We start from the raw sequence: 179,622 nt of genomic DNA, 5'->3' as shown, positions 1-179,622 counted from the left end.
CCCACCCTTATGGGGTGGGTGGGTGGCCGCCCACCCCGTCCGGGGCTGGGGGGCTCCGCGCCCTACGAACGCCCCCGTCGCGGGCGGCTTCGGGGCCACCTCTCCCCCGCTTCGCGGCGGGCGAGGAACCCAGGTCTTGAGAGGTCGAGGGCAACCTCGGCAAGCGTCATCCGAGTTGGATCTTCCTCTGAACGTTCTGCCTGATCGCCAAAGCCCTCAGAATTCTATCCCCTGCTGCGCCTTCACGCCGGCGGCAAAGTGGTGCTTGGTCACGCCCATCTCGGTGACCAGGTCGGCTGCCTCGACCAGCGCCGGCTTGGCGTTGCGGCCGGTGACGACGACATGCAGGCCCTCGCGACGCGCCTTCAGCGCTGCGACCACCTTTTCGAGGTCGAGATAGTCGTAACGCAGCGCGATGTTGAGTTCGTCAAGCACCACGAGGCTGATCGACGGCTCGGCCATCAGCTCGAGTGCCTTGGCCCAGGCGGCCTCGGCCGCCGCGATGTCGCGTTTCAGGTCCTGCGTCTCCCAGGTAAAACCCTCGCCCATCGCGTGCCAGACGACGCGGTCGCCGAAGGCAGCAAAGGCGTCCTTCTCGCCGGTGTGCCACTTGCCCTTGATGAACTGGACGACGCCGACGCGCTTGCCGTAGCCGAGCATTCTGAGCGCCAGCCCGAAGGCGGCCGTGGTCTTGCCCTTGCCCGGACCGGTGTTGACGATCAACAGCCCTTTCTCGACCGTCTTGGCTGCAACCTCGGCGTCCTGCACCGCCTTGCGCTTGGCCATCTTGGCGCGGTGGCGTTCCTCGTCCTTGGGATCGATGTGGTCGGTATCAGCCATGTCATTTCACCCTGAGCGGCAGCCCCGCCACCATCAAAAGCACAATGTCCGCGACAGAGGCGACGTCTTGGTTCAGCCGGCCGGCGGCGTCGCGAAACCGTCTTGCCAGCGCATTGTCCGGCACGATGCCCTGGCCGACCTCGTTGGACACCACGAACCAGGGGCCACGCGGCCGCGACAGCACATCCGCCAGCCTTCGGCATTCGGCCTCGACATCATGTTCGGCCAGCATATGGTTGGTCAGCCACAGCGTCAGGCAGTCGATCAGCACCGGCTGGCCGTCAGGCAGCGCCTCGATCGCGCCGGCAAGGTCGAGCGGCGCATCGATGGTCGTCCAGCCGGCACCGCGGCGCGAGCGGTGCAGCGCGATCCGTTCGCGCATCTCCTCGTCATAGGCTTGCGCCGTCGCGAGATAGCTCCACGGCGCCGGACAGGCACTCACCAGCCTCTCGGCATGCGCGCTCTTGCCGCCGCGCGCACCGCCGATGATAAGGGTCAGTGCCCCGGCAGCGCGGTCAGGCAAAGCTGTCGCGCAGGCTGGTCGCCGTGCCGGTGAAGCGGCCGCGCACCACGCCGACGACCGCGCCGAGCACCAGCCAGAACACCAGATTGGTCAGCGTCACCGCCACCACGAACTGGTGGTGCAGGCCTTCCGGGATCGCCGTCTCGAAACTGTCGGGCTGCGGCGCGCCAACGATATGCGGCGCGACGATCAACGCCACCGCAAGGACCGCCAGCGGCAGCGATCTGCGGAAGGCGATAAGGCCGAGACCGGCCGCGGTCGCCACCACTGTTGCCCACCACCAGATCTGGCGTTGGACAAGGTCGGCCGCCGGCATCGCCGGCAGTTCCGGCGGCAGGCCGAGGCCCGGCGCCAGGGTGAACACGGCAAAGCCGGCCAGCCCCCAGAACAGGCCCTGACGCCAATTCCCGATGCCGCCGGCGAACTCCGAAACCGCAACCAGGACCAGCGCAAAGCCGATACCGGTGACGATATTGGCAACGACGCTGAAGGCAAAGCGTTCGAAACCGTCGGCCGGCGCCCAGCCTTCGTCCTCCGCCGGAGCCATTGCTTCAGCCGGCGCGGCGCTGCTCATAGCCATCGTGCCCCCGGCGTTTTCGACCGGTGCCGCAGGTGCGGCGGCATGGTCATGGCCGCCGCCGGCCTGTTCGTAGACTTCCGCCTTCAGGATGAGCGGCACCGTGGCATAGGCCTGCATGCAGGCGAGAGCGACGCCGGCCACAAGCCCTGCGATCGCCGCGATGAACACGACGTTGCGAAACAGTGTCATGATGTCAGCCCCTTGTCAGTGGCAGGGAAAGCCCATCGAGTGGCGATAGTCGTGCGCGGCATTGTGGACCGCATCGATATGCGAGAAGCCGACAAAGCCCATGACGAAAATGCCGAGAAATGCAGCAAGCGCCAGCTGCATGAAACGCGACTGCGAGGAGACGGAAGCGCCGAGCGAGACGGAAGCGGTATTCATGTCTTGTCCTTTCGCCCTCCACCCGAGGGCATAGAAGTCAGTTTCCTGTCGCCGGCAGGTCTCCTGGCTCGCGGATCAGCGTCCTTCCCCACCTTCCCGAAGGCGAACCTTCAGTGGCATATGGAGAGGACTACCGCACACAGTTGCGGGGGCAGCCACGGCATTGGGCAAACAATTTCGCCCGCACCGCATTCCCTCTTGGTTCCAAACGGAACCGACGACATCAGCGACTATAGGCAGAATCGCCGCGCCCGGCAAACCAAATTCCGCCGGATCGTGTGGCGAATGCGCCGCCTCGCAAGCTCGCCGACCGGCACTGCGATTGACAATTTTTACCGCCGGGTGTCGCTGGCGGATGGGGAAGAAGCCGGCATGCAACCCAGCCCGAATGAGCGCGGTCCCTACAACGGTCTGACGCGGGCCGAGCCGACGCTGCCGTCATCGGCCTATTGGGACATCGCGGCCTACCAGCGCGATCTAGAGGCCATCTGGTATCGCAACTGGCTGCTGGTCTGCCGCGAGGCCGACCTTGCCCAGCCGCTGGCTTTCAGAACGTTCCGCATAGGCACGCAGGAGGTCGTCGTGCTGCGCGACGAGACCGGCGAATTGCGCGCCTTCCACAACACCTGCCGGCATCGTGGCTCGCAGCTTTGCCAGCAGAGCGAAAGGCCGGCTGAAGGCGCGGCTCATCACCTGCCCTTACCACGCCTGGTTCTATTCGCTGCGCGGTGATCTGGTGCGCGTGCCATCGAAATCGCTGCCGGACGGTTTCGACAAGGCCGATCATCCGCTCTACCGCGTCGCGCTTTCGGTGTGGCGCGGTTTTGTCTTCGCCAACCTCGCCGAGGATGTTGCCGGCTCAGCTGAAACATCCTTCGATCCGGCATCCGGCGACCTCGCCAACTGGCCGCTGGAAACGCTGCTGAGCGGCCATGTGCTGCGCAAGGTGATGAACTGCAACTGGAAGATCTTTTGGGAAAACTTCAACGAGTGCCTGCACTGCCCCGGCGTCCACAAGGACCTGTCGCGGCTGGTGCCGATCTATGGCCGCGGCCTGATGGGCCGCCACGACGATCCCGAATGGGCGCGCCACGCCGACAATGACGCGCCGGAATTTTCCGGCGGCTTGCGTGCCGGGGCCGAAACCTGGTCGCGCGACGGACGCGTTCACGGCTCGGTCTTTTCCGGCCTGACGCCGGCCGAACGTACCGCCGGGCAGACCTACGCCACCAGCCTGCCGTCGATGTTCGTCGTCGGCCATGTCGACTATGTCAGGACCGTGCGGCTGGTGCCGCTTGGGCCGGAGCAGACCGAACTCACCGCCGAATGGCTTTTTTCGCCCGAAGCGCTCGCCGATCCGGCGGCGGATATCGACAACATCATCGCCTTCGGTACCCAGGTGCTGGAGGAGGATGCTGATATCTGCGAGGTCAACCAGATGGGCCTGCGCTCGATGCGCCACAAGGCCGGCGTGCTGATGCCCGAGGAATATGACTTGCACCGCTTCCACAACTGGGTGCGCGAGCGGCATGCCGCACTTCAAAGCGATTTGGGCAGATAGCGCCAGGTGACGAAGCCGCAGACTGCCGCCAGCAGGCCGAGTGTCGCGAAAACCGCGCCCAGGCCGAAGAACGCCAGCACCACCGAATAGACCAGCGGCGGCGTCAGCTCGGAAAAGTCGAGATAGGTGCGGTAGACCGCCGCCATCTGCGCCCGCTCATACGAGCGCACCGAGCGCATGAAGGCGGTCGAGCCCAGCGCATCGAGCGCGATGGTGAAGAGGGCACCGCAAAGCAGCAACGCGCCGGTGACGAGCGGTGCGGCCTCGCCGACGGCGCCGGCCGCCAGCAGCGTCGCCGACATGGCGAAATAGGCGAACGTCATGGTGCGCCGGCCGCCGAAACGCCGTCCCGCCCTGCCCCAGAAGATGGCCATGAACAAAAGCGCATTGCCGGCCGAAACCAAGAGGCCGCCGGCCAGCTTGCCCTCGCCGGTGATCACCATGAACAACGGCCCATAGACGAAGAACGTCGTCCAGAAGCAGGAGCGGCCGAAGGCGATCAGCCAGGCGAGTCTCAGCCTTGGCTGCGCGACGAAGCGGCCGATATTGGCCAGCGGATTGACCGGCCGCGTCTTGCCGGGGCGGATCGACGGGTTGTCGCCAAGCCGATAAGTCCAGAACAGCGCCAGCAAGGCCATGGCGAAGACGGCCACCGCGCCATGCGCGGCATAGATGCCGAAACGCGTGTAGAGGAAAATGCCGAGCGTCGGCCCGGCGGTCCAGGCAAGCATCGACCACGCCATGCGCAGCGACTCGGCCTGCATGAAATCGGTCTTGCGGATATGATCCATGATGTAGAGGTTGAGCGTGATCGCCAGCGCGCCGGCGCCGACGACGCGGCAGAGCATGCCGACCACCTGGCCGGCCAGGGTATGGGTGACGAAGAACAGCGAGCCGGCGGCCAGCAGGCAGGCGCCGGCGGTATAGACCCAGCGCCGGGCAAAGCGGGCGATCAGCATCGGCATGAACAGCGTCGCCGACAGGCCGAGCATCGCCACGATCGTGTAGAGGATCGAAACGATCTGCTCGTTGTGCAGGATCTCGTAGGCCTGGATCGGGATGACGCTGGATACGGTGGCGCGCGCGAAGGATTCGACCGCATAAAGCGAGGCGAAGGTGCGGGCATCCGCCGGCCGCAAGGCCGCGAGCCAGATCGGATGGCGCACATGGGTAGCCATTGCTTTCCCCGAAGCCGAATCGCCCGAAGCAGGGTTTGGAGCACAAATCTGCCGCGGCGATTCCTTGCCGGGTAACAGGAAACCGACGCCTTCACGGCAAAAAGCGAAGCCGGCCAAAGGCTTTCCGGCTCTGGCCTAAAGCAGCTCTGATGCCGACCGGCACCAACGCGACGCAAGGCCCTGCTTCTTTTGACGGTGGCAACCGTGATAGTCGTCTTGCCGGGGCTGAACCAAGACAGCGAGACCAATGAGCATCGCCACGCCGACCGCAGCCGTTCAGGATCAACCGAAGTCGAAGCGCATCGCCGCCATCGACATCGCACGCGGCATCGCTTTGCTTGCTATGGCGAGCTATCATTTCACCTGGGACCTCGAATTCTTCGGCTACACCGATCCCGGCCTCACCGCCTTCGGCTGGTGGAAAATCTACGCGCGCTGCATCGCTTCGAGCTTCCTGTTCCTGGTCGGCATCAGTCTCTATCTCGCCCATGGCAAAAAAATCCGCTGGACCGGCTTCTGGAAGCGCTTCGCCATGGTTGCCGGGGCAGCACTCGCAATATCGCTGGTCACGCGCATCGCCACGCCCGACGGCTTCATCTTCTTCGGCATATTGCACGAAATCGCGCTCGCCAGCCTGCTCGGCCTGGCGTTCCTGCGCCTGCCGGCGCTGCTGACGCTGCTTGTCGCCGTATTCGTTGTCGCTGCGCCCTTCTACCTGCGATCCGAAACTTTCGATCAGCCGGCTTTGTGGTGGGTCGGCCTGTCGGCGACCAATCCGCGCTCCAATGACTACGTTCCGCTGCTGCCGTGGTTCGGTGCCGTGCTTGCCGGCATCGCGGTTACCAAGCTCGCCTCCACCTCCGGCGCGCTGACGCGGCTGTCGGCCATGACGCCCGGCCGCTGGGCAAACCCGCTGGTCTTCATCGGCCGGCACAGCCTTGCCTTCTATCTGATCCATCAGCCGGTGCTGATCGGCTCGGTCTGGCTGTTTTCGCAATTCATGCCGGCGCAGGTCGAAACCAGGGAGGTGAATTTTCTGAAATCCTGCCAGATATCCTGCGAGCAGGCGCGCGACACCGAGTTCTGCTCCAGCTATTGTGCCTGCATGCTGGACACTCTCCAGGGCGAAGCCTCGCTTGAGCGGCTCTACAGCAACGACCAGTCCCCGGAGTGGAAGGCGCATATTGGCGAGCTCGCCGGCATCTGTACCGCCCAAACCGAGGCGGGGGAACCGGGAACGCGCTAATCGAGGGAGGACAACAATGAGCGACACTCACCCGAAACCCGTGCAGCAAAATCCTGGGCAGCCGAAGCTTGGACACATCCCATGGCCGCCGCTGATCTATACCGCCGCCATCATCGTCAGCGTCGCGCTAGGGCTGTTCTATCCGCTGCCGTGGATCGGCGATCTTCTCGGCGACATCCTGTTCGCCGCCGGCCTTGTCGGGTTGGTGGCGGTCGCCGCGCTCTGGTTCACGGCAATCCGCACCATGATCCGCGCCAAGACGACGCTCAACCCGAACGGCGTGCCGGACCATCTGGTGACCACCGGCCCCTTCGCCGTCAGCCGCAACCCGATCTACCTCGCCAACACATTGCTGCTGGTCAGCCTCGCCTTTGTCTCTGGGATCGCCTGGTTCCTGCCGCTGGCGGTCATCGCGGCGTTCCTGACGCAGAAGCTGACGATCGAGAGCGAGGAGAAGGTGCTGACGGCCAAATTCGGCAAGAAGTACCGGGACTACGCCAAAAGGGTGCGGCGCTGGATTTGAGCCGAGGCTGACACCGCGCTTATGTGGTGACGCCGAGTTCCACCAGCCGCTCGACGCAGGATTCCTCTGCCTGGTCGAGCTCGGCCAGCGTCTCTTCGAGGTCGCGGCGTTTCTGGCGCAAATCCTCGCGCTTTTCCTCGATGCGCTTGATCATCAATTTGAGTTGGCCGACCTCGCCGGGCGGCTCCCTGTACATCTGGATGATTTCGCGGATCTCATTGATCGAGAAGCCGAGCCTCTTGCCGCGCATGATCTGGCGGATGAGATGCCGGTCCGACGGACGGAACAGCCGGGTGCGGCCGCGCCTTACCGGCTGCACCAGCCCTTCGTCCTCGTAGAAGCGTAACGTCCGCGTCGACACGTCGAATTCGCGGGTCAGCTCCGTGATCGAATAATATTCCCGCATCGTCACTCCAATGCCCCGGCCACGCCGCGAGTTCCAACTGGCCGGCGCCGCCAACGTCCAGGCGCGTACCAGAATCGGCGGACAAGGCACCTTCCAAAGCCTCGCACGGCATTTACGTAAAAGTCAATTGAGGTGCCGTTCAGCGCACGCCGAACCACCATGTGGCAAGCCCGAGAAAGGCAAAGAAACCGACGACGTCGGTGACCGTGGTGACGAAAACCGCCGAAGCCACAGCCGGATCGATCTTGAAGCGGTCGAGCAGCAGCGGGATAAGGATGCCCGCCAGAGCCGCCACGAACATGTTGATGATCATCGCAGCCGCAATGATGCCGCCGAGATTGCGATCGTGGAACCAGGCAGCAGCCACGAGGCCGATCAGGATGGCGAAGATGATGCCGTTGATGAAGCCCACCCCGATTTCGCGGCGGATGATGCGGCCGGCATTGTAGATGTCGAGGTCCCTCGTCGCCAGCGCCCGCACCGTGACGGTCATGGTCTGCGAGCCGGCATTGCCGCCCATGCCGGCGACGATCGGCATCAGCACCGCCAGCGCCACGATATGCTCGATGGTGCGGTCGAACAGGCCGATCACCGAGGCCGCGAGGAAAGCCGTCAAAAGATTGACCAGCAGCCACGGCACGCGCGAGCGCGAGGTCGAAAAGATGCTGTCCGAGAGTTCTTCATCGCCGACGCCGCCCATGCGCAGCAGATCTTCCTCGGCCTCCTGCTGGATGACGTCGACGACGTCGTCGATGGTCAGCACGCCGACCAGCCGCTCGTTCTCGTCGACGACGGCGGCGGACAGAAGATCGTATTGCTCGAATTCGCGCGCCGCCTCTTCCTGGTCCATGGTGGCCGGGATGGCATGCCTGGTCTCATGCATGACCTCTTCGACCTTGACCGAACGCTTGGTGCGCAGGATCTGGTCGAGGTCGATGGCGCCGAGCAGCTTGAAGCTCGGATCGATGACGAAGATCTGGCTGAAGCGGTCGGGAAGATTGTTGTCCTCGCGCATGTAGTCGATGGTTTGGCCGATCGTCCAGAAGGGCGGCACCGCGACGAACTCCGTCTGCATGCGGCGGCCGGCGGTCTCTTCGGGATAATCGAGCGAGCGCCGCAGCCTGATCCGCTCGGTGAACGGCAATTGCGACAGGATCTCGTCCTGGTCCTCCTGGTCGAGATCCTCGAGAATGTAGACGGCGTCGTCGGAATCGAGCTCCTGCACCGCCTCGGCGATCTGCGCATTGGGCAGATTGTCGACGATGTCGCGGCGGATCGCCTCGTCGACCTCGGTCAGGGCAGAAAAATCGAAATCCTTGCCCAGCAATTCGACCAGGGCGCGGCGCTGTTCCGGGTGCAGGGCCTCGAGCAGGTGGCCGAGTTCCGACTGGTGCAGATCGTCGACTTCACGCTTCAGCGTCAGCGTATCGCGATCGGCGATCGCTGCACCGATCTGGGCGAGAAACGACGACAGGATGACGCCGTCCTCGTCATAGATGTCGGCGCGGCGCTCCTCGGCGGCCCTGGCGCCGGTCATGTATTCGTCCTGGCCTTCCACCAGCGCCTCCCGCCATCGGATTTCCGGATAAGGTGCCTGTCAGGTCTAGACCATGATCCTGAAAAGTGGAAACCGGTTTTCCGAAAAGATCTTGGTCGAACACAAAGATGGAGCGGCGGCATGATTTGGCTTGAGAATCGGCCTCTCCGTGCGCAACGGACGGATATCAGACGACCTTGCGAGCTGCCGGTTGCTCAGGTTGATAATTAGATAATTCTAATTTAGTATCTCTATAATTACCGCTAATAAATGGAGGGTGTTTATGGCGAAGTATCTGTTTACCAGCCTTGCGTTGGTTTGTTCGGGAATACTTTTGAGCCCGATTACCGCCGAGGCAAAGGCCTTCAAATCTTTTCAGGGCAAGGAATGCAAGCCTGACTACAAACGGCTTTGCCCAATGACACCGATCGGCAAATGCGACCTTCAGAGCATGATCGAGCAGTTGTCACCCGCCTGCAAGGCTTTCGTCGAGAAGCACCGATAATCCAGCTCTGGTACCGCCGCTGACCAACCGCCGGGTAGTCCGCGACAACGCTAGGTGTGGTGTGCTCGCCGTTCCAGTTGGGGCATCGTTCGCCCAACAACATTAATCCCAGTGGCCGGGCAGAACGGCACATGCTGCACCGGGAATGAGGCGAGGCCGACAGTGCGACGGCCTCGCTGGTATGGACTGGAAGGCTTCCCGATCAGGCGGCGTGGCGCTGGGCCTCAGCCGCATAGCGGTCCAGGAGCCCGCTCCAGCCACCCTCGGATTCGAAGGCCTGGCGCGCTGCCTCCGCGGTTTCGCCCATGTTCTCCAGAAGCCTGTGCTCGAGTTCCACACGCGTCGCGTTCTCGCCGAGTGCGACAAAGCGGATCTCGACTTCGGTCAGCAATGCCGGATCGTAGCGCCAATCGGCTCCAATGCGCCAGGCGAGCGTCAGCCTGGACGGCGGATCCCAGGCGAGAACCTCGCCCCAATCGCATTGTGACCCATCCTCACCGATCTCGTACCAGCGGCCGCCGGCTTTCGGTTCGATCACCGCGGTCGTCAGGGCGGATTTGCCGATCGAGTGCGAAGCCGGCCACCAGCGCCCGAACCCTGTCGTGAACACATCGAATGCCTTGTCGAGCGGCACCTCCACCGTCACCGACTTCCTGACCGGCGCGGGCTTGATCATGGTCGTCATTTCCTCTTCTCCTTGCTGTTGTCGACTTCCCGTTTGAAGGCGTCGAGCGCATCGCCCCACATGCGGTCGAGCCAGGCGCGCATCTCGCCGAGCCCATGCGGGTCGAGATGATAGATGTTGCTGGCACCTTTCGGCTCTGCGCGGACCAGCCGGGCTTCCTTCAAAACCTTGAGGTGCTGCGATACCGCCGGCTGCGAGACCGGAAGCACTCGTGTCAGATCGATGACCGAACGTGGCCGATCGGCGATGAGCTCGAACACCTTGCGGCGTGTCGGATCGGCCAAGGCCACCATTCCTGCATAATCATAAACCATGGCTTATGATAAGCTAAAACTTATGATAGGTCAACTGGGGAAGCGGTGGACCGGTGTTTGAACACCCGGCCGGTTCGGCCCCCCGAGGCTCCGGGGCGTTCCTTCACACGGGGCATGGGCAGCAATGCGGATGCAAGATTGCTCAGGGAAGCAATCCACCGCGTGCGGGTCGGCCGGCAAATGTCGATCACCGGGGAAAAAGTAAACCTGGCGGCAAGGTTTTTACCTTATCGGTGTATGTGTCTCTCCGGCGAAACGTTAAGAACGGGTAAATTGGTTTGGCCCTAACCACGGAAGCCTCTCGCTACAGGCCCTCCGCCATATGGCAATTGCGCCTCTCCCTGTTCATGGCGATATACGTTTTAGGCGCATCTGCACTATATCCAGAACTATTCTATACATCAGCCTTAATCTATTCTCACAAGTTTCTTATTGGTATTCCGGTGTTGTTTATCGGTGGTGTCTGTTGTGCCGCGATACTCCACGGCCGGCGGCAACCCGTTCGCTACGCCCTGGATTTGGTTCAAGGGCGCTGGCGCGGCTGTCTGCTGGTGCTGCTGTTCTTCTTCGCCAGCTTGACCGCGTTCTCTACCTACAAGATCGCCATCCCGTCCGTCGTCCCATACTATGCCGACAACTGGTTGGCCGACGCTGATGAATGGCTGCACGGGATGCCGCCATGGGAGATCGTCCATAAGCTCGACAGCAACAATTGGTCGCTCGTCGTCTTCAACAGCTATGAAGTCATTTGGTTTTACCAGTGGTTCGGCACCATCCTTTTCGTGTCGCTCTGGTCGGACGAGATTGCCCGCATCCGCTATCTCTGCGCAGCAGCGCTGACGTTGTGCGTCCTCGGAACGGTCTTGGCCCTGGCGCTGGCATCGGTCGGGCCGGTTTACTACCACCACTTTATTGGCGTGGATCGCTTCCACGGATTGAATGCCGCTTTGGACAGACTGGACCATAGTTACATGGTGCGGGAACCCTCGGCATATCTCCTGATGGCTTACCAGAGCGGCCGGCCAAGTCTTGGGGGCGGCATCTCAGCCATGCCAAGCATGCATGTCGCCTTTGCCGCATTGAACGCCTATTTGCTTTCCTCAATCAATCTCTGGCTTGGCGTTCTGGGTTGGACCTTTGCAGCCCTGATCCTGTACGGATCGGTGTACACTGGCTGGCACTATGCCGTGGACGGCTACGCATCGATCGTTGTTGTATCTGTGATCTGGTGGGCGACCGGACGCCTGGTGCGCGAATAATTATGTGCGCTTGTCGGTAGATGGCCATGCCCGCCGATGGCCTCTTCGCATGGGCCAAACTCGCGACCGCAATCAGGCAAAAGCCTCGTGCCCTGACAAGGACGCTCCCTGCCATGCTCGAACTCAATGGGTTAGAGGTTCCGCTTTCGAATTTGATTGGTGCGGTCGAGAAGACTCGAACTTCCACGGGTTGCCCCACAGCGACCTCAACGCTGCGCGTCTACCAATTCCGCCACGACCGCACGTGGTAGGAGCCGGAACCAACCGGCCCGCGGCGTGTAGCAAATCGTTTCCAGTGAAACAAGTGCGCGGCCAGCAATAATCGGCCGGACATCGGCATAACTCTTCAAGGGACCGAGCGTGCCCGGAACTGGACGTTTGTACCGATTGCCGCCATATGGGTGGCGAGACGAGATATCATGACAGAACGCAGCCAGATCGCCACGTCGTTCCTGCCCTTGCCCGGCTCGGCGCCGGTCGAATGGCGCATCGAGCCCGGGCTCACCGCCTATCCCGATGCGCTCGCCGTGATGGAGGCGCGCGCCGAGGCAATCCGCAGTGGTGCTGCCGGCGAGATGGTCTGGCTGGTCGAGCACCCGCCGCTCTACACCGCCGGCACCAGCGCCCGCATCGAGGACCTGATCGAGCCGGACCGTTTCCCGGTCTTTGCCGCCGGGCGCGGCGGCGAATACACCTATCATGGGCCGGGCCAGCGCGTCGCCTATGTGATGCTCGATCTGAAGCGGCGGCGCGAGGATGTCCGCGCTTTCGTCGCGGCACTCGAACAATGGATCATCGTCACGCTGGCCGCCTTCAACGTACGCGGCGAACGCCGGGAGGACCGCGTCGGCGTCTGGGTGGTGCGGCCGGATCGCCCCACTTTGCCCGACGGCTCGGCGGCCGAGGACAAGATCGCCGCCATCGGTATCAGGCTGAGGCGCTGGGTGAGCTTTCACGGCATCGCCATCAATGTCGAGCCGGACCTCAGCCATTTCAGCGGCATCGTGCCGTGCGGCGTCCAGGATCACGGCGTCACCAGCCTTGTCGATCTCGGCCTTCCCGTGACCATGGCCGACCTCGACCTGGCGCTGAAATTCGCTTTCGAGGACGTGTTCGGCCCCGCCGCGGTGTCGCCTGTCGAAGTGTCCCGCAGGGCCGGCTGAAACACTCGTCGAACGCCTGCGCCAAGGTGCGAAGGCGGCCCTCGCTCATCAGCGTCGAGCCACTTTTTCGGCGGCCCCTCACATCGCGCCGATCCAGATTGCCATGGAAATGAGGAACGTGCTCATGCACACCAGCGAGACGACATCCTGAACAAGATCGGTCATAACTCTCTCCTGTTGTTAGTATGTTCGTATTTTGTTCTAATTTTGTTCGAATGTCAACGACCGAGGTCCGGGCATCATCGAAATCGCCCGCGGTCAATTCGGCAAGGTTAAGAAAGGGTTGAGAGGGAGGTTGCCGATCCGTTCGGGCCGAACGCGCGCACGGAATATAGCGGGAGGGCTTCTGCCCGTTCGCAGGCCGGCATCACCTGAATATCGACACACCCTAAAGCGGCACGACCTTGCCGTCGGCCAGCGTCACGCGGCGGTCCATGCGCGAGGCGAGCTCGTGATTGTGGGTGGCGATGAGCGCCGCCAAGCCCGATTGCCGGACCAGCGCTGCCAGCGCCTCGAACACATAGGAAGCGGTCACCGGGTCGAGATTGCCGGTCGGCTCGTCGGCCAAAAGCACCAGCGGCGCATTGGCGACGGCACGCGCAATGGCGACGCGCTGCTGCTCGCCGCCGGAGAGCTCGGAAGGGCGATGCTGCGCCCGCTTGCCGATCTGCATATAGTCGAGCAATTGCGCCGCTCGCTCGGCCGCCTCCTTGCGCGGCAGCCCTTTTATCAGCTGCGGCATCATGATGTTTTCCAACGCCGAGAATTCCGGAAGCAAATGATGGAACTGATAGACGAAGCCGACGTCGTTGCGGCGGATCGCCGTGCGCTCGTCGTCGGAAAGCCGGCCGCAGGCGCGCCCCGCCAGGATCACGTCGCCGGCATCCGGCCGCTCCAGCAGCCCGGCCGTATGGAGCAGCGTCGACTTGCCGGTGCCCGACGGCGCCACCAGCGCCACCATCTCACCACGCTTCAGCGAAAAATCGGCGCCGTTCAGGATGGTCAGCTTGCGCGGCCCCTGCACATAGTGCCGCTCGACGCTCTTCAGCTCGATAATGGCCTCGGCCATCATTCGTACCTCAGCGCTTCGACCGGATCGAGCCTGGCCGCGCGCCACGCCGGAAACAGGGTCGCCAGGAACGATAGCGCCAGCGCCATGAGAACGACCGAGATCGTCTCGCTGACATCCATCCGGGCGGGCAGTTGGCTGAGGAAATAGAGCTCGGGATTGAACAGCCTCTCGCCGGCCAGCCAGGAGAAGAACTGGCGGATTCGCTCGACGTTCAGGCAGATTACAACGCCGAGCAGCACGCCGGCGATGGTGCCGACAACGCCGATCGCCGCGCCCGTCATCAGGAAGATGCGCAGGATGGCGCCGCGCGTGGCGCCCATGGTGCGCAGGATGGCGATGTCGTGGCCCTTGTCCTTCACCAGCATGATCAGGCCCGAAATGATGTTGAGCGCCGCCACCAGCACGATCAGCGTCAGGATCATGAACATGACGTTGCGCTCGACCTGCAACGCATCGAAGAACGTCCTGTTGCGTTCTCGCCAGTCGACAAGGCTGATCGGCCGCTGCGCCGCCTCTTCGACCTTCGGCTTCAGCGCGTCGATATTGTCGGGATTGTCGGCGTAGATCTCGATCGTCTGCGCCCTGCCGTCCATGTTGAAATAAAGCTGCGCTTCCGAAAACGGCATGTAGACGATGGAGCTGTCATATTCCGACATGCCGACCTCGAAGATCGCGGTGACCGGATAGCCTTTCATGCGCGGCGTCGTGCCGAGCGGCGTGACGTCGCCCTCGGGCGAGATCAGCGTGATCGTATCGCCAAGCACAAGGCCGAGATTCTCGGCCATGCGGCTGCCGATGGCGACGCCCTCGCCGGTGTCGAAGCCGACGATCGAGCCCTCCTTGATGTTGTTGGCGACGATTGTGATCTTGCCGAGATCCTCGCCGCGTATGCCGCGCACCAGCGCGCCGGTGCCGCCCCCGACATTGCCTTGCGCCAGCACCTGTCCGTCGATCAGCGGAATGGCGTATTTGACGCCGGGCACGCCGTTGATGCGGCCGGCGACCTGCGCATAGTCCTCCAGCGGCATGTCGAGCGGCTGCACGATCAGGTGCCCGTTGACGCCGAGGATGCGCGTCAGCAGTTCGGCGCGAAAGCCGTTCATCACCGCCATGACGACGATCAGCGTGGCGACGCCCAGCATGATGCCGAGGAAGGAGATCGAGGCGATGACCGAGATCACCGTCTCCTTGCGGCGCGAGCGCAGATAGCGCCACGCCACCATGCGCTCAAAGCCGGAAAAGGGTCCTGCCGCCGAAGGTTTGGCTGCTGCCGCTTCGTTCATGCCGCGGCACCGAAACGCTTTTTCACGTCGCCGACCGGCAGCGTCTCGCGCTCGCCGGTCCTGCGGTTCTTGATCTCGACCTCGCCGGCGGCTACACCGCGCGGCCCGACGATCACCTGCCACGGAAGTCCGATCAGGTCGGCGGTAGCGAACTTGCCGCCCGGCCGCTGGTCGGTGTCATCGTAGAGCACCTCCTTGCCGGCGGCGGCAAAGGCGGCATGCAGCTCGCCGCAGACCCGGTCGCATTCGGCATCGCCAGCCTTCATGTTGATCAGGCCGATGTCGAACGGTGCCACCGCTTCCGGCCAGATGATGCCGTTATCGTCATGGCTGGCCTCGATGATCGCCGCGACCAGCCGCGACGGGCCGATGCCGTAGGAACCGCCAGAGACGAAATGATCCTTGCCGTCCGGCCCGGTCACCTTGGCGCCCATCGGCTTGGAATATTTGTCGCCGAAATGGAAGATATGGCCGACCTCGATGCCGCGCGCCGAGACCCGGTCGCCGGTCGGCACCTTCTCCCATGCCGCCTCGTCATGCATCTCGTCGGTGGCGGCATAGGGCGTCGTCCATGTCTTGACGATCTCGGCGATCTCGGCGTCATTCGAAAAGTCGGTATTCGCCCCCGGTACATCAAGCGAGAGATAGTCGCGATGGCAAAACACCTGGCTCTCGCCGGTGTCGGCCAGGATGATGAACTCATGGCTGAGGTCGCCGCCGATCGGCCCGGTGTCGGCGCGCATCGGGATCGCTTGCAGCCCCATGCGCGTAAACGTCCTGAGATAGGACACGAACATACGGTTATAGGCGGCCTTGGCGCCTTCATAATCGAGGTCGAAGGAATAGGCGTCCTTCATCAGGAACTCGCGCGAACGCATGACGCCGAAGCGCGGGCGCACCTCGTCGCGAAACTTCCACTGGATGTGATAGAGGTTGAGCGGCAGGTCCTTGTAGGACTTGACGTAGGAGCGGAAGATCTCGGTGACCATCTCCTCGTTGGTCGGCCCGTAGAGCATATCGCGGTCTTGCCGGTCCTTGATGCGCAGCATCTCCTTGCCATAGTCTTCATAGCGGCCGCTTTCGCGCCACAGCTCGGCCGATTGGATGGTCGGCATCAGGATTTCGAGCGCGCCGGCGCGATTCTGCTCCTCGCGAATGATCCGGCAGACCTTGTCCAGCACCCGCTTGCCGAGCGGCAGCCAGGAAAAGCTGCCCTGCCCCTGCTGGCGGATCATGCCAGCGCGCAGCATCAGCCGATGCGAGACGATTTCGGCCTCGCGCGGATTTTCTTTGAGAATGGGCAGGAAATAGCGCGACAAACGCATGAACTGGTCCGTGAGAGAGGATGGCGGCGCCGGAATCGGCGCAGCGCAGGCTTGCTTGCCCCGGCTTCATAGCCATTTCATGGCGGAATGGAAACCCGGCCCAGGCGCTGCACGGCGTTGCGATCGCCGCATGCGGCCGGCTGGTCGTTTCGCAAGCAACGCCTGCCGCACTATTGTGCACTGCAGCACGAGATTGCTTGTTTCCGGGCAAAATTCTTCGTGACATTTTCACCTGGCTTAGGCTAGTGTGCCCCCATAACCGAGAGGGTAGAGAAAAATCTGCCCTCCTACGCGGTCAAAGTCTTGGGAGGATGCGATCTAGGCGCGGTAACTCGCTGCCGCCGGACACCGGAAACAGATCGGACGCGTTTAAATTGCAAGGCCTCGCGCCTTGCATTTTTTTTGTGCAATCACTTGGTTAGCACGACAGATTACCAAACTACATGACGTTGCGTCAGCCCAAACCCGCCCCGGCCTTTACTTTGGGTTGACCTTGCTGGCTCAGCTTGATTTCAGGGCGTCGGCATAGGCCTTGGATAGCCGGACACAGTAGGTAGCCGGCTAATGCGCTGGGCTCTGGTTGAAATCCGGCACGATGTGCGGGATGTCGTCGATGCCGAGGCCAAGCCCTCTCGTGATGCCGTAGAAGATACCCATGAGGACCAGCGTGGCGATCGTCGTGCGCAGCGCCGCGCGCAGCATGTGCGGCCCGCGCGGTGCGCTCGGAACCGTGCCAAGCGTCACGTCCTGGTCCTCGTCCTGCGTCCGCATGCTGAACGGCAGGACGGCGAACAACACCACCCACCAGGTGGCGAAGAACAGGGCGACAAACGAAACCCAGCTCATGCTTGCTCCAGTTCGACCAGCGTGCCGAAGAAATCCTTGGGGTGCAGAAACAATACCGGCTTGCCATGTGCGCCGGTCTTCGGATTGCCGTCGCCCAGCAAACGCGCGCCGCTGGCCTTGAGACGGTCGCGCGCCGCAACGATGTCGTCCACCTCATAGCAGACATGGTGCATGCCGCCGGACGGATTCTTCTCGAGGAATCCCGCGATCGGCGAGCCTTCGCCGAGCGGCTCCAGCAACTCGATCCTGGTGTTTCCGACATCGACGAACACCACCGTAACGCCATGCTCCGGCAGCGCTTGCGGCGCAGTCACGCGGGCGCCAAGCGTATCGCGATAGACCGCCGCAGCCGCAGCCAGATCCGGCACGGCAAGCGCGACATGGTTGAGGCGTCCGAGCATAGGGTGCTCCCGGTTAGGGGAGTAGGGGAATAGGGCAGTACGGGAGTAGGGAAAACAAGTTTGGAGAGTGCAAACTATCTGTTCTTCCCTACTCCCCTACTGCCATACTCCCCTACTCCCTCATCTTGTGACGAACACCGTCACCAGCGGCTTCTTGCCCCAGGCTTCGTTGGCCGCGCCACGCACCGCGCGCCGCACCGCCTCCTGGACCAGGTCGAGGTCTTTTCGGCGCTGGCGGGGGATGGAGTCCACGGCGCCGATTGCCGCATCGATCATCAGGTCTTCCAGGCTCTCGCCGCCGCCGTCGGCCTCGGCGACGCCGATGGCGACGAGATCCGGATCGCCGGCAAGCTCGTATTTGTCGTCGAGCACGACATTGACGGCGACATGGCCGGCAAAGGACAGCTTGCGGCGGTCGCGAATGCCCATCGCCTGGTCGGTGCCGATTAGCCTTCCGTCCTTGTAGATGCGGCCGAACGGCACCTGGTCGATGATGGCGGCGGCACCCGGATACAGCCTGAGCATGTCGCCGTCGCGCACCTGCGCCACCTGGCCGATGCCGGACGTCGACATCAGCGAGCCCTGCGCCACCAGATGCGCCGCTTCGCCATGCACGGGAACGCCGATCTGCGGCCGCACCCATTCATACATCTTGCGCAATTCGCTGCGGCGTGGATGGCCGGAGACATGCACCAGCGCATCGCCGTCCTCGATGATCTTGATGCCGAGATCGATCAGGCGGTTCTTGATTTCGAGGATCGCCTTCTCGTTGCCGGGAATGGTGCGCGAGGAAAACACCACCGTGTCGCCGGCCGTCAGCGCCACCGACTTCATCTCGTCGCGCGACAGCTTGGCAAGTGCGGCAAGCGGCTCGCCCTGGCTGCCGGTGCAGATGATGACGAGGTTTTCGCGCGGAATGAAGCCGTAATCCTCCTCGGCGATGAACTCCGGCAACCCGTCCATATAGCCGAGTTCATCAGCCACATCGATGACGCGCTTCATCGAACGGCCAAGCACCAGGCACTGGCGGCCGGCATCCTGCGCTGCCCTGGCGATGGAGACGATGCGCCCGACATTGGAGGAGAAGCTGGTGACAGCGACACGGCCCTTGGCGTTCTGGATGACGCTCTTGAGACCCTCGCCCACCGCCACTTCGGACGGCGATTCTCCTTCCCGCATCGCATTGGTGGAATCGCAGATCAGCGCCAGCACGCCCTTGTCGCCATAGGCGCGGAAGCGCGCCTCGTCGGTCATCGGCCCGACCGTCGGCGCCGGATCGATCTTCCAATCGCCGGTATGGATGACGACGCCGGCCGGCGTGGTGATCGCCAGCGACATCGGTTCGGGAATGGAGTGCGCGACGGGGATGGCCTCGATCTCGAACGGACCGACGGTAAATTTCTCGCCGGCCCGGTAGATCGTCACCGGGATCTTCGGCGCCCCTTGCTCGCCCTGCCGCTTGGCTTCCAGCAGGCCGGCGCTGAACGGCGTCATCCAGACCGGCGCCTTGAGCTTCGGCCAGATATCGTGCAGCGCCCCGTAATGGTCCTCATGCGCATGGGTGATGACGATGCCGCGCAGATTGGCGACATTCTCCTCGATGAAGCGGGTGTCGGGCAGTACCAGATCGACGCCGGGCAGGGTTGCATCGGGAAAAGTAACGCCGACATCGACGATGATCCATTCGCGCGCATTGGCCGGCCCATAGCCGTAGAGGGCGAAGTTCATGCCAATCTCGCCGACACCGCCGAGCGGCACGAAGACAAGTTCGGCGTTTTCCGCTATCGCCATGGTCTTTCCTTCCTTGCCGGTCAAAATTGTGGGCCGGTCAAATTCAAGCTGGTCAAATGCTGGCCAGTCAAACGTATTGGCCGGTCAAACGCCGGCCGAGGCAACCGCGCCGAAATGCACGTCGCCGGCAGCGATCGTCAGAACCGAACCTTGATCGTCGCGGATCACGAAACGGCAGTCCTCGTCAATGGTCTCGAAGGTGCCGCGCACCACATTACCGTCAATTCTGACAGCAACCTGCCCGCCAAGCCCCGCCGCACGCGCCAGCCAGCGCCGCCTGACGGCGGCAAGCCCGCGCCCTTCGTTCCACAGCCGCGCATTCTCGCTCCAGGCATCCGACAGCGCCAGGAACAGCGTCTCGGCGTCGCAAGCAGATCCCAGCGCGTTGAGCGACGTCGCTGGATAGGGCAAATCCCTGGGATAAGCCACCACATTGACGCCGATGCCGACAGCCACCGCCGAACGGTCGCCATCCAGCATCGCCGATTCCAGCAGGATGCCGGCGAGCTTGGCGCCCGAGGCAAGCACATCGTTCGGCCATTTCAGTTCGAAACGGTTCTTGCCTTGGCTCGCACCATCGAGGCCGATCGCGATCCTGCCCTTCGGCACGACGGCGTCGAGCGCGTCGGCCAGCGCCAGTCCGGCAACGAAGCCGAGCGTCGCGGCAAGTCGAAGCTCGGTGTTGGTGATCACCAGCAGCGTCGCGGCCAGATTGCCCTCGGGCGTCGCCCAGGCGCGGCCACGGCGGCCACGCCCAGCTTCCTGTTTTTTTGAAACGACCCACAATTTGCCGGGATCGCCTGCCCGCGCGTGCTCCAGCGCCAGCGCATTGGTTGAGCCGACCGTATCGTGCGCCTCGAGCCGGAACCCTTCCGAAGCCGCGGTTGGAGCCAGCCTGAACGTCATTCCGCTAGAAGAAGGTCTTGGCCGCGGCTGCCGCGTAGGTTCCGATCGGGCCGCCGATCAGCACGTAGAACAGCACGAAGGCGCCACAGACACCGAGCACGACGCGCAGCTCGGTCGCCATCGGCACGAAGCCGCCGACCGGTTCGTCGAACCACATGATCTTGATGATGCGCAGATAATAATAGGCGCCCACCACAGAGGCGAGCACGCCGATGATCGCCAGCGCGTAGAGATTGGCGTTGATGGCGGCGAGGAACACGTACCATTTCCCCCAGAAGCCGGCGAGCGGTGGGATACCGGCCAGCGAGAACATCAGGATGGTGAGGATCGTCGCCATGATCGGATTGGTCGCCGACAGGCCGGCGAGATCGCTGATCTGCTCGACATTGCCCTCCTTGCGCCGCATCGCGAGGATGAAGGCGAAGGTGCCGAGCGTCATCACCAGATAGATCAGCATGTAGATGGCGACGCCGCGCACACCGTCCTGGCTGTTGGCCGCAAGGCCGACCAGCGCATAACCCATATGGCCGATGGAGGAATAGGCCATCAGCCGCTTGATGTTGGTCTGGCCGATGGCCGCGAAGGCGCCGAGCGCCATCGAGGCGATCGAGATGAAGACGATGATCTGCTGCCAGTCGGCGGCGATCGGCTTGAAGGCGCCCATGGTGACGCGCACCATCAGCGCCATCGCCGCCATTTTGGGTGCCGCCGCCAGAAAAGCCGTCACCGGCGTCGGCGCGCCTTCATAGACGTCGGGCGTCCACATATGGAACGGCACCGCCGAGATCTTGAAGGCAAGGCCGGCCAGCACAAAGACCAGGCCGAAGACGAGGCCAAGCTGGCGCTCGCCCCCGCTCAGCGCCGCGGCGATCTCCTGGAAGCCGGTGTTGCCGGTGTAGCCGTAGACCAGCGAGATGCCGTAAAGCAGCATGCCCGACGACAGCGCGCCAAGGACGAAGTACTTCAGCCCGGCCTCGGTCGAGCGCAGATTGTCGCGGTTAATCGCCGCCAGCACGTAGATCGCCAGCGACTGCAGCTCGAGGCCGAGATAGAGCCCGATCATGCCGTTGGCCGAGATCATCAGCATCATGCCGAGCGTGCAGAGCAGGATCAGCACCGGATATTCGAACTTGTCGAAACGCTCCGCCTGGGCAAAGCGGACCGACATGACCAGCGTCACCGCCGAGCCGACCAGCGCCAGCACCTTCATGAAGCGGGCGAATGGGTCCTGGATGAAGGCCTCGCCATAGGCATTGCCCTGCCCCGGCGAAAAGATCAGCCAGGCGCCGGCGACCACCAGCACGGCGACGGCAAGGCCGCTCACCGTGACGGTGGTGTTGGCGCGCGAATAGGCGCCGAGCATCAACAGCGCCAAGGCGCCGATGGCGAGGATCAGCTCTGGCGTCGAGAGCGACAGGCTGGAGAGAAGGTCCGGCGTCATGGTTCGCAAAACCCCCAGTCAGTTCGCCGCCGCGGTCTGCGCGGCGCCGATGGATGCGGTGACATTGGTGACGAGCGCCTTGACCGATTCGGCCGTGGCGTCGAAGATCGGCGCCGGATAGACACCGAAGAAGATGACCAGCGCGACCAGCGGATAGATGATCACCTTCTCGCGCGTCGACAGGTCGAGCAGGCCTTTCAGGCTTTCCTTGGTCAGTGCGCCGAAGATCACCTTGCGGTAGAGCCAGAGCGCGTAGGCCGCCGACAGGATGACGCCGGTGGCAGCGAAGAACGCCACCCAGGTGTTGACCCGGAACACGCCGAGCATGGTCAGGAACTCGCCGACAAAGCCGCTGGTGCCGGGCAGGCCGACATTGGCCATGGTGAAGATCATGAACACGGTTGCATATTTCGGCATGTTGTTGACCAACCCGCCATAGGCGTCGATGTCACGCGTGTGCATGCGATCGTAGACGACGCCTACGCAGAGGAACAGCGCGCCCGAGACCAGGCCGTGCGACAGCATCTGGAAGATCGAACCCTGGACGCCTTCCTGGTTCATCGCGAAGATGCCCATGGTAACGAAGCCCATGTGAGCGACCGACGAATAGGCGATCAGCTTCTTCATGTCCTCCTGCATCAGCGCCACCAGCGAGGTGTAGATGATGGCGACGACGGAGAGCGGGAAGATCAGCGGCGCGAACATTTCGGATGCGATCGGAAACATCGGCAGCGAAAAACGCAGGAAGCCGTACCCGCCCATCTTGAGCAGGATGGCGGCCAGGATCACCGAGCCGGCCGTCGGTGCCTCGACATGCGCGTCCGGCAGCCAGGTATGCACCGGCCACATCGGCATCTTCACCGCAAAGGACGCGAAGAAGGCGAGCCATAGCCAGGTCTGCATATTGGCCGGGAAATTATGCGTCAGCAGCGTCGGGATATCGGTGGTGCCGGACTGGAAGAACATCGCCATGATGGCGAGCAGCATCAGCACCGAGCCGGCCAGCGTATAGAGGAAGAACTTGAACGAGGCATAGACGCGCCGCTTGCCGCCCCAAACGCCGATGATGATGAACATCGGGATCAGGCCGGCTTCGAAGAAGACGTAGAACAAAACGATGTCGAGCGCGCAGAACACGCCGATCATCAACGTCTCGAGCAGCAGGAAAGCGATCATGTAGGCCTTGACGCGCTTCTCGATCGATTCCCACGAGGCGAGAATGCAGAGCGGCATCAGGAAGGTGGTCAGGATGACGAACAGCATGGAGATGCCGTCGACGCCCATATGGTAGGAGATGCCGGAATCCAGCCAGGCAAACTTCTCGACGAACTGGAAGCCAGGCTGCGAATTGTCGAAGCCGGTCCAGATAAACAACGAAATCACAAACGTGAACGCAGTCGTGAACAGCGCGATGGCGCGGATGTTGCGGCGCGCGTTCTCGCTGTCGTCGCGCACGAAAAGGATGAGCAGCACACCAACCAGCGGCAGGAAGGTGACCAGCGATAGGATCGGCCAGGCGGTCATCAGAGCATCATCCAGGTGACGAGTGCGGCAACGCCGATCAGCATGGCGAAGGCATAGTGGTAGAGATAGCCGGTCTGCAGCTTGACGACCCGGTTGGTGACGTCGACGACGCGCGCCGAAATGCCGTCCGGCCCGAGCCCGTCGATGACGGTGCCGTCGCCGGTCTTCCACAGGAAGCTGCCGAGCCGCTTTGCCGGCCGCACGAACAGGAAGTCGTAGAGCTCGTCGAAATACCATTTGTTGAGCAGGAAGGCGTAGAGCAGGCGATGGTTGGCGGCGACGCTCCGAGGCATTTCCGGCGCGCGAATATAGAACTGCCAGGCAATCGCAAAGCCGATCAGCATGGCGATGAACGGTGACAGCTCGACCCACAACGGCACTTCGTGGATTTCGTGCAGGATGTGGTTGTCCGGCAGCGTGAACAGCGACGCCTTCCAGAATTCGGCATAGCCCTCGCCGATGAAGGCGCCGTGGAAGATCACGCCGGCGAACAGCGCGCCCGCCGCCAGGATGAACAGCGGCACCAGCATGACCGGCGGCGATTCATGGACATGGTGCATGACCTCGTGGCTGGCCCGCGGCTCGCCATGGAAGGTCATGAAGATCAGCCGCCAGGAATAGAAGGAGGTGAAGCAGGCCGCGATCACCAGCAATATAAAGGCAAACGCGGCGACCGCATTGTGGCCGGCGAAGGCCGCTTCGATGATGGCGTCCTTGGAAAAGAAGCCAGCCGTGCCGATGACTGTTACCGGGATGCCGACACCGGTCAGCGCCAGCGTGCCGATCACCATCATCCAGTAAGTCGTCGGGATGAGCGTCCTGAGGCCGCCCATCTTGCGCATGTCCTGCTCGTCGGAAACGGCGTGGATGACCGAGCCCGAGCCGAGGAACAGCAGCGCCTTGAAGAAGGCGTGGGTGAACAGATGGAAAATCGCCGCGCCATAGGCGCCGACGCCGAGCGCCACGAACATGTAGCCGAGCTGCGAACAGGTCGAATAGGCGATGACGCGCTTGATGTCGTTCTGGACGAGACCGACTGTCGCCGCGAAGAAGGCGGTGAAGGCGCCGATGAAGGTGACCACCGTCAGTGCCGAATGCGACAGCTCGAACAGCGGCGACAGCCGCGCCAGCATGAACACGCCTGCCGTCACCATGGTCGCGGCATGGATCAGTGCCGAGACCGGCGTCGGGCCTTCCATGGCATCGGGCAGCCAGGTGTGCAGCGGCACCTGCGCCGACTTGCCCATGGCGCCCATGAACAGGAGCAGGCAGACGACCGTCATCGCAGCCTGCTTATCGAGTGCATAGCCGAGGAAGGTCAGCACGGCCGCACCTTGCGGCGCGCCTTCCGCCGGAATGAACGTCGCCGCATTGGCGAAGATGGTGCCGAGATTGACCGAGCCGAACAGCACGAACACGCCAAATATGCCGAGCGCAAAGCCGAAGTCGCCGACGCGATTGACGATGAACGCCTTGATCGCAGCCGCATTGGCCGACGGCTTCTTGTACCAGAAGCCGATCAGCAGATAGGAGGCAAGGCCGACGCCTTCCCAGCCGAAGAACATCTGCACCAGATTGTCGGCCGTCACCAGCATCAGCATGGCGAAGGTGAACAGCGACAGATAGGCGAAGAAGCGCGGCCGGTCCGGGTCGTGATGCATGTAGCCGATCGAGTAGATATGGACCAGCGCCGACACCGTATTGACGACGACCAGCATCACCACGGTCAGCGTATCGATCCGCAGCGCCCAAGACGCTTCGAGGCCGCCAGACTGGATCCAGCGCATCACCGGCACGGTGAATACCTCGCCGCCGCCGAAGCCGACCGAGAAGAAGGCGATCCACGACAGCACAGCCGCGATCACCAGGAAGCCGGAGGTGATGTATTCGGAAGCCTTGGCGCCGAGCGAGGTGCCGAACAGGCCGACGATCAGGAAGCCGAGCAGCGGAAGGAAGACGATGGCCTGATACATGGTGGTTCCGTCAACCCTTCATCATGTTCACGTCTTCGACCGCGATCGAGCCGCGGTTGCGGAAGAAGACGACGAGAATGGCAAGGCCGATCGCCGCTTCGGCCGCCGCGACCGTCAGCACGAACAGTGCAAACACCTGGCCGACAAGATCGCCGAGCGCCGCCGAGAAGGCGACGAAATTGATGTTGACCGCAAGCAGGATCAGCTCGATCGACATCAGGATGACGATGACGTTCCTGCGGTTCAAGAAGATGCCGAACACGCCGAGCGTGAACAGGATCGCCGATACGGTCAGGTAGTGCGCGATGCCGACGACCATCTCAGACTCCTTCGCCCGTCTTGACCTTGCGGATTTCCACTCCGGTTGCCGCCGTGCGGCCGACCTGGGCGGCGATCGACTGCCGCTTGACGCCCGGCTTGTGGCGCAACGTCAGCACAATGGCGCCGATCATGGCGACCAGCAGCACCAGCCCCGCCACCTGGAAGTAGTAGAGGTAATCCGTATAGAGAATGTCGCCGAGCGCTGCCGTGTTCGAGCGCGCGGCCAGGTCCGGAATGGGTTTCGCAATCGTCGCCGCCAGTTTCGGCGCGAATGTATAGCCGCCGAGCACGACGATCAGCTCCGCCGCCAGGATCAGCCCGACCAGCGCGCCGATCGGTGCATATTGCAGGGCGCCTTCCTTCATTTCAGCGAAATCGACGTCGAGCATCATTACGACGAACAGGAACAGCACCATGACCGCGCCGACATAGACGACGAGCAGGATCATCGCCAGGAACTCGGCGCCGGTCAGCATGAACAGGCCGGCGGCGTTGAAGAAGGTCAGGATCAGGAACAGCACCGAATGCACGGGATTACGCGCCGAAACGACCATGAACGCCGATGCCACCGCGACAAAGGCGAAGAGGTAGAAAAAGGCCGCCTCTAGTCCACTCAGCATGGGTTCCCCCGGGTTTCCTGTCAGAACAGGACGTTCGTCCTGTTTTTTGCCACCGCCTCCGGTCGGCAAGTTGCGTGTTCCTTAAACGAGGCCCCTCGCCCCGTCCATGCGTCAAATATCAGCGGTAAGGCGCATCCAGCGAGATGTTGCGCGCCAGTTCACGCTCCCAGCGGTCGCCATTGGCCAGAAGCCTGTCCTTGTCGTAATAAAGCTCCTCGCGCGTCTCCGTCGCGAATTCGAAATTCGGCCCCTCGACAATGGCGTCAACCGGGCAGGCCTCCTGGCAGAAGCCGCAATAAATGCATTTCACCATGTCGATGTCGTAGCGCACGGTACGCCGTGTGCCGTCATTGCGGCGCGGGCCGGCTTCGATGGTGATGGCCTGTGCCGGGCAGATCGCCTCGCACAATTTGCAGGCGATGCAGCGTTCCTCGCCGTTCGGATAACGGCGCAGCGCATGTTCGCCGCGGAAGCGCGGGCTGACCGGCCCCTTCTCATGCGGATAGTTGATCGTCTCCTTCGGCGCGAAGAACTGGCGCATCGACAGGAAGAAAGCACTGACGAAATCCTGCAAAAGCAGTGACTTGGCGGCCTGGGATAATGCAGACATCACGCAAACCCCGTGATCTTGAGGAAGGCGGCGGTGGCGACCACCATGAACAGCGAGATCGGCAGGAAGACCTTCCAGCCGAGCCGCATCAGCTGATCGTAGCGGTAGCGCGGCACGAACGCCTTCACCATCGAGAACATGAAGAACACCAGGCAGACCTTGAGCACGAACCAGATCAGCCCCGGCACCCAGGTGAACGGCGCGAAATTGAAGGGCGGCAGCCAGCCGCCAAGGAACAGGATGGTGGCGAGCGCGCACATCAGGACCACGGCGACATATTCGCCGAGGAAAAACAACAGGAACGGCGTCGACGAATATTCGACCATATGGCCGGCGACCAGCTCCGATTCGGCTTCCACGAGGTCGAAGGGCGGCCGGTTGGTTTCCGCCAGCGCCGAGATGAAGAAAACGATGAACATCGGGAACAGCGACAGCCAGTGCCAGTCCAGGAAAGTGTTGGGCAGGCCGATCCGCGTGCCCAACCCGTCCTGCTGCGACAAAACGATGTCGGTCAGGTTGAGCGAGCCGACGCAAAGCAGCACGGTGACGATGACGAAGCCGATAGAGACTTCGTAGGACACCATCTGCGCCGCCGACCGCAGCGCGCCGAGGAACGGGTATTTCGAATTGGACGCCCAGCCGCCCATGATCACCCCATAGACCTCGAGCGAGGAGATGGCGAAGACATAGAGGATGCCGACATTGACGTTGGCGATCGCCCAGCCTTCATTGACCGGTATGACCGCCCAGGCAGAGATCGCCAGCACCGCCGACACCAAAGGCGCCAGCAGGAAAACGCCCTTGTTGGCGCCGGACGGGATCACCGGCTCCTTGAAGACGAATTTCAGCAGATCGGCGAAGGCCTGCAGCGTGCCCCATGGGCCAACGACGTTCGGGCCTCGGCGCAATTGCACCGCCGCCCAGATCTTGCGGTCGGCGTAAAGCACATAGGCGACGAATATCAATAGAACGACGATCAGCACGACCGACTTCAAAAGGATCAGCAGCGCCGGCAGCACGTAGAAGGAGAAGAAGGTGTCCATGTCTACTCCGCCGCCTGCCTGAAGCCGTTCTTCGCCAAAGCCGAGCACTCGGCCATCACCGCGGAAGCGCGCGCGATCGGGTTGGTCAGGTAGAAATCCTTGACCGGCGAGGTGAAGGTGCCCTTGTTCAGCCGCCCGCCGAGCTTCGCCACCCTGGCGATGTCGGCCGGGTCGCCGGCCGCGACATGGTCGATGCGGGCAAGATGCGGGTATTCCGCATAGAGCTTTGCGCGCAGCTGAGGCAGCGAATCGAAAGGTAGCTTCTGGCCGAGCACATCCGACAGTGCCCTGAGGATCGCCCAGTCCTCGCGCGCTTCGCCGGGCGCAAAGCCGGCCCGGTTGGTCTGCTGCACGCGGCCTTCGGTATTGACGAAGGTGCTCGACTTCTCGGTATAGGCGGCACCCGGCAGGATGACGTTGGCGCGGTGCGCGCCCTTGTCGCCATGCGTACCGATATAGACGACGAAAGCGCCGTCGGTCTTGGCCATATCGATTTCGTCGGCGCCGAGCAGGAACAGCACGTCGGTCTCGCCCAGCATGCCGGCGACATTCCTGCCGCCCTCGCCCGGTACGAAGCCGACATCGAGGCCGCCGACCCGTGCCGCGGCGGTGTGCAGCACGGCAAAGCCGTTCCAGTCGGCCCTTGCGGCGTTGACGGCGACGGCGAGCTTCGCCGCCTGGCCGAGCACGGCCGCGCCGTCCGGACGCGCCAGCGCACCCTGGCCGACGATGATCAGCGGATGCGTCGCCTTCTTCAGCAGCTGGAAGAATTTGCCGTTGCCGTCGGCCAGATCCTTCAGCGATTCCGGCCCGGCGCCGAGCTGCTCGTAATCATAGCGCGTATCGCCGACATCGCCGATGACGCCGACCGGCAGATTGCCGGCCCGCCAGCGCTTGCGGATGCGGGCGTTGAGCAAAGACGCCTCGAAGCGCGGATTGGCGCCGATGATCAGCACCGCATCGGCCTGTTCGATGCCTTCGATGGTCGGGTTGAACACATAACTCGCCCGGCCGAGCGACGGATCGAGTGCGGCACCGTCCTGGCGGCAGTCGGTGTTCTTGGAGCCGAGCGAAGCCATCAGAAGCTTCAGCGCGTAGATCTCCTCGACGGCAGCGAGATCGCCGGCAATGGCACCGATCTTTTCGGGTGCCGCATTCGACACCGCTTCCTTGATAGCGGAAAACGCCTCGGCCCAGCTTGCCGCGGCCAGTCTGCCATCCTTGCGCACATAGGGGCGGTCGAGGCGCTGTGTGCGCAGGCCGTCCCAGATGAAGCGGGTCTTGTCGGAAATCCACTCCTCGTTCACCGCCTCGTTGGTACGCGGCAGGATGCGCATCACTTCGCGGCCCCGGCTATCGACGCGGATCGCCGAGCCAACGGCGTCCATCACGTCGATGGATTCTGTCTTGGTCAGTTCCCAAGGCCGTGCCTGGAAGGCATAGGGTTTGGAGGTCAGCGCGCCGACCGGGCAAAGGTCGATGACATTGCCCTGCAGCTCCGACGTCATCGCGCTTTCAAGATAGGTGGTGATCTCGGCATCCTCGCCGCGGCCGATCAGGCCGAGCTCGGATATGCCCGCTATCTCGGTGGTAAAGCGGACGCACCGCGTGCAATGGATGCAGCGGTTCATGATCGTCTTGACCAGCGGCCCGATATACTTGTCTTCGACCGCCCGCTTGTTCTCGTGGTAGCGCGAGGAATCGACGCCGAACGCCATCGCCTGGTCCTGCAGGTCGCACTCGCCGCCCTGGTCGCAGATCGGGCAATCCAGCGGATGGTTGATCAGCAGGAATTCCATCACGCCTTCCCTGGCCTTCTTGACCATCGGCGTGTTGGTGAAGATTTCCGGCGGCTCGCCGTTCGGGCCGGGGCGCAGGTCGCGCACGCCCATGGCGCAGGACGCTTGAGGCTTGGGCGGGCCGCCCTTCACCTCGATCAGGCACATGCGGCAATTGCCGGCGATCGACAACCGCTCGTGGAAGCAAAAGCGCGGCACTTCCGCGCCGGCGTCCTCGGCCGCCTGCAGCAGCGTGTAATGGTCGGGTACAGTAATCTCTTTCCCGTCGACCTTGAGCTTTGCCATTTCGCCTCAAACCCCTGCGGACGTTCCGCAATCTTTCCTTCCGGGCGCGGCCGAGACCGCGCACGATATTGAAATTCACTTTTTGGCCCCGGCCAACGCGGCCGCCTGACCGATCCAGCCGTCACGGCCGATGCGGCCCTTCAACGACAGGTAATCTTCTACCCAGGCGATCTCTTGCGGCGTCCACGCGGCGATCTGGGCGTATGTCCAGATGCCAAGGCCGTTCAGCACCTTTTCCAGTTTCGGCCCGATGCCCGATATCGCCTTGAGGTCGGCGGGCTCGGCGGGCCGGTCCATCGCCTTGGGCTGCTTGAAATCTTCCGGCATCAGCCCGGCCGACGCATCCGCTACAACGGTGCTCGCATTCGCCAAGCTCCGCGCCGCGGTGCTCGTCGCAATGTCGGTCACATCGTTGGCGAAGGACTGCGCCTCGGCAATCAGGGTTTTGGTGGCTGCGCGCGCCTTTGTCGAGGAGCTTTTGCCGGTCGCAGAAACGCGTTCCGTCCGGGTCTCGAAATCCTCGGCGACCGGCTGCCAAAGCCGCTGCGAGGTCTCGGCCGCGCCTGAGAGCACGCCCATCCAGATACCAAAGGCGTGGTTGGCAAGGCCGATGCCGAGTGCCGTCATCGCCGCCGCGCCCGCGAGAGGATGCGCCAGAAGATTGACGGCATTGGCCATCTCCTTCGGCATCATCCTGGTCAGATCCTGGTTCATCTTCAACAACGGGTCCATATCGGTGGTAAAATCGTCGGGTGTCGAAAACAGCGACATAAGTGGTCTCCTGGTCGTTTCCGTCTGCCCCGCGCTCGTTTCCTCGTTTCGGACTTTCGTCCGCATTTTGAATTCTTCTATTCCGCCGCAGCCAGCACCGGTTCGGCGCGGTGTGCGTTGCGCGAAAACTCGTCGATGCGCCGCTCCACCTCACCGCGGAAATGCCGCATCAGGCCCTGGATCGGCCATGCCGCCGCATCGCCCAGCGCACAGATCGTGTGGCCCTCGACCTGCTTGGTCACGTCGAGCAGCATGTCGATCTCGCGCTTCTGCGCCTCGCCGCGCACCAGCCGTTCCATCACCCGCCACATCCAGCCGGTGCCCTCACGGCAGGGCGTGCACTGGCCGCAGCTTTCGTGCTTGTAGAAGTAGGACAGCCGCGCGATCGCTTTCACGATATCGGTCGATTTGTCCATGACGATGACAGCCGCCGTGCCGAGGCCCGATTTCAGGTCGCGCAGCGCGTCGAAATCCATCGGCGCGTCGATGATCTGCTCGGCCGGCACAAGCGGCACCGAGGCGCCGCCCGGAATGACCGCCAGCAGATTGTCCCAGCCGCCGCGAATGCCGCCGCAATGCGTCTCGATCAGTTCGCGGAACGGGATCGACATCGCCTCTTCGACGGTGCACGGATTGTTGACGTGACCGGAGATGCAGAACAGCTTGGTGCCGACATTGTTGGGCCGGCCGAAGGACGAGAACCAGGCGGCACCGCGGCGCAGGATGGTCGGCGCGACCGCGATGGACTCGACATTGTTGACCGTCGTCGGGCAGCCATAGAGGCCGACATTGGCCGGAAATGGCGGCTTCAGCCGCGGCTGGCCCTTCTTGCCCTCGAGGCTTTCGAGCAGCGCCGTTTCCTCGCCGCAGATATAGGCGCCGGCGCCATGGTGCATGTAGATGTCGAAATCGTAGCCGGAGGTATTGTTCTTGCCGATCAGCTTGGCCGCATAGGCCTCGTCGATGGCGCGTTGCAGCGCCTCGCGCTCGCGGATGAACTCGCCGCGCACATAGATGTAGGCGGCGACCGCGCCCATTGCGAAGCCGGCAAGCAGGCAGCCTTCGACCAGCGTGTGCGGGTCGTGGCGCAGTATGTCGCGGTCCTTGCAGGTGCCGGGCTCGGATTCGTCGGCATTGACGACGAGATAGCTCGGGCGGCCGTCGCTTTGCTTGGGCATGAACGACCATTTGAGCCCGGTCGGGAAACCGGCGCCGCCGCGGCCGCGCAGGCCGCTCGCCTTCATCTCGTTGACGATCCACTCGCGCCCCTTGGCAACGATGCCGGGTGTGTTGTCCCAGGCGCCGCGCGCCATGGCGCCGGCCAGCGACTTGTCGAAGCGGCCGTAGATGTTGTTGAAGATGCGGTCTCTGTCCTGAAGCATTGCTCGTTCCTCAGACCGGCTTCTTGCCGGTCGGCCGGCTTTTGGTTCCGGGCGACGGCTTGGTCGCCTTGGCGACAGCCTTCGCCGGTTTAACCTTGGCCTCCGGCGCTTTGAAAGCAGACGCCGGCTCGGCCTTGTTCTTGGGGCCCTTGCGCTGTTTCGAGACGTCCTCGACCTGCGGCTCGGCCTTGTTGGCATTGGCGGCCGAATGCAGAGGCGCTGTGACGCTCGCCGCCTTTTCCGCCGCAGGCGCGACTTTTGTCGCCGACGGCGATTTCAGCGCCGGGCTGGTCTCGACCGCGTCCGTCTTCGGCTTGCTGGCATTCGAGGGCGCAACCGGCGCCGGCGCGGCAGGAGCGGCTGGCGGGGCCGGCGCCGCGGGTGCTGCGGCGACAGCCGCCGGCGCCACTTCCTTGGCGGCCTTGGTCGCGGCCCTGGTTTCCCGGTCGCGGGTCGCCTTCAGGATCGCCTTTTCGCTCTTGAGGGTCGTCAGGCCGCTGGCCGGCTCTGAGGTGATGCGGCCGTTTTGCGGTCCCGGTTTCACCGTAGCGCCCTTGCCGGCGTCATAGAGGTCGATGATCTCGGCAAGCCGCTCCGGCGTCAAATCCTCATAGGTGTCCTTGAATATCATCACCATCGGTGCGTTGACGCAGGCGCCGAGGCACTCGACCTCCTCCCACGACAGCGTGCCCTTGTCATTGGTGTGAAACTGGTCGTGATGGATATTCGAGCGGCACACATCCATCAGCGCTTCCGAGCCGCGCAGCATGCAGGGCGTGGTGCCGCAGACCTGGATATGGGCGCGGGTGCCGACTGGATTGAGCTGGTATTGCGTATAGAAGGTGGCGACTTCCAGCCCGCGAATATAAGGCATGCCGAGCATGTCGGAGATCGCCTCGATCGCCGCCTTGGTCACCCAGCCTTCCTGCTCCTGCGCCAGCATGAGCAAGGGGATAATCGCGGATTGCTCGCGCCCCTTCGGATATTTCTTGATCCACTGCTTCGCCGCTGCCGCATTTGCCCGGTTGAAGGCGAAGGAGGCTGGCTGGAGGCTGGCTTCTGCGAGACGGCGGACTGACATTTAGCGATCGACCTCACCAAACACGATGTCGAGGGAGCCGAGAACGGCGGTGACGTCGGCCAACATGTGGCCGCGGCACAAAAAGTCCATGGCTTGCAGATGCGCAAAGCCTGGCGCGCGCAGCTTGCAGCGATAAGGCTTGTTGGTGCCGTCGGAGACGAGATAGACGCCAAACTCGCCCTTTGGCGCCTCGACAGCGGCATAGACCTCGCCGGCCGGAACCCGGTAGCCTTCGGTGTAGAGCTTGAAGTGATGGATCAGCGCTTCCATCGAGCGCTTCATCGCTGCGCGCTTCGGCGGCACCACCTTGCCGTCGAGGTTAGACACCGGCCCCGCGCCTTCCTTGCCGAGCAACAGGTCGACGCACTGGCGCATGATTTTCGCCGACTGGCGCATCTCTTCCATGCGCACCAGATAACGGTCGAAACAGTCGCCGTTCTTGCCGATCGGAATGTCGAAATCCAGCTCGGCATAGCATTCGTAGGGCTGCGATTTGCGCAGGTCCCAGGGTGCACCCGAGCCGCGCACCATGACGCCCGAAAAACCCCAGGCCCAGGCGTCCGCCAAGGAGACGGTGGCAATGTCGACATTGCGCTGCTTGAAGATACGGTTGCCGGTCAAAAGCGCGTCGAGATCGTCGACCGACTTCAGGAACGGGTCGATCCACTTGCCGATGTCCTCGATCAGCTTCTGCGGCAGGTCCTGGTGGACGCCGCCCGGCCGGAAATAGGCCGCGTGCATGCGCGAGCCCGAGGCGCGCTCGTAAAACACCATCAGCTTTTCGCGCTCGACAAAGCCCCACAGCGGCGGCGTCAGCGCGCCGACATCCATCGCCTGCGTCGTCACATTGAGGATGTGCGACATGATGCGGCCGATCTCAGAGTAGAGAACTCGAATAAGCTGCCCGCGCTTCGGCACCTCGATACCGAGCAGCCGCTCCGCGGCAAGCGCGAAGGCATGTTCCTGGTTCATCGGCGCGCAATAGTCGAGCCGGTCGAGATAGGGCACGGCCTGCAGATAGGTCTTGTGCTCGATCAGCTTTTCCGTGCCGCGATGCAAAAGCCCGATATGCGGATCGACGCGATCGACCACCTCGCCATCAAGCTCCAGCACGAGGCGCAAAACGCCATGCGCCGCTGGATGTTGCGGGCCAAAATTGATGTTGAAGTTGCGAACGGAGGTTTCAGCCATTTACTGCTTTGCCTTCTCATCTCCCGGAAGCACGTAATCCGTACCTTCCCACGGAGACAGAAAATCGAAATTGCGGAATTCCTGTTTCAATTCCACCGGCTCGTAGATGACGCGCTTGGCTTCGTCGTCGTAGCGCACCTCGACGAAGCCGGTCAGCGGAAAGTCCTTGCGCAGCGGATGGCCCTCGAAGCCGTAGTCGGTCAGGATCCGCCGCAGATCGGGATGGCCCGAAAACAGCACGCCATAGAGGTCGTAGGTCTCGCGCTCGAACCAGTCCGCGCCGGGATATATGCCGGTGATCGACGGCACCAGCGTCTCTTCGTCGGCCTGGACCTTGATGCGGATGCGGATATTCTGCCTCGGCGACAGCAAATGATAGACGACGTCGAAGCGCTTTGCCCGCGACGGATAATCGGCGCCGCAGACGTCGATGATCGAGATGAACTGGCATTTCGGGTCGTCGCGCAGGAAGGTCACCACCTCGATCAGGTCGCGCGGCTCGACCGAGATGGTGAGTTCGCCATAGGCGAGCACCGCCTCGCCGATCCGGCCGGTCAGCTTCTCGCCGAGATAGGTCGAGAGGTCATTCAACGCCTGGGACATGCCGCTCACCGTTCGATCGTGCCGGTGCGGCGGATCTTCTTCTGCAGCAGAAGGATGCCGTAGAGCAGCGCTTCGGCGCTCGGCGGGCAGCCGGGCACGTAGATGTCGACCGGCACGATGCGGTCGCAGCCGCGCACCACCGAATAGGAATAGTGATAATAGCCGCCGCCATTGGCGCAGGAGCCCATCGAGATGACGTAGCGCGGCTCGGGCATCTGGTCGTAGACCTTGCGCAGCGCCGGCGCCATCTTGTTGGTCAGCGTGCCGGCAACGATCATGATGTCGGACTGGCGCGGAGACGCGCGCGGCGCGACACCGAACCTCTCCGAGTCATAGCGCGGCATCGAGGTATGGATCATCTCGACCGCGCAGCAGGCGAGACCGAAGGTCATGAACATCAGCGAGCCGCTGCGCGCCCAGGTGATCAGCGCCTCGGTCGAGGTGACGAGAAAGCCCTTGTCGGCCAGCTCGTTGTTGATCTCCAGGAAGAATGGATCGTCCTCCCCCACCGGCCTGCCGGTGTTGGGGTCGATGAGGCCCTTGGGCTTCGGCGCGACGAGCGTGCCGGAATTGTCGCTCAATCCCATTCCAGCGCTCCTTTCTTCCATTCATAGGCAAAGCCGATGGTCAGCACCGCCAAAAACACCATCATCGACCAGAAACCGAGCATGCCGATCTGACTGAACGACACCGCCCAAGGAAACAGGAAGGCCACCTCCAGGTCGAAGATGATGAACAGGATCGACACCAGGTAGAAGCGGATGTCGAACTTCATGCGGGCGTCGTCGAACGAGTTGAAGCCGCACTCATAGGCCGAAAGCTTTTCCGGATCGGGGTTGCGGTAGGCCACCAGGAAGGGTGCGGCGAGCAGCGCCAGCCCGACCACCAGCGCCACGCCGATGAACAGGACTATGGGCAGGTACGAACCTAAAAGTGCGTTCATGCTGCAGTTTCCGTTGGCGGCCAATCCACTCTGATTACAGCACCGGACCCACTTGCGGAAGCGTGACAGTTTAACCACTGAACCGTTTTAAGGGGCTCTATGCTGCAACGCGGCGAGGGTTAGCGCAGCGCTTTCGGCGAAGCAAGTCAAACCTTGTTCAAATCGCGGTGCTGGACGGCATATCCGGGAAAACTGGTCCGATCCGCTCCTGTTTGATTTCCTTCACTTTCTACTCCACTTTTCTCTCCTGACATGGATGCCGCCAAAACCCTGCTAGCATGGCACGGAAATCGCAGATTCTCTGCTGTGTCCAACATCATCAGGATACCCCTTGATGAAAGAAAAAATCTCGCTTCGCATGGCCCGTCGCATCGCGCTGGCGGCACAGGGATTCAATGACCCCCGCCCCGCCGGTACGCCCGACCGCAGGCATCTGGCCCGGGTGCTTGCCCGTACCGGCCTGCTGCAGATCGATTCCGTCAGCGCCGTGGTGCGCGCCCACTATATGCCGCTCTATTCGCGGCTTGGCCCCTACAAGCTTGCGCTGCTCGACGCCGCCGCCGCAACGCGCAAGCGCATGGTCTTCGAATATTGGGCGCACGAAGCCTCCTTCTTGCCGGTCGAGACCTATCCGCTGATGCGCTGGCGCATGCAGCGGGCCGAGCGCGGCGACGAAATGTACAGCGGACTGGCCAAATGGGGCCGCGAGCACGCCGCCTATATCGAAGACATCTATCGCGAGGTCGCCGAACGAGGCCCGATCGCGGCTTCGGCTTTCGAAGGCCAGAAGGGTTCGGGCGGCTGGTGGGGCTGGAGCCATGCCAAGCATGCCTTCGAATGGCTGTTCTGGGCCGGCCGCATCACCACCGCGTATCGCCGCGGCTTCGAGCGGTTCTACGATCTGCCGGAGCGCGTACTGCCGCCAGCGGTACTCGCTTTGCCAGTGCCATCCTCCGAGGACGCCCACCGCGAATTGCTGCGTATCTCCGCCCGCGCCCACGGCGTCGCCACGGCAGGCGATCTGCGCGACTATTTCCGCCTCTCGCCCGCCGATATCAAGGGTCGCATCGAGGAGCTGGTCGAGGCCGGCGAGCTGTTGCCGGTGAGCGTCGAAGGCTGGAGCAAAGCAGCCTATCTCCACAAGGACGCCCGCTTGCCGCGCAGGATCGAGGCGCGCGCCTTGCTCGCGCCGTTCGATCCTGTCGTCTTCGAGCGGTCGCGCACGGAAAGGCTGTTCGACTTCCGCTATCGCATCGAGATCTACACGCCGGCCGAAAAACGCCAGTATGGCTATTATGTGCTGCCGTTCCTGCTCGGCGACAGCATCGTCGGGCGCGTCGACCTCAGGGCCGACCGCCCGGCCGGCGTGTTGCGCGTCCATGCCGCCTATGCGGAGCCCGGCGCCCCGCCACAAACCGCTGCCGAGCTTTTCAAAGAATTGAAGCAGATGCAGGGCTGGCTCGGGCTTGAGCGCATCGAGGTGACAGCTGCCGGTGATCTTGGGCCGGCGCTGGCCAGTCAGAAAGATGGCCAACCCCCACAGCGTCTGTCATAGACGCTCCAAGAAACCTGGTAGGTTTGTAATGGCATCGCACGAAGTGCTCGACATGATCCATGGTGCGCTGATTGCACATGGAATAGATGCAATACGTAGAGAGCAGGACGTCACGCTCCAGTCGAGGCAACTTCGGTTTGAGGCTGAGGTGTTCGAGACGGGTTCTAACGGTCGGCTCGTTCTTGAAATCTACATATTCTCTCCGCTGCTTGATGTTCAGCCGGTCATTGAATCATTTGCTGGCTTCGGCGACACGCGCGAACAAGAATTGAATCAGGCGTTTGAAAAATTTATCCGTGGTGTTTTCCACGTCGCCATTGAGGGGCTGGCTGATCATGTCTGCGACGACATACAGGCCGAGGTAGAGATTTGGCAGCGAAGCAGCGCCCGTTGGAACATCTGGCGCAACAATGCCCGTTGGAAAATCTATGGCGGACCCGTCATTTCCCAAGCCACTACCGAGCTATGCTCGCTAAGCCGAGGCTATCCAGCATTCTATGCCAAGCTGGAAAAGCTGTTCACAGCTTCGGTACCCCCCGGAGGCCATTTTGTACGGACCTTTCTGGCAGGCTTGAACGGCACGCTTATTAGTGGCGAAGTCCTTCTGGACAACGCGGTTTGGCAAGAAGGTCAAAATCTGGCGATCAGTCATGATTGGGACTATGGCGATGGCTATCAAGCAATCCGGCAAGTTATCCTGGCACTGCCGGAAGGCGGGACATGACAGCCTTTGGCCGACATTGCAGTGTCGTAGCCGTGCGTTGACACCACCGCCTGCAAAAGCCTAAATCCATTCCAGACGGTCCCCTGCCCGCAACGGCAAGGGCCAAGAGGGAATGCGGTGCGAAATCTCGATTTCAAATCCGCGGCTGTCCCCGCAACTGTAAGCGACGAGCCAAGGCCGAAAACCACTGGGATATTCCCGGGAAGGCGGCACCCAGGCGATGACCCGCGAGCCAGGAGACCTGCCGTCTAGGACATAAGAATCCGATCGCCTGGCGGGTTTTCCGGGCAAGGAGCCTGATTTGGAACGCGACAGCAGTTTTCCGGCTGAGACAGCGGATTTATTGTCCGGCCATGGTGATTCCCCGGCCGGCGTTACCGTCATCGTCTGCTCGTCCTGCCGTGACGAGACCGGTTCGGACGCTCGTCCGCGCGCCGGCGAACTGCTCGCCGAGGACACGCGCCGCGCCGCTTCCTGCGAAAACATTAAAATCCACACCGTCGAATGCCTCGGTAATTGCAAGCGCCGGCTCAGCGCCGCCATACTGCGCGACGGCTGCTGGAGTTACGTCTTCGGCGACCTGACCGCGACCAGCGGCGCCGATCTCGTGACCGGCGCAAAGCTGTTCGCCACCTCGACGGATGGGCTCATTCCATGGCGCGGCCGTCCCGATTGCCTGAAGCGCGGCCTGGTTGCCCGCATCCCTCCCCTTGACCTTTTGAAGGACCTGATATGACCGCTGCCTCCATTTCGCGCGTTCCCTGCACTGTAGTCACCGGCTTTCTCGGCGCGGGCAAGACGACGCTGATCCGCCATTTGCTCGAAAGCGCCAAAGGCAAGCGGCTAGCCATTATCGTCAACGAGTTCGGCGACATCGGCATCGACGGCGAGATCCTCAAGGGCTGCGGCACGGACACCTGCCCCGAGGAAAACATCGTCGAGCTGGCCAATGGCTGCATCTGCTGCACCGTCGCCGACGATTTCGTTCCGGCGCTCGACCAGATCCTGTCGCTGACGCCGAGGGTCGACCACATCCTGATCGAGACATCCGGCCTCGCTTTGCCCAAGCCGCTTGTCCAGGCCTTCCAGTGGCCGTCGGTGAAAAGCCGCGTCACGGTGGACGGCGTCATCGCCGTGGTCGACGGACCGGCGCTGGCTGATGGCCGCGTCGCCAACGACATGGACGCCCTGCAGGCGCAGCGCGCACAGGACGAGACGCTCGACCACGACGATCCGGTCGAGGAAGTATTCGAGGACCAGCTCGCCTGCGCCGACCTGATCATCCTGTCGAAGAGCGACCTGCTGAATGCAGACGGCGCGGCCCGCGCCAATGCCGTCATCGGCAAGCATGTTGGCCGGGCGGTGAAGATCGTGCCGACTTCGCAAGGCAAGGTCGATCCGTCGGTGCTGCTCGGCCTCGGCCTTGCCGTCGAGGACGACATCGAGAACCGCAAGACCCATCACGACGACGAGCTCGACCACGAACACGACGACTTTGACTCGTTCGTCATCGACATTGCGTCCGTGTCCAACCCGGACGAACTGGCACAACGCGTCGCCACGGCTGCGGAGGAGGAAAACGTGTTGCGCGTCAAGGGTTTCGTCGAAGTCGGCGGCAAGCCGATGCGGCTCCTGCTGCAGGCCGTCGGTCCGCGCGTCAACCACTATTACGATCGCGCCTGGACCGCTGAAGACGATCGCCGCTCGCGCCTCGTTGTCATCGGCCTGAAAGGGCTGAACCGCCCGGCCATCGAGCGTATCCTCGCCGGCTGACCCCAGGTACGAGCCGCGATGCACATCCTCACCACGACATCCGCCTCGCTCGACGATCTCGCCGAGCCTGTCGATCTCAGGCAAACGCCTGCGGATGTCGTGGCGCTGTCCTTCACCGACAGCGACCTGGCCGGGCTGGCGGCGGCGTGGAAGGCAGATGCGGACCGCCTGCCGTCGATGCGGCTCGCCGCCTTGCGCGACCTGCGCCATCCGATGTCCGTCGATCTCTGGATCGACAGCGTCGCCCGCCACGCCAAGGTCATTTTGGTCCGCATCCTCGGCGGCTATGACTGGTGGCGCTATGGCTGCGATCAGCTCGCCGTTGTCGCGCGAAATCGCGGTATCAAGCTGGCGCTGCTGCCGGGCGAGAGCCACGACGAGGATTTGCGGCTGATCGAAGGCTCGACGCTGCCGCGCGAGGAGTTGGACGGCCTGCTTGGCTATTTCCGCGAGGGCGGACCGGCGAATATGACGGCGCTGGTGCAGAGGTTGGCAAGTCTCGCCGGATCGGGTGTGGCGGTCGCTGAACCAGTCAGCGTGCCAAAGGCGGGATTTTACGAGCCGGGACTGGGGGTCGCAGAACGCGGCGTCCCGCTCCCCCTCGAGGGGAGGGTCCGGCCGCAGGCCGGGGGTGGGGTCCTCTCCGAAGCGCGCCGACAGAAAAAAACGTCGAGCACTGCCGCAACGACCCCACCCGGCCCTTCGGGCCACCCTCCCCTCGAGGGGGAGGGAGACGTCGTGCCAATCCTGTTCTACCGCTCGATGCTGCTCGCCGCCGATGTCGCGCCGATCGATGCGCTTTTCGAAGCGCTGACTGCGCGCGGCATAGCGCCGGTCCCTATCTTCGTCTCCAGCCTCAAGGACCCGGCATCGCTCGCCTTTGTCGAAACCGCGCTTGCAACGCTCAAGCCTGCCGCCATCATCACTGCGACGGCTTTCGCCTCGGGTGCCGAGCCCGGCGTCGAAACCCTGTTCGACCGCGCCGGCGTACCGGTGTTCCAGGTCATCGTCGCGACCACCCGCCGCGACATCTGGCAAACCAATCAGCGCGGCCTGGCGCCCGCCGACCTTGCCATGCATGTCGTCCTGCCCGAGCTCGACGGCCGCATCCTGGCCGGCGCTATTTCATTCAAGGGCGAAAGCGAAACCGATCCCGCATTGGCCTTCCGCGCCTTCGCCAACCGGCCTGAGCCCGACCGCGTGGCGCAAGTGGCGAACCGTGTCGAGGCCTTCGTGCGCCTGCAGCGGACGCCCCGCGCGGAACGCAAGCTCGCCATCCTGATCCCCGACTATCCGAGCGCCCCCGGCCGCACCGGCTATGCGGTTGGCCTCGACGTGCCGTCCAGCGTGCTGGCGATGCTGCATGACCTCAGCGAACAGGGCTACGCCGTTGAAGGGATTCCGCAAACGCCGCGCAAGTTGCTGGAGATGCTGGAGCGTGGAGGTGAAGGGTTGGGGTTTGAGGACTATCTCAAGTACTCGGCGGAATTGCCTGCTGAGGCGATAGCTGCCGTGACGGCCGCATGGGGGAATGCGGAAGATGACACAAGTTTGTGCGAGGCACCCCCCTCTGTCCTGCCGGACATCTCCCCCTCAAGGGGGGAGATCGGCGGTTTCGCCGCCGGCTCTCCCTTAACGCCCTCGGTAATTGGCGAAAGCAGAGACAACAGCGCAATCTCCCCCCTTGAGGGGGAGATGTCCGGCAGGACAGAGGGGGGTGTTCAAGCGCCTGCCGCCGCAAAATTCCCCTTCCGCGCAGCCACCTTCGGCAACGTCACCGTGGCACTCGCCCCTGACCGCGGGCGCTCAGCCGACCGCCGCGCCGACTATCACGACCCGACGCTGCCGCCGCGCCATGCGCTGGTCGCCTTTGGCCTTTGGCTGCGCAAGTCGCTCGGCATCCATGCAATCGTCCATGTCGGCGCCCACGGCACGCTGGAATGGCTGCCCGGCAAGACCGTCGCGCTCAGCGAAAACTGCTTTCCCGAAATCGTCACCGGCGCCCTGCCCGTCATTTATCCGTTCATCGTCTCCAACCCCGGCGAGGCAGCACAGGCCAAGCGGCGCATTGCCGCCGTCACCCTTGGCCATCTGCCGCCGCCGCTGACCGGCGCCGGGCTTGACGAAAACCAGCATAGGCTTGAACGACTGGTCGACGAATATGCCCAGGCCGACGGGCTCGACCGCCGCCGCCGCGACCGCCTGGCGAGACTGATCGTCGAAACCGCGCAAAAAACTGGCCTCGCCTCGGACGCCGGGGTTGCCCAAACCGACGCTCCCGACGAAGCGCTGCGCCGCGTCGACGCCTGGCTCTGCGATCTCAAGGATTTCGCCATCAAGGACGGCCTGCATATCTACGGTCGCTCGCCGGAAGGCGAGGCTGATCCGGTACGGCGGCAAAGCGCAGCAGCTGAAAAAACCGCACTGCTTGCCGCCCTCGACGGCCGACATGTCGCTGCCGGTCCGGCCGGTGCACCAGCGCGTGGCCGGCGCGATGTGCTGCCGACCGGCCGCAATCTGTTCACCGCCGACCCGCGCACCATGCCGACGCCGACATCCTTCGATCTCGGCAGGGCGGCCGCCGACGAGGTCTTGCGCAGCTACATGCAATCGCATGGCGACTGGCCGCGCTCGCTGGTCATCGACCTCTGGGGCTCGGCCTCGCTGCGCACCGGCGGCGAGGAGATCGCGCAAGGCCTGGCGCTGATGGGCTGCCGGCCGCAATGGGATTCCGCCACCGGCCGCATCACCGGCATCGAGGTGCTGCCGCCGGCAACGCTCGGCCGCCCGCGCGTCGACGTTACATGGCGCATATCAGGCCTGTTCCGCGACATGTTCCCGACCCAGATCGCGCTGATCGACGCCGCGGCCAACACCGTCGCCGCCCGCGACGAGGACGCTTCCGAAAACCCGCTGGCGGCGAGGACGCGTGCAGACGGGAAGATCAGCCCGCGCATTTTCGGCACCTCACCCGGCACCTACGGCGCCGGTGTCGAGGATTTGTTGTCGAGCGGCGACTGGGCCGCGCGCGAAGAGATCGGCCGCGCCTACCTCGACGCCACCTCGCACGCCTATGGCGGCTCCGAGGGCGAAGGCGTTTCGGCGCCCGGCGCTTTTGAGGGCCGCATCGCTGAGGCCGACCTTCTGGTTCATACCGGCGACGACCCCGGCCGCGACATCCTCGAAGGCTCGGCCGACGTCGCCTTTATCGGCGGCTTTTCGGCAGCGCTTGCCACGCTCGGCAAAAACGCCGACGTGATCGTGCTCGACACCACGGACCCGCAAAAGCCGAAGCCGCGCTCGGTTGGCGAGGCCGTATCCCGGGTCGTGCGGGCGCGCGCCGTCAATCCGCGCTTCATCGCCGGCCAGATGCGCCACGGGCCGCGCGGTGCTTCGGAATTCGCCGAGACAGTTGATCGGCTGGTCGGCTTTGCCGAGACTACCCATGCCATATCAGGCACGCTGATCGAGGCCGTGCACGACGCCTATCTCGGCGACCCCGTGGTCCGCGCCTTCATCCTGCGCGAAAACCCTTCAGCCGCAAAAGTCATCGCCGAGCGTTTTCTCTCGGCCCGGCGGCGCGGTCTCTGGCATCCGCTGCGCAATTCGATCGATGACGATCTCGCCGCACTAATTGCCGAAGCGCAAGCGCTGGGGGTGGCGGCATGAACGCTTTCTCGCGCCGTGGCGCCTGCCCCGCTTTATCGGCACCGATGCAAACCGGCGACGGGCTGCTGGTGCGGCTCAATCCGGTCGCTGGAGGGCTGTTGCCGAAGTCGTTGATCGGACTCTGCGAATCCGCCTTGCGCCATGGCAACGGCATCGTGGAAGTGACCGCCCGCGGCAGCCTGCAGATACGCGGCCTGATGCCGGCAAGCGCGCGGCTTCTGGCGATGGAGGTCGATGCGCTGGGTATTGCCGTTCGCACCGGCGTGCCGGTCGAGACCGGCCCGCTGGCCGGGCTCGACCCGGAGGAGATAGCCGACCCGCGCCCGATGGCGGAGCGGATTCGGGCGGCAATTGATGGAGCCGGCTTGGCGCAGCGCCTCGGCCCAAAGGTTTCAGTGATTGTCGATGGTGGCGGACGGCTGACGATGGATGCGGTTACGGCCGATGTCAGGCTGGCTGCGATGCGGACCGCCGACGGAATTAAGTGGCGGGTATCGCTCGCCGGGGATGCGCAGGGTGCCACGCCGCTGGCGATGTCCGAGGAAGATGCGGCTTGTGACATCGCCGTCGCCATTCTCAGGATGGTTGCCGAAAAGGGCCGCGATGCCCATGCGCGGGATTTGACCGAGAGACAGTTGGGATCTCTGGCAAGTTGGCGCGTTTTACCCCCCTCTGTCCTGCCGGACATCTCCCCCTCAAGGGGGGAGATCGGCGGTTTTGTCGTTGGCTCTTCCTCCGCAGCGTCGGACATTGCCGAAAATAGAGATCAAAGCGCAATCTCCCCCCTTGAGGGGGAGATGTCCGGCAGGACAGAGGGGGGTGCGACGGAACGCCAGCCCATCGGAGTTTTTAACCTAGCCACCACCGGAACCGCCCTCGGTATCGGCCTCCCCTTCGGCAGCATACCAGCGCAAAAGCTCATCGACCTGACGCAAGAGGCCCTCACCCTCGGCGCCGCCGAAATCCGCCTGGCGCCGGGTCGCGCGCTGCTTTTACTCGGCCTCTCCCAAGCCGCATGTCTTTCACTCCAGAAAACCGCCGCAACCGTCGGCTTTGTCACCGACGCAGCCGATCCGCGCACCAGGATCGCCGCCTGCCCCGGCGCACCCGCCTGCGCCTCCGGCCGGATCGCCACCCGCGACATCGCCGAGATCATCGCTACAGAAAACCGCGACATCCTCGATTCCTCGCTAACGCTGCACATCTCCGGCTGCGCCAAGGGCTGCGCCCGTCCCGGCCCGGCGGCGCTGACCCTGGTCGGCGGCGAAAACGGAGCCGGACTTGTCGTGGACGGGACGGCAAAGGCATTGCCCGCCGGATACAGGCCGGGCTACGACGCTGCGCACGGCATCGGCCGCATTGCAGCGGCGATCCGCAGCGCACGACATCCCGGCGAAACTGCTGCTGCTTGCCTGGCAAGGCTCGGCGCGGACGGCATCACCGAAATCTACCGACAGGAATGAGCATGCCCGCCCAGAACGCCTACGACTACATCCATGATGGCACGGCGATCTACGAGCGCTCCTTCGCCATTATCCGCGCCGAGGCCGACCTGTCGCGCTTTTCCGAAGCCGAGGCCGACATCGCCATCCGCATGATCCACGCCTGCGGCCAGGTCGAGGCTGCGCGGCACTTCGTTTTCTCGAGCGACTTCGTCGCCGCCGCGCGCACGGCGTTGGGGGCCGGCGCGCCGATCTTCTGCGACGCGCAGATGGTCTCGCATGGCGTCACGCGCGCCCGGCTTCCGGCCGGCAACGAGGTAATCTGTACGCTGCGCGATCCGCAGACCGCCGACATCGCGAAAAAGATCGGCAACACCCGCTCGGCCGCCGCCATCGACCTGTGGGGCGAGCGAATGGCCGGTTCGGTCGTCGCCATCGGCAATGCGCCGACAGCCCTTTTCTATCTGCTGGAAAAGCTGCGCGACGGCGCGCCAAAGCCGGCGGCGATCATCGGCATGCCGGTTGGGTTTGTCGGCGCCGCTGAATCGAAGGATGCGCTGGCCGAAAATTCCTATGGCGTGCCTTACGCCATCGTGCGCGGCCGGCTGGGCGGCAGCGCCATGACCGCCGCCGCCCTTAATGCGTTGGCAAGGCCGGGCCTATGAATGCGATTGCAAAAGGCAGGCTGGTCGGCGTCGGCACCGGTCCTGGCGACCCGGAACTATTGACGCTGAAGGCAGTGCGCGCGCTGGCCGAGGCCGATGTCGTCGCGCATTTCGCCAAGCGCGGCAACAACAGCAACGCGCGCGCGATCGTCGGCGCGCATTTTCGCCCCGATTTGATTGAACTGCCGCTGCTCTATCCGGTGACGACCGAAATCGACAAGGATCACCGCGACTACCGGTCGCAGATAACGGATTTCTACGAGCAGTCGGCCGAAAAGGTCGCCGAGCACCTCAGCGCCGGCAGGATGGTCGCGGTACTGTCGGAGGGCGATCCGCTTTTCTACGGCTCCTATATGCATCTGCATGTCCGGCTGGCGCACCGCTTTCCGACCGAAGTCATTCCCGGCGTCACCGCCATGTCCGGCTGCTGGTCGGCGACCGGCCTGCCGATCGTCCAGGGCGACGATGTGCTGACAGTGCTGCCGGGCACGATGAGTGAATTCGAGCTGACGCGTCGCCTCGCCGATACCGACGCTGCGGTGATCATGAAGGTCGGACGCAACCTGCCCAAGATCAGGCGCGCGCTGGAGGCAACCGACAAGCTGGCGCGGGCCATCTATGTCGAGCGCGGCACCATGCCGGGCGGCGTCTCGATGCGGCTTGCCGACAAAAACGACGACCAGGCGCCCTATTTCGCCATCGTGCTGGTGGCCGGCTGGTCGGGCCGGCCAAATGCATTGAGAGCCGAAGCATGAGCGGCCGCCTGACCGTCATCGGCCTGGGGCCAGGCAACGCCGACCAGGTGACGCCGGAAGCCAGCCGCGCCGTTGCCGAGGCGAAATTCTTCTACGGCTACAAGCCTTATCTCGACCGGCTCGACCTGCGCGCGGACCAGACCCGCATCGCCTCCGACAATCGCGAGGAACTCGCCCGCTCCAGGGACGCGCTGCTGAAGGCCGCGGAAGGCCACGATGTCGCCGTCGTATCCGGCGGCGATCCCGGCGTCTTCGCCATGGCGGCAGCCGTCTGCGAGGCGATAGAGGCGGGCCCACTCGAATGGCGCGCGGTCGACATCTCTATCGTGCCCGGCATCACCGCCATGCTCGCCGTCGCCGCCCGCATCGGCGCGCCGCTCGGCCATGATTTCTGCGCCATCTCGCTGTCCGACAATCTGAAGCCGTGGGACCTGATCGAGCTACGCCTGCTTGCTGCGGCGGGCGCCGGCTTCGTCATCGCGCTCTACAATCCGATCAGCAAGGCACGTCCCTGGCAGCTTGGCCGCGCCTTCGAATGCCTGTCGGCGATCCTGCCCGGCACCACGCCGGTGATCTTTGGCCGTGCCGCCGGCCGCCCTGACGAGCGCATCGAGGTTTTTCTACTGGCCGACGCCGATGCCGAGAAGGCCGACATGGCGACCTGCATCATCATCGGCTCGCCTGAAACCAGGATCATCAAGCGGGGTGACAAGGCGGCGCTGGTCTACACGCCGCGTTCGGCAGCGGGCCCAAGAACATGCCTGACCAGAAAATGATCGACCATCGCGGCAAGAGATTCGATCGTTTCGGTCGACGCGACGTCCGGCAGCGCCGGCCTGCGGATCATCACAACCTCGATTCCCAGCGCTCGCGCCGCCGCGATCTTGCCGTAGGTCGCCTCGCCGCCGCTGTTTTTGGAAACAACGACTTCGATGCCACGGCTTTCGAGCAGCGCGCGCTCATCGACCTCATGAAACGGCCCGCGCGCCAAGAGATAGGTCGCGTCGGGCACAGCGAGCCTGGGCTCGACCGGGTCGACACTGCGGATGAGATAATGATGCTGGGGAGCTGCCTCGAAGGCGGCGACCTCCTGCCGCCCGAGCGCCAGGAACACGCGGCGCGGCACCGATCCCAGAGCCGTCACCGCGCTGTTAACACTATCGACCAACATCCAGTGGTCACCTTCGGCAGGGTCCCAGCCCGGACGCCTGAGCGCAACGATAGTCACGCCGGTCATGCGCGCCGCTTCCGCAGCATTGGCGGAGATTTGCGCCGCATAGGGATGCGTGGCGTCAATCAGCAGGTCGATCTGGTTCTGGCGGAGATATGCCGACAGCCCGTCGGCACCGCCGAAGCCGCCGACCCGCACCGGCACCCCTTGCGCGACCGGGCTTTCGGTGCGGCCGGCCAGCGACAGCATGACCGAAATATCCGCGCGCACGGCCAGCTTTCCGGCCAATTGCCGGGCTTCGGTGGTTCCGCCGAGGATCAGAATGCGGTAGGTCATCATGCCTGCTGAAGGTCCGCGCGGCGCCAAGCTCACCTCAAAGTGGCTCACGATCATCGGCATCGGCGAGGACGGTGTAGCGGGTCTCGGCGACGAGGCCAAGCGGTTGATCGCGGAGGCCGAATTCGTCTTCGGCGGCAAGCGCCACCTTGCCCTCGTCGCGTCGCTCGCCAAAGGTGAAGCGCGCGCCTGGCCGACGCCTTTCGATGCCGAGCTGCGCGACGTGCTGGCGCTCCCCGGCAGACGCGTCTGCGTGCTGGCCTCCGGCGATCCCTTCTACCACGGTGTCGGCGTCACCCTCGCCCGCAAGGTCGCGGCAGAGGATATGCGGGTGATCCCCGCGCCCTCGGCCTTTTCGCTGGCCGCCTCACGCCTGGGCTGGGCGCTGCAGGACGTCGAGACCATTTCGTTGCATGGCCGCTCGCTCGACCTGATCCGGCCGTTGCTGCATCCTTGCACCCGCATTCTCGCACTGACCTCGGACAGCGATGCACCGGGAGCGATTGCCGGTCTGCTGACAGAGCTCGGCTTCGGCGCCTCGCAGCTGACCGTTCTGGAGGCGCTCGGCGGCTCGAACGAAAGGCTGCGCTCAGCGAGCGCCGGCACCTTCGACCTCGCAAAGATCAATCCGCTCAACGTGCTCGCGATCGAAGTTGAATCGACTCCGCAAGCACGCATCCTGCCGCTGACAGCGGGACTTGCCGATCATTTGTTCGAGCATGACGGCCAGATCACCAAGCGCGAAGTGCGCGCCGTCACCCTGTCCGCTCTCGCGCCAAGGCGCGGCGAACTGCTGTGGGACATCGGCGCCGGCTCGGGCTCCATCGGCATCGAATGGATGCTGGCCCATCCTTCCATGCGCGCGATCGCCGTTGAGGCCGATCCGGCCCGCGCCGCCCGCATCCGACGCAACGCCGCGGCCTGCGGCGTTCCCGGTCTCGCCGTCGTCGAAGGTTCGGCACCGCAAGCTCTTGCCGGACTGGAAACGCCGGCGGCGATCTTCATCGGCGGCGGCGGCAGCGATGCCGGAGTGCTGGAAAGAGCCCTCGATGCCTTACCTGTCGGCGGCCGCCTCGTCGCCAACGCGGTGACGCTGGAGATGGAGGCGCTGCTGCTTTCCCGTAACGCTGCGCACGGCGGCGAACTCACCCGCATTGCTATATCCCGTACTTCGCCAGTCGGTTCGATGCAGGCGTGGCGGCCGGCTATGCCGGTCACCCAATGGAGCTGGGTCAAGCCATGATGGTCGCGGGCATCGGCAGCCGCAAAGGCGTCAGCGCGCGGGACGTGCTTGCTGCGGTAGAAACCGCCCTGGAAGCGCACGGGCTTGCCCTGCCCGCGCTTTCGGCCCTCGCGACCGCGTCTCTCAAGCAGGATGAAGCGGCAATCTTCGCCGCCGGACGCGAACTCCGCCTTCCGGTAATCGTTGTCGAGCAGGCCGAACTCAAAGCTGCGTCTACGACCAGCCACTCCGACCTATCGCAGGAGCATGCCGGCACGCCGTCTGTTTCCGAAGCCTCGGCGCTTGCCGCCGCCGGCAAAGGCGCAAAACTGCTCGGGCCGCGCACCGTGCTCGGTGCTGTCACCTGCGCCATCGCCATCAGCGGAGATGCGGCATGACCGTCCATTTCATCGGCGCCGGTCCAGGTGCTGCCGACCTCATCACCTTGCGCGGCAGCCGCCTGCTCGGCAGTTGTCCCGTCTGCCTCTATGCCGGATCGATCGTCGCGCCGGAGCTGTTGCAGCACTGCGCGCCCGGGACGCGGTTGATCGACACCGCGCCGATGTCGCTCGACGAGATCGAGGCCGAATATCTGGCCGCCCACGCGGCCGGCCATGACGTCGCTCGCCTGCATTCCGGCGACCTTTCGGTGTGGAGCGCCGTTGCCGAACAGATCCGCCGGCTGGAAAAGCACGGCATCCCTTACACGCTGACGCCAGGCGTGCCGTCTTTTGCCGCCGCGGCCGCCGCGCTGCGCCGCGAGCTGACCATTCCGGAAGTCGCGCAAAGCCTGGTGCTGACCCGCATCTCCGGCCGCGCGTCAAAGATGCCGCCCGGCGAAACGCTGGCCGGCTTCGGCCGCACCGGCGCCACGCTGGCCATCCATCTCGCCATCCACGCCCTCGACCGCGTCGTCGCAGAGCTGACGCCCTACTACGGCGTTGACTGTCCGGTCGCCGTTGTCTTCCGCGCCTCCTGGCCGGACGAGCGCGTGCTGACAGGCACGCTGGCCACCATTGAGGCGCAGCTAGGCGCCGATCCAATGGAACGCACGGCGATCATCTTCGTCGGCCGCTCGCTGGCGGCGGAAGATTTTAGCGAAAGTTCACTTTACGACGCGCACTACCAGCGGCGCTTTCGCGGACGGGACGGATTGTGAGCGGCAGCAATAGAAACACTACGGTCGAGCAGGCGCTCACCCGGCTGAACTTCAAGCCGCGCCAGCTTGAGCCCGGGCATGTCTGGCTGGCCGGCGCCGGCCCCGGCGATCCCGGCTGCCTGACGCTGGAAGTACTGGCCGCCCTCGGACAGTGCGACGCGCTGGTCTATGACGCGCTGGTCTCGCCGGAAGTCGTCGCCGTCGCCGAGGGCGCGGAACTGTTCTATGCCGGCAAGCGCGGTGGCAAGCCCTCGATGAAGCAGGACGACATCACCGCTCTGCTGGTCCGGCTGGCGCGCGCGGGCCGGCGCGTCGTCAGGCTGAAGGGCGGCGACCCCTATATTTTCGGGCGTGGCGGCGAAGAGGCGCTGGCGCTGGCCGGGGAAACTATCCCGTTCCGCATCCTGCCTGGCCTGACGTCCGGCCTCAGCGCGCTGGCCGCAACCGGCATTCCCGGCACCATGCGCGGCATCAACAAGGCGCTGATCCTGGCAACCGGTCACGCCGCCGGCACCGATGACGATCTCGACTGGGCCGCCATCGCCCGCACCGGCCAGCCGGTGGTCATCTATATGGGCATGGCCAATCTGCCGCTGATCGTCGCTTCGCTGCTCGAGGGCGGCCTGCCATCTTCGACGCCCGCCGCCGTCATCGTTGCCGCAACGACGCCGCAGGAGCGCATCGTCGTCGCCACACTCGCTACCATTGCCGAAGAAACGGCCGCAGCCGGTCTGACCTCGCCGGCGCTGATCGTCGTTGGCGGCATCGTCGGGATGCGCGCGGCACTGGCGGGTGAGCCATGACCCGCGCCATCATCATCGGCGCGCCGCGCTCGGGCTCGGGCAAGACCAGCGTCACCATCGGCATTTTGCGCGCGCTTGCCCGGCGCGGCCTGAAGGTGCGCGGCGCCAAGTCCGGCCCGGACTATATCGATCCCGGCTTCCACACTGCCGCTACGGGGTTGTCCGGCGTCAATCTCGACAGCTGGGCAATGCCGCCCGCCCTGCTCAACGCGCTGGCTGGCGAAACGACCGAGGACGCCGACTTCATCTTCCTCGAAAGCGCCATGGGCCTGTTCGACGGGATTCCGGCTGCTCCGGGCCGCACCGGCTCGGCCGCCGACCTTGCCCGACTTTATGGCCTGCCGGTGCTGTTGGTGCTCGACGTTTCCGGCCAGTCGACCACGGCAGCGGCCGTCGCCAAGGGTTTTGCCACCTATGACGCGGATGTACGCATGGCCGGGGTCGTGCTCAACCGGCTGGGCAGCGAGCGCCATCGCCGGCTTTGCAGCGATGCCATCGAAGCGCTCGGCCTGCCCGTCGTCGGCTCAATCCTGCGCGACCCGACATTGAACCTGCCCGAGCGCCATCTCGGCCTCGTCCAGGCCGGCGAATATGAGAATCTGATGGCGCATCTCGACCGGCTGGCCGACATGGTCGAGCGCTCGCTCGACCTCGACGCCATTATGGCGCTGGCGGCGCCATTCACGCCCGCGCCGGGCAATTTCGACGACGCGCTGCCGCCGCCCGGCCAGCGCATTGCGCTGGCCGAGGACGCCGCCTTTACCTTCCTCTATCCGCATGTCGCCGCGCATTGGCGCAAGGCCGGCGCCGAGATCGTTCCGTTCTCGCCGCTCGCCGATGAGGCGCCTGGCGACAATTGCGATGTCTGCTGGCTGCCCGGCGGCTATCCCGAGCTTCATGCCGGCCGCCTCGCGGCCGCGGCGAATTTCAGGGCCGGCATGGCGCGGTTCGCCGCCTCGCGGCCGGTGCATGGTGAGTGCGGCGGCTTCATGGTGCTCGGCGAGGCGCTCGAGGACGCGTCGGGCGAGACGCATCGGATGCTTGGCCTGCTGGGCCATTCGACCAGCTTCGCCAAGCGCAAGATGAATCTCGGCTACCGCGAGGCGCGGCTGCGGTCCGGGTGTCCGCTCGGCGGCCAAGGCATGCTGATCCGCGGCCACGAATTCCATTACGCGCAGATGGTTACGACCGGCAATGACGAGCCGCTGGCCGACCTCGCCGACGGACAAGGCAATCCGCTCGGCGCTTCGGGCTACCGGCGCGGCAATGTCAGCGGCACGTTCTTCCATGCCATTGCGAGGGGCGAGAGCATGATCCCGAAAAGTGGTAGCCGGTTTTCAGAATAGATCATGCTCAAACTCCAGATCCCCTCGCAACGGCAGCTCCTCGAAGACATCGCGCTTTGCCTCGTCTTCTTTACCCGGCTGCCGCTGCCGAGAGCCGACTTCCGTGGCCGCAGCCTTGCCGCTGCGATCTGGGCTGCGCCCGTTGCCGGTCTCGCCGTCGCTCTGGCTGGTGCGCTGGTCTACGCCGTCGGAACGAAGCTCGGCCTTGCCGAGGGTCCTGCTGCAGCGTTGACCCTTGCCGCAATCTTGCTTGCCACCGGCTGCCTGCATGAAGACGGGCTTTCGGATGTCGCCGACGGCTTTGGCGGCGGCAAGACGCGCGACAGGAAACTGGAGATCATGCGCGACAGCCGCATCGGTGCCTACGGCGCCTGCGCGCTCGGCATCTCGCTGCTGATCCGCTGGAGCGTGCTCTCTGGATTCGCCGGCCCGGCTCATGTCTTCTGGGCCCTCATTGCCGCGCAAGCGGCTTCGCGCGGCCTGCTCGGCGCCTTCATGCTCCTGCTGCCACCGGCCCGCGCCGACGGCCTCTCGGTTGATGCAGGCACAGTCACCGCCGAAACCGCTATAGCCGGTGCTGTGCTCGGTGCGGCCGCGCTGCTGGCGCTTGGGGTAGGCGCCGCCTTCGCAGCACTCATCCTGCTTGGGCTACTCGCCGCCTTCCGCGCGCTGTGCCTGAACCAGGTCGGCGGCCAGACCGGCGACACCGTCGGCGCCCTGCAGCAACTGGGCGAGATCGCAATCCTGCTCGTCGCTTCCGTTTCCCTTTCCTGACTCTGTTTCGGAGATTTCGCCCCCATGCCTTTCAAATCGCTCGATGAATTGCGCGCCGCCTGCCTCGACCTGCCCAATGGCAGCGACGCCGCGGCCAATGCCGTCGCCCGCCGCCAGGACACGCTGACCAAGCCGCAAGGCAGCCTCGGCCGGCTGGAGACGATAGCCGCCTGGCTGGCGCGCTGGCAGGGCCGCGACATGCCAAAGCTCGACCGCGTCAAGGTCTTCGTCTTTGCCGGCAATCACGGCGTCACCGCGCAAGGCGTGTCGGCCTTCCCCTCGGAGGTGACCGTGCAGATGGTGGCAAATTTCGCCGGCGGCGGCGCCGCCATCAACCAGCTTGCCCGCATCGCCGGCGCCGAACTCGACGTCATCCCGCTCGACCTCGACCGTCCGACCGGCGATTTCACGCAAGAAGTGTCGATGGACGACGAGGCCTTCCTCGCCGCCGTCTCGGCCGGCTACGACGCGATCAGCAGGGATCTCGACCTTGTCTGCTTCGGCGAAATGGGTATCGGCAACACCACGCCGGCGGCAGCCATCTCGACCGCGCTGTTCGGCGGCGGCGCGGAACGATGGACAGGGCGCGGCACCGGCGTCGACGATGCCGGCCTCGTGCGCAAGATCGTCGCCATCGAGGCCGGCCTGAAGCGCCACGCCCCGGCGCTAGCCGACCCCCTGAAGATAGCGGCAGCCCTCGGCGGGCGCGAGCTTGCGGCGATCTTGGGCGCAACACTGGCGGCGCGCCATCTCGGCGTGCCGGTGCTGCTCGACGGCTTCGTCTGCACCGCCGCCGCGGCACCATTGGCGAGATTGCATCCGGCCGGCCTCGCGCACACACTGGCAGCCCATGTCTCGGCCGAATCGGGCCATCGCCGCCTGTTGGAGGCGCTCGGCCTGCCGCCCCTGCTCGATCTCGGCATGCGTCTCGGCGAAGGCTCCGGCGCCTGCCTGGCGGTCAACATGGTCCGCTCGGCATTGGAGTGCCATGCCCGCATGGCAAGTTTTGCCGAGGCTGGGGTTTCGGAGAAGTAAGGACCAGACGGCTGCGATGAATGAACCGCCATATCCTTTTCGTGACCCGAAGCAGGGCATTCGCGAAGTCTATGCGCGAATTGTCCGCGATTTCGATCGGAAGGCTGGGGCCTTTGCCGGGCTCACATACAGTTCACCATGGATGTTGGCCACGGAGGATTGGGCTGAACGATCAGGCCATTCGGTCGAGGACCTATGCGAGATGATTTCTCAAAAGCGGATTTCCTACTTTTCCAAGGAACCCGCGGATCCAGAAACCGTCCGGATTTTTGAGGATTTTCGCAACGCGGCTGAGGAGTGGAGAGAAGAGACCGGCTACGCTGATCTGCCCACGCGCCTCACCCCCGAGATGAGAAAATTTACGAATTACAAGGAGTTAAAAGCACACACGTGGAGACTGTGGAGTTCCATGGGGCTGGATAGATCGTCACACGATTATTTTCTTCGTGACCTCAGCTTTAGGGGCACGATAGAAGATGCTTTTGGCCACGAGGTTCTAGTCGTGATGAAACTAAAGCTTGGATATGGTGGGCCGATCCGGCTGGATTTTAGCCTTCCTTACTACGCAGACGATGAGCCTACATCCTTTGGCCTGGGCGGTCTCTCGGGCGAGGCGCTATTCCATGCACTTCGACTGCCCAGGCATCCGGAACTCGAATGGATCGCCGGCAAAAGCAAGACAAGCTTCGATGCCGTTGACGGCGTCTTGGCCATAACGCGAGCAATCCTGACCTATCTGAGGCCCACTATCCAGTAGTCGGGCGAGTCGACTAGCCGCTTGCCGACATGTGCGACGGGCAAAACGCTGTCTCGCGCCGCGGCTCGCTAAGGTCTTTCCACCAAATCCTGGAGATTTTTGGTGGGTGCGCACAGGATTGAACTGTGGACCCGCTGATTAAGAGTCAGCTGCTCTACCAACTGAGCTACGCACCCACTCGGCCGGAAAAACCGGCGTTGGCGGGCATATAGCCGCCGACATCCGCCATGTCCAGCCCTGCCGGATTCATTTCCCGACAAATCGCTTGAAGCCGACAACGATCAGACGAAGAGCCTGCCTTCCGCCACCTTGACCGCGTGGCCGCCGATGCGGGCGGCCGCCAGTTTGCCACCTTCGACATTCAGTTCGAGGCGAATGCGCGAAGGCCGGCCCATCTCGAGCCCCTGCTCGATCCACTGTTGTGAAACGCCGTCGGTCGGCCGGTCGAAATGCATGATCGCGCCGGCGAAGGCGGCGGCCGCTGAGCCGGTCGCCGGGTCTTCGTAGGACGGATTGCCGGGCACCATCATGCGGACATGGAAGGCACTGTCGTGGTGCACCGTCTCGCGGCAATAGATGTAGGGGCTGGCGAAAGCCCATTCGCTTTTACGTGGTGCGAGTTCCGACCAGGCCTGGTTGTCCAACCTGATCCGGGCGGCCGCCTCCAGATTGGCGACGGGGATGGTCACGTAAGGCACGCCCGCCGACCAGAATGAAACGCGGTGGTTCTCGAAGCCGATCTCGTGCGGTCCGAGGCCAAGGGCTGCCCCGATCGCCTCGGGATCGGCCGACAATTCCAGCTGCGCCGGCAGTTTCGCCAGGTCGAACTCGGCAAAGGTCGAACCGTCGTGCTTGCTGACAGCGCAGCGCACCGGGCCGATATTCTCCTCGAGCACGAAGATGCCGGCGGCCTCTCCCGCCATTTCGGCGAGCGCTATCGCCGAGCCGACGGTTGGGTGGCCGGCGAAGGGCATTTCATAGTCGGGTGTGAAGATGCGGATGCGGGCCCGATGCTTGGGATTATCAGGCGGCAGCACGAAAACGGTTTCGGACAGGTTGAACTCGCGCGCCACCGCCTGCATCGCCGCAACGTCCAGCCCGTCACAGTCGAGCACCACGGCCAGCGGATTGCCGGCCAGCCGGTTGGTGGTGAATACGTCGTAAAGCAAGTAATTCCGCGGCTGCATCTCAGTAAGTCCTCTGCCTCATTCCCAACATGAGCGAAATTTAATTTGAATTTTGAACCATTAGGCCTGATTTGTGCACTGATGGGATATCACTGAACATAGGGGTCCGGCGTGGACCAGATTGTCAATCTGCCAAAGACGGAATCCGCTTCCGCCATCGAGACGGCGCTCGGGCTTGACCACCAGGGCCTGAAGACAAAACGCCGTCGCGGTTGGCTTTACCCAATGTTCGCACTGCTTGCCGTCGCCGCGAGCGTCGTCGGCTACCAGTGGTATGCGGGCTCGCCCGCCAAGATCGAGAATACCACGACACTGGCCGCCATGGCCGATCTTACCGTCGCAGTTTCGGCTACCGGCACACTGCAGCCCCTCACCCAGGTCGATATTTCCAGCGAACTCTCCGGCGTCGTCCGCTCGGTCTCGGTCAACGAGAATCAGCTGGTGAAGAAGGGCGATGTGCTGGCCGCGCTCGACACCGCCAAGCTGGAGGTGCAGATCGAGCGCGCCCAGGCCTCCGCCAAGGCAGCGGCGGCGAGCGTCGAGGACGCCACCGTGACCCTGGCCGAAAACGAAAAGGCGCTGGTGCGCGCGGCGCAACTGACCAAGCGCGGCATGGCGACGGACCAGTCGCTTGAAGCGGCAACCGCCACGCGCGACCGCTCGAAGGCAGCGCTCGATATCGCCAAAGCCAACCTCGCCATGGCCAATGCCGATCTCAAGGCGCAGCAGACGGATCTTGCCAAGAGTACCATCTACGCTCCGATCGACGGCATCATACTGACGCGCTCGGTCGATCCCGGCCAGACGGTCGCCTCCTCGCTGCAGGCGCCGGTGCTGTTCGTCATCGCCGCGGATCTGAAGAACATGGAACTGAAAGCTGCGGTCGACGAGGCCGATATCGGCGCCGTCAAACCTGGCCAGCATGCGCGCTTCACCGTCGACGCGTTCCCCGAACGGCCATTCGACGCCGAAATCCGCGACATTTCCTATGCCTCGGTCACCACCGACGGCGTCGTCACATACGATGCAAGGCTGGATGTCGACAACAGCGAGCTTCTGTTGCGGCCCGGCATGACCGCCACCGTCTCGGTCGTCACCAAGCAGGCCAAAAACGTGCTCACCGTGCCGTCGATCGCCTTCCGCTACCGGCCGGCGCAGACGGCGGAGCGCGGCTGGAGCCTCACCGACCTGTTCACCGGCCGCATGGGACGCCCCGGCGGCAACCGCCAGCGCCAGGCGGCGACGAAGCCCACCGACGGCTCGCGCACGCTCTACGTGCTGGAGAATGGGCGGCCGCATCCGGTCAACGTCAGGGTCGGCTCGACAGATGGCGAACTGACCGAGATCGTCTCCGGCCTGGAGGAAGGCGCGCAAGTCATTACCGCCTCGCAGCAGCGGAGCTGATCGTGGCATCGGGCGCGACCCTCATCGGCTTCGACAAGGTCTGGAAAAGCTATGGCCAGGGCGAGGCCCGGGTGCATGCGCTGGCCGGCGTCGACCTCGCCATCAGGCGCGGCGAATTCGTCGCCATCATGGGCCCGTCCGGTTCGGGCAAATCTACGGCCATGAACATCATTGGCTGCCTCGACACGCCGACCGCTGGGACTTACAGCTTCGAAGGCATCGACGCCGGCCGTCTCGACCGCAACCGCCGCGCTGTGCTGCGCAACCTCTATGTCGGCTTCGTCTTCCAGGGCTATAATCTCTTGCCGCGCACCACGGCCGCCGAGAATGTAGAACTGCCGCTGATCTATCGCGGCGTCGGTGCCCGCGAGCGCCGCGGCCTTGCCATGCAGGCACTTGCCGAGGTCGGCCTTGTCGGCCGCGAGCATCATACGCCGGCCGAGCTGTCCGGCGGCCAGCAGCAGCGCGTGGCGATCGCCCGCGCCATCGTCACCAGGCCGACGCTGCTCGTTGCCGACGAGCCGACCGGCAATCTCGACACCGCCCGCACGCACGAGATCATGGAGCTCCTGACGCAGCTGAACAGCGAGCTCGGCCTGACCATCGCCATGGTCACGCACGAAGCCGATGTTGCCGGCTATGCGCAGCGCACGATCCGTTTCCTCGACGGCCATGTCGCCTCGGACACAGCCAATCTCGAGATGGCCTAGCCATGATCTGGGAAACCGTCCGCCTCTCGCTCCGCTCCATCCGCCGCAACGTGCTGCGCTCGTTCCTGACGCTGCTCGGCATCGTCATCGGCGTTGCTGCCGTCATCGCCATGCTGACCATCGGCTCGGGCACCACCGAAAAGGTCAAGTCCGATATTTCCAAGCTCGGCAGCAACCTGCTCGTCGTCCGTTCCGGCCGCCCTGCCGGGCCTGGCGGACCTGGAGGGCTCGACCAGGTGGTCCGGCCGCTCGGCGACAAGGATCTTGCAGCGCTTGTCGCGCATCTGGACGGCGCGCGCGCCATCTCGCCGGCCTCGCAAAAGCAGGTACGCGTCATTTTCGGCACCGAAAGCCTGACCTCGGGCGTCACCGGCACCGACAGCGCCTATCTCGATGCCCGCGACTGGAAGCTGGTCTCGGGCCGCCCGTTCAGCGATTCGGAAACCCGCTCGGGGACCGGCGTCTGCCTCATCGGCGAGACGGTGCGCCAGCAGTTCTTCGGCGCCGGGGACCCCGAAGGCGAGATCATCCGCGTCAACCGCACCTCCTGCAAGATCATCGGCCTGCTGGAACCGAAGGGCTATACCGGCTTCGGCCAGGACCAGGACAATGTCGTGCTGATGCCGCTCGCCGCCTATCAGCGTCGCATTGCCGGCAATCGCGATATCGAATCGATCTATGTCGCCGCCGACGACCGTACGCCAACCACGGTGCTGCAGACGCGCGTCGAGGACATCTTGCGCGACACGCGCCGCATCACGCCCGACCGTGACGATGATTTCTCGATCCGCGACATGACCCAGATCGCCGATGCCATGGCCAGCGCCACCACCACCATGACTGGCATGCTCGGTGCCGTCGCCGGCGTCAGCCTGCTCGTCGGCGGCATCGGCATTATGAACATCATGCTGGTGTCGGTAACCGAACGCACGCGCGAGATCGGCATCAGGCTCGCTATCGGCGCCCATGAAAAGCATATTCTCATCCAGTTCCTGGTCGAGGCAACCGTGCTGTCGCTGCTTGGCGGCATCATCGGCATCCTGATCGGCCTGGCCCTTGCCGGCCTCGCCTCGGTGACGCTGACGATCCCGTTTGCGCCAAGCCCGGCGGTCATCCTGCTTGCGGTCGGCTTCTCCGCGCTGATCGGCATGGTGTTCGGCTTCTTCCCGGCGCTGCGCGGCGCACGGCTCAACCCCATCGACGCGCTGAGGCATGAGTAGGCGTTGCAGCAAGTATCGCCTCCAGACGCTGCCAATTTTTTATGCAACCTGCCCTTGTCGCAGCACAATCTGCAATGATAACAATGCTGTTGGGGACTAAGGGGGAACAATGGATGAGCAAGAAAGGGCGACTGGCTCTGGCGATGGTGATCGTCGAATCCGCCTTGGCAGGGCTTTGGTGGAATTTGATCCGTTATGGAATGGATAATCCCGATCGCGTCACCGCTGACTTCCAGCAGGTAATTGGGCAGACGATGGGAACGGCGATGGGGGCGCTCCTGGGTCTCGGCGTGCTGCTGTATTTTGTCGCTGCCCGTAGCGACAAGGCTATTGAAGGCAGGTCGCGACGTTAGAGTCGGAATCCTTGCCCGCAAAGTGCCATTCGATCAGCGGTCTCATATGCGGCATCAACCCGTCCGGCAGGTCGGCTGCATTGCGGATGATGACGGGGCCTTCGATTTCAGGCTCTGACTCGGCCGCGACGAAAGCGCTGATCCGCTGTGCCAGGTCGTCGGCGGAGGCCGTCTCGCGGTAGCGGCGAAAGATCACCGTGCCGCTTGCCGTCGACAGGGCGTAGTGGCGCTTGCCGCGTGTCGCGCCTGACAGGTCGAGGCCGGTCTCCTCCCGCACCTCGCGGATCATGTTCAAGTCGACGTCGACAAGGCCGTCGCGGAAATCGGTTGGCTCGAACGAACCGGCGGCGAAGTAGATGCGCCCGGCATTGACCGTATGCGGCGCCATGCGGATCGCCACCAGCGCATTGTCGCCGGCGACCAGCATGGCATGGGCATAGGCGTGCTCGGCCCCGGCCACCTGTCGATTGCCGCGCCAAAGCATGAAGGTCGAATACCGCACCGCATGGCAGCGGCCAAGGAGGCGATTGTCGCGATAGCTGAGAGCGGAAAGCAGCACCACGGTGCCGTCGAAAAGCGCCGGCTTGGCTGCGGTCTCACGCCGCCAGTTTGCGGCGATCGCTTCGGCATTATCGCGCTCGAACGGATGCGGGCCGGGATCGAGCCTGACGTCGATGGCATCGACCGGCAGGATGACGTTGCGCGGCAGGTCGAAACTCACGCCTGTCTCACGCCATGTCGAGGGCAATTGCTACAGGGCAATGGTCGGATGCCTTCGGCCGGTCCCATCCGGCGCGTGGAAAGCGCTCGACCTCCTGACCCGCCGGAAAAATAGTCCGCCAAGGCTGGCCGTTGCGGATGATATCGGGAACGGCGGTGGCGTTCTGTCTGGCTAGCGCCCTCGACAGAAGGATGTAGTCGAGCTGGCAGAGATGCCGCTCTTCCGGTCCGCGCGTGTTAGAAAGTCCAGCGATCCATTTCCGGCCGCCGCTCGACCGCGTTTTCGCAAAAGCCGCCGGCAGTGAGCACGTCGATGCAGGACCGGGTCTCGTCGATGACCTCGAAGCGATAGCCGTCGACGGCATCGCCGGTGATCTTCACGCGCTGCCGGTAGTCGTTCATGTCGCCGCAGATTGCCCAGCGCTTGTCGGCGGCATGGTCCTTGCCGAAGCGCTCCTCGATGATCCGGCGCACCGCTTGCGCCTCGGCGATGCGCAGCGGCATTGTCGCCTCGCGGCCGTCGAGGCCGTTGCGGGGCGAGCCCATCGACTTGAAATGCACGAGATAGAGCGTCAACGGCGCGCCAGCCACGGACAGATCGACTTCCAGGCAGTCGCGCCGGAAGATGCGCTCATTGGCCTGGTGACCGAGCGCTGCCAATTCCGCCGTGTGCAGCCCGAATTGCTCGAACGTGACATAGGCGTAGCTGGTCATGCGCACGAATTCGATCGGCTGACCCTGCGCGGTCTCGTTGCGCATCATCACGGCGACGTCGATGCCGCGCGAATCATTGCCGGCGGTGGTGTATTTCTGCCGGTAACCTTGCCCCACCATCTTGAATAGATAGCCATATTCGAAGGCCCTCAGCGCCTCGATATTGTCGACCTCCTGCATGCAGATGATGTCGGCGCGGGTGGCCGCGATCGCCAGCGCCGTCAACTGCCGCGTGTCGTCGGATTGCGCGATCGCCCGCGCCTGCTCGAGCATCTTGTATTCGGCCTCGCTCTGGATGTCGAAAAGCGCCAGCGTGCGATCTTCGTTGAGCTGATTGCGGTATCCGGAATAATCAAACCTGTTCATCAGGTTTTCGACGTTGAAGGTGGCAAGGCGCAGCGACATAGCTTTGACCTTTGCCCGCAAGCGCGCCCGAAAACAAGGGCGCAGAAACCAAGCGGCTCTGATTGATCGCGCGCTCGCCATGGTTGACGGAACCTTTTTGTTCATCTTCCGTTCAGATGGAAAGTTCCATCAATAGACCCTTCCCCGGGGTATTCTGGGCGTGGGGCCTGAACCTTCGGAGAGTGCGATGAAACCGCTCTTTTTATCTTCCGTCAGATCCGGGCTGATGGCCCTCGGTCTGATCGCCGGCCTCTCGGCCCCCTCGCTTGCCGGGCCGATGCCCAAACCCCTGCTGCCGGTGGCGGGCAATGCCGCCGACATCGTGCAAATTCGTGAAGATTGGGCAGGCGGCAACGACAGGCAGATCTGGCGTTGGCGCAATCGCGGCTTTCGGCAATGGCACGGCGACAATGATTGGAGATGGCGGTCCAACAATTTCCGCGGCCGTCATTTTTCGAGACACTGGGACAATGGCGGCTGGGACGACAGCTGGCGCTGGCGCCACCATCGCCGCCCTTACCGCGGCGGCTACTATGATGATGGTGCGGGCGCCGCGATTCTTGGCTTGGGCTTGGGGCTCGGCCTTGGCAGCCTGTACAACAACTATAACTACTACGACGCGCCGCCACCGCGCCGCTATTATCGCGCAGGGCGGCTTTCCAGTGCACATGTCCAATGGTGTTACAATCGCTACCGGTCGTACCGCGCCTGGGACAACACCTTCCAGCCCTATTACGGGCCGCGCCAGCAATGCTACTCGCCCTATAGGTAAGCAGGCCGACAACAAGCATCATTCGGCGCCGTGCTTCGCGGCGCCTTTTTCTTCCAGCCAGGAATCGCGAAAATCGCCCAGTCTCACTACGGTGATAACGCTATTTTTATCAGGCAGGTCTAATAATCCTCCCGATCAGAACGCCCGAGACGCGAAGATGGCTGGATTGCGTGCAATGGCCGAGGACGAACAGAGGGACAAACGCCGGCAGCGCGTCTTGAAGGGCGCGACGATCCTGACCGGCATGACCAATTCCGAGGTCACATGCACGCTGCGCAACATGCATGCCGGCGGCGCCGAATTGAAGGTCTCGATCGACGCGCGCGTGCCCGATGAGTTCCTGCTCTATGTTCCGACCGACGGCATTGCCTACGAGGCCGTGGTCCGCTGGCGCCGCGAGGATCGCATCGGCGTGATGTTCACCGGCACTCAGCCAAAGCCAAGTTGGCATTACGGCTGATATCTCCCGGCGCTATCCGGGCGGCAGGACTTGCAGTGTCTGCTCGTCAAACAAAGGCTCATCCTGGCCGACGCGAACGAATAGAAGCGTTCGCAGTTCGGGTGATTGCACCTCGAAATACTGAATGCCGTCCGGGGCTTCGCCCCATTCGCCGCAAGGCGGTTCGCCGACCTCGTCAGGGTTGGCGACGGCGTTCAACTCCTCATGATAGGCGGCGTCGGGACTAAAGACGTATCGCATGATGCCTACGGGCGTGACCCCTTCGGTGTAAGGCATGAGCACGCAACGTGTGCTGACGGCCTTCTCGGTCTTCTGCGTAAAAATGCGCTGCAACGCAGCGACGGCCGCTTCGCCCGGCAGCATATCGAAGACTTCGACGACGGGATCGGCCGGCCCGCCATCGCTGTATTTGATGGCAAGCGCATTGCCGCCAAGCTCGAAATGAATCCGGCGAAAACCGAAATCGCAGCGCTGCACCCAGGCAGCCAGCCCGACATCCCTGTCCGCCAGCCGTTCCCAAGCGCATTTGTCGACAGTCGGACGCGACGGCTTGCTTTGGTCGGCACGAGCGCCGGTGGCCATGGCCATAAGGACCGGCAGGGCGAAGATGCAGGCCGGCAGTCTCTTGCTAGTCATCGCTACAACCCGTCAAGCTAAAGGCGTCCCAGGCTGAACCGTCGGGATTGGCTTTGGCGAAATCGGGCCATTCGGTAAAAATCGCGCCAAAGTCAGGCAACAGCAACCCTGCCGGTGCCGGCGAGGCTTGGCGGGAGCTCAACTGCTCGGCACCGCCTGCGTTGAACGCATAGACCTGCCCATCCCACACTCTGCACAGCCCGGTGCCGTCCTCGAGACCCGCCTCGCGATCGTCGTCGGTGCAGGTGTGCCGGATCGTGCCCACAGGAAACGAGTACTTGCCATTGGTCCAGGTGATGTCCGACGGCAGATGAATGTCGGTGTTGGGCACGATCAGCGAAAAGACCTCTGTCGTCAGCGCAGCCGGCTCGTTGTCTGTGGGCCGGAACTGTATCGTCGCTCCCGAACGCGGCTCGCGATAGGTTGCATGGCTGAGCGAACATTCTGTTGCGTTCGCTTCTTGCAACAGGCTCAGCATGCTCAGAAAAATAGCTGCTGCTTTGCGGATGATCATTTAAGTCCCTGGAGCAGCATCATTGTGAAGTTTAAGCATCGATGCTTTAGCATGGCCCAAGGCCACGTCGAAAAGAAAGAATCGATGATGCGAAATCTCTTGATGCTCATTTCGATCCTAGCATTTTCGTGCGGCCACGCCTTCGCCGCGGAACAGTATGTGGGCACATGGTCCGGGAACAGATCGAACTGTACCGCCGTTGCGGATGTTCAACGCCAGACTGTCTACACATTGTACCGCGACGCGCTGTCGGTCCCTGCTCTCGGCTGCGAACACGCAACGTTCCTCAAGACGCCCACGGGCTGGGTGGCGCGGGCCAGCCAATGCTACGGATCCAACCCGTCGGCCGAAGAGCCGTTCTCCCGTGTCATCCATATTGTTGTCGACGGTGCGACGGTGAGATTGACTTGGCCTGGCTTCGACAGCGGTGTTCTTGTCAGATGCTGAAGACAAGTGCCCTTCCTCTGGATCTACAGCGTCTCGGACGGCAGCTTCAGCACTAGATCACCCCGACAAGCAGCGCGGCTCCACCGAGGAAGCCAGCGGCGCAGACCCACAGGAACCAGAGCCCGCTCACCCTGCATTCGAGAACCGCTGCAGCGGGATTGGCGGGGTCGTAGTGGACCTCGACCTTATCGCCCTGGAGGTAGCGCTGCGATTGACCGCTGACGAGGCTCGGCAGCGAAGCCGTCACGTTTGCGCCGAAAGCGATGCGATCGGCGGCGTAGCGCTGGCCGGCGACGCTATAGCTGTAGACGATGCGGGATTTGAAGACTGCGCGCCAGGGTCGATAGCCGCCTCCGGACCTGTCGCGGGTCTCGAATTTCTGCAGGCCCGAGGCGTCGATGCGTCCTGCCGTGATGGGCCATTTGGCCGCCTGTTCCGCAAGTGACTTCTGGGCAAAGCCCATGCGCAGGACAAACAATCCCATGAAAAGCAGCAGGGCTGCGGCGCCGAGGTTCTGCGGCTTGGGCAAAAACGGGCGGATCGCTTCGAGGATGCCGCCGACGGAGAAGACCAATACCAGCGCGCCGACCACCAGCCCGGCCGAAAGCTGGACCATGAACTTGAAGGAGCCGTCGGGCATGGTGCGTTCGATCACGGCCTTGGCTGGATCGGCCGGATTGTAGAAGACGGTTACGCCGGCCCCGTTTGGAAATTTCGCAAGGGTTTCCGCCACGGCAAAGTTTCCAAGGTTCTCCTGCACGCTGTAGTGCGAACTGCGAAACTTCTTGCCGTTCACCTTGTATTCGAAGGTGATCGCCGGGAAGTTGCGCATCTCGGTCGACCCTCTGCTGTCCGAACCGGATCCCGAACTGGTCACCTCGCGAGCCTCGACCCGCGACGAGATGATCTTTCCCGGCGTCGGAGACCAGCGGCTGACCGCCCTCACCTCCCACCACTTCAGCAAGGTGACGAGGGACAGCATGCCGGCAACCGCGCAGGCAAACCCGACCAACAGAAATTTGAGTTCCAACGCTCACCCCCTTGGCACTTTTGTGCCATGCCCCGCACAGACATATCACGGTGATCAGGATAGTGCGCCTGTCCAGAAGCCTGGAAACTACACAATCTTGATGCAAAAAGGCCGGCGGATCGCTCCGCCGGCCTTTCTTGATCGGCAATGAAATTGCGCTCAGTTCTTGGCCTTGTCGACCAGCTTGTTCTTGGAAATTCCCACGCGCCCGCAGGGCGAAGCCCGAGGACACGTAACGAAACGAACGTGGATTTCCTTCAGTTCTTGGCCTTGTCGACCAGCTTGTTCTTGGAAATCCACGGCATCATCGCGCGCAGCTTGGCGCCGACTTCCTCGATCTGGTGGCTGTCGTTGTTGCGGCGGATGCCCTTGAAGCGCGACATGCCGGCGCGATATTCCTGCATCCATTCCGAGGTAAACTTGCCGGTCTGGATGTCCTTCAGCACGCGCTTCATCTCGGCCTTGGTGTCTGCGGTGATGATGCGCGGGCCCGAGACGTATTCGCCCCATTCGGCGGTGTTCGAGATCGAATAGTTCATGTTGGCGATGCCGCCTTCGTAGATCAGGTCGACGATCAATTTGACCTCGTGCAGGCACTCGAAATAGGCCATTTCCGGCGCGTAGCCGGCTTCCACCAGGGTCTCGAAGCCGGCGCGGATCAATTCGACCAGACCGCCGCACAGCACAACCTGCTCGCCGAACAGGTCGGTCTCGCACTCCTCGCGGAAATTGGTCTCGATAATGCCCGAACGGCCGCCGCCGACGCCGCAGGCGTAGGAGAGCGCCAGGTCGAGCGCATTGCCCGAAGCGTCCTGGTTGACCGCGACCAGGCACGGCACGCCGCCGCCCTTCTGGTATTCGCCGCGCACCGTATGGCCGGGCCCCTTCGGCGCGATCATGACGACGTCGACCGAAGCTTTAGGCTCGATCAGGCCAAAATGCACGTTGAGGCCGTGGGCGAAGGCGATCGCCGCGCCATCGCGGATGTTCGGCGCGATCTCGGATTTGTAGATGTCGGCCTGCAGCTCATCGGGCGTGGCCATCATCATCAGGTCGGCCCACTTGGCGGCATCGGCTACGCTCATCACCTTGAGCCCGTCGGCCTCGACCTTCTTGGCCGTCGCCGAGCCGGCCTTGAGGCCGATGGCGATGTCCTTGACGCCGGAATCCTTGAGGTTGAGCGCATGCGCCCTGCCCTGGCTGCCATAGCCGATGATGGCGACCTTCTTGCCCTTGATCAGGTTGAGATCGGCATCGCGATCGTAATAGACACGCATTTTTCTTCCTTCCCGTTTTGAATTCAGAGGCCTTGCGGCCCGGTTTTTGCCCCGTAAAGAGCGAGAAACTGCTGCGTCGCCCGGACGGCATCGCCGCCGATCGCCGCATCAGTCAATTCCAGCCGGCCGCCAAGCAGCAGGCGGATCTGCACGTCGCGGGCGACCAGCCCGAAAAAGGTGCGGAACGCCGTCTCCGCGTCGGAAAATTGGAGAAACCCGGCCTGTCTGCCGGCCTCCAGCACCGGCTTCAGGCGTCTGGCCAGTGCAAATCGGCCGTTCTCCAGCACGATGGCGCCGAGATCGTCCTTCCCCGAACTAGCATGGCCGACCGCCACCCGGTTCAGCGCGATCGAGGTGTCGCTCGAAATTACCGTGAGCCAGTCCGAAGCGAAGCGTTCGAGGCTCGCCGTCAGCGAAGCAAGGTCGAGCCCCTTGCGGTCGACCGGCACTACCCGCACCTTGGACGCCTGCCATTGTACCGTTGCCGTCAACAGCCCGTCGCGATCGCCGAACCATTTGTAGAGCGTCTCCTTAGAGCAGCTCGCCCGCCGCGCCACGGCGGTCATGGTCAACTGATCGCCCTCTTCGACCAGCAGGCGAAGGGCGGCGTCGAGGACGGCCTTCTGTCGCTCCGTCAGCGCCTCGCTGGTGTCGATGTCGGTCACAGCGTGCAACTCAGTCTTTCCTCAGGAGGCAAACTCACCCGCAGTTCAGACACGAACGCGATGGCGTACCGTACGTTACGGTTCGGCTTTATGGCGTATTGCCCGACCCGGCGCAAGCCCTTATTTCTGTAGCGTGCTCCATGCGGGGGCATCACGGGAGACACGGACCATGCTCGCCGGATTGCTTGCCTTGACCGTTGCCGCAGTGTTCGCGGGTGCGGCTATCTACGTCAGCGTCGCCGAACAGCCGGCGCGGCTTCGCCTCGATGACAAGGCATTGCTGCAGGAATGGCAGCCTTCCTACAAGCGCGGCGCCGCCATGCAGGCCTCGATCGCCGTCATCGCCTGTATTCTGGGCCTCGTTGCGTGGTGGCTGACCGGCAATCTCGCTTATCTGGTCGGCGCCGTGCTGATCATCCTGCCTTGGCCATGGACGCTGCTGGTGATGATGCCGGCAAATAGGTTGCTGGAGGCGATGGACGCGAACACCGTCAATCATGAAGCTCGGACATTGATCGTCAAATGGGGTAATCTGCATATGGTCCGCATCGGGCTTGGCGTTCTGGCGACATTGGCATTCCTCTGGGCCAGTGCCTGACCTCGCCAACCGGCGCCATCTTCGTCATGAAGGCGTGTCACTCCAGGGCGGGCGGATCTCGCAGGCGCCCAAGCAGAGCTGACAGCGCGTCGAGCTCATCATTGGAAAGCCGGGAGCCGACCAACTCCGCGATCGACCGCCCGTAGACGGCCCACATGCGGCGGCGCGTCTCGCGTCCCTTGTCTGTGACGCGGACTGTTTGCCCGCGGCCGTCATCGGCAACTGGAAGCTTCTCGACCTGCCCGTCAGCTTCGAGCCGCGCCAGCAGCCGGGAGATGTTGTACTGCGCAAACAGGGTGCGCTCGGTGAGCTGGAACGGCCGCAATCCGCCCTCGCCCGCCTCGGCAAGCTCATGCAGGACGTCGTACCAGGCAAGCGGCGGCAGGCCACTGTCCTTTAGCGCGTCCTCGGCTCTTTCCAACAACTGGCGCGAAACCCGCATCAGGCGGGCCCAGGCTTTGATTGCTGGAGGTGAAGGAATCCCGGTCATGATTGCATCGTAGGCGATAGATGCAACTGCATCAAGCTTGACGATCAATGCAAATGCATCTATATAGATGCAATCGCATCAATCATGAGAGGCAATTCCGATGAAGCATGAAATCTGCAGGATCGCCGACATTCCGGAAACAGGCAGCCTGATTGCTCCGTTCTTCGGCCGCGAGGTCCATGTCTACCGCAGCGGCGAGCGTATCCGCGCCGCCGCCAACGTCTGCCTGCATTTCGGTGGCCCGCTCGACTGCAAGGACGGCAAGCTCGTCTGCCAGTGGCACGGCGCCTCGTTCGACATGGCGAACGGTGATCGCCTCGAAGGCCCGGCGCCGAAGGGCTCCCGCCTGATGTTCCTCTCCACCCGCGTCGAGGACGGCGCATTGAACTATGTCTGGGGAGAGTGAGATGACCGACAAGCTCATCCTCGTCAGCCACCATCTTTGTCCGTATGTGCAGCGCGCGGCGATTTCACTTCGCGAAAAGGACGTGCCGTTCGAGCGCATCGCCGTCGATCTCGCCAACAAGCCTGCCTGGTTCAAGGCGATATCGCCGCTCGGCAAGGTGCCGCTGCTCCGCGTTGAGCATGACGGCCAGGAAACGGTGATCTTCGAATCGCTCGTCATCCTCGAATTCCTCGAGGAAACCCAACCCAATCCGCTGCATCCCACCGATCCCTATGCCCGTGCCCGGCATCGCGCCTGGATCGAATTCGGCTCGGCAATCCTCAATGCCGTCGGCCGCTTCTATTCAGCGCCTACGGAAGCCGCGATGTTCGCTGAAAGCGAGGCGCTATCGGCAATGTTCGATCGCCTGGAAGTGGAACTGGCGAACGGCGCGGCTGGGCTATGGTTCGCCGGCGAGCGCTTTTCACTGGTCGACGCGGTCTACGGGCCGATTTTCCGCTATTTCGACGTCTTCGACCGGATCGGCGATTTCGACATCCTGGACGGAAAGCCGCATATCCAGGCCTGGCGCAAGGCACTGCGCGAACGCTCATCCGTAAAGGACGCGGTCGCTCCCGATTATGCGCAACGCCTCCATGCATTCTTGCAGGCCAAGGGTTCGCACCTTTCGGAAATCATCCGCCAAAACGATTCAACCACAGCGCTTCCGCAAGCCCGATCCGCCTGAACAGATCGACCACCCTTCCAGCCATCATCGAGGCAAGGATATTCGTTTCCGGCGGAATTCTTGCCACTGTCGCCACCAGCCTGTCGCGAACGCAGGTCTCCAGCGCAGTATCGATACGGTCCGTTCCTATGAGCGCGTAACTGATCGCCGCGCCGGCAATTGCGATATCCAGAGAATTGCCCATTTGCCCGACCAAACCCAGGCCAGACAATCCTTCAGCGCTGTCGCTAAATCAAGCCGCCGTCTCGGCCTGGAGGCTCAGCCTTCGGCAGCATCGAAAACCTTCCGTGCCTCGCGTACAGCGCCGTGATTGAGCTCGGCCCATTGGATCAGCTGATGCAATGGTCCAAACATCGAGCGCCCGAGATCGGTGAGGCTGTATTCGACGCTCGGCGGTTTGGTCGGAAACACCTGGCGATGCACATAGCCGTCGCGCTGCAGATCGTGCAGCGTCTGGGTGAGCATGCGCTGTGAAATATCGGGCACGAGGCGCCGCAACTCGCCAAAGCGGTACGGCTTCTCGGCCAAGGCCTCCATCAGCAGCGAACTCCATTTATTGCTTATGCCCTGGATCACGTCGCGAACCGGGCAATCCGCAAGGTTTCCGCCACCGCTGCCTGCTTTATAGATCTCGAGCTTCGATCTCAGATTGACGATCTTGCCGTCCATGGCTGGTTCCCTGGGTGTGCCTACCTCCCGCAAAACTGCCTTCTTTACGAGGATCAATTCCTATTTTAGTGCTGGTCTCTTTTTGAGACTAACATATGAACCCGCCGCTCCGGCGCAACGTCAGGACCTTTCATGACCGACACCCTTCTCGTCACCGGCGCCTCCGGCCAGCTTGGCCGCGGCGTCATCAATCATCTGCTTGACACGCTCAAGGTCTCGCCTCAGCGCGTCATCGCCGCCACCCGCAATCCGGAAAATCTGGCCGATCTGGCAGCGCGCGGCGTCACCATCAGGGCGGCCGACTTCGACGACACAGCATCGCTGGCCAGTGCGTTTACCGGCGCCGACAGGGTTCTGATCATTTCGACAAACGAGCTTGCCCTTCCGGGCAAGCGCCTGAAGCAACATGAGGCCGCGGTCGCCGCCGCAAAAAGCGCGGGCGTTTCGCATCTGCTCTACACATCGATGCCCAATCCGGAGCCAGGATCGCCGGTGCTGTTTGCGCCCGATCACCACGGCACCGAGCAGGCGATCAAGGCGAGCGGTATCCCCTACACCATCTTCCGCAACGGCTGGTACCAGGAGAACCTGTTCATGGTGCTGCCGCACGCCATCGCCTCGGGGCAGTGGTACACATCCGCTGGAGACGGCCGCATTGCCCATGGCGCGCGCGACGATATGGCAGCCGCGATCGCCGCCGGTCTCGCTTCGAGCGCAACCGAAAGCACGACATACACGCTGACCGGCCCCAAGGCCCACACGATGGCCGAGATTGCAGCCCTCGTCACCGAGGTCACCGGCAAGCCGATCGAAGTTGTCCAGCTTTCGGATGAAGCGCTGACCGAGGGATTGAAGGCAGCCGGCGTTCCCGAGGCTTTCGCCCCCGTTATCGTTTCCTTCGACACCAACACGCGCTCCGGCCGCATCAGCATGGTAACCGACGCTGTCGAGACGCTGTCCGGCAGGAAGCCGCAGCCGCTGAAGCAATTTCTTGAAGCAAACAGGGCGGCTCTGGTGAGCTGAGCCTGACAAATGGCCGTGCCCTTCGAAGGGCGCGGCCGTTTGTTCAGATGGCCACCTGCGTTCCGATCTCGACGACGCGTCCGGTCGGGATCTGGAAATATTCCGTCGCATCGGCCGCCGTGCGCGCCAGCCCGATGAACAGCTTGTCCTGCCAGACCGGCATGCCGGAATTGGGCGAGGCCTTGAGAGAGCGCCGCGACAGGAAGAAGGAGGTCGTCATGATGTCGAACTTCCAGCCCTGCTTGCGGCAGATCGCCAGCGCGCGCGGGATGTTGGGCTGCTCCATGTAGCCGAAGGTCAGCGTCACCCGCATGAACAGCTCGTTGACCGTTTCCATCTTGACGCGCTCGCTATCGGGCACAACCGGCTGCGGTGCCGTCACCACCGAAAGGATGACGTTCTGCTCGTGCAGCACCTTGTAGTGCTTCAGGCTGTGCATCAGCGCGGTCGGCGCGCTCAGCGGATCGCTGGTCAGGAACACCGCGGTGCCCGACACCAAATGCGGCTTCTTCTTCAGCAGATTGCCGGCAAGAAAATCCAGCGGGATCTCGTTCCGGCGCGTCTTGTCGAACAAATAGCGGGTACCGCGGATCCAGGTCCACATGGTCAGCACAATAACTGCGGCAATGGCAAGCGAGGACCAGCCCCCTTCAAACACCTTGACTATGTTGGCTGCAAAGAAGCCGGTATCGACGAAGGCGAACACCGCCATCAAGGCGGCCGCGACGCCGAGCGGCCATTTCCAGATGCGCGTCATCACAACAAAAAGCAGTACGTTCGTCACCAGCATGTTGCCGGTCACCGAAATACCGTAGGCCGAGGCCAGCCGGCTGGATTCGCCGAAGCCGACCACCAGCAGCATCACCACCAGCGCCAGCATCAGGTTGATGCGCGGCAGATAGATCTGGCCCGACTGTTTTTCCGACGTGTGCTGGATGACGAAACGCGGGAGCATATTGAGCTGCACCGCCTGCCTGGTCAGCGAGAAAGCGCCGGAGATCACCGCCTGGCTGGCGATGACGGTCGCCGCCGTCGCCAGCACGACCATCGGAATAAGCGTCCAGCCCTGGTTCATCTCGAAGAAGGGATGACCGACAACGCCGCCATTTGCCAGCACGAAGGCGCCTTGCCCGACATAATTGAGCAACAGACAAGGGAACACGATTGCCAGCCAGGCGAGCACGATCGGCTTGCGGCCGAAATGGCCGAGATCGGCATAGAGCGCCTCGGCGCCGGTGACGGCGAGGAAGACCGCACCAACCGTGACGAAGGCGACATCGGGCGAGTTGACCAGGAACGACACGATGTAATGCGGGCTGATCGCCAGCAGGATTTCCGGATCGGCGATGATGTGGTTAATGCCGGAAACGCCGATGGCCAGGAACCATAGCGCTGTGACTGGTCCGAACACCAATCCTACGCCGCCGGTGCCAAACCGCTGTACCGCAAACACGATCGCGAGGATGGCCAGTGTCAGCGGCACCACATAGGGCTGGAATGTCGGCGTGACGACATTCATACCTTCGACCGCCGACAGCACCGAGATCGCCGGCGTAATGACTGCATCGCCGAAAAAAAGCGCCGCGCCGACGATGCCGATGCCGAGGATCACCGCCGAGCGCGTCGGGAAACTGTTGCGCGCCAGCGCCATCAGCGACAGGACCCCGCCCTCGCCTCGATTGTCGGCACGGAGCACGAACATGATGTATTTGATGGTGACGGTGATCGTCAGCGACCAGATGATCAGCGAGAGTACGCCGAGGATGTCGCCACGGTTGGCGACGTTGCCACCGGCCGATGCGTGCAACGCCTCTCGGAATGCATAGATCGGGCTGGTGCCGATATCGCCGTAAACCACGCCGAGCGCACCCAGCATCAGCACCTTGGTGCTGTGCTGCTCGACCTCAGAATGGCTCGATTGTTCGACAGGTTCTGCCTCGTTACCAGCATTGGTAAGGGCCATGGACGACACTCCGATAAGCGGGCGGTGCTCTACGCTTGCTGCGCTGCAATATCAAGTGCCGTCACGTAATGAGTCCGCGTCGGCATTGCGAGTCTTCCATCACTTGGCAGACTCAATCCTATCGGCAGACTAGCCGGAATGCGGCAACACGCACGTATCAGATCGCTACTTGTGTTCCGATCTCGACGACACGTCCGGTTGGGATCTGGAAATACTCCGTCGCATCGGCCGCCGAGCGCGCCAGCCCGATGAACAGCTTGTCTTGCCAGACCGGCATGCCGGAATTGGGCGAGGCCTTGAGCGAACGCCGCGACAGGAAGAAGGACGTCGTCATGATGTCGAACTTCCAGCCCTGCTTGCGGCAGATCGCCAGCGCACGCGGAATGTTGGGCTGCTCCATGTAGCCGAAGGTCAGCGTCACCCGCATGAACAGCTCGTTGACCGTTTCCATCTTGACGCGCTCGCTGTCGGGCACGACCGGCTGCGGTGCCGTCACCACCGAAAGGATAACGTTCTGCTCGTGCAGCACCTTGTAGTGCTTCAGGCTGTGCATCAGCGCGGTCGGCGCGCTCAGCGGGTCGCTGGTCAGGAACACCGCGGTGCCCGACACCAAATGCGGCTTCTTCTTCAGCAGATTGCCGGCAAGGAAATCCAGCGGGATCTCGTTCCGGCGCGTCTTGTCGAACAAATAGCGGGTGCCGCGGATCCATGTGGACATGATCAACCCCATGCCGCAAGCGACCGTGATCGACACCCACCCGCCTTCGAGGATCTTGACGACGTTAGCGAGGAAAAATCCGGTATCGATCGTGCCAAACAGCAGTGTGAGCGCGGCTGCCAGTGCAAGCTGCCATTTCCACCGGAACCGCATCACCACAAACAGCAGGATGGTTGTCATCAGCATTTCGCCAGTCACCGAAATGCCATAAGCGGAAGCCAGCGAACTCGAACTGCCAAAGCCGACCACCAGCAGCATCACGCCGAGCGCGACCACCAGATTGACCCGCGGCATGTAGATCTGGCCGGATTGCATCTCGGAAGTATGCTGCACCTCGATGCGCGGCAGCAGATTGAGCTGCACCGCCTGGCGGGTCAGCGAGAAAGCGCCGGAGATCACCGCCTGGCTAGCGATCACCGTCGCTGCCGTGGCCAGCCCAACCATGGGCATTAGCGCCCATTCCGGCAGCATCTGGAAGAATGGATTAGTGGGTTTGCCGCCGTTGGCCAGAACGAACGCGCCTTGTCCGAAATAGTTGAGGAGCAGACAAGGGAACACCACGGAGAACCACGCCAGCACGATCGGCCTGCGCCCGAAATGACCGAGATCGACATAGAGGGCCTCGGCCCCGGTGACCGCTAGGAACACCGCCCCGACCGTGACGAAGGCGCCGGTGGGCGTATTGGCCAGATAAGCGACCGCGTAATAGGGATTGATCGCCAGCAGGACCGACGGGTCGTCCAGCAGATGATAGACCCCGGCGGCGCCGATGGCCAGGAACCACGTTGCCGTCACCGGCCCGAACACGGCCGCCACCCTGCTGGTGCCAAAGCGTTGCACGGCAAAAAGCATTGCAAGGATGATCAGCGTGATCGGAACCACAAAGGTTTCCAGCGTCGGGGTTACCACTTCCAGCCCTTCAACCGCCGAAAGCACGGAGATGGCCGGCGTTATGATGGCGTCGCCGAAAAAAAGCGCCGCGCCGCAAAGTCCGATCCCCAGAATGAACCGGGCTCCCTTTGGATAAGCGTTGCGCGCAAGCGCCATCAGCGACAGCGTGCCGCCCTCACCCTTGTTGTCGGCTCTGAGCACGAAAGCGACGTACTTTATCGTGACGATGATCGTCAGCGCCCAGACGATAAGCGACAGCACGCCAAGGACGTCATTGCGCGCTACCGGTCCCGACGATGCGTGCAGCGCTTCCCGAAACGCGTAGATTGGGCTCGTGCCGATATCGCCGTAAACCACGCCCAACGCGCCCAGCATCAAAACTCTGGTGCTGTGCTGCTCGGCCTTGGAGTGGCTGGATTGTTCGATGGGTTCTGCCTCGCTACCAGCGTGGGCAAGGGCCATGGACGACACTCCCATAGACGTGCGGTGCTCTAAAGTGCGGGATGGAAAGGATGCGCTGCCATGCCGGGAACGCATGGCTTATCGGCTCGCCTCTCTCTACCAGCCACAAGCCTTCAGAAACCGCCTGACCGTTGCGGCCATGCCATACTCCAACGCATCGGCTGTCAACCCATGTCCGATCGACACTTCGGCCAATGCCGGGATGCGCCTGGCCAGTGCCGGCAAATTGCTCACCACAAGATCGTGCCCGGCATTGACCTGGAGCCCTGCAGCAAGTGCGGCATCCGCAGTCTTTCCCAATTTCTCCAATTCCCTCGCCGCTTTTGCCGAATCGGAATGATAGCTGCCATATGGACCTGTATAGAGTTCGATCCGGTCGGCGCCGGTGTCGCGAGCGGCTTTCACGCCAGCGGGATCCGGATCGGAAAACAGCGATACGCGAAAGCCTCCCTTCTTCAGGCGCTTGACGACCGGTGTCAGGAACGCAGCCTCGGCGGCGAAGTTCCAGCCATGGTCGGAGGTCGCCTGCGCCGGGTCGTCGGGCACCAGCGTCACCTGCTCGGGCTGATGCTTTTCCACAAGCGCCAGGAAATCCTCGGTCGGATAGCCCTCGATGTTGAATTCCGCATTCGGGAACTCGTCGTCGATCAGCGCTCTGATCTCAGGCAGATCGGAATGCCTGGTGTGCCGCTCGTCGGGTCGCGGGTGCACCGTCAGCCCATGCGCGCCGGCGGCAAGGGCGGTGCGTCCGAGCCCTGTCACGCTTGGCCACGGCAGGTCGCGCCGGTTGCGCAGCATGGCGATGGCATTGAGGTTGACGGAAAGCTTTGCAGGCATTTGCACGGTTCCAGGCTGATCTCGGCGCGCATCTATACCGTCTTTAAGGGGAACAGACAGAGGGTTTCAGGTGTTCCAAGGGAACGAAGAAAATCGAGCGCAAGGAGTTCCCTGTTGAATTTTCTCGATGCCGTACCGGCGATCCGCCGCATCGATACCGATCGCGAAGACCTCTTCGCCATCGATGTCGTCGGCCATGTCGCAGCGGCCGACGCCGAAAACCTGTTCGGATTGCTGGAGGCAGCCTACGCGCTGCACCCGAAAATCGACGTGCTGGTGCGCCTGATCGACCATGAGGGTGTCGACTGGACCGATGTATCGGACGAGACGATCGAACAGGGCATAGCTCATGCGGTGGAGCATATCGGCCGCTGCGCGGCGGTCGGTGAGCCGAACTGGATAGCGGAGGCAAGAGCCTTTTTGCCCGCCTCTTTGCCTATCGAACTCCGGCATTTCGGGGCCAAGGACGAAGCCGCTGCCTGGGAATGGCTTGGCGCCAACCCGATCGCCCAGCGCTGATACGGCCGCCCTATCGGACGATCGTCAGCCGTTCGGCCGCGCGCGTGATGGCGGTGTAGAGCCAACGCTGCCGGGTTTCCTTGAACGCCCAGCTTTCGTCGAAAAGCACGATCTCGTTCCACTGCGATCCCTGCGCCTTGTGCACGGTCAGCGCGTAGCCATAGTCGAAATCGTCGAAACGTTTCTTCTGTTGCCAGGGAATGTCGGCGTCCGGGTCTTCGAACGCCGCCTTGAGCAGCTTGATCTTGGCGACACCGCGATCCGGGTCGTCTTCCTCCGGTGAAACCAGCAGATTGATACCGGGCTTGACCGTCTCGCGCGACGAGGTCATCACCTTCCACAGCGAGCCATTGAGCAGTCCCTTGGCCGGATCGTTGCGCAGACAGACCAGCTTGTCACCGGCTTGCGGATAATCGGCATTGAACCCCTTCAGCTCGCGCAGCCGCTGGTTATAGCGGCGGCGCGTGCGGTTGGTGCCAACCAGCACCTGGTCCGCCTTCAGCACCAATTCCTGGGTGACGTCTTCCTTGCCGATCACTTGCGCCGTGCCATAGTCGCCGCGCATGAACTCACGGCCCTCGCGCACGTCGAGCGCCAGCCGGATGATCGGGTTGTCGCGTGCCTGGCGGTGGATTTCGGTGAGCAGAATATTCGGCTCATGGTCGGTAAAGAAGCCGCCACCCGAGATCGGCGGCAACTGACCGGGATCGCCAAGCACCAGGATCGGCGTGCCGAAGCTCATCAGGTCGCGGCCAAGCTGCTCGTCGACCATCGAGCATTCGTCGATGACGACGAGCTTGGCCCGCGAGATCGGGCTCTGCCGGTTAAGCGAAAAGGTCAGCGACATCGAGGTCTTGCCGGTCACCTCATCCGCTACCGATTCCTCGCCTTTCGGCCGGTAGATCAGCGAATGGATGGTGCGGGCATTGACCGCGCCCTTGGAACGCAGCACCTGCGCCGCCTTGCCAGTAAAGGCGGCGAACTGCACCTGGCCGTCGACATGCTCGGCGAAATAGCGCGCCAGCGTCGTCTTGCCGGTGCCGGCATAGCCGAACAGCCGGAACAACTGCGGCTTGCCGGTTTTCAGCCAGCCGGCCACCGCCTTCAGCGCCTCGTCCTGTTGAGGAGAGAATTCCATCAGCGCGACAGACCGGATTCGTGAGGGAAAGACAAGGTCGAGTGCCGTCACCAGCAATTTCATCGCCGGGCAATCACGCCGCTGCGACAGGGTCAGGCTATCAGTGACGAGCCGGAACGTAAAGAGAACAACGCCGGGCGACGACAGCTCACCCAGCCCGCTGTGGATCGTTCTCCAGCAGGATCGGCTTGCCATGCGGCGTAGCATGCGCGGCGCGTTCCCAGGCAGCAGCAAGGCTGTCGACGTCGTTTCTACCGGCAACGCCTTTGGTCGACAGCAAATTCTCCAGCGCCGCCAGCCAGTGCTCGTAATAATCATGGCCGTCGCTCGCGGCGCCCGGCCGCTTCACCTCGGCCGACAGGACATCTGCCCATTCGCTCCAGGAAAACAGGCCCTTATCATGCAGCGCAACCGTGATGGCGAACGCCTCTGCTTGCCATGGCTCGGCGAAAACCGGCGCCTCGACACCGGCGGGCAGCATGGCGGCGACCGAGCCCGTCTCACGCCGGCTCAAGGTAGCTCTCCCAGGCATCGATCGATACGACAAGTGTCGGGTCGGCGCCCTCGCCCCAGATTTCGCCGCCGCTGAAGGCCACCGTATAGACCCATTGCGGGTTTTCGCCCTGGCCGTGCGCATTGGTGTCGGGAAAGACAAAGCTGTCGCGCACAGCCTCGACGACGCCTCGCTTGCCGCGTGCATAGCGTGGCAGCCTGGTGTGGCCGGTCGGATGAAAGTTCTTGGTTCGCACCAGGTCGCCTGCCTTGAACCGCGGCGGCGCGGCGACAGGCCGGTCGCAGCGCCCGCCCTTTGCCAGCACCGCCGGAACATCTTTAGCCTTCAGCACCCGTTTGGGTGTCGCTGCCGGGTCGACTGCGTCGCTCGTAGCCAGATCGCGATCGCTGACGAAACCATGGCATTTGAGCAGCACCTCCAGCGCCTTGATCCATATCTGGTAGTAGCTGGAGGCATAATAATCCGCTGGATGCAGCGATTCCCGCGCGTGCCGACTCTCGTCGATGGTCCAGGCGCCCATGGCGCCCGCGCATAACGTTACGCCCAGCGCCCGCCTTTCCCAATCGGCATGGAAATAGGGTTCGTCCGGTTCGGGCGCGACTGGCCCGAAACCCATCTGGCCGCCGAGATCCTGCGGCCCGTTCATGCCGGCTTCCGCGCCAACGCCGTGCCGATCATGGCATCGCGCGTCACCAGATTGGCGAGCCGTGCCTCATCCCAGCCCTCGGTACCCCTGGGACGCATCGGCACCACGAGATAGCGCAGCTCGGCGGTCGAATCCCACACCCGGATTGTCGTCGTCGCCGGCAAGGTCAGGCCGAATTCCTCGAGCACGCCGCGCGGATCGATCACCGCGCGCGAACGGTAAGGCGGCGCCTTGTACCAGACCGGCGGCAGGCCGAGCACCGACCACGGATAGCAAGAGCATAGCGTGCAGACGACGAGGTTGTGCGTGTCGGCCGTATTGAACACCGCCTGCATGTGCTCGCCTTGCCGGCCGGTGTAGCCGAGCGATTCGATGGCCGCCGTCGCATCACGCTTCAGCCATGCGGCAAACCCGGGATCAACCCAGGCCTTCGCCACCACCTTTGCGCCGTTGCGCGGCCCGATCTTGGTCTCGTAGGTGTCGACGATAACGTCGATCGCCGCCGGATCGATCAGGCCTTTGCGGGTGAGAATCGTCTCCAGCGCGCGCACGCGCGCCGCAAAAGGATCAAGCTCGTTGTCGTGGTCGTGATTGTGCGGCATGGCGTCAAATTACGATCGCGGACACCCGGCCGCAAGCACCACGGCTTGGGCCAGCGCTATTCGGCTGCCGCCTTCTGCGGCACCGGTTCTTCCTCGTCGTCGAACAGTGACGGCTGGTCGACCGCCTCGACCGGGCTCGGCTCGCCCCGGTGCCCCGCCCATACGCTGACGAGCCAGCCGGAAAAATGCTCCATGTAGACGTAGATGACGGGCGTGACGAACAGCGTCAGTGCCTGCGAGGCGACCAGGCCGCCGACCACCGCCACACCGAGAGGCTGGCGCAGTTCCGCGCTCGCGCCAGTGCCGAGCGCGATCGGGATGGTACCCATCAGCGCGGCAAGCGTGGTCATCATTATCGGCCGGAAGCGCATCAGGCAGGCCCTGTGGATGGATTCGACAGGGGACATCCCCTCGCGCCTGAGTTCTAGCGCCACGTCGATCATCATGATGCCGTTCTTCTTGACGATTCCGATCAGCATCAGGATGCCGATCACCGCGATCACCGACAGATCCATCCCCGCCAGCCGCAGTGCCACCAGCGCACCGAGCACCGCCGACGGAAGCCCGGTCAGGATAGTGAGCGGATGGATGAAGCTCTCATAGAGCATGCCGAGAACGATATAGATGGTCAGGATCGCGCCGCCGATCAGCAGCCCCTGGTTGGAAAGCGAATCCTGGAAGGTCTTCGCCGTGCCCGAGAAAGTGGTCGAGATCGTCGGCGGCATGCCGATCTTTTCCTTCAGCGCATTGATGTGGCTCACGCTGTCGCCGAGGGCCACGCCCTGCGGCAGATTGTAGGAGATGGTCACAGCCGGAAGCTGGCCGAGCTGGTTGACGGTCAAAGCACCGGCGCTCCGATCGACGCGGGCGAAGGCTCCAAGCGGTACCAGACTGCCGCTGACCGTCCTTACTTTGATCGCCAGCATCCGTTCGGGCGACCACTCGATCTTCGGGTCGAGCTCCATGACCACTTTATAGCTGTCGGCCGAACCGAAGATGGTCGACACCTGCTGGGTGCCGAAACCGCCATAGAGGCTGGAGCGCAACGTGTCGGTATCGACGCCAAGCGTCGCTGCCTTGTCGCGGTCGATCACCAGCGTCGCCTGCAACGCGTTGTTCTGCAGATCATTCGTGACATCGGTGAAGGCGCCATGATCGGCAGCCATCGCGTCCGTCAACTTTTGCGCCCAGACGTTCGTCAGGCCGGTATCGAGGCCCTGCACGGCAAGCTGGTAGGCACTCGCCGAAGAGCGCGCGCCGAGCCGCAGATTCTGCACCGGTTGCATGTAGGTTTCGATGCCGGACACATTGGCAAGCTGGCGCCGCAGATCCGAAAGTACCTTGTCGATGTTCGGTCGCTGGTCCTTGTCTTTCAGCTGCACAAACAGCTGGCCCTGGTTGAGCGCATTGTTTCCACTGCCCGCCGACCAGCCGACATGCGCGACGTAAGGCGAATGGGTGAAGACATCCGCCACTTGCCCCTGAAGCTTCACCATGGCGTCAAACGAAATGTCCTGGCGCGCAATGGTCGTCACCGAGACCTGGCCGATATCCTCCTGCGGAAAGAAGCCCTTCGGCGATATCTGGATCAGCCACACGGACAGCCCGGCGGTCACGAGGAATACAAGGAAAACCAGGAAATTGTGGCGAAGGCAGAATGTCAGCAGCCTGTCATAGCCCCGCATGAAGACGTTTTGCCTATGGTGCTCGCCATGCGCCGCCTTCTGCTCGGCTTTCGATAGTGACAACAGCCGCGAGCACAGCATCGGCGTCAACGTCAGCGAGACGAACATCGACGCCAGGATGGCGACCGTCACCACCACCGCGAATTCGTTGAAGATGCGCCCGATCACGCCGCCCATCAAAAGCACCGGAATGAACACGGCGACCAGCGAGATCGAGATCGATATGATGGTGAAGCCGATTTCGCGGGCGCCCTTGAGCGACGCCTCGAGGGCCGAGAGCCCGTCCTCCTCCATATGGCGGAAAATATTTTCCAGCATGACGATGGCATCGTCGACGACAAGGCCCACCGCAAGCGTCAGCCCCATCAATGAGACGTTGTCGATGGAAAACCCGAACAGGTACATCACGCCCAGCGTGGCGATGAGCGAAATCGGTACCGCCACTGCCGGGATGACCGTCGCCGTCACCCGGCGCAGGAACAGGAAGATCACCATCACCACGAGCGCGATGGTGAGCAGCAGCGTGAACTGCACGTCGTCCACCGCCTCGCGGATCGACGTCGAGCGGTCGTTGAGCAACTGGATGCTCGCCGTCGCAGGCATCTGACCCTCGAAGGAAGGCAGCATCGCCTTGACGCGGTCGACGACATCGACGGTGTTGGCATCCGGCTGGCGCTGCACGGCCATGATGATGGCGCGGGTGCCGTCGTACCAGCTTGCCGTCGTCGTGGTCTCGACCGAATCGATGACGCGGGTCACCTCGCCGAGCCGCACCGGATGGCCGTTCTTGGTGGCGATGATGATGTTGGAGAACCCCGCCGCATTGGTGAGCTGCGTGTTCGCGGTGATTGTCAGCTGCTGTTTGTTGTTCTTGAGCACACCGAGCGGCGTGTTGCTGTTGGCCGAGGCAATGGCCGTTTGCAGCTGGTCGATCGAAATGCCGCGTGCGGCGAGCGCCGTCGGATCGATCTGGACGCGCACGGCATATTTCTGCTGGCCGTAGATCGAAACCTGCGCAACGCCGTCGATCGTCGACAGCGATGGCGAAATCACATTCTCGGCAAACGCATTGAGATCGGTCAGCGGAATGGTGTCGCTGACAAGCGACATCAGCAGGATCGGCGCGTCGGCTGGATTGACCTTGCGGTAGCTCGGCGGGCTGGTCATCTCCGGCGGCAATTGTCGCTGCGTGCGTGCGATCGCCGCCTGCACGTCGGCGGCGGCTGCATCGATGTCGCGGTTGAGCACGAACTGAATGGCGATCGAGGTCGAGCCGAGCGAGTTGGTCGTCGAGATCGAATCGATGCCTGCGATAGTGGAAAACTGCTTGATCAGAGGCGTTGCTACCGAGGTCGCCATGGTTTCCGGCGAGGCTCCAGGCAGCGAGGCCGAGACGTTGACAACCGGAAATTCCGCGCTTGGCAGCGCCGCGACCGGCAGGAATTTGTAAGCAAATAGCCCGCCCAGAATCAGGGCGAACGACATGAGCAGCGTGGCGACGGGCCTGCGGATGCAGAATTCGGAAATCATGGCTGCGTTCCGCCCGTACGGTCAGCCTCGGCGACCTTCGGAGCCGCCTGGTCGCCGGTGCCGGTCGAAGCCTTGCCTTCGCGCACCGCCGCGCCGTTTTTCAGCTTGGTCTGACCCTCGACGACGACACGCTCACCGCTTTTCAATCCTTGGCTGATCGCGGTGTTGGCACCTTCTGTCAGCGCGACCTGCACCGGCCGCATTTCAACGGTGTTGTCCGGTTTGATCACATAGACGAACGGGCCCTTTTGGCTGGGCTGGACGGCAACCGTCGGAACCGACGTCATTTGCGGCATGATGCCGGCATCGAGCACGACATTGACATATTGGCCCGGCCACAGCGAAAGATCGGCGTTGGGCACGCTGGCCCGGGTTGCGATCGTGCCGGAGGCCGTGTCCACGCTGGAATCGACGAAATCCAGCGTTCCCTTGCCGATCGGCTTCGGGTCGCCATCCTTGGTCAGCGTCACCGCACCTTGCTGCGCCGCCGCCAGCGCCTTGTGCAGCAAGGCAAGATCGCTTTCGGGGAGATTGAAGTTCACCTGCAGCGGGTCGACCTGCGTGATCGTCACCAGCGGAGTCGACGTGCTGCTGCCGTTGCTGGTGGTGACGAGGTCGCCGACCGCGACGCTGACCGCGCCAAGCCTGCCGGAGATCGGCGCCCTGATTGTGGCGAAGCCAAGCTGGATTTGGTCTGCATCGATCGTTGCCTTGTCGGCGTCGACGGTGGCCGCGGCGGATTTCTGCGCCGCGACAGCCTGATCGTAGGTCTGCTGTGTCCCGGCCTGCCTGGCGACGAGATTTTTGGCGCGCTGAAGATCGGCCGTCGCACTGGCAAGCAGTGCCTGGTCTTTCGCGAGCGTCGCCTGATCGCGTGCCAGTTGCGCCTTCAACGAGCGATCGTCCAGCGAGAACAGAAGGTCTCCGGCCTTCACCATCTGTCCGTCCTTGACCGCGATTGCGACGATCTGGCTCGAGACCCGTGCGTTGATGCTGACCACGGCAGGAGAGGACACGAAGCCGATGGCATAGCGCCGGACCGGGAAATCGGCCGTCGAAGCGGTGGCGGCAACCACCGAAGTCGAACGCGCGGCATTTGCCGCTGCAGCGGGTTTGTCCGCGGCCGCCGTCGTCTGCCTCGCCGACAGAATCTGCTGAAGACCGCTCCTTGCGCTGGGCGAAAGATAGAGCCACGCCGCGGCAACGCAGGCTGCAGCGATCACCGCAAACACGATCTTTCCGCGCATCGACAAAAGGCCTCTCGATCCGACACGCCGCTATCCGGTGGCCGTAGTCTAGCTCAACTCGCAGCCGATTGCCGCGCTTTTGCCAGATAATAGAGGATGCCGAAGGCGAAAAAGGGCCAAAACCCGTCATTACGAAGATTTAATGTGCAGTGCACAATAAAACGGCAGCTAACGCAGCATCGGCCACAGTGTCGCCGCCAGCATCACGCCCATGGCGATGTTGAACCATTTGAGCCGCACCGCATCCGCCAGGAAACCGCGCAGCGCCATGCCGAAACCGGCCCAGGTCGAAATGCTCGGCAGCATGACGACGGCGAAAGCGGCTGCGATCAGCACCACCGACACAAACGGGCGTTCCGGGTTCGTATAGACGGCCATGGCTGTAATCGCCATCACCCAAGCCTTGGGATTGACCCACTGGAAAGCCGCAGCCTCCATGAAGCGCATCGGCTGGCCCTTCGCCTCGCCTTCGCCGCCGAGCGAGCGCGACACGGCGATCTTCCAGGCGAGATAAAGCAGATAGAGGCCGCCGGCGATCTTCAACCCGGTATGCAGCACCGGAAAGGCCGTCAACACGGCGCCAAGCCCGAGGCCTACGGCCAGCAACAGCACGAGGAAGCCGATGCCGATGCCCAGCATGTGCGGCACGGTCTTGACCAAGCCGAAATTCACGCCCGACGCCAGAAGCATGAAATTGTTCGGGCCCGGCGTGATCGAGGTCACGAAGGCGTAGACCAGCAGGGCAAGGAATGCATCCAGCGTCATAGCTTCCTCCCAATTAAGTCAACACTATTGTCCTTTTACGACCGTCGCGCAAAAGCCACTCCAGGGGCGCAGCCGGGCCAGGCGATCGCGTAGCGACGGAACAGACATGCGGCGCCAGAGCATCTTGCAGCCGAGTGGAATCACTTGGCACCGCAGAAACGCGGCTAAAACAACTGGATACTGGAAGCTACATCCCTTGCGGGCCGCGGTTCATCGCCGCCACTCCGGTACGGCAGATTTCAACTAGCCCGAGCGGTTTCATGATGGCGATGAACTGATCGAGCTTGGAGCCCTTGCCGGTGATCTCGAAGATGAAATGCTCGGTGTTGGCATCGATGACGCTGGCGCGGAATGCATCGGCGAGCCGGAGCGCCTCGACGCGGGCTTCGCCGGTGCCGGCGACCTTGACCAGCGCGAGTTCCCGCTCCAATGGCCGCTCCTGTCCGAATTCCTGCGACCGCACGGTGAGATCGACGACGCGGTGCACCGGCACGATGCGCTCGAGCTGGTGCTTGATCTGCTCCAGCACATGCGGGGTGCCGCGTGTCACGATGGTGATGCGCGACAGGTGCTTTTCGTGCTCGGTTTCCGAGACCGTCAGGCTCTCGATGTTGTAGCCACGTCCGGAAAACAGGCCGATGACCCGGGCAAGCACGCCCGGCTCGTTGTCGACCAGGACCGAAAGCGTGTGGTTCTCTGGTTTTTCCGTCTCCTTGGCGATGAAATAGGCGGAGCCGGTCGGTTGCAACTGTGCGTTCATGACATGAATCTCGATTTCAATCTTTTGCGCTAATCTGCTGTTTTCGCACAGCTTCCTTGAACCAGGCTACACCAGTTCCCTGCCCTTGGCGTCGATAGCGTTGGCCACAGCTTCGTCCGTCGCCTCGTCAGGCAACAGCATCTCGTTATGCGCCTTGCCGGACGGGATCATCGGGAAGCAGTTGGCGAGCGTCGCCACGCGGCAGTCGAACAGGACGGGCTTCTTGACCCCGATCATCTCCTTGATGGCGTCATCGAGCTCGTCCGGTTTGTCGCAGCGAATGCCGTGGCCGCCATAGGCTTCGGCGAGCTTGACGAAATCCGGCATCGCCTCGGTGTAGGAGTGCGACAGCCGGTTGCCGTGCAGCAGCTGCTGCCACTGCCGCACCATGCCCATATACTGGTTGTTGAGGATGAAGATCTTGATCGGCGCCTCGTGCTGCACCGCCGCGCTCATCTCCTGCATCGTCATCTGCACCGAAGCGTCGCCGGCGATATCGATGACCAGCGCATCCGGGTGCGCGATCTGCACGCCGAGTGCCGCCGGCAGGCCGTAGCCCATCGTGCCCAGCCCACCAGAGGTCATCCAGCGGTTCGGCTTCTCGAAGTGGTAGTGCTGCGCCGCCCACATCTGATGCTGGCCGACCTCGGTGGTGATGTAGGTGTCGAGGTCCTTGGTCAGCGCATAGAGCCGCTGGACGGCATATTGAGGCATGATCACCTCGTGGTTCATCTTGTAGGCGAGCGAATCGCGGGCGCGCCATTTGGCAATCTGCTCCCACCATGGGTGAAGCGCCTTCTTGTCGGCCTTGGCGGTTGCCCGCCACAGCCGCACCAGATCCTCCAGCACACGCCCGACATCGCCGATGATCGGCACGTCGGTGTGGACGTTCTTGTTGATCGACGATGGGTCGATGTCGATGTGGATCTTCTTCGAATTCGGCGAAAACGCTGTCAGCCGCCCGGTGATGCGGTCGTCGAAGCGCGCGCCGATGCAGAGCATGACGTCACAATCGTGCATCGCCATGTTCGCTTCATAGGTGCCGTGCATGCCGAGCATGCCCATCCAGTTCTTGCCCGACGCGGGATAGGCGCCAAGGCCCATCAGCGTCGAGGTGATCGGAAAGCCGGTGAGGTCGACCAGCTCGCGCAGCAGATGGCTCGCCTCCGGGCCGGAATTGATGACGCCGCCGCCCGAATAGATGATCGGCTTCCTGGCGCCGGCCATCAGCTCGACCGCCGCCTTGATCTTTTCCAGATCGCCCTGGACCTTCGGTTGGTAGCTGGTGCGCGGCGCCGTCTGCGGCGGGACATAGATGCCCTTGGCGAACTGCACGTCCTTCGGGATGTCGACGACGACCGGACCGGGGCGCCCTGTGGTTGCCACATGGAAGGCCTCGTGGATCGTTGCCGCGAGCTCGTTGACGTCCTTCACCAGCCAGTTGTGCTTGGTGCAGGGCCGCGTGATGCCGACCGTGTCGCACTCCTGGAACGCATCCGAGCCGATCAGCGAAGTCGGCACCTGGCCGGTCAGGCAGACCAGCGGGATCGAATCCATCAGCGCGTCCTGCAATGGCGTCACCGCATTGGTGGCGCCCGGCCCTGAGGTCACCAGCATGACGCCGGCCTTGCCGGTCGAGCGCGCATAGCCTTCCGCCGCATGGCCGGCGCCCTGCTCGTGGCGGACGAGGATGTGCTCGACCTCGTCCTGCTGGAAGATTTCATCGTAGATTGGCAGAACCGCGCCGCCCGGATAGCCGAAAACATGCTTGACGCCATTGTCCTTCAGCGCCTGCACCACCATTTCGGCGCCTGTCATTTCGCGCCGCTCATTCTGTCCACTGCTCATCGGTCTGGTCCCGTACTGTTCGCCATCGGGCGATTGCTGGTCGTTTAGTCGTGTTTCGGGCAATAAAAAAGGCCCCCGAGGGAGCCTGTGTCTTGCGCATGGGAGGTCATCGCCTGGCGGTTACACCGCCTTGCCCACGCGCTTTCCTACGAGAATGAGTGCCTTTTTCATGGTCGCGGACAATAGAATTGGTTTGACGCCGCTGTCAACGGCGAATGTGCACTTGGCCTGACGTCGGCACATCCGCCCATTGTGCACCCGCGCGGCCTTTCCGCCGCGCGGGTCTTCCGTTTCAGGCCCAGAGCACCACACCCCTCGCCTTGGCCCAGCGCTCGATGATCTTGCGCTCTTCGAGCGAGGCGAGACGATTGCCGAAACCGCGCACCTGCACCGCACGGTTTTGCGGGTCGAGTTCGATCGTCAGCAACCGCTCGATCTTGCCGAGCGCCGAGCGCCGCAGCACCCAGATCGAGGCATTGCCGGCGATGCATTTGGCCGCGTATATCGAGACGCAATGATGCATCGCCCGACTCTCGGCGACCAGATCCTCGGCCGTCTTCAACTGACGGACGAAGAAGCGCTCGCCATGCGCCTTTGCCTCCTTGGTCGACGGCTGCCAGTCCCAGTCGTCGAGGCGCGAGCCGTGCCAGGCGCGACCCTGCGACTGCGTCCCGGCAGTACGCGTGGCCCGCCCGGCAGCGCGGCGGCGCATTGCCTCGATGCGTTCGATCACGGCAATGTCGCGATGCCAGTCCAACATCTGCCGACGCAGCGAGGCGAGCGTGCGACCCTTCACGCTGTACGCCGCATAGCGCTGGTGCACGGCGCTGATATAGTCGCATAGATCGTCGATCTCCTCCTTCGACGCGGGCTGCCCGCAGAAGAACCGTGTCACCTCGCGCCAGAAGGCCAGATCGTTACGTGGCGTGCGCGCGATTTTCGACTTGGCAAGTCGGGCCGCCAACCCGGAATCATCCGTGTAGGACCGGGCGATTGCCACCCAAAATGCCTCGTCGAACGTGAAATCGCCGGGCAAGTTCAAGAAGCAATGCACCTCCTTGCGAGACAGCCACGCACAGGCGCCCGCCTTGTAAAGCGAGTCACCACGCGCCACTGCGATATACCAAGCCTTGCGAAGCGCAATCTCGCCGGCATTCAACCCCGAGCTGTCCAGCCAGATCCCCTCGAGCGCGGCTGTAACCGGGTAGCGCGCATAGAGATGACGCGCCGCGGCCAGCCGCAGCCGCGCGGGGTCGCGCGTCTTCAGCTTTGGACGCCACAGCGCGCCGTCGCGGATCGCCATGCCGGCAAAGCCCCGACGTGCCTCGTCGAGCGCCCGCTCGAAATCCGGAGCGGGACGCGGGACGGGAAAAACCCGCCGCAGCGTTACGGCATATGCTTCAATGCGTTCGCGCTCGGCGTCCTGCCTGCGCTGGATCATGGACTTTGCCATGGCCGTTCATCCTGATTGGAACCCTGTCAGCCGCACGCAATTCCAGCGTCGGCACGGAATGTGTCGATCTGGATCGCCGGGTCATTGACAGGTCTCCTTTCAGGACGACGGATCAGAATGGGCGGCTTCTCTAAGCTCGCCGCCAATTTGACGCAAGAGCTATTCTTTCCACGCCCGCGATGGTTTGACGGGTGTTGCAAAGGTGCATCGTTGTCGCCATCACGGTGTCCGGCCGATGCGTTTCCAGTAGATGAGGGTGCCTGTCAGCCCGCCATGCGGCTTCAGCGCATAATCCGGTATTTCGCCGGCCAGCGTGAAGCCGAGCTTTTCATAGAGGCCGGAAGCCCCCTCCTCTTTTGCAGTATCCAGGACCAACAGCGTGCGGCCTTTCTCCACGGCAACAGCTTCCGCCGCCTCCATCATGCGGGTTGCGATGCCCTTGCCGCGATAATCGAGGCGGGTCATCAGCTTGGCGATCTCGGCCCGGTGCGGCTGGTTGGGAGGGCAGTCGAGCAGCAAGGTGACGGTGCCGACCAGAGCCTCGCGGTTCCAGGCAGCCAGCACCACCCTTTCGCCTCTGGCGGCCGCCTGAAGCGACTTGTTCCAGAAGGCTGCGGCTATCTCCGTCGCCAGCGGGTGCATGAAGCTGACCGAGCCGCCGGCGGCAACCGTCCCGATCAGCAAATCGACCAGCATTTTTTGCGTTCCGTCAGTATTGCTGATCAGGTTGATTTCTACTGAATCCATTTGGTCTCCTCTGTCGCAACGACGGTGAATCGAGCGGCAGCATGATCTGCACCGTCAGTCGAAATGACTGAATCGCTTCCGCTTCCTGGCCCGGCGGATTTCCGCGATACGCTCGGCGTCTTCCTCTTGCAGATGTCGCCCGCGTTCCAGCAGTTCGAGCGTGTATTCCTCATAGGTCAGGCCCAGCCGCTCGGCTTTGTCCAGCCGCATCAGCATGATCTCGCGGCTCGGCACTTTCCATGCCTGGGCATGGGCGGTCCGCCAGGCAAGAAAGACATAGGGGTCGCCCTTGCCCCAGGGCGGACCGTCATAGTCGTCGAGCGGCGGACCACCATTGTCGGAGCGTTTCGGACGGCGCGCCTTCACCTCAGCTCCTGGCCAACGCAACCAGATAGTCGGCGGCGTCCGGCCCCGGAGCGTGAAAGACGCAATCGGATGGCGCGCCGAGCGCCAGGCAGTCGCCGGGTTCGAGCCTGTGAACGATGTCGCCCTCGGTGAATTCCAGCCGCCCGGAGATCAGCCATATCTGTTGCCTGATGAAGGCATAGGACGCCGCCGGGAAACTTACCTTGGCGCCCGCCGGCAACTGGATCCGGATCAGTTCGAGCGGCATGTCGGAGACCGGCGAAAGGTGCCGCCGCACATAGCCCGTAGCCGGATCGCGCCAGACCGGCTGGTCACGTTCGCGAAGCAGGCCACCGCCTTGCAATTCCGCCCTTGCTATCAAAGTGGAAAGCGTCATGCCGAAGGCGGCCGCAATGCGTACAAGAAGTGCCGCCGTCGGGCTCGTCATGCCGCGCTCTATCGTGCTCAGCATGGCTTTCGAGACATCGGACCGCTCCGCCAATTCAGCCAGGGACCAGCTGCGAGCCACCCTTTCGGCATGTATTCTTCTGCCGATGGTCGAGGAAATATCGTTCGCTATATCATCCATTAATCCAATATATCGAAATTTTTCTACGGAGCAACGGCCGTTTCGTCCAGTTTTCGCAAACTCCTTAATGTCCGCTAAACCATCCGGCCTCATCCCACCTTAACCCCGTTCGCCTAGGCTCATCGCTTGGGAAAAGGGGATCGGCCTGTCCATGCTCGTTGAACGCGAAGCCTCCATTGGAGAACCGACTTTGCTGGAGCGCCGCAGGGCGGAGCAGAACGACAAGCGGATTCTAGGCAATGTCGTGCAATGCGACGGCGCGCGCGCCACCATCAGCGCCTATGCCGACGATATCGAAGGCACGGTCACCGGCCTGTGGAGCGTCGGCAAGATGATCTCGATCAATCTCGGCACATCACGAACCGTCGGCCTGGTCTACGAAATCGGCAAGTTGGATCGTGCCTGGAGCAGCGAGGGCCAGAATCCGATCGAGGTCAGCATCGAATTGATCGGCGAGGTGCGCGATGGTGCCGAACCCGGCGCGAAGCCGGTCTTCGACCGTGGCATCACGACCTATCCGCATATCGGCGCCATTGCCCATCGTATCCGCAGCCGCGATCTGCAGGCCGTCTACGATCTCGCCGGTCGTGATTCGATCACCATCGGCACGCTGTCGCAGGACGAGGCCATCGACGCCAATATCGCCATCGACGATACGCTGGCGCGGCATTTCGCCATTGTCGGCACCACCGGGGTCGGCAAATCGACCGCCGTGTCGCTGCTCTTGCGCAAGTCGATCGTCGCCCGGCCCGACCTGCGCGTGCTCATCCTCGATCCACACAACGAGTTCGCCGCGTCGTTGCCTGAATATTGCGTCAGGGTCGATTCGACGACGCTCGACCTGCCCTTCTGGATGTTCAAGCTCGAGGAATTTGCCGAGGTGCTGTTTCGCGGCCGCGAGACGGTCCCGGAAGAGGTCGACGCCTTGCGCGATCTCATTCCCGCGGCCAAGAACCTCTACCGCAATCCGAACTCCGGCAGCTATCTACGGCGCAGCACCGACGCGCTGACCGCCGACGCGCCGGTGCCCTATCGCATTGCCGACCTCATCAAGCTGGTCGACGAGCGCATGGGATTGCTGGAAAGCAAGAACGATCGCCCCACCCTCAGGTCACTGAAGACACGTATCGAATCGGCGGCATCCGATCCGCGCTACCGTTTCATGTTCAACTCGCGCCTGATCGAGGACACCATCCACGAGACGATCGGCAACATCTTCCGCGTGCCGCATCACGGCCGCCCTGTGACCTGCTTCGAAATGGCCGGCATGCCGTCCGAGGTGGTCAATTCCGTATGCTCGGTGCTGGCGCGGCTGGCCTTCGACCTGGCATTGTGGAGCGAAGGCCGCCTGCGGCTGCTCTTCCTGTGCGAAGAAGCGCATCGCTATATGCCGGCCGATCCGCGCCTCGGTTTCGCGCCGACGCGGCACGCGCTGTCGCGCATCGCCAAGGAAGGCCGCAAATATGGCTGCTATCTCGGCGTCGTCACCCAGCGCCCGGGCGAGCTCGACCCGACCATCCTGTCGCAGTGCTCGACGTTCTTTGCCATGCGGCTCGCCAACGAGCAGGACCAGGCGATCATCCGGTCGGCGATCGCCGATTCCTCGGCTTCGACGCTGGCGTTCCTGTCTTCCATGGGCCAGCGCGAGGCCATCGCCTTCGGGGAAGGCGTGGCGACGACGATGCGGATGAAGTTTGAAAAGCTCTCCGAGGATTTGATCCCCGGCACGGCCAAGCGCGAGGACGCCTTGCCGTCCGAAACCGGCGACGAGGTCGACCTCGTGGCGATCGTCGAACGGCTGCGCAACGTGCCGAAATCACAACAGGCAATGCCGTTCGCGGAAGTCGTCGATTCGGGCCGGCAGGCCGGCGATTCGGACTATCGCAAACCGCCAGCCGCACGCACCCAGCGGAGCGACGATTTCGACCTACGCTACGGCCTCAAGCCGGCGACCTTCGGGCTACGTCCGCAAAACGAATGAGTCGGGCGACTGTTAGGCAGACCTCATCGGTGCGGCCGCAGATATCAAAGCTGAGCTTCGATGGCTGCCTTGTCTATGACTGACCACACCTGGCGAATTTTCTCTCTCTGAAACTCATAGAATACGTTCTCGGCAAACGAAATTCTCTTCCCGCTTACATCGAGCCCAAGGAACGTTCCCCTTGGCGCGCAGTCGAAGCTTAGCCGGCTCGCTATATAAGGCGGATCGGCAACCAATAGCTGAATGTCGAAGTAAAGGTCCGGAATTTCGTCGAAGTCTCTCACCAACATTTCGAGATAGCCGGACAATCCGAGCTTGCGACCGTTGTGGGTCACTTCATCATGAACAAACCGCCCCAGATTTGGCCAATCCTGCTTGTTCAGGCACGCAATATAGCCCCGGTAAAGATCGGAGAGATCGGATATAGTCACGGAACACCTCTATTCCCGGCAAGCCCCGCAAAGGCAGCATCTCAGCTTGACTGGGTGACATCGGTCTGCGTGCACCGGAAACGCAGAAAACGATACCAGACGGCCAGCATCGAATTCAATGACGGGATTTCAGGCGCAGACGCGGTTGCGCCCTTGCCTCTTTGCCTCATAGAGCTGGCGGTCAGCGCGGCGATAGAACTCCTCGGCGGTTTCCTTGCGGTCCCAGACGGCAAGCCCGACGCTGGTGGTGATCTTCAGTCGGACATTGCCTGTCAGCACCGACATGTTGGCGATCGCCTTGCGGATGCGCTCGGCGAATTTGGATAGCAGCTCGGCGTCCATATTGGGCGTGACCACCGCGAACTCCTCGCCGCCCAGGCGCGCCACCACGTCGTGATAGCGTGTCATGTCCTTGAGACAGTTGGCGACGGCCCGCAACACCTCGTCGCCGACATCGTGGCCGTGGCTGTCGTTGACCTGTTTGAAATGGTCGAGGTCGAGGATCATCAGCCCGACTGGTTTCTCGATGCGGCGGAACTCTTCGAGATATTCCTTCAGCGCATCGTCGAAGTAGCGCCGGTTCTGCATGCCGGTGAGGCTGTCGGTGAGCGCCGCATGCTCCAGCGTCTCCGAGCGCGCGCTGAGCGAAACAGTCATGGCGCGCAGCTTGCCTTCTTCCGTCGCCTGCTTTCGGATCAGCGGATAAATGAAGAAAATGCCGAAGAACAGCGCGGTCGCCAGCAGCACGCCGGTCGCAAACAGCAGCTTGTTGAGATAGACGATTTCATCGAGTTCCGAAGGCGTATTGCGAATGTCGGCGGCCAGGGTTTGCAGGAGCCCATAGGCGTAAAGCGTCACCAGGCCGGCGGCCAGGATCACAAAAATAAAGACGAAAAAGGCTGATTCCGCCTTGTGGAAACGCATCTGCTCCCCGTTGGAAAGTTCCCATCGATTTTATGGCATGCGGGAGCTTACGGACAGTTAACCTGGACAACTTCAACGCGAAATGTCCCCTCGGTGTCGGCTTTTCAGGTTGCGCTCGAAGGAGGGGGTGAGAGCATCGAGTCGATCCCCTCACCAGGACGCAATCTCTGCCATTCCGGGCCCAATTGGTGCCTGAACCAGGTAGCCTGCCGTTTGGCATATTGCCGCGTCGCGATTTTCGCGCGCTCGATAGCCTCGGGAAAACTGATGGCGCCGGCCAGCGCGGCCTGAAGCTCGCGAACACCAATTGCTTTCATCGCCGGCAGGTCGGGATCGAGGCCGAGCGCTGAAAGCTGTTTCACCTCGTCCAGTGCCCCCTTGTCCAGCATGCGATCGAAGCGGGCATCGATTCGCTCCACCAGTGCCGCTCGCTCCGGCTCGATGACGAAAAAGCGCGCGCTGCTCCTGTCGATCAACGGCCGGCCACGCGCGCCCTGCCAGTCCAGGATGGAACGGCCCGACGCGTCGAGCACCTCCAGCGCCCGCACGATGCGCTGGCCATCCGTCGACCTCAGCATCATGCCGGCCGCAGAATCCTCGCGCAACAGGATGCGGTGCAATCTCACCGCGCCCTGTTCCTGGAGCTCGTAGCGCCAGCGATCACGGATCGATTTCGGAATGTCGGGCATCTCCGAGATACCTTCCGTGAGCGCCCGGAAATAAAGCCCGGTACCTCCAACGAAAATCACCTGCCGCTCCGAAAGCGTGCCGTCGTCGATCAGCTTCGTGACATCACGCAACCAGGCGCCCGTGGAATAGGCGGTGGACGGATCGACGTGTCCATAAAGACAGTGGGGGACGCGGGCGAGTTCGGCAGGACCAGGCCGCGCCGTCAGCACGTCGAGCACCGAATAGCCTTGCATGGAATCGGTGTTGACAATGACACCGCCATTGCGCTCGGCGAGGTCGAGTGCGAGCGTCGACTTGCCGCTGGCGGTCGGCCCGGCTATCAGGATCGCGTTCTTCACGCGCCCTTCGCCCGCCTGTCCGCTGGAATTTTCGATGCCGCTGATCGCCACGCTTCTATCCCATCCCGCCGGCCAAGCATTGACGCCGACGCTAGCGAATATGGCCTCGCGGGCGGTCGGCGCAAGCGCTGTTCGCTGGCTGGCCGAAGGCATCGCCTGCGAGCTCGATTTGCCGGAGACCGCCGAAGCTTCCGAAATGACGGCGCGCCTGCATGCCGCACTTGCTTCCGAACCGATCGACGTGGCCGTCCAGCGAGCTGAGAACAGGCGCAAGAAGATCCTGATCGCCGACATGGATTCGACGATGATCGACCAGGAATGCATCGACGAGCTTGCCGACGAGATCGGCGTCAAGGATCGCGTCGCCGCCATCACCGCGCGATCGATGAACGGCGAGATCGCATTCGAGCCGGCCTTGCGCGAGCGCGTGGCGCTGCTCAAGGGTCTTGATGCCGCAATCATCGACCGCATCATCGACAATCGCCTGACGCTGGCCTCCGGCGGCCGCACGCTCGTCCAGACAATGGCGGCCAGCGGCGCCTGGACAGCGCTGATCTCCGGTGGTTTCGACATCTTCACCACCCGCGTCGCAGCATTGCTCGGCTTTCACGAAAATCGCGCCAACCGCCTGATCGAGCAGGATCGCCGCTTCACCGGCTTGGTCGCCGAGCCAATCCTCGGCCGCGCCGCCAAGGCCGAAGCCCTTATCGAGATTTCCGCCCGCCTCCGCCTGACGCCTGCCGATGCCATTGCCGTCGGTGACGGCGCCAACGATCTCGACATGATCCGTCTTGCCGGCATCGGCGTCGCCTTGCACGCCAAGCCGGCCGTGGCGGCTGAGGCAAAGATCCGCATCGACCACGGCGACCTCACCGCCTTGCTTTATCTGCAGGGTTATCGCTGGGAAGAATTTGTCGAATGACGCCGATCCGCACCGAGCGCCTGATCCTGCGCAACTGGGAAGATCGTGACCGCGAGCTCTTCCATCGCATCAATTCCGACGAGCGCGTCATGGAATTCTTTCCGTTTCGCCGCGACCGCGCCCAGGCTGACGCTAAGATGGGGGAGTTGCGCGCGGCTATCGATCGCACCGACTTCGGCTTCGCGGCCGCTGAGATCGCAGCCACAGGTGAATGCATCGGCTTCGTCGGCATAACCGGAACCGATCATTTGCCATTCCTGCCGCCCGGCACGATCGAGATTGGCTGGCGGTTGGCACCAGAATTCTGGGGCCGCGGCTATGTCACCGAAGCAGCCGAAGCCTGGCTCACCTATGGCTTTGAAAGACTTGGCCTCGACGAAATCGTGTCCTTCGCAGTCAAGGATAACAGCCGGTCCACTGCCGTCATGGAGCGCCTGCGCATGACCGCCGACCCGGCCTCCGATTTCGACCATCCCGGCGTTCCGGACAGCCACACCGCACTCAGGCGACATGTCTTCTACAGGCTGTCACGCACGGACTGGCAAGCAAGAAAAAGGCGGCCCGCTAGCCGCCCTTTTTCTTTTCAAGATCAGAGTGTTGCAGGCTCTTCTGGACTCAATCCATCCGGATTGTCACAAACCTCAGCTCGCCGGTCTTCGACGCCAGCATCAAAAGCGCGTTCTTGCGCCCTTGCTCCTTCAGCGCGCCGATCCGATCCATGACGTCCTTGGGCGTCGCGACCGATTCCTGCGCGATCTCGGTGATCACCTCGCCCGGCTGGATGCCGCGTTCGGCCGCTGCCGAATCCTTTGAGACGTCGGTCACGACGACGCCGGAGATGTCGGCGGCGATGCCGAATTTCGTGCGCGTCTCGTCGTTGAGCTCGCCGATCGTCATGCCGAGCACGGCAGCCGTCGAAACCGCAGGCGCCTTGTCGGCATCGTCCTGGTCGGTGTTGCCGTTTTCACCACCGCTGGCAAGCTTCTCGCCGTCCTCGAGCCGGCCGAGCGTCACCTTGACGGTCTGCTCGACCCCTTTGCGCACGATGATCACGTCGACCGCCTTGCCGACCGGGCTCTCCGCCACGACGCGTGGCAGGTCGCGCATCTCATGGATGTCCTTGCCGTCGAACTTGATGATCACGTCGCCGGCCTGGATTGTGCCGTTGTCGACCGGCCCGCCCTTGATGACGCCGGCAACCAGCGCGCCCTTGGCGGTCGCCATGCCCAGGCTTTCGGCAATGTCGTCGGTCACCGGCTGGATGCGCACACCGAGCCAGCCGCGCCGCGTCTCGCCGAACTGGCGAAGCTGGTCGACGACGCCCGAGGCAAGCTGCGACGGGATCGAGAAGCCGATGCCGATCGAGCCGCCCGACGGCGAGATGATTGCCGTGTTGATGCCGATGACCTCGCCGCTGCTGTTGAACAGCGGTCCACCGGAATTGCCGCGGTTGATCGCGGCATCGGTCTGGATGAAGTCGTCATACGGGCCGGAATTGATGTCGCGATTGCGCGCCGAGACGATGCCGACCGTCACCGTGCCGCCGAGACCGAACGGATTGCCGATCGCCATCACCCAGTCGCCGACACGCATCGTATTGGAATCGCCGAACTTCACCGCTGTCAGCTTGTGCCCTTTCGGATCGACCTTCAGCACCGCGACGTCGGTCTTGGTATCGGTGCCGACCAGCGTCGCCTTGAGCGTCACCCCGTCGGAGAAATTCACCTCGATGTCGTCGGCATCGGCTATGACGTGGTTGTTGGTCACCACGATGCCCTGCTCGGCGTCGACCACAAAGCCGGAGCCCAGCGACTGCACCTTTTGTCCGCCGCCGCCCTTGTCGCCGCCACGGTTCTTGAAGAAATCGTCGAAGAAGTCCTGGAAGGGTGAGCCTTCTGGAAGCTGCGGCATCGGCACCGCGCCCGGCCCCTCAGTGCCCTTCACCGTCTGCGAAGTCGAGATGTTGACCACCGCGCCGAGCAGCCCGGCGGCGAGATCGGCAACCGAGGGCGGCCCGTCGGCTGCCACTGTCGGCGTCACGAAAGACGGAACGGCAACGGCGCCGACCAGAAGCGCAGCGGCCCCGGCAATGAACGTCCGCCTCGCTGCACGCAGAAGGGTGGTGGATGTCATCGAAAGGCCTCCGGGTGTTCTAAAAAAGCGCTTCGGCAAAAACGCCGCGTCGCGTCATGTTGGCAAGAAATAAGGCACGTTTGCGGCTACGGCTACCGCCAGAGGATAAATCCTCCGTTACGCCGGCTTCCCCTGCACCGGCCCTACTGGCCGGTGCCCGGCTGTGCCGCTGGCGCGGCGGGAGCGGCCGGCGCTGGCGGTGGTGCCGGTGCCGCAGGCGTTTCCTTGCTGTCCGGGTCGCGGAAGAAGCGGAAGAACTCGGAATTCGGCGACAGCACCATCGTCGTTCCGGTGCTGTTCAGCGCAGTGCCATAGGCATTCATCGACCGATAGAAATCGAAGAAGGCCGGATCGCGCTGATAGGCCGCGGCAAACGTGGCACTGCGCTGGGCTTCACCTTCACCGCGCAGGATTTCAGACTCTTTTTGCGCTTCCGCGACGATTTCCACCACTTCGCGGTCGGCGCGAGCCCTGATCCGCTGCGCTGCCTCATTGCCTCGCGCCCTCAGCCGCTCGGCTTCGGCGAGACGTTCGGCCTTCATGCGGTCGAAGGTCTGCTGCGAGACTTCGGCCGTGAGATCGGTGCGGCGGATGCGGACATCCTCGATCTGCAGGCCAAGCGAGGTGGCATCGGGCCTCAGCTGATCGCGCACCTCGCGCATCATTACGGCGCGCTCTTCCGAAAGTGCCGCTTCGAAGTCGCGCAGGCCGTAGACGCGGCGCAAGGCGGCGTCGAGACGCGTCCTAAGCCGGGCCTCGGCCAGTTCGATCTGGCCGGAGACCGCGGCGCGGAATACGCGCGGATCCGAGATACGATAGGCGATAAAGGCATCGACCTCATAGAACTTGCCGCCCGAAACCTGGACACGGATATTGTCGAGGTCGAAGCGCAGGACCCTGTTTTCGATCAGCTGCACGGTGTCGGCATCGAAGAAGGAGAATGGAGCCTTGAAATAGATGCCCGGCTGGTTCTTGACGTCGACGATTTCGCCGAACCTGAGCACCAGCGCCTGCTGGCGCGCATTGACGACGAAGACCGACGAATAGAGCAGGAACAGGATGACCGCGGCGATGACCGCAATGACGGGAAGACGGTTGGCCATCACTGGTTTCCTCCGGTGGCCGGTGCCGGCGCCTTCTGCTGCAATGCCGGCAGCGGCAGGTAGGGAACGACCCCTTGCCCGTTGCCTTGCTCGACAATGACCTTGCTCGAATCCTTCAGCACCCTCTCCATCGTTTCCAGGTAAAGCCGCTTGCGCGTCACTTCCGGCGCCTTGGCATATTCGTCATAGACCGAGATGAAGCGCTGCGCCTCGCCTTCGGCCTCCTGCACGACCCGGTTCTTGTAGGCGGCCGCGTCTTCGCGGATCTGCGCGGCCGCGCCGCGCGCCTGGCCGAGCTTCTGGTTGGAATACTGATTGGCCTGCTCGACGAACTTGTCCTCGTCCTGTTCGGCGCGCTGCACCTCGTCGAACGCGTCTGCCACCTCGCGCGGCGGCGCGGCGTCCTCGATCGAAATGGCATTGACGTTGAGGCCGGCCTTGTAGCCGTCCAGCGTCGTCTGGATGATCTCACGCACCGACGCCGCAATGCCTTGCCGGTCGTCGCGGAAAATGTCCTGCGCCGGGCGCCGGCCGACCGCTTCACGCATCGCGCTTTCGGCGACCTGCTGCAGCATGCCGCCCGGGTCGGACACGTCGAACAGATAGGCCTTCGGGTCGGAAACCTGATAGGCCACAGAGAATTGCACGTTGACGATGTTCTGATCGCCGGAAAGCATCAGACCATTGCCGCTGGTGCTGCCGCCACCGATGCTGACAAGCTGCTCGGCGATGTTGGCGGTCTCGACCGTTTCAATAGGCCACCAATGGAAATGCAGGCCAGGCTGCGAGAGTTCCGCCTTCGGCTTGCCGAACCTGAGCTCCACCGCAACTTCGTCGGGCTGCACGGTGTAGACCGCCTTGAACGCCCATAGCACCACCAGCGCCGCAGCAATCAGCCCGAACACGGCCGGGCTCGCGCCACCGCCGCCCGGCAGCGCGCGCCGCAACCTATCCTGCCCGCGCCGGATGATATCCTCGAGATCGGGAGGCGAGCCCTGCGGGCCGCTGGGTCCCTTGGGTCCCTGTCCCCAAGGTCCCTGATTGTTGCCGCCGCCCCACGGGCCGCCGCCGCCGCTCTTGTCGTTCCAGGGCATGAATGTCCTTTCGCTTGGAATTCCCTCAAGCGCCGGCTCGCCGGCGCAAAATCCAATATTATTCTTCTATAGGTATGCAACGGCACGCTTTCAACGCGATCGGCTGCCGTCACAGTCCGCCTTTGGGTCCATTTAGACCTGTCGCGACGCTTTGTCGTCTTCAATTCACGTCGCGGCGCCGCTCGTAAACCGAATAGCGTGTCGCATGGCTGTCCTTTTGGCCAGCCTCCACCTCCTGCGAGCGGACGATCCGCCACAGCGCCGGGTCGATCGGCGGGAAATGGGCGTCGCCGTCGACCGCGGCCAGCACATGGGTGACGTGCAGCCGATCGGCCAACGGCAGCGCCTGAGCGTAGATCTCGCCGCCGCCGATGACGCAGATCTCGTCCGCGCCGGCCATGCAGCGCCCGCGCACCGTCGCCAGCGCGATCGCGTCCTCGATCGAGTGCGCGACTTCGACGCCCTCGGCGCGCCAGGCCCTGTCCCGCGTCACCACGATGTTGAGCCTGCCCGGCAATGGCCGGCCGATGCCTTCATAGGTCTTGCGGCCCATGATGATGGGCTTGCCCATTGTATCGGCCTTGAACCGCTTGAGATCGGTGGAAAGCCGCCACGGCAACCCACCCTCGCGCCCGATCACGCCATTCTCGGCGATGGCTACATAAATCGCGAGGTCCATCAGCCGCCGTTCCCGCCATCGGATGGCTCCAGCAGCAATATGTCGATGTCGTGCTCGGGGTAGAAGTTCTGCGCCTTCATCTCGAACGTCGTCGGTCCGACCTTCCTGACGTTTTCGCCGCAAAACGAGACCAGGTTCTTCGGATCGCCCTTGTCGACGGTCAGCTTGAACGTGCCGATGTTTCCCGACGCCCAGTTGCCGCCCGTGGTCAGGATATAGGCGATGCGGTTCTCGAAATATTTGGGGTAGCCGTCGGGATCGTCCTTGGCTGCCTTGCGCACGGCGTTCTCGAACGTGCCATCCATGCAGTAGCGGGTCTTGTAGGCGGCATACTGGCCCTGGAACTGGCCGTCATAGAAGAAGCTGACCGAGGAGGTGCCGCCGACGCTCGGCTTGTAGCGATGCGAGACATGGACAGCCTTGTTGGCCGGAAAGGTCGAGCGCCACCAATAGGTTGAGCGCAATTGCCAAAACGGCGTGTAGACGGTCTTCATGCCCGAACCGTCGTCGGCGGTGTCCTCGATGATGATGCCGCGATTGACCCAGTCGTCGGCGACCGCTTGCGGCAGCTTTGCCAGCGCGGCCTTGGCCGCATCGCCGAACGGATAGAACGGCACGCCCTGCGCCTTCAGGTCAGCACCGATATCGATGCCGAGTGCGAACACCTTCTGCTCGAGCTGCGGCTTTGCCGGCACCCCGTCGATCGTCACTTCGAAGCCAAGGAAATTGTCGCTCTGCGCCTCCGGAATTGCCGGTATTTCTTCGGGGTCGCCTTCGATGTCGGGCATCGGAAAGGCGACGATCGCATCGACATCCTTGTCGGTGTTGTTGCGGAAGACGTAATCGACCGCCACCTTTTCCGGCGAGATGTAGAGATCCTCGCTTTCCATCGCCACCGCATCGCTGCGCGACAAGATCAGCCCACCGGTGCCGAGCTCGGCGACCGAATCATTGGCGAGTGCGGGCGTAGCCGAGAGCGCCAGCGCTGCGGTCAGGACGTAACGGAACATGGAAACTCCCCCGGCGAGAATGCCAACATGACTCTAGCCGTTCAATGTGGCGTTTCAAAGCCTTTCGGCAAACGCGCCAGCGCCTGCCGGCATGTCATGTCGGTCTAGACACGCCGATCCCGATCGGGCAGGAGTTCGCCCATGCGCAAGCTTCTTGTCATCGGCATCGGCGCCGGCAATCCGGAGCACATGACGGTCCAGGCCATTAACGGCCTCAATCGGGCCGACGTGCTGTTCATTCCCGACAAGGGCGCCAAGAAGAACGATCTCGCCGAATTGCGCCGCCAGATCTGCGACCACTTCGTCATTAATCCGAACTCGCGCCGTGTCGAATTCGAGGTGCCGGTGCGCGCCGAGCCGGCGCCTTCCTACCGCTCGACCGTCGGCGACTGGCACGAGGCGATCGCCGCGATCTACGAAGGCCTTATCCGCGGCGAACTCCCCGAAGATGGTTGCGGCGCCTTCCTGATCTGGGGCGATCCTTCGCTCTACGACAGCGCGCTGCGCATCCTCGAGCGCGTGCGCCTCAGAGGCAATGTCGCATTCGAGCTGGAGGTCATTCCCGGCATCACCGCCATCCAGGCACTCGCAGCCAGCCACAAAATGGCATTGAACCGCATCGGCGACGCCATTTTGATTACCACCGGCCGCCGGCTCGCCGAGGAAGGTCTGCCCGAAAACGTCGGCAGCACCATCGTCATGCTGGACGGAAAATGCGCCTTCAACACGCTGGACGACAAGGACGTCACCGTCCACTGGGGCGCCTATCTCGGGACGCCCGACGAGATCGTCATCTCGGGCCGGATTGGCGACGTCGGCGACAAGATCGTGAGCACTCGTGAGGAGGCCCGTCGGAAAAAAGGCTGGATCATGGACACCTATCTGCTGCGCAAGCCGGGCGAGCCTGAGGAGTAGCAGGGATCGAGCGCGGCATGAATTCCGCCGAGTTCACGCAGCGTCGATCTCGGCCTGCAGCGCCTCCATATGTGCCGCCGCTGCTGAAGAAGCAGCCCGCTCGATGGCGCGGAAGCGGCTGACCACCGCAAGCCCGACCGACGTCAACTGGGCGCCACCGCCTTTCTTGCCGCCCGTCTGTGCCGCAACCAGCGGCTTGCCGAACACACGGTTCATGTCCTCGACCAGATCCCAGGCGTGCTTGTAAGACATCTCCATACCGCGCGCCGCGGCCGAAATCGAACCGAAGGCGGCGATCTGTTCCAGAAGCTCGATCTTGCCCGGCCCGAGGCGGCCATCTGGATCGAGATTTATCCGCAAACTCAGCGACGGCATTTGCTCCTCCGCGGTGACGCTATTCTACAAGTTCTGCAGCGATACCGCTATTCTAAAACGATATAGCGAATCATCGGCCGTTCACCCATCCGCCTCGGCCGGCAAGCCGGCGCCGGTATTCGCCCGGTCGAAGCTGACCGTCTTGACCACCGCGAAAACCTTTCGACCAGGCCGAAGCCGCAGCGTCTGCCGCGACTGTTCGGTGATGCGGGCAAGCACGGTTGCGCCATTGCAGTCGAGGCCAATCTCGACCGTAGGCCCTTCGCCCGGCTCTATCGCCACAATCGTGCCCGGCAGTATGTTGAGCGCGCTGAGGCCAACCGGCTGCTCGGTGGCGATCATCACGTCGCGGGCACGGATGCGGACGCGCACCGGCGCACCGACCGGCGTTGCCAGAAGCGGCACCCGGATCTCGCCCGCCAATGAGCCTAGCACCGTCATGCCAAAGGCTTCGTCGTGGCGCAGAACCGCGGCATCCAGCACGGCACCGCCCTCGCCGCGCTCTTCGGCCGGCAATAGATCCAGACGCTGCATGATCGCTCCGGTTGGACCGGAAGCAGCGACCTTGCCCTGCATCAGCACCACGACGTCGCTCGCCAGCCGCGCCACTTCGGCGATCGAGTGGCTGACATAGACGATCGGAATTTTCGTCTCGTCGCGTAGCCGCTCGATATAAGGCAAGATCTCGGCCTTGCGCGCCTCGTCGAGCGACGCCAGCGGCTCGTCCATCAGCAGCAATTTCGGACTGGCAAGCAGCGCCCTGCCGATTGCCACGCGCTGCTTCTCGCCACCGGAGAGTTTTGCCGGCCGCCGGTCGAGCAAATGGCCGATCCCGAGCAGTTCGACCACGCCATTGATATCCGCGTAGCGCTCGGCAGCCGGCGTGAACCAACGGCCATAGCGCAGATTGCTCGCCACGCTCATATGCGGAAACAGCCGCGCATCCTGGAACACCATGCCGATCCGCCGTTTGTGCTTTGGCACAAACAGGCCGGCATCGCTATCGACCAGCACGCGGCCCTCGGCCGCGATGCGGCCTTTGTCGGGGCGGATCAGCCCGGCAATCAAATTGATAAGCGTCGTCTTTCCGGAGCCGGACGGCCCGAACAGCGCAGTCAGCCGCCCGGCACTCTCGAAGCGGGCATTGACGGCGAAATCGCCAAGCCGGTGGCTGATGTCGACCTGAACCGTCATTCGATGTCCATCCGCCGGCCGACGCGCCGCGCCAGCACTTCCGAGGCCACGAGTGCAGCCATCGAGATGACGATCGAGATCAGCGTCAGCCTGAGCGCGCCGGGGTCGCCGCCGGGAACCTGCGTGAAAGTGTAGATCGCCGACGGCAGCGTCTGCGTCTCGTTCGGGATATTGGAGACGAAGGTGATCGTCGCGCCGAATTCGCCCATCGCCTTGGCGAAGGAGAGGATCGCGCCGGCGATCAGGCCGGGCAGGATCAGCGGCAGCGTGATCGTGCCGAACACCCATAGCGGATTGGCGCCGAGCGTGCCGGCGGCCGCCTCGATTTTGCGGTCGACCGCTTCGATCGACAGCCGGATCGCCCGCACCATCAACGGAAAACCCATCACGCCGCAGGCGAGCGCGGCGCCCGTCCAGCGAAAGGAAAAAACGATGCCGAAATGCTCGGCCAGGAAGGCCCCGGCCGGACCACGCTTGCCGAAAGTCAGAAGCAATAAATAGCCGGTCACCACCGGCGGCATGATCAGCGGCAGATGCACCAGCCCGTTGAGCAGTGTCTTGCCCCAGAACTGGCCGCGGGCGAGCACAAGGGCGATCGCCACGCCTGGCGGCAGGCTGGCAATCATCGCCACGGTCGCCACCTTGATCGACAGCCGGACCGCATTCCATTCGTCGGGAGCGAGATCCAGCAGCCAGTTCATGTGCGGTGCCGTTCGTCAGTTGCTCGGCGCAAGCATGGTAAAACCTTGCGCCTTGAAGAGTTCGCCAGCCTTGGCGGATTGCAGGCATTTCAGGAACGCCGGGGTATCCTTGCCCTTCGAATCCGCAAGCTGGGCAACCGGATAGATGATCGGCGGATGTGTATTGTCGGGGAAAGTGCCGATCACCTTCACGCCGGGCTCCGCATGCGCATCCGTGGCATAGACGATGCCGAGTGCTGCCTCGCCGGTCGAAACCAGTTTTAGGGCGGCGCGCACATTCTCGGCCTGCGCCACCTTGCCTTCGACGGAAGACCAGACACCGAGCGATTCGAGGGCTGCCTTGCCGTATTTGCCGGCCGGCACCGCCTTGACATCGCCCATGGCAAGTTTGCCGTCACCGACCAGCCCGGCAAGATCGAACCCCTTTTCGATCCTGGTCTCGACCTTGGAATCCCGCGGCGCAATCAGCACGATCTGGTTGCCAAGCAATTTCACTTCGGTTTCGGGCTTGGTCAGCTTCCTCTCGGCAAGATACTTCATCCAGTCGAGATCGGCAGAGATGAACAGGTCTGCCGGCGCGCCGCTTTCAATCTGCTTGGCCAGCGCCGAGCTCGCCGCATAGGAAATGGTTGCCGCCTCGCCGACATCGGCCTCGCAGGCCTTGTTGACGGCATCGAGCCCGTCCTTCAGGCTCGCCGCAGCAAACACGACCACCTTGTCATCGGCATGGGCCGCCGGCACCGCGGCCATCAGCATGGCGGCGAGGCCCGCGATGGCAATCGTCGTCGAACCTTTGCGCGCCAGCATGAAACTCTCCTCGTCTCGGAACGCCCGCAGCCGTCCATCGATATATCCATGTGAACATAACAAGGAAAGGCTCTTTACCGGCGACGGCATTCTGAGCTCAGGTTTCTCGGCGTGCGATAACCTCCGTTGGATACAGCGGTATCGAGGCCAAAGGAAATATCACATGAAATCAGTACCCGCGGCACGGGCAAACGAGGGCGCAGCCGCAGTAGGCAGTTTCGATATGGACAGTCAGGTAGGTCCTAGACCGCGATCGGCGCCTTGATCGTCGCGTCGGCGAAATAGTTCTCGAGCCGGAAATCCTCGAAGCGGAAGGCAAAGAGATCCTTCACCTCGGGATTTATCCATAGCGTCGGCAACGCCTTGGGCGTGCGCCGCAATTGCTCGCGCGCCTGCTCGAAATGGTTCGAATAAAGGTGTGCGTCGCCGAGCGTGTGGATGAAATCGCCGGGTTTCAGTCCGGTCACCTGCGCCACCATCAGCGTCAGCAACGCATAGGACGCGATGTTGAACGGCACACCGAGAAAGATATCGCCCGAACGCTGGTAGAGCTGGCAGGAAAGCTTGCCTTCCGAAACATAGAACTGGAACAGGCAGTGGCAGGGCGGCAACGCCATGGCCTCCACCTCGGCCGGGTTCCACGCCGAAACGATCAGCCGCCGCGAATTAGGATTTTTGCGTATTTCCTTCAGAAGATTCGCAATCTGGTCGATGGCGCCGCCATGGCCGTCCGGCCACGACCGCCACTGTTTGCCATAGACCGGGCCGAGATCGCCATTCTCGTCGGCCCACTCATCCCAGATCGAGACGCCGTGATCGTTGAGATATTTGATGTTGGTGTCACCGGCCAGGAACCACAAAAGCTCGTGGATGATCGACTTCAGGTGCAGCTTCTTGGTGGTGGTGACCGGAAAGCCGCGGGCCAGGTCGAAGCGCATCTGGTAGCCGAATACCGAGCGCGTTCCGGTGCCGGTACGGTCGCCGCGATCGGCGCCGTTTTCCAGCACATGCTTCAGAAGGTCGAGATACTGGCGCATCGGGTCCGGTCCGATTCGGGTTGTCAGCCATCATAGCCGAATGACCGTCCGCCGAACACAGCAAAGCGAGACGATTCCACCGGAGCCCACCGACACCGGCGGCGAGGTTGTTCAGAGCGAGCCGAGCATGCCCAGATCCTTGGCGACGAGGTAATAGAACGTCACCCGGCTCTTGCTGTTGTCGGCCGCCATCGCCTTGCAGGTCTTTTCGATAGCCGCATCCGCCTTGGCGCCGTCGGTGACGCCGAGCTTGCCGGCGATCCAGCTGTTCCTGACGCGCTTCAGTTCCTCCGGGTCGGTGCAGGACACCAGCGAGGAATCGCGGTTCCTGAGCGCGATGCCCAGATGCTTGACGATCTGTGGCGACCGCGTCGGCATCGGCCGCCGCATCATATTTCTTTACGTCTGCGAGATAATCGGCCATCGAATTTCCCCTCGTCGGCGCCACGGGATCCGGTCGATGAGGATTGTGGCGCGCTGCCGCAAGTATGCGCTGGGTCTCCTCACCGCCACAAAGCTTCGGTTGAGACCGGCTGCAAGTCAACCCCTTGATAATCCACTTTGACACGGGCGAAAGTGGCATTCCGGCCTTTCATTTTCCACCGCCAGTCCCTATATTCGCCTCGTCGGCTCGACCGACTATGGCGATAAACAGGCGATGAAATAAGCCGTTCGGACCCGGGGGCGGTACCCGGCGCCTCCACCAAAAACCGCGGTTCAGGAGCGGCTTTTGCTGGGGGCGAAATAGGATCGACGAAGGTGTAAAGATCGTACTTTTGCCCGGCATTGTACCACCGTTATCGGGCTAAACTTATAGTTGCCAACGACAACTATGCGGAAGCACGTCTCGCCGCGTAAGCGGTGCGATAGCTTCAATTCAAGCCCTAGTGGTTCGCACTTCTAGGCGGGGTTCGGAGGTACCTGGCAACAGAAACCTCCATTTCTCCCCTTTTGATATGTGCAGCTGCAGGCTCGTCGGCGGGCTTTTTATTCGCCCTGATAGGCCCAAGATGCCACGGCGTTCATACCAGCCCGTGGCTGATCGCATCGATCGCACCGGCGAATGTTTCACCTGTGGCCTCTTCGGGCAACAGCATCTCATTGTGGCCCCTGCCCGTCCGGATCATTGGAAAACAATTGGCGAGCTTGGCAACACGACAGTCAAGGAGCACCGGCCGGTCCACGTCGATCATTTCCTGTATCGCATCGTCAAGGTCGGCTGGTTTGTCGCAGCGCAGGCCGACCGCTCCGAATGCTTCGGCCAATTTGACGAAATCGGGCAAGGCCTCGGAATAGGAATGCGCGAGGCGGTTGCCGTGAAGAATTTGCTGCCACTGGCGAACCATGCCCATATATCCGTTGTTCAGGATGAAGATCTTGATCGGCGCGTCGTACTGGACTGCAGTCGACAGCTCTTTCATGGTCATCTGAACCGATGCGTCGCCGGCGATATCGATGACGAGGCTGTCCGGATGCGCGATCTGCACGCCCAGCGCCGCCGGTAGGCCGTAGCCCATCGTCCCGAGGCCGCCGGAACTCATCCAGCGGTTCGGCCTTTCGAAGCCGTAGAATTGGGCCGCCCACATCTGATGCTGGCCGACTTCAGTGGTGATGAAGGTGTCGCGATCCTTCGTCAGCGCGTAGAGACGCTCCACCGCATATTGCGGCATGATCGCGTCCTTGTTCATCTCATAGGAGAATGAATTGCGCGCGCGCCAGCCGGCGATCCTTCTCCACCAGTCCTGAAGGCGGCTTCCATCCGGTTTGCGAGGCACTGCGCGCCCTAGACGAACCATGTCACCCAGAACATTGCCGACATCGCCTTGTATGCCGATATCGACGTGGACGTTCTTGTTGATCGAGGACGGATCTATATCGATATGGATCTTCCTGGAGTTCGGCGAAAAAGCATCCACACGCGAGGTCACGCGGTCATCGAAGCGGGCGCCGACACAGATCATGACGTCGCAATCGTGCATCGCCATATTCGCCTCATAGGAACCATGCAGACCGACCATCTTGAGCCAGTTCTTGCCGGAGGCGGGGTAAGCTCCAAGGCCCATCAGCGTCGAGGTGACCGGCAAGTCGGTCAGTTGAACCAGCTCCCGGAGCAATCTCGATGCTTCCGGGCCGGAATTGACGATGCCGCCGCCGGCATAAATAACGGGACGGCTGGCATTGGCCATCAATTCTAGCGCCTGGCCGATCTTGCCGATATCGCCCTGCAGCTTCGGTTGATAATTTTTCAGCGCAGCAACACCCGAAGGCGGCGTGTACATTCCAGACGCAAACAGAACGTCCTTTGGCATGTCGACGAGAACAGGCCCCGGTCGCCCCGACCGGGCGATGTGGAATGCCCTATGGATCGATGACGCCAGGTCATTGACGTCTTTGACCAAAGAGTTGTGCTTGGTGCAGGATCGCGTGATGCCAATCGTGTCACATTCCTGAAAGGCATCGGAGCCGATCAATGTTGTCGGCACTTGTCCGGACAGACAGACGATCGGCACTGAATCCATCAGCGCGTCCTGCAGGGGCGTCACGGCATTCGTCGTGCCCGGGCCTGATGTGACCAGCATCACGCCGACCTTGCCCGTGGACCGGGCATAACCCTCGGCGGCATGGCCGGCGCCCTGTTCGTGGCGCACGAGGATATGCTTGATGTCGTCCTGCTGGAATATCTCGTCATAGATCGGCAATATGGCCGCGCCGGGATAGCCGAAAATATGCTCCACACCATTGTCTTTGAGTGCGCGGAGAACGATCTCCGCCCCTGTCATGCGGTTGCTCGTATGCTGAATGGAATTATCGCTTGTCATGGTTCTGTCCCGTAGCGTGATGAGGATGGGTTGACGGGGCATCGCCGAAATCGGGCGTAAGAAGAATTTCGGGCATAAAAAAAGGCCCCGTCGGGAGCCTGTTTGTCGCGCACGGGTGGCTGTCGCCGGATGGTTACACCATCCTGCCCGTGCGCTTTCCTACCACTGCAAGAACCATTGCGATCTTCATGATGATCGCTGCTACACAGAAAATCGCGCATCGTCAACGTCTCAGGCTGAGGCGTCTCAGGCTGAGGCGAAAGCCCAGGGGCTTCCCATCATCGGAACCTCCGATGGCAGCATTCGTATCTTCCCGTTTCCCTTCTCTCATGCCTTTGCGGGACAAGGCCTCAGTTTCTCGCCGCGTGTGGTCACACCCTGCGAGCTACCTGATGGAGACAAGATGAACCAGGAAACCACACCAAAACACGAACGCATCCTGATCGTTGGCGGCAGTTCCGGCATGGGGCTGTCGCTGGCCGAACAGCGGCTTGCCGCCGGCGCCGAGGTTACGATCGTCGGCCGCTCCGAGGACCGGTTGTCGGCCGCACGGCAGCGCTTGCCTCACCCGGAAAGGCTGAGGACGATCGCAGCCGACGTCACAAGCGAGGAAGAGGTCCAGCGGCTGTTCCAGGATGTCGGTACGCTCGACCACATCGTCTCGACCGCCGCCGACGTTACCGGCGTCTATGTGTTGCTTGCCGAGATGGACATCTCGTTGGCGCGGAAAGTGATGGATTCCAAAGTCGTCGGACCGCTTCTTCTTGCCAAACATGGCGCGCCTCGTCTGACGCCCAGGGGATCGATCACGCTGACCTCGGGCATCGCCGCCTATCGTCCGGCGGCGAAAGGCTCGGTGGTGGCAGCCGTTAATGGGGCCCTTGGCTCACTCGCCTACGCGCTTGCCGTCGAACTGGCGCCGATCCGCGTCAACGTCGTCTCGCCGGGCTGGGTCGACACGCCGATTTGGGATGCCGTCGTCGGCAGCGGAAAGACCGTCGCGCTGGACGCCATGGCAAAGCGTCTGCTCGTCGGCCGGATCGGCCAGGCAGCCGACGTTGCCCAAGCCATCGCGTCCCTGATGCATAACGGCTTCATCACCGGAACGGTGCTTCATGTTGATGGTGGCCAGCGGCTGGTCTAGTGACGGCCAGATTTCGCGAACCATTGCGAGGAACAGCCGCAAGACCGGCGCTTGAATGCGCCGGTGGCGCCATACCATGGTGACCGGCGCCACCGGGCTGCTTCCGACCCAGGGCAGCACGACGATATTGGCGTCAGCCGCGGAAGCCACGAGACGCGGGACCAGCGCGCATCCAAGACCGCCTTCAACAAGGCTCCGTATCGCGCCCATGCTGGCGAATTCGCCAACCAGCCTCGGACGGTCGGGCAGCGTCGCTGCAAACGTTTCGTCGAACATCCGCCTATAGACGCAACCGGGCTGGGTGACGAGGAAGGCCTCGTCGGCCAGATCGTCGGGCGTTATGGCAGAATATCCGGCCAACCGGTGATTTGCCGGCAATATGATGACGAGCTCTTCTTCTGCCACCTCCTCGCTTCGCAGCTCCGGTGCCGCCGGGACGGCTCCGAAATGGAAAGATACGTCCAGCGCCCCGCTTGTCACGCCGGCACGCAACCCACTGCTATCGTCCGCCTTGAGGTTCAGTTCCACATCGGGATGGCGCCGATGGAATTCCCCCAGCAAACCTGGCAAGCGTGTCGAGCAAAGCGTCTCCAGGCCGCCGACAGTCAGGCGACCGGCAACCGTGCCGCTCGCGTCGGCGACAGCGGAACGGGCTTCGTCCGCGAGGTCGAGGAGATCGTTTGCGTAGTCCAGCAGGCGTTGTCCCGCCGCCGTCAGCTTCAAGCCACGCCGTGACCTTTCGAACAGCGACGTGCCCAGATCGGCTTCCAGCGCCTGGATCTGTTCGGTCACGCTCGATTGGGCAAGATGAACCCGCTCGGAGGCGCGCGTGATGTTCAAGGTGGTGGCGACCGCCACGAAGGTCTTGAGATGTCGAAGCTGCATGTCCTGAACCCGTCATATAGGCATAGGCTGCTTTGAACCGGGATCGCAAACGTGAAAAGGCCGGGAACATCGCCCGGCCTTTTTGTCTCGATAGGTGAAGCTTACTCCGCCGGCGCTTCCGCAGCGTCCCGGCTGCGGCCGAGCGTTATCTTGGCCAGCGTGAAGGAGATCGCCGCGCAGAGCGTGATGCCCGCCACCATCGGCAGCGGCGTGCCGTCGAAAAACACGCCGGCGACGCCCATGGCGACCGCGCCGATGGCAAAGTGCAGCGTGCCCATCAGCGCCGACGCGGTGCCGGCGATCTCGCCATGCTCTTCCATGGCCAGCACCGACGTCGTCGGGATGACCAGGCCGAGAAAGCCGTAGCCGATGAACAGCAACGCCGCCATCACGTCGAGCCGGTCGACACCCGATGCCATCACCGCGAACAGCACCACCATCGTCGTCGCATAGCCGGTCACCGCGACGCGCACCACGCGCTGCAGCCCGAACCGCTCCGATAGCAACCCGGTCAGCTGCGACATGCCGATAAAGGCAACCGCATTGATCGAGAAGAACACGCTGTAGACCGAAGGCGACAGCCCGTAATGGTCGATCAGGATGAAGGACGAGCTCGACAGATAGACGAAGAAGCTCGCAATGCCGAAGCCGGCAATGGCCGTCAGGCCAAGGAAGTTGCGGTCGCCCATCAGGAAGCGGTAGCCTGAAAGTGCCGTCCCGAAGGACGAACCGGCGCGCTCTTCGACCGGCCGCGTCTCCTTCAGCGAGGTCGCCAGCAGGATGGTGGCGAGCACGGCCGCGCCCGTCACCGTCCAGAACACGGCGCGCCAGCCGAAGTTCTCGATGATCTGGCTACCGGTCAGCGGCGCCAGGATCGGCGACACCGAAAACACCAGCATCAGCAGCGACATCAGTTTGGCGGCCTCGGTGCCGGTATGCAGGTCGCGCACGATCGCGCGCGGCACGGCCATGCCGGCGCTGGCGCCGAGCCCTTGCAGGAAGCGGAAGGCGATCAGCCATTCGATCGAGGGAGCCAGCGCCGAGCCGACGCCGCCGACCATAAACAGCGCCAGGCCGCCGTAGAGCGGCAGCTTGCGGCCGACCATGTCGGAGATCGGTCCGACGACGATCTGGCCGAAGCCCATGGAAAGAAAGAAGATCAGCAGGCTCATCTGCACCGCGGCGGTGCCGGCATGCAGATCCTCACCGATCGACGGCAGGGCCGGAAGATACATGTCGATGGCAAACGGGCCGATCGCGGACAATAGGCCGAGCACGACCGCAATGCGGAGGAATTTGGCGTTCATGATAGCAGGCTCTTTCGAATTCTGGTTGCCGCCGAGGACCGACGTGTAACCCTAGGACGTTCCATCCCGTGGAGTTCCGACTCTTCTGCGGAACGAAACCCCTTCGTGCAAGTCCACAAATTTAGACAGGCTTGTCTAATTCGTCAACCACCTCTATATAGTTTTGCATGAAGGCCAACGTTTCTCCTGACATTTTCCCGCCGCGGGGCCATGAGGCCAAGCGGATGTCGATTGTCGATGCCGCCGCCTCGGTCTTCTGCCGCGAAAGCTTTGCCGGTGCCAATATCGACATGATTGCCGCCGAGGCCGGCGTCTCCCGCCAGACCATCTACAATCATCACGGCGACAAGGAAAAACTCTTCGTTGCCATCGTCCGTGACCTCACCGAACGTTGCAATGCCGGCATCTTTGCCACGATTTCCACTTTTCCCGATCAGCCGAAGGATCTCGAGGCCGACCTCATCGCCTTTGCTGTGCGGATGAACCACAACTGCATCTGCAACCGCGACGGCAAATTCCTGCGCAAGCTGATCCAGACCGAGGGCGGGCGCTATCCCGAGTTGTTCGCCGAATGGCGCGAAGAAGGACCGGGCAGGACATGGCCGGCGATCGCCGCCCGCTTCGCCCGCCTCGCTCATGCGGGCTTCCTTGATATCGACGATCCCGATGTCGCAGCGCGCCAGTTCATGGCGCTTGCCAATGCCGAGTTGCAGACGACGTTCATGCTCGGCGGTACACCGACCGAGGACGAGGTGGTGCAATCGGCGACAAATGGCGTGCGCACCTTCCTGCGCGCCTTCGGCAAGCGGCAGCCTGTGGCCCGGGCGAGCAAACAGGGCGCGCTCGCCAGCGCTTGACGATCAAAGCCGTTTGACGATCAAATCGTCGCCAATGGGCTTCGCTTCCGCACGCCGGCGATCTATATCCGGTTTACGCCGCGCTCAAGCTTGATTACAGCTATCAGGACGATTCAACGGAACCCGACAGCCACATGGCCGACGACCACATCCGCTACGACATTCTGGCCCAGGAGGCGTTGCGCGGCGTCATGCGCAAGGTCCTGGCCGAGGTCGCGCGCACCGGTCTCCCGGGCAACCATCATTTCTTCATCACCTTTCTCACCGGCGCGCCGGGCGTGCGCGTCTCGTCGCGGCTGCGCGAGCGCTATCCCGAACAGATGACCATCGTCATCCAGTTCCAGTATTGGGACCTGAAGGTGAGCGACACCGGTTTCGAAGTCGGGCTGTCGTTTTCCGACGTGCCGGAGAAACTGGAAATCCCGTTCTCGGCCGTGCGCGGCTTTTACGATCCGTCCGTCAACTTCGAGCTCGAATTCGATGTCAAGACGGATACCCCGGCTGAACAGGAGACAAAGGCCAAGCCTGCTCCCGAGCCGCTGGCTATCGTCGCCGAGAAAAAGCCTGAGACGAAGAAGAAAACCGCTGAGGCGGAAAAGAAGCCTGCCGCGGCCGACGCCGGCGCCAAGGGCGCCGACGTGGTGTCGCTCGACGCCTTCCGCAAGAAGTGACCCGACAGGCGGCGTGACATGGCCGAGATCGTCAATCTCCGTCAGGCACGCAAGCAGAAGGCGCGAGCCGAGAAGGAGCGCCTGGCCGAACAGAACCGGGCGCTGCATGGCCGTTCCAAAACCAGCCGGGATCGCGACCGCCTGATCGCCGACAAGGCCGACAAATTGGTCGCCGGCCATCGCCGCGAAAAATCGGGCGATTCGGACAAATCCGATGCTTGAAGTGTGAGGGCGGTCGCGTGAGCCCGGTCGAAAAGCGCTCGGTCACCATTCGCGGCCACCGCACCAGCTATTCGCTTGAAAAGCCTTTTTACGACGACCTGGTCGCCATCGCGGCCGTGCGAAAACTGACGCTCGCCGCTCTTGTCGCCGAAATCGACGAGAGCCGCCCGCGCGATGCCAACCTCTCCTCGGCACTCAGGCTCTATGTGCTGGATTGGGCCAAGCGCGGCAAGTTGTAGCCTTCAGGCGACGCTATCCTGTTTCCTGCGCCGGATACGGAAGCCCAGCAAAGCCGAGCGGTCGCGTTCTTCGGCCTGCTTCTTCGATCTGACACGCATCAGGTCCTTCCAGCCGACATAGCCCACCAGCCGGGCATTTTCTCGCGTGACGACCGGCAAATGGGACACGTTCGCCATCAGCAGCTTGTCGGAGAGGCCCTCGAGATACTCATCCGGATAGGCCAGCGTGACCTTGCTGCCGGCCAGCAGTTCGCCAAGCGTCGTCGTGCGGTGCTTGCCGGCGCGTCTCCAGCGCAGAATCGCCGGCGGATCGATGACGCCGAGCACGTGGCCTTCTTCATCGACGACCGGAAAGCTCGGATGCCGTGTCTCGGGCGCCGTCAGGAACGCTGCCGCGCCGTGCAGCGACATCGTCGCCGGCACGCTCTCGACCTCGCTGGTCATCACCTCGCGCACCCTGGTCAGGGCGAACGGATCGACACGGTATTCGCGAACCATGTGATGCCCTCGCCGTGCGATTTTTTCGGTGAGGATCGAACGCTTCATCAACAGCACGGTCACCGCATGCGCGGTGGCAGTCGCCGCGATCAGCGGCACCAGGACATGGGTGTTGCCGGTCAGTTCAACCGCAAAGAACGTGGCGGTCAGCGGTGCACGCATGGTGCCGCCCATTGTCGCCGCCATCGCCAGCAGCGCCCAGAAGCCCGGATCCGCGGCCGGCAGGAAGCCGGCGAGGACCGCGCCCATCGCCCCGCCCATGATCAGCAGCGGCGCCAGCACACCTCCCGACGTTCCCGAGCCGAGTGCGACCGACCAGATGATCGCCTTCACCACTAACAGGGTGAGCGCAGCGGTCGCTATCGTGCGGCCATCCAGCATGTTGGCGATATTGTCATAGCCGACGCCGAGTGCCTGCGGCTCGATCAGCCCGCCGATGCCGACCACCAGGCCGCCGAGCATCGGCCACCACATCCAGTGGATGGGCAGCTTCTGGAAACCGTCCTCGCAGGCATAGACCATCTGGGTCAGCAACCCCGATAGCAGCCCGGCTGCCATGCCGACCAGCACCCAGCTGGCAAGGCCGGGAAATGAAACCTCCATTCCGCCCTGAAACGGGAAGATCGGCCCCGGCAGATGCAGCATGGTGCGCTCGACCGCAGCAATGATCGCGGCGACCGCCACGGGAATGAAGCTGCGCGGCGTCCATTCGAAGAGCAGCAATTCCACTGCAAGCATGATGGCGGCGATCGGCGTTCCGAACACGGTGGTCATGCCGGCCGCCGCACCCGCCACCAGCAGCGTCTTGCGTTCATTGTCGCTGACCGGCAGCATCTGCGCGATCAGCGAACCGATGGCGCCGCCGGTCATGATGATCGGCCCTTCCGCGCCGAATGGCCCGCCGGTACCGATCGAGACTGCCGACGACAACGGCTTCAGGATTGCCACCTTGGCGTCGAGCCGCGAGCGTCCGAGCAGGATCGCCTCGATGGCTTCGGGAATGCCATGGCCGCGGATCTTTTCGCTTCCGAAGCGAGCCATCACACCGATGATCAGTGCCCCGACCACCGGAACAAATACCGAGGCATAGCCAAGCGGCGTATCCTGCAGTCTCAGGTCGGCGAGCGTGAACTGGCCAAAATAGGCGATGTTCGTGGCAAGCCGGATCAGCTTCAAAAGGGCAATGCCGGCAAACAACCCTGCCGTCGCCACCACCACCGCTATGCCGGCAATGAGCAGCACCCGGGCATCGGTGGTAAAATCGCGCAGATGGCCGGGGTTGGCGTGATCGGATTTCATTTGCAAACCTTGCTTTCTGGCGCGTGCCGACTTGCGGATCGGTCGCCGGCCGTGCCACCGAAGATGGCGGGGCACCAGCCATGTTGGTTCGCTCTGTATCGTAACACGATATAAATGTTCAAGGCCCGTTTGCGGCTTTGTCGGAAAGGAATCGATGGCAGACACTTCGAAGCCACAAAAGCGCGGCGCAACGATCGGGGCGGCCGATTACCAGAGGCTGTCCGAATTTCGTTACCTGATCCGCTGCTTTCTCGAATTCAGCCAGATCCAGGCGCAGGAAGCCGGCCTGACGCCACGCCAGCATCAGGCCCTGCTTGCGATCAAGGGATTTCCCGGCGGAGGGCCGGTGGCCATTGGTGACCTCGCGGAGCGCCTGCGCATCCGCCATCACAGCGCCGTGGAATTGGTCAACCGTCTTTGCGAAGCCGGGCTCGTCGCGAGGGACCACGACGAGGAGGACCACCGCCGCGTGCTGCTGCGGCTGACCGAGCGCGCCGACGACAGTCTCGCCGATCTGTCAGCCGCTCATCTCGACGAACTCGGGCGGATCGAGCCGATGCTGAAGCGCTTGCTTGCTGGACGCGACGCGTAAGGGATGCGCCGTCACCCGCCATTCAGCGATTTTAGCAGATCGTCGATCGACGAGGGATCGAACTTGAGCTTTGGCGGGGGCTGCACTGGCGATGGCACGTTATTTGCGGCCGGTGGCGCCCGTTCCGCTTTCTGCGCTTGCTCCGCCGCGGCCTTGCGTTCGGCGTCGAGCTTTGCCTTTTCTTCCGAGGCGATCCGCAACGCCTCTTCCGCCCTCTGGCGTTGCTGTTCTTCGGCCTGCGCTGCTTCCTCGGCAGCCTGTTGCGCCGCCTTGGCTTTGGCTTCGGCATCCGCTTTGGCCTTTGCAGCCGCCTCGGCTTTCGCCTTGGCCTCGGCTTCGGCCTTCGCCGCTGCATCCGCCTTCGCCTTGGCTTCAGTCTGCGCCCTGGCCTCCGCTTCGGCTTGGGCCTGCGCCTCAGCTTCGGCCTTTGCCTTGGCGTCCGCTTCAGCCTTCGCCTTGGCTTCAGCCTGCGCCCTCGCCTCCGCTTCGGCTTGGGCCTGAGCCTCGGCTTCAGCCTTTGCCCTGGCGTCGGCCTCAGCCTTCAGCCGCGCCGCTTCCTCCTGCTTGCGCCGTTCCTCCGCCGCTCTTTCACGCTCGGTTTGCAGGGCAGCGTAGTAGCGCACCTCACGCCGCAGCCTTTGTTTCTCGAGCAGTGCGGCTTGCATGGCTTCGACCCGCTGCTGCTCCTTTTCCAGCGCACGCTGGGTCAGGAACTGTGCCAGCGGCTCGCTGTCGAACTGCCGTTGGGTGGCGCCGAACGGACCGTCGACGCTGAAATTCAAAATCGGTTCGGAGCCGACCAGCGCCTCATCGCCGGGTCGATAGGCGATCTCGCCCTTGGCATCGACGGTGCTGGTGTTCAGATCGGCGGTGATGTCGGCGGACAGCGTCGCGCCCGGGCTTTCGAATTTGACGGGCGGCGCCCTCAGCGTGCCGCCGGCGATGGTGAAGGCAATATCGGTGTCCTGCGCCGGAAAACTTCCCGCAGCGGCGATCTGCGGTACAAAGCCGGCAGTCTTCGACGCGTCGATATCGCGCCCTATCGCGTCGGCCTTGGCGATGAATGCGCCAAAGGCATCGGGATTAAAGCCGGCAATAGTCATGCCCTTCAGCGTCGCCGTGCCGGAACCGGACAGCGCCGCGACCATCGCGTCGACCGATTTGCCGCTGGTCGAAAGCGCCGTCGAGAAATCGCCGCTTCCGCTGATGCCGGCCTCCGGCAGCACGACTGCCAGATCGGCGGCGGCGAGTTTCATCTGACCGGAGAAAAGCCCGGTGCCGTCATTGTTCTTGAGCTCGAACAGGCCACTCAACTCGCCGCCGAGGAATTTTGCCTTGAGGTCGGAAACGCGGATGCCCTCCTGGTCGAGCTGCAGCGACAGCGCAGCGTCATAGGCGGTGGCAAGCGGGCCGGCGGAAAGCGACGCCGCCGTCAGATCGAGATCGGCGGTAAATGGCAGACTGGATTTCTGGCTGAACGGTGCTGTCGGCCAGGCCCCGTCATTGACAAGGAAGGCCTGGTCGCCGAACAGCATCACCGCCATGGGATCGAGGTCCAGCTCGTCCAGCGACAGCGCGCCGGCAAGATGCGGCAGCCCCTCTTTGACGTCGATATTTACGTCACCGGAAACCGCCGCTTCGTTGACGGCGCCGCTGAGGCCGCTCAGCACCAGGAGACCATTGCCGTAGTCGGCATCGGCAGCAAGCGACGTCGACATGCCGGTCCCCATGCCGGGCAGGCCGACGCCGGTCGTCATCAGCCATGGCTCGATATCGGCCGTTTCAAGGCTGACCTTGCCCTTGGCGGCCGCGCCCTGAGGCGTGTCGGCAATTGTCCCGTCGAAACCAGCTTTGAAGTCATTGCCGGCCAGGCTGAAGCGTGTCGCCAGGCCGCCGCCAAGCGTGCCTTTGGCCGAGACGTCGGTGGTCGCCTCGCCGAGCATGCCGAGCGGCAGCGCCGGCAGACCGTAAAGCGCCAGAAGCGCGGTGGCGTCGGCGTTCCTTGCATTGAAGGTCAGCGTCACCGGCGCTTCGAGAGGCCGGTCGAGCGCCCCTTTGCCGGACAATGACGCCGAAAAGGCCGAACCACCGGCCTTGCCCTGTGCGCTCATTGCCAGTCCGGTCGTACCATCGCCATTGTCTGCGGCACTCGTGACCGCGTCGATACGCGCATCCTGGAACAGCTCGGGATAGGCCGCAGCACGCTCCGCCAGCCCCCTCAGCACCGCGTTGTCCGGATAATGCTGGACGGCGACGTCGATCAGCGGCTTGAGGTCGACGGCGACCACCCAGGCGTCGAGCATGCCCGTCGGGCTCGCCGGGAAATCCTTGATCCGGCCGGTGGCGCTGATCGAGGCGCCGGCAAGTCCGCCGACCGACAGTCGGTCGATCTCAAGCAACCCGTCCCGTAATCTAAGTGCAGTATCGACGCTATCGGCGGTTAAGCCGCCGGCGCTGACCGGCCCGGCCTCGATCTGGAAATCGAGGTCGCGATCGGAAAAGCGGTTGGCGCCCTTGTCGCTGACAAAGATCGAGGCGAAGGCGGCGAGCCCATCGACGTCGAGTTCGCCGCCTTCCAGTTGCATCAGCACCGATGGCCTGGTGTCGTCGGGCTGGCTGGAATCGATGCGGCCGGAGAACTTTGCCTTGCCGAGGATGAGTTCGAGATCGCTGAAGGCCTGGTGCTTCTCGCTCAAATCCACCTTGGCCTTGAAGCCGGCGGCCGGCAAGCGGCGGATCGCCTCGTCGACGTCCTTCGACAGCCAGGCGGCAAAGCCCGAGGGCTGCGCCACCGCCAGAAGCAGCGATCCGGTGAAACCGAAATGGTCCTCGACGCTGACCATGCCGTTGGCTTCCAGCTTGGCGCGGCCGGGCAGCGTGGCGGCCAGCGATTTTACCGCCCAGCCGCCCTCGGCCGGCTCGGCGGACAGATGCACGTCGCGAACCGTGGTGTCGCCTGCCACCACCGCCGGCAGTTTCACCTCGACCGTGCCCGGTATGGTCGGCTTCGGCAGATCGAGCAGCGCCTGCTCCAGCGCCGCCACCCGCTCGGACAGCGTCAATCCGGCACCGGCCGCCGCCCCCACGGCCTCGTCGAACTGCACCTGCGCGCCATCGGCCTCGATCAAGAAATGCGGCTTCAGCCCAAGGTCGACCGCAGCCTTGCCGTCGGCGGTGTAGGGATTGTCGAGCGGTCCCGTCTCGAAGCGGAATTCGTCGACGCCGAGCTTCTGGTGATCGAGCGAAAACTTGCCGTTCAGCCTGAAGCCCGGGTCCGGTTTGCCGGCGCTGACTTTCAGCGCCTCGCCGCCGGTGCCGGGCAGCTGCTCCGCAGCCCGGTCTGCGCCCGATATCTTGAACTGGCCCGAATAGACCGCGGCGCCCTCGACGAGGCCCACATTGCCGTCGGTCTCGACGACCAGCGGATAGTCATCCGGATCGGCCTTGAGCCTGAGCCGCATTTGCCCGTCCGGTTCGGCCTTGCTGGTGGAAGCGGCGATCGTGGTCCGCAACCCGTCCAGCAACAGCGAGCCGTCCAGCCGCCAGGGGCCGGCCAGCGACTTGGCCGAGATCGTCGAGTTGATCTCGGAAATAAGATGGCTGCGCCCGCCGGCGGCGTGGCTGAGCGCGATCTGTCCTTCCGTCACCGTCAGCTTCTCGATGGAGATCTGACCGGGATCGAAGGGCGAGGACGGCCGTATCGTCCAGTCGACCGTGCCGTCGGCGGCGATGTCGATCGTCGCCTTCGGCCGCACCAGGCGCATGTCGAAGATCAGCACCTCGCCGCGCAGGAATGGCGCGAGTTCTGCATCCATCGAAAAGGTTTCGACGGTCATCGCCGGCTGGCCGTTGGGGCCACCGGCAACGGCGACGTTGGAAAAGGTCACCGAGGGGAACGGCAGCAACCTTGCCGTCGCATCGCCTCGCACGGTCACCTTGCGGCCCAGAACGGCACTGGCCTCGCGCTCGAAATCGGCACGGTAACCTGTCCAGTCGACAAAGTACGGCACCACCAGCGCCGCACACAGCACCAGCACGAGAAGCCCACCGAAGATCACGAACAGGCGTGCGAGCATGAACTCCGAAGCGGTTGATTGAAAATCAGCCGCACTCTACCCGCATCAGCGTGTCGATAAAGAGGCAATTCCCGCCAGACAGGCTTCCAGAGCAAAAGAAGGCGGCCAAGAAAACTCAGCGGGCGTCGCGCTTTGCCTGCGCCACCTTTGCCGCCTGCCGCTGCCGGCCGAGTTCCATCGGCCGGATCAGATTCTCGGGCCGCCGGCTCACGATCGCGCGCATGCCTTTGTGCGCGGTGCGCGTGTTGAACTCGGGACCGTCTGCCGCAGCGCCTTGCTTCATGGACAGCGCCTTGCGTGCATTCTCGACCAGCGAAACACGCGCTGCCAACTGGCGGCGGCGTTCGGCCTCGCCATTGAGCCGCCGCATGGTCATCGCCAGAACCGCCAGCTTCAACTGCGAACCTTCATCGGCCTTCGAGGCGCCGGCGCCCTTTGGCGCACCCTTGCCGCGCATTTCGCGGCGGCGGCGATGCGCCTCGGTCTGGGCCTTGTCGCGCCGTCCCCTTAGGAGCTTGACCAGGCTGGCGAGTTCGGCGTCGGCAAGATGCTGTACCGCTGGATGGTGCGACTTCTCGACGAGAGCGCGTTCGTCGGCGCTCAGCGCCCGAGCCTCTTCCTTGCGTGAAATCGCCATGTTGCTTGCTCCTCCGTTTGCCACGTCTGCCCGGTTTCAGGCACTGGCAACGTCCGGAGTCTCCGACCAAACGTCGCTGCGGTCAAGGCTGATGGACCAGCGGATCAGTCGCGTCGCCAAAGCCGGTCGAGAAGCCGTATTCGTTTGTCTGGCAGCGCCGTGACGCTGGGACTGATGGCCGCCATCAACGAGGTCAGAACCGACCCGTCGCGACAGCTCATCGAAAAGCTCTCCGCGACAAATTCAAGCGTCGAGTCGTGGAAAGTGAAGATGAAGTGCCGATAGCCAGAAAACAGCCCAGGCTGATGAGAACTGTGAACTCGATTTGCTGTTCCAGCGAACCGATCCATGACGAGTTGAGTACCTCAAATGCAGCATAGGGCTGCAAGCCCAGTTTGTAGAGCCGATGGCCGCTCAAGGCCTCATCGTTCGGCAGGCCGAATTGAAGTGCTAGGCAAGGCTTTGCCGTCAGGATCGCAACCGATTGGCCGTTGGTTACAGGCGAAACCGAGCGCGGATTCGTCCCATCGAATGACGGATCCGTCTTGTTGACGATATAGGCGACCAGCAACTTGTCTTCGTCGGCAAAGACGTGAGGTAGTGGTGCACCGGCGGAAAGAGGCGGTACTTCGATGGGCAGAAGAGCCTCGCCTGCGGCCATCGCCGTTATTTCCCGATTGCCGGCAATATCTTGCCGGGGTTCATTATATTCAGGGGGTCGAGTGCCTGCTTGATCGTGCGCATGATGTCGACGCCATGGCCGAGCTCATGCCGCAGGAAGCCGATCTTGCCTTGCCCTATGCCATGCTCGCCGGTGCAGGTGCCGTCCATGGCGATGGCGCGCATATTGAGCCGCGCCACGAATTTTTCCGCCAGCGCGATCTCCTTCGGGTCGTCCACGTCCATCAGCACCAGCACATGGAAATTGCCGTCGCCGGCATGGCCGACGATCGGCGCGATCAGGCCCATCTCGGCGATGTCCGTCTCGGTCTCGGTGACACATTCGGCAAAGCGCGAGATCGGCACGCAGACATCGGTCGACAGGCCCTTGGCGCCCGGCCGCAGCGTCAGCGACGACCAGTAGGCATCGTGCCTGGCTTTCCACAATTTTGTCCGCTCTTCGGCCACGCTGGTCCACAGGAAGGGGCCGCCGCCATTTTCCTCGGCGATCATGCCGAAAGTCTCGGCCTGTTCGGCGACGCCGGCATCGCTGCCGTGGAACTCGACGAACAGGCAGGGGCTCTCCGGATAGTCGAGCTTCGAATAGGTCTTCATCGCCCGCATCTGCAGCGCGTTGACCAATTCGATGCGTGCCACCGGAATGCCCATCTGGATGGTCGCGATCACCGCATCGCACGCCGCCTCGAGGCTGGGGAACGGGCAGACACCGCCTGAAATCGCCTGCGGAATGCCCTGCAGCTTCAAGGTCAGCTGGGTGATGATGCCAAGCGTGCCTTCCGAGCCGATCAGCAGCCGGGTCAGATCGTAGCCGGCCGAGCTTTTCTTGGCGCGCTTGCCGGTCGTCACTGCTTCGCCGTCGGCCATCACCGCGGTCAGCGATAGGACGTTCTCGCGCATCGTGCCGTAGCGCACCGCGTTGGTGCCCGACGCACGCGTCGCCGCCATGCCGCCGAGCGAGGCGTTGGCGCCCGGATCGATCGGAAAGAACAGGCCGGTGTCGCGCAGGTGCCGGTTCAGATCCTCACGCGTCACACCGGGCTCGACGGTGCAATCGAGGTCCTGCGGATTGACCGCAATGATGCGGTTCATGCGTGACGTATCGAGTGAGATGCCGCCGCCCGGCGCATTGGTGTGGCCTTCCAGCGAAGAGCCGACGCCGAAGGCGATCACCGGCACGCGATGCGCCGCGCATGCGCGCACGATCTCCTGCACCTCCTCCGTCGTCTCGGCAAAGGCGACGCCGTCCGGCGCCTGCGTCGGAATATAGGTCGTGGTGTGCGCGTGCTGGGCGCGGATCGCCTGGCCGGTCTGGAATCGCTCGCCGAGCCGCTGCTTGAGGATGCCGAGTACGGCGGCAATCCCTTCTTCGTTGCGCTCGACCGGATTGAGGTCGCTTAGAGCCATCGATTCCTCCGCGAATGGACCAGCGTCCACCCTTGTTCTGCATCTAGGGATGCGTAGTCTCACCGACCACGCTCTGTCCAGTCCACGCTCATCCCGGCATGACGAGAAGGAAGTTTCCGATGCCCATCCCCGCCCCTTTCGTCTCTCGCGCCATGGAGATCGAGGAGGCCTGGATCGACTACAACGGCCATCTCAACATGGCCTATTACAACGTGCTGTTCGACCGGTGCTCCGACGAAGCATTCGAGATGATGGGGATGGGGCCGGACTATGTAAGGGAACGGCGGCTGACCATCTACACCGCGGAAGTCCATGTCTGCTACGTCCAGGAGCTGCATCTCGACCACAAGGTCACGGTCTCGTTCCAGTTGCTGGACCACGACGAGAAGCGGCTGAGGGCCTATCAGGAAATCCGCCATCTCGACGGCTGGCTCGCCGCCACCTCCGAAACGCTGTCGCTGCATGTCGACATGGCTGGCCCGAAGGTCGCGCCCTTCCCCGCTGACGTCCTGGCCAAGGTGGAAGCGATGCGCGCCGCCCATGCCGCCCTGCCGATGCCGGAGCGCGCCGGCCGCTCGATCGGTATTCGTCGTAAGTCGGCTTGAACCGCAACCCAACCGCCGTTAACCTTACCGAGGTTTTAACGTGAACAAGCCGAATTGAGACGTTGAACGACTCAGCGCGGCGTTGGAAAACCATCCGCATCGAATTGCGATACGGGCGGCGGAGCAGCAGCGGTTCGGGGAACGTGCATGAAAACCGACATCAAGGTCGAGGCGGACAGGCTGGCGGCTGATCCACGCATCACCGACTATGATTTCTGGCGCTCGCTGAAGAACCTCAACAACGAGATCTTCCACATCGCCAACAACAACGAGCCGATCCCTTTCGCCATGATCCGCTGGCGCGCCATCCTGAAGCAGGCGAGGATGAAACGCGGCCACGCCTGAACGGCGCGGGAAGAAACAGACCGGCCGTCCGGTTTGCATTTCTGATGATATGCTGACGAACGACCCCAAGCATCAAGGCAGCCGCTTCACCGCCCCCAGCGGCGATCGCGGCACCACCGGCGACGACTGGATGATCGCCGTATTGGTCATCGCGAACGGAATGATCCGGTCGATCACCCGCTCGAGTTCGGCGACCGAGGCGACATGCGCCAGCGCGATGAAACAGTCTTCGCCGGTGACCCGGTCGCATTGGGCGATTTCCGGCAGGTCGCGGATGATTTCGGCCACCACGGCGAGTTGCCCCGGCACCGGCCTGATGCGCAGCCATACCGACAACTTCATGCCGAGCGCGGCCGGATTGATGCGCACCGTATAGGCCTCGATCACGCCGCTTTCCTGCAGCCGCTTGATGCGCTCGGCAACGCTCGGCGCCGACAGGCCGACCGAGCGCGCCAGTTCGGCGGTGCTGGTGCGCGCATCCTTTTCCAGCAGGCGCAGGATTTTCAGGTCCGCCGGATCCAGATCGGTATTTTCATTTCGAAGGCGTTTCAGCGGAATACTCCTTGCTTTCGGAAAGGAAATGGCCGCAATGACTGGCCATCATCCATATCAATGGCAAAAATCGCCTGCGATACTGATCCCATGGAAGATCGGACGCAAGCCCCAGCAGCAAGCCCGGCACTCGCCGGCCCCGCCTTTACCTTGGCAAACGCGGTCCCGCCGCATCTCTGGTTCGGCGTCAGCGCCGTGTTCCACTATCTCGGACCGGCCTTCGCGGTGCTGCTGTTCCCGCATGTCGGCGTGCTCGGCATGGCTTGGCTGCGCATCGCCACCGCTGCACTCGTCTTTGCCCCATTGACCCGGCCATGGGCGGTCTTTGCCCGCGCCGATCGCTCGACGCGATTGTTGCTTCTGGCTTTCGGCGTCTGCCTTGGGGTGATGAATTGCTCGTTTTACCTGGCGCTCGACCGGCTGCCGATCTCGCTGGTGGCGGCGATCGAATTCGTCGGCACCATCGGCGTCGCGCTTGTCGGCCTCAGAAGCCGGCGCAATCTGGCCGCCCTTGCAATCGCCGTCGCCGGCACCTTGCTGCTGATCGACGTCAAATGGTCGAGCGATCCCGTCGGCCTGTTCTGGGCTTTCCTCAACGGCGCGCTGTTCGTTGGCTACATCGTGCTCGGCCACCGCGTCGCGCGCGCCGGCGCCGGCGACGGCATCGCCGGGCTGGGTGCCGCCATGGCGGTCGCCCTTCTCGTTGTACTGCCGATCGGTTTTGCCGATGCGCTGCCGGCTTTCTCGGCGCCGCCGCTGCTGCTTGCGGCGGTCGGCGTCGGCATCTGCTCGTCGGTCATTCCCTATATTTGCGACCAGCTTGCCATGTCGCGGCTTCCGCGCTCCAGCTTCGCGCTGATGTTGTCTTTGCTGCCGGTCACCGCGACCTTGATCGGCGTCATTGTGCTGCGGCAAATCCCAAGCGCCACGGACTGCCTTGGCATCGCACTGGTGGTGGCCGGCGTCGGCCTTCACAAACCGGCGCCGGCGCCCACCTGATCAGGCCAGCTTCTCCTTGAGGAAGGCGATCGTCCGGCCCCAGGCGAGATCGGCCGCCTTCTTGTCGTAGCGGGCCGCCGACGTGTCGTTGTTGAAGGCATGGTTGGCGCCTTCATAGACATAGACCGAGTATTCGACATGAGCCGCGTCGAGTGCCTTCTTGAAGGCATCGATGCCGGCATTGGTGCGGGTGTCGAGGCCGGCATAATGCAGCATAAGCGCGGCCTTGATCTTCGGCACGTCCTCGGCCTTTGGCTGCATGCCGTAATAGGCGACGGCGGCGGCGAGGTCCGGCGCGTTGACGGCCAGCATGTTCACCGTGCCGCCGCCCCAGCAGAAGCCGACGGCGCCGACCTTGCCGTTGCCGTCCTTGTAACTTTTGAGGTAGGCGACCGTTGCGACGGCATTGGTGGCGACCTGTGCTGGATCGAGCTGGGAAAACAGGTCACGTGCCCTGTTTTCATCGGCCGGCGTGCCGCCGAGCGGCGTCATGAAGTCCGGCGCGAGCGCTACGAACCCTTCCAGCGCAACGCGCCGCGCCACATCGCGAATATGCGGGTTGAGACCCCTGTTCTCATGCACCACGATGACGGTGCCAAGCTTGCCGGTCTGGTCCGCCGGCCTGACCAGATAGCCCTTCATCTCGCCGGCGCTGCCGGGATAGCTGATGTCCTCGCCTTTCACACGCGGATCATCTTCCGCCACGATTGCCGCCTGGGCCGAGTTCGCCGCCAGCAGCGGCGCGATCGCGGCCGCTGCCGCACCCGAGCCTGCAAGCCTGGTCAACTGCTCCATGAAGCGGCGCCGGTCGAGCGTCAGATGCGTGTATTCGTCATAGGCATCGATCATCGCCTGGGTAATGACAGGCTCGGCGGCAGTGGGTCCGGCAGGTGTTGTCATGGCGCGCTCCTCGTCGGCCCCCCGCGGCAACATAGAGCCGAAGCTTGCCTGGTCCAGTCACGGCTGAGTGAGGCTGCCAAAAGTCCCTGCACGAGGGCCGTGATGCCGCGCGCCTCACTGTCGTTAAATTTTGGTCCTTTGTGGCAATGCTAAATGCACGCACCACAATGTAAAGAAGTTACCGAGCTATGCCTCACTCGGGCCATTTGGCGAACGAGAGTGGCCATTTGGCGGGAAAAGAATGCCTGACGACGAAGGAATAAGCCCATGACCTTTCCCTTCCCGCTTCTGGCAAGTGGGTTCGCACTCGCCGCTATGACTTTGCTGGCGCTGCGGTTCACCGCCTTCAAACGATCGTTGATCAAGGTCGGCTCCAACCGGTACCCGCCCACAAACACCAAAGCCTGAGGAAAGGTCATGGACGTTCAGGACATCATCAACACCGTCTCGCAGAAAGCCGGTCTCAACCAGGCTTTGACGGAAAAGATCGCCGGCACGATTTTCTCGGTGCTCGAACACGAGGCGGAAGGCACGACTCTGTCCAGCTTCTTCGCCAAAATCCCGGGAGCCGACGCCCTGGCCAAGCAATATGATGTCATGGCTCCCGGCGCAGCTTCCGGCGGTGGGCTCCTGTCCTCGCTGGAGGGCGCGCTCGGCGGCGCTCTCGGCGAAAAGACCGGCGCGCTGATCAACGGCGTCGCCATACTCAAGGCATCAGGCCTCACGCTCGCACAGATCAGCCAGGCCGGCACGATGCTGGTCCAGCAGACCGAGACAGCCGCCGGCCCGCAGTTGACCAATGAGGTACTTGCATCGGTACCCGACCTGAAAGGGCATCTCGGGCTCTGAAGGAACTTCTCTATTTCGGCAGCGTATAGGCCATCACATAGTCGCCCGGCTTGGTACCGACCGAGCCGTGGCCGCCGGCAACGATGACGACGAACTGGCGCCCGTCGGCTACCGTGTAGGTCATCGGTGTCGACTGCCCGCCCGCCGGCAGCCGCGCCTGCCAAAGCTGCTTGCCGGTCGTCAGGTCATAGGCGCGCACATAGTCGTCGACTGCCGCACCGAGGAAGGCGACGCCGCCGGCAGTGATCATCGGCCCGCCAATGCCGGGCACGCCGACCTTGAATGGCAGCGGCAGCGGCGTCATGTCGTAGACGGTGCCGTTGCGATGCTTGTAGACGATCTTGCCGGTCCGGAGATCGGCACCAGCCACATAGCCCCAGGGCGGCGCCTGGCAGGGAATGCCGAGCGGCGACAGGAACGGCTTCAATATCACTGCGTAAGGCGCACCGTCATTGCGGTTCAGGCCCTGTTCGCTGCCCTTGGTGTCGCCGGGCGGCGGCACGTCGGCGCGCGGCACCAGTTTGGAGATGAACGCCAGGTACGTCGGCATGCCGAACATCACCTGCCGGACCGGATCGACTGCCACGCCGCCCCAGTTGAAGGTGCCGAAATTGCCGGGGTAGATCAGCGAGCCCTGCAGTGACGGCGGCGTGTAGCGGCCCTCATAGCGCAGCTTCCGAAGCTCGATCCGGCAGGCCAGCTGGTCGAACATGGTGATGCCCCACATGTCGGCGCCGGTCAGTGGCTTCGGACTGAAGCTCAGGTCCGAAAGCGGCTGCGTCGGCGAGGTATGGTCGCCTTCGATCGCGCCGGCCGGCGCCGGTAGTTCCTTGACCGGAACGATCGGCTCGCCACTGCGCCGGTCGAGCACATAGAGGTCGCCCTGCTTGGTCGGCCCGACCAGCGCAGGCACCACGCCACTTTCCGTGGTGATGTCGACCAGCGTCGGCTGCGCCGGCACGTCCATGTCCCAGAGGTCATGGTGCACGGTCTGCCGCACCCAGCGCAATTGTCCGCTGTTGAGGTCGAGCGCGGTGATCGACGAGGAGAATTTCTCGTCATTGGCGCTGCGCCCGGCGCCGAGCTGGTCCGGCGTCTTGTTGCCGAGCGGCACATAGAGCAGGCCGAGCTTCTCGTCGGTGCTCGCCGTCGACCACATGTTGGGCGAGTTGTTGGTATAGGTCTGGCCCGGCGGCAGCGGCGTCGTCTGGTCAGGATTGCCGGAATCCCAATTCCACAACAGCGCGCCGGTGTCGGCATTGTAGGCACGGATAACCCCGGACGGCTCCTGCGTAGAATAATTGTCGTTGACCGCACCGCCGACGATGATCTTGTTGGCGACGATCAGCGGCGCCGAGGTCGAATAGTAATAGCCCGGCTTCGGATATGGCATGTTGGCGAGAAGGTTCAGCGTGCCGCCTTCGGCAAATGTGGGGCAGACCTGGCCGTTCGCGGCATCGAGCGCGATCAGCCGGGCGTCGGATGTCGGCAGGTAGATGCGTGTGGCGCAGGGCTGGCCGGCGGCGATCTTGGCGTCGGCATAATAGGACACGCCGCGGCAGGTCTGGTGCTGGCGGTCCTTGTCGAGCTTGACCTTCGGATCGAAGCGCCATTTCTCCTTGCCGGTGGCGGCGTCTATGGCGATGGCGAAATTATGCGGCGTGCAGATATAGAGCGTGTCGGCAATCTTCAGCGGCGTCACCTGATAGGTCGTCTCGGCGATGTCGTCGGGCCCTTTCACGTCGCCGGTGCGATAGGTCCAGGCCGGCTGCAGATTGGCGACGTTTTCGGGGGTAATCTGGTCGAGCGGCGAATAGCGCTGGCCATATTGCGTGCGACCGTAATAGTGCCATTCGCCGGCCGGCACGTTGCCGCCGAGATCGGCCGTCGGCGTCACCTTGTCGGTGTTGAGTTCACCCGCAATATCCTTTGGATCGACCGTCATCGAATAACCGGCGACGGCAAGCGAGGCCAGCACGGCGAGGATAAGCGGCGCGCGTCCGTCGGGACCGGTAAGCCCGCGCCGCGCCCATGGCGTCAATAGCCACAGCGCTATAAGCACGATGATGCCGCCGCGCGGACCGAGCTCCCACCAGTCGAAGCCGATCTCCCAGACCGCCCAGGCGAGCGTGCCGAGCACGATCGCCGCATAGAGCCACAGGGCCGTGGATCTGCGCCTGTAGAGCAGCCAGGCCGCGACAAGGAAAGCTAGACCAACGATGACGTAATACCAGCTGCCGCCCAGCGTCACGAGCCAGATGCCGCCGCCGCCAAGCGCTAGGCCGATGAGGAAAAGGATCAGGGAGGTGATGACCACAGCCAAGACGGTGCTCCTTCGACTGGTGCGCGCCGCGACGCGTCCATGGGCAACCCCGCATTGCGTTCCTGCCCCCACGCAACTTTCTCCGGCCCGCCTTGTGTGTCAAGCGAGCTCGAAGCAATCCATGATCGGACCAACAACGACGCTGCTGATTTCAACGCTGTGGGCAAACTCGAGCCACACGCTAAAGTAGCGATCTACCTTGCCGGTAACCAAGTTTTCCAGCAATCTGGCTTGAGCCACCAAAACCTTGGAGTAAATAGAGTGACGTCATTCCTAGTGCCTACGACGCGCGCAGTGCTTATCGCATACGCCCTCCTCCTCGGACTGGTCGCCGGGACAATGGCGGCACCGGCACAGACGATCGGCGAGATCAACAGGGCAAACGGCCTTGACGAGATGCTGATGAGCATCGGCCCCAGTATCGCCAATGGCATAAACTCCATACCGGGACCTCTTTCGAAAAATTTCCAGGAGGCCTGGTCGGAGGCGATGGAAGGCTCCTTCGACGCGGCCAAAATGGAGACGGCCGTCGAATCGCACATGGGGGACAAGCTGACCGCTGCCGATCTGTCCGATCTTGCCGCGTTCTACACCTCGGCTTTGGGCAAACGCGTTACCGCTCTGGAAATTCAATCGTCTGGTTCTGAGGGCAAGGAAAGAAAGAGGACAGACGGCCACCGCATCCTCGCCGAGCTGCCATCCAAGGATCCGGTCCGTCTCGAGTTGTACAGGAAGATCATGGATGACATCAGCGCCGTCGACACGGGCGAAGCAATGGCGTTGAATATAGGCTACGCGATGTTTTCGGGCGTGGTGGGAGCGGCAGGAAAACCCCTTCCGGACGACCAGATCATGGCTCTGGTGCACCGGCAATACGCAAGCATTCGCCAGAAAATCGAACAAAACGTCATGGAAGGTGCCGCCTACACGTACAGAGATCTGCCGCTTGAAGATCTCAAGCTTTATTCGACATTCCTGGCGTCGCCCGCCGGCAGCCGCTACTACGATCAAATGCTGGCCGCTCTGAGTGTGGTGATAGCAGGGGAAGCGCGCTCGTTCGGACACCGGTTGTTCGTAGCGCTGGGTTACCGCAAGGCCTGAGCAGGCGGGTATCGCACCGCTCGGGTGCTTTGCCAGAACAAAACGGAGACACTTCTGGCCTTTCGCTGCCGAATCACTACATTCGGGGGGAGATGTCCGGGTTTTCGGAAGACATGCCCTTTTTTGACGAACCGAACGCGCGGCCCGTGGCCCCGTCGGGCATTGCCGCGCGCGCCATGGCTGCCCGCAGCAACCAGAACAACGCGCCCGATTATCTCAACGGCCTCAACCCCGAGCAGCGGCTGGCAGTAGAAACCACCGAAGGCCCGGTGCTGGTGCTGGCCGGCGCCGGCACCGGCAAGACGCGCGTCCTGACCACCCGCATTGCCCACATCCTTGCCACCGGCAAGGCTTTCCCCTCGCAGATCCTCGCCGTCACCTTCACCAACAAGGCGGCGCGCGAGATGAAGCAGCGCATCGGCCTGTTGATCGGCGACGGCAATGTCGAGGGCATGCCGTGGCTCGGCACCTTCCATTCGATCGGCGTCAAGCTGCTGCGCAGACATGCCGAGCTGGCCGGGCTCAAATCCGACTTCACCATTCTCGACACCGATGATGTCGTACGGCTGATCAAGCAGCTCATCCAGGCCGAAGGGCTGGACGACAAGCGCTGGCCGGCCAAGCAGTTCGCCCAGATGATCGACGGCTGGAAGAACAAGGGCCTCGGTCCCGCCGACATCCCCGAGGGCGATGCCCGTGCCTTCGCCAACGGCAAGGGCCGCGAGCTCTACAAGGCCTATCAGGAGCGGCTGAAAACGCTGAACGCTTGCGACTTCGGCGATCTCCTGTGCCACCCGATCCGCATATTTCGCGCCAATCCGGACGTGCTGAAGGAATACCACAAGCGCTTCCGCTACATCCTCGTCGACGAATACCAGGACACCAACACCGCCCAGTACATGTGGCTGCGCCTGCTGGCACAGCGGCCGCGATCCTCCCCCCTTGAGGGGGAGGTGCCCGCGAAGCGGGCGGAGGGGGTTGCCGCAGAAGGCACCGCCAATGCGTCGAGCACTGCCGCACGGACCCCACCCGACCGGGCTTTGCCCGGCCACCCTCCCCTCAAGGGGGAGGGAAATCCGCGCCCAGCCACCGTAAATATCTGTTGCGTTGGCGACGACGACCAGTCGATCTACGGCTGGCGCGGCGCCGAGGTCGACAACATCCTGCGCTTCGACAAGGACTTTCCCGGCGCCACCATCATCCGGCTGGAGCGCAACTACCGCTCGACCGCGCATATCCTCGGCACCGCCTCGCATCTCATCGCCCACAATGAGGGCCGCTTCGGCAAGACGCTGTTTACCGAAAAGATCGCCGAGGACGACGAGAAGGTGCATGTCCATGCCGCCTGGGATTCCGAGGAGGAGGCCCGCGCCGTCGGCGAGACCATCGAGGCCTACCAGCGCCAGAAGCACAATCTCAACGACATGGCGATTCTCGTCCGCGCGTCCTTCCAGATGCGCGAGTTCGAGGACCGCTTCGTCACGCTCGGCCTCAACTACCGCGTCATCGGCGGCCCGCGCTTCTACGAGCGCCTCGAAATCCGCGATGCGCTGGCCTTCTTCCGCGTCGTCGCGCAAGGCGCCGACGACCTCGCTTTCGAGCGCATCGTCAACGTCCCGAAGCGCGGCCTTGGCGAGGCCACCATCCGCCAGATCCACGACACCGCACGCGCCCTGCGCATCCCGATGCTGGAGGCGGCGGCAACTCTCGCCGAGAGCGACGAGCTGAAGCCGAAGCCGCGCGCGGCACTGCGCGAGGTCTCGGCCAATTTCGAGCGCTGGCAGAAGGCGCTGGAAACCACGCCGCACACCGAGCTCGCCGAGACCATCCTGGAGGAGAGCGGCTACACCGACATGTGGAAGAACGACCGTTCGGTCGAAGCGCCGGGGCGGCTGGAAAACCTCAAGGAGTTGATCCGCTCCATGGAGGAGTACGAATCGCTGCGCTCCTTCCTCGAACATGTCGCGCTGGTGATGGACGCCGAGCAGAACGCCGAGCTCGACGCCGTCAATATCATGACGCTGCATTCGGCCAAGGGCCTCGAATTCGAAACCGTGTTCCTGCCCGGCTGGGAGGAAGGGCTGTTCCCGCACCAGCGTTCCCTGGACGAGGGTGGCCGCTCCGGGCTGGAAGAGGAACGCCGCCTCGCCTATGTCGGGCTGACCCGCGCCAAGAAGAACCTGCACATCTGGTTCGTCTCCAACCGCCGCATCCACGGCCTCTGGCAATCGACCATCCCGTCGCGCTTTCTCGACGAACTGCCCGAAGCCCATGTCGAGGTCGCCGAGAGCGGCAATTCCTATGGCGGCTACGGCAATGCCTATGGTGGCGGCTCGTTCGCCGCCGGTCGCGGTGGCCAAGGGGCAGGCAGGCAGAACCCCTATGGCGCGTCGCGCTTCGACAATCTTGGCGGCAACAACGGCGCCGAGAAATCCGGCGCTTTCTCCAGCACCTATGCGACACCGGGCTGGCAACGTGCTCAGGCCAACCGCACCGAGGCGACCGACCGCAATTGGGGCACGCGCTCCGGCCACCAGGTCGAGCGCATCGGCTATGGCGAAACCGATTCCGGCTACGGCGCCGGCCGGACCTCGATCAAAGGCCGCACCATCGACGGCGAGCTGGTCGCCAAATCCGTCGCCGACACGCCGTCCCCCTTCAATGTCGGCGACCGCGTCTTCCACCAGAAATTCGGCAACGGCAACATCTCGGCCATCGAAGGCAACAAGCTGACCATCGACTTCGACAAGGCCGGCCAGAAACGCGTGCTGGACGGGTTTGTCACGGGGGTGTGAGGTCGCCGGTCGTTAGCGATACCGCGCCTGGTTCCACTTATGGCCAAGCAGCGACAAGATGATGATCAGCCCGTTGAAGAACTGGACGTAGAAGCCACTCAGGCCCGCCGCCACCACGCCGGTCTGGATGAAGGAGACGGTGACCGCGCCGATTGCGCCTCCGACGACGGTGCCGATGCCGCCCCAGGTCGGCGTGCCGCCGACGAACACCGATGCCAGCACCGGCAAGAGATAACCGTCGCCCGCCGTCGGCCACCAGGTGAAGTTGATCATCACCGAGAAGGTGCCGGCGATTGCCGCGCCGATGCCGACGAAGACGAACACTTTCACCCTGACGCGCTTGACGTCGATGCCCATCTGCTGGGCGCTGTCGGGATTGTCGCCGACCACCTTGACCTGCGCGCCGAAGCGATGGCGGTTGTAGAGCAGCGCCGACAGCACGACGAAGCCGATCGCCCAGAATATCTGCACCGGAATGCCGTAAAGCTGGCTGGAGAAGATCTTGTAGGCCCAGCTGTCGGCAAGGCCGGTCAGTGCCGTCGACCTGCCCTCGTTGATGATCTGGATCAGGCCGCGCAGCAGGAAATTCATGCCGAGCGTGGCGATCAGCGACGACAGCCCGCCATAGACGACCAGCGAGCCGACCAGGAAGCCGAGCAGCATGCCGGTGACGATTGCGGCGGCGATGCCGACGAACGGGTCGTAGCCGGCCTGCACGACCAGCGCAAACACCCATGAGGCGAAGCCCATCGTCGCCGGAAACGACAGGTCGATCTCGCCGCAGGTGACGACAAAGACCAGCGGCACCACCACGAACAGCGCCACGGGCAGCGTGGTCAGCACGGAACTGTAGAGATACCAGCTGGTGAAGACCGTCGGATTGGCGATCATGAACACCGCCATCATCACGATGAACACCGCAAGCGTGCCGAGTGCGGCGCGGTTGTCGAGGACAAAGCCGCGCATCCAGTGATCGGACGGGTGCTTCCATGCCTTCCGGGCGGCTTCGCTGCTGCCGAGCGGGGTTTGCAGATCGGGCTCCATTGTCTTGCTCATCGCGTTGCCTGCTCCCCGGCATCGTGCAATCCCGCCAGTCCGCCGGGGTGTGCCACGTCTTCCATGAAATTGATGAGGTCTTCGGCCGACTTGACCTCGCTCCGGTCGGCGCTGAGCGCGACCTTGCCGCGGTCGAGCACGACGAAGCGGTCGGCGATATCGAAGACGTGGTGGATGTTGTGGCCGATGAACAGGATCGACCGGCCGCTCGCCCGCACCTGGCGGACGAAATGAAAAACCTTCGCCGTTTCGGTCAGTGACAGCGCCGTCGTCGGCTCGTCGAGAATGATCAGGTCGGCTTGCTTGTAGATGGCGCGGGCGATCGCCACGCCCTGACGTTCGCCGCCCGACAGCTGGCCGACGATCGACTGCGGCGTGAACACTTTCGAGGTGAAGCCGATCTCGCGCATCAGCCGGCTCGCCTCCGCGATCTCCTTGTTGACCTTCAGCCAGCCAAGCCAACCGGTGAGCTCGCGGCCCATGAAGATGTTGCGCACGATCGTCTGCTGAACGGCGAGCGCCCGGTCCTGGAACACCGTCTCGATGCCGGCGTCGCGCGAGCGCGCGGCGCTCCACCCGGTCACCGGTTTGCCGCGGATGAGGATTTCGCCGCTGGTCGGCTTGACCACGCCGGAAAGAATCTTGATCAGCGTCGATTTGCCGGCGCCGTTGTCGCCGATCAGGCCGACCACCTCGCCGCGGTCGACGCTGAGGTTGACGCCGCCAAGCGCATAGACCTGGCCGTAGGACTTGCTGATGTCACGCAATTCGATGAGGCGTTCGGCCATGGCGGTCCTCGCTTGTTTGTCGGTCGTTGCCGGCCGGGGTTCAACCCGGCCGGCAGATCGGGCGATCAGCGCAGCGCCTGCTTGGCGAGTTCGGCGACGATCTCGTAATTCTGCGGCGTGACGAAGCCGGCACCGGTGTCGACATTCATCGGCGCCAGACCCAGCACCACCTGCTGGCAGAGGCTGAGGATCGGCAGATATCCCTGCAGGAACGGCTGCTGGTCGGCCGTCAGCTGCACCCAGCCGCCCTTGAAGCCCTCGACGATCTGCGGGCTGGTGTCGAAGCCGAAGTTGAAGATGTCGCCCGGCTTCCTGCCCGCCGCCTGCATGTAAGTCGGCACATTGCCCAGCAGCTGCCCGCCGGGATAGCCGACCGCCTTGACGTCGGGATTGTTGAGCAATGCTGCCGTGATCACCGGAATGGCCAGATTGGGGTCGGCGGCCCACTCGGTTTGAGAATTGATTTGAACGACATCGACGCCGGCCTCTTTCAGTGCGGCGACTGTGCCACGCTCGCGTGCGCCGCGGCTCTCGTTCTCGAACGGGCCGATCATGATCGCCTTGTCGCCGGCCTTCAGCCCGGCCAGCTTGAACGCCTCGGCGCCAAGTGCGCGGCCCTGCTGCTCCTGCTGGGCGCCGACATAGCCGCCGCCGAACGCCGCCGTAACCGTCGGCACAGGCACGTTCTGGTACATCATCTTGATGCCGTCCTTGTGCGCCTGTTCGGCCAGCGGCATGATAGCGGCGTCGCCCGGGTGGCCCATCATGGCGATGCCTTGGGGCTTGACTGCGACTGCCTCGCGCAGCTGCTGGACCATCTTTTCGACATCCCAGCCCGAAAAGATATAGTCGACCTTAGGCCCGAGATCGGCGGCCGCCTGCTTGGCGCCATTATAGACGATGGTGCCGAAGGCGTCGCCCTCGGCGCCGCCCGCGAAGAAACGGATATGGACATCCTTGCACCACTGGGCATCGAGCGCCTGCGCCGGCAAGGTCGAGAGTGCGGCGGTGAGCGCCATCGCGGCCGCCGCGACGGTCGAGCGCAAAACTGTCCTTCTCATCGTAATGCTCATGCACTTATCCTCCCTTTGTTCCCTCGCTAGCCGAGGGGTTTTGACGATCGCTTCGGCATTGCGCCGCAATCTTTCGCTGGCCGGCACCTCCCGCCGGCCGACTTCTCACACCGGGTTCGGCAGATAGCTCGCGCCTCCCCGGCATTGTTGGAGATAATCCAGCGCACGCGCCTGGCCGGTGATCTCGAGATCGCCGCGGTAGACCGGGTCGTGCCAGCCCTCGATGTCGATGGCGCCCTTGTAGCCGGCCAGCCGCAGCTCGCTGATCACCCGCGTCCAGTCGCTGTCGCCGAAGCCCGGCGTGCGCATCTGCACGAACGGCAGGCGGCCGAACACGCCATGTTCGCGGATCACGTCCCAGCGCACCGTCGCGTCTTTGCCGTGGACGTGGAAGATGCGCGGCGCCCATTTGCGGATCTGCGGGATCGGGTCGATCAGGTAGACCAGCTGGTGGCAGGGCTCCCACTCCAGGCCGAGATTGTCGTCCGGCACTTCGTTGAACATGAGCTCCCAGGCGTCTGGATTGTGGGCGATATTCCAGTCGCCGCTGGCCCAGTTGCCGTCCATGGCGCAGTTCTCGAAGGCGATGCGCACGCCCTTGTCGGCGGCACGCTTGGCCAACGGTCCCCAGACCTCGCGGAAACGCGGCAGGCTGTCGGGCAGCGGCTTGCCGCGGATGCGGCCGGTGAAGCCGCTGACCATATTGGTGCCGAACAGATGCGCGTTGTCGATGATCGTTTCCCATGCCTGGAGCACGCCGCGATCAACTTCACCGCTCTCCAGCGGGTTGCCGAACACCCCGATCGACGAGACGACGACATCGGCATCGCCGATCGCCTCGCGGATCTCGCCTGCCAGCCGCGGAATGTCCTTGCCGCCCAGCGTCTGCCAGAAGAACGGCTGGATGCTCTCGAAGCCTAGCGGCAGAATCTGCCTGACATAGGCGGCCGGGTCGTCGAGATTGGCCCTCACCATTGTGCCGATCCTGATGTCGAGCAGCGGGTTTGGCATCATGATCCTTCCTGTGCAGTGATAGCGACCCGGCGCCCGGTCTCGGCGCTCTCGATCGCAGCGAAAACCATGGCCAGGCTCTTGATGTTGTCGGCGCCACGCGTCTCCGGCTCGGTGCCGGTTTCGACGGCGCGGACGAAATCCTGGATAATGCCGAGATGGCCGCCGACGCGATCGGCCGGGTCGAGCGGCGGTACGGCTATCGGTTCGGTGCGATCGAACAGGCCTTCACGGACCGGCTGCACGACTTCCGCCTTCAGCCCGTCCTCGCCGTCCCAGACAATGCTGCCGCGCTCGGCGACGATGCGCCATGTACTGTCCCAGCTGGTACGGAAGCCGGCCGCACACCAGCTGCCGGCATAGGTGAACAGTTTGCCGCCGCCGAGGTCGAAGCTTGCGGTTGCCGACGACCCTTGCCGATACCAGGAATTGGCCGGCTCCCACTCCTGGCAATAGACGCCGGCCGGTTCGCCGGCCACCATGTAGCGGGCCGCATCGAATGTGTGGATCGCCATATCGAGCAGCAGCACATGGTGCATCTCTTCGCGAAAACCGCCGAAATGCGGCGCAACGAAGAACTCGGCGTGGATGCTGGTCGCAGCACCAATGACGCCGGAATCGAGAAAGCGCCGGATGCGCCTGACGTTGGCGACATAGCGGCGGTTCTGCACGACGGCATGGATGCGCCCGGCGCCGCGGGCGGCCTCGACAATGGCACGCGCATTGTCCGGGCTGTCGGCCAGCGGCTTTTCGGTCAAGAGATGGCAATGGTGGGCAAAGGCGGAAAGCGCGACCTCGCGGCGGGCGGCGGGAACCACCACGTCGAATACCGCGTCGGGCCTGGTCTGGTCGAGCACGGCGCCGAGGTCGGTTCCGATGACGGCGCCGGAAAGCTCGTATTCGCGCGCCCTTGCCCGCGCCCTTTCGGCGTCGAGATCAACCAGGCCGACAATGGTGAGCCCGTCGATCTGCCTGGCCGCATCGAGCCAGGCCTTGCTCATCGCTCCGCAGCCGACCAGGACGACATTGATCATCCAGCACTCCTCCCTCTCGGCCCCTCCAGACCGATCGTCACGGCATTCACGGCAGGGCCGTAAACCTTTTTCCGTAAACGTTTACGAGAACACACCCGATGGCGTAGAATGTCAATTAGCCGGTGCGAAAAATCGTCCTGCCGCCTTGGCCCGAAGAGCCGCCGGTGCTAGCCAAGCAAGGGGGAGAACTGTCCTTTGGCGTCCAGTATTCACGACCTTGCGCGTCACCTGAACATTTCGATCGGCACGGTGTCGCGCGCGCTCAACGGTCGTGCCGACGTCAATGCCGACACACGCCAGCGCGTGCTCGATGCGGCCAAGAAGCTGAATTATTCGCCGAACCAGTCGGGCCGCAGCCTGCGGCGCGGCGCCACCCATTCGATCGCCTTCATGCTGCAGCCTCATCCGGGCGACCAGGAATATGGCGAGCCGTTCTTCATTCCGTTCCTGACCGGGCTGCAGGCCAAGCTCGCCGAAAGCGGGCTCGACCTGATCGTGGTGATGGGCGCGCCGGGCGACTATCAGCAGGAGCGCCTGCGCCGTGTCGTCGAGACCCGGCGGGCCGATGCGGTTGTGCTGGCCTGGACGCGGCGCGAGGACGAGCGCATCGACTATTTGACCCAGGCCGGCTTCCCGTTCGCGACGCTCGGCCGCAGCCGCTCCGGCGGCGATGCCTACCCCTCGCTCGACCTCGACTTCGAAAAAGCGGGGGCTGACGCGGTCGATCGTCTCGTCGCGCGCGGCCACCGTCGCATCGCCGCCATCCGCCCGTCGCTCGACCTCAATTTCGGCTATTTGTTCCTAGCCGGCTATCGCAAGGCGTTGCGGCGGCACGGCATCGAATTCGACCCCGAGCTGATCGCCGACGGCTTCATCAACGAGGCCGGCGGCTACGCGGTGACGCCGAAGGTCATGCGCTCCAAGGACCCGCCGACCGCCATCATCTTCAACAATGATGCGATGGCGCTTGGCGGCTGCAAGGCTCTGGCCGAGACGGGCATCCGGCCCGGCCACGACATCGCGGTGATCGTCATCGTCGACACCCCGCTCTGCCGCTATTTTTCGCCGGCGCTGACCGGCTTTCGCCCGGCGCTGGAGCCGATGGGCGAGCGGCTGGCCGAAATGCTGCTGGCATCGATCCCGGCCTTCGCCGGCACCGAAGGCGCCCGCATCATCCGTGAAGTCTGGCCGCTGGAACTGATCGCGCGGGACAGCGATTGAATCGCGGCGGTCACTGAGCAGGCTGAGGTCGATCAAGCCGGCCGCGCTCGCGCTCCGGCGTTGCGACCAGCAAGGAAGCGGCGGCATTGGCGGCGGCAAGCGCTGCCTCGACAGGCTGCCCAAGCGCAAGCGCCGCCGCGAAGGCGCCGACGAATTCATCACCGGCGCCGTGCGTGCTGACCACCTTCACCGGCATCGACGGCAAGGCGAATGCGTGGCCGTCGCGGTCGCAATAGGCAACGCCCTCGCCGCCGGCGGTGACAATCGCAGCCGGATAGAAACCGACGAGCATGCCGGCCGCCTTCGCAGCACCCTCGAGTGTGTCGACGACCGAAACGCCGGCCAGGAACTCCGCCTCGACGGCGTTGACGATGACGATGTCGGTCAGCGCGATCAGTTCGGCTGTCAGCTTTCGCGCCGGCGCCGCGTTGAGGACGACGCGGCCGCCATGCGCCTTCACCGTCCGCGCCGCGGCAATGTTGCCGGCTTCCGGTATCTCGTTTTGCAGCAGCAGAACCGCCGTTTGCGCGATCAGCTCGGCCGCCTCCGTAATGTCCTTTTCGCCGAGAGTGAGATTGCTGCCCGAGACGATCACCGCGCCATAGTCGCCGCTGTCGTCGAAAATCGCCACGCTCATGCCCGAGCCGGCAGCGGAAGCGACCCGCACGAAGCGCCGGTCAACGTCGTTGCGGTCGAGATTGTCGAGAAGCGCGCGGCCGAAATCGTCGTCGCCGACAGCTCCGATCATTGCCGCACGCACGCCGGCCCGCGCTGCCGACACCGCCTGGTTGCCGCCCTTGCCGCCGCATTTTGGATGCCAGGCATGTCCGGTCACCGTTTCGCCCTTGCGTGGGCGATCGAGGGCTTCGACCATGATGTCGTAATGCAGGCTGCCGAACACGGTCACCAGCGGCGGGGAAGCCGTCATGTGCCCCTGACTTTCACGAGCCGCTTGCCTTTCATGAGTTCTTGTCTTTCCGTTTCGACGTCACCGCAGACATGGTGCGGCCGAGATTGCGCTCCGCCGCCTGGTAGTCGCGTTGCGCGACCGCGACGAACAGCGCGTCGAGAATGTTGAGCTGGGCAATGCGCGCCGCCGCGTTCTCACCCATCAACGGCGAGCCTTGCGCGGTCGAGCAGAGCACGATGTCGGCGACGGCTGCCAATGGCGAGTTGTCGTAGTTGGTGATGGCCAGCGTGCGCGCGCCGCTTTTGCGCGCAAGTTGGATGGCATCGATGACGGCGCTCGTGTTGCCGGAATGCGAGAAGCCGACAGCAATGTCGTCGGCGCCGAGCAGCGAGGCCGACATTAGCATCATGTGCGAATCGTCATAGACAGAAGTGCGGATGCCGATGCGCAGGAATTTGTGCGAAACGTCGCGTGCGATCTGCGCCGAGCCGCCGACGCCGTAGAAATCGCGATTCCTGGCGCGGTAAAGCAGATCGGCGGCACGGTCGAAATCGTCCATGTCGAGAATGGCCAGCGTCTCCTCCAGCGCCTGGATGGACGTGCGGAACACCTTCTGCACGATCTCGGCTGAACTGTCGTCCACCGACAGCTCCTGATGCATCTCGGCAGTTGGCAGGCGGCTGTATTCATAGACCGCCGTGCGAAAGTCGCGATAGCCGGAAAAACCCAGCTTCTTGGCGATCTTGACCACCATCGCCTCCGACACACCGGCCTCCTCGGCGATCTGCTTGAGCGGTATGGTCTCGTCGAAGCCGCGCCGTCCGAAGACGGTTTCAACCACCTTCGCCTCGAGCGGCGTCAGATGCGGCATCATCATGCGGATGCGCGGTCCTACTGCTTTCAGGTCCAGCCCGGTCAAGGTCATCCACGTCCCCTCGTCACGCGATCGATAAGCATCGCGGCGAGGATTATAAGGCCAGTTGCCAAGAGCTGATAGAAGGACTGCACGTTCATCAGCGTCAGGCCGTTGCGCATGCTGCCAAGGATGACGGCACCCAGGATGGTGCCGACGACGCTGCCCTTGCCGCCCATTAGCGAGGCGCCGCCGATTGCCGCCGCTGCTATGGCGTCGAGCTCCCAGAGATTGCCCAGAATGGGTTCGGCCGCACCCAGCCGGCCGATCAGGATCTGCGCTGCAAGCGCTGCCAGCAGGCCCGAGATCATATAGGCGGCGATCTTGGTGCGTGCGATCGGCACGCCGGCTATGTAGGCCGCCTCCTCATTGCCGCCGACGGCGAGCAGATATTCGCCGAAAGGCGTCTTTTTGAGGATGATCCAGGCAATCAGCGCGACCACGGCCACGATGATGACCGCCAACGGCAATCCGAACAGCGAGCCGTTGAAGATGGCGCGAAAGCCGGCGGGCAGGCCGAGCACCGGATTGCCGCCGGTGTAAATCAGCGCCAGCGCCCGGTAGGTGCTCAGCGTGCCGAGCGTGACGATGAAAGGCTGCAGCCCGACATAGGCGACCAGCACACCGTTGAGCAGGCCGCAGGCAAGGCCGATGGCGAAGCCAGCGGCGATGGCCAGCGGAAACGGCACGCCGGCCACCAGCATCGAGGCCGAGATGACGGCGGAAAGAGCTGCCGTCGGCCCGACGGACAGGTCGATGCCGCCCGAAATGATGACCAGCGTCATGCCCAACGCCAGGCAGGCATTGATGCTCGACTGCTGCAGGATGTTGATCAGGTTACGCTCGGCAAAAAAGCCGGGGACCAGCGCCCCGAACACGGCAAGGATCACCACCAGGCCGATCAGCGTGCCGGCGTCGCGCACTGAAAACCGGTGCAGGAAATCTGCCCTCGGGCGCGCTGCTGTGTGTTCGGTTATATCGGTCATCCGCTGGTCCTGTCCGTTATGCACCGGCCCGATGGCCTTGAGCCTTGCCGGCCTCAATCTCCGTTTGGGGTATGGCGTGCGCGGCGATCGCGTGTTCGCTGAGACTTGCGCGGCCCAGTTCGGCGGCGACCGTGCCGTCGCGCATGACCAGCACGCGGTCGGCGAGCCGGATCACCTCGGGGAGTTCGGACGACACGACGATTACCGAATGGCCTTCGGCGGCAAGCTCCTCGATCAGGTGGTAGATCTCCGCCTTGGCCCCGACATCGATGCCGCGCGTCGGCTCGTCGAACAGAAGGATCCGCGTTCCCGCCGCCAGCCAGCGGCCGATGATCGCCTTCTGCTGGTTGCCGCCGCTGAACAGGCGGATCGGCCGGTCGAGCAGGAACGGCCTGAGATTGACGCGTTTCATCTTCTCGGCTGCCACGCGCTTCAGCCGGCGATGGTCGATGAGGACGCGCGGCGCGAACACGCCCATCGAGGCCAGCGCCATGTTGCTGGAGATCGACCGCAACGGCACGATGCCTTCGCGCTTGCGCTCCTCCGGCACCAGGCCGATGCCGGCCGCAATCGCGTCGCGCGGACTGGAAAGCTTTACCGCCTCGCCGTCGATTTCAACCGCGCCTGATGAGGCGCGGTCGGCGCCAGCCAGCAGCCGCAGCAGTTCGGTGCGGCCCGAGCCGACCAGGCCGGCAATGCCCAGCACCTCGCCGCGATGCAGCTCGAACGAGACGTCACGGACCTTGGTCGCCGAGGCGAGGCCGCGAACGCTCAACCTGACATCACTGGACGTATGCGAGCGGTGCTGTTCCTGGGCAAGCTCGCGGCCGACCATCATCGAAACGACGGCCTTTTCCGACACCTGCGCAAGATCGACGGACCCGACCACGACGCCGTCGCGCATGATGGTGGCGCGTTGGCAGATACCGAACACCTCGTCCAGCTTGTGCGAGACATAGACGACCGCGACACCGTCGCGGGCCAGGCCGGCAATGACTTCGGCCAGCCGTTCGAACTCGCTCGGCGTCAGGCTCGATGTCGGCTCGTCCATCGCCACGATGCGCGCACGATCGAGCAGCGCCCGGGCGATCTCGACGATCTGCCGCTGCGCGACCTTCAGGCTGCCGAGCGGCGCTGCCGGATCGATGGTCGGGTCGATGGCGGCCAGGGCTTCCGCAGCGCGGCGCTCCTGCTCGCGCCGTGCGACGAAGACGCCGCCCCGCGTCAGCGGATGGCCGAGAAACATGTTCTGGGCGACGCTGAGGCGCGGCACCTGCTGTAATTCCTGATGGATCATCGCGACGCCGGCGGCGCGCGCCGCGACCGGGTTGTTCAACGTCACCGGTTTGCCGTCGATGAAAACGCTTCCCGCTGTCGGCCGGTAGACGCCTGACAGTATGCGCAGCAGCGTCGACTTGCCGGCACCGTTTTCGCCAAGCAGGCCATGGATTTCGCCGGCGCCGACCGAAAAGGACACATCGCTCAGCGCCCGCACGGCCGGAAACACCTTGGAAATGCCCTCGAATTGCAACCGCGCTGACATTGCTTCAGTTCTCCAGGCAAGGGTGCCGACCCAAGGCCGGCACCCGCCGCCCCTGCTCTATTGGCCCGCTGCCGCGTCCTCGAGCAGCGCCTTGCGCACGGAATCGCCACCGCCGGAGTAACGGTCGGCATTGTCCTTGGTGATCAGCGCCTGCGGCGTGGCGACGACGCGCGGCAGTTTCTGCCCGGCCACCAGCCGCAGCGCCGATTCCAGCGCCACCTCGCCGGTCAGCACCGGGAACGAGTCGACGGTACCGGTCAGCTCGCCGGCGCGGATCGAGGCGTAGGCATCGGAAATCCCGTCGGTGCCGAAGACGGCCACCTTGTCTTGCAGACCGGCTGCCTTGACCGCCTCGACGATGCCCAGCGCCATGCCGTCATTGTTGGCATAGAAACCGATCAGGTCGGGATGCTGCTGCAGGATGTTGGTGGCCGCGTCGTAGGAGGTCTGACGATCCCAGTTGCCGGGGACGCTGGCGACGACGTCGAACTTGCCGGCTTCAGTGATGGTGGTCTTGAAGCCGTCGGTGCGCTGGACGGCGGCGTAGACGCCGGCCTGGCCTTCGACGATGGCGACCTTGCCCCCATCCGGCCGGTTCTTGATGAACCATTTGGCGACGCGCACGCCATTGTCGCGCTGGACATTGCCGACATAGTACTCGGCCTGCGGGATGACCGCGTCATTGACGTTGACCACCGGCACGTTGGCGGCCTTGGCCTGTTCCATGATCGGCTGCAGGTTGGAGTCGGTCTGCGGCGAAACGAGCAGCACGTTGTAGCCTTGCGTAACCAGGCCTTCGGCGATGGTGAGCTGGCCGAGCTGGTCGCCCTCGCTCTGCGCCGCCTGATACACGACCGGCACGCCGATGCGGTCGCCGAACGACTTGTAGCCCTCACCCAGAGAGCGCCAGTATTCGTTGGTCAGCGTCTTGGAGACCGCACCCGCCTTGGTGCCCTCGGGCAGCTTGGGGAAGGCCCCGAACTTGGCCTCGAGCTGCGACCAGTCGATGCGATCCTTCTCGGTGTCGGAATTGAGCGGCGCGAGGTCTGCGGAAAACGCCGAGCCTATGGACAGCGCCATCAGGGCAGCGGTGGCGGTGGCAAACAGAAATTTCATGGTCTTCCTCCCTTGTTGAAAACGGTGATGGCCCCGGCCTCAGCTGTCCGGCCCGAGCATGGCTTCCTGGATGATGGCCTGCGACGCGACCGCGTCCTGACGGTCGACGGCAGTCGACAGGCGATTGTCCCCGTCCAGCCGATCGACGACGCGCAGCATGCGCTTCACAGTCGCGATGTTGACTTCGCATTCGTGGACCGGGTCGAGCCCGGTCATGTCGGGGAACGTGTCGAAGTAGATGGCGCCGGCGTAGCCGTCGCGGCGGATCTGCCTGAGCAACTCAATCGTCTGCAGCGTATGCACGGCCCCGACCATCAAGCCGTCGTCGCGCTTGGCGTAGCCGTCGTTGAGATGCACGCCGAGCAGCTTGCTATGCCGTGCCACGAGGGCGGCGGCGAAAGCCGGCTGCTCGTCGGCGTAGAGCACATGGGCGAAATCGAGCGTCACGCCGAGATTGGGCAGGCCGATCTCGCGGATGGCCAGCAACGTCGTCGCCGCATCGGGCATCAGACTGTAGGAGCGCGGCTCGTTGGGTTTGTATTCAAGGCTGATCTGACAGCCCGGATCATGCGCCGCTACTTCACGAATACCATCGATTTCGTGTTGCCAAAGTGTTGCGTAGTCAGCCTGGAAGGCGTAGTCGAAGCCATCCTGCCCCAACCACAATGTCATCAGGCTGGCGCCGGCCTCGCGCGCGGCGTCGATGCCAGCCTTGGTCAGGTCGATAGCCTCGCGGCGAACGGAAGGATCCGGATTGGTGAAGGCGCCGAGCTTGAAAGCCGGGTTAGAGTAGTAGCGCATGGCGAAGCCATTGATGGAAAGCCCGAAATCGCCGAGTTTGCGCGCCATATCCGCAGGCTTTTCATCGACATGGTCGGGGAAGTTGAGGTCGAGATCGGTCAACTCCGCAACCTTCGCCGCACGTGCCGCCATTTGCAGCATAGACGGTTTGCCGACAAGATCGGGCCACTCGGACTGTGGCCCCGAGGCAAAGGAATTGAGGCGGGTGGCGAAACGATAGGCAGTCATCGGGGACCTTTCATTGTCATGACTTTACATAAGAATGATTATTTGTAAAGTTGTTAATTGCTCGCTCGGCGGCGACGAATTCGCCATACCCAGGCCAGTTGCGACCACGGGGGGACAAGCAAACGCGGCACTGTCACGCAAGTATCATGTTCGCGTCCTAGATCGCTTCTCCGAAGGCTTTCGCGGCATCCTTGATGCGACGCGGCGCTTTTTCATGTCCCGGCAGCTTTGTCACAAAGAGGATTTCCATGAAAAACCTGCACCGAAACGCGTCCCTCGCCGTCGCGCTGGCGATGTTCACCGCCTTGACCTCGGCCTCGGCTGAAGACGCCGCGACCGTCGGCGGCGTCAGCTTCGTCAACAAGGGCCTAGTCGGTGTCGGCCGCATCCCGGCCAGCCAGAAGGACAAGTTCGGCGAGACGTTTGGCTCCGGCTCGGGCATGGCGATCGACGCTGCCGGCTGGACGCATGGCCCCGACGGCTATAAGGGCTCGCTGTGGCTGCTGCCGGATCGCGGCTACAATGTCGTCGGCACCACCGATTACCGTCCGCGCCTCAACACGATCGCTCTCGAGTTCGTCCCGATCGCGCCGGGTGCGGCACCGGCCACCGGCCAGGAACAGTCCGGCCTCAAGGCAACCTTAGCCGACACCATGCTTTTGACCGACGACAAGGGCGCCGACGCAACCGGCCTCGATCCGCTCAACGGCGTGCGCGCCGCGACCGACGACATGCCGATCCTGCCCGAAGCCAACGGCAAGCTTGCGCTCGACAACGAGGCGATCGTGCGGCTGCCCGACGGCACGATGTTCATCTCGGACGAATACGGTCCGAACATCTACCGCTTCTCCGCCGATGGGCGTCTGATGTCGGCAACGCAGCCGCCGGCGGCGCTTGTCCCGATGCGTCACGGGACGCCGAACTTCGCGTCCGACAATCCGGGACCTGGCGCGGCAGACCCAGATCCGAAGGATCCCGAAACCGGCCGCCAGAACAACCAGGGCCTCGAAGGCATGGCACTGACGCCGGACGGCAAGTTCCTGATCGCCGTGCTGCAGTCGGCACCCAGACAAGATGGTGGCGATTCCGCTTCGACGCGCCAGAACACGCGCGCGCTGGTCTACGATGCCTCGGATCCGGCCCAACTCAAGCTTGCGCATGAATATGTCGTGCCGCTGCCGGTGTTCACCGATGCCAAGGGCAAGACCAAGATTGCCGCGCAGAGCGAAATCGTGGCTCTGTCGGACAAGACCTTCCTGATGCTGGCGCGCGACAGCGGCAACGGCCAGGGGGTGAAGGGCGACACCTCGCTCCATCGCGAGATCAGCGTCCTCGATGTGTCGGCGGCAACCGACATCACCGGCACCGAGTTCGACAAGGACAAGCCGGTTGCGCCCAAAGGTGAGCTCGATACCTCGGTGACGCCGGCCAAGCTGACGCCGTTCATTGACATCAACGACAAGACCGAGTTCGGCCGCTTCGGGCTGCACAATGGCGCGCCCAATGACCGCAACAACCTTTCGGAGAAATGGGAGGCGATGTCGGTGGTGAGCGTCCTCGACCCAAAGCTGCCCGACGACTATTTCCTGTTCGTCGCCAATGACAACGACTTCCTCACCCAGGACGGTTTCCAGGTAGGCGCGCCCTACAAGGCCGAGGATGGCGCCGATGTCGACACCATGTTCCTGGTTTATCAGGTCACGATTCCCGGCCTCGCCGGGAAGTAGCGGACCCATACAGGCGGACGCGCCGAACGCGTCCGCCTAAGCTGGCGCGATTGAAGGTCGTGCCCTTCAGTTGCGGCTCGCCCGCGCAAGGACGGTGTCCTAGGCGTCGCAAACCTGCGACTGAGGATCCCGTCGAAGGCACTTACCTCAACATCTCCGCGTCCTTTGGCACGCCGGCATCGATCGGGTCGGCCGTCCTGTTCGACACGGCGGCGATCTTCCCGGCAGCCGACAGGTTCGGGCGCACGAAGACCGGCACGACGCCGTCGACGCGGCTGTAGAGGTCGATAATGTCCTGATTCATAAAGCGCACACAGCCGGAGGAAGCGTTCTTCCCAATGGAATCCCACTCCGGCGTGCCGTGCAGCCGGTACATTGTGTCCTTGCCGTCGCGGAAGAGATACAGCGCGCGCGCGCCAAGCGGGCTCTGCGGGCCGGGCGGCATGCCGTCCTTGTATTTCGCCAGTTCCGGCCTGCGCTGGATCATTTCCGGCGGCGGCGTCCAGACCGGCCACTTTTTCCTCGCCTGAACCACGGCGCTGCCGGTCCATCCGAAACCGGCCTTGCCGAGGCTGACGCCATAGCGAATTGCCTTGCCGCCGTCGCGCACCAGATAGAGGAAGTGCTCGGACGTATCGACGACGATCGTGCCGGGTTTTTCTCCGGTCGGGTCGGACACGATTTGACGCACGAATTTCGGATCGACCTTGGCCACCGGGATTGCCGGCAGTTGATAGCCCTCGTCGACGCGCGCCGCATACATGCTTGCCGCATCGCCGAGAGCCGGCTCGCTCGGCGCCGCTGTCACCGGCGGCGCCGCCACGTCCGTCGTGGTGCAGGACGAAAGAGCCACGGAGGCCGCGCCCAGAGCGGATGCACCAAGAAACGCGCGCCGGTTCAGGCGCTCAAAAAACAACGGAATATCGGACATGAGCCCCCCGGCTTACCCATGAGATCCAGGAAAATGCGGCCCCACGCGTGGGGATCAATATACGATTCCGGAAGATTTGAGAAATGCTTAGATCAAGGCACGCCGGGCGGAATTTGCGACGCCGCATCGACCTCTCCCGTTAAATCGGCAATCATTGCGGACTCAGACAAGCCTTCGCCGAGTTGCCTGCCATGGACGACAACATGCCCCCGCGCCGGCGGACCGGCGACCTCACCAGTGGGCCTATCCCGCGTACCCTTTTGCTGTTTGCCCTGCCGGTGCTCGGCTCCAATGTGCTGCAGTCGCTCAACGGCTCGATAAATGCCGTGTGGGTCGGTCGTTTCCTCGGTGAAGCGGCGCTGACCGCTACGTCCAATGCAAACCTCGTGCTGTTTCTCATCCTCGGCACGGTGTTCGGCATCGGCATGGCGGCGACCATCCTGGTGGCGCAATCCGTCGGCGCTCGTGACCTGCCCGAAGCCCGGCGCATCGTCGGCACCAGCGCCACCTTCTTCTTCCTCGTCTCGGTGGTGTTCGCGGTCTGCGGCTGGATCTGGGTCGATGCGATCCTCGATGCGCTCGGCACGCCGGCCGATGCTTTGCCGCTGGCGCGCTCCTATCTGCGCATCATCTTCCTGGCCGTGCCGATGATGAACCTGCTCTCCTTCGTCATGACGGTGCTGCGCGGCGCCGGCGATTCGCGGACGCCTTTCCTTTTTATGGCGCTGGCCGTCGTGCTCGACGTCGTTTTGAACCCGTTGCTCATCCTCGGCATCGGCCCGTTCCCCGAACTCGGCATCGCCGGCTCGGCCGCCTCAACGCTGATCGGCCAGACGGCAAGCGTGGTTGCCATCCTGATCGTGCTTTATGCACGCAAGCACCCGCTGCGGCTGGCCGGCGCCAATCTTGCTCTGCTGCGGCCGGACCCGGCGCTGCTGCGCATTGTCGTCTTCAAGGGCGTGCCGATGGGCCTGCAGATGATCGTCGTTTCGGCCGCGGCGCTGACGGTGATGGGCATGGTCAACTCGTACGGCTCGCAGGTCGCGGCTGCCTACGGCATAGCCGCACAGCTCTGGACCTATATCCAGATGCCGGCGCTCGCCATCGGCGCCGCGGTCTCGTCCATGGCGGCGCAAAATGTCGGCGCCGGGCGCTGGGACCGGATCGGCCGCATCGCCGCCTCCGGCGTCGGCTTCAACCTTCTGCTTACCGGCGTTCTTGTCGCGCTGCTGTTCGTGTTCGATCGCGCGGTGCTCAGCCTCTTCCTCGGCAGCGACAGTGCAGCGATCGACATCGCCACTCACATCAACAAGATCGCGTCGTGGTCCTTCACCCTGTTCGGCATCACCATCGTGCTCTTCGCCACCGTGCGTGCCACCGGTGCGGTGATGCCGCCGCTGATCATCCTGGTGATCTCGGTGCTGCTGGTGCGCACCAGCTTCGCCTATTTCTTGCGAAGCGTGATCGGCGAGGAAGCGCTGTGGTGGAGCTTTCCGGCCGGCTCTATAACCTCGCTCGCGCTGGCCGCGGCCTATTATCGCTTCGGCCGCTGGCGCAGCCTGCACATGATCGAGAGCCGGCCGGCTGCCGGCGAACCGCCGGATACCGGCCTCGGCGTACCGCGCCAGCGCGCGCACCTGTCGCCCGAGACGCCGAACGGCTGAAAGGCCGGCTCAGCGCGCGTATTTCGCGCCAAACCAGAGCGCCACCAGGGAAAATGTGACGATCATCCCGGCAAAGGCCAGGCTCGCCACGGTCGCGCTCGCCACGGTCGACAGGATGCCGATGCCGATCACCGGCAGCGCGTTGCCGCAAAAACAGCAGATGAAGAAGGCGGAGACCACTTCGGCGCGCCGGTCCGCAGGCGCTATCTCGTTCACCACTTGCAAGCCGCCGCGATAGCCGAGCGCTGCGGCCACGCCGCACAAGGCGGTCCCGGCAATCATTATGGCCATCGATGCGAAGACCTGCGCCGCAACAATCAGCGCGACGGTTGGGATCAGCGCAAGCGCCGCGAACATCGCGGCTCGGCTCGAAAGACGTGCCGTCGCTACAATGGTGACGGCCGTCACGATCGCCAATTCAAAGAACAGAGCGCCGGCTTCGGCATGGTTGATTACGTGCAGCTGCTGCGCCAAAATGCTCGGTGCGAGTGCTGCATAAAAGCCGACCAGCGCCATTGCGCCAAAGCCGGTCACCGCCGGCGCAACGAGACTTGCGCGGATGTCATTGGGCACGGAAAGCCGCGGCCGCATCGAAACGTCAGCCAGTTTCCCCGGCCGCGAAACGGTTTCCCGCGTGCGCCAGACCAGCAGGGTTACAGTCGCGAGCATCGCCAGGTAGACGACGAATGTCAGCCTGAGCGGCCAAGGCGCATATTCGGCGAGCAACCCGGCCCCCAGCGCACCAAGGCCGAGGCCGAGGAAATTGGTGCTGGTGGCAATCGTCGCCGCCTGTGACTTGTCGTCGGTCGACAGCAATTCAGCGAGCCATGCGGTGCCGGTACCCGCGCCGACCCCGATTCCTAATCCGCTCAGAATTCGGGCGATGTCCAGCCAGGCGACATTTTCGGCGAACAGGAACACCACCGCGCTGACGACGGCCACCGCCATCCCGGCCAATGCCATTGGACGGCGCCCGATGACATCGGACACACGCCCCAACATCAGCAGCGCCGCCAGATTGCCGATGACATAGACGGCGTAGACCAGCGTCAAAGTGATCTGCGAGAAGCCGAAGACCTGCTTGTAGATGATGTAAAGCGGCGTCAGCGCCGTGCTGCCGGCGAAAAGAGCCGCGATCATGGCGGCCACGGCGGCCGCTGCAGCGCGGCCGCCGAGTTCGTGATCGCGCGTCATGACTTGAGCGTGAGCGGTCATTTTTCGGACCTTTTGCTGTTCGGGATCTGACACCCTAACGCCTGTTTCGCGTCAGCCGTTCCCCCTCCCCGACTTGCTCCTGACAAGTTTGGCAGCTTTGCCGATGGCGCTGAGCGAGATCCTCTTTTAACTTCAGCCGATTGTCAGGGGAGATTCATGGGCAAAGGACGGGTCGAGGCATTCACCGATGGCGTGGTCGCCATCATCATCACCATCATGGTGCTGGAATTGAAGGTGCCGCATGGCGAGGATTTTTCCGCGCTGACACCGCTCTGGCCGATATTCCTCAGCTATGTGCTGTCCTTCATCTATGTCGGCATCTACTGGAACAATTTGCACAACATGTTCCATGCCGTGCAGCGGGTCGACGGCCGCGTGCTGTGGGCGAACCTCAACCTGTTGTTCTGGCTGTCGCTGATGCCGGCGACGACAGCCTTCATGGGCGAGAACCATTTCGCGCCGGTGCCTGTCGCCGTCTATGGCATCGGCCTGGCGCTCTGCGCCGTCGGCTTCAACATCCTCACCATGGCCCTGCATCGGCTGCACGGCAGCGAGACCCTTTTCGCCAGGGCGTTGGGCAATGACCTCAAGGGAAAGATCTCGCTAGCCCTCTATATCGCCGGCGTCGCACTGACCTTCGTCAATCACTGGATCGGTGTCTCGATCTACGTTCTCGTGGCGCTGATCTGGTTAGTGCCGGACAGGCGCTTCGAGCGGCTAATCGAGAAATAGACAGATCATGATCCCGAACCGAAGGACCGCGTCAGCGAAAAGTGGATGCCGGTTTCGGAAAGATCATGGTCAAACGAGAAGATAGAGCCCGATCCCGAGTTTTATCGGGATGGAACAGGCTCTAGCCTCGCATTTCCTTCAGCTTTTCCGCTACCGAAGCGGCTAGGTCGGCGTAGCGCTCCTCCAGCCGCTCGGCCGCCTTGATCACTGAAAAATCGTGGCCGAACTTTTCCAGCGCCATACGCAGCTTTTCGACGAACTCCGCCTGTTTTTCGAGCGCCGAAAACAGCGTTTTCACTTGCGCTTCGCTGATGTCGGGATTGGCAAGCATTTGCGGCACTTCGCGGCTCATCTGGTCGCCGGTTGCGGTCTGTTCTTTCAGGATCTCGATCCAGTCGGTCAATCGTCAGTCTCCTTTTTCGATATCAGCATGCGCAGCGCCCGCCGACGCGGTCAACCCGAAGATGGCGGCATCGGCTTGCGCGAGCCTCGTTCCGCGCTAAGTTCGCCGCGGCCAGAACAGGAGAAAATCATGACCACCGACGCCGAGATCCAGACCGCCCTGCCCGCACTTGCCTCCGGTAATGTCGCCGTCATCACCGGCGCGGCCAGCGGTATCGGCCTCGCCGCGGCCAAACGGCTGGCGGCGATGGGCATGAAGATCGTGCTGGCCGACATCGGCGGCGCACGCCTCGATGAGGCCCGACACGCGGTCGCCGCCATCGCCGGCGACAGTGCCGTGCTTGCCGTTGCCACTGACGTCTCGAAAGCCGACGAGCTCGACCGTCTGGCCGAAAGGACATTCGGCGCCTTCGGCGACGTCTCGCTTCTGATGAACAATGCCGGCGTCGGCAACAACCCCGGCAAGCCCTGGGAGAACCGCGAGGCCTGGAAGCGGCTGCTGGACATCAATTTCTGGGGCGTCGTCCATGGCGTCGAGGCCTTCGCGCCGCGCATGCTGGCGGCGGGAAAACCTGGCCTGATCGTCAACACCGGCTCCAAGCAAGGCATCACCACGCCGCCCGGCAACCTCGCCTACAACGTCTCCAAGGCTGGCGTGAAGACCTATACCGAGGGCCTTGCACACGCGCTGCGCAACGAGCCCGGCGCCAATGTCGCGGCGCATTTGCTCATCCCCGGGTTTACCTTTACCGGCCTGACCGAAGGTGCGACCGAAAAGCCGGCCGGCGCCTGGACGGGCGAGCAGGTCATCGACTTCATGCTGGCCTCGCTGCGGCGCGGCGATTTCTACATCCTGTGTCCCGATAACGAGGCGACCCGGTCGATGGACGAAAAGCGCATGGCCTGGGCGATTGGCGACATCATCGAGAACCGCCCCGCTCTGTCGCGCTGGCACCCGGACTACAAGGAAGCCTTTGCAGCATTCATGAAATGATCCCGCGGCCGTTCGCGTAGGCTCTGTTGGGAAGCCTAACAACAAGCTCGCTCACGCCGCCGTGTGCTTCTTAGCGTTGCGCTTCTTAGCCACGGCTTTTGCTGCGGCCATGTCGGCGATCTGTTCGTCGTGCCGCTTCGCCGCACGTTCACATTTCGCGCGGATTTCCTCGACTTCGGATTCGGTCAGGTGTTCGATGCCGATAAAGGTATTCTTGGCTTTGCTGACGCGGATCAACTCGTCGAGCTTGGCCTGGATCGCTGCACTGTCGCGGTTCTGGGTGTTCTGGATGAGAAACACCATCAGGAAGGTGACGATCGTGGTGCCGGTATTGATGACGAGCTGCCACGTGTCGGAAAAGCCGAAGACCGGACCGCTTGCCGCCCAGACCACAATGATCAGGAAACAGACGGCAAACGTCGGCGGCAGACCGGCAAGATGGGCGATATAGTTGGCGATCCTGGTGAACAGCTTTTCGATCATGGCAGGGAGAAACAATCGGCAGCTGCTTCGAGTTCCCTGCGAGGAGGAATTCACGGTCAAACCGCGCACGCGCCGCGCTCGCAACGATCAGGCGGCGTCGTTTTCCCAGCGGTCGAGGAAAGCCTCGATGGGCAAGGCCTGCATGTCGGGAACTGCTCTGGCCAGTTTCTCGACCGGCCAGTCCCACCAGGCGAGACGTTCGATCCGGGCTGCAGTTTCCGCGCTGAAGCGCTGCCGCACTGGCCTGGCCGGAACGCCGGCGACGATTGCATAGGCCGGCACGTCGCGCGTCACCACCGCGTTGGCACCGACGATCGCGCCATTGCCGATCACTATGCCAGGCATGATCACGGCGCCATGGCCGATCCAGACATCATGGCCGATGCTGACGGCTTTCGCCCGTCGCCGGTCCCGGAATAGCTGATCGACACCCAGCCAGCGGAAGTACTCGTTAGGCCGATAGCTGATCTTGTGCTGCGTCAGCCGCTCGACCGGATGCTCCAGCGCATTGATGCGGCTGTTGGCGGCAATCGAGCAGAATTTGCCGATCGTCGTATAGATCGCCTCGGCGTGGCGCTCGAAGTAGGAGAAGTCCCCAACCATGACTTCACGTAAGATGACCCGCTCGCCGATCGACGCGTAGCGTCCAAGCTTGCACGCCTTCAGCTCCGCCGTCGGATGGATGCGCGGCTCGGGATCTTTCAGGACAAGGTGTTCGGGACGGTCCATGCGCGCGCTTTACGCCCGCGCGCATAGTCTCGCAAGCCGAGTGCAGCGCCGCGCATCCGTTTGGACGCGCCAAGGACCCTGTAGCACCTTAAGTCTTTATTTCGGCTTGCCGCTGGTCCACACCACGTTCTGGCCGTAGAGCGGCACGGTGGTGACCGACATTTTTGCCGAGCCATCCTGCACCTGGCGCGAATGCGACAGGTAGATCAGCGTCTCGTTGGCCTTGTCGTAGATGCGGTTCACCACCTGCTTTTTCCAGATCAGGCTGATGCCTTGCTTGAACACCTCTTCGCCGGCCTCGCTCATGTCAATGTCGCCAATGGTGATCGGTCCGGTCTGGCGGCAGGAGATCGAAGAATCGGACGGGTCCTCGAACCAGTTGCCTTTCTGCAGGCGGTCGATCACGCCACGGTCGAAATAGGAGACGTGGCAGGTCACGCCCTCGACCTTCGGATCCTTGATCGCCTCGACGATGATATCGTTGCCGAGCCAATCGACGCCGACCTTGCCGACTTCCTCGGCGACGGCCGAGCCGGCACCAATGACCAGGCATGCGGCCAACGCGCCGCCAATCAGTTTTCGCAAAGAGGCCTCCTGCGGGTTCGAATTTTGCCGACCTCAGGTGGGACGAACGGCAGCGCTTTGCAAGCAGATCGCCTCCCACAGCATTTGCCGGTTGCGGCAACGCGACATCTTTGCGTCGGCGCGACCGAACCGCTAAGAGTGTTCGCCGAGCCAGGGCCTTCACGGCGCCAATCCGGCGCCCGATGGAAATAACGACGGACTTCACTGATGATGCGTTCAATTCTGGTCGGTATTCTCGTCCTGATGGCCGCCGGAATCGGCTGGCTCACCTTCGACTGGTACCGCGGACACTATGGCGGCGAGCCGTTCGGAGCACCTTTCACGCTGGTCGACCAGAAGGGCGCGCCGGTCACCGAAGCCGCCTTTCGCGGCCACCCCAGCGTCGTCTTCTTCGGCTTCACCCATTGTCCGGAAGTCTGCCCGACCACGCTTTTCGAGTTGGCCGGCTGGCTGAAGACGATGGGCGACGACGGCAAGAACCTGCGTGCCTATTTCGTTACGGTCGACCCGGAGCGCGATACGCCCGAAATCATGAACACCTATGTCAGCAATTTCTCCGATCGCATCCTCGGCATCACCGGCGATCCGGACAAGGTCCACGCCATGGCCAAGTCCTTCGGCATCTACTGGAAGAAAGTCGACACGAACGACGGCGACTACACGATGGACCACACCGCTTCGGTGCTGCTGCTCAATGCCAAGGGCGATTTTGCCGGCACCATTGCCTATGGCGAAAGCCCGGACGCCGCCATCGTCAAGCTCAAACGGCTGGCGGCGGAAGGTTGACATATCCGATAATGACGCAGACGCGTTTGTATTTCACCGCGGGCAAGATCGAGGCTGATCGCATCTTCGCGGCGCTCGGTGCGGCGTTCGACGATGAAGGCCTGCCGATTGCGGTGCTCGAGGTCGACGAGGACCGCGACATCCACGAAGTATCGCTCTATGCCGACGACGACGTCGATGCGGTCGAGGCGCGGCTTAGGGACATCCTTGCCGGTCTGTCATTGTCGAAACCGATAGCGCGCGAAGCGCTGCCCGACATCGACTGGGTGGCGCGCTCGCTGGAGGGATTGAAGCCGGTGCGGGCCGGGCGCTTCGTCGTCCATGGCGCGCATGACCGCAGGAAGCGCCACAGCGGCGAACTCGCCATCGAGATCGAGGCCGGCCTTGCCTTCGGCACCGGCCACCACGGCACCACCGCCGGCTGCCTCGAAATGCTGGAGAAGGTCGTACGGCGCGAGCATCCGCGCAACGCGCTCGACCTTGGCACCGGCAGTGCGGTGCTCGCCATCGCAGTGGCCAAGCTCGCGCATATTCGGGTGCTGGCGACCGACATCGACCCGGTCGCCGTCAAGGTGGCCGCCGCCAATGCGCGGCTGAACCATGTCAAGGGGCTCGTCGAAACGGTGGCGGCGCCCGGTTTTCATCATCCGATCTTTGCCGCGCGTGCGCCCTTCGACCTGATCGTCGCCAATATATTGGCGCGGCCGCTGATGCGTCTGGCGCCGCAAATGGCCGGACATATCGCGCTCGGTGGCTCGATCGTTTTGTCGGGCATCCTCGAGCGCCAGCGCGACGCGGTAATCGCAGCCTATGTCGGCCAGAAATTCCGGCACGTCCGCACCTTGCACCGCGAGGGCTGGGTGACGATTCACCTCAAGCGCTGAGGCGCGACGCTTTCAAGCAAAGCCGGAATTTCCTCAAGCCTAGCGCGAGTTCGCCGCTTTCTTCAGCTGTTCGCGATCGTAGCCGTGAGCTTTCAGCGTTTCGTCGTCAAAGCCAAGCAGAACGCCGCTCACATACCGGCCCGCTTCGCGCTGGCGAGCTTCGATCAGCGCGTTCATGGCGTTTCTGAAAAATCCGCGTCTGGCTGAAATCGTGGACATCATGGTCTCCTTTGCAGGCAGCAAGACACTTTCCTCCACGTTAAGAAGGTAAGTCTTGCTGACGCTTTTTGAAATCGCCGATTTTGCATGGCTCTATGCGCAAAAAGACACCAGTAGCCAGGCATAATCGTTCCGAAAATCGATTCCGATTTTCGAAGTCATGCGCTACGGTCGCGCCAGCATTCGAGGAGAGCCGACATGTTCCAGACCTTCGATTCCGCCGGCGATCCGGCCGTTGGCAAGCCGCGCGTGGCAATGCTGCGCCAATGGTTGGCGGCGAACGGGTTGGATGGCTTCATCGTGCCCCGCGCCGACGAGCACCAGGGCGAATATGTCGCCGACCGCTCGGCACGGCTGAAATGGCTGACCGGCTTCAGCGGCTCGGCCGGCGTCGCCATTGTGCTTGGCGAGCGCGCCGTCATGTTTGTCGACGGGCGCTATACGCTGCAGGTGCGCCAGGAAGTCGATCTCGACATCTTTTCGATCGAGAGTCTTGTCGACAACCCGCCGGCCAACTGGATCAAGGACAATCTCGGCAAGGGCGTGCGGTTGGGCTTCGATCCGTGGCTGCATACGATCAGTGACGTCAAGGCGCTGAAAGCCTCGGCGGAGAAATCAGGCGCGATACTGGTGCCGCTCGAACAAAATCCAATCGACGCCATCTGGCAGGATCAGCCCGGGCCGCCACTGGCGCCTGTCGAGATCCACCCGATCGGCTTTGCCGGCGAACTGGCCAAAGACAAGCTGGTGCGGCTGGCGGCGGCCATCGAGAAGGACGGCGCCACCCATGCCGTGCTGACCGACCCCTCCTCCATTGCCTGGGCCTTCGACATTCGTGGCGGCGACGTACCGCACACACCGCTGGCGCTCGGCTTTGCCGTGCTGGCCGCCGACGGCTCGCATCTGCTTTTCATGGACCAGCGCAAGTTTTCGCGCACCGTCGCGGCCTATCTGACGCAGCTCGCCGAATTGCACGAGCCAGGTGAATTCCAAACGGCGATCGTCACCCGGGCCAAGGGCGGCGCAAAAATCGCGCTGGACCCGGTTCTCGCGGCGGACAAGCTCAGAATGCTGGTCGAGGACAATGGCGGCACCGTCATTGCCGTGCCCGATCCGGCCCGCATTCCACGCGCAACAAAGAACAAAGCTGAGATCGCCGGCGCACGCGCCGCGCATCGCCGCGACGGCGCCGCGGTCGCCAAGCTGCTGTGCTGGCTCGATCGCCAGAAGCCCGGCACGCTCGACGAAATTGCCGTTGTCACCCGGCTTGAGGAGACGCGCCGTCAAACCGGCGAAGAAACGCAAATGCCGCTGCGCGACGTATCGTTCGATACCATCTCCGGCGCTGGTCCTAACGGCGCCATCATGCACTACCGCGTCTCCCGCGCCACCAATCGCAAGCTGGGGGATGGCGAGCTGTTCCTGCTCGATTCCGGCGGGCAGTACCAGGATGGCACCACCGACATCACCCGCACGGTGCCGATTGGCACGCCGACCGAGGAGATGCGCGAGCGCTTCACGCTGGTGCTGAAGGGCATGATCGGCATCTCCATGCTGCGCTTCCCCCAGGGCACGCGCGGCTCCGAAATCGATGCCATAGCCCGCCTGGCGCTGTGGAGACACGGATGCGACTTCGCCCATGGCACCGGGCACGGTGTCGGCTCCTATCTTGCCGTGCATGAGGGCCCGCAGCGTATCGCCAAGACCGGAACCGAAAAGCTGCTGGCCGGCATGATCGTTTCCAATGAGCCCGGCTATTACAAGGAAGGTTCCTACGGTATCCGCATCGAGAACTTGATCCTGGTGACGCCGGCCGAGGCAATCGAGGGCGGCGACATCGCCATGCACGGCTTCGAGACGCTGACGCTGGCGCCGATCGACAAGCGGCTGGTCCGGTCGGACCTGCTGACTCGTGACGAGCTCCATTGGCTCGACGAATACCACGCGCGCGTACTGGCCGAGATCGGACCGATGCTCGACGGCGAAACGCTGGCCTGGCTGGAAAAAGCAACCGCCCCGCTGCCGCACGACTTCAAGCAATAGTCGCGGCCGCAACCCCGGTTGACAGGCTTTGCTCCGCAAGCAGTTCTTGCAAAGCCGTGACATTGGGAGAACTGGCTCCCTTGCGCCAGAACAACACCGTGACGGCATTGTCTTCGTCAGAGGGCAGTTCGTGCAGCTTTAACCAGCGGCTCTCCGGGAAACCCGAAAGGACACTTTTCGGCATCAGCGCTATGCCCATGCCAGCCACCACGCAACCAAGGATGGCATGGTATGAACCAAGCTCGATGGTTTTCTCGGCCATGAACCCTCTGCGCGCATACCATTGTTCCAGCCGCTTGCGGTGCGGGCAGCCGTGCTCGAAGGCTATCATGGTTTTTGGCATGTCCAGGCGGTCGTCGATCGAAACGCGCGATGCCGCCGAGACAATGACCAGCTGCTCCTGGAATGCTGACTGCTTTTCGAACGGAGCGTCGGCGATCGGCTCGGCGGCGAAGGCTGCATCGAGTTCGCCGGCAAGCATGGCGGTCGCGAGAACCTGCGGATTGCCGGTGCGCAACTGGATTTCCACTTCGGGATAACGTGCGTGATAATCGGCGAGCAGACTTGGAAGCCGTGCCGCAGCGGTGCTCTCCATGGCACCTAGGCGAAGCGTGCCGCGCGGGCGTGGATCGAGCATCGCCGTTCGCGCCTCCTCCGCAAGCGCCAGCAGCCGATCCGCATAGCCGACCAATTTGTGACCGGCCGGCGATACGTGCAGGCGCTTGCCCTCCCGGATAAACAGCTGCACGCCGAGATCCTCCTCGAGCTGCCGGATGCGAGTGGTCACGTTCGACTGCACGCGAAACAGTTTTTCCGCCGCCCTGGTGATTCCGCCCTCGCGCACCACCGTGCGGAAGATGCGCAGATCGGCCAAATCCATACATCTCTCCTAGAGAACATAACGATCTTAATTATTCATTTTAGCTGATTATGCCTTTCCCGTAAATCGCCGGTGTAGCTGCCGATCAACACGGCAAACCAGGGGAGATGGAAATGTCGCGTGAGCCCTTCGGCATCCAGCCGATCGATCTAAGCGCATTGACGCCGAAGCAGCGCGAAGCGCTCTATAGCGACGCCGTGCGTTGCGCCCACCAGGAGAGAGCGGAGGCGATCCGGCTGAGCCTGTTGCGGGTCGGCGCGGCAATAGTCGCTACGGCAAAGCGCATATGTGCTCTCGCCGCCAGGGCAAAAGTCGATCAGCCGACGAGCTGCCGCGCGAGGATCAGCACGGCAGCACCCGCCAGGAACATCGCCATCAGGCCGCCGCGCAGTGAGACCAGGCCGGCAACGATCAAGGCGGCCCATTCCGCCGGTCCGGCGCTGAGCGCCGCCGGCGCCACCAGCGTGGTCAGCACCGCCGCCGGCACGGCGTTCAGCCCGGCTTCGACGCGCGGATGGATATGGTCGAAGCGTGAGATCACCAGATGACCGCCGATGCGGGTCAGATAGGTCGCGATCGAAGCGGCGATAATGATCCACAAGGTCGTGCTCATGGCCGTGCCTCCACGCCACTGTGGCGGGGCGGCAGGATGACGGCGAGCAGCACGCCGGCCAGCGCACCGATGGAGACATGCCAGGGCGAGCCGACCGTTTTATAGGCAATGATGGAGGCGGCAGCGCTGGCGACGACCACCGGCAGCCACAGCGGCCGCTTGCGGAAGCTCATGACCAGGCCGAGAAAATAGATCGGCAGCAGGAAGTCGATGCCCAGCGCATGGGTGTCGGGAATAAGCTTGCCGAACATCGCGCCGAGCGCGCTTTCGATGATCCAGAACACATAGACCGGCAGCCCAAGCCCCATATACCACGTGAACCCGACGGTCTCGCCGGCCTCCGCCTTGCGCTCGGCCACCGCGAACTGCGGATCGGTAAGCACGAAGTAGCCTATCGCCTGCTGGATCAGTGGCCAATGCGCGATGCGCCGGCCGATGCCAGCCGAATAGAGCACATGGCGAAAATTCACCGCGAAGATCGACAGCACGATCAGCCACGGCGCGACATGCTGGCCGAACAGCTCGATGCCGACCATCTGGCTGGCGCCGCCGAACACCGTTGCGCTCATCAGGAACGCTTCGAGCACGGAAAACCCGTTGTCGACTGCGAGCGCCCCGAACAGCAACGCAAACGGCGCCGACGCCACCACGACGGGCATGCTGAGCCGTACGCCGTCCCAGAAATCGCTTTTCGCACTGTTTTCGGAGATTGCTTCCGCCGACATCGATCGCTCCTCGGGAAGGCCTATGTAGGGAGGGCGGTCCGGCTTGTCACACCAATTCGCTTGAGGCAAACGATCAGCGGAAATGACAGCTGAAGCGTCGCGGCAAGCGCGCTCCATGCCCAGTGGATAAAAATCAGACGCTTGGCACCTGGGAGGGCATATCCGTTGGCGCCCATCGGTCCTTGCCAAAAGTGGCGGCCACAGACCAGGGCCAGAGGTGGTTCCCCAGAGGTGGTTGCAATGAGCGAATTTTTCATCGATCCAAAATTCGGCCGCCTGGCCTTCGGCGCCGATCCCGGCAGCTATCACGCGACGCGGCCTGGCTATCCTGATTGGGTATTCGAAATTCTATGTGAACGGTGCCGTCTCGCGCATGGCACGACGACGTTCGAGATTGGCGCAGGTACAGGAACTGCTACGCGCCGCTTACTCGAACTGGGCGCGAGCCCTATGCTCGCCATCGAGCCGGATTCTCGCCTCGCGACTTTCCTTTGCGAGACTATTCAGGACAAGGCGCTCTCGGTGAGCGTCTGTGCGTTTGAGGATGCCGTCCTTAAGAAGGCCGGTTTTGATCTCGGCGTCAGCGCCACTGCCTTTCATTGGCTGGATGAGGACACGGCGCTGGTCAAGGTCGCCGAGCTGCTTCGGCCGGGCGGCTGGTGGGCAATGGTCTGGAATGTATTCGGCGACAACAGTCGCCCCGATCCCTTTCATGATGCGACGAAGGCACTGCTTGAAGGGCCTTCGAGCCCTTCGGCGGGCTCAAATGGTATTCCGTTCGCCCTTGATGCCGAGGCCCGCGTGGCGGCGCTGGAGCGAACCGGCGCGTTCGATGCCATCGAACATCGGACAAGTGTCTGGTCGCTCGTCCTCGATCCTGACCAGACGGTCGCCCTCTATGCCACTTTTTCCAATATCAACATCCGCAGCGACCGCGAAGCAATCCTGGCGGAGCTGGGTCGCATCGTCCGCGACGAGTTCCAAGGCTTCATAACCCGCAACATGACCACCAGCCTCTACACTGCGCGGCGCATTTGACCGTCTGATTTATCCGCTAGAGCATTTTGCAGCCAAGTGGAATCACTTGGCGTCGCAGAAATGCGGCTAAAACAGACAGATAGAGGGGGATGCACGGTTCAATTTGAACGCATCCCGCTCTAGCGCGGCGAAGCCTTGCCTTCGATCGCCCTGCCCCAGTCGAGCAGCGGTTTTGCCCGCATGACGAAGTCGATGAGTTCGTCGACCAATCCAGCTCCGTAGATATCCGCCGGCTCGATTGCGTGCCGGACGGCAAAATGCCGGTTGCGGATCGCGGCAGCGAGATCGGGCTCGGCGATATGCTCGAAGCCGCGCGGTGTGCGCTTCATGCAGCCGTCCGGGTCGAACTCGAGACCATTCTTCTTCAGCGCCGCGACGAGGCTGCGGAATTCAGCTGGCCGCTTCGCGATTGCGTTGCGCAGCGCCAGCAATAGCTCCGGTCCGGGCTGCCACCAGGCAATGGCGGCAAAGCAGCGCTCGAGCCCGATATGGACGTAGAACACGCCCTGTTCCATCTTGGTGCCGTCGGGCGAAAGGATCGCCGACAAATGCCGGTTGTAGGGCCGTTTGTCCTTGGCAAAACGCACGTCGCGGTTAATCCGGAACAGCGACTTCTTGCGGTCGCCGCGCAAACCGAGCCCCGCGGCCGTGAAGCGCTCGGAGAGCGTCTCGACCAGATCGCCGAAGGGATCACGTAGGTCCCGCTCGAAAAGATCGCGGTTTTCCAAAAACCACTCCCGGCTCTGATGAAAATCGAGCGCCTTGAGGAAGGGAATGGCCTTTTGCCCAAAACCGTTGAACGCAGCCGCCATCACCCGCCCTTGCCGATCCGCTGCAGCCAGGTGTCCTCGTCGATCACCTCGATGCCGAATTTGGTCGCGTCCTTCAGCTTGGAACCGGCGCCTGGCCCTGCCACCAGGAGATCGGTCTTCGCAGAAACCGAGCCGGCGACCTTCGCGCCGAGACGTTCGGCCATCGCCTTGGCCTCGGGCCGCGTCATCTTTTCCAGCGTGCCTGTAAACACGATCGTCTTGCCGGCAACCGCACTATCGGCTGAGACGTTCACGATGTACGGCTTCGGGTGGACCTGTGTAAGCAGCGCTTCAAGCACGGCGTCGTTGCGTTCATTGCCGAAGAAATCGCGAAGCGCGCCTATCACCGTGTCGCCGATGCCGTTGATGGAAGGAAAAACGGTGTGTGGATCGGCTGCCGCTGCTGTCTCCTTGCCAATGCGGATCAACTCCTCGATCGTCGAGAAGGTTCGGGCCAGCACAGCGGCCGTCGTTTCGCCGATATGGCGGATGCCCAGCGCAAAGATGAAGCGATCGAGTTCCGGTTCGCGGCGAGCGTCGATGGCAGCGAAGAGCTTGTCGAGGCCGTCGTAGTTGCGTTCCTCGACACTGCGTACATTCTTGCGCGTCTTGCCCGATGCGGCCTCACGCTGCCTGGCCTGCTCTTCCCGCCGCTCCGCCAGCGCCTTGGTGACGGCGGGACGGCGGTCCCTGAGAGTGAAGATATCGGCGGCTGTCCTGATCAACCCGGCATTGAAGAACAGGTCTATGTTTTCCGCGCCCAGGCCTTCGATATCCAGTGCGCCGCGCGACACAAAGTGGCGCAATCCTTCGACGGCCTGTGCAGGGCAGATCAGTTCGCCGGTGCAACGTCGGCGGGAATCTTCCTTGCCGGTCTTCTCGTTGATTTCGCGCGTTGCGGGTGAGCCGCAGATCGGACATTTGTGCGGGAATTCGTAGGGCACGGCATCTGGCGGACGCTTGTCGGCGACGACGCTGACGATCTGCGGAATGACGTCCCCTGCCCGCTGGATGACCACCGTGTCGCCGATACGCACGTCATAGCCGTCGCGGATCGGCTGGCCGTTGCTGTCCAAGCCCTTGATGTAATCCTCATTGTGAAGCGTGACGTTCTCCACCACCACGCCGCCGACCGTAACGGGCGCAAGCCGGGCAACGGGCGCCAGCGTGCCGGTACGGCCCACCTGAATGTCGATCCTGAGCACGGTCGTCATCGCCTGTTCGGCTGGAAATTTGTGGGCCACGGCCCAGCGCGGTTCGCCAGTGACGAAACCCCATCTGCGCTGCAATTCCAACTGGTCGACCTTGTAGACGACGCCGTCGATGTCGTAGCCAAGCGATGAGCGCTGGGTCTCGATTAGGTGATAATGCGCGACCAGTTCCTCGACCGATCTTGCCCGGACCATCAGCGGGCTGACCTTGAATCCCCACTCCGCGAATTTCTGCACGGAATCGTACTGGGTAGGAGCCGGATCCTTTGTGGTAAAGCCCCAGGCGTAGGCAAAGAACTTGAGGTTGCGGCTGGCGGTAACGGACGGGTCTTTCTGACGGAGCGACCCGGCGGCCGTATTGCGCGGATTGACGTAATCCTGGCCGCCGATCGCCGCCGAGCGTTGCTTCAACGCCTCGAATTCCGCGTAGGTCATGTAGACCTCACCGCGTATTTCGATGACCTCGGGCCAGCCCGATCCCTTCAAGGTCTTGGGAATGTCGGCGATGGTCCTCAGATTGGCGGTGATGTCCTCGCCAACGGCGCCGTCGCCGCGCGTTGCTCCCTGCACGAACACACCACCTTCATAACGCAGCGAAGCCGACAGCCCGTCGATCTTCGGCTCAGCTGTGAAGGCGATGTCCAGATCCTTGTCGCGATCAAAGAACCGCCGGCCACGTACGATGAAATCGGCGACATCCTGGTCGGTATAGGCCTTGGCGAGGCTGAGCATCGGCACCGCATGACGCACCTTGGCAAAGCCTTCCGCCGGCGGCGCGCCGACCCTGCGTGAGGGCGAATCCTCGCGCACCAAAGCAGGAAAGCGCTGTTCGATGGCGAGGTTGCGCCGCGTCAGCGCATCATATTCCGCATCCGTGATTATCGGCGCGTCCTCGCCATGGTAGCGCCGGTCGTGCTCGGCGATCTCCTGCGCCAACCGCTTCAACTCGCTTGCCGCCTCGCTTTCGCTGAGCGAATCGACTGGTTTTTCGTCCATGCACTGCTCCCTCCACGGTGGCGCGACACAATAGAACAGGATTCTCTCATGAGGGAGAGACCAGACACGGAAAATCATTCCTGAACAGCAGGATGGAGCCATACCCTGACTCCGGTCGCGAGCGCCGGAAACGAACTCTTCTAGAGCAATTCCAGGAAAAGTGTGAAACGGCTTTCCGTCTGGAATTGCGCAAACAAAGTGGTAGAGCGGTTCGGCGTTTCCGTGAAACAATGAACCGCTCTAGGCTGCCGCGGTGTTCTCCCGCAGCAGCCGCTCGGCCGCTGCGCGCGCCTCGTCGGTGATGGTGGCGCCGGCGAGCATGCGTGCGATCTCTTCCTGCCGCGCCGCCCGGTCCATCTCGGCGATGCCGGTCGAGACCCGGTCGGCCCCGCCCGATTTGGAGATCAGGAAATGCGTCGCAGCGCGCGCCGCCACTTGCGGTGCATGCGTGACCGAAAGCACCTGCACGCGTTTTGCCAGCCGCGCCAGCCGCTGGCCGATAGCGTCGGCAACCGCGCCGCCGACGCCGGTGTCGATTTCGTCAAAGACCAAGGTCGGCGCCGAGCCCCGGTCAGCGAGTGCTACCTTCAACGCCAGCAGGAATCGCGAAAGCTCGCCGCCGGAAGCGACCTTCATCATCGGGCCGGGCCTGGTGCCGGGATTGGTGCGCACCCAGAACTCGACCTGGTCGATGCCTTCTTCCATGCGGCTCTCGGCATCGCTTGCGATCTCGACGATGAACTCGGCCCGTTCGAGCTTCAGCGCCGGCAGTTCGGCCATTACCGCCTTGGTCAGCCCGACGGACGCCGCATGGCGAAGCGACGACAGCTGGGCCGCCGTAATGTCATAGGCCTGGCTTGCCGCTGCAGCCTGTTTCTCCAGCGCATGCAGGCGCTCCTCGCCGGCGTCGAGATCGGCAAGGTCGGCAGCCATGGTGTCACGCAATTGCGCCAGGTCATCGACGGCGACGCTGTGCTTGCGCGAGGCGGCACGCAGCGAAAACAGCCGCTCCTCAGCCTTCTCCAGCCGCTGCGGATCATATTCGGTGGCGCGCAGCGCTGCTTCCACGCCCGACTGCGCCGCGTCGAGCGACAGCATCGCCTCGTCGAGCGATTTGACGACATCCTCGAGCAGGCCGGGCGCTTCGGTCACCTTGCGCTGCAGCCGCCTGAGCAGGCTGGCCAGTTGCGGCAAGGGCGAGGACGGACCCGAGAGTACATCCTGGGCGTCGTGGATTTCCGAGGCGATCTTTTCCGCCCGCATCATCGCGGCGCGCAGTTCGGCCAGCTCGGTCTCTTCGCCCGGTTGCGGATCGAGCCTGGTCAATTCGGCAACCGCTGCACGCAGATAATCGGCCTCGCGGGCAGCTGCCTCGACTTTGGCCCGGTGCCGTGAAAATTCTTGCTCGCAGGTACGCCAGTGCCGCCACGCCTCGCCTGTTGCCCGCGCGGCACCCAGATGACCGCCGAAACTGTCGAGCAACTCGCGATGCGCGCCGGGATCGACCAAAGCGCGCTCGTCGTGCTGGCCGTGGATCTCGACCAGCGCATGGCCGACGTCGCGCATCAGCGTCACGCTGGACGGCTGGTCGTTGACGAACACGCGCGTGCGGCCGTCCGCCGTCTGGACGCGGCGCAGGATGATGTCGCCGTCGTCCTCGATGGCGTTCTCGGCGAGCAGCATACGGGCCGGGTGGTTGCGCGGCACGTCGAAGACAGCGATGATCTGGCCTTGCGCCGCGCCATGCCGCACCAGCGAGGCGTCGCCGCGGGCGCCAAGCGCCAGCGACAAGGCGTCGAGCAGGATGGACTTTCCGGCGCCGGTTTCGCCGGTCAGCACCGAAAGGCCGGACGAGAAGTCGATGTCCAGCTTCTCGATCAGAACGATATCGCGGATCGACAGCCTGGAGAGCATGGTGACGCGCCGCTCAGGCGCCGGTGATCAGCTTCCCGGCCTTGGAGATCCACGATCCGGCATTCTCGCGCGGCTCGAGCCCACCACTCTGCAGGAGCTTGTAGGAGTCCTTGTACCACTGGCTGTCGGGATAGTTGGTGCCGAGCACGGCCGCAGCGGTCTGCGCTTCCGACGTCAGCCCCATCGCATAGTAGCTCTCGGTAAGACGCGCCAGCGCCTCCTCGACATGGCGTGTGTTGGAGTAGTTCTCCACGACGTTGCGGAACCGTTTGACGGCTGCGATAAATTCGCGGCGCTCAAGATAATAGCGGCCGATCTGCATCTCCTTGCCGGCGAGCTGATCGTTGGCGAAGCGGATCTTCTCCTTGGCATCGTCGGCATATTCGGAAGTCGGCCAGCGCGTTACCAGGTCCTGCATCGTCTGCGCGGTAAGACGCGCTTCCTTCTGGTCCTGGGTGACGTCCTTGATCTGTCGGTAGTAGCTCAGCCCGATAATATACTGGGCATAGGCTGCATCGTCGGTCGACGGGTAGAGCGTCAGGTAGCGCTTGGCCGAACCGATCGCCTCGTCGTAGTTGCCCTGACGATAGTCGGCAAAGGCACCCATCACCATCGATTTGCGGGCGAATTCGGAATATGGATGCTGGCGGTCGACGGCATCGAATTTGCGGCTTGCCTCCTGCAGTCGCCCGGCATTCAGATTGGCGAGACCCTGATTGTAGAGCACGTCGGCCGGCTCGGTCTGATCGACATAGGTCGACAGATCGACGTCCTTCTCGGACGACATGCAGGCCGACAGAAACAGCGATGGAACGACCACCGAAAGCGCCAGGAAAACAGCCCGCCGCAGCGCCTTCGATTGACCAACTCGCTTGAAAAACATGTTTGGATTCCGCCCTTTCGGCGTCATTTCAGTCGACGGCAGCAGCCATAAACCATAATTGCCTTGCCCGGCAACGCTATCCCCGGCCAATCGCACATTTTTATGGCGGTTTGGCGCCACCTGGAAAGCTGCGTAATTTGGCCGGCCGGTGATGCATCCATGCAACACAGCTTGACCGCAACAGGAGCCGTAAGACCTTAAGAATCAGATCATCCAGGGCGCAAAGACGGGCGCATTGACGGCGCTCATCTCGGCAGTACGCCCGCGCTCGCGGCGCGTCGTCTCAACGATCTCGAAAGCCGAACGGTCGGACAAGAGGCGGCGCAACGCCGCGGCGTTCAGCCTGTGGCCACCGCGGTAGGAGCGGAAGCAGCCGATGAACCGGGCACCGGCGAGCGCCAGGTCGCCCATCGCATCCATCGTCTTGTGGCGCGCGAACTCGTTGGGATAGCGCACGCCTCCCATGTTGATCACACGGTTGTCGTCGCCGATCACCAGGGAGTTTTCCAAAGAGGAGCCGAGCGCATAGCCGGCCGCCCATAGCCGCTCGACGTCCTTCATGAAACCGAAAGTGCGAGCCCGCGCGACGTCGCGGCGGAAAATGTCGGCATTCATGTCGGATGCAAAAAGCTGGCGCCCGATCGCCGGGCTTTCGAAATCGATCTCGATCTCGAAGCGCGTGCCGTCATAGGGCCTGAACTCCGCCCAGCAGGCGCCGTTCTCGATGCGAACCGGCTTGACCACCCTGATGTAGCGACGCTTGACCGGCAGCGTTTCGATGCCTGCTTGGTCAATGGCCTCGACGAACATCACTGCGCTGCCGTCGAGGATAGGCACCTCATGGCCGTCGATTTCGATGACGAGATTGTCGATCCCAAGGCCGAAAAGCGTCGCCATCAGATGCTCGACCGTAGCAATGTGCTCGCCTTGCGGATCGCCAAGCATGGTGCAGAGGTCGGTGGCACCGACCTCGGAGACGAGCGCGCGAAATTCGTGGCTTCCGCTTGCATTCGAAAGCTGGAAGACGACACCCGTATCGGCATCTGCCGGCAGGAAATGGACGGTGACCGGGGTGCCGCTGTGAACGCCGATGCCGGTCAGCGTCGCACGCGATTTAAGTGTCGTCTGATAGTCGTGCAAAACAATCCCCATAGCCCACACTGCCTAGGTCCGCTTCATCCGCCCTGAGGGCGCGGCTCTTGATTGATCGGCAGGCAGGGCCACTTCCCCGAGACTCCCAGCAAACCGACTTTGGTCGGTGGCGAAGATAATGGTCCCGTAGGGAGACTCCAAATCACGGTTTCTTACTCTTTGTAACCGCGGTCCGGAGCGGGAATGCCTCATAAGTCTTTGTTTTAAAATCGCTTTTAATGTTAACAGGCGAACAGTTTCCTGCTCGCCTGTTAACAAATGTTACGAACCGTCAACAGATCAATTGGCCTGTCGGCGCAGGAAGGCGGGAATCTCCAACTGATCGTCTTCCTGGACAGCCCGGCCCTGCGGCGTCAGTCGGCCCTGCTCGTCCAGCTGGCCGCGGCGCGGCGCGTAAAGTTGCGGATCCTGGCTGGCTAGGCGGCGCACTTCCGCCGGCGCCTGGCGCAGTTTCGGTTCGCGCGGCTGCGCCGGCTGCAGCCGTGCAGGCTCCTCTTCGCGGCGGGTCAAGCCGTTGGTCAGGCGCTTGAGCAAGCCCATCGGGCCGCTGTTCTCGTGGTCGGCCGGGCGGGCCTTGGCTTCCACTTCGGCCTTCACCTGCGGTGGGAAATCCTCGACCCGCGGCATGCGCTGGGGTGCTGCGGCAACCGGCTGCGGCATTTCACGATGCGGAGCGGGCTGCATCACTTGCTGAACCGCTGGCTGCATCGTCGGCTGCGGCTGAGCCGGAGGCGCCTGGAAGATCTTGCTCTGCGGGCGGAAGTCTTCCGCATGGGCTACCGGTGCCGGGCGGGCCTGCGCCATCGCTACCGCATTTGCCTCGGCGAGCTGAATGGCCTCGGCGACCGGATCGGCAGCACGTGGTTCATAGATCGGTTGCTGGGCAGCCGCCGGCCGCATTTCCGTGACCTGAGCCGCCGGGCGGCTGACCGGCTTCGGCGGAGCCGTGCGGATGGCGATCGGCGCGGCAGCGATTTCGGCCGCCGATTTATCGATGCCGGTGGCGACCACCGACACGCGGATAACGCCCTCGAGTTCCTCGTCGAAGGTGGCGCCCAGAATGATGTTGGCGTCCTGGTCGACCTCTTCGCGAATGCGCGTTGCCGCCTCATCGACTTCGAACAGGGTCAGGTCGCGGCCGCCGGTGATCGAGATCAGCAGGCCCTTGGCGCCCTTCATCGAGGTCTCGTCGAGCAGCGGGTTGGCGATGGCGGCTTCCGCCGCGGCCATTGCGCGGCCCTCGCCCGAAGCCTCGCCGGTTCCCATCATCGCCTTGCCCATTTCGCGCATGACCGAGCGGACGTCGGCGAAGTCGAGATTGATCAGCCCTTCCTTGACCATCAGGTCGGTGATGCAGGCAACGCCCGAATAGAGCACCTGGTCGGCCATGGCGAAGGCATCGGCGAAGGTGGTCTTGTCATTGGCCAGCCGGAATAGGTTCTGGTTGGGAATGACGATCAAGGTATCGACGCATTTCTGCAGTTCCTCGATACCCATGTCGGCCGTCTTCATGCGGCGCTGGCCTTCGAAGTGGAACGGCTTGGTGACGACGCCGACGGTGAGGATGCCCTTTTCGCGGGCAGCGCGCGCGACGACGGGGGCCGCCCCGGTGCCGGTGCCGCCGCCCATACCGGCAGTGACGAAGCACATATGCGTGTTGGAGAGATGATCGATGATCTCGTCGATGCATTCCTCCGCCGCCGCGCGCCCGACTTCAGGCTGCGATCCGGCGCCGAGACCCTCGGTGACATGCGCACCGAGCTGGATCAGCCGCTCGGCCTTCGACATCGTCAGTGCCTGCGCGTCGGTGTTGGCCACCACGAACTCGACGCCGCGCAAGCCGGCGGTGATCATGTTGTTGACGGCATTGCCGCCGCCGCCGCCGACACCGAACACGGTGATGCGCGGCTTGAGCTCGGTGATGTCCGGCTTCTGCAGATTGATGGTCATTGTCTTCGTCCTTTGCCTTTCCCGCCGCTTCGCCGCCGCGGCCGCCTATGGGGCTGTCCCCGTCAAATTAAAAACTGTCTCTCAACCACTGACTCATTCGATGCAGTTTTCCGCCTGTTCCGGTCATCCGAAGACCGGAAATTCCCTTCGCCGGGCGGCTCTCGAAGCTCGCCATCTGCGGGTAGATCAGAAGCCCGACGGGCGTCGAGAAAGCCGGCCCCTTGGCCGCCTCGGGCAGGCCTGCCACGCCAAGTGGGCGTCCGATGCGCACATTGCGGCCGAGAATGCGGCGTGCTGCTTCGGGCAGGCCAGCAAGCTGGCTGGCGCCGCCGGTCAGCACCACACGCTTGCCGACGGCGTTGCCGTAGCCGGATTTGTTCAGCCGGTCGCGCAGCAATTCCAGCGTCTCGTCGATGCGGGCGCGGATGATGCGCGTCATCACCGAGCGCGGGATCTGCAACGGCACCTCGCCGTCCTCGCCGATCGGATGGATGGAGACCAGGTCGCGGTCGTCGGCACTGCCAGGCAGCGCCGAGCCGTGCATCACTTTCAGCCTTTCGGCGGCATCGAGCGAGGTCGACAGGCCTTTGGCCATATCCAGCGTGACGTGGTTACCGCCGATCGCGATGGCGTCGCCATGGACGAACTTGCCTTCCGAAAACACCGAGATCGTCGTCGTGCCGCCGCCCATGTCGATGCAGGCCGCGCCCATTTCGAGCTCGTCGTCGACCAGGGCGGCTAGCCCGCTGGCATAGGGCGTCGCCACCATGCGCTCGACCGACAGATGCGAGCGGTTGATGCAGAGCTCCAGATTGCGCAAGGGCGCCGCGTCGCCTGTCAGCACGTGCATGTCGACGCCAAGCTGGTCGCCAACCATGCCGCGCGGATCGCGCACACCGCGCTCGGCATCCAGCGAAAAGGCAACGGGAAGCGAATGGATCACCTCGCGCTCGGCCCGCAGCGCCTGCTTGGCGCCGGCGGCAAGCACGCGCTTGATGTCGGCCTCGTCGGCCTCATGGCCGCCGAGATTGATGGTGGCCGAAAAAGCCTCGCTCTTCAGCCGGCCGGCAGTCATGTTGACGATCAGCGAATCGACCGTCAGTCCCGCCATGCGTTCGGCGGCGTCGACGGCAAGACGGATGGCGTGCTCGGCACGGTCGAGATCGATGACGACGCCCGATTTCACGCCTTGCGATTTCTGGTGGCCGATGCCGATCACCTGAATGCGATGCGAGCGTCCGCGCAGCAGCTTGCCATCGTCGCGCGGCTTGAGCTTGGCCACCACGCAGCAGACCTTACTGGAGCCGACATCCAGCACCGTCAGGATGCCGGACCGGCGCGACGAGGCATCGCTATTGCCGCCAAGCCAGCTCATATCTTCGTCTCCGGCTTGCGCTTCAGCATCTTGGGCTTTTCGTCGAGCGCGGCTTGGCGCTGTGTCGCCGCTTCCGGCGTCAACTGGACGACCAGACGATCGGACAGGCGCATGTCGACGGCGGCGATGTCGCGCGTCAAAAGCCCGTTCTCGTGGTCCATCCTGACCAGGTCGGCAATCGCCTGATCCTCACCGTCTTCGGGAAGCTTGATCGTGATGCCGTTTTCAAGCTTGAGATCCCAGCGCCGTTCGCCGATGCGGATATAGCCCTTGATCCGCGCGGCGAGCTCCGGATAATTCTTGATCTTGGCTAGGAAATCCGGCGCTTTGGCCGGTGCGCCGGTGCCAATGATCAGCGGCAGCAATATCTGCTTGCCGCCGGAGAACGGCGCAATGACGGTGCCGGATTTCTCGATGACCGAAAGCGCGCTGCCTTGCTGCCACAGCGCGAACGGCTCGCGTTCCTCGACGCGCACTTCCAGCGTATGCGGGTAGACCTTGCGCACTGCCGCGGCTTCGACCCAGGGCAGCGTGGTGATGCGTTCGCGTGCGGCTTCGGCATCGAAGCCGATCAGCGAGGTCCAGCCGTCGAGTTCCAGCCTGTCGAGAATATCGATCTCGGACGTTTCGCGGTTGCCGACGACCTTGACCTGGTCGACGGCAAAGCCGGTGCGGGCGGTGACACTCTGGACGATGGCGTCGGCATGTCCGCCGAGATAGGCGGCATAGGCACTGCTCGAAATAAGCAATGCTGCCGACAGCATGGCAGCGCAATAGGGCGGCGCTTCGAAGTCGCCTTCGCCGAGGCGCGCCAGCACGCGCACCGGCCGGCGGAGCAGGCGCGGCAGCACGAAATGGTCGAACGACAACGGCATGCCGAACAGCGCCGGCCCGGCCGCGCCCTTCCCCTTGCCCTGTCCCCACTTCAACGCAGACACGAAGCGTCCTCCACCATCCAACTCAACAAATCGCCGAACGAGTGTCCCGCTTGCGCGGCGATTTCCGGCACCAAAGACGTCGGCGTCATGCCCGGCTGGGTGTTGACCTCGAGCCAGACAATTTCGCCGTTTTCGGAGTGACGATCGTCATAACGGAAGTCCGACCGGGAAACGCCCCGACAGCCGATAGCTTGGTGAGCCTTGAGCGTCAGTGTCTGTATTTTTTGGTAAATATTCGGTGAAAGTTTTGCCGGGCATTCGTGTTTTGATCCTCCCGCGACGTATTTTGAATCATAGTCGTAGAAGGAATGGCCGGTCGGGATGATCTCGCAGACACCGAGCGCCACATCGCCCATCACCGCGCAGGTCAATTCCCGCCCGTGCACATAACGCTCGACCATGACCGTATCGCCGTATCTCCACTCGGACGAGCCGATGATCTGCGGCGGATGCGACTGGCCTTCATGCACGATGACGACACCGAAGCTCGACCCTTCGTTGACCGGCTTGACGACATAGGGCGGCTTCATCGGGTGCTTGTTCTGGATGGCGAAGCGATTGGCCACCTTCGATTCCGCCACCGGAATGCCGGCCGCCTTAGCGACCTTCTTGGCCTGTTCCTTGTTCATCGCGAGCGCCGAGGCAAGCACACCGGAATGGGTATAGGGAATTGCTAGGTATTCAAGGATCCCCTGGATGGTGCCATCCTCGCCGAAGGGGCCGTGCAGCGCGTTGAAGACCACGTCAGGCTTGAGCGCGCTGAGCACCGAGCCGATGTCGCGCGAGACGTCGACGCGGGTCACCTGGTAGCCCTCTCCCTCGAGCGCATCGGCGCAAGCTTTGCCCGACGACAGGGACACGGGCCGCTCGGACGAGAATCCACCCAGAAGGACGGCCACGTGCTTGCTTGTCATTCCCCGTCATTTCCTCTCACAGCAGGCCTGCACCATCGTGCATGCCCCGAAAAGCATCGCACGCACTCAAATGCGCCCGAGCAATTTCGCTCCCGTGTTTCCGCAACATTGAGTCCGAGTCTCCCGGCAGGTTGCCCCCCAGACGGAAACGCGAGTAACGCGTCGAAACGACTCAAATCAGGAAACGCTTCAGGGCAGAGAATCAGAGAGTTGATTCGCTGGCAAGTGCTTACGATTCCGATGGATTCACTTTCCGCAAAAACGGCAGCAAAATGTGAATTCATGAGTCCGAAAGGCAACGGCGGTCGGCTTGCCTAAAGCAACTGCCCGAGAAATTCCTGGACGGCATGGCCCGGCCGAAAATTGCCGATGCGCTTGATCTCCCACTGCAGCCGGATGCCCGATCTTTCGAGCACACGCGCACGCACCGTCTCACCGAGATATTCAAGCTCGTAGCCTGTGGCCGTTCCGGTGTTGATCATGAAGTTGCAATGCATCGGCGACATCTGCGCCCCACCGACCATCAGGCCGCGGCAGCCGGCCTTGTCGATTTCCTTCCAGGCCGAGGTGCCCTCGGGATTCTTGAAGGTCGAGCCACCCGTCTTTTCGCGGATCGGCTGCACGGTCTCGCGATGGTTCTGGACAGCATCCATCGCAGCCTTGATCGCCGCCTTGTCCTCGAGAACGCCTTCGAGCAGCGCCGATGTGAAAATCAGCCCGGACGGCGCTGCGGAATGGCGATAGGCATAGCCCATGTCGGCATTGCTCAGCGTATGAACATTGCCCTTGCGATCGAGCGCCCGCACCTCGACCACACGCTCGCGCGTCTCGACGCCATTGGCGCCGGCGTTCATCCTCAGCGCTCCGCCGATGGCGCCGGGAATGCCGTGGTAGAAATGAAAGCCACCGATGCCCGCATCATAGGCGACGGTCGCAAGGCGCTTGTCGGGTGTCGCGGCGCCCGCCTTGATCGTGGTCGGCGCAATCACTTCGGTCTCGCCAAAGCCCTTGGCCGAAAGCCGGATGACAAAGCCCGCAATGCCGCCGTCACGGACAAGCAGGTTCGAGCCGACGCCGACGATGGTCAGCGGAATTTCCTCCGGCACCGCCTTCAGGAACGCGGCAAGATCGTCCTCGTCGGCCGGCTGGAACAATGCGTCCGCGAGCCCGCCGGCTCGAAACCAGGTGATCTTGTCCATCTCGGCATTGGGCGTGATGCGGCCGCGCAGTCCGGCAAGCCGGTCGCCAAGCTTCTCGATCAACGCCTGGCCGCGCATCATGAGATGGTCCCGCCGAGTTCCTTGGGCAGCGCATAGGCCCATTGGGTGATGTTGCCGGCGCCGAGGAAAACGACGAAATCGCCCGGCTTCGCCACCTCGCGCACGATCGGCGCAATCGCCGCCGGACCCTCGATGTAGCGTGCGTCGCGATGGCCGCCGGAGCGGATGCGCGACACCAGTGCGTCGGACGTAACGCCGTCGATCGGTTCCTCGCCGGCCGCATAGACGGGCGCCACCATTACCGTATCGGCGTCGTTGAAGCAGACGGAAAACTCGTCGAACAGATCGCGCAGCCGGGTGAAGCGATGCGGTTGGGTAACGGCGATGATGCGGCCCTTGGTAGCGCTGCGCGCAGCCTTCAGTACCGCCGTGATCTCGACCGGATGATGACCGTAATCGTCGAACACATCGACACCGTTCCACGAACCGGTATGGGTGAAGCGCCGCTTGACGCCCGCGAAGGACGACAGACCCTTCTTGATTGCCTCAGCCGAAAGGCCGAGCTCATGCGCGACGGCAATCGCCGCCGTCGCATTGGAGACATTGTGGCGCCCGGGCATGGGCAGCCGCAGACCTGATATCGTTATCTGGCCGTGCGTCTTGCGGTCGCGGATCACCACGTCGAATTCCGAGGTCGGGCCGTCCATGCGGTGATTGGTGAAGCGCACGTCGGCCTGCGCATTTTCGCCATAGGTGATGACGCGCCGGTCCTCGATGCGGCCGACCAGCGCCTGCACCTCGGGATGATCGGTGCACATCACGCCAAAGCCGTAGAACGGCACATTCTCGACGAACTGGCGAAACGCCTCGCGCACTTTGTCGAAGGAGCCGTAATGGTCGAGATGCTCGGGGTCGATATTGGTGACGACGGCAATCTCGGCCGGCAGCTTGAGGAAGGTGCCGTCGCTCTCGTCGGCCTCGACCACCATCCATTCGCCGTCGCCCATGCGGGCATTGGTGCCATAGGCATTGATGATGCCGCCATTGATCACCGTCGGGTCGAGCCCGCCGGCATCGAGTAGCGTCGCCACCATCGAAGTCGTCGTCGTCTTGCCATGCGTGCCGCCGATCGCGACCGCCTGCCGGAAGCGCATCAGCTCGGCCAGCATTTCGGCGCGCCGGACGATGGGGAGCAGTTTCTCGCGCGCGGCCTTCAGCTCCGGATTGGATTTCTTGATCGCCGTCGAGACGACAACCACTTCGGCATCGCCGATATTCTCGGCGTGATGGCCGACGAAGCATTCGATGCCCTTGTCGCGCAGCCGCTGCACATTGGCGCTGTCGGCCTGATCGGATCCCTGCACCTTGTAGCCGAGATTGTGCAGCACCTCGGCGATGCCGCTCATGCCGATGCCGCCAATGCCGATGAAATGCACGAGGCCGATCGTCTGTGGCATCTTCATGCGCGCGTCTCCTTCCTGAATTCCGAAACGGATTTCCTGGACGCAATAGCCTCTGTCAGATCGGCGAGCAACCGCGCTGCGTCCGGTTTACCGGACGATTTCGCCGCCGCAGCCATTGTCGCCGCCCTGCCTGGATCATCCATCAGCCCGCCGACAAGCGCAGCGATCCGCTCCGCCGAAAGCGTGGATTGCGGATACACCTCGGCGCCACCCGCTGCGGCAAGGGCGGCCGCATTCGCCGCCTGGTCGTGGTCGAGCGCGTGCGGATAAGGCACCAGCAGCGCCGGCCTGCCGATCACCGCGATTTCCGATACGGTCGACGCGCCGGAGCGCGACATCACCAGATGCGCCGCCGCGAGCCGCGCCGCCATGTCGGTGAAGAAGGGCGACACCTCGGCCTCGATGCCAAGCGCAGCATAGGCGGCTTTCACCCGCGTCACATCGTCGGCGCGAGCCTGCTGCGTGATCGCCAGTCGCCTACGCTGTGCATCGGAAAACCGGGCGATCGCCGCCGGCACCGCATCGGAAAAGAACTGCGCGCCC

174 protein-coding genes, 2 tRNA genes, 1 other RNA gene, 4 pseudogenes and 2 riboswitches (1 of these 183 cut by a window edge) are annotated in these 179,622 nt (G+C 63.3%); of the genes and pseudogenes, 63 read left to right on the top strand and 118 right to left on the bottom strand.

The window, feature by feature from the left end; all coding sequences use genetic code 11:
- Positions 1-216: 216 nt before the first annotated feature.
- From cobO to NKH23_RS15165, 4 genes are read right to left on the bottom strand one after another with little or no spacing between them, the layout of a single operon-like run.
- Entirely contained in the window at positions 217-840 is a 624-nt protein-coding gene (gene cobO, locus NKH23_RS15180; protein ID WP_352714618.1) for a cob(I)yrinic acid a,c-diamide adenosyltransferase, read from the bottom strand.
- A 1-nt stretch (position 841) separates the two neighbouring features.
- Positions 842-1,363, bottom strand: coding sequence for a bifunctional adenosylcobinamide kinase/adenosylcobinamide-phosphate guanylyltransferase (cobU, locus tag NKH23_RS15175; protein ID WP_353035010.1), 522 nt, complete (start codon positions 1,361-1,363; stop codon positions 842-844).
- The gene (locus tag NKH23_RS15170; RefSeq protein ID WP_352917272.1) at positions 1,356-2,132 is read right to left on the bottom strand and encodes a CbtA family protein; all 777 of its coding nucleotides are present in this window, start codon (positions 2,130-2,132) and stop codon (positions 1,356-1,358) included. The genes cobU and NKH23_RS15170 overlap by 8 nt, the downstream gene beginning before the upstream one ends.
- A 15-nt stretch (positions 2,133-2,147) precedes the next feature.
- Positions 2,148-2,327: a CbtB domain-containing protein gene (locus NKH23_RS15165; protein WP_023720718.1), complete on the bottom strand. Its 180-nt coding sequence runs from the start codon at positions 2,325-2,327 to the stop codon at positions 2,148-2,150.
- A 36-nt stretch (positions 2,328-2,363) separates the two neighbouring features.
- Positions 2,364-2,561: riboswitch (cobalamin riboswitch) on the bottom strand.
- A gap of 51 nt (positions 2,562-2,612) precedes the next feature.
- Between NKH23_RS15165 and NKH23_RS15160 the strand changes: the two genes are divergently transcribed.
- On the top strand, positions 2,613-3,059 hold the full coding sequence (locus NKH23_RS15160) for a Rieske 2Fe-2S domain-containing protein (RefSeq protein ID WP_352978665.1): 447 nt from the start codon (positions 2,613-2,615) through the stop codon (positions 3,057-3,059).
- Entirely contained in the window at positions 2,965-3,888 is a 924-nt protein-coding gene (locus tag NKH23_RS15155; protein ID WP_353027355.1) for an SRPBCC family protein, read from the top strand. The genes NKH23_RS15160 and NKH23_RS15155 overlap by 95 nt, the downstream gene beginning before the upstream one ends.
- On the opposite strand, the gene NKH23_RS15150 is transcribed toward NKH23_RS15155, so the two are convergent.
- Entirely contained in the window at positions 3,867-5,066 is a 1,200-nt protein-coding gene (locus tag NKH23_RS15150; RefSeq protein WP_352714613.1) for an MFS transporter, read from the bottom strand. The genes NKH23_RS15155 and NKH23_RS15150 overlap by 22 nt on opposite strands.
- A gap of 247 nt (positions 5,067-5,313) precedes the next feature.
- Here NKH23_RS15150 and NKH23_RS15145 point away from each other — a divergent pair, with 247 nt between their 5' ends.
- Positions 5,314-6,312: a heparan-alpha-glucosaminide N-acetyltransferase gene (locus NKH23_RS15145; protein ID WP_352978659.1), complete on the top strand. Its 999-nt coding sequence runs from the start codon at positions 5,314-5,316 to the stop codon at positions 6,310-6,312.
- Positions 6,313-6,328: 16 nt separating this feature from the next.
- Positions 6,329-6,835: a methyltransferase family protein gene (locus NKH23_RS15140; RefSeq protein ID WP_352978657.1), complete on the top strand. Its 507-nt coding sequence runs from the start codon at positions 6,329-6,331 to the stop codon at positions 6,833-6,835.
- Between the two features lie 19 nt (positions 6,836-6,854).
- On the opposite strand, the gene NKH23_RS15135 is transcribed toward NKH23_RS15140, so the two are convergent.
- Both NKH23_RS15135 and mgtE read right to left on the bottom strand, forming a co-directional pair.
- Positions 6,855-7,241 carry a MerR family transcriptional regulator gene (locus tag NKH23_RS15135; RefSeq protein WP_023676566.1) on the bottom strand — a complete coding sequence of 129 codons (387 nt, stop codon included), beginning with the start codon at positions 7,239-7,241 and terminating at the stop codon, positions 6,855-6,857.
- Positions 7,242-7,380: 139 nt separating this feature from the next.
- The gene (gene mgtE / locus NKH23_RS15130) at positions 7,381-8,778 is read right to left on the bottom strand and encodes a magnesium transporter (RefSeq protein WP_502908459.1); all 1,398 of its coding nucleotides are present in this window, start codon (positions 8,776-8,778) and stop codon (positions 7,381-7,383) included.
- Positions 8,779-9,061: 283 nt separating this feature from the next.
- Here mgtE and NKH23_RS15125 point away from each other — a divergent pair, with 283 nt between their 5' ends.
- Entirely contained in the window at positions 9,062-9,283 is a 222-nt protein-coding gene (locus NKH23_RS15125) for a hypothetical protein (RefSeq protein WP_352466850.1), read from the top strand.
- Positions 9,284-9,485: 202 nt separating this feature from the next.
- On the opposite strand, the gene NKH23_RS15120 is transcribed toward NKH23_RS15125, so the two are convergent.
- Complete coding sequence (locus tag NKH23_RS15120) at positions 9,486-9,968, bottom strand: SRPBCC family protein (RefSeq protein WP_352978653.1); 483 nt, start codon at positions 9,966-9,968, stop codon at positions 9,486-9,488.
- A complete protein-coding gene (locus NKH23_RS15115) occupies positions 9,965-10,282 on the bottom strand; it encodes an ArsR/SmtB family transcription factor (protein WP_023720727.1) in 318 nt (105 codons plus the stop codon). Before NKH23_RS15115 ends, NKH23_RS15120 begins: the two co-directional genes overlap by 4 nt.
- A gap of 278 nt (positions 10,283-10,560) precedes the next feature.
- Here NKH23_RS15115 and NKH23_RS15110 point away from each other — a divergent pair, with 278 nt between their 5' ends.
- The gene (locus tag NKH23_RS15110; RefSeq protein WP_353027357.1) at positions 10,561-11,541 is read left to right on the top strand and encodes a phosphatase PAP2 family protein; all 981 of its coding nucleotides are present in this window, start codon (positions 10,561-10,563) and stop codon (positions 11,539-11,541) included.
- A gap of 157 nt (positions 11,542-11,698) precedes the next feature.
- Here NKH23_RS15110 and NKH23_RS15105 read toward each other — a convergent pair.
- Positions 11,699-11,783, bottom strand: a tRNA-Leu gene (locus NKH23_RS15105).
- 177 nt (positions 11,784-11,960) lie between these two features.
- Here NKH23_RS15105 and lipB point away from each other — a divergent pair.
- A complete protein-coding gene (gene lipB / locus NKH23_RS15100; protein ID WP_352978649.1) occupies positions 11,961-12,704 on the top strand; it encodes a lipoyl(octanoyl) transferase LipB in 744 nt (247 codons plus the stop codon).
- 388 nt (positions 12,705-13,092) lie between these two features.
- Here lipB and NKH23_RS15095 read toward each other — a convergent pair whose 3' ends face one another.
- The 22 genes from NKH23_RS15095 to NKH23_RS14990 form a co-directional block, all read right to left on the bottom strand.
- A complete protein-coding gene (locus NKH23_RS15095) occupies positions 13,093-13,776 on the bottom strand; it encodes an ABC transporter ATP-binding protein (protein WP_254818120.1) in 684 nt (227 codons plus the stop codon).
- Positions 13,773-15,059, bottom strand: coding sequence for a lipoprotein-releasing ABC transporter permease subunit (locus NKH23_RS15090; RefSeq protein ID WP_352718908.1), 1,287 nt, complete (start codon positions 15,057-15,059; stop codon positions 13,773-13,775). Before NKH23_RS15090 ends, NKH23_RS15095 begins: the two co-directional genes overlap by 4 nt.
- Positions 15,056-16,384 carry a proline--tRNA ligase gene (gene proS, locus NKH23_RS15085; RefSeq protein WP_352718909.1) on the bottom strand — a complete coding sequence of 443 codons (1,329 nt, stop codon included), beginning with the start codon at positions 16,382-16,384 and terminating at the stop codon, positions 15,056-15,058. Before proS ends, NKH23_RS15090 begins: the two co-directional genes overlap by 4 nt.
- A gap of 561 nt (positions 16,385-16,945) precedes the next feature.
- Positions 16,946-17,230: a DUF1467 family protein gene (locus NKH23_RS15080; protein ID WP_292663027.1), complete on the bottom strand. Its 285-nt coding sequence runs from the start codon at positions 17,228-17,230 to the stop codon at positions 16,946-16,948.
- Positions 17,227-17,631, bottom strand: a complete 405-nt coding sequence (gene mce, locus NKH23_RS15075; RefSeq protein ID WP_352466858.1) for a methylmalonyl-CoA epimerase — start codon at positions 17,629-17,631, stop codon at positions 17,227-17,229. Before mce ends, NKH23_RS15080 begins: the two co-directional genes overlap by 4 nt.
- A 120-nt stretch (positions 17,632-17,751) precedes the next feature.
- Positions 17,752-19,422 carry a ribonuclease J gene (locus tag NKH23_RS15070; RefSeq protein ID WP_352978645.1) on the bottom strand — a complete coding sequence of 557 codons (1,671 nt, stop codon included), beginning with the start codon at positions 19,420-19,422 and terminating at the stop codon, positions 17,752-17,754.
- 84 nt (positions 19,423-19,506) lie between these two features.
- The gene (locus tag NKH23_RS15065; protein ID WP_352718912.1) at positions 19,507-20,328 is read right to left on the bottom strand and encodes a biotin--[acetyl-CoA-carboxylase] ligase; all 822 of its coding nucleotides are present in this window, start codon (positions 20,326-20,328) and stop codon (positions 19,507-19,509) included.
- 4 nt (positions 20,329-20,332) lie between these two features.
- Positions 20,333-21,769 carry an NADH-quinone oxidoreductase subunit NuoN gene (nuoN, locus tag NKH23_RS15060; protein ID WP_352978643.1) on the bottom strand — a complete coding sequence of 479 codons (1,437 nt, stop codon included), beginning with the start codon at positions 21,767-21,769 and terminating at the stop codon, positions 20,333-20,335.
- 18 nt (positions 21,770-21,787) lie between these two features.
- A complete protein-coding gene (locus NKH23_RS15055) occupies positions 21,788-23,293 on the bottom strand; it encodes an NADH-quinone oxidoreductase subunit M (RefSeq protein WP_353035008.1) in 1,506 nt (501 codons plus the stop codon).
- The gene (gene nuoL, locus NKH23_RS15050; protein ID WP_352978641.1) at positions 23,293-25,266 is read right to left on the bottom strand and encodes an NADH-quinone oxidoreductase subunit L; all 1,974 of its coding nucleotides are present in this window, start codon (positions 25,264-25,266) and stop codon (positions 23,293-23,295) included. Before nuoL ends, NKH23_RS15055 begins: the two co-directional genes overlap by 1 nt.
- 10 nt (positions 25,267-25,276) lie before the next feature.
- The gene (nuoK, locus tag NKH23_RS15045) at positions 25,277-25,585 is read right to left on the bottom strand and encodes an NADH-quinone oxidoreductase subunit NuoK (RefSeq protein ID WP_023676620.1); all 309 of its coding nucleotides are present in this window, start codon (positions 25,583-25,585) and stop codon (positions 25,277-25,279) included.
- 1 nt (position 25,586) lies between these two features.
- Entirely contained in the window at positions 25,587-26,207 is a 621-nt protein-coding gene (locus NKH23_RS15040; protein WP_352718917.1) for an NADH-quinone oxidoreductase subunit J, read from the bottom strand.
- A gap of 118 nt (positions 26,208-26,325) precedes the next feature.
- Complete coding sequence (gene nuoI, locus NKH23_RS15035; protein WP_023676622.1) at positions 26,326-26,817, bottom strand: NADH-quinone oxidoreductase subunit NuoI; 492 nt, start codon at positions 26,815-26,817, stop codon at positions 26,326-26,328.
- On the bottom strand, positions 26,817-27,860 hold the full coding sequence (gene nuoH, locus NKH23_RS15030) for an NADH-quinone oxidoreductase subunit NuoH (RefSeq protein ID WP_352483051.1): 1,044 nt from the start codon (positions 27,858-27,860) through the stop codon (positions 26,817-26,819). The genes nuoI and nuoH overlap by 1 nt, the downstream gene beginning before the upstream one ends.
- A gap of 2 nt (positions 27,861-27,862) precedes the next feature.
- Entirely contained in the window at positions 27,863-29,944 is a 2,082-nt protein-coding gene (nuoG, locus tag NKH23_RS15025; RefSeq protein ID WP_352978639.1) for an NADH-quinone oxidoreductase subunit NuoG, read from the bottom strand.
- 75 nt (positions 29,945-30,019) lie between these two features.
- Complete coding sequence (locus NKH23_RS15020) at positions 30,020-30,715, bottom strand: helix-hairpin-helix domain-containing protein (protein ID WP_352978637.1); 696 nt, start codon at positions 30,713-30,715, stop codon at positions 30,020-30,022.
- 77 nt (positions 30,716-30,792) lie between these two features.
- On the bottom strand, positions 30,793-32,097 hold the full coding sequence (gene nuoF, locus NKH23_RS15015) for an NADH-quinone oxidoreductase subunit NuoF (protein WP_023676626.1): 1,305 nt from the start codon (positions 32,095-32,097) through the stop codon (positions 30,793-30,795).
- Positions 32,098-32,107: 10 nt separating this feature from the next.
- Positions 32,108-33,178, bottom strand: a complete 1,071-nt coding sequence (gene nuoE / locus NKH23_RS15010) for an NADH-quinone oxidoreductase subunit NuoE (RefSeq protein WP_353035006.1) — start codon at positions 33,176-33,178, stop codon at positions 32,108-32,110.
- Positions 33,179-34,369, bottom strand: a complete 1,191-nt coding sequence (locus tag NKH23_RS15005; protein ID WP_292664700.1) for an NADH-quinone oxidoreductase subunit D — start codon at positions 34,367-34,369, stop codon at positions 33,179-33,181. It lies immediately after the preceding gene.
- On the bottom strand, positions 34,370-34,972 hold the full coding sequence (locus NKH23_RS15000; RefSeq protein WP_352916945.1) for an NADH-quinone oxidoreductase subunit C: 603 nt from the start codon (positions 34,970-34,972) through the stop codon (positions 34,370-34,372).
- A 5-nt stretch (positions 34,973-34,977) separates the two neighbouring features.
- Positions 34,978-35,559 (bottom strand): NuoB/complex I 20 kDa subunit family protein, encoded by a 582-nt coding sequence (locus NKH23_RS14995; RefSeq protein WP_292664697.1) that lies wholly within the window; start codon positions 35,557-35,559, stop codon positions 34,978-34,980.
- Positions 35,550-35,915 (bottom strand): NADH-quinone oxidoreductase subunit A, encoded by a 366-nt coding sequence (locus NKH23_RS14990; protein WP_023720750.1) that lies wholly within the window; start codon positions 35,913-35,915, stop codon positions 35,550-35,552. The genes NKH23_RS14995 and NKH23_RS14990 overlap by 10 nt, the downstream gene beginning before the upstream one ends.
- Positions 35,916-36,249: 334 nt before the next feature.
- Here NKH23_RS14990 and NKH23_RS14985 point away from each other — a divergent pair, with 334 nt between their 5' ends.
- The 9 genes from NKH23_RS14985 (at position 36,250) to NKH23_RS14945 (ending at position 47,274) form a co-directional block, all read left to right on the top strand.
- Positions 36,250-37,470 carry a winged helix-turn-helix domain-containing protein gene (locus tag NKH23_RS14985; protein ID WP_352978632.1) on the top strand — a complete coding sequence of 407 codons (1,221 nt, stop codon included), beginning with the start codon at positions 36,250-36,252 and terminating at the stop codon, positions 37,468-37,470.
- A gap of 28 nt (positions 37,471-37,498) precedes the next feature.
- A complete protein-coding gene (locus tag NKH23_RS14980; RefSeq protein WP_352978631.1) occupies positions 37,499-38,194 on the top strand; it encodes a DUF6348 family protein in 696 nt (231 codons plus the stop codon).
- Positions 38,195-38,253: 59 nt separating this feature from the next.
- A riboswitch (cobalamin riboswitch) is annotated at positions 38,254-38,457 on the top strand.
- 38 nt (positions 38,458-38,495) lie between these two features.
- A complete protein-coding gene (locus tag NKH23_RS14975; RefSeq protein ID WP_352978629.1) occupies positions 38,496-38,930 on the top strand; it encodes a DUF1636 family protein in 435 nt (144 codons plus the stop codon).
- The gene (gene cobW, locus NKH23_RS14970) at positions 38,927-39,967 is read left to right on the top strand and encodes a cobalamin biosynthesis protein CobW (protein WP_352978627.1); all 1,041 of its coding nucleotides are present in this window, start codon (positions 38,927-38,929) and stop codon (positions 39,965-39,967) included. The genes NKH23_RS14975 and cobW overlap by 4 nt, the downstream gene beginning before the upstream one ends.
- A gap of 18 nt (positions 39,968-39,985) precedes the next feature.
- Positions 39,986-43,636: a cobaltochelatase subunit CobN gene (locus NKH23_RS14965; protein ID WP_353025582.1), complete on the top strand. Its 3,651-nt coding sequence runs from the start codon at positions 39,986-39,988 to the stop codon at positions 43,634-43,636.
- Complete coding sequence (gene cobG, locus NKH23_RS14960) at positions 43,633-45,099, top strand: precorrin-3B synthase (protein ID WP_352916937.1); 1,467 nt, start codon at positions 43,633-43,635, stop codon at positions 45,097-45,099. Before NKH23_RS14965 ends, cobG begins: the two co-directional genes overlap by 4 nt.
- Entirely contained in the window at positions 45,096-45,743 is a 648-nt protein-coding gene (locus NKH23_RS14955; protein WP_502908361.1) for a precorrin-8X methylmutase, read from the top strand. Before cobG ends, NKH23_RS14955 begins: the two co-directional genes overlap by 4 nt.
- Entirely contained in the window at positions 45,740-46,498 is a 759-nt protein-coding gene (locus NKH23_RS14950) for a precorrin-2 C(20)-methyltransferase (RefSeq protein WP_352916933.1), read from the top strand. Before NKH23_RS14955 ends, NKH23_RS14950 begins: the two co-directional genes overlap by 4 nt.
- Positions 46,495-47,274, top strand: a complete 780-nt coding sequence (locus NKH23_RS14945; protein ID WP_352978622.1) for a precorrin-3B C(17)-methyltransferase — start codon at positions 46,495-46,497, stop codon at positions 47,272-47,274. Before NKH23_RS14950 ends, NKH23_RS14945 begins: the two co-directional genes overlap by 4 nt.
- Here the strand turns inward: NKH23_RS14945 and NKH23_RS14940 are convergent.
- Positions 47,223-48,005, bottom strand: coding sequence for a cobalt-precorrin-6A reductase (locus NKH23_RS14940; RefSeq protein WP_352978621.1), 783 nt, complete (start codon positions 48,003-48,005; stop codon positions 47,223-47,225). The two genes, NKH23_RS14945 and NKH23_RS14940, sit on opposite strands and share 52 nt — an antisense overlap.
- Position 48,006: 1 nt before the next feature.
- Between NKH23_RS14940 and cbiE the strand changes: the two genes are divergently transcribed.
- The 8 genes from cbiE to NKH23_RS14900 are packed head-to-tail and all read left to right on the top strand — an operon-like array spanning position 48,007 to position 55,101.
- The gene (cbiE, locus tag NKH23_RS14935) at positions 48,007-49,248 is read left to right on the top strand and encodes a precorrin-6y C5,15-methyltransferase (decarboxylating) subunit CbiE (protein ID WP_352978619.1); all 1,242 of its coding nucleotides are present in this window, start codon (positions 48,007-48,009) and stop codon (positions 49,246-49,248) included.
- Positions 49,245-49,625: a cobalamin biosynthesis protein gene (locus NKH23_RS14930; protein ID WP_292664838.1), complete on the top strand. Its 381-nt coding sequence runs from the start codon at positions 49,245-49,247 to the stop codon at positions 49,623-49,625. Before cbiE ends, NKH23_RS14930 begins: the two co-directional genes overlap by 4 nt.
- Positions 49,622-50,386 carry a precorrin-4 C(11)-methyltransferase gene (cobM, locus tag NKH23_RS14925; RefSeq protein WP_352978617.1) on the top strand — a complete coding sequence of 255 codons (765 nt, stop codon included), beginning with the start codon at positions 49,622-49,624 and terminating at the stop codon, positions 50,384-50,386. Before NKH23_RS14930 ends, cobM begins: the two co-directional genes overlap by 4 nt.
- Entirely contained in the window at positions 50,383-51,189 is an 807-nt protein-coding gene (cobA, locus tag NKH23_RS14920) for a uroporphyrinogen-III C-methyltransferase (protein ID WP_352978615.1), read from the top strand. The genes cobM and cobA overlap by 4 nt, the downstream gene beginning before the upstream one ends.
- Positions 51,186-52,535 (top strand): cobyrinic acid a,c-diamide synthase CobB, encoded by a 1,350-nt coding sequence (locus NKH23_RS14915; RefSeq protein ID WP_352978613.1) that lies wholly within the window; start codon positions 51,186-51,188, stop codon positions 52,533-52,535. Before cobA ends, NKH23_RS14915 begins: the two co-directional genes overlap by 4 nt.
- A 3-nt stretch (positions 52,536-52,538) precedes the next feature.
- Positions 52,539-53,309, top strand: a complete 771-nt coding sequence (locus NKH23_RS14910) for an adenosylcobinamide-GDP ribazoletransferase (protein ID WP_352718939.1) — start codon at positions 52,539-52,541, stop codon at positions 53,307-53,309.
- Between the two features lie 24 nt (positions 53,310-53,333).
- Positions 53,334-54,344: a nicotinate-nucleotide--dimethylbenzimidazole phosphoribosyltransferase gene (gene cobT / locus NKH23_RS14905; RefSeq protein ID WP_352718940.1), complete on the top strand. Its 1,011-nt coding sequence runs from the start codon at positions 53,334-53,336 to the stop codon at positions 54,342-54,344.
- A gap of 16 nt (positions 54,345-54,360) precedes the next feature.
- Positions 54,361-55,101, top strand: a complete 741-nt coding sequence (locus tag NKH23_RS14900) for a hypothetical protein (protein WP_352978611.1) — start codon at positions 54,361-54,363, stop codon at positions 55,099-55,101.
- Between the two features lie 100 nt (positions 55,102-55,201).
- Here NKH23_RS14900 and NKH23_RS14895 read toward each other — a convergent pair.
- A tRNA-Lys gene (locus NKH23_RS14895) sits at positions 55,202-55,277 on the bottom strand.
- A 105-nt stretch (positions 55,278-55,382) separates the two neighbouring features.
- Positions 55,383-56,288 (bottom strand): PhzF family phenazine biosynthesis protein, encoded by a 906-nt coding sequence (locus NKH23_RS14890; RefSeq protein ID WP_352978609.1) that lies wholly within the window; start codon positions 56,286-56,288, stop codon positions 55,383-55,385.
- Positions 56,289-56,399: 111 nt separating this feature from the next.
- Between NKH23_RS14890 and NKH23_RS14885 the strand changes: the two genes are divergently transcribed.
- From NKH23_RS14885 to NKH23_RS14870, 4 genes are all read left to right on the top strand, one after another.
- Positions 56,400-57,692, top strand: coding sequence for an efflux RND transporter periplasmic adaptor subunit (locus tag NKH23_RS14885; RefSeq protein WP_352978607.1), 1,293 nt, complete (start codon positions 56,400-56,402; stop codon positions 57,690-57,692).
- 2 nt (positions 57,693-57,694) lie between these two features.
- The gene (locus tag NKH23_RS14880; protein ID WP_352978605.1) at positions 57,695-58,402 is read left to right on the top strand and encodes an ABC transporter ATP-binding protein; all 708 of its coding nucleotides are present in this window, start codon (positions 57,695-57,697) and stop codon (positions 58,400-58,402) included.
- A 2-nt stretch (positions 58,403-58,404) separates the two neighbouring features.
- Positions 58,405-59,622 carry an ABC transporter permease gene (locus NKH23_RS14875; RefSeq protein ID WP_352718945.1) on the top strand — a complete coding sequence of 406 codons (1,218 nt, stop codon included), beginning with the start codon at positions 58,405-58,407 and terminating at the stop codon, positions 59,620-59,622.
- Between the two features lie 113 nt (positions 59,623-59,735).
- A complete protein-coding gene (locus NKH23_RS14870; protein WP_352718946.1) occupies positions 59,736-59,975 on the top strand; it encodes a hypothetical protein in 240 nt (79 codons plus the stop codon).
- On the opposite strand, the gene NKH23_RS14865 is transcribed toward NKH23_RS14870, so the two are convergent.
- Together NKH23_RS14865 and NKH23_RS14860 are read right to left on the bottom strand one after the other, a co-directional pair.
- The gene (locus tag NKH23_RS14865; RefSeq protein ID WP_352718947.1) at positions 59,950-60,696 is read right to left on the bottom strand and encodes a hypothetical protein; all 747 of its coding nucleotides are present in this window, start codon (positions 60,694-60,696) and stop codon (positions 59,950-59,952) included. The genes NKH23_RS14870 and NKH23_RS14865 overlap by 26 nt on opposite strands.
- A 7-nt stretch (positions 60,697-60,703) precedes the next feature.
- A pseudogene (locus NKH23_RS14860) lies at positions 60,704-61,814 on the bottom strand (endonuclease/exonuclease/phosphatase family protein).
- Between the two features lie 187 nt (positions 61,815-62,001).
- On the opposite strand from NKH23_RS14860, the gene NKH23_RS14855 reads away from it, so the two are divergent.
- Positions 62,002-62,586 (top strand): BA14K family protein, encoded by a 585-nt coding sequence (locus NKH23_RS14855; protein ID WP_352978601.1) that lies wholly within the window; start codon positions 62,002-62,004, stop codon positions 62,584-62,586.
- A gap of 175 nt (positions 62,587-62,761) precedes the next feature.
- The gene (locus NKH23_RS14850; RefSeq protein WP_292659122.1) at positions 62,762-63,046 is read left to right on the top strand and encodes a PilZ domain-containing protein; all 285 of its coding nucleotides are present in this window, start codon (positions 62,762-62,764) and stop codon (positions 63,044-63,046) included.
- A gap of 12 nt (positions 63,047-63,058) precedes the next feature.
- Here the strand turns inward: NKH23_RS14850 and NKH23_RS14845 are convergent, their stop codons facing one another.
- Positions 63,059-63,682 carry a hypothetical protein gene (locus NKH23_RS14845; protein WP_353025585.1) on the bottom strand — a complete coding sequence of 208 codons (624 nt, stop codon included), beginning with the start codon at positions 63,680-63,682 and terminating at the stop codon, positions 63,059-63,061.
- Complete coding sequence (locus NKH23_RS14840) at positions 63,675-64,196, bottom strand: hypothetical protein (protein ID WP_352978597.1); 522 nt, start codon at positions 64,194-64,196, stop codon at positions 63,675-63,677. The genes NKH23_RS14845 and NKH23_RS14840 overlap by 8 nt, the downstream gene beginning before the upstream one ends.
- 51 nt (positions 64,197-64,247) lie before the next feature.
- On the opposite strand from NKH23_RS14840, the gene NKH23_RS14835 reads away from it, so the two are divergent.
- The gene (locus NKH23_RS14835) at positions 64,248-64,643 is read left to right on the top strand and encodes a hypothetical protein (protein WP_352978596.1); all 396 of its coding nucleotides are present in this window, start codon (positions 64,248-64,250) and stop codon (positions 64,641-64,643) included.
- Positions 64,644-64,695: 52 nt separating this feature from the next.
- On the opposite strand, the gene NKH23_RS14830 is transcribed toward NKH23_RS14835, so the two are convergent.
- From NKH23_RS14830 to NKH23_RS14820, 3 genes are all read right to left on the bottom strand, one after another.
- The gene (locus NKH23_RS14830) at positions 64,696-65,673 is read right to left on the bottom strand and encodes a DUF3592 domain-containing protein (protein WP_352978594.1); all 978 of its coding nucleotides are present in this window, start codon (positions 65,671-65,673) and stop codon (positions 64,696-64,698) included.
- Positions 65,674-65,930: 257 nt separating this feature from the next.
- Positions 65,931-66,950 (bottom strand): ketol-acid reductoisomerase, encoded by a 1,020-nt coding sequence (gene ilvC / locus NKH23_RS14825; RefSeq protein ID WP_352466900.1) that lies wholly within the window; start codon positions 66,948-66,950, stop codon positions 65,931-65,933.
- Positions 66,951-66,973: 23 nt separating this feature from the next.
- Positions 66,974-67,624 (bottom strand): TetR/AcrR family transcriptional regulator, encoded by a 651-nt coding sequence (locus NKH23_RS14820; protein WP_352978592.1) that lies wholly within the window; start codon positions 67,622-67,624, stop codon positions 66,974-66,976.
- Between the two features lie 160 nt (positions 67,625-67,784).
- On the opposite strand from NKH23_RS14820, the gene NKH23_RS14815 reads away from it, so the two are divergent.
- Entirely contained in the window at positions 67,785-68,213 is a 429-nt protein-coding gene (locus NKH23_RS14815; RefSeq protein ID WP_352978590.1) for an anthrone oxygenase family protein, read from the top strand.
- Between the two features lie 37 nt (positions 68,214-68,250).
- Here the strand turns inward: NKH23_RS14815 and NKH23_RS14810 are convergent, their stop codons facing one another.
- Positions 68,251-68,703 carry a MarR family winged helix-turn-helix transcriptional regulator gene (locus NKH23_RS14810; RefSeq protein WP_023676665.1) on the bottom strand — a complete coding sequence of 151 codons (453 nt, stop codon included), beginning with the start codon at positions 68,701-68,703 and terminating at the stop codon, positions 68,251-68,253.
- Positions 68,704-68,803: 100 nt separating this feature from the next.
- On the opposite strand from NKH23_RS14810, the gene NKH23_RS14805 reads away from it, so the two are divergent.
- Together NKH23_RS14805 and NKH23_RS14800 are read left to right on the top strand one after the other, a co-directional pair.
- Complete coding sequence (locus NKH23_RS14805) at positions 68,804-69,109, top strand: Rieske (2Fe-2S) protein (protein WP_352978588.1); 306 nt, start codon at positions 68,804-68,806, stop codon at positions 69,107-69,109.
- Position 69,110: 1 nt separating this feature from the next.
- Positions 69,111-69,836, top strand: coding sequence for a glutathione S-transferase family protein (locus NKH23_RS14800; protein WP_352978586.1), 726 nt, complete (start codon positions 69,111-69,113; stop codon positions 69,834-69,836).
- A gap of 258 nt (positions 69,837-70,094) precedes the next feature.
- On the opposite strand, the gene NKH23_RS14795 is transcribed toward NKH23_RS14800, so the two are convergent.
- Positions 70,095-70,505, bottom strand: a complete 411-nt coding sequence (locus tag NKH23_RS14795) for a winged helix-turn-helix transcriptional regulator (RefSeq protein WP_352466906.1) — start codon at positions 70,503-70,505, stop codon at positions 70,095-70,097.
- Positions 70,506-70,637: 132 nt separating this feature from the next.
- On the opposite strand from NKH23_RS14795, the gene NKH23_RS14790 reads away from it, so the two are divergent.
- Positions 70,638-71,528 (top strand): SDR family oxidoreductase, encoded by an 891-nt coding sequence (locus tag NKH23_RS14790; RefSeq protein WP_352978584.1) that lies wholly within the window; start codon positions 70,638-70,640, stop codon positions 71,526-71,528.
- Positions 71,529-71,571: 43 nt separating this feature from the next.
- Here NKH23_RS14790 and NKH23_RS14785 read toward each other — a convergent pair whose 3' ends face one another.
- The 3 genes from NKH23_RS14785 to NKH23_RS14775 all read right to left on the bottom strand — a co-directional run bounded on the left by NKH23_RS14785 (position 71,572) and on the right by NKH23_RS14775 (position 76,399).
- Positions 71,572-73,491, bottom strand: coding sequence for a potassium transporter Kup (locus tag NKH23_RS14785; RefSeq protein ID WP_352978582.1), 1,920 nt, complete (start codon positions 73,489-73,491; stop codon positions 71,572-71,574).
- A gap of 157 nt (positions 73,492-73,648) precedes the next feature.
- Positions 73,649-75,562, bottom strand: coding sequence for a potassium transporter Kup (locus tag NKH23_RS14780; protein ID WP_352978580.1), 1,914 nt, complete (start codon positions 75,560-75,562; stop codon positions 73,649-73,651).
- A gap of 96 nt (positions 75,563-75,658) precedes the next feature.
- Positions 75,659-76,399, bottom strand: coding sequence for a pyridoxine 5'-phosphate synthase (locus NKH23_RS14775; RefSeq protein ID WP_352978578.1), 741 nt, complete (start codon positions 76,397-76,399; stop codon positions 75,659-75,661).
- A 114-nt stretch (positions 76,400-76,513) separates the two neighbouring features.
- Here NKH23_RS14775 and NKH23_RS14770 point away from each other — a divergent pair, with 114 nt between their 5' ends.
- Positions 76,514-76,918 (top strand): SpoIIAA family protein, encoded by a 405-nt coding sequence (locus NKH23_RS14770; protein ID WP_352466911.1) that lies wholly within the window; start codon positions 76,514-76,516, stop codon positions 76,916-76,918.
- A gap of 10 nt (positions 76,919-76,928) precedes the next feature.
- Here NKH23_RS14770 and NKH23_RS14765 read toward each other — a convergent pair whose 3' ends face one another.
- The 13 genes from NKH23_RS14765 to NKH23_RS14705 all read right to left on the bottom strand — a co-directional run bounded on the left by NKH23_RS14765 (position 76,929) and on the right by NKH23_RS14705 (position 90,787).
- On the bottom strand, positions 76,929-78,056 hold the full coding sequence (locus NKH23_RS14765) for an ATP-dependent DNA helicase (RefSeq protein WP_353035012.1): 1,128 nt from the start codon (positions 78,054-78,056) through the stop codon (positions 76,929-76,931).
- Positions 78,057-78,204: 148 nt separating this feature from the next.
- Positions 78,205-78,537 carry a nitrile hydratase accessory protein gene (locus NKH23_RS14760; protein ID WP_292659117.1) on the bottom strand — a complete coding sequence of 111 codons (333 nt, stop codon included), beginning with the start codon at positions 78,535-78,537 and terminating at the stop codon, positions 78,205-78,207.
- A gap of 19 nt (positions 78,538-78,556) precedes the next feature.
- The gene (gene nthB / locus NKH23_RS14755) at positions 78,557-79,216 is read right to left on the bottom strand and encodes a nitrile hydratase subunit beta (protein ID WP_353035004.1); all 660 of its coding nucleotides are present in this window, start codon (positions 79,214-79,216) and stop codon (positions 78,557-78,559) included.
- Positions 79,213-79,818, bottom strand: a complete 606-nt coding sequence (gene nthA, locus NKH23_RS14750; protein WP_352978574.1) for a nitrile hydratase subunit alpha — start codon at positions 79,816-79,818, stop codon at positions 79,213-79,215. The genes nthB and nthA overlap by 4 nt, the downstream gene beginning before the upstream one ends.
- Before the next feature lie 56 nt (positions 79,819-79,874).
- The gene (locus NKH23_RS14745; protein ID WP_353035002.1) at positions 79,875-83,033 is read right to left on the bottom strand and encodes an efflux RND transporter permease subunit; all 3,159 of its coding nucleotides are present in this window, start codon (positions 83,031-83,033) and stop codon (positions 79,875-79,877) included.
- A complete protein-coding gene (locus NKH23_RS14740; protein ID WP_352912814.1) occupies positions 83,030-84,280 on the bottom strand; it encodes an efflux RND transporter periplasmic adaptor subunit in 1,251 nt (416 codons plus the stop codon). The genes NKH23_RS14745 and NKH23_RS14740 overlap by 4 nt, the downstream gene beginning before the upstream one ends.
- 168 nt (positions 84,281-84,448) lie before the next feature.
- The gene (locus NKH23_RS14735; RefSeq protein ID WP_352912813.1) at positions 84,449-85,045 is read right to left on the bottom strand and encodes a LysE family translocator; all 597 of its coding nucleotides are present in this window, start codon (positions 85,043-85,045) and stop codon (positions 84,449-84,451) included.
- A gap of 187 nt (positions 85,046-85,232) precedes the next feature.
- Positions 85,233-85,805, bottom strand: a complete 573-nt coding sequence (gene ilvN, locus NKH23_RS14730; RefSeq protein ID WP_023676680.1) for an acetolactate synthase small subunit — start codon at positions 85,803-85,805, stop codon at positions 85,233-85,235.
- Between the two features lie 66 nt (positions 85,806-85,871).
- Complete coding sequence (locus tag NKH23_RS14725) at positions 85,872-87,653, bottom strand: acetolactate synthase 3 large subunit (RefSeq protein WP_352718966.1); 1,782 nt, start codon at positions 87,651-87,653, stop codon at positions 85,872-85,874.
- Between the two features lie 292 nt (positions 87,654-87,945).
- Positions 87,946-89,106 (bottom strand): PcfJ domain-containing protein, encoded by a 1,161-nt coding sequence (locus NKH23_RS14720; RefSeq protein ID WP_352978572.1) that lies wholly within the window; start codon positions 89,104-89,106, stop codon positions 87,946-87,948.
- A gap of 219 nt (positions 89,107-89,325) precedes the next feature.
- Positions 89,326-89,853 (bottom strand): GNAT family N-acetyltransferase, encoded by a 528-nt coding sequence (locus NKH23_RS14715; RefSeq protein ID WP_352718968.1) that lies wholly within the window; start codon positions 89,851-89,853, stop codon positions 89,326-89,328.
- Positions 89,854-89,907: 54 nt separating this feature from the next.
- Complete coding sequence (locus NKH23_RS14710; protein WP_352718969.1) at positions 89,908-90,219, bottom strand: hypothetical protein; 312 nt, start codon at positions 90,217-90,219, stop codon at positions 89,908-89,910.
- A 1-nt stretch (position 90,220) separates the two neighbouring features.
- Complete coding sequence (locus NKH23_RS14705; protein ID WP_352718970.1) at positions 90,221-90,787, bottom strand: helix-turn-helix domain-containing protein; 567 nt, start codon at positions 90,785-90,787, stop codon at positions 90,221-90,223.
- Between the two features lie 151 nt (positions 90,788-90,938).
- Here NKH23_RS14705 and NKH23_RS14700 point away from each other — a divergent pair, with 151 nt between their 5' ends.
- Positions 90,939-92,768 (top strand): ATP-binding protein, encoded by a 1,830-nt coding sequence (locus NKH23_RS14700; RefSeq protein WP_352978570.1) that lies wholly within the window; start codon positions 90,939-90,941, stop codon positions 92,766-92,768.
- Between the two features lie 44 nt (positions 92,769-92,812).
- Here the strand turns inward: NKH23_RS14700 and NKH23_RS14695 are convergent, their stop codons facing one another.
- The 3 genes from NKH23_RS14695 to miaA form a co-directional block, all read right to left on the bottom strand.
- Positions 92,813-93,199 (bottom strand): ester cyclase, encoded by a 387-nt coding sequence (locus NKH23_RS14695; protein WP_352912809.1) that lies wholly within the window; start codon positions 93,197-93,199, stop codon positions 92,813-92,815.
- 129 nt (positions 93,200-93,328) lie between these two features.
- Complete coding sequence (locus tag NKH23_RS14690) at positions 93,329-94,123, bottom strand: GGDEF domain-containing protein (protein ID WP_352912808.1); 795 nt, start codon at positions 94,121-94,123, stop codon at positions 93,329-93,331.
- A gap of 104 nt (positions 94,124-94,227) precedes the next feature.
- Positions 94,228-95,196, bottom strand: coding sequence for a tRNA (adenosine(37)-N6)-dimethylallyltransferase MiaA (gene miaA, locus NKH23_RS14685; RefSeq protein WP_352978669.1), 969 nt, complete (start codon positions 95,194-95,196; stop codon positions 94,228-94,230).
- Here miaA and serB point away from each other — a divergent pair.
- Together serB and NKH23_RS14675 are read left to right on the top strand one after the other, a co-directional pair.
- Complete coding sequence (gene serB, locus NKH23_RS14680; RefSeq protein ID WP_352912807.1) at positions 95,186-96,073, top strand: phosphoserine phosphatase SerB; 888 nt, start codon at positions 95,186-95,188, stop codon at positions 96,071-96,073. The two genes, miaA and serB, sit on opposite strands and share 11 nt — an antisense overlap.
- Positions 96,070-96,630, top strand: a pseudogene (locus tag NKH23_RS14675) (GNAT family N-acetyltransferase); the annotation flags it as partial. The gene serB and the pseudogene NKH23_RS14675, both read left to right, overlap by 4 nt.
- Positions 96,631-96,688: 58 nt before the next feature.
- On the opposite strand, the gene NKH23_RS14670 reads toward NKH23_RS14675, so the two are convergent.
- From NKH23_RS14670 to NKH23_RS14650, 5 genes are all read right to left on the bottom strand, one after another.
- Positions 96,689-98,206 carry a DegQ family serine endoprotease gene (locus NKH23_RS14670; protein ID WP_352912806.1) on the bottom strand — a complete coding sequence of 506 codons (1,518 nt, stop codon included), beginning with the start codon at positions 98,204-98,206 and terminating at the stop codon, positions 96,689-96,691.
- Positions 98,207-98,349: 143 nt separating this feature from the next.
- A complete protein-coding gene (gene hflC, locus NKH23_RS14665; protein ID WP_352718976.1) occupies positions 98,350-99,309 on the bottom strand; it encodes a protease modulator HflC in 960 nt (319 codons plus the stop codon).
- Positions 99,309-100,403, bottom strand: a complete 1,095-nt coding sequence (hflK, locus tag NKH23_RS14660; RefSeq protein WP_292664363.1) for an FtsH protease activity modulator HflK — start codon at positions 100,401-100,403, stop codon at positions 99,309-99,311. The genes hflC and hflK overlap by 1 nt, the downstream gene beginning before the upstream one ends.
- 160 nt (positions 100,404-100,563) lie before the next feature.
- Positions 100,564-101,082: a dihydrofolate reductase gene (locus tag NKH23_RS14655; RefSeq protein ID WP_352912805.1), complete on the bottom strand. Its 519-nt coding sequence runs from the start codon at positions 101,080-101,082 to the stop codon at positions 100,564-100,566.
- Positions 101,082-102,092, bottom strand: a complete 1,011-nt coding sequence (locus NKH23_RS14650) for a DUF4424 domain-containing protein (protein WP_352912804.1) — start codon at positions 102,090-102,092, stop codon at positions 101,082-101,084. The genes NKH23_RS14655 and NKH23_RS14650 overlap by 1 nt, the downstream gene beginning before the upstream one ends.
- A 141-nt stretch (positions 102,093-102,233) precedes the next feature.
- Between NKH23_RS14650 and cobF the strand changes: the two genes are divergently transcribed.
- A complete protein-coding gene (gene cobF, locus NKH23_RS14645; RefSeq protein WP_352912803.1) occupies positions 102,234-103,007 on the top strand; it encodes a precorrin-6A synthase (deacetylating) in 774 nt (257 codons plus the stop codon).
- Positions 103,008-103,040: 33 nt separating this feature from the next.
- Here the strand turns inward: cobF and NKH23_RS14640 are convergent, their stop codons facing one another.
- From NKH23_RS14640 to NKH23_RS14615, 6 genes and pseudogenes are all read right to left on the bottom strand, one after another.
- Positions 103,041-103,382: a winged helix-turn-helix domain-containing protein gene (locus tag NKH23_RS14640; protein ID WP_352466929.1), complete on the bottom strand. Its 342-nt coding sequence runs from the start codon at positions 103,380-103,382 to the stop codon at positions 103,041-103,043.
- An 81-nt stretch (positions 103,383-103,463) separates the two neighbouring features.
- Positions 103,464-104,576, bottom strand: a complete 1,113-nt coding sequence (gene modC, locus NKH23_RS14635) for a molybdenum ABC transporter ATP-binding protein (protein ID WP_352466930.1) — start codon at positions 104,574-104,576, stop codon at positions 103,464-103,466.
- A complete protein-coding gene (gene modB / locus NKH23_RS14630) occupies positions 104,573-105,277 on the bottom strand; it encodes a molybdate ABC transporter permease subunit (RefSeq protein WP_352466931.1) in 705 nt (234 codons plus the stop codon). The genes modC and modB overlap by 4 nt, the downstream gene beginning before the upstream one ends.
- 15 nt (positions 105,278-105,292) lie before the next feature.
- Positions 105,293-106,084, bottom strand: coding sequence for a molybdate ABC transporter substrate-binding protein (gene modA, locus NKH23_RS14625; protein ID WP_352912802.1), 792 nt, complete (start codon positions 106,082-106,084; stop codon positions 105,293-105,295).
- Between the two features lie 242 nt (positions 106,085-106,326).
- On the bottom strand, positions 106,327-107,121 hold the full coding sequence (locus NKH23_RS14620) for a thymidylate synthase (RefSeq protein ID WP_023676701.1): 795 nt from the start codon (positions 107,119-107,121) through the stop codon (positions 106,327-106,329).
- 111 nt (positions 107,122-107,232) lie between these two features.
- A pseudogene (locus NKH23_RS14615) lies at positions 107,233-107,545 on the bottom strand (DUF2853 family protein).
- A gap of 162 nt (positions 107,546-107,707) precedes the next feature.
- On the opposite strand from NKH23_RS14615, the gene ssrA reads away from it, so the two are divergent.
- Positions 107,708-108,063: a transfer-messenger RNA gene (gene ssrA, locus NKH23_RS14610) on the top strand.
- 80 nt (positions 108,064-108,143) lie between these two features.
- Here ssrA and NKH23_RS14605 read toward each other — a convergent pair.
- Positions 108,144-109,940, bottom strand: coding sequence for an acetolactate synthase 3 large subunit (locus NKH23_RS14605; RefSeq protein ID WP_353034999.1), 1,797 nt, complete (start codon positions 109,938-109,940; stop codon positions 108,144-108,146).
- Between the two features lie 403 nt (positions 109,941-110,343).
- On the opposite strand from NKH23_RS14605, the gene NKH23_RS14600 reads away from it, so the two are divergent.
- Positions 110,344-111,084: an SDR family oxidoreductase gene (locus tag NKH23_RS14600; protein WP_352912799.1), complete on the top strand. Its 741-nt coding sequence runs from the start codon at positions 110,344-110,346 to the stop codon at positions 111,082-111,084.
- 72 nt (positions 111,085-111,156) lie between these two features.
- Here the strand turns inward: NKH23_RS14600 and NKH23_RS14595 are convergent.
- Together NKH23_RS14595 and NKH23_RS14590 are read right to left on the bottom strand one after the other, a co-directional pair.
- A pseudogene (locus NKH23_RS14595) lies at positions 111,157-111,969 on the bottom strand (LysR family transcriptional regulator); the annotation flags it as partial.
- A 101-nt stretch (positions 111,970-112,070) separates the two neighbouring features.
- Positions 112,071-113,276: a multidrug effflux MFS transporter gene (locus NKH23_RS14590; protein WP_352718987.1), complete on the bottom strand. Its 1,206-nt coding sequence runs from the start codon at positions 113,274-113,276 to the stop codon at positions 112,071-112,073.
- 167 nt (positions 113,277-113,443) lie between these two features.
- Here NKH23_RS14590 and NKH23_RS14585 point away from each other — a divergent pair, with 167 nt between their 5' ends.
- The 4 genes from NKH23_RS14585 (at position 113,444) to NKH23_RS14570 (ending at position 115,265) form a co-directional block, all read left to right on the top strand.
- Entirely contained in the window at positions 113,444-114,133 is a 690-nt protein-coding gene (locus tag NKH23_RS14585; protein WP_352450076.1) for a TetR/AcrR family transcriptional regulator, read from the top strand.
- A gap of 134 nt (positions 114,134-114,267) precedes the next feature.
- Positions 114,268-114,804, top strand: coding sequence for an SspB family protein (locus NKH23_RS14580; protein ID WP_023676707.1), 537 nt, complete (start codon positions 114,268-114,270; stop codon positions 114,802-114,804).
- Positions 114,805-114,822: 18 nt separating this feature from the next.
- Complete coding sequence (locus tag NKH23_RS14575; RefSeq protein WP_352718988.1) at positions 114,823-115,026, top strand: DUF4169 family protein; 204 nt, start codon at positions 114,823-114,825, stop codon at positions 115,024-115,026.
- Between the two features lie 17 nt (positions 115,027-115,043).
- Complete coding sequence (locus tag NKH23_RS14570) at positions 115,044-115,265, top strand: ribbon-helix-helix domain-containing protein (protein ID WP_352450079.1); 222 nt, start codon at positions 115,044-115,046, stop codon at positions 115,263-115,265.
- Positions 115,266-115,268: 3 nt separating this feature from the next.
- Here NKH23_RS14570 and NKH23_RS14565 read toward each other — a convergent pair whose 3' ends face one another.
- Positions 115,269-117,062 carry a chloride channel protein gene (locus NKH23_RS14565; RefSeq protein WP_352912798.1) on the bottom strand — a complete coding sequence of 598 codons (1,794 nt, stop codon included), beginning with the start codon at positions 117,060-117,062 and terminating at the stop codon, positions 115,269-115,271.
- Between the two features lie 154 nt (positions 117,063-117,216).
- Between NKH23_RS14565 and NKH23_RS14560 the strand changes: the two genes are divergently transcribed.
- On the top strand, positions 117,217-117,654 hold the full coding sequence (locus tag NKH23_RS14560) for a MarR family winged helix-turn-helix transcriptional regulator (protein ID WP_352912797.1): 438 nt from the start codon (positions 117,217-117,219) through the stop codon (positions 117,652-117,654).
- Between the two features lie 11 nt (positions 117,655-117,665).
- Here the strand turns inward: NKH23_RS14560 and NKH23_RS14555 are convergent, their stop codons facing one another.
- From NKH23_RS14555 to NKH23_RS14540, 4 genes are all read right to left on the bottom strand, one after another.
- Complete coding sequence (locus NKH23_RS14555; protein WP_353034997.1) at positions 117,666-121,730, bottom strand: AsmA family protein; 4,065 nt, start codon at positions 121,728-121,730, stop codon at positions 117,666-117,668.
- A gap of 115 nt (positions 121,731-121,845) precedes the next feature.
- Entirely contained in the window at positions 121,846-122,367 is a 522-nt protein-coding gene (locus tag NKH23_RS14550; protein ID WP_352912795.1) for a hypothetical protein, read from the bottom strand.
- Positions 122,368-122,584: 217 nt separating this feature from the next.
- Positions 122,585-123,028 carry a hypothetical protein gene (locus NKH23_RS14545; protein WP_352978562.1) on the bottom strand — a complete coding sequence of 148 codons (444 nt, stop codon included), beginning with the start codon at positions 123,026-123,028 and terminating at the stop codon, positions 122,585-122,587.
- A 5-nt stretch (positions 123,029-123,033) separates the two neighbouring features.
- A complete protein-coding gene (locus tag NKH23_RS14540; RefSeq protein ID WP_352912793.1) occupies positions 123,034-124,452 on the bottom strand; it encodes an FAD-binding oxidoreductase in 1,419 nt (472 codons plus the stop codon).
- Between the two features lie 119 nt (positions 124,453-124,571).
- Between NKH23_RS14540 and NKH23_RS14535 the strand changes: the two genes are divergently transcribed.
- A complete protein-coding gene (locus NKH23_RS14535) occupies positions 124,572-125,057 on the top strand; it encodes a thioesterase family protein (RefSeq protein ID WP_352978560.1) in 486 nt (161 codons plus the stop codon).
- 147 nt (positions 125,058-125,204) lie between these two features.
- Entirely contained in the window at positions 125,205-125,402 is a 198-nt protein-coding gene (locus NKH23_RS14530; protein ID WP_023676715.1) for a hypothetical protein, read from the top strand.
- Between the two features lie 72 nt (positions 125,403-125,474).
- Here NKH23_RS14530 and NKH23_RS14525 read toward each other — a convergent pair whose 3' ends face one another.
- Positions 125,475-125,954, bottom strand: coding sequence for an Lrp/AsnC family transcriptional regulator (locus tag NKH23_RS14525; RefSeq protein WP_352912840.1), 480 nt, complete (start codon positions 125,952-125,954; stop codon positions 125,475-125,477).
- 90 nt (positions 125,955-126,044) lie between these two features.
- Between NKH23_RS14525 and NKH23_RS14520 the strand changes: the two genes are divergently transcribed.
- Positions 126,045-126,953, top strand: coding sequence for an EamA family transporter (locus NKH23_RS14520; protein WP_352978558.1), 909 nt, complete (start codon positions 126,045-126,047; stop codon positions 126,951-126,953).
- Here the strand turns inward: NKH23_RS14520 and NKH23_RS14515 are convergent, their stop codons facing one another.
- Entirely contained in the window at positions 126,954-127,853 is a 900-nt protein-coding gene (locus NKH23_RS14515; protein ID WP_352912790.1) for a dienelactone hydrolase family protein, read from the bottom strand.
- A 267-nt stretch (positions 127,854-128,120) separates the two neighbouring features.
- Between NKH23_RS14515 and NKH23_RS14510 the strand changes: the two genes are divergently transcribed.
- Positions 128,121-128,261, top strand: coding sequence for a hypothetical protein (locus tag NKH23_RS14510; RefSeq protein WP_353034995.1), 141 nt, complete (start codon positions 128,121-128,123; stop codon positions 128,259-128,261).
- A 9-nt stretch (positions 128,262-128,270) separates the two neighbouring features.
- Positions 128,271-128,702 (top strand): hypothetical protein, encoded by a 432-nt coding sequence (locus tag NKH23_RS14505; protein WP_352912788.1) that lies wholly within the window; start codon positions 128,271-128,273, stop codon positions 128,700-128,702.
- A gap of 10 nt (positions 128,703-128,712) precedes the next feature.
- Here NKH23_RS14505 and NKH23_RS14500 read toward each other — a convergent pair whose 3' ends face one another.
- Positions 128,713-131,025 carry a glucose/quinate/shikimate family membrane-bound PQQ-dependent dehydrogenase gene (locus NKH23_RS14500; protein ID WP_352978556.1) on the bottom strand — a complete coding sequence of 771 codons (2,313 nt, stop codon included), beginning with the start codon at positions 131,023-131,025 and terminating at the stop codon, positions 128,713-128,715.
- Between the two features lie 39 nt (positions 131,026-131,064).
- On the opposite strand from NKH23_RS14500, the gene NKH23_RS14495 reads away from it, so the two are divergent.
- Both NKH23_RS14495 and NKH23_RS14490 read left to right on the top strand, forming a co-directional pair.
- Positions 131,065-132,126: a DUF2059 domain-containing protein gene (locus NKH23_RS14495; protein ID WP_352978554.1), complete on the top strand. Its 1,062-nt coding sequence runs from the start codon at positions 131,065-131,067 to the stop codon at positions 132,124-132,126.
- A gap of 92 nt (positions 132,127-132,218) precedes the next feature.
- Complete coding sequence (locus NKH23_RS14490; protein ID WP_352978552.1) at positions 132,219-134,921, top strand: ATP-dependent helicase; 2,703 nt, start codon at positions 132,219-132,221, stop codon at positions 134,919-134,921.
- 12 nt (positions 134,922-134,933) lie between these two features.
- On the opposite strand, the gene NKH23_RS14485 is transcribed toward NKH23_RS14490, so the two are convergent.
- The 5 genes from NKH23_RS14485 to NKH23_RS14465 form a co-directional block, all read right to left on the bottom strand.
- A complete protein-coding gene (locus tag NKH23_RS14485) occupies positions 134,934-135,977 on the bottom strand; it encodes an ABC transporter permease (RefSeq protein ID WP_352912784.1) in 1,044 nt (347 codons plus the stop codon).
- The gene (locus tag NKH23_RS14480; RefSeq protein WP_352719001.1) at positions 135,974-136,765 is read right to left on the bottom strand and encodes an ATP-binding cassette domain-containing protein; all 792 of its coding nucleotides are present in this window, start codon (positions 136,763-136,765) and stop codon (positions 135,974-135,976) included. The genes NKH23_RS14485 and NKH23_RS14480 overlap by 4 nt, the downstream gene beginning before the upstream one ends.
- Positions 136,766-136,830: 65 nt before the next feature.
- Positions 136,831-137,838, bottom strand: coding sequence for a substrate-binding domain-containing protein (locus NKH23_RS14475; protein ID WP_352912783.1), 1,008 nt, complete (start codon positions 137,836-137,838; stop codon positions 136,831-136,833).
- Positions 137,839-137,943: 105 nt separating this feature from the next.
- A complete protein-coding gene (locus tag NKH23_RS14470) occupies positions 137,944-138,849 on the bottom strand; it encodes a sugar phosphate isomerase/epimerase family protein (RefSeq protein WP_502908363.1) in 906 nt (301 codons plus the stop codon).
- A complete protein-coding gene (locus NKH23_RS14465) occupies positions 138,849-139,883 on the bottom strand; it encodes a Gfo/Idh/MocA family protein (protein ID WP_352912781.1) in 1,035 nt (344 codons plus the stop codon). Before NKH23_RS14465 ends, NKH23_RS14470 begins: the two co-directional genes overlap by 1 nt.
- A 195-nt stretch (positions 139,884-140,078) precedes the next feature.
- On the opposite strand from NKH23_RS14465, the gene NKH23_RS14460 reads away from it, so the two are divergent.
- On the top strand, positions 140,079-141,104 hold the full coding sequence (locus tag NKH23_RS14460; RefSeq protein WP_352912780.1) for a LacI family DNA-binding transcriptional regulator: 1,026 nt from the start codon (positions 140,079-140,081) through the stop codon (positions 141,102-141,104).
- Positions 141,105-141,114: 10 nt separating this feature from the next.
- Here NKH23_RS14460 and NKH23_RS14455 read toward each other — a convergent pair whose 3' ends face one another.
- From NKH23_RS14455 to NKH23_RS14430, 6 genes are read right to left on the bottom strand one after another with little or no spacing between them, the layout of a single operon-like run.
- Positions 141,115-142,032: a ribokinase gene (locus NKH23_RS14455; RefSeq protein ID WP_352912779.1), complete on the bottom strand. Its 918-nt coding sequence runs from the start codon at positions 142,030-142,032 to the stop codon at positions 141,115-141,117.
- Positions 142,033-142,063: 31 nt separating this feature from the next.
- Positions 142,064-142,939, bottom strand: a complete 876-nt coding sequence (locus NKH23_RS14450; protein WP_023721163.1) for a MurR/RpiR family transcriptional regulator — start codon at positions 142,937-142,939, stop codon at positions 142,064-142,066.
- Positions 142,936-143,913 carry an ABC transporter permease gene (locus tag NKH23_RS14445; RefSeq protein ID WP_352719007.1) on the bottom strand — a complete coding sequence of 326 codons (978 nt, stop codon included), beginning with the start codon at positions 143,911-143,913 and terminating at the stop codon, positions 142,936-142,938. Before NKH23_RS14445 ends, NKH23_RS14450 begins: the two co-directional genes overlap by 4 nt.
- A gap of 16 nt (positions 143,914-143,929) precedes the next feature.
- On the bottom strand, positions 143,930-145,456 hold the full coding sequence (locus tag NKH23_RS14440) for a sugar ABC transporter ATP-binding protein (protein ID WP_352912777.1): 1,527 nt from the start codon (positions 145,454-145,456) through the stop codon (positions 143,930-143,932).
- A 57-nt stretch (positions 145,457-145,513) separates the two neighbouring features.
- Positions 145,514-146,572 carry a sugar ABC transporter substrate-binding protein gene (locus tag NKH23_RS14435; protein WP_352719009.1) on the bottom strand — a complete coding sequence of 353 codons (1,059 nt, stop codon included), beginning with the start codon at positions 146,570-146,572 and terminating at the stop codon, positions 145,514-145,516.
- Between the two features lie 39 nt (positions 146,573-146,611).
- Entirely contained in the window at positions 146,612-147,601 is a 990-nt protein-coding gene (locus tag NKH23_RS14430) for a TIM barrel protein (protein ID WP_352719010.1), read from the bottom strand.
- Between the two features lie 248 nt (positions 147,602-147,849).
- On the opposite strand from NKH23_RS14430, the gene NKH23_RS14425 reads away from it, so the two are divergent.
- A complete protein-coding gene (locus NKH23_RS14425; RefSeq protein WP_352978546.1) occupies positions 147,850-149,328 on the top strand; it encodes an esterase-like activity of phytase family protein in 1,479 nt (492 codons plus the stop codon).
- 142 nt (positions 149,329-149,470) lie between these two features.
- Here NKH23_RS14425 and NKH23_RS14420 read toward each other — a convergent pair whose 3' ends face one another.
- Positions 149,471-150,259: a L,D-transpeptidase gene (locus NKH23_RS14420; protein WP_352719012.1), complete on the bottom strand. Its 789-nt coding sequence runs from the start codon at positions 150,257-150,259 to the stop codon at positions 149,471-149,473.
- Positions 150,260-150,450: 191 nt separating this feature from the next.
- On the opposite strand from NKH23_RS14420, the gene NKH23_RS14415 reads away from it, so the two are divergent.
- Complete coding sequence (locus tag NKH23_RS14415; RefSeq protein WP_352912775.1) at positions 150,451-151,923, top strand: MATE family efflux transporter; 1,473 nt, start codon at positions 150,451-150,453, stop codon at positions 151,921-151,923.
- A 9-nt stretch (positions 151,924-151,932) separates the two neighbouring features.
- Here NKH23_RS14415 and NKH23_RS14410 read toward each other — a convergent pair whose 3' ends face one another.
- Positions 151,933-153,138: an MFS transporter gene (locus NKH23_RS14410; RefSeq protein ID WP_352912774.1), complete on the bottom strand. Its 1,206-nt coding sequence runs from the start codon at positions 153,136-153,138 to the stop codon at positions 151,933-151,935.
- A 156-nt stretch (positions 153,139-153,294) separates the two neighbouring features.
- Between NKH23_RS14410 and NKH23_RS14405 the strand changes: the two genes are divergently transcribed.
- Positions 153,295-153,870: a TMEM175 family protein gene (locus tag NKH23_RS14405; RefSeq protein WP_352912773.1), complete on the top strand. Its 576-nt coding sequence runs from the start codon at positions 153,295-153,297 to the stop codon at positions 153,868-153,870.
- Between the two features lie 121 nt (positions 153,871-153,991).
- Here NKH23_RS14405 and NKH23_RS14400 read toward each other — a convergent pair whose 3' ends face one another.
- Positions 153,992-154,273, bottom strand: a complete 282-nt coding sequence (locus NKH23_RS14400; RefSeq protein ID WP_023721174.1) for a hypothetical protein — start codon at positions 154,271-154,273, stop codon at positions 153,992-153,994.
- A gap of 129 nt (positions 154,274-154,402) precedes the next feature.
- Here NKH23_RS14400 and NKH23_RS14395 point away from each other — a divergent pair, with 129 nt between their 5' ends.
- On the top strand, positions 154,403-155,266 hold the full coding sequence (locus NKH23_RS14395) for an SDR family NAD(P)-dependent oxidoreductase (protein WP_352912772.1): 864 nt from the start codon (positions 154,403-154,405) through the stop codon (positions 155,264-155,266).
- A 51-nt stretch (positions 155,267-155,317) separates the two neighbouring features.
- Here NKH23_RS14395 and NKH23_RS14390 read toward each other — a convergent pair whose 3' ends face one another.
- From NKH23_RS14390 to NKH23_RS14380, 3 genes are all read right to left on the bottom strand, one after another.
- Positions 155,318-155,749, bottom strand: coding sequence for a low affinity iron permease family protein (locus NKH23_RS14390; protein ID WP_352912839.1), 432 nt, complete (start codon positions 155,747-155,749; stop codon positions 155,318-155,320).
- Positions 155,750-155,836: 87 nt separating this feature from the next.
- Positions 155,837-156,478 carry a DapH/DapD/GlmU-related protein gene (locus NKH23_RS14385; protein WP_352978544.1) on the bottom strand — a complete coding sequence of 214 codons (642 nt, stop codon included), beginning with the start codon at positions 156,476-156,478 and terminating at the stop codon, positions 155,837-155,839.
- A 96-nt stretch (positions 156,479-156,574) separates the two neighbouring features.
- Entirely contained in the window at positions 156,575-157,063 is a 489-nt protein-coding gene (locus tag NKH23_RS14380) for a CreA family protein (protein WP_352912770.1), read from the bottom strand.
- A 207-nt stretch (positions 157,064-157,270) separates the two neighbouring features.
- Here NKH23_RS14380 and NKH23_RS14375 point away from each other — a divergent pair, with 207 nt between their 5' ends.
- Both NKH23_RS14375 and NKH23_RS14370 read left to right on the top strand, forming a co-directional pair.
- Positions 157,271-157,849, top strand: a complete 579-nt coding sequence (locus NKH23_RS14375; protein ID WP_352912769.1) for an SCO family protein — start codon at positions 157,271-157,273, stop codon at positions 157,847-157,849.
- 11 nt (positions 157,850-157,860) lie between these two features.
- Positions 157,861-158,733 carry a 50S ribosomal protein L11 methyltransferase gene (locus NKH23_RS14370; RefSeq protein ID WP_352912768.1) on the top strand — a complete coding sequence of 291 codons (873 nt, stop codon included), beginning with the start codon at positions 157,861-157,863 and terminating at the stop codon, positions 158,731-158,733.
- A 39-nt stretch (positions 158,734-158,772) separates the two neighbouring features.
- Here the strand turns inward: NKH23_RS14370 and NKH23_RS14365 are convergent, their stop codons facing one another.
- Positions 158,773-158,976, bottom strand: coding sequence for a hypothetical protein (locus tag NKH23_RS14365; RefSeq protein ID WP_353034992.1), 204 nt, complete (start codon positions 158,974-158,976; stop codon positions 158,773-158,775).
- Positions 158,977-159,150: 174 nt separating this feature from the next.
- Here NKH23_RS14365 and NKH23_RS14360 point away from each other — a divergent pair, with 174 nt between their 5' ends.
- Positions 159,151-160,995, top strand: a complete 1,845-nt coding sequence (locus NKH23_RS14360; RefSeq protein ID WP_352912766.1) for an aminopeptidase P family protein — start codon at positions 159,151-159,153, stop codon at positions 160,993-160,995.
- On the opposite strand, the gene NKH23_RS14355 is transcribed toward NKH23_RS14360, so the two are convergent.
- From NKH23_RS14355 to NKH23_RS14345, 3 genes are all read right to left on the bottom strand, one after another.
- Positions 160,985-161,869: a LysR family transcriptional regulator gene (locus NKH23_RS14355; protein WP_352978540.1), complete on the bottom strand. Its 885-nt coding sequence runs from the start codon at positions 161,867-161,869 to the stop codon at positions 160,985-160,987. The two genes, NKH23_RS14360 and NKH23_RS14355, sit on opposite strands and share 11 nt — an antisense overlap.
- Positions 161,870-162,191: 322 nt before the next feature.
- Positions 162,192-162,488, bottom strand: a complete 297-nt coding sequence (locus NKH23_RS14350) for an AzlD family protein (RefSeq protein WP_352465131.1) — start codon at positions 162,486-162,488, stop codon at positions 162,192-162,194.
- Positions 162,485-163,213: an AzlC family ABC transporter permease gene (locus tag NKH23_RS14345; RefSeq protein ID WP_352575100.1), complete on the bottom strand. Its 729-nt coding sequence runs from the start codon at positions 163,211-163,213 to the stop codon at positions 162,485-162,487. Before NKH23_RS14345 ends, NKH23_RS14350 begins: the two co-directional genes overlap by 4 nt.
- A gap of 240 nt (positions 163,214-163,453) precedes the next feature.
- On the opposite strand from NKH23_RS14345, the gene NKH23_RS14340 reads away from it, so the two are divergent.
- Positions 163,454-164,251, top strand: a complete 798-nt coding sequence (locus NKH23_RS14340; RefSeq protein ID WP_353034990.1) for a class I SAM-dependent methyltransferase — start codon at positions 163,454-163,456, stop codon at positions 164,249-164,251.
- Between the two features lie 119 nt (positions 164,252-164,370).
- On the opposite strand, the gene NKH23_RS14335 is transcribed toward NKH23_RS14340, so the two are convergent.
- From NKH23_RS14335 to murG, 12 genes are all read right to left on the bottom strand, one after another.
- The gene (locus NKH23_RS14335) at positions 164,371-165,063 is read right to left on the bottom strand and encodes a DUF2461 domain-containing protein (protein WP_352716794.1); all 693 of its coding nucleotides are present in this window, start codon (positions 165,061-165,063) and stop codon (positions 164,371-164,373) included.
- The gene (gene ligA / locus NKH23_RS14330; RefSeq protein WP_352912762.1) at positions 165,063-167,270 is read right to left on the bottom strand and encodes an NAD-dependent DNA ligase LigA; all 2,208 of its coding nucleotides are present in this window, start codon (positions 167,268-167,270) and stop codon (positions 165,063-165,065) included. Before ligA ends, NKH23_RS14335 begins: the two co-directional genes overlap by 1 nt.
- A 240-nt stretch (positions 167,271-167,510) precedes the next feature.
- Positions 167,511-169,184, bottom strand: a complete 1,674-nt coding sequence (recN, locus tag NKH23_RS14325; RefSeq protein ID WP_352912761.1) for a DNA repair protein RecN — start codon at positions 169,182-169,184, stop codon at positions 167,511-167,513.
- 13 nt (positions 169,185-169,197) lie between these two features.
- Positions 169,198-170,067 (bottom strand): outer membrane protein assembly factor BamD, encoded by an 870-nt coding sequence (locus NKH23_RS14320; RefSeq protein ID WP_353034988.1) that lies wholly within the window; start codon positions 170,065-170,067, stop codon positions 169,198-169,200.
- Between the two features lie 204 nt (positions 170,068-170,271).
- Entirely contained in the window at positions 170,272-171,219 is a 948-nt protein-coding gene (gene lpxC, locus NKH23_RS14315; RefSeq protein ID WP_352912760.1) for a UDP-3-O-acyl-N-acetylglucosamine deacetylase, read from the bottom strand.
- Positions 171,220-171,498: 279 nt separating this feature from the next.
- Positions 171,499-173,169, bottom strand: a complete 1,671-nt coding sequence (gene ftsZ / locus NKH23_RS14310; protein ID WP_352912759.1) for a cell division protein FtsZ — start codon at positions 173,167-173,169, stop codon at positions 171,499-171,501.
- Positions 173,170-173,236: 67 nt separating this feature from the next.
- Positions 173,237-174,544 (bottom strand): cell division protein FtsA, encoded by a 1,308-nt coding sequence (gene ftsA / locus NKH23_RS14305; protein WP_023721196.1) that lies wholly within the window; start codon positions 174,542-174,544, stop codon positions 173,237-173,239.
- Complete coding sequence (locus tag NKH23_RS14300) at positions 174,541-175,482, bottom strand: cell division protein FtsQ/DivIB (protein ID WP_352716805.1); 942 nt, start codon at positions 175,480-175,482, stop codon at positions 174,541-174,543. The genes ftsA and NKH23_RS14300 overlap by 4 nt, the downstream gene beginning before the upstream one ends.
- Positions 175,470-176,396 (bottom strand): D-alanine--D-alanine ligase, encoded by a 927-nt coding sequence (locus NKH23_RS14295; RefSeq protein ID WP_292664390.1) that lies wholly within the window; start codon positions 176,394-176,396, stop codon positions 175,470-175,472. Before NKH23_RS14295 ends, NKH23_RS14300 begins: the two co-directional genes overlap by 13 nt.
- A gap of 314 nt (positions 176,397-176,710) precedes the next feature.
- Positions 176,711-177,676, bottom strand: a complete 966-nt coding sequence (gene murB / locus NKH23_RS14290) for a UDP-N-acetylmuramate dehydrogenase (RefSeq protein WP_352716806.1) — start codon at positions 177,674-177,676, stop codon at positions 176,711-176,713.
- Positions 177,673-179,079, bottom strand: a complete 1,407-nt coding sequence (gene murC / locus NKH23_RS14285; RefSeq protein WP_352716808.1) for a UDP-N-acetylmuramate--L-alanine ligase — start codon at positions 179,077-179,079, stop codon at positions 177,673-177,675. Before murC ends, murB begins: the two co-directional genes overlap by 4 nt.
- A protein-coding gene (murG, locus tag NKH23_RS14280; protein WP_352716810.1) for an undecaprenyldiphospho-muramoylpentapeptide beta-N-acetylglucosaminyltransferase crosses the window boundary here: on the bottom strand, positions 179,076-179,622 show its final stretch. Its footprint extends 581 nt past the window's final position; only the last 547 of its 1,128 coding nucleotides appear in the window; its start codon lies beyond the right edge, outside the window — the gene reads right to left on this strand; the stop codon is at positions 179,076-179,078. Before murG ends, murC begins: the two co-directional genes overlap by 4 nt.

Origin of the sequence: Mesorhizobium sp. M1328 (genome assembly GCF_040318075.1) — a bacterium.
Taxonomy (GTDB): domain Bacteria; phylum Pseudomonadota; class Alphaproteobacteria; order Rhizobiales; family Rhizobiaceae; genus Mesorhizobium.
The sequence above is the reverse complement of the archived record's forward strand: the minus strand, read 5'-3'. Positions and strand labels throughout refer to the sequence as shown.

Bases quoted from the DNA above. Each gene is read 5' to 3' on its own strand.
- NKH23_RS14510 (WP_353034995.1), top strand. From the start codon at position 128,121: ATGACCTTTCCCTTCCCGCTTCTGGCAAGTGGGTTCGCACTCGCCGCT.
- NKH23_RS14780 (WP_352978580.1), bottom strand. From the start codon at position 75,562: ATGGCCCTTGCCCACGCTGGTAGCGAGGCAGAACCCATCGAACAATCC.
- NKH23_RS15120 (WP_352978653.1), bottom strand. From the start codon at position 9,968: ATGACGACCATGATCAAGCCCGCGCCGGTCAGGAAGTCGGTGACGGTG.
- nthA (WP_352978574.1), bottom strand. From the start codon at position 79,818: ATGCCGCACAATCACGACCACGACAACGAGCTTGATCCTTTTGCGGCG.
- NKH23_RS15140 (WP_352978657.1), top strand. From the start codon at position 6,329: ATGAGCGACACTCACCCGAAACCCGTGCAGCAAAATCCTGGGCAGCCG.
- cobM (WP_352978617.1), top strand. From the start codon at position 49,622: ATGACCGTCCATTTCATCGGCGCCGGTCCAGGTGCTGCCGACCTCATC.
- serB (WP_352912807.1), top strand. From the start codon at position 95,186: ATGCCGCTGATCGCCACGCTTCTATCCCATCCCGCCGGCCAAGCATTG.
- NKH23_RS15160 (WP_352978665.1), top strand. From the start codon at position 2,613: ATGCGCCGCCTCGCAAGCTCGCCGACCGGCACTGCGATTGACAATTTT.
- NKH23_RS15070 (WP_352978645.1), bottom strand. From the start codon at position 19,422: ATGGCGATAGCGGAAAACGCCGAACTTGTCTTCGTGCCGCTCGGCGGT.
- NKH23_RS14815 (WP_352978590.1), top strand. From the start codon at position 67,785: ATGCTCGCCGGATTGCTTGCCTTGACCGTTGCCGCAGTGTTCGCGGGT.
- ligA (WP_352912762.1), bottom strand. From the start codon at position 167,270: ATGGACGAAAAACCAGTCGATTCGCTCAGCGAAAGCGAGGCGGCAAGC.
- murB (WP_352716806.1), bottom strand. From the start codon at position 177,676: ATGATGCGCGGCCAGGCGTTGATCGAGAAGCTTGGCGACCGGCTTGCC.
- NKH23_RS15145 (WP_352978659.1), top strand. From the start codon at position 5,314: ATGAGCATCGCCACGCCGACCGCAGCCGTTCAGGATCAACCGAAGTCG.
- NKH23_RS14560 (WP_352912797.1), top strand. From the start codon at position 117,217: ATGGCAGACACTTCGAAGCCACAAAAGCGCGGCGCAACGATCGGGGCG.
- NKH23_RS14910 (WP_352718939.1), top strand. From the start codon at position 52,539: ATGCTCAAACTCCAGATCCCCTCGCAACGGCAGCTCCTCGAAGACATC.
- hflC (WP_352718976.1), bottom strand. From the start codon at position 99,309: ATGGCCAACCGTCTTCCCGTCATTGCGGTCATCGCCGCGGTCATCCTG.
- NKH23_RS14430 (WP_352719010.1), bottom strand. From the start codon at position 147,601: ATGACTGCCTATCGTTTCGCCACCCGCCTCAATTCCTTTGCCTCGGGG.
- NKH23_RS14785 (WP_352978582.1), bottom strand. From the start codon at position 73,491: ATGGCCCTTACCAATGCTGGTAACGAGGCAGAACCTGTCGAACAATCG.
- NKH23_RS14700 (WP_352978570.1), top strand. From the start codon at position 90,939: ATGCTCGTTGAACGCGAAGCCTCCATTGGAGAACCGACTTTGCTGGAG.
- NKH23_RS14370 (WP_352912768.1), top strand. From the start codon at position 157,861: ATGACGCAGACGCGTTTGTATTTCACCGCGGGCAAGATCGAGGCTGAT.
- recN (WP_352912761.1), bottom strand. From the start codon at position 169,184: ATGCTCTCCAGGCTGTCGATCCGCGATATCGTTCTGATCGAGAAGCTG.
- hflK (WP_292664363.1), bottom strand. From the start codon at position 100,403: ATGCCCTGGAACGACAAGAGCGGCGGCGGCGGCCCGTGGGGCGGCGGC.
- NKH23_RS14890 (WP_352978609.1), bottom strand. From the start codon at position 56,288: ATGCAGCCGCGGAATTACTTGCTTTACGACGTATTCACCACCAACCGG.
- NKH23_RS14385 (WP_352978544.1), bottom strand. From the start codon at position 156,478: ATGGACCGTCCCGAACACCTTGTCCTGAAAGATCCCGAGCCGCGCATC.
- NKH23_RS14850 (WP_292659122.1), top strand. From the start codon at position 62,762: ATGGCCGAGGACGAACAGAGGGACAAACGCCGGCAGCGCGTCTTGAAG.
- NKH23_RS14485 (WP_352912784.1), bottom strand. From the start codon at position 135,977: ATGAGCAAGACAATGGAGCCCGATCTGCAAACCCCGCTCGGCAGCAGC.
- NKH23_RS14735 (WP_352912813.1), bottom strand. From the start codon at position 85,045: ATGACGCTGGATGCATTCCTTGCCCTGCTGGTCTACGCCTTCGTGACC.
- cbiE (WP_352978619.1), top strand. From the start codon at position 48,007: ATGCCTGCTGAAGGTCCGCGCGGCGCCAAGCTCACCTCAAAGTGGCTC.
- NKH23_RS14360 (WP_352912766.1), top strand. From the start codon at position 159,151: ATGTTCCAGACCTTCGATTCCGCCGGCGATCCGGCCGTTGGCAAGCCG.
- modA (WP_352912802.1), bottom strand. From the start codon at position 106,084: ATGCTGGCGCGCAAAGGTTCGACGACGATTGCCATCGCGGGCCTCGCC.
- NKH23_RS15135 (WP_023676566.1), bottom strand. From the start codon at position 7,241: ATGCGGGAATATTATTCGATCACGGAGCTGACCCGCGAATTCGACGTG.
- NKH23_RS14425 (WP_352978546.1), top strand. From the start codon at position 147,850: ATGAAAAACCTGCACCGAAACGCGTCCCTCGCCGTCGCGCTGGCGATG.
- cobW (WP_352978627.1), top strand. From the start codon at position 38,927: ATGACCGCTGCCTCCATTTCGCGCGTTCCCTGCACTGTAGTCACCGGC.
- NKH23_RS14340 (WP_353034990.1), top strand. From the start codon at position 163,454: ATGAGCGAATTTTTCATCGATCCAAAATTCGGCCGCCTGGCCTTCGGC.
- NKH23_RS14965 (WP_353025582.1), top strand. From the start codon at position 39,986: ATGCACATCCTCACCACGACATCCGCCTCGCTCGACGATCTCGCCGAG.
- NKH23_RS14620 (WP_023676701.1), bottom strand. From the start codon at position 107,121: ATGCGCCAGTATCTCGACCTTCTGAAGCATGTGCTGGAAAACGGCGCC.
- NKH23_RS15125 (WP_352466850.1), top strand. From the start codon at position 9,062: ATGGCGAAGTATCTGTTTACCAGCCTTGCGTTGGTTTGTTCGGGAATA.
- NKH23_RS14800 (WP_352978586.1), top strand. From the start codon at position 69,111: ATGACCGACAAGCTCATCCTCGTCAGCCACCATCTTTGTCCGTATGTG.
- murC (WP_352716808.1), bottom strand. From the start codon at position 179,079: ATGAAGATGCCACAGACGATCGGCCTCGTGCATTTCATCGGCATTGGC.
- NKH23_RS15005 (WP_292664700.1), bottom strand. From the start codon at position 34,369: ATGGCTGAAACCTCCGTTCGCAACTTCAACATCAATTTTGGCCCGCAA.
- NKH23_RS14720 (WP_352978572.1), bottom strand. From the start codon at position 89,106: ATGGCAAAGTCCATGATCCAGCGCAGGCAGGACGCCGAGCGCGAACGC.
- NKH23_RS14545 (WP_352978562.1), bottom strand. From the start codon at position 123,028: ATGGCCGCAGGCGAGGCTCTTCTGCCCATCGAAGTACCGCCTCTTTCC.
- cobF (WP_352912803.1), top strand. From the start codon at position 102,234: ATGCGCAAGCTTCTTGTCATCGGCATCGGCGCCGGCAATCCGGAGCAC.
- mgtE (WP_502908459.1), bottom strand. From the start codon at position 8,778: ATGACCGGCGCCAGGGCCGCCGAGGAGCGCCGCGCCGACATCTATGAC.
- nthB (WP_353035004.1), bottom strand. From the start codon at position 79,216: ATGAACGGGCCGCAGGATCTCGGCGGCCAGATGGGTTTCGGGCCAGTC.
- NKH23_RS14415 (WP_352912775.1), top strand. From the start codon at position 150,451: ATGGACGACAACATGCCCCCGCGCCGGCGGACCGGCGACCTCACCAGT.
- NKH23_RS15080 (WP_292663027.1), bottom strand. From the start codon at position 17,230: ATGAGCTGGGTTTCGTTTGTCGCCCTGTTCTTCGCCACCTGGTGGGTG.
- lipB (WP_352978649.1), top strand. From the start codon at position 11,961: ATGACAGAACGCAGCCAGATCGCCACGTCGTTCCTGCCCTTGCCCGGC.
- cobG (WP_352916937.1), top strand. From the start codon at position 43,633: ATGAACGCTTTCTCGCGCCGTGGCGCCTGCCCCGCTTTATCGGCACCG.
- NKH23_RS15000 (WP_352916945.1), bottom strand. From the start codon at position 34,972: ATGTCCCAGGCGTTGAATGACCTCTCGACCTATCTCGGCGAGAAGCTG.
- NKH23_RS14870 (WP_352718946.1), top strand. From the start codon at position 59,736: ATGAGCAAGAAAGGGCGACTGGCTCTGGCGATGGTGATCGTCGAATCC.
- NKH23_RS14940 (WP_352978621.1), bottom strand. From the start codon at position 48,005: ATGACCTACCGCATTCTGATCCTCGGCGGAACCACCGAAGCCCGGCAA.
- NKH23_RS14840 (WP_352978597.1), bottom strand. From the start codon at position 64,196: ATGATCATCCGCAAAGCAGCAGCTATTTTTCTGAGCATGCTGAGCCTG.
- NKH23_RS14445 (WP_352719007.1), bottom strand. From the start codon at position 143,913: ATGACCGATATAACCGAACACACAGCAGCGCGCCCGAGGGCAGATTTC.
- NKH23_RS14930 (WP_292664838.1), top strand. From the start codon at position 49,245: ATGATGGTCGCGGGCATCGGCAGCCGCAAAGGCGTCAGCGCGCGGGAC.
- NKH23_RS14470 (WP_502908363.1), bottom strand. From the start codon at position 138,849: ATGCCAAACCCGCTGCTCGACATCAGGATCGGCACAATGGTGAGGGCC.
- NKH23_RS15095 (WP_254818120.1), bottom strand. From the start codon at position 13,776: ATGATGGCCGAGGCCATTATCGAGCTGAAGAGCGTCGAGCGGCACTAT.
- NKH23_RS15065 (WP_352718912.1), bottom strand. From the start codon at position 20,328: ATGACGTTCAGGCTGGCTCCAACCGCGGCTTCGGAAGGGTTCCGGCTC.
- NKH23_RS14530 (WP_023676715.1), top strand. From the start codon at position 125,205: ATGAAAACCGACATCAAGGTCGAGGCGGACAGGCTGGCGGCTGATCCA.
- NKH23_RS15090 (WP_352718908.1), bottom strand. From the start codon at position 15,059: ATGAACGAAGCGGCAGCAGCCAAACCTTCGGCGGCAGGACCCTTTTCC.
- NKH23_RS14690 (WP_352912808.1), bottom strand. From the start codon at position 94,123: ATGCGTTTCCACAAGGCGGAATCAGCCTTTTTCGTCTTTATTTTTGTG.
- nuoI (WP_023676622.1), bottom strand. From the start codon at position 26,817: ATGTCTGCATTATCCCAGGCCGCCAAGTCACTGCTTTTGCAGGATTTC.
- nuoE (WP_353035006.1), bottom strand. From the start codon at position 33,178: ATGTCAGTCCGCCGTCTCGCAGAAGCCAGCCTCCAGCCAGCCTCCTTC.
- NKH23_RS14600 (WP_352912799.1), top strand. From the start codon at position 110,344: ATGAACCAGGAAACCACACCAAAACACGAACGCATCCTGATCGTTGGC.
- NKH23_RS14725 (WP_352718966.1), bottom strand. From the start codon at position 87,653: ATGAGCAGTGGACAGAATGAGCGGCGCGAAATGACAGGCGCCGAAATG.
- NKH23_RS14295 (WP_292664390.1), bottom strand. From the start codon at position 176,396: ATGACAAGCAAGCACGTGGCCGTCCTTCTGGGTGGATTCTCGTCCGAG.
- NKH23_RS14810 (WP_023676665.1), bottom strand. From the start codon at position 68,703: ATGACCGGGATTCCTTCACCTCCAGCAATCAAAGCCTGGGCCCGCCTG.
- NKH23_RS14540 (WP_352912793.1), bottom strand. From the start codon at position 124,452: ATGGCTCTAAGCGACCTCAATCCGGTCGAGCGCAACGAAGAAGGGATT.
- NKH23_RS15165 (WP_023720718.1), bottom strand. From the start codon at position 2,327: ATGAATACCGCTTCCGTCTCGCTCGGCGCTTCCGTCTCCTCGCAGTCG.
- nuoH (WP_352483051.1), bottom strand. From the start codon at position 27,860: ATGGACACCTTCTTCTCCTTCTACGTGCTGCCGGCGCTGCTGATCCTT.
- NKH23_RS14555 (WP_353034997.1), bottom strand. From the start codon at position 121,730: ATGCTCGCACGCCTGTTCGTGATCTTCGGTGGGCTTCTCGTGCTGGTG.
- lpxC (WP_352912760.1), bottom strand. From the start codon at position 171,219: ATGGGGATTGTTTTGCACGACTATCAGACGACACTTAAATCGCGTGCG.
- NKH23_RS14790 (WP_352978584.1), top strand. From the start codon at position 70,638: ATGACCGACACCCTTCTCGTCACCGGCGCCTCCGGCCAGCTTGGCCGC.
- NKH23_RS14670 (WP_352912806.1), bottom strand. From the start codon at position 98,206: ATGACATCCACCACCCTTCTGCGTGCAGCGAGGCGGACGTTCATTGCC.
- modB (WP_352466931.1), bottom strand. From the start codon at position 105,277: ATGAACTGGCTGCTGGATCTCGCTCCCGACGAATGGAATGCGGTCCGG.
- nuoN (WP_352978643.1), bottom strand. From the start codon at position 21,769: ATGACGCCGGACCTTCTCTCCAGCCTGTCGCTCTCGACGCCAGAGCTG.
- NKH23_RS15055 (WP_353035008.1), bottom strand. From the start codon at position 23,293: ATGACCGCCTGGCCGATCCTATCGCTGGTCACCTTCCTGCCGCTGGTT.
- NKH23_RS14715 (WP_352718968.1), bottom strand. From the start codon at position 89,853: ATGGATTCAGTAGAAATCAACCTGATCAGCAATACTGACGGAACGCAA.
- NKH23_RS15170 (WP_352917272.1), bottom strand. From the start codon at position 2,132: ATGACACTGTTTCGCAACGTCGTGTTCATCGCGGCGATCGCAGGGCTT.
- NKH23_RS15040 (WP_352718917.1), bottom strand. From the start codon at position 26,207: ATGCTGAGTGGACTAGAGGCGGCCTTTTTCTACCTCTTCGCCTTTGTC.
- NKH23_RS14995 (WP_292664697.1), bottom strand. From the start codon at position 35,559: ATGGGATTGAGCGACAATTCCGGCACGCTCGTCGCGCCGAAGCCCAAG.
- cobO (WP_352714618.1), bottom strand. From the start codon at position 840: ATGGCTGATACCGACCACATCGATCCCAAGGACGAGGAACGCCACCGC.
- NKH23_RS14585 (WP_352450076.1), top strand. From the start codon at position 113,444: ATGAAGGCCAACGTTTCTCCTGACATTTTCCCGCCGCGGGGCCATGAG.
- NKH23_RS14495 (WP_352978554.1), top strand. From the start codon at position 131,065: ATGGGCAACCCCGCATTGCGTTCCTGCCCCCACGCAACTTTCTCCGGC.
- NKH23_RS14985 (WP_352978632.1), top strand. From the start codon at position 36,250: ATGAAAGAAAAAATCTCGCTTCGCATGGCCCGTCGCATCGCGCTGGCG.
- NKH23_RS14845 (WP_353025585.1), bottom strand. From the start codon at position 63,682: ATGACTAGCAAGAGACTGCCGGCCTGCATCTTCGCCCTGCCGGTCCTT.
- cobT (WP_352718940.1), top strand. From the start codon at position 53,334: ATGCCTTTCAAATCGCTCGATGAATTGCGCGCCGCCTGCCTCGACCTG.
- NKH23_RS14405 (WP_352912773.1), top strand. From the start codon at position 153,295: ATGGGCAAAGGACGGGTCGAGGCATTCACCGATGGCGTGGTCGCCATC.
- NKH23_RS14705 (WP_352718970.1), bottom strand. From the start codon at position 90,787: ATGGATGATATAGCGAACGATATTTCCTCGACCATCGGCAGAAGAATA.
- NKH23_RS14515 (WP_352912790.1), bottom strand. From the start codon at position 127,853: ATGACAACACCTGCCGGACCCACTGCCGCCGAGCCTGTCATTACCCAG.
- NKH23_RS15020 (WP_352978637.1), bottom strand. From the start codon at position 30,715: ATGTCGCTGTTTTCGACACCCGACGATTTTACCACCGATATGGACCCG.
- nuoG (WP_352978639.1), bottom strand. From the start codon at position 29,944: ATGGCAAAGCTCAAGGTCGACGGGAAAGAGATTACTGTACCCGACCAT.
- NKH23_RS14980 (WP_352978631.1), top strand. From the start codon at position 37,499: ATGGCATCGCACGAAGTGCTCGACATGATCCATGGTGCGCTGATTGCA.
- NKH23_RS14875 (WP_352718945.1), top strand. From the start codon at position 58,405: ATGATCTGGGAAACCGTCCGCCTCTCGCTCCGCTCCATCCGCCGCAAC.
- NKH23_RS15150 (WP_352714613.1), bottom strand. From the start codon at position 5,066: ATGGCTACCCATGTGCGCCATCCGATCTGGCTCGCGGCCTTGCGGCCG.
- NKH23_RS14855 (WP_352978601.1), top strand. From the start codon at position 62,002: ATGAAACCGCTCTTTTTATCTTCCGTCAGATCCGGGCTGATGGCCCTC.
- NKH23_RS14345 (WP_352575100.1), bottom strand. From the start codon at position 163,213: ATGTCGGCGGAAGCAATCTCCGAAAACAGTGCGAAAAGCGATTTCTGG.
- mce (WP_352466858.1), bottom strand. From the start codon at position 17,631: ATGCTCGGACGCCTCAACCATGTCGCGCTTGCCGTGCCGGATCTGGCT.
- NKH23_RS14335 (WP_352716794.1), bottom strand. From the start codon at position 165,063: ATGGCGGCTGCGTTCAACGGTTTTGGGCAAAAGGCCATTCCCTTCCTC.
- nuoF (WP_023676626.1), bottom strand. From the start codon at position 32,097: ATGCTTCAGGACAGAGACCGCATCTTCAACAACATCTACGGCCGCTTC.
- NKH23_RS14640 (WP_352466929.1), bottom strand. From the start codon at position 103,382: ATGCCGTCGCTGAGTTTGCGGATAAATCTCGATCCAGATGGCCGCCTC.
- NKH23_RS14465 (WP_352912781.1), bottom strand. From the start codon at position 139,883: ATGATCAATGTCGTCCTGGTCGGCTGCGGAGCGATGAGCAAGGCCTGG.
- NKH23_RS14375 (WP_352912769.1), top strand. From the start codon at position 157,271: ATGATGCGTTCAATTCTGGTCGGTATTCTCGTCCTGATGGCCGCCGGA.
- NKH23_RS14505 (WP_352912788.1), top strand. From the start codon at position 128,271: ATGGACGTTCAGGACATCATCAACACCGTCTCGCAGAAAGCCGGTCTC.
- NKH23_RS14440 (WP_352912777.1), bottom strand. From the start codon at position 145,456: ATGTCAGCGCGGTTGCAATTCGAGGGCATTTCCAAGGTGTTTCCGGCC.
- NKH23_RS14990 (WP_023720750.1), bottom strand. From the start codon at position 35,915: ATGAACGCACTTTTAGGTTCGTACCTGCCCATAGTCCTGTTCATCGGC.
- NKH23_RS14650 (WP_352912804.1), bottom strand. From the start codon at position 102,092: ATGTTCCGTTACGTCCTGACCGCAGCGCTGGCGCTCTCGGCTACGCCC.
- modC (WP_352466930.1), bottom strand. From the start codon at position 104,576: ATGACGGTTCAGGTCGACATCAGCCACCGGCTTGGCGATTTCGCCGTC.
- NKH23_RS14915 (WP_352978613.1), top strand. From the start codon at position 51,186: ATGACCCGCGCCATCATCATCGGCGCGCCGCGCTCGGGCTCGGGCAAG.
- NKH23_RS14395 (WP_352912772.1), top strand. From the start codon at position 154,403: ATGACCACCGACGCCGAGATCCAGACCGCCCTGCCCGCACTTGCCTCC.
- NKH23_RS14390 (WP_352912839.1), bottom strand. From the start codon at position 155,749: ATGATCGAAAAGCTGTTCACCAGGATCGCCAACTATATCGCCCATCTT.
- NKH23_RS14740 (WP_352912814.1), bottom strand. From the start codon at position 84,280: ATGCGCGGAAAGATCGTGTTTGCGGTGATCGCTGCAGCCTGCGTTGCC.
- NKH23_RS14795 (WP_352466906.1), bottom strand. From the start codon at position 70,505: ATGGACGGCAAGATCGTCAATCTGAGATCGAAGCTCGAGATCTATAAA.
- NKH23_RS14490 (WP_352978552.1), top strand. From the start codon at position 132,219: ATGTCCGGGTTTTCGGAAGACATGCCCTTTTTTGACGAACCGAACGCG.
- NKH23_RS14450 (WP_023721163.1), bottom strand. From the start codon at position 142,939: ATGACCTTGACCGGGCTGGACCTGAAAGCAGTAGGACCGCGCATCCGC.
- NKH23_RS14945 (WP_352978622.1), top strand. From the start codon at position 46,495: ATGAGCGGCCGCCTGACCGTCATCGGCCTGGGGCCAGGCAACGCCGAC.
- ftsZ (WP_352912759.1), bottom strand. From the start codon at position 173,169: ATGACCATCAATCTGCAGAAGCCGGACATCACCGAGCTCAAGCCGCGC.
- NKH23_RS14605 (WP_353034999.1), bottom strand. From the start codon at position 109,940: ATGACAAGCGATAATTCCATTCAGCATACGAGCAACCGCATGACAGGG.
- NKH23_RS14900 (WP_352978611.1), top strand. From the start codon at position 54,361: ATGAATGAACCGCCATATCCTTTTCGTGACCCGAAGCAGGGCATTCGC.
- NKH23_RS14410 (WP_352912774.1), bottom strand. From the start codon at position 153,138: ATGACCGCTCACGCTCAAGTCATGACGCGCGATCACGAACTCGGCGGC.
- NKH23_RS14955 (WP_502908361.1), top strand. From the start codon at position 45,096: ATGAGCATGCCCGCCCAGAACGCCTACGACTACATCCATGATGGCACG.
- NKH23_RS15115 (WP_023720727.1), bottom strand. From the start codon at position 10,282: ATGGTTTATGATTATGCAGGAATGGTGGCCTTGGCCGATCCGACACGC.
- NKH23_RS14320 (WP_353034988.1), bottom strand. From the start codon at position 170,067: ATGTTTTTCAAGCGAGTTGGTCAATCGAAGGCGCTGCGGCGGGCTGTT.
- NKH23_RS14480 (WP_352719001.1), bottom strand. From the start codon at position 136,765: ATGGCCGAACGCCTCATCGAATTGCGTGACATCAGCAAGTCCTACGGC.
- NKH23_RS14520 (WP_352978558.1), top strand. From the start codon at position 126,045: ATGGAAGATCGGACGCAAGCCCCAGCAGCAAGCCCGGCACTCGCCGGC.
- NKH23_RS14550 (WP_352912795.1), bottom strand. From the start codon at position 122,367: ATGGCGATTTCACGCAAGGAAGAGGCTCGGGCGCTGAGCGCCGACGAA.
- nuoL (WP_352978641.1), bottom strand. From the start codon at position 25,266: ATGTATCAGGCCATCGTCTTCCTTCCGCTGCTCGGCTTCCTGATCGTC.
- NKH23_RS14590 (WP_352718987.1), bottom strand. From the start codon at position 113,276: ATGAACGCCAAATTCCTCCGCATTGCGGTCGTGCTCGGCCTATTGTCC.
- nuoK (WP_023676620.1), bottom strand. From the start codon at position 25,585: ATGGTCGTCGGCATCGCGCACTACCTGACCGTATCGGCGATCCTGTTC.
- NKH23_RS14435 (WP_352719009.1), bottom strand. From the start codon at position 146,572: ATGAAATTTCTGTTTGCCACCGCCACCGCTGCCCTGATGGCGCTGTCC.
- ilvC (WP_352466900.1), bottom strand. From the start codon at position 66,950: ATGCGTGTCTATTACGATCGCGATGCCGATCTCAACCTGATCAAGGGC.
- NKH23_RS14565 (WP_352912798.1), bottom strand. From the start codon at position 117,062: ATGAAATCCGATCACGCCAACCCCGGCCATCTGCGCGATTTTACCACC.
- NKH23_RS14745 (WP_353035002.1), bottom strand. From the start codon at position 83,033: ATGATTTCCGAATTCTGCATCCGCAGGCCCGTCGCCACGCTGCTCATG.
- NKH23_RS14950 (WP_352916933.1), top strand. From the start codon at position 45,740: ATGAATGCGATTGCAAAAGGCAGGCTGGTCGGCGTCGGCACCGGTCCT.
- NKH23_RS14835 (WP_352978596.1), top strand. From the start codon at position 64,248: ATGGCCCAAGGCCACGTCGAAAAGAAAGAATCGATGATGCGAAATCTC.
- NKH23_RS14580 (WP_023676707.1), top strand. From the start codon at position 114,268: ATGGCCGACGACCACATCCGCTACGACATTCTGGCCCAGGAGGCGTTG.
- NKH23_RS14760 (WP_292659117.1), bottom strand. From the start codon at position 78,537: ATGCTGCCCGCCGGTGTCGAGGCGCCGGTTTTCGCCGAGCCATGGCAA.
- NKH23_RS14805 (WP_352978588.1), top strand. From the start codon at position 68,804: ATGAAGCATGAAATCTGCAGGATCGCCGACATTCCGGAAACAGGCAGC.
- NKH23_RS14475 (WP_352912783.1), bottom strand. From the start codon at position 137,838: ATGAGCATTACGATGAGAAGGACAGTTTTGCGCTCGACCGTCGCGGCG.
- NKH23_RS14535 (WP_352978560.1), top strand. From the start codon at position 124,572: ATGCCCATCCCCGCCCCTTTCGTCTCTCGCGCCATGGAGATCGAGGAG.
- NKH23_RS14420 (WP_352719012.1), bottom strand. From the start codon at position 150,259: ATGTCCGATATTCCGTTGTTTTTTGAGCGCCTGAACCGGCGCGCGTTT.
- NKH23_RS14575 (WP_352718988.1), top strand. From the start codon at position 114,823: ATGGCCGAGATCGTCAATCTCCGTCAGGCACGCAAGCAGAAGGCGCGA.
- proS (WP_352718909.1), bottom strand. From the start codon at position 16,384: ATGCGTTTGTCGCGCTATTTCCTGCCCATTCTCAAAGAAAATCCGCGC.
- ilvN (WP_023676680.1), bottom strand. From the start codon at position 85,805: ATGAACGCACAGTTGCAACCGACCGGCTCCGCCTATTTCATCGCCAAG.
- NKH23_RS14655 (WP_352912805.1), bottom strand. From the start codon at position 101,082: ATGGACCTCGCGATTTATGTAGCCATCGCCGAGAATGGCGTGATCGGG.
- NKH23_RS14350 (WP_352465131.1), bottom strand. From the start codon at position 162,488: ATGAGCACGACCTTGTGGATCATTATCGCCGCTTCGATCGCGACCTAT.
- NKH23_RS14455 (WP_352912779.1), bottom strand. From the start codon at position 142,032: ATGACGGCTTCCCCGCCGCTGGTGACCGTGTTCGGCAGCCTGCATTAC.
- NKH23_RS14765 (WP_353035012.1), bottom strand. From the start codon at position 78,056: ATGGAATTCTCTCCTCAACAGGACGAGGCGCTGAAGGCGGTGGCCGGC.
- ftsA (WP_023721196.1), bottom strand. From the start codon at position 174,544: ATGAGCTGGCTTGGCGGCAATAGCGATGCCTCGTCGCGCCGGTCCGGC.
- NKH23_RS14775 (WP_352978578.1), bottom strand. From the start codon at position 76,399: ATGCCTGCAAAGCTTTCCGTCAACCTCAATGCCATCGCCATGCTGCGC.